Annotated in this window: 205 protein-coding genes, 4 tRNA genes, 3 rRNA genes and 3 pseudogenes (1 of these 215 cut by a window edge); 142 read left to right on the top strand and 73 right to left on the bottom strand. The window is 39.3% G+C overall.

The genetic code is table 11. The features are described from left to right. The 3 genes from F1325_RS01165 to queG all read right to left on the bottom strand — a co-directional run. A protein-coding gene (locus tag F1325_RS01165) for a type II toxin-antitoxin system RelE/ParE family toxin (protein ID WP_109372711.1) crosses the window boundary here: on the bottom strand, positions 1-310 show its 5' portion. 17 nt of this gene lie to the left of the window's left edge; 310 of the gene's 327 nt are visible here — the first part of the coding sequence; it begins with the start codon at positions 308-310; its stop codon lies off the left edge, out of view. 5 nt (positions 311-315) lie between these two features. Continuing rightward, a complete protein-coding gene (locus tag F1325_RS01170) occupies positions 316-585 on the bottom strand; it encodes a type II toxin-antitoxin system Phd/YefM family antitoxin (RefSeq protein ID WP_109372710.1) in 270 nt (89 codons plus the stop codon). A 757-nt stretch (positions 586-1,342) separates the two neighbouring features. After that, positions 1,343-2,497 (bottom strand): tRNA epoxyqueuosine(34) reductase QueG, encoded by a 1,155-nt coding sequence (gene queG, locus F1325_RS01175; RefSeq protein ID WP_160229893.1) that lies wholly within the window; start codon positions 2,495-2,497, stop codon positions 1,343-1,345. 224 nt (positions 2,498-2,721) lie between these two features. Between queG and tsaE the strand changes: the two genes are divergently transcribed. The 17 genes from tsaE to rplI all read left to right on the top strand — a co-directional run bounded on the left by tsaE (position 2,722) and on the right by rplI (position 19,224). Then, entirely contained in the window at positions 2,722-3,189 is a 468-nt protein-coding gene (gene tsaE, locus F1325_RS01180; protein ID WP_109372762.1) for a tRNA (adenosine(37)-N6)-threonylcarbamoyltransferase complex ATPase subunit type 1 TsaE, read from the top strand. Positions 3,190-3,202: 13 nt separating this feature from the next. Further along, positions 3,203-4,528, top strand: a complete 1,326-nt coding sequence (locus tag F1325_RS01185) for an N-acetylmuramoyl-L-alanine amidase (protein ID WP_109372708.1) — start codon at positions 3,203-3,205, stop codon at positions 4,526-4,528. A 23-nt stretch (positions 4,529-4,551) separates the two neighbouring features. Then, positions 4,552-6,564, top strand: a complete 2,013-nt coding sequence (gene mutL / locus F1325_RS01190) for a DNA mismatch repair endonuclease MutL (RefSeq protein ID WP_109372707.1) — start codon at positions 4,552-4,554, stop codon at positions 6,562-6,564. Beyond that, positions 6,533-7,474 carry a tRNA (adenosine(37)-N6)-dimethylallyltransferase MiaA gene (gene miaA, locus F1325_RS01195; RefSeq protein WP_109372706.1) on the top strand — a complete coding sequence of 314 codons (942 nt, stop codon included), beginning with the start codon at positions 6,533-6,535 and terminating at the stop codon, positions 7,472-7,474. The genes mutL and miaA overlap by 32 nt, the downstream gene beginning before the upstream one ends. 109 nt (positions 7,475-7,583) lie before the next feature. Then, positions 7,584-7,871, top strand: a complete 288-nt coding sequence (hfq, locus tag F1325_RS01200) for an RNA chaperone Hfq (protein WP_075672788.1) — start codon at positions 7,584-7,586, stop codon at positions 7,869-7,871. 94 nt (positions 7,872-7,965) lie between these two features. Next, on the top strand, positions 7,966-9,249 hold the full coding sequence (gene hflX / locus F1325_RS01205; RefSeq protein WP_088495974.1) for a ribosome rescue GTPase HflX: 1,284 nt from the start codon (positions 7,966-7,968) through the stop codon (positions 9,247-9,249). Between the two features lie 92 nt (positions 9,250-9,341). Then, complete coding sequence (hflK, locus tag F1325_RS01210) at positions 9,342-10,616, top strand: FtsH protease activity modulator HflK (protein WP_109372705.1); 1,275 nt, start codon at positions 9,342-9,344, stop codon at positions 10,614-10,616. A gap of 2 nt (positions 10,617-10,618) precedes the next feature. After that, the gene (gene hflC, locus F1325_RS01215) at positions 10,619-11,623 is read left to right on the top strand and encodes a protease modulator HflC (RefSeq protein WP_075672791.1); all 1,005 of its coding nucleotides are present in this window, start codon (positions 10,619-10,621) and stop codon (positions 11,621-11,623) included. 183 nt (positions 11,624-11,806) lie between these two features. Then, positions 11,807-11,977 carry a hypothetical protein gene (locus F1325_RS19100; RefSeq protein ID WP_167514937.1) on the top strand — a complete coding sequence of 57 codons (171 nt, stop codon included), beginning with the start codon at positions 11,807-11,809 and terminating at the stop codon, positions 11,975-11,977. Between the two features lie 102 nt (positions 11,978-12,079). Then, positions 12,080-13,378, top strand: a complete 1,299-nt coding sequence (locus F1325_RS01220) for an adenylosuccinate synthase (protein WP_099076371.1) — start codon at positions 12,080-12,082, stop codon at positions 13,376-13,378. A 426-nt stretch (positions 13,379-13,804) separates the two neighbouring features. Further along, positions 13,805-14,233, top strand: coding sequence for a nitric oxide-sensing transcriptional repressor NsrR (gene nsrR / locus F1325_RS01225; protein WP_109372704.1), 429 nt, complete (start codon positions 13,805-13,807; stop codon positions 14,231-14,233). Between the two features lie 39 nt (positions 14,234-14,272). Then, positions 14,273-16,765, top strand: a complete 2,493-nt coding sequence (gene rnr, locus F1325_RS01230) for a ribonuclease R (protein WP_109372703.1) — start codon at positions 14,273-14,275, stop codon at positions 16,763-16,765. Positions 16,766-16,866: 101 nt separating this feature from the next. Then, positions 16,867-17,598, top strand: coding sequence for a 23S rRNA (guanosine(2251)-2'-O)-methyltransferase RlmB (rlmB, locus tag F1325_RS01235; protein ID WP_162558372.1), 732 nt, complete (start codon positions 16,867-16,869; stop codon positions 17,596-17,598). A 176-nt stretch (positions 17,599-17,774) separates the two neighbouring features. Further along, on the top strand, positions 17,775-18,173 hold the full coding sequence (gene rpsF, locus F1325_RS01240) for a 30S ribosomal protein S6 (protein WP_023583607.1): 399 nt from the start codon (positions 17,775-17,777) through the stop codon (positions 18,171-18,173). 8 nt (positions 18,174-18,181) lie between these two features. Beyond that, positions 18,182-18,502, top strand: coding sequence for a primosomal replication protein N (gene priB / locus F1325_RS01245; protein WP_006535746.1), 321 nt, complete (start codon positions 18,182-18,184; stop codon positions 18,500-18,502). Between the two features lie 4 nt (positions 18,503-18,506). Then, on the top strand, positions 18,507-18,734 hold the full coding sequence (gene rpsR / locus F1325_RS01250) for a 30S ribosomal protein S18 (RefSeq protein ID WP_000135199.1): 228 nt from the start codon (positions 18,507-18,509) through the stop codon (positions 18,732-18,734). A 40-nt stretch (positions 18,735-18,774) separates the two neighbouring features. Next, complete coding sequence (gene rplI / locus F1325_RS01255) at positions 18,775-19,224, top strand: 50S ribosomal protein L9 (RefSeq protein WP_023583606.1); 450 nt, start codon at positions 18,775-18,777, stop codon at positions 19,222-19,224. 83 nt (positions 19,225-19,307) lie between these two features. Here rplI and F1325_RS01260 read toward each other — a convergent pair whose 3' ends face one another. Both F1325_RS01260 and F1325_RS01265 read right to left on the bottom strand, forming a co-directional pair. Continuing rightward, a complete protein-coding gene (locus F1325_RS01260) occupies positions 19,308-19,955 on the bottom strand; it encodes a LysM-like peptidoglycan-binding domain-containing protein (protein ID WP_244185033.1) in 648 nt (215 codons plus the stop codon). A 68-nt stretch (positions 19,956-20,023) separates the two neighbouring features. Beyond that, a complete protein-coding gene (locus F1325_RS01265; protein ID WP_160229894.1) occupies positions 20,024-21,715 on the bottom strand; it encodes a hypothetical protein in 1,692 nt (563 codons plus the stop codon). 235 nt (positions 21,716-21,950) lie between these two features. Here F1325_RS01265 and F1325_RS01270 point away from each other — a divergent pair, with 235 nt between their 5' ends. Genes F1325_RS01270 through zinT form a run of 3 tightly spaced genes read left to right on the top strand, consistent with a single transcriptional unit; the run spans position 21,951 to position 22,987 of the window. Further along, the gene (locus F1325_RS01270) at positions 21,951-22,199 is read left to right on the top strand and encodes a type B 50S ribosomal protein L31 (RefSeq protein WP_160229895.1); all 249 of its coding nucleotides are present in this window, start codon (positions 21,951-21,953) and stop codon (positions 22,197-22,199) included. Positions 22,200-22,209: 10 nt separating this feature from the next. After that, positions 22,210-22,335 (top strand): type B 50S ribosomal protein L36, encoded by a 126-nt coding sequence (gene ykgO, locus F1325_RS01275; RefSeq protein ID WP_006535739.1) that lies wholly within the window; start codon positions 22,210-22,212, stop codon positions 22,333-22,335. 4 nt (positions 22,336-22,339) lie between these two features. Then, a complete protein-coding gene (zinT, locus tag F1325_RS01280; RefSeq protein WP_109372699.1) occupies positions 22,340-22,987 on the top strand; it encodes a metal-binding protein ZinT in 648 nt (215 codons plus the stop codon). Between the two features lie 142 nt (positions 22,988-23,129). On the opposite strand, the gene F1325_RS01285 is transcribed toward zinT, so the two are convergent. Further along, the gene (locus F1325_RS01285; RefSeq protein WP_109372698.1) at positions 23,130-24,578 is read right to left on the bottom strand and encodes an NAD-dependent succinate-semialdehyde dehydrogenase; all 1,449 of its coding nucleotides are present in this window, start codon (positions 24,576-24,578) and stop codon (positions 23,130-23,132) included. Positions 24,579-24,836: 258 nt separating this feature from the next. Here F1325_RS01285 and F1325_RS01290 point away from each other — a divergent pair, with 258 nt between their 5' ends. Together F1325_RS01290 and cysQ are read left to right on the top strand one after the other, a co-directional pair. Next, positions 24,837-25,457 (top strand): peptidylprolyl isomerase, encoded by a 621-nt coding sequence (locus F1325_RS01290; protein ID WP_006535733.1) that lies wholly within the window; start codon positions 24,837-24,839, stop codon positions 25,455-25,457. A gap of 142 nt (positions 25,458-25,599) precedes the next feature. Further along, positions 25,600-26,340, top strand: coding sequence for a 3'(2'),5'-bisphosphate nucleotidase CysQ (cysQ, locus tag F1325_RS01295; protein WP_109372760.1), 741 nt, complete (start codon positions 25,600-25,602; stop codon positions 26,338-26,340). A 53-nt stretch (positions 26,341-26,393) separates the two neighbouring features. Here cysQ and F1325_RS01300 read toward each other — a convergent pair whose 3' ends face one another. Then, positions 26,394-26,954 (bottom strand): YtfJ family protein, encoded by a 561-nt coding sequence (locus tag F1325_RS01300; protein WP_109372697.1) that lies wholly within the window; start codon positions 26,952-26,954, stop codon positions 26,394-26,396. A 283-nt stretch (positions 26,955-27,237) separates the two neighbouring features. Here F1325_RS01300 and F1325_RS01305 point away from each other — a divergent pair, with 283 nt between their 5' ends. After that, on the top strand, positions 27,238-27,444 hold the full coding sequence (locus F1325_RS01305) for a DUF1107 domain-containing protein (protein ID WP_100159789.1): 207 nt from the start codon (positions 27,238-27,240) through the stop codon (positions 27,442-27,444). Positions 27,445-27,523: 79 nt separating this feature from the next. Here F1325_RS01305 and F1325_RS01310 read toward each other — a convergent pair whose 3' ends face one another. Next, positions 27,524-28,903: a hemolysin family protein gene (locus F1325_RS01310; RefSeq protein WP_160229896.1), complete on the bottom strand. Its 1,380-nt coding sequence runs from the start codon at positions 28,901-28,903 to the stop codon at positions 27,524-27,526. A gap of 150 nt (positions 28,904-29,053) precedes the next feature. Further along, positions 29,054-29,680 (bottom strand): peptide-methionine (S)-S-oxide reductase MsrA, encoded by a 627-nt coding sequence (msrA, locus tag F1325_RS01315; protein WP_244185032.1) that lies wholly within the window; start codon positions 29,678-29,680, stop codon positions 29,054-29,056. A 138-nt stretch (positions 29,681-29,818) separates the two neighbouring features. Here msrA and tamA point away from each other — a divergent pair, with 138 nt between their 5' ends. From tamA to F1325_RS01345, 6 genes are all read left to right on the top strand, one after another. Beyond that, complete coding sequence (gene tamA, locus F1325_RS01320) at positions 29,819-31,561, top strand: autotransporter assembly complex protein TamA (RefSeq protein WP_109372694.1); 1,743 nt, start codon at positions 29,819-29,821, stop codon at positions 31,559-31,561. Further along, complete coding sequence (gene tamB, locus F1325_RS01325) at positions 31,558-35,382, top strand: autotransporter assembly complex protein TamB (protein ID WP_160229897.1); 3,825 nt, start codon at positions 31,558-31,560, stop codon at positions 35,380-35,382. Before tamA ends, tamB begins: the two co-directional genes overlap by 4 nt. 5 nt (positions 35,383-35,387) lie before the next feature. Beyond that, entirely contained in the window at positions 35,388-35,735 is a 348-nt protein-coding gene (locus F1325_RS01330; protein ID WP_109372692.1) for a gamma-glutamylcyclotransferase family protein, read from the top strand. Positions 35,736-36,071: 336 nt separating this feature from the next. Continuing rightward, the gene (locus F1325_RS01335; RefSeq protein ID WP_160229898.1) at positions 36,072-36,341 is read left to right on the top strand and encodes an XRE family transcriptional regulator; all 270 of its coding nucleotides are present in this window, start codon (positions 36,072-36,074) and stop codon (positions 36,339-36,341) included. A gap of 49 nt (positions 36,342-36,390) precedes the next feature. Next, positions 36,391-37,683, top strand: a complete 1,293-nt coding sequence (locus F1325_RS01340) for a dTDP-4-dehydrorhamnose 3,5-epimerase family protein (RefSeq protein WP_109372690.1) — start codon at positions 36,391-36,393, stop codon at positions 37,681-37,683. 8 nt (positions 37,684-37,691) lie between these two features. Continuing rightward, on the top strand, positions 37,692-38,894 hold the full coding sequence (locus F1325_RS01345) for an MFS transporter (protein ID WP_160229899.1): 1,203 nt from the start codon (positions 37,692-37,694) through the stop codon (positions 38,892-38,894). A gap of 63 nt (positions 38,895-38,957) precedes the next feature. Here the strand turns inward: F1325_RS01345 and ppa are convergent, their stop codons facing one another. After that, entirely contained in the window at positions 38,958-39,485 is a 528-nt protein-coding gene (ppa, locus tag F1325_RS01350; protein ID WP_072069581.1) for an inorganic diphosphatase, read from the bottom strand. Positions 39,486-39,684: 199 nt separating this feature from the next. After that, a complete protein-coding gene (gene fbp / locus F1325_RS01355; RefSeq protein ID WP_023583589.1) occupies positions 39,685-40,692 on the bottom strand; it encodes a class 1 fructose-bisphosphatase in 1,008 nt (335 codons plus the stop codon). Between the two features lie 164 nt (positions 40,693-40,856). Between fbp and mpl the strand changes: the two genes are divergently transcribed. Beyond that, entirely contained in the window at positions 40,857-42,236 is a 1,380-nt protein-coding gene (mpl, locus tag F1325_RS01360) for a UDP-N-acetylmuramate:L-alanyl-gamma-D-glutamyl-meso-diaminopimelate ligase (protein ID WP_109372688.1), read from the top strand. Positions 42,237-42,294: 58 nt separating this feature from the next. Here mpl and argR read toward each other — a convergent pair whose 3' ends face one another. Continuing rightward, the gene (gene argR / locus F1325_RS01365) at positions 42,295-42,765 is read right to left on the bottom strand and encodes a transcriptional regulator ArgR (protein WP_006535714.1); all 471 of its coding nucleotides are present in this window, start codon (positions 42,763-42,765) and stop codon (positions 42,295-42,297) included. A 447-nt stretch (positions 42,766-43,212) separates the two neighbouring features. On the opposite strand from argR, the gene mdh reads away from it, so the two are divergent. Continuing rightward, a complete protein-coding gene (gene mdh / locus F1325_RS01370; RefSeq protein WP_160229900.1) occupies positions 43,213-44,151 on the top strand; it encodes a malate dehydrogenase in 939 nt (312 codons plus the stop codon). Between the two features lie 102 nt (positions 44,152-44,253). On the opposite strand, the gene F1325_RS01375 is transcribed toward mdh, so the two are convergent. Continuing rightward, positions 44,254-44,520: a helix-turn-helix domain-containing protein gene (locus tag F1325_RS01375; RefSeq protein WP_109372685.1), complete on the bottom strand. Its 267-nt coding sequence runs from the start codon at positions 44,518-44,520 to the stop codon at positions 44,254-44,256. A gap of 186 nt (positions 44,521-44,706) precedes the next feature. Between F1325_RS01375 and F1325_RS01380 the strand changes: the two genes are divergently transcribed. After that, a complete protein-coding gene (locus F1325_RS01380; RefSeq protein WP_109372684.1) occupies positions 44,707-45,057 on the top strand; it encodes a DNA-binding protein in 351 nt (116 codons plus the stop codon). An 82-nt stretch (positions 45,058-45,139) separates the two neighbouring features. Next, the gene (locus tag F1325_RS01385; protein WP_023583583.1) at positions 45,140-45,556 is read left to right on the top strand and encodes a DNA-binding protein; all 417 of its coding nucleotides are present in this window, start codon (positions 45,140-45,142) and stop codon (positions 45,554-45,556) included. Between the two features lie 49 nt (positions 45,557-45,605). Here F1325_RS01385 and ispB read toward each other — a convergent pair whose 3' ends face one another. Further along, positions 45,606-46,577 carry an octaprenyl diphosphate synthase gene (gene ispB, locus F1325_RS01390; RefSeq protein WP_088493986.1) on the bottom strand — a complete coding sequence of 324 codons (972 nt, stop codon included), beginning with the start codon at positions 46,575-46,577 and terminating at the stop codon, positions 45,606-45,608. Between the two features lie 263 nt (positions 46,578-46,840). Here ispB and rplU point away from each other — a divergent pair, with 263 nt between their 5' ends. The 3 genes from rplU to cgtA all read left to right on the top strand — a co-directional run bounded on the left by rplU (position 46,841) and on the right by cgtA (position 48,729). Further along, entirely contained in the window at positions 46,841-47,149 is a 309-nt protein-coding gene (gene rplU, locus F1325_RS01395; protein ID WP_006535707.1) for a 50S ribosomal protein L21, read from the top strand. 19 nt (positions 47,150-47,168) lie between these two features. Continuing rightward, positions 47,169-47,426: a 50S ribosomal protein L27 gene (gene rpmA, locus F1325_RS01400; protein ID WP_006535706.1), complete on the top strand. Its 258-nt coding sequence runs from the start codon at positions 47,169-47,171 to the stop codon at positions 47,424-47,426. Between the two features lie 130 nt (positions 47,427-47,556). Further along, positions 47,557-48,729 carry an Obg family GTPase CgtA gene (gene cgtA / locus F1325_RS01405; RefSeq protein ID WP_036914694.1) on the top strand — a complete coding sequence of 391 codons (1,173 nt, stop codon included), beginning with the start codon at positions 47,557-47,559 and terminating at the stop codon, positions 48,727-48,729. 85 nt (positions 48,730-48,814) lie between these two features. Here cgtA and dacB read toward each other — a convergent pair whose 3' ends face one another. Continuing rightward, positions 48,815-50,257: a serine-type D-Ala-D-Ala carboxypeptidase gene (dacB, locus tag F1325_RS01410; protein WP_109372683.1), complete on the bottom strand. Its 1,443-nt coding sequence runs from the start codon at positions 50,255-50,257 to the stop codon at positions 48,815-48,817. A 409-nt stretch (positions 50,258-50,666) separates the two neighbouring features. Here dacB and greA point away from each other — a divergent pair, with 409 nt between their 5' ends. Then, positions 50,667-51,143, top strand: a complete 477-nt coding sequence (gene greA / locus F1325_RS01415; protein ID WP_109372682.1) for a transcription elongation factor GreA — start codon at positions 50,667-50,669, stop codon at positions 51,141-51,143. Between the two features lie 120 nt (positions 51,144-51,263). Here the strand turns inward: greA and yhbY are convergent, their stop codons facing one another. Further along, positions 51,264-51,557: a ribosome assembly RNA-binding protein YhbY gene (gene yhbY / locus F1325_RS01420; protein WP_036914752.1), complete on the bottom strand. Its 294-nt coding sequence runs from the start codon at positions 51,555-51,557 to the stop codon at positions 51,264-51,266. A 145-nt stretch (positions 51,558-51,702) separates the two neighbouring features. Here yhbY and rlmE point away from each other — a divergent pair, with 145 nt between their 5' ends. From rlmE to F1325_RS01500, 16 genes are all read left to right on the top strand, one after another. Then, entirely contained in the window at positions 51,703-52,332 is a 630-nt protein-coding gene (gene rlmE / locus F1325_RS01425) for a 23S rRNA (uridine(2552)-2'-O)-methyltransferase RlmE (RefSeq protein ID WP_160229901.1), read from the top strand. A gap of 47 nt (positions 52,333-52,379) precedes the next feature. Next, the gene (gene ftsH / locus F1325_RS01430) at positions 52,380-54,326 is read left to right on the top strand and encodes an ATP-dependent zinc metalloprotease FtsH (protein ID WP_109372681.1); all 1,947 of its coding nucleotides are present in this window, start codon (positions 52,380-52,382) and stop codon (positions 54,324-54,326) included. A gap of 82 nt (positions 54,327-54,408) precedes the next feature. After that, positions 54,409-55,251, top strand: a complete 843-nt coding sequence (gene folP, locus F1325_RS01435) for a dihydropteroate synthase (protein ID WP_109372680.1) — start codon at positions 54,409-54,411, stop codon at positions 55,249-55,251. Continuing rightward, positions 55,248-56,585: a phosphoglucosamine mutase gene (gene glmM / locus F1325_RS01440; protein ID WP_088493982.1), complete on the top strand. Its 1,338-nt coding sequence runs from the start codon at positions 55,248-55,250 to the stop codon at positions 56,583-56,585. Before folP ends, glmM begins: the two co-directional genes overlap by 4 nt. A gap of 165 nt (positions 56,586-56,750) precedes the next feature. Next, complete coding sequence (gene secG / locus F1325_RS01445) at positions 56,751-57,095, top strand: preprotein translocase subunit SecG (protein ID WP_036914692.1); 345 nt, start codon at positions 56,751-56,753, stop codon at positions 57,093-57,095. A 58-nt stretch (positions 57,096-57,153) separates the two neighbouring features. Beyond that, a tRNA-Leu gene (locus F1325_RS01450) sits at positions 57,154-57,243 on the top strand. Positions 57,244-57,303: 60 nt separating this feature from the next. After that, a tRNA-Met gene (locus F1325_RS01455) sits at positions 57,304-57,380 on the top strand. Positions 57,381-57,582: 202 nt separating this feature from the next. Next, positions 57,583-58,035, top strand: a complete 453-nt coding sequence (gene rimP, locus F1325_RS01460; protein ID WP_036914691.1) for a ribosome maturation factor RimP — start codon at positions 57,583-57,585, stop codon at positions 58,033-58,035. 20 nt (positions 58,036-58,055) lie between these two features. After that, a complete protein-coding gene (gene nusA / locus F1325_RS01465) occupies positions 58,056-59,564 on the top strand; it encodes a transcription termination factor NusA (RefSeq protein ID WP_006535691.1) in 1,509 nt (502 codons plus the stop codon). 22 nt (positions 59,565-59,586) lie between these two features. Further along, entirely contained in the window at positions 59,587-62,343 is a 2,757-nt protein-coding gene (gene infB, locus F1325_RS01470) for a translation initiation factor IF-2 (RefSeq protein ID WP_109372679.1), read from the top strand. Between the two features lie 302 nt (positions 62,344-62,645). Next, positions 62,646-63,047 carry a 30S ribosome-binding factor RbfA gene (gene rbfA / locus F1325_RS01475; protein ID WP_006535687.1) on the top strand — a complete coding sequence of 134 codons (402 nt, stop codon included), beginning with the start codon at positions 62,646-62,648 and terminating at the stop codon, positions 63,045-63,047. After that, positions 63,047-64,000: a tRNA pseudouridine(55) synthase TruB gene (truB, locus tag F1325_RS01480; RefSeq protein WP_160229902.1), complete on the top strand. Its 954-nt coding sequence runs from the start codon at positions 63,047-63,049 to the stop codon at positions 63,998-64,000. Before rbfA ends, truB begins: the two co-directional genes overlap by 1 nt. A gap of 123 nt (positions 64,001-64,123) precedes the next feature. Further along, entirely contained in the window at positions 64,124-64,393 is a 270-nt protein-coding gene (gene rpsO, locus F1325_RS01485) for a 30S ribosomal protein S15 (protein WP_023583571.1), read from the top strand. A gap of 250 nt (positions 64,394-64,643) precedes the next feature. Next, on the top strand, positions 64,644-66,773 hold the full coding sequence (pnp, locus tag F1325_RS01490; RefSeq protein ID WP_098941351.1) for a polyribonucleotide nucleotidyltransferase: 2,130 nt from the start codon (positions 64,644-64,646) through the stop codon (positions 66,771-66,773). A 112-nt stretch (positions 66,774-66,885) separates the two neighbouring features. Further along, complete coding sequence (gene nlpI, locus F1325_RS01495) at positions 66,886-67,773, top strand: lipoprotein NlpI (RefSeq protein ID WP_098941350.1); 888 nt, start codon at positions 66,886-66,888, stop codon at positions 67,771-67,773. Positions 67,774-67,944: 171 nt separating this feature from the next. Continuing rightward, a complete protein-coding gene (locus F1325_RS01500; RefSeq protein WP_160229903.1) occupies positions 67,945-69,843 on the top strand; it encodes a DEAD/DEAH family ATP-dependent RNA helicase in 1,899 nt (632 codons plus the stop codon). Between the two features lie 197 nt (positions 69,844-70,040). Here F1325_RS01500 and btsR read toward each other — a convergent pair whose 3' ends face one another. Then, positions 70,041-70,757, bottom strand: a complete 717-nt coding sequence (gene btsR / locus F1325_RS01505; RefSeq protein ID WP_109372676.1) for a two-component system response regulator BtsR — start codon at positions 70,755-70,757, stop codon at positions 70,041-70,043. 2 nt (positions 70,758-70,759) lie between these two features. Next, positions 70,760-72,463 (bottom strand): sensor histidine kinase, encoded by a 1,704-nt coding sequence (locus F1325_RS01510; protein WP_109372675.1) that lies wholly within the window; start codon positions 72,461-72,463, stop codon positions 70,760-70,762. Between the two features lie 234 nt (positions 72,464-72,697). On the opposite strand from F1325_RS01510, the gene F1325_RS01515 reads away from it, so the two are divergent. From F1325_RS01515 to F1325_RS01530, 4 genes are all read left to right on the top strand, one after another. Next, a complete protein-coding gene (locus F1325_RS01515) occupies positions 72,698-73,669 on the top strand; it encodes an HlyD family secretion protein (RefSeq protein ID WP_109372674.1) in 972 nt (323 codons plus the stop codon). Between the two features lie 9 nt (positions 73,670-73,678). Then, a complete protein-coding gene (locus F1325_RS01520) occupies positions 73,679-74,824 on the top strand; it encodes an ABC transporter permease (RefSeq protein ID WP_151434034.1) in 1,146 nt (381 codons plus the stop codon). Then, the gene (locus F1325_RS01525) at positions 74,824-75,987 is read left to right on the top strand and encodes an ABC transporter permease (protein ID WP_160230851.1); all 1,164 of its coding nucleotides are present in this window, start codon (positions 74,824-74,826) and stop codon (positions 75,985-75,987) included. Before F1325_RS01520 ends, F1325_RS01525 begins: the two co-directional genes overlap by 1 nt. An 84-nt stretch (positions 75,988-76,071) precedes the next feature. Next, a protein-coding gene (locus F1325_RS01530; protein ID WP_160229872.1) for an IS3 family transposase occupies positions 76,072-77,282 on the top strand; the annotation gives its coding sequence in 2 pieces (ribosomal slippage) (positions 76,072-76,414 and positions 76,414-77,282; 1,212 coding nt in all). 223 nt (positions 77,283-77,505) lie between these two features. On the opposite strand, the gene F1325_RS01535 is transcribed toward F1325_RS01530, so the two are convergent. Both F1325_RS01535 and ubiU read right to left on the bottom strand, forming a co-directional pair. Next, positions 77,506-78,384 carry a U32 family peptidase gene (locus F1325_RS01535; RefSeq protein WP_109372671.1) on the bottom strand — a complete coding sequence of 293 codons (879 nt, stop codon included), beginning with the start codon at positions 78,382-78,384 and terminating at the stop codon, positions 77,506-77,508. Between the two features lie 13 nt (positions 78,385-78,397). Continuing rightward, positions 78,398-79,393, bottom strand: a complete 996-nt coding sequence (ubiU, locus tag F1325_RS01540) for a ubiquinone anaerobic biosynthesis protein UbiU (RefSeq protein ID WP_088493968.1) — start codon at positions 79,391-79,393, stop codon at positions 78,398-78,400. A 216-nt stretch (positions 79,394-79,609) separates the two neighbouring features. Here ubiU and ubiT point away from each other — a divergent pair, with 216 nt between their 5' ends. Next, positions 79,610-80,143: a ubiquinone anaerobic biosynthesis accessory factor UbiT gene (gene ubiT / locus F1325_RS01545; RefSeq protein ID WP_109372670.1), complete on the top strand. Its 534-nt coding sequence runs from the start codon at positions 79,610-79,612 to the stop codon at positions 80,141-80,143. Then, the gene (locus F1325_RS01550; protein WP_109372669.1) at positions 80,137-80,640 is read left to right on the top strand and encodes a GNAT family N-acetyltransferase; all 504 of its coding nucleotides are present in this window, start codon (positions 80,137-80,139) and stop codon (positions 80,638-80,640) included. The genes ubiT and F1325_RS01550 overlap by 7 nt, the downstream gene beginning before the upstream one ends. A 13-nt stretch (positions 80,641-80,653) precedes the next feature. On the opposite strand, the gene F1325_RS01555 is transcribed toward F1325_RS01550, so the two are convergent. Beyond that, positions 80,654-80,938 carry a GIY-YIG nuclease family protein gene (locus tag F1325_RS01555; protein ID WP_109372668.1) on the bottom strand — a complete coding sequence of 95 codons (285 nt, stop codon included), beginning with the start codon at positions 80,936-80,938 and terminating at the stop codon, positions 80,654-80,656. A gap of 287 nt (positions 80,939-81,225) precedes the next feature. On the opposite strand from F1325_RS01555, the gene F1325_RS01560 reads away from it, so the two are divergent. Together F1325_RS01560 and F1325_RS01565 are read left to right on the top strand one after the other, a co-directional pair. Then, positions 81,226-81,477, top strand: coding sequence for a YdgH/BhsA/McbA-like domain containing protein (locus tag F1325_RS01560; RefSeq protein WP_075673608.1), 252 nt, complete (start codon positions 81,226-81,228; stop codon positions 81,475-81,477). Positions 81,478-81,591: 114 nt separating this feature from the next. Continuing rightward, positions 81,592-82,032 (top strand): YhbP family protein, encoded by a 441-nt coding sequence (locus F1325_RS01565; protein WP_160229904.1) that lies wholly within the window; start codon positions 81,592-81,594, stop codon positions 82,030-82,032. Between the two features lie 26 nt (positions 82,033-82,058). On the opposite strand, the gene F1325_RS01570 is transcribed toward F1325_RS01565, so the two are convergent. From F1325_RS01570 to argF (F1325_RS01605), 9 genes are all read right to left on the bottom strand, one after another. Further along, positions 82,059-82,421 (bottom strand): hypothetical protein, encoded by a 363-nt coding sequence (locus tag F1325_RS01570; RefSeq protein WP_244185031.1) that lies wholly within the window; start codon positions 82,419-82,421, stop codon positions 82,059-82,061. Between the two features lie 159 nt (positions 82,422-82,580). Then, positions 82,581-82,790 (bottom strand): hypothetical protein, encoded by a 210-nt coding sequence (locus F1325_RS01575; protein WP_023583554.1) that lies wholly within the window; start codon positions 82,788-82,790, stop codon positions 82,581-82,583. 26 nt (positions 82,791-82,816) lie between these two features. Then, positions 82,817-83,281 carry an anaerobic ribonucleoside-triphosphate reductase-activating protein gene (gene nrdG, locus F1325_RS01580; protein ID WP_109372666.1) on the bottom strand — a complete coding sequence of 155 codons (465 nt, stop codon included), beginning with the start codon at positions 83,279-83,281 and terminating at the stop codon, positions 82,817-82,819. 4 nt (positions 83,282-83,285) lie between these two features. Then, complete coding sequence (nrdD, locus tag F1325_RS01585) at positions 83,286-85,424, bottom strand: anaerobic ribonucleoside-triphosphate reductase (RefSeq protein WP_109372665.1); 2,139 nt, start codon at positions 85,422-85,424, stop codon at positions 83,286-83,288. 344 nt (positions 85,425-85,768) lie between these two features. After that, a complete protein-coding gene (locus F1325_RS01590; protein ID WP_006535650.1) occupies positions 85,769-86,155 on the bottom strand; it encodes a RidA family protein in 387 nt (128 codons plus the stop codon). A 325-nt stretch (positions 86,156-86,480) separates the two neighbouring features. Next, entirely contained in the window at positions 86,481-86,939 is a 459-nt protein-coding gene (gene pyrI, locus F1325_RS01595; protein ID WP_109372664.1) for an aspartate carbamoyltransferase regulatory subunit, read from the bottom strand. Between the two features lie 13 nt (positions 86,940-86,952). Beyond that, complete coding sequence (gene pyrB / locus F1325_RS01600; protein WP_109372663.1) at positions 86,953-87,888, bottom strand: aspartate carbamoyltransferase; 936 nt, start codon at positions 87,886-87,888, stop codon at positions 86,953-86,955. Then, positions 87,885-88,058, bottom strand: a complete 174-nt coding sequence (locus F1325_RS19105; RefSeq protein WP_162558370.1) for a hypothetical protein — start codon at positions 88,056-88,058, stop codon at positions 87,885-87,887. Before F1325_RS19105 ends, pyrB begins: the two co-directional genes overlap by 4 nt. A gap of 178 nt (positions 88,059-88,236) precedes the next feature. After that, positions 88,237-89,241: an ornithine carbamoyltransferase gene (gene argF / locus F1325_RS01605; RefSeq protein WP_109372662.1), complete on the bottom strand. Its 1,005-nt coding sequence runs from the start codon at positions 89,239-89,241 to the stop codon at positions 88,237-88,239. Positions 89,242-89,425: 184 nt separating this feature from the next. On the opposite strand from argF (F1325_RS01605), the gene rraB reads away from it, so the two are divergent. Then, entirely contained in the window at positions 89,426-89,854 is a 429-nt protein-coding gene (rraB, locus tag F1325_RS01610; protein ID WP_109372661.1) for a ribonuclease E inhibitor RraB, read from the top strand. Between the two features lie 109 nt (positions 89,855-89,963). On the opposite strand, the gene F1325_RS01615 is transcribed toward rraB, so the two are convergent. After that, positions 89,964-90,833 carry a pirin family protein gene (locus F1325_RS01615; protein ID WP_160229905.1) on the bottom strand — a complete coding sequence of 290 codons (870 nt, stop codon included), beginning with the start codon at positions 90,831-90,833 and terminating at the stop codon, positions 89,964-89,966. Positions 90,834-91,144: 311 nt separating this feature from the next. Then, complete coding sequence (locus F1325_RS01620) at positions 91,145-92,068, bottom strand: tetratricopeptide repeat protein (protein ID WP_244313539.1); 924 nt, start codon at positions 92,066-92,068, stop codon at positions 91,145-91,147. Positions 92,069-92,097: 29 nt separating this feature from the next. Here F1325_RS01620 and F1325_RS01625 point away from each other — a divergent pair, with 29 nt between their 5' ends. Continuing rightward, positions 92,098-92,577 carry an Hcp family type VI secretion system effector gene (locus tag F1325_RS01625; protein WP_109372659.1) on the top strand — a complete coding sequence of 160 codons (480 nt, stop codon included), beginning with the start codon at positions 92,098-92,100 and terminating at the stop codon, positions 92,575-92,577. Here the strand turns inward: F1325_RS01625 and F1325_RS01630 are convergent. The 6 genes from F1325_RS01630 to pepA form a co-directional block, all read right to left on the bottom strand. Beyond that, the gene (locus F1325_RS01630; protein WP_109372658.1) at positions 92,574-93,587 is read right to left on the bottom strand and encodes a hypothetical protein; all 1,014 of its coding nucleotides are present in this window, start codon (positions 93,585-93,587) and stop codon (positions 92,574-92,576) included. The genes F1325_RS01625 and F1325_RS01630 overlap by 4 nt on opposite strands. 501 nt (positions 93,588-94,088) lie before the next feature. After that, complete coding sequence (locus tag F1325_RS01635; protein WP_109372657.1) at positions 94,089-94,256, bottom strand: YhfL family protein; 168 nt, start codon at positions 94,254-94,256, stop codon at positions 94,089-94,091. Between the two features lie 420 nt (positions 94,257-94,676). Continuing rightward, on the bottom strand, positions 94,677-95,186 hold the full coding sequence (locus F1325_RS01640) for a GNAT family N-acetyltransferase (RefSeq protein WP_109372757.1): 510 nt from the start codon (positions 95,184-95,186) through the stop codon (positions 94,677-94,679). Between the two features lie 376 nt (positions 95,187-95,562). Then, a complete protein-coding gene (locus F1325_RS01645; RefSeq protein WP_109372656.1) occupies positions 95,563-98,451 on the bottom strand; it encodes a valine--tRNA ligase in 2,889 nt (962 codons plus the stop codon). 13 nt (positions 98,452-98,464) lie between these two features. Then, a complete protein-coding gene (locus F1325_RS01650; RefSeq protein ID WP_023583544.1) occupies positions 98,465-98,914 on the bottom strand; it encodes a DNA polymerase III subunit chi in 450 nt (149 codons plus the stop codon). Positions 98,915-99,019: 105 nt separating this feature from the next. Further along, positions 99,020-100,528, bottom strand: a complete 1,509-nt coding sequence (gene pepA, locus F1325_RS01655; RefSeq protein ID WP_006535637.1) for a leucyl aminopeptidase — start codon at positions 100,526-100,528, stop codon at positions 99,020-99,022. Positions 100,529-100,814: 286 nt separating this feature from the next. Here pepA and lptF point away from each other — a divergent pair, with 286 nt between their 5' ends. Together lptF and lptG are read left to right on the top strand one after the other, a co-directional pair. After that, positions 100,815-101,912, top strand: a complete 1,098-nt coding sequence (lptF, locus tag F1325_RS01660; protein WP_109372655.1) for an LPS export ABC transporter permease LptF — start codon at positions 100,815-100,817, stop codon at positions 101,910-101,912. Next, a complete protein-coding gene (gene lptG, locus F1325_RS01665; protein ID WP_109372654.1) occupies positions 101,912-102,991 on the top strand; it encodes an LPS export ABC transporter permease LptG in 1,080 nt (359 codons plus the stop codon). The genes lptF and lptG overlap by 1 nt, the downstream gene beginning before the upstream one ends. A 78-nt stretch (positions 102,992-103,069) precedes the next feature. On the opposite strand, the gene ampH is transcribed toward lptG, so the two are convergent. Then, positions 103,070-104,299 (bottom strand): D-alanyl-D-alanine-carboxypeptidase/endopeptidase AmpH, encoded by a 1,230-nt coding sequence (ampH, locus tag F1325_RS01670; RefSeq protein ID WP_160229906.1) that lies wholly within the window; start codon positions 104,297-104,299, stop codon positions 103,070-103,072. A gap of 1,427 nt (positions 104,300-105,726) precedes the next feature. Here ampH and F1325_RS01675 point away from each other — a divergent pair. From F1325_RS01675 to F1325_RS19260, 3 genes and pseudogenes are all read left to right on the top strand, one after another. Continuing rightward, a tRNA-Leu gene (locus F1325_RS01675) sits at positions 105,727-105,811 on the top strand. Positions 105,812-106,008: 197 nt separating this feature from the next. Then, positions 106,009-107,292 carry a tyrosine-type recombinase/integrase gene (locus tag F1325_RS01680; protein ID WP_160229907.1) on the top strand — a complete coding sequence of 428 codons (1,284 nt, stop codon included), beginning with the start codon at positions 106,009-106,011 and terminating at the stop codon, positions 107,290-107,292. A 5-nt stretch (positions 107,293-107,297) separates the two neighbouring features. Then, a pseudogene (locus F1325_RS19260) lies at positions 107,298-107,459 on the top strand (integrase); the annotation flags it as partial. A gap of 339 nt (positions 107,460-107,798) precedes the next feature. Here F1325_RS19260 and F1325_RS01690 read toward each other — a convergent pair. Both F1325_RS01690 and F1325_RS01695 read right to left on the bottom strand, forming a co-directional pair. After that, positions 107,799-110,450: a DEAD/DEAH box helicase gene (locus F1325_RS01690; RefSeq protein ID WP_160229908.1), complete on the bottom strand. Its 2,652-nt coding sequence runs from the start codon at positions 110,448-110,450 to the stop codon at positions 107,799-107,801. Between the two features lies 1 nt (position 110,451). Further along, on the bottom strand, positions 110,452-112,272 hold the full coding sequence (locus F1325_RS01695; RefSeq protein WP_160229909.1) for a site-specific DNA-methyltransferase: 1,821 nt from the start codon (positions 112,270-112,272) through the stop codon (positions 110,452-110,454). Between the two features lie 780 nt (positions 112,273-113,052). Between F1325_RS01695 and F1325_RS01700 the strand changes: the two genes are divergently transcribed. Continuing rightward, positions 113,053-114,678, top strand: a complete 1,626-nt coding sequence (locus F1325_RS01700) for a YfjI family protein (protein WP_160229910.1) — start codon at positions 113,053-113,055, stop codon at positions 114,676-114,678. Positions 114,679-114,913: 235 nt separating this feature from the next. Here F1325_RS01700 and F1325_RS01705 read toward each other — a convergent pair whose 3' ends face one another. Both F1325_RS01705 and F1325_RS01710 read right to left on the bottom strand, forming a co-directional pair. Then, entirely contained in the window at positions 114,914-115,132 is a 219-nt protein-coding gene (locus F1325_RS01705; protein WP_160229911.1) for a helix-turn-helix transcriptional regulator, read from the bottom strand. Positions 115,133-115,232: 100 nt separating this feature from the next. Continuing rightward, positions 115,233-115,826 carry an inovirus Gp2 family protein gene (locus F1325_RS01710; RefSeq protein WP_160229912.1) on the bottom strand — a complete coding sequence of 198 codons (594 nt, stop codon included), beginning with the start codon at positions 115,824-115,826 and terminating at the stop codon, positions 115,233-115,235. Between the two features lie 532 nt (positions 115,827-116,358). On the opposite strand from F1325_RS01710, the gene F1325_RS01715 reads away from it, so the two are divergent. The 7 genes from F1325_RS01715 to F1325_RS01745 all read left to right on the top strand — a co-directional run bounded on the left by F1325_RS01715 (position 116,359) and on the right by F1325_RS01745 (position 120,563). Continuing rightward, entirely contained in the window at positions 116,359-117,084 is a 726-nt protein-coding gene (locus F1325_RS01715; RefSeq protein WP_160229913.1) for a hypothetical protein, read from the top strand. Positions 117,085-117,128: 44 nt separating this feature from the next. Further along, complete coding sequence (locus F1325_RS01720) at positions 117,129-117,818, top strand: transcriptional regulator (RefSeq protein WP_160229914.1); 690 nt, start codon at positions 117,129-117,131, stop codon at positions 117,816-117,818. A gap of 9 nt (positions 117,819-117,827) precedes the next feature. Continuing rightward, on the top strand, positions 117,828-118,313 hold the full coding sequence (locus tag F1325_RS01725; protein ID WP_160229915.1) for a hypothetical protein: 486 nt from the start codon (positions 117,828-117,830) through the stop codon (positions 118,311-118,313). A 39-nt stretch (positions 118,314-118,352) separates the two neighbouring features. Further along, positions 118,353-118,814, top strand: a complete 462-nt coding sequence (locus F1325_RS01730) for a hypothetical protein (RefSeq protein WP_125112366.1) — start codon at positions 118,353-118,355, stop codon at positions 118,812-118,814. Positions 118,815-118,882: 68 nt separating this feature from the next. Next, positions 118,883-119,101 (top strand): hypothetical protein, encoded by a 219-nt coding sequence (locus F1325_RS01735; RefSeq protein WP_160229916.1) that lies wholly within the window; start codon positions 118,883-118,885, stop codon positions 119,099-119,101. A gap of 163 nt (positions 119,102-119,264) precedes the next feature. After that, a complete protein-coding gene (locus F1325_RS01740; protein ID WP_156730787.1) occupies positions 119,265-119,666 on the top strand; it encodes an antirestriction protein in 402 nt (133 codons plus the stop codon). Positions 119,667-119,726: 60 nt separating this feature from the next. Then, positions 119,727-120,563: a DUF932 domain-containing protein gene (locus F1325_RS01745; RefSeq protein ID WP_160229917.1), complete on the top strand. Its 837-nt coding sequence runs from the start codon at positions 119,727-119,729 to the stop codon at positions 120,561-120,563. Positions 120,564-120,631: 68 nt separating this feature from the next. Here the strand turns inward: F1325_RS01745 and F1325_RS01750 are convergent, their stop codons facing one another. The 3 genes from F1325_RS01750 to F1325_RS01760 are packed head-to-tail and all read right to left on the bottom strand — an operon-like array spanning position 120,632 to position 124,974. Then, on the bottom strand, positions 120,632-122,983 hold the full coding sequence (locus F1325_RS01750) for an AAA family ATPase (RefSeq protein WP_160229918.1): 2,352 nt from the start codon (positions 122,981-122,983) through the stop codon (positions 120,632-120,634). Then, positions 122,967-123,671 carry an ABC-three component system middle component 1 gene (locus tag F1325_RS01755; protein WP_160229919.1) on the bottom strand — a complete coding sequence of 235 codons (705 nt, stop codon included), beginning with the start codon at positions 123,669-123,671 and terminating at the stop codon, positions 122,967-122,969. Before F1325_RS01755 ends, F1325_RS01750 begins: the two co-directional genes overlap by 17 nt. Continuing rightward, on the bottom strand, positions 123,655-124,974 hold the full coding sequence (locus F1325_RS01760) for an ABC-three component system protein (RefSeq protein WP_160229920.1): 1,320 nt from the start codon (positions 124,972-124,974) through the stop codon (positions 123,655-123,657). The genes F1325_RS01755 and F1325_RS01760 overlap by 17 nt, the downstream gene beginning before the upstream one ends. 272 nt (positions 124,975-125,246) lie before the next feature. On the opposite strand from F1325_RS01760, the gene F1325_RS01765 reads away from it, so the two are divergent. Further along, complete coding sequence (locus F1325_RS01765; protein ID WP_160229921.1) at positions 125,247-125,693, top strand: hypothetical protein; 447 nt, start codon at positions 125,247-125,249, stop codon at positions 125,691-125,693. Positions 125,694-125,765: 72 nt separating this feature from the next. Here the strand turns inward: F1325_RS01765 and F1325_RS01770 are convergent. Next, a pseudogene (locus tag F1325_RS01770) lies at positions 125,766-126,468 on the bottom strand (IS5 family transposase); the annotation flags it as partial. Positions 126,469-127,093: 625 nt separating this feature from the next. Between F1325_RS01770 and F1325_RS19265 the strand changes: the two are divergent. Then, a pseudogene (locus F1325_RS19265) lies at positions 127,094-127,335 on the top strand (tyrosine-type recombinase/integrase); the annotation flags it as partial. Between the two features lie 445 nt (positions 127,336-127,780). On the opposite strand, the gene F1325_RS01780 reads toward F1325_RS19265, so the two are convergent. From F1325_RS01780 to F1325_RS01800, 5 genes are all read right to left on the bottom strand, one after another. Then, positions 127,781-128,842 (bottom strand): fimbrial protein, encoded by a 1,062-nt coding sequence (locus F1325_RS01780; RefSeq protein WP_109372638.1) that lies wholly within the window; start codon positions 128,840-128,842, stop codon positions 127,781-127,783. Positions 128,843-128,851: 9 nt separating this feature from the next. Then, positions 128,852-131,365: a fimbria/pilus outer membrane usher protein gene (locus F1325_RS01785; RefSeq protein WP_160229922.1), complete on the bottom strand. Its 2,514-nt coding sequence runs from the start codon at positions 131,363-131,365 to the stop codon at positions 128,852-128,854. Positions 131,366-131,383: 18 nt separating this feature from the next. Then, positions 131,384-132,064 (bottom strand): fimbrial biogenesis chaperone, encoded by a 681-nt coding sequence (locus tag F1325_RS01790; RefSeq protein WP_160229923.1) that lies wholly within the window; start codon positions 132,062-132,064, stop codon positions 131,384-131,386. Positions 132,065-132,122: 58 nt separating this feature from the next. Continuing rightward, positions 132,123-132,695: a fimbrial protein gene (locus F1325_RS01795; protein ID WP_109372635.1), complete on the bottom strand. Its 573-nt coding sequence runs from the start codon at positions 132,693-132,695 to the stop codon at positions 132,123-132,125. Positions 132,696-133,343: 648 nt separating this feature from the next. Then, the gene (locus F1325_RS01800) at positions 133,344-135,146 is read right to left on the bottom strand and encodes a sigma-54 interaction domain-containing protein (protein ID WP_109372634.1); all 1,803 of its coding nucleotides are present in this window, start codon (positions 135,144-135,146) and stop codon (positions 133,344-133,346) included. Positions 135,147-135,510: 364 nt separating this feature from the next. On the opposite strand from F1325_RS01800, the gene dpaL reads away from it, so the two are divergent. The 4 genes from dpaL to F1325_RS01820 all read left to right on the top strand — a co-directional run bounded on the left by dpaL (position 135,511) and on the right by F1325_RS01820 (position 140,973). Next, positions 135,511-136,728 (top strand): diaminopropionate ammonia-lyase, encoded by a 1,218-nt coding sequence (dpaL, locus tag F1325_RS01805; protein ID WP_098941318.1) that lies wholly within the window; start codon positions 135,511-135,513, stop codon positions 136,726-136,728. Positions 136,729-136,759: 31 nt separating this feature from the next. Next, positions 136,760-137,944, top strand: a complete 1,185-nt coding sequence (locus F1325_RS01810; protein WP_160229924.1) for a YgeY family selenium metabolism-linked hydrolase — start codon at positions 136,760-136,762, stop codon at positions 137,942-137,944. Positions 137,945-138,016: 72 nt separating this feature from the next. After that, a complete protein-coding gene (locus F1325_RS01815) occupies positions 138,017-139,603 on the top strand; it encodes an N-acyl-D-amino-acid deacylase family protein (protein ID WP_109372632.1) in 1,587 nt (528 codons plus the stop codon). Positions 139,604-139,698: 95 nt separating this feature from the next. Beyond that, positions 139,699-140,973: an MFS transporter gene (locus tag F1325_RS01820; protein ID WP_109372631.1), complete on the top strand. Its 1,275-nt coding sequence runs from the start codon at positions 139,699-139,701 to the stop codon at positions 140,971-140,973. 221 nt (positions 140,974-141,194) lie between these two features. Here F1325_RS01820 and prfH read toward each other — a convergent pair whose 3' ends face one another. The 4 genes from prfH to deoC all read right to left on the bottom strand — a co-directional run bounded on the left by prfH (position 141,195) and on the right by deoC (position 144,758). After that, positions 141,195-141,806: a peptide chain release factor H gene (gene prfH, locus F1325_RS01825; RefSeq protein ID WP_109372630.1), complete on the bottom strand. Its 612-nt coding sequence runs from the start codon at positions 141,804-141,806 to the stop codon at positions 141,195-141,197. Beyond that, positions 141,806-142,942, bottom strand: coding sequence for an RNA ligase RtcB family protein (locus tag F1325_RS01830; RefSeq protein ID WP_160229925.1), 1,137 nt, complete (start codon positions 142,940-142,942; stop codon positions 141,806-141,808). Before F1325_RS01830 ends, prfH begins: the two co-directional genes overlap by 1 nt. A gap of 315 nt (positions 142,943-143,257) precedes the next feature. Further along, the gene (locus F1325_RS01835; RefSeq protein WP_109372628.1) at positions 143,258-144,034 is read right to left on the bottom strand and encodes a DeoR family transcriptional regulator; all 777 of its coding nucleotides are present in this window, start codon (positions 144,032-144,034) and stop codon (positions 143,258-143,260) included. A 55-nt stretch (positions 144,035-144,089) separates the two neighbouring features. Beyond that, complete coding sequence (gene deoC / locus F1325_RS01840; protein WP_109372627.1) at positions 144,090-144,758, bottom strand: deoxyribose-phosphate aldolase; 669 nt, start codon at positions 144,756-144,758, stop codon at positions 144,090-144,092. Positions 144,759-144,937: 179 nt separating this feature from the next. Between deoC and rbsK the strand changes: the two genes are divergently transcribed. From rbsK to F1325_RS01885, 9 genes are all read left to right on the top strand, one after another. Next, positions 144,938-145,858: a ribokinase gene (rbsK, locus tag F1325_RS01845; RefSeq protein ID WP_109372626.1), complete on the top strand. Its 921-nt coding sequence runs from the start codon at positions 144,938-144,940 to the stop codon at positions 145,856-145,858. Positions 145,859-146,094: 236 nt separating this feature from the next. Then, the gene (murQ, locus tag F1325_RS01850) at positions 146,095-147,006 is read left to right on the top strand and encodes an N-acetylmuramic acid 6-phosphate etherase (protein WP_109372625.1); all 912 of its coding nucleotides are present in this window, start codon (positions 146,095-146,097) and stop codon (positions 147,004-147,006) included. Between the two features lie 42 nt (positions 147,007-147,048). Beyond that, positions 147,049-148,413: a PTS transporter subunit EIIC gene (locus tag F1325_RS01855; protein WP_109372624.1), complete on the top strand. Its 1,365-nt coding sequence runs from the start codon at positions 147,049-147,051 to the stop codon at positions 148,411-148,413. Between the two features lie 24 nt (positions 148,414-148,437). Continuing rightward, positions 148,438-149,289 carry a MurR/RpiR family transcriptional regulator gene (locus F1325_RS01860; RefSeq protein WP_109372623.1) on the top strand — a complete coding sequence of 284 codons (852 nt, stop codon included), beginning with the start codon at positions 148,438-148,440 and terminating at the stop codon, positions 149,287-149,289. After that, a complete protein-coding gene (locus tag F1325_RS01865; protein ID WP_109372622.1) occupies positions 149,289-150,077 on the top strand; it encodes a sulfite exporter TauE/SafE family protein in 789 nt (262 codons plus the stop codon). Before F1325_RS01860 ends, F1325_RS01865 begins: the two co-directional genes overlap by 1 nt. 313 nt (positions 150,078-150,390) lie before the next feature. After that, the gene (gene speFL / locus F1325_RS19520) at positions 150,391-150,492 is read left to right on the top strand and encodes a leader peptide SpeFL (protein ID WP_109372621.1); all 102 of its coding nucleotides are present in this window, start codon (positions 150,391-150,393) and stop codon (positions 150,490-150,492) included. A 136-nt stretch (positions 150,493-150,628) separates the two neighbouring features. After that, positions 150,629-151,621, top strand: coding sequence for an ornithine carbamoyltransferase (gene argF, locus F1325_RS01875; RefSeq protein ID WP_109372620.1), 993 nt, complete (start codon positions 150,629-150,631; stop codon positions 151,619-151,621). Positions 151,622-151,636: 15 nt separating this feature from the next. Beyond that, complete coding sequence (gene arcC, locus F1325_RS01880) at positions 151,637-152,584, top strand: carbamate kinase (protein WP_109372619.1); 948 nt, start codon at positions 151,637-151,639, stop codon at positions 152,582-152,584. A gap of 104 nt (positions 152,585-152,688) precedes the next feature. Continuing rightward, entirely contained in the window at positions 152,689-154,200 is a 1,512-nt protein-coding gene (locus F1325_RS01885) for a YfcC family protein (protein WP_109372618.1), read from the top strand. A 190-nt stretch (positions 154,201-154,390) separates the two neighbouring features. On the opposite strand, the gene F1325_RS19525 is transcribed toward F1325_RS01885, so the two are convergent. Beyond that, complete coding sequence (locus F1325_RS19525; protein ID WP_432277941.1) at positions 154,391-154,558, bottom strand: hypothetical protein; 168 nt, start codon at positions 154,556-154,558, stop codon at positions 154,391-154,393. A gap of 90 nt (positions 154,559-154,648) precedes the next feature. On the opposite strand from F1325_RS19525, the gene ilvB reads away from it, so the two are divergent. Both ilvB and ilvN read left to right on the top strand, forming a co-directional pair. Beyond that, positions 154,649-156,343 carry an acetolactate synthase large subunit gene (gene ilvB, locus F1325_RS01895; protein WP_109372616.1) on the top strand — a complete coding sequence of 565 codons (1,695 nt, stop codon included), beginning with the start codon at positions 154,649-154,651 and terminating at the stop codon, positions 156,341-156,343. Positions 156,344-156,346: 3 nt separating this feature from the next. Continuing rightward, positions 156,347-156,631, top strand: a complete 285-nt coding sequence (gene ilvN, locus F1325_RS01900) for an acetolactate synthase small subunit (protein WP_109372615.1) — start codon at positions 156,347-156,349, stop codon at positions 156,629-156,631. A gap of 94 nt (positions 156,632-156,725) precedes the next feature. On the opposite strand, the gene F1325_RS01905 is transcribed toward ilvN, so the two are convergent. Continuing rightward, a complete protein-coding gene (locus tag F1325_RS01905) occupies positions 156,726-157,304 on the bottom strand; it encodes a helix-turn-helix domain-containing protein (protein ID WP_069368071.1) in 579 nt (192 codons plus the stop codon). Positions 157,305-157,488: 184 nt separating this feature from the next. Between F1325_RS01905 and F1325_RS01910 the strand changes: the two genes are divergently transcribed. From F1325_RS01910 to F1325_RS01935, 6 genes are all read left to right on the top strand, one after another. Continuing rightward, positions 157,489-158,235 carry a sulfite exporter TauE/SafE family protein gene (locus F1325_RS01910; RefSeq protein ID WP_160229926.1) on the top strand — a complete coding sequence of 249 codons (747 nt, stop codon included), beginning with the start codon at positions 157,489-157,491 and terminating at the stop codon, positions 158,233-158,235. 200 nt (positions 158,236-158,435) lie between these two features. Further along, the gene (locus F1325_RS01915; RefSeq protein ID WP_109372613.1) at positions 158,436-159,623 is read left to right on the top strand and encodes an MFS transporter; all 1,188 of its coding nucleotides are present in this window, start codon (positions 158,436-158,438) and stop codon (positions 159,621-159,623) included. Positions 159,624-160,376: 753 nt separating this feature from the next. After that, positions 160,377-161,723, top strand: coding sequence for an NCS2 family permease (locus F1325_RS01920; protein ID WP_099075192.1), 1,347 nt, complete (start codon positions 160,377-160,379; stop codon positions 161,721-161,723). Positions 161,724-161,850: 127 nt separating this feature from the next. Next, complete coding sequence (locus F1325_RS01925; RefSeq protein WP_109372612.1) at positions 161,851-162,354, top strand: GNAT family N-acetyltransferase; 504 nt, start codon at positions 161,851-161,853, stop codon at positions 162,352-162,354. Between the two features lie 393 nt (positions 162,355-162,747). Then, entirely contained in the window at positions 162,748-164,397 is a 1,650-nt protein-coding gene (locus F1325_RS01930) for a Na+/H+ antiporter (protein WP_109372611.1), read from the top strand. Between the two features lie 2 nt (positions 164,398-164,399). Continuing rightward, the gene (locus tag F1325_RS01935) at positions 164,400-165,272 is read left to right on the top strand and encodes a carboxylate/amino acid/amine transporter (protein ID WP_109372610.1); all 873 of its coding nucleotides are present in this window, start codon (positions 164,400-164,402) and stop codon (positions 165,270-165,272) included. Here the strand turns inward: F1325_RS01935 and metR are convergent. Next, the gene (metR, locus tag F1325_RS01940; RefSeq protein ID WP_109372609.1) at positions 165,187-166,140 is read right to left on the bottom strand and encodes an HTH-type transcriptional regulator MetR; all 954 of its coding nucleotides are present in this window, start codon (positions 166,138-166,140) and stop codon (positions 165,187-165,189) included. The genes F1325_RS01935 and metR overlap by 86 nt on opposite strands. A gap of 106 nt (positions 166,141-166,246) precedes the next feature. Between metR and metE the strand changes: the two genes are divergently transcribed. Further along, positions 166,247-168,520, top strand: a complete 2,274-nt coding sequence (gene metE / locus F1325_RS01945) for a 5-methyltetrahydropteroyltriglutamate--homocysteine S-methyltransferase (protein WP_109372608.1) — start codon at positions 166,247-166,249, stop codon at positions 168,518-168,520. A 167-nt stretch (positions 168,521-168,687) separates the two neighbouring features. Beyond that, positions 168,688-169,515, top strand: coding sequence for a hypothetical protein (locus F1325_RS01950; RefSeq protein ID WP_109372607.1), 828 nt, complete (start codon positions 168,688-168,690; stop codon positions 169,513-169,515). Between the two features lie 78 nt (positions 169,516-169,593). Here the strand turns inward: F1325_RS01950 and F1325_RS01955 are convergent, their stop codons facing one another. Continuing rightward, positions 169,594-169,986, bottom strand: coding sequence for a YidB family protein (locus F1325_RS01955; RefSeq protein ID WP_160229927.1), 393 nt, complete (start codon positions 169,984-169,986; stop codon positions 169,594-169,596). Between the two features lie 475 nt (positions 169,987-170,461). On the opposite strand from F1325_RS01955, the gene udp reads away from it, so the two are divergent. The 10 genes from udp (at position 170,462) to tatC (ending at position 179,022) form a co-directional block, all read left to right on the top strand. Then, positions 170,462-171,220 carry a uridine phosphorylase gene (udp, locus tag F1325_RS01960; RefSeq protein ID WP_023583501.1) on the top strand — a complete coding sequence of 253 codons (759 nt, stop codon included), beginning with the start codon at positions 170,462-170,464 and terminating at the stop codon, positions 171,218-171,220. Positions 171,221-171,372: 152 nt separating this feature from the next. After that, positions 171,373-172,155: a tyrosine-protein phosphatase gene (locus F1325_RS01965; protein WP_109372605.1), complete on the top strand. Its 783-nt coding sequence runs from the start codon at positions 171,373-171,375 to the stop codon at positions 172,153-172,155. 71 nt (positions 172,156-172,226) lie between these two features. Then, the gene (locus tag F1325_RS01970; RefSeq protein WP_109372604.1) at positions 172,227-172,757 is read left to right on the top strand and encodes a DedA family protein; all 531 of its coding nucleotides are present in this window, start codon (positions 172,227-172,229) and stop codon (positions 172,755-172,757) included. 102 nt (positions 172,758-172,859) lie between these two features. Beyond that, on the top strand, positions 172,860-174,200 hold the full coding sequence (gene rmuC, locus F1325_RS01975; RefSeq protein ID WP_109372603.1) for a DNA recombination protein RmuC: 1,341 nt from the start codon (positions 172,860-172,862) through the stop codon (positions 174,198-174,200). 83 nt (positions 174,201-174,283) lie between these two features. After that, on the top strand, positions 174,284-175,039 hold the full coding sequence (gene ubiE / locus F1325_RS01980; protein WP_075672293.1) for a bifunctional demethylmenaquinone methyltransferase/2-methoxy-6-polyprenyl-1,4-benzoquinol methylase UbiE: 756 nt from the start codon (positions 174,284-174,286) through the stop codon (positions 175,037-175,039). Between the two features lies 1 nt (position 175,040). Further along, positions 175,041-175,682 (top strand): ubiquinone biosynthesis accessory factor UbiJ, encoded by a 642-nt coding sequence (locus tag F1325_RS01985; protein WP_109372602.1) that lies wholly within the window; start codon positions 175,041-175,043, stop codon positions 175,680-175,682. Beyond that, a complete protein-coding gene (gene ubiB / locus F1325_RS01990; RefSeq protein WP_109372601.1) occupies positions 175,682-177,319 on the top strand; it encodes a ubiquinone biosynthesis regulatory protein kinase UbiB in 1,638 nt (545 codons plus the stop codon). Before F1325_RS01985 ends, ubiB begins: the two co-directional genes overlap by 1 nt. A gap of 125 nt (positions 177,320-177,444) precedes the next feature. Next, the gene (gene tatA / locus F1325_RS01995) at positions 177,445-177,714 is read left to right on the top strand and encodes a twin-arginine translocase TatA/TatE family subunit (RefSeq protein ID WP_109372600.1); all 270 of its coding nucleotides are present in this window, start codon (positions 177,445-177,447) and stop codon (positions 177,712-177,714) included. Between the two features lie 3 nt (positions 177,715-177,717). Then, entirely contained in the window at positions 177,718-178,233 is a 516-nt protein-coding gene (gene tatB, locus F1325_RS02000) for a Sec-independent protein translocase protein TatB (protein WP_109372599.1), read from the top strand. Between the two features lie 3 nt (positions 178,234-178,236). Then, entirely contained in the window at positions 178,237-179,022 is a 786-nt protein-coding gene (gene tatC / locus F1325_RS02005; protein ID WP_109372598.1) for a Sec-independent protein translocase subunit TatC, read from the top strand. 62 nt (positions 179,023-179,084) lie between these two features. Here the strand turns inward: tatC and rfaH are convergent, their stop codons facing one another. Next, positions 179,085-179,585 (bottom strand): transcription/translation regulatory transformer protein RfaH, encoded by a 501-nt coding sequence (gene rfaH / locus F1325_RS02010; protein ID WP_109372597.1) that lies wholly within the window; start codon positions 179,583-179,585, stop codon positions 179,085-179,087. A gap of 290 nt (positions 179,586-179,875) precedes the next feature. Between rfaH and pepE the strand changes: the two genes are divergently transcribed. The 3 genes from pepE to fre all read left to right on the top strand — a co-directional run bounded on the left by pepE (position 179,876) and on the right by fre (position 182,908). Further along, positions 179,876-180,601, top strand: a complete 726-nt coding sequence (gene pepE / locus F1325_RS02015) for a dipeptidase PepE (RefSeq protein WP_100158028.1) — start codon at positions 179,876-179,878, stop codon at positions 180,599-180,601. Positions 180,602-180,721: 120 nt separating this feature from the next. Beyond that, the gene (gene ubiD / locus F1325_RS02020; RefSeq protein ID WP_036914642.1) at positions 180,722-182,191 is read left to right on the top strand and encodes a 4-hydroxy-3-polyprenylbenzoate decarboxylase; all 1,470 of its coding nucleotides are present in this window, start codon (positions 180,722-180,724) and stop codon (positions 182,189-182,191) included. Positions 182,192-182,206: 15 nt separating this feature from the next. Next, on the top strand, positions 182,207-182,908 hold the full coding sequence (gene fre, locus F1325_RS02025; RefSeq protein WP_109372596.1) for an NAD(P)H-flavin reductase: 702 nt from the start codon (positions 182,207-182,209) through the stop codon (positions 182,906-182,908). 149 nt (positions 182,909-183,057) lie between these two features. Here the strand turns inward: fre and fadA are convergent, their stop codons facing one another. Beyond that, positions 183,058-184,221, bottom strand: a complete 1,164-nt coding sequence (fadA, locus tag F1325_RS02030; protein WP_160229928.1) for an acetyl-CoA C-acyltransferase FadA — start codon at positions 184,219-184,221, stop codon at positions 183,058-183,060. 11 nt (positions 184,222-184,232) lie between these two features. Continuing rightward, positions 184,233-186,413: a fatty acid oxidation complex subunit alpha FadB gene (gene fadB / locus F1325_RS02035; protein WP_160229929.1), complete on the bottom strand. Its 2,181-nt coding sequence runs from the start codon at positions 186,411-186,413 to the stop codon at positions 184,233-184,235. A gap of 267 nt (positions 186,414-186,680) precedes the next feature. Here fadB and pepQ point away from each other — a divergent pair, with 267 nt between their 5' ends. The 8 genes from pepQ (at position 186,681) to rrf (ending at position 196,290) form a co-directional block, all read left to right on the top strand. Further along, positions 186,681-188,015, top strand: a complete 1,335-nt coding sequence (gene pepQ, locus F1325_RS02040) for a Xaa-Pro dipeptidase (RefSeq protein WP_109372593.1) — start codon at positions 186,681-186,683, stop codon at positions 188,013-188,015. Continuing rightward, entirely contained in the window at positions 188,015-188,635 is a 621-nt protein-coding gene (locus tag F1325_RS02045; RefSeq protein WP_100158033.1) for an IMPACT family protein, read from the top strand. Before pepQ ends, F1325_RS02045 begins: the two co-directional genes overlap by 1 nt. A 25-nt stretch (positions 188,636-188,660) precedes the next feature. Then, the gene (gene trkH, locus F1325_RS02050) at positions 188,661-190,112 is read left to right on the top strand and encodes a Trk system potassium transporter TrkH (protein ID WP_036914641.1); all 1,452 of its coding nucleotides are present in this window, start codon (positions 188,661-188,663) and stop codon (positions 190,110-190,112) included. A gap of 20 nt (positions 190,113-190,132) precedes the next feature. Beyond that, positions 190,133-190,663, top strand: coding sequence for a menaquinone-dependent protoporphyrinogen IX dehydrogenase (gene hemG / locus F1325_RS02055; RefSeq protein WP_100158035.1), 531 nt, complete (start codon positions 190,133-190,135; stop codon positions 190,661-190,663). Positions 190,664-191,082: 419 nt separating this feature from the next. Next, positions 191,083-192,625, top strand: a 16S ribosomal RNA gene (locus tag F1325_RS02060). Between the two features lie 84 nt (positions 192,626-192,709). After that, positions 192,710-192,785, top strand: a tRNA-Glu gene (locus F1325_RS02065). Between the two features lie 368 nt (positions 192,786-193,153). Beyond that, positions 193,154-196,057: ribosomal RNA gene (locus F1325_RS02070) — 23S ribosomal RNA — on the top strand. 117 nt (positions 196,058-196,174) lie between these two features. Further along, a 5S ribosomal RNA gene (rrf, locus tag F1325_RS02075) occupies positions 196,175-196,290 on the top strand. Together the 16S, 23S and 5S rRNA genes with 1 tRNA gene alongside form the textbook arrangement of a ribosomal RNA operon. A 144-nt stretch (positions 196,291-196,434) precedes the next feature. On the opposite strand, the gene F1325_RS02080 is transcribed toward rrf, so the two are convergent. Beyond that, positions 196,435-197,094, bottom strand: a complete 660-nt coding sequence (locus tag F1325_RS02080) for a GntR family transcriptional regulator (RefSeq protein WP_109374285.1) — start codon at positions 197,092-197,094, stop codon at positions 196,435-196,437. Positions 197,095-197,562: 468 nt separating this feature from the next. Between F1325_RS02080 and F1325_RS02085 the strand changes: the two genes are divergently transcribed. The 7 genes from F1325_RS02085 to F1325_RS02115 all read left to right on the top strand — a co-directional run bounded on the left by F1325_RS02085 (position 197,563) and on the right by F1325_RS02115 (position 205,091). Beyond that, positions 197,563-198,813 carry an NRAMP family divalent metal transporter gene (locus F1325_RS02085; RefSeq protein WP_160229930.1) on the top strand — a complete coding sequence of 417 codons (1,251 nt, stop codon included), beginning with the start codon at positions 197,563-197,565 and terminating at the stop codon, positions 198,811-198,813. A 13-nt stretch (positions 198,814-198,826) separates the two neighbouring features. Beyond that, positions 198,827-199,612: a LamB/YcsF family protein gene (locus F1325_RS02090; protein WP_109374287.1), complete on the top strand. Its 786-nt coding sequence runs from the start codon at positions 198,827-198,829 to the stop codon at positions 199,610-199,612. Positions 199,613-199,614: 2 nt separating this feature from the next. Next, on the top strand, positions 199,615-200,421 hold the full coding sequence (locus F1325_RS02095) for a putative hydro-lyase (RefSeq protein WP_160229931.1): 807 nt from the start codon (positions 199,615-199,617) through the stop codon (positions 200,419-200,421). 14 nt (positions 200,422-200,435) lie between these two features. Then, entirely contained in the window at positions 200,436-202,013 is a 1,578-nt protein-coding gene (locus F1325_RS02100) for a 5-oxoprolinase/urea amidolyase family protein (RefSeq protein ID WP_109374289.1), read from the top strand. A 16-nt stretch (positions 202,014-202,029) separates the two neighbouring features. Continuing rightward, positions 202,030-203,775 (top strand): acetyl/propionyl/methylcrotonyl-CoA carboxylase subunit alpha, encoded by a 1,746-nt coding sequence (locus tag F1325_RS02105; RefSeq protein ID WP_160229932.1) that lies wholly within the window; start codon positions 202,030-202,032, stop codon positions 203,773-203,775. Between the two features lie 183 nt (positions 203,776-203,958). Next, positions 203,959-204,756 (top strand): sulfite exporter TauE/SafE family protein, encoded by a 798-nt coding sequence (locus tag F1325_RS02110; RefSeq protein ID WP_160229933.1) that lies wholly within the window; start codon positions 203,959-203,961, stop codon positions 204,754-204,756. 104 nt (positions 204,757-204,860) lie between these two features. Further along, the gene (locus F1325_RS02115; protein WP_100159878.1) at positions 204,861-205,091 is read left to right on the top strand and encodes a hypothetical protein; all 231 of its coding nucleotides are present in this window, start codon (positions 204,861-204,863) and stop codon (positions 205,089-205,091) included. 38 nt (positions 205,092-205,129) lie between these two features. Here F1325_RS02115 and F1325_RS02120 read toward each other — a convergent pair whose 3' ends face one another. Beyond that, positions 205,130-205,570 (bottom strand): PACE efflux transporter, encoded by a 441-nt coding sequence (locus tag F1325_RS02120; protein ID WP_109374292.1) that lies wholly within the window; start codon positions 205,568-205,570, stop codon positions 205,130-205,132. Between the two features lie 110 nt (positions 205,571-205,680). Between F1325_RS02120 and F1325_RS02125 the strand changes: the two genes are divergently transcribed. Further along, positions 205,681-206,583 (top strand): LysR family transcriptional regulator, encoded by a 903-nt coding sequence (locus F1325_RS02125; RefSeq protein ID WP_109374293.1) that lies wholly within the window; start codon positions 205,681-205,683, stop codon positions 206,581-206,583. Here F1325_RS02125 and narL read toward each other — a convergent pair. Continuing rightward, entirely contained in the window at positions 206,580-207,233 is a 654-nt protein-coding gene (gene narL, locus F1325_RS02130) for a two-component system response regulator NarL (RefSeq protein ID WP_109374313.1), read from the bottom strand. The two genes, F1325_RS02125 and narL, sit on opposite strands and share 4 nt — an antisense overlap. Before the next feature lie 25 nt (positions 207,234-207,258). Next, a complete protein-coding gene (gene narX, locus F1325_RS02135; protein WP_160229934.1) occupies positions 207,259-209,064 on the bottom strand; it encodes a nitrate/nitrite two-component system sensor histidine kinase NarX in 1,806 nt (601 codons plus the stop codon). A gap of 297 nt (positions 209,065-209,361) precedes the next feature. On the opposite strand from narX, the gene F1325_RS02140 reads away from it, so the two are divergent. The 7 genes from F1325_RS02140 (at position 209,362) to F1325_RS02170 (ending at position 219,827) form a co-directional block, all read left to right on the top strand. Continuing rightward, a complete protein-coding gene (locus tag F1325_RS02140) occupies positions 209,362-210,756 on the top strand; it encodes a NarK family nitrate/nitrite MFS transporter (RefSeq protein WP_160229935.1) in 1,395 nt (464 codons plus the stop codon). Between the two features lie 52 nt (positions 210,757-210,808). Next, positions 210,809-214,570 (top strand): nitrate reductase subunit alpha, encoded by a 3,762-nt coding sequence (locus tag F1325_RS02145; RefSeq protein ID WP_160229936.1) that lies wholly within the window; start codon positions 210,809-210,811, stop codon positions 214,568-214,570. Then, positions 214,570-216,123: a nitrate reductase subunit beta gene (gene narH / locus F1325_RS02150; protein WP_088493882.1), complete on the top strand. Its 1,554-nt coding sequence runs from the start codon at positions 214,570-214,572 to the stop codon at positions 216,121-216,123. The genes F1325_RS02145 and narH overlap by 1 nt, the downstream gene beginning before the upstream one ends. Beyond that, entirely contained in the window at positions 216,123-216,848 is a 726-nt protein-coding gene (gene narJ, locus F1325_RS02155; RefSeq protein ID WP_167392502.1) for a nitrate reductase molybdenum cofactor assembly chaperone, read from the top strand. The genes narH and narJ overlap by 1 nt, the downstream gene beginning before the upstream one ends. Further along, complete coding sequence (gene narI, locus F1325_RS02160; RefSeq protein WP_109374299.1) at positions 216,845-217,522, top strand: respiratory nitrate reductase subunit gamma; 678 nt, start codon at positions 216,845-216,847, stop codon at positions 217,520-217,522. The genes narJ and narI overlap by 4 nt, the downstream gene beginning before the upstream one ends. Before the next feature lie 363 nt (positions 217,523-217,885). Continuing rightward, positions 217,886-218,509 carry an isochorismate family cysteine hydrolase YcaC gene (gene ycaC / locus F1325_RS02165; protein ID WP_023583682.1) on the top strand — a complete coding sequence of 208 codons (624 nt, stop codon included), beginning with the start codon at positions 217,886-217,888 and terminating at the stop codon, positions 218,507-218,509. A gap of 121 nt (positions 218,510-218,630) precedes the next feature. Then, positions 218,631-219,827: a lactate oxidase gene (locus F1325_RS02170; protein ID WP_109374300.1), complete on the top strand. Its 1,197-nt coding sequence runs from the start codon at positions 218,631-218,633 to the stop codon at positions 219,825-219,827. Positions 219,828-219,937: 110 nt separating this feature from the next. Here F1325_RS02170 and eptB read toward each other — a convergent pair whose 3' ends face one another. Beyond that, positions 219,938-221,629, bottom strand: coding sequence for a kdo(2)-lipid A phosphoethanolamine 7''-transferase (gene eptB, locus F1325_RS02175; RefSeq protein WP_160229937.1), 1,692 nt, complete (start codon positions 221,627-221,629; stop codon positions 219,938-219,940). A 530-nt stretch (positions 221,630-222,159) separates the two neighbouring features. Here eptB and fdhF point away from each other — a divergent pair. After that, positions 222,160-224,304: a formate dehydrogenase subunit alpha gene (gene fdhF, locus F1325_RS02180; RefSeq protein WP_160229938.1), complete on the top strand. Its 2,145-nt coding sequence runs from the start codon at positions 222,160-222,162 to the stop codon at positions 224,302-224,304. A 100-nt stretch (positions 224,305-224,404) separates the two neighbouring features. Here the strand turns inward: fdhF and F1325_RS02185 are convergent, their stop codons facing one another. Together F1325_RS02185 and F1325_RS02190 are read right to left on the bottom strand one after the other, a co-directional pair. Continuing rightward, the gene (locus F1325_RS02185) at positions 224,405-225,292 is read right to left on the bottom strand and encodes a 2OG-Fe dioxygenase family protein (RefSeq protein WP_109374303.1); all 888 of its coding nucleotides are present in this window, start codon (positions 225,290-225,292) and stop codon (positions 224,405-224,407) included. A gap of 171 nt (positions 225,293-225,463) precedes the next feature. Next, positions 225,464-227,077 (bottom strand): sigma 54-interacting transcriptional regulator, encoded by a 1,614-nt coding sequence (locus F1325_RS02190; protein WP_109374304.1) that lies wholly within the window; start codon positions 227,075-227,077, stop codon positions 225,464-225,466. A 404-nt stretch (positions 227,078-227,481) separates the two neighbouring features. Between F1325_RS02190 and hydN the strand changes: the two genes are divergently transcribed. The 4 genes from hydN (at position 227,482) to sugE (ending at position 229,200) form a co-directional block, all read left to right on the top strand. Next, positions 227,482-228,039, top strand: a complete 558-nt coding sequence (hydN, locus tag F1325_RS02195; RefSeq protein ID WP_109374305.1) for an electron transport protein HydN — start codon at positions 227,482-227,484, stop codon at positions 228,037-228,039. 72 nt (positions 228,040-228,111) lie between these two features. Then, positions 228,112-228,453, top strand: coding sequence for a hydrogenase maturation nickel metallochaperone HypA (hypA, locus tag F1325_RS02200; RefSeq protein WP_109374306.1), 342 nt, complete (start codon positions 228,112-228,114; stop codon positions 228,451-228,453). 8 nt (positions 228,454-228,461) lie between these two features. Beyond that, positions 228,462-228,755, top strand: a complete 294-nt coding sequence (hybG, locus tag F1325_RS02205; protein WP_160229939.1) for a hydrogenase maturation factor HybG — start codon at positions 228,462-228,464, stop codon at positions 228,753-228,755. 130 nt (positions 228,756-228,885) lie between these two features. Continuing rightward, positions 228,886-229,200 carry a quaternary ammonium compound efflux SMR transporter SugE gene (gene sugE / locus F1325_RS02210; protein ID WP_160229940.1) on the top strand — a complete coding sequence of 105 codons (315 nt, stop codon included), beginning with the start codon at positions 228,886-228,888 and terminating at the stop codon, positions 229,198-229,200. Positions 229,201-229,227: 27 nt separating this feature from the next. Here sugE and F1325_RS19465 read toward each other — a convergent pair whose 3' ends face one another. The 3 genes from F1325_RS19465 to F1325_RS02220 are packed head-to-tail and all read right to left on the bottom strand — an operon-like array spanning position 229,228 to position 230,547. Then, positions 229,228-229,752 (bottom strand): nucleotidyl transferase AbiEii/AbiGii toxin family protein, encoded by a 525-nt coding sequence (locus F1325_RS19465; protein ID WP_196564497.1) that lies wholly within the window; start codon positions 229,750-229,752, stop codon positions 229,228-229,230. Beyond that, entirely contained in the window at positions 229,697-230,140 is a 444-nt protein-coding gene (locus F1325_RS19470; protein ID WP_196564491.1) for a nucleotidyl transferase AbiEii/AbiGii toxin family protein, read from the bottom strand. The genes F1325_RS19465 and F1325_RS19470 overlap by 56 nt, the downstream gene beginning before the upstream one ends. Beyond that, entirely contained in the window at positions 230,137-230,547 is a 411-nt protein-coding gene (locus F1325_RS02220; protein WP_160229941.1) for a DUF6088 family protein, read from the bottom strand. Before F1325_RS02220 ends, F1325_RS19470 begins: the two co-directional genes overlap by 4 nt. Positions 230,548-230,686: the final 139 nt, after the last annotated feature.

Below are 230,686 nucleotides of genomic sequence, written 5' to 3' on the forward strand. Positions count from 1 at the left end.
GGCTAAGTAGCGCTTTCATATCTCGTCTACCATCAGTAATGACGTAAATAATAATTTGTTGTCCTAATACTCTGTAAATCACCCGATAGGGTTTAAATAGAATTTGTCGAAATTCACGAATACCTAACGTTTGTAATTCATTAGGAACAGTTCCCTTCTTTGGAAAATTAGTTAAATTGTCTGCTACTGCTAGTAACTCATCTAATACATAATCTGCATTTTCTGGGCAGTCATGTTCAGAAATATAGTTATGAATATTTTCTAAATCTGCCTCGGCATCTTTAGTAACTACGACCTTGTATGATGCCATTCTTTCTACTTCCTTTTATTTTTTAAACGCTGAACAACACTTTTTATATCACTGACTTCGCCTGATTCAACTTGTTGTTGACCTAATGCTAATATTTTCAGTAGAGCTAACATTTCCTGAGTTTCTTCATAAGATTCAATATCTTGAATGACTGCTTTAGCTTCGCCATTTTGAGTAATAATCATAGGGGAGCCAGATTCGGTAAGTTTTACCATTACTTCAGCCATATTGGCCTTTAAATAGCTAATTGGTTTAATTTGTTCTGAATAACGCATATTCACCTCCATAAATTAAGTCTTAATTTAGACCAAAAAAAGACTATGCTCGCTAGTCTAATAATGTGTAGCCTAAAATACAACCAAAAAAAATCTTCATTTATTCTCTCGCTTTTTTAAATATCGACTACACTGTTTTAGGGTGCAGATTAGGGAATTTTACTTAATACTCGTAAAGAGAGTGTGTTGGATTATTGTTCAAAAAAGAAAATGTCATTAATACATGTAAGATCAAGCTATTTTTTTGTGATCTATCTTTGATCTTTGCTTGCATTTCTATTTTGACAGCACTAGAATGTGCGCCTTTCCTCATTTCGAGGGGAAATTAGAGGCAAGATCATTTTTTAGGTTTCAGGCCTTTATTCTGTTAAACATGCATTGAATAGTATTTTAGAAAAAGAAAAGGGTTTCTCAGGCTTTTCTTTAAAAAAACGTGATATATATTCTACTATTCTTAAAATCTTCCCAAATCGATTTATCCACAGTGAGATGCTAATAACCACTGCATCTAAGCACTATTTATTTTTTTACTGCACAGAGTTATCCACAAGCACGTATCATTAAGTGATAAGGATATTATTCTCTTCAATAAATTGATTGGATTTTATATCTAATTGATAACTAAGTTTATTTTAATTTTTTAAATTTTGAGTCTTAGTTCGCTTGAATTTTTTTTTCATGTTGATAGGCAAGGGATTTTTATTTTATTCACAGAGGAAATTAATGGTTATTCGTAATGCGTTTATCCTGTTAAAAATTAAGCGTCACGAGGTAAGCCTTTAGTTATCGCCCTTACTAAGCGTTTTTGTTGTGAAGTCTGTATTTTTACTTCTTTTTCATTTCTCTTCGCTGTCTGCTGTGCAATCGCCCAGTTTAAATGTTCATCTAAAACATCACTCAATCCAAAGCGTTCTTGCAAGGCAAGTATAATTTTATCTTGATAAGGTGCATTTCCTAACGCCACGCTAATATTTCTAAGCCAACGTAAATAACCAATACGGCGGATCGGCGAACCTTCAGTGATACGCAGAAATTTATCTTCATTCCATTGAAAGAGATCGAGTAATTCTGGGGTATGAAGTGCTCTTCTTGGTGAAAAATCTTCTTCGTCAGTCAGTGATGAAAAACGATTCCAAGGACAGATAAGCTGGCAATCATCACAACCATAAATGCGATTACCCATTAGAGGGCGAAATTCTTCAGGAATAGCACCATCGAGTTCGATAGTGAGATAAGAAATACAGCGACGAGCATCAATAGTATAAGGTTCAACAATGGCACCTGTCGGACAGGTTGTCATACAGGCGACGCATTTACCGCATTGCTCTTCAACTGGGCTATCAATAGGTAACGGCAAATCAATCAGTAGTTCACCAAGGAAAAACCAAGAGCCTGCTTGATTATTAATAACAAGTGAGTGTTTACCAACCCAGCCAAGTCCTGCCTTAACAGCTAATGGGCGTTCCATAATAGGGGCTGAATCAACGAAAGGACGAAAGTTGACTACCCCTTGATATTCAAATTGCTGACAATATTGTGAAATTTTTTCGCCGAGTTTTTTAAGACGCTGCCTTAATACTTTGTGATAATCTCGACCAAGTGCATAACGGCTGATATAGCCTTGTTCTGGGTTATTTAAGGTTCGTGCAAAAGCCGCATCCGTGGGGAGATAATTCATTCTGACACTGATAACGCGTAATGTACCCGGAACCAGCTCATGAGGTCTGGCTCGTGTCATTCCATACTTTTCCATCCATGCCATTTCACCATGATATTGCTTATCTAACCAAGCTTGCAGGCGAGGTTCTTCAAGTGATAAGTCAGTATCACATATCCCTGTTTGTTGAAAACTTAGCTCAGAACCCCATAATTTAATGTTTTGAGCGAGAAGATTAAGATCGAGTGATGACATGAATAAACCGAATCAGTAGGTAAGAGGTGAGTCCTAAGAGCGCGCAGTGTATCATAGTGAGGCGGTAGGAAAAATCCTCGCAATAAATAGATTTATGGTATGGTTATTTGATAGTAATTTCGATAACTATTTGCCTTAAGAAAACATATAAAGCTTAGTATTTGATGTTCTCCAACGATCTCTCTTTATTAAGCCGTTATAACTTAACAATAGATTATATAAATATGAAAGAATGGGTTGTTACATTAGAAGATGAAGCGGCAACAGTTGAACTAGGGCGTACTGTTGCAATAGCGACGGATCATAGCGGATTGATCATTTATTTATATGGCGATCTTGGTGCTGGAAAAACAACCTTTAGCCGAGGCTTTTTACAAGCGCTTGGTCATCAAGGGCATGTTAAAAGCCCAACATATACATTAGTTGAGCCCTATATGCTTTCGCCAAATCCCGTTTATCATTTTGATCTCTATCGTTTAGCTTCCGCTGAAGAGCTGGAATTTATGGGAATACGCGACTATTTTGAACAAGATGCGTTATGTCTTATTGAATGGCCATCTCAAGGCGAAGGCTTTTTACCTAACGCAGATTTAGAACTTCATTTAAGCTACGAAGATGAAGGTCGAAAAGCGCGTTTTGTTGCCCTTTCACCAAGAGGGAACACTGTTTTATCCCGTATTCAGTCTGCATAAAGGAATATTGATTATGTCGAGTCTCATCACTACTGTGAGTCAAAGTCAGCGCTATGTTGTTGCCTTTCTGTTGGTTGTTTTGTCTTTATTTTTTGTGCAAATAGCACAAGCCGCTACTGTGACAGAAGTAAAAGCAGAAAACGGTATTTCAGCAACAACCCTTACATTTACTTTTAGTGATGGGAAGCCTAGTTATCGATATTACTCATTAAAAAGCCCTGACCGTTTGGTGATGGACTTTAAACAGAGCACAAAAGTCACGGGATTACCAGCAACATTAGGCAATGGGCAGTTAGTCCATAAAATTCGCTCAACGCAATCAAAAGATAGCCAATACCAAAGTATGGTTGTTGAGCTTGCTCAGCCGGTTGTGGTGACTGAAAGTTTGATGAATGTAAGTGGTGGCTATAAGTTAGTGCTTACTATCAAAGCTATGAATGCTCGACAAAATAGCAATGCCCAATCGACAGTAAGTGTTGTTGCGTTATCACCAACAGCAACGACATCACATTCAAGTGTAAATACAAATCGGGAAATGGCGCCTTTAATGACTAAGCCAGTAACCGAAGTTACGCCTGTTGTTCCCATTGCAAAACCACGCACCACACCTTCAAAACCGCAAGCAGGCTCTCGCCAAATTATTATTGCGATAGATGCTGGTCATGGTGGGCAAGATCCCGGTGCGATTGGCCAGAAAGGTAATCGTGAAAAAGACGTGACGTTAAGTGTGGCAAGAAAGTTGGAAGCTCGCTTACGTAATGATCCTATGTTTAAGCCTGTTCTAACACGCAGCGGCGATTATTTTATCTCAGTTGCGGGGCGTTCTGAAGTCGCCCGTAAGCAAAGTGCAAATATGTTAGTGTCTATTCATGCAGACTCAGCACCAAATCGTAGTGCAAGAGGCGCTTCTGTATGGGTGCTTTCTAATCGTCGTGCAAACAGTGAATTAGGTAAGTGGCTTGAGCAAAGCGAGAAACAATCTGAATTACTCGGTGGTGCTGGTGATGCATTAGATGGCGCTGATCCTTATCTAAGTCAAACCGTCCTTGATTTGCAATTTGGTAATTCACAGCGAGTAGGCTATGACGTTGCCGTTGCCGTATTGTCTGAACTAAGAAAAGTGGGGTCATTACATAAGAAAACACCAGAGCATGCGAGCTTAGGTGTTTTGCGTTCACCTGATATCCCTTCAATTTTAGTTGAAACAGGCTTTATCAGTCATGCGTCAGAAGAGCAATTACTGATTTCTGATGCTTATCAAGAGAAACTTGCGGCATCTATTCACGCTGGTTTAAGAAATTATTTTCTGGCTCACCCTTTACAAAACGCGCCTAATTGATTGAGTAGAATGGAATAAAGGTAATGGCGATAAATTTATTACCTCCTCAGCTTGCAAACCAAATTGCCGCAGGGGAAGTTGTTGAAAGACCCGCCTCTGTTGTTAAAGAGTTGCTGGAAAATAGTTTAGACGCAGGCGCGACCTCAATTGATATTGATATCGATAAAGGTGGCGCCAAGCTAATTCGCATTCGTGATAATGGATGCGGTATCAATCGTGATGATTTGAAGCTAGCACTTGCTCGCCATGCAACTAGCAAAATATCAAGTCTTGACGATCTCGAAGCCATAATGAGTATGGGTTTTCGTGGAGAAGCATTAGCGAGCATTAGCTCAGTTTCTCGGTTAACGCTGACATCGCGTACTCAAGATCAAGAAGAGGCATGGCAAGCTTACGCCGAAGGCCGAGATATGGCTGTGACGGTTAAGCCTGCGGCTCATCCCGTAGGAAGTACGGTTGAAGTCCTTGATCTGTTTTATAACACACCAGCAAGGCGTAAGTTTTTACGTACTGAAAAAACAGAGTTTGCACATATTGATGAAGTGGTGCGCCGCATTGCGTTATCGCGCTTTGATGTCTCCATCAATCTTACTCATAACGGTAAACGTGTTCGGCAATACCGTGCAGTGAAAGATGAAAGTCAGCAAAATCGCCGTTTGAGTGCGATTTGTGGTAATAATTTTGTCAACCAATCAATGCAGTTATCGTGGGAACATGGTGATTTAGCAATAAAAGGTTGGGTAGAACATCCTTTATCACCTGTGCAAAGTAGTGAAATTCAGTATTGTTATGTGAATGGACGAATGATGCGTGATAGATTGATTAATCATGCTATTCGTCAAGCCTATGATGGGTATTTGCAAGGAGAGCAGCAACCCTCTTACATCTTGTATTTAAGCGTTGATCCTCACCAAGTTGATGTTAACGTCCATCCTGCTAAACATGAAGTTCGCTTCCATGAATCTCGTTTGGTTCATGATTTTATCTATCAAGGTGTACTGAGTGTTTTACGACAAGCAACGCAAGAGTCTTTATCACTCACTTCAGATGATGAAGAAGAACACGAAACAGCGTTAAACTTTCCTGAAAATCGTCAAGTTGCGGGTGAAAACGTATTTTCTCAGCCTTATCAAGCACCAGTAGCTCAAACTCCGAAAAATACATCATCATCACACCAATACAGTGAACGAGAGCGCAACAATAATTCACCTCAAAAGCAAGCCTCTCAATTTGGAGATCGTCGTCAGTTTGGTGAGAGTTATCAACGGACACAAGGCGCGCTTTATCAAAAAATGATACAAGAAAGTGTATCTACATCAAAAGATAAAGAGAAAATACCACTATTTCCTGACCGTGCCCCATTGAATTTAGGTGAAATCGTTCATACAACTAATAATATCGAAGAAGATACTATTTCGGTGATGCCTCGTTCTGTCAATGCGAAAGATGGACGAACTGATTATACTTTTGGGCGAGTATTGGCAATTTATCAGCACAAATATGCGTTAATAGAATCTTCACAAGGTCTTGGGTTGTTATCATTGGAAGAAGCAGATTTTCTGTTAAAATGTGCGCAATTACTGCCTAAAGATGAAACATTGAAGCCACAACCTTTGCTAGTGCCTTTAAAGTTGGCATTGAGTAAAGAGGAGATTAGCGTATTCAATCAGTTTCAATCGCTAATCAGTCATTTTGGGATCGTTATCGAAATTTCTCACGGTAAAGCAACAATACATGCTGTGTCGTTACCTTTGCGCCAGCAAAATTTACCTGTGTTACTGACAGCATTATTAGCCTATTTGTCAGTAGAGCAATCTTGTACTGAGCAACAACTTGGACAGTGGTTTGCAAAACAATTAGGTGCAGAGCAAGCACAGTGGTCGCAAGCTCAAGCAGTAGGACTATTGGCTGATATTGAAAGACTTTGTCCGCAATATGTCAGACGGCCAGCAAAAAACTTATTACAATTAATAGAATTACAACCGGTGGTAGCGGCATTAAATAATGAGCGAAGTAAACACGCAAATAAAACCTAAAGCAATTTTCCTAATGGGGCCTACAGCGTCAGGTAAAACGGCATTAGCAATTGCACTAAGACAAAAGCTGCCTGTAGATATTATTAGTGTGGACTCTGCGCTTATCTATCGTGGTATGGATATTGGTACTGCAAAGCCAGATGCGACAGAGCAATCGCTTGCGCCACATCGATTAATTGATATTCTAGACCCCGCATTACCCTATTCCGCAGCTGATTTTCGACGTGATGCATTAAATGCCATGGAAGAAATTACCGCAGCTGGGCGAATTCCACTATTAGTGGGCGGGACTATGCTATATTTTAAAGCGTTACTTGAAGGTCTATCGCCTTTACCCAGTGCAAATCCTGATGTTCGTGCTGAAATAGAGAAAAAAGCAGTAGAACAAGGGTGGGAGGCAATACATAAAGAGTTAGCATTAGTTGATCCTGTTGCAGCACAACGGATCCATCCTAATGATCCTCAACGACTTTCTCGTGCACTAGAAGTTTACCTGATTTCAGGTAAGACAATGACGGAATTGACAAAAATATCAGGCGAGTCTTTGCCCTATGATGTTTATCAATTTGCGATTGCTCCGAAAGATAGAAATGTTCTTCACCAACGCATTGAAGCTCGTTTTAAACAGATGTTAACGTGTGGATTTGAAGATGAAGTAAAATCATTATATGAACGGGGCGATCTGCATGAAGATTTACCTTCTGTACGTTGTGTCGGTTATCGCCAGATGTGGTCATATTTATCTGGCGAAATAGATTATGATGAGATGGTTTATCGAGGGATCTGCGCTACCCGGCAATTAGCGAAGCGACAAATCACCTGGTTAAGAGGTTGGAATGACATTCACTGGCTTGATAGTGAAGATCCAAAACAATCTCTTGACACTGTTTTGCAGGTAGTTAGTGCATAGATGGTAGGTTTGTGTAAAATTGATAGTTGCCAAAGCGCAATTTTTGAGTAGTTCATTTTTCGAACCAATTGGGTTCTAATATAAAACAACAAAATAAGGAAAACATAGAATGGCTAAGGGGCAATCTTTGCAAGATCCTTTCTTGAACGCATTACGTCGTGAAAGGGTTCCCGTTTCTATCTATTTGGTAAACGGCATTAAATTGCAGGGTCAGATCGAATCTTTTGACCAATTTGTTATTTTGCTGAAAAACACAGTAAGTCAGATGGTATACAAACATGCTATCTCTACCGTGGTACCTTCGCGTCCTGTTTCTCATCATAGCAATACAGGTACGAACCAAACTGGTACAGGCTACAATGGTGGCGCTGCTCAGCAGGATGATGTTGCAGAGTAATAATTCAATATTATTCTTGATATAAGAAAAACATAGGTAGGGAGACTTTACCTATGTTTTTTCCTGTTTTTATAAAGTCCAAGAGGTTTCGCCTTTGTTTGATCGTTATGAAGGTGGCGAATTAGCCGTTTTAGTGCACGTCTTCTTTTCTCAAGAAAAGAACGTTGATGATTTGCAAGAATTTGAATCTTTGGTGACATCTGCGGGTGTTAAACCGGTTCAGATTATTACAGGAAATCGTAAAGCACCTCATCCTAAATATTATGTGGGTGAAGGTAAGGCAGAAGAAATTGCCGAGGCTGTAAAAGCAAGTGGTGCAGATGTTGTTTTATTTAATCATGCACTGACACCTGCACAAGAGCGAAATCTGGAAAGACTTTGTGAATGCCGTGTGGTTGATCGCACGGGAGTTATCCTTGATATCTTTGCTCAAAGAGCAAGAACTCATGAAGGAAAGCTACAGGTAGAACTCGCCCAGTTACGTCACTTATCAACCCGTTTAGTCAGAGGGTGGACTCACCTTGAAAGACAAAAAGGGGGGATCGGGTTACGAGGACCAGGCGAAACTCAGCTAGAAACAGACCGCCGCTTACTCCGAGGTAAAATTAGTCAAATTCTAATGCGATTGGGTAGGGTTGAGCGTCAGCGTGAACAAGGACGGCAAGCGCGGAGTAAAGCTGATATTCCAACATTATCCCTTGTTGGTTACACGAATGCAGGGAAATCGAGTTTATTTAATCACATTACCTGTTCTGATGTGTATGCAGCAGATCAGCTCTTTGCAACATTAGATCCGACACTAAGACGTATTCAAGTTGATGATGTGGGAACCGTTGTATTAGCCGATACTGTTGGATTTATTCGACATTTACCTCACGATCTTGTTGCTGCTTTTAAAGCGACTTTGCAAGAAACACGAGAAGCGACCTTACTTCTTCATGTTATTGATGCAGCAGATAGCCGTTTTGAGGAAAATATTCATGCCGTTGAAAGTGTATTAGAAGAGATTGATGCTCAAGAAATACCAACACTGCATGTTATGAACAAAATTGATCTTCTTGAAGACTTCACTCCAAGAATTGATCGAAATGAAGAAAACTTACCCGTTAGGGTTTGGGTTTCTGCACAAACAGGCGAAGGTATTCCTCTGTTGTATCAGGCGTTGACAGAACGTCTTTCAGGTGAGATCGCACACTTTGAATTACGTTTACCGCCAGAAAATACAGGGCGCTTACGTAGCCGTTTTTATCAATTACAGTCAATAGAACGTGAATGGATTGAAAAAGACGGTAAAGTTGGGCTAATCATACGTATGCCTATGGTAGACTGGCGCCGCCTTTGCAAGCAGGAACCAAATTTATTGGATTACGTGGTCTGAAACTCGGCCATAATAATGAACATTAACTGAGAGCTGGCGACGAAATCGGCTCTTAAGCCTGATAAATCTAATCATAATAATGGAGCTAGAACATGGCGTGGAATCAGCCCGGTAACAACGGACAAGACCGCGACCCGTGGGGTAACCGAAACAGCGGCAATAATAATGGCGATGGCAACGGTAACTCTAACGGCAATCAAGGAGGTCGGAATCGCGGAGCATCAGATCTCGATGATATGTTCCGTAAACTGAGTGAAAAGCTTGGTGGTTTCGGCGGTAAAAAAGGTGGAAACTCCTCTTCTGGGCAAAATGGCGGTCCTCGTAGCAATGCTGGAAATCTTTTGATTTCTCTTGCATTAGGTGCGGTAGTCGTGGTTTGGGCTGCAAGTGGTTTTTATACCATCAAAGAGGCAGAACAAGGCGTAGTGACTCGTTTTGGTAAATTTTACCAAATCGTTGAACCTGGTCTGAACTGGAAACCGACTTTTATTGATGAAGTTCAGCCTGTTAACGTAAAAACTATCCGTGATTTAACCACGGGTGGTATGATGTTAACGTCAGATGAAAACATGGTTCAAGTTGAGATAAACGTGCAGTATGTTGTCTCCGATCCAGAAACATTCCTGTTTAACCTGACAACACCAATTAACAGCTTAGGTCAGGCAACTGACAGCGCAGTACGTGGCGTTATTGGTCGTTCAGAAATGGAAAAAATTCTGACTTCTAACCGTTCAGAAATTCGTGACCAAACACGTCAAGAATTAGAAGAGACTATCCGTCCTTATAACATGGGTATCTCGATTGTGGACGTCAACTTCCAAGTTGCTCGCCCACCAGAAGCGGTAAAAGCGGCATTCGATGACGTAATCGCTGCCCGTGAAGAAGAGCAAAAAACAATTCGTCAAGCTGAAGCGTATAAAAACGAAGTGTTACCGTTAGCAAAAGGTAACGCGCAACGTATGATTGAAGAAGCGACTGCTTATAAAACCAGTGTGGTGATGAAAGCAGAAGGTGAGGTAGCAAGCTTTGCTAAAATCTTACCTGAATATCGTGCTGCTCCTGAAATTACTCGCGAGCGTCTTTACATTGAAACGATGGAAAAAGTGCTATCAAAAACACGTAAAGTTATCGCTAATGATAAAGGTAACAGCATGTTAGTGCTGCCTTTAGAGCAAATGTTACGTCAGCAACCTCAATCTGCACCATCGAATACGTTTGAGGCGCCAGCTCGTGTAACGGCACCTGCTCCAGCTGCAAATCCAGCACCGGCACAAAAACCAGCAACAACGACTTATGGTAATGGTGGATATGGTAGTAATAATGGCGGTTATGGTCAGCCTTACGGCAATAATCAAGGAGGACAATAATCATGCGTAAAGTTATCGCTGTTGTTGCAGTTATTATTTTAGCGTTGTTGTACTCTTCTGTATTTGTCGTTCAACAGTATGAGCGTGGTATTATTTTACGCTTTGCGAAAGTTGTACGTGATGCTGAAAATAAACCTGTTGTTTATGAACCTGGTCTTCATTTTAAAATTCCATTTATTGAGAATGTGAAAAAACTGGATGCGCGTATTCAAACTATGAATATCCAGCAAGACCGTTTCTTATCAGGTGAGAATAAAGACTTATTAGTCGACTCTTATCTGAAATGGCGTATCAGTGATTTCAGCACCTACTATCTGGCAACAGGTGGTGGTAATACAACGCAAGCGGAAACATTACTGCGTCGTAAATTCAGTGACCGCTTACGTTCTGAGATTGGTCGTATGAGCGTAAACCAAATTATTACGGATTCTCGTGGTCGTTTAACCATTGATGTTCGTAATGCACTGAATGAAGGTACTCCATCTCGTGATTCAAGTGCTGCTGATGATGCGATTGCCATTGCTGCGAAGAAAGTAGCTGAAGAAACCAAAGGTCAAGCGCCTGCTATCAATATGAACAGTATGGCGGCTTTAGGTATTGAAGTGATTGACGTTCGAATCAAGCAAATCAACTTACCTATGGAAGTTTCTGAGGCGATTTATCAGCGTATGCGTGCAGAGCGTGAAGCCGTTGCTCGTCGTCACCGCTCACAAGGTCAAGAGCAAGCTGTGAAAATTCGTGCAGCTGCGGATAAGACCGTAACAGAGACACTTGCTGAATCTGAGCGTGAATCATTACGTCTTCGCGGTGAAGGTGATGCCCAGGCGACTAAACTGTTTGCTGATGCGTTCAACCAAGATCCAGACTTCTATGCCTTCATTCGTAGCTTACGTGCTTATGAAAAGAGCTTTAACCAAGATGGTAATGACGTCATGGTGTTAAGCCCAGATAGCGATTTCTTACGCTATATGAAAGCACCAACAAAAGCGCGAGCGATTGAAGAGTAATTTCCAAACGTATTAAACCGTTTGAGTAAATAATAAAATCCTCCACCTTAAAAAGTGGGGGATTTTTTTTGATATCAATAAGATAAAGCGAGTAATCTAGCTAAGAAATAAATAATTGTGCATAAAAAGATGAAAATTTACGCTTAATGGTTTCCAAAATGGTTTTAGCTGGGATAGTATAAAGTGAAAATTGCATTTCAAGATAAACCTTCGGCAATTCCGAAGCGTCTTCTTCGCCATTTTCACTTTTATGTCACTCTGCTTCCTGTTTTTGCGATCAAAACTGTTGATAAAATTCACAATACGTTTGTGATGCGGATTTTTCAGGCAAAAATATTGACAATGGCAAGATAATCTATTGCTTAAAAGCGGGGATGACATAATTAGATAAAATCTACTGTAACTCTTGAATTGAGATGGTAGAATCCTTTTTTAAGCAACCGAGTGTATTTTGAAATGAGTAATAACGTTGTCGTATTGGGCACCCAGTGGGGTGACGAAGGCAAAGGCAAGATAGTCGATTTGCTGACAGAACGCGCTAAATATGTTGTTCGCTACCAAGGTGGCCATAACGCGGGTCACACTCTAGTCATCGACGGTGAAAAAACCGTTCTTCATTTAATCCCATCAGGCATTCTCCGTGAAAATGTTGTTAGTATCATAGCAAACGGTGTCGTTTTATCGCCAGAAGCCCTGATGAAGGAAATGACTCAACTTGAAGATCGTGGCATTCCTGTTCGTTCTCGTTTACTTCTGTCTGAAGCTTGCCCATTAATCCTTCCTTATCACATCGCATTAGACAATGCGCGTGAAAAAGCGCGTGGCGAAAAAGCTATCGGTACAACAGGTCGTGGTATCGGTCCTGCTTACGAAGATAAAGTTGCTCGTCGCGGTTTACGTGTTGGCGATCTGTTTGATAAAAAAGCGTTTGCACAAAAACTCAAAGAAATCATCGAATACCATAACTTCCAACTGGTGAACTACTACAAAGTTGAACCTGTTGATTACCAAAAAACCTTAGACGATATCATGGCAATCGCTGATATTCTGACAGGTATGGTTGTTGATGTTTCTGACTTACTGTACAAAGCAACACAAAACGGTGAGTTAGTGATGTTTGAAGGTGCACAAGGTACTTTATTAGACATCGACCATGGTACTTATCCGTATGTAACCTCTTCAAACACAACCGCTGGTGGTGTGGCAACAGGTTCAGGTTTAGGCCCTCGCTATGTTGGTTACGTATTAGGGATCATCAAAGCTTACTCTACTCGTGTAGGTGCAGGTCCATTCCCAACTGAATTGTTTGATGAAGTGGGTGACTTCTTACGTGAGAAAGGCCAAGAATTTGGTGCAACTACAGGCCGTAGCCGTCGTACTGGCTGGTTAGATATCATCGCTATTCGTCGCGCTGTTCAAATCAACTCACTGTCTGGTTTCTGCATGACTAAACTGGATGTGTTAGATGGTCTGAAAGAAGTGAAATTGTGTGTTGGTTATCGTTTACCAAATGGTGAAGTGATTGATACAACACCTTTAGCAGCCGATGATTGGGAAGGTATCGAGCCTATCTACGAATCAATGCCAGGTTGGAACGAAAGTACTTTTGGTGTGAAAGATCATGCTCAACTGCCACAAGCAGCGCTGAACTACATCAAACGTGTAGAAGAACTGACAGGTGTTCCTGTTGATATCGTTTCTACTGGTCCAGACCGTTCAGAAACCATCATTCTCCGTCATCCATTTGATGCATAATTTGCATTAAATTGGTTTGATGTGAACATCGTCCCTGAAAATGACAGGGGCGATTTTTTCGTATCTGTTTGTTGGTTAAATTGGGATAAAAATACGTGTTACATATAAGATAAGACAGCTTTACACTCGGTTTTGCTTCTGTTCTATCAGTAACGCGTAAAAAACAGTAAGACAATGTTATTGTTGTAATATCAGAAATAAGAAAGCGATCTGTTGAAAATCGACAGTATCGCTTTTTCTTTGTCTGTGATATCGCTATTATTTTGTTAATAGTCAAGTGAGAGACGGAAATAACTCACTTTTGAGCATATCTTTGCTAAATGTCCAAAAATTAAACATAATATTGCTTAATAAAATGATATTCTCATTAATAATTACTGATCCCTTAACGACTTTAATAGGGAAAACCACTTTTCAGAGGTCATTGTGCAATTAACCAGTTTTACAGATTATGGATTGCGAGCATTGATATATATGGCTTCACTGCCAGAAGGCAAAATGACGAGTATCACTGAAGTGACACAAGTCTATGGTGTCTCGCGTAACCATATGGTGAAAATTATTAATCAACTTAGCCATTTAGGTTTTGTTGAGGCTATTCGCGGTAAAAATGGAGGGATCCGTTTAGGCAAGCCTGCAACAAACATCATCGTGGGTGAGGTTGTTCGTGCTTTAGAGCCACTTTCATTAGTAAACTGTAGTGCTGAGTTTTGCCACATTACCCCAGCTTGTCGACTAAAACTGGTGTTAAATCAGGCAATTGAGCAGTTTTTGAAAGAGTTAGACCGTCACACACTCGCCGAGCTAGTTGAAAATAATAGCTCCTTATATAAATTGTTATTAGAAGATGTTTGAGTCTACTATTTCATCAAATCTGATAGCTTGGAGGTCATAATGTCAAAAGATCCTTTTCAGGATAGAGAAGCAGAGAAATACGCCTCTCCAATTGCTAGTCGTGAATATATTTTAGAAGAAATGAAAAAACGCACGGCACCAATGAGTCGTGAAGATTTAGCACAGGCGTTAAAAATTTCTGGTGAAGAAGACTTAGAAGCGTTGCGTCGCCGTTTAAGAGCAATGGAACGTGATGGTCAATTAGTTTTTACCCGTCGCCAATGCTACGCATTACCTGAACGCCTTGATTTGTGGAAAGGCAAGGTAATCGGTCACCGCGATGGTTATGGTTTTTTACGTGCAGAAGGTCAAAAAGATGACCTCTATCTTTCACAAGATGAAATGAAAAAAACTATGCATGGCGATGTGATCCTTGCTCAACCTTTAGGTATGGATAGAAAAGGTCGCCGTGAAGGTCGTGTTGTTCGTGTTATTGAACCTCGAAATAACCAAATTGTAGGTCGCTATTTTATTGAGTCAGGTATGGGATTTGTTGTACCTGATGATAGCCGTTTAAGCTTTGATATTCTTATTCCTAAAGAAGATATCATGGGCGCACGAATGGGAAATGTGGTTGTTGTTGAAATCACAACAAGACCTACTCGTCGCACTCAAGCAGTAGGACGTATCGTTGAGATCCTAGGCGAAACGATGGGAACAGGTATTGCAGTAGAAATTGCTCTGCGTACTCATGAGATCCCTTATACATGGCCTGAAAAAGTCACAAAAGAAGTTGCTGATTTAAAAGAAGAAGTACCAGAGTCAGCTAAGCAAGGACGTGTTGATTTACGCAAATTACCATTAATTACCATTGATGGTGAAGATGCACGAGATTTTGACGATGCGGTTTATTGTGAACGTAAGAAAGGCGGAGGCTGGCGTTTATGGGTCGCAATTGCGGATGTGAGCTATTATGTGCGTCCACAAACGGCATTAGATACAGAAGCGCGTAGCCGAGGAAACTCTGTTTATTTTCCTTCTCAAGTAGTGCCGATGTTGCCAGAAGTTCTGTCTAATGGATTGTGTTCATTAAATCCACAAGTTGACCGCTTATGTATGGTTTGCGAGATGACGGTTTCTGAACAAGGGCGTCTTTCTTCTTATAAATTCTATGAAGCAGTAATGAGTTCTCATGCACGAATGACTTACACCAAAGTGTGGAAAATCATTCAAGGCGATGAGGAACTGCGTGAACACTATAAACCTATCGTTCAAGATATTGAGCATTTATATGAATTGTATCAAGTGCTAGATAAGGCGCGTGAGCAACGTGGTGCGATTGGTTTTGAATCAGAAGAAGCGAAGTTTATCTTTAATGCAGAGCGTCGTATTGAGCGTATTGAGCCAGTGGTTCGTAATGATGCACACAAATTGATTGAAGAGTGCATGATCCTTGCTAATATCGCAGCCGCTCGCTTTGTTGAGAAAAACGAAGAACCTGCACTTTATCGTATTCATGATAAGCCTAAAGAAGAGAGTGTCCTGAATTTGCGTTCAGTCTTTAATGAATTAGGGTTAACGTTGCCAGGAGGCTTAACGCCAGAGCCAGCAGACTACGCGCGTGTTATGAAAGAGGTTGAAGAGCGCCCTGATCGTGAAATGCTGCAAACCATGATCTTACGTTCTATGAAGCAAGCGATTTACGATCCTGAAAATCGTGGACACTTTGGTTTAGCATTGAAATCTTATGCTCACTTTACCTCGCCAATTCGTCGTTACCCTGACTTAGCCTTGCATCGCGCAATTAAATATCAAATTGCGAAACAAGCAGGTCACGGTTCACAGCGTTGGACACCAACAGGTGGCTACCATAGTGATATGGACACCATGTTGCAATTAGGCGAGCACTGCTCTTTAACTGAGCGCCGTGCTGATGAAGCAACACGAGATGTCGCTGATTGGCTGAAATGTGACTTTATGCTGGATCAAATTGGTCAACAATTTACAGGTATTATCACCAGCGTAACGGGCTTTGGTTTCTTTGTCCGCTTAAACGATCTGTTTATCGATGGTTTGGTGCATGTTTCCACATTAAATAATGATTACTATCAATATGACAATGTTGGTCAGCGCTTGATTGGTGAGTCTTCAGGGCAAGTTTATCGCCTTGGTGATGAAGTGGAAGTGAAAGTGGAAGCAGTGAGTATGGATGAACGTACTATTGACTTCTCTTTAATTTCAACAACACGTACCGCGCGTAATCCGGGTAAAACAGCCCGTGTTCGTGGCCTCAAAGGTGAAAAAGACAAGAAAAACGCAAGTTCTAGTAAGTCTCGTCGTCGTGATGCAAGCAAAGACAAAAACTTTGAGCCAGATAGTGCTTTCAAAAAAGGCAAATCATCAGGTCGAGGTAATGCGAGCAAAGACAAAGCTGTAAAAGACCAAGTTGCGAAAGATAAAGCAAGTAGCAAACGTAAGAAAGCATCATCACAAACCAAAAAGATAGAGGCAAAACTTAAAGCTAAACGCGCAGCCAAACGCGATAACGCATAAAGTTTCGTTCTTCTGGTTCTTTTTAAAAGGCGGAGACTCCGCCTTTTATCTGTTTTGTGCCTTTTATTTTTTAATGAGTAAGCACCGCTATGAGCGAAGAAATTATTTATGGTATTCACGCAGTAACCGCATTACTTGAGCGTGATCCTGCACGTTTTAAAGAAGTTTATGTATTAAAAGGGCGTGAAGATCGCCGTTTAACACCTGTTATTCATGAATTAGAAGCTCAAGGCATTCTAGTTCAAGTGGCTAATCGCCAATGGTTAGATAGCCAAACAGAAGGTGCTGTTCACCAAGGTATTATTGCTAAAGTAAAACCAGGTCGTCAGTATCAAGAACAAGATTTACCAGACTTATTAGCTAAAGTTGATACACCTTTCTTATTAGTGCTAGATGGTGTTACTGATCCCCATAATTTAGGGGCTTGTTTACGTAGCGCAGATGCAGCTGGTGTGCATGCTGTTATCGTTCCAAAAGATCGTTCTGCACAATTAAACGCAACAGCCAAAAAAGTGGCTTGTGGTGCAGCAGAAAGTGTACCTTTAATTAAAGTGACTAACCTTGCTCGTACATTACGTTTCCTGCAAGAAGAGAACGTTTGGATTGTCGGCACAGCAGGCGAAGCAGATCATACTTTATATCAAAGCAAACTCACTGGCCCAATGGCATTAGTGATGGGCGCTGAAGGTGAAGGTATGCGTCGTTTAACTCGAGAGCATTGTGATGAGCTGATTAGTATCCCAATGGCGGGTACGGTGTCTTCACTCAACGTTTCTGTGGCAACCGGCGTTTGCTTATTTGAAGCGATGCGCCAGCGTATTATCGTGAAATAATTGCGTGAAATAATCGCTGATTTTATTTTATTCTCTATACTCCCTTGAGTTTTATTGACCGCGGGGGTATAGTTACGCGTCAATTTTTTCAGTCACAACTTAAACAAGTTCCTTGCCTCCATGGGTGGTGACTGACCCTGACAGGAGGCTGATAAATCCGTAAGGAGCAATATCAAATGCGTCATTACGAAATCGTTTTTATGGTTCATCCTGACCAGAGCGAACAAGTTCCGGGCATGATCGAGCGTTATAAAACCGCTATCACTAATGCAAATGGTCAGATCCACCGTCTAGAAGACTGGGGTCGTCGTCAATTAGCTTATCCAATCAACAAACTGCACAAAGCACACTACGTTCTGATGAACGTTGAAGCTCCGCAGGAAGTGATTGATGAACTGGAAACTACTTTCCGTTTCAACGATGCCGTTCTCCGCAACATGATTATGCGTACTAAACACGCAGTAACTGAAGCTTCTCCAATGGTTAAAGCAAAAGACGAACGCCGTCGTGATATCGCTGATGACCTCGATGATGAAGATGAAGTTGATGATGTAGCAGAGGATTCTGAAGAGTAATTAGTGCTGTGACGGCTAATAATCATTTGGTGCTAACTGGCACAGTGTGCAAAGCATTAATTCGAAAAGTTAGCCCCGCTGGGATCCCGCACTGTCAATTTGTTATTGAACATCGTTCAATACAAGAAGAGGCGGGATTAAAAAGACAATCATGGTGCCGAATGCCCATTATTGCTAGCGGGAAAGCGTTACAAGCAGTTACTCACAGTATAACGGTCGGCAGCCAAATCACCGTTTCTGGATTCATTAGTAGCCATCAGGCGCGAAATGGATTGTTTAAATTGGTGCTTCATGCCGAGCAGATTGAATTGATAGATTCTGGAGACTAGCCATATGGCACGTTATTTCCGTCGTCGTAAGTTCTGCCGTTTCACAGCAGAAGGCGTACAAGAGATCGATTATAAAGATATCGCTACGCTGAAAAACTATATCACTGAAAGTGGTAAAATTGTACCAAGTCGTATCACCGGTACTCGTGCAAAATACCAGCGTCAGCTGGCTCGTGCTATCAAGCGCGCACGCTACCTGTCTTTATTACCTTATACTGATCGTCATCAGTAATAGGTATATAGTCCATTAATGACTTGTAGAGGATAAGGTAATGCAAATTATTCTGCTTGATAAAGTAGCGAATCTGGGTAGCCTGGGTGATCAGGTTAACGTAAAATCGGGCTATGCTCGTAACTATTTAATCCCACAGGGTAAAGCTGTTTCTGCGACTAAGAAAAACATCGAGTTTTTCGAAGCGCGTCGTGCTGAGTTAGAAGCTAAATTAGCTGAAACTTTAGCAGCAGCTGAAGCTCGTGCAGCGAAGATCAATGCACTGGGTTCTGTCACTATCAGCTCTAAAGCGGGTGACGAAGGTAAACTGTTTGGTTCAATCGGTACTCGTGACATCGCTGATGCAGTAACTGCAGCTGGCGTTGAAATGTGTAAGAGCGAAGTTCGCCTGCCAAATGGCGTTCTGCGTACTACTGGTGACCACGAAGTTCACTTCCAAGTTCACAGTGACGTATTCGCTGAACTGAATGTTATCATTGTTGCTGAATAATCTCTGATTAAACAGTTAATGTTGATAAAGAAAAACGCCAGCTAAGCTGGCGTTTTTTTTGGGATAAATAAATGCTTTTTTTACTATGGTGTACGGTAATAACTTCCATCACTCAAACGAGTGTAAGTGATAACAGTACCGGCGCTATTTGTCACTTCTAGCATACTGACATCACCTTGTGGATTACGCTGTAAACGAATAGCTTGCCCTGAGCGTAATTGGCTTAATGATTTCTGTTGGTCTTCTGACTTCGCCATAGAAAATGCATCATTGACAGGAAGTTGATTGTCTCTAAAAAGCTGCGCTAAGGTTTGTCCCTCTTTAATGGTATAAGTCTGCCATGTTTGCGCTGGTGTTGATTGAGTGTCTTGTTGCGGTGTTGTTTGAGCAATATTTCCCTCATGATCATTTGTCGTTGGAGCCTCAATTGATGGAGAAATTCCAGGTTCGGCATTTGAGTTATTTTGTGCTTGAGGGATCGGTGTTTGATACGCCGGATCATTGGTAGATGATGCTATTGGCACCGGAAGATCATTCGTTGATGATGACGGTTGAGGTGGCTCACTAGTGTTTTCACTTGTCGGCCAAAAAAACACGACCAATAAAGCAATAGCAATAACCAGTATTGCTCGACGATGTAAGCCAGGGAATTTGCCCATATTCACCTCATTATTGATCTGTGAATCAGTATTATGAATTGCTGTAACATCTTTTTTATTCCTTGTAGCCATACTAGCACGAACCATGATCCTAACCTGCTCCCTGAATTCTTTTCAGAATTATCTATTCGCTCTAACCGTTAATGTTCTTTATTCCCTTGATGGTTAACTAAAAACAGTTTCATACGTTGATACACATTTTTATCAGTTTCTATGGTTAAAGCCTGCGTTAATTCACCATAAAGATCATGAGGCAATAATGTGTCAGACCATGTTGAAAGAACATTCAGCGCCATATTTCTATCACGCAATGTTGGACTGCGTAATTGCCTTTTGATAAGTGACCAGCCGATACCAGGAAAACCACCAAGATCTTGCATAATATATTCAACGGCATGATGAGACTGATATTCAGAGTCGGTAGTTATTAATGGATCATCTATGCTATCTAATGCTGTTAATTCAATTTGTTGTTCTGCAAGTTTAACTACTCTTTCTATTTTGTGAGAAGCATCTGTTTGCATTAATTGGTGCCACCAATCCGCATTGGGATTGTCTTTTTGTAGTGAAAAGAGTAATTCCCAAATATCAAGGCGAAGAGATTTAGCGACAAGGCTTGCTTGGTAATTTTTTGAGCGAGAAGGATTTTGTAATGCTTCGATAATGAGTGTCGACCATTCTGGTTTTTGAATAATATTTTGCGAAGCAGAGATAATTTGTTGTTGGCATTGATCGTTCCAGCCGAGAGACTCGAGTAATAACCAATCTTCACCACTATTTTGTACAAAGTCAGCGATTTCACAGACACAATAAAGGAGCTTTAATTCTTTTGGTGGCAAAGTATCGACTTGTGAAATAAAAGCATTACACGCTTGGGTGCCCTCTACATAATCATAGATATCTTTTGCAGGGCCTCCATTAAGCAGTGCGCGTAAAAGATCACTACAACCAAGTAGTAACTCATTATCTAAAGGATGTGTGTTTAACATCTCTAATAATGCCCCTTTTGTGACACAGTCATAGGCTACATATTCTGTCATCACATTATTTTTATACCCTTCAGTCAGCAGCCAATAGCGATTATTAACAGACAGTGTTGAAGGCAGATGTTCGATAAATTGAATACGTCCCCAGCCTTTAGTTCGTTGACCTAGGGAATATAAAAAAGGCTCAAATTCTTCACAGGAGAGGCGCTGTTTCAGCGATCGAATAGCATAAAGTGTAAATTCAGGGTGAAGGGCAAACAATAAAAGTAAACGTTGAGAAGGACTATCGCTAAACGTGCCTAATAGCCCTAATACGATTTTGATCGGATTTTTATCAGGGCTTGACTTCAAGATCCACAAGATGAATTGAAAATAGACCTCATGATTAATCAATGTTTCATCTTGTTCTATTTTCTTTATCAGATGAGGAAGATAGGTAATAGGCGCGAGTTTATCTTGGTAGGCCATTGAATAAAAAGAATCGACATGCTCTTTATCAGGCAAAAAAACGACATGTTTTATTGCATGATAGAGCGACAAGGCAAATTCTTCACATGCTTTTTGAGAAGGCTGTCGTTCAATCGCTCGACCTATTCGTTGGTGCAAAATAATACCTTCACGAGCGCCAGCTGACCAACTAAAAGGTATTGAATTGTCAGGTTTTACTTTTAGATGCGCGTCTGACAATAGATTTAATTCATCAGGTAATGGTGTATCACCTATTTCATAAGGTTTTAATTGTGAAAAAATTGAAGGGGCAGAAGACGAGCAAACGTTAGGAAAGTCTACTGTGAGATCGATAGACAGAGGTGACTTACTGAAAAGCTTATCGCGCCAATTAGTCATAATAGATCCTATTTGTTTTGCCGTCTTAGTATAACTTTAGCGGAAAATAGGAAAGCTGGACAAAAAAAGCCAGAAAATCCACTTATATCACTTAAAAAATCCCTACTCGAAACATACCTCCCTTCTTGAGATAAAAAACAAATCAAAAAAAACTGGTCAATAAAATTAAAAAGCGGTACATTAGCGCAATTCTAGATTTGTTATATTATAACATTACAAATAAATGGGGTTTATTATGAAACTAGGTATCCACCCTCAATATCGAACAGTGATTTTCCATGACACTAGTGCAGATGCTTATTTTAAAGTGGGTTCAACCATCCAAACGGAAAAGACAATAGAGTATGAGGGGCAAACATACCCTTATGTGACGTTAGATGTCTCCTCTCAATCACACCCATTTTATACCGGTAAGCAGAAGGCACATTCTCAAGAAGGTAATGTGGCACGCTTTAATAAACGTTTTGGTCAATTTATTAAGTAAGGAAGAAAAAATGCAGGTATTAAGTTCATTGAAAAGCGCTAAACAACGCCATCCAGATTGTAAAGTGGTGCGTCGCCGTGGTCGCCTTTATGTAATTTGTAAGTCAAATCCACGTTTTAAAGCTGTTCAGGGGTAAGATCATGCAAAAACCAATTCTTTCTTGTGTTTTGATTATGGGATTATTGGGTAGTGCAATGTCGGTTTTAGCACATGGTCACCATCATGAAAAAGTACAAACACAAGCACAGCGAGATGCAGCGAATGGGATTTTCGAGGACAAGGATGTTCTCGATCGTAAACTCAGCGATTGGGAAGGGGTATGGCAATCTGTAGAGCCTTATCTTCGCAGTGGCGAACTCGATGTTGTTTTACAGAAAAAAGCAGAGACGAAAAAAGATAAAACTGTTGAAGAGTATCGTGCCTACTACACACAAGGCTACAAAACAGACGTGGATATGATTGGTATTGAAAATAATATCATTGAATTTCATCAAGGTGAGAAAGTAGAGAGTTGCGAATATCACTATGATGGTTATCGTATTTTACATTATGAGTCTGGTAAAAAAGGGGTTCGTTATTTATTTAGATGTGACGATCCTACAAGCCAAGCACCTAAATTTATTCAATTTAGCGACCATATTATTGCACCAGAGAAAGCAGGGCATTTCCATTTATATATGGGCAATACATCGCAAGATGAATTACTTAAAGAGTTGAGTAATTGGCCAACTTACTATCCTTATTCTATGAAGGCAGATGATATTGTTCATGAAATGCTTTATCACTGATAACTAATTGATAAAAATATTGGGCTAACACCTTATACCCTTGGTTATTACCGAGGGTATTTTTTCTTAACAATAATGATAAAAAAGGAAAAAGCAGTAGCATCCATGCTGACTTACTTTTATAGGTTGGGTTAACAATTATTTATAACCCTTGGCAGAGGTATTTCATTTCCATATAGTCTTCAATACCGTGTTCAGAGCCTTCACGACCTAAACCTGATTGTTTAATTCCTCCAAATGGCGCAACTTCATTAGAAATTAAACCCGTATTAATGCCCACCATGCCGTATTCTAAATTTTCAGCAACACGCCAAATACGCTGTGGATTTTCACTATAAAAATAAGCCGCTAAACCATAAATGGTGTTATTGGCTAAATGCACCACTTCATCTTCATTTTCAAAGATAACTAAAGGTGCCACAGGGCCAAAGATCTCTTCTTCAAGAATATGACTATCTGCGGGAACATTACCTACAACAGTAGGTTGGAAGAAATTTTCACCCGCTTTATCACTTTCGCCACCACAAAGTAGTGTCGCACCACGTTTTAGCGTATCAGCCAGTAAAGATTGTGATTTTTCAACTGCTTTGCGATTAATAAGAGGCCCAATAGTGACACCTTCTGCAAAACCGTTACCCACTTTGAGTTTTTTAACAGCAGCAACAAAGCGTTCACTAAATTGCTGATAAACGTCTTTATGAATATAGAATCGGTTAGCGCAAACACAGGTTTGTCCTGCATTACGGAATTTAGCACCCATTGCCCCTTCAACAGCTTTATCTATATCAGCGTCGTTAAAAACAATAAACGGCGCATTGCCGCCCAATTCTAAAGAGACTTTTTTTACGCTATCAGAACATTGGCGCATTAATAAACGTCCAACACCTGTCGAACCCGTAAAACTTAATTTACGAATGCGATTATCAGAGGTAAAGACTTCGCCAATTTTAATGGCATCACCTGTAACAATATTAATAACACCCGCAGGAATACCTGCTTGAGTTGCTAATTCCGCTAAAGCCAATGCGGTATAAGGTGTTTCATTGGCAGGTTTAATCACCATGGTGCAACCTGCGGCTAATGCTGGTGCGGCTTTTCGGGTGATCATAGCTGCTGGGAAGTTCCAAGGCGTAATGGCAGCACAAACACCGATACCTTGTTTAATTACCATCAAACGTTTATCAGCAGAAGGTGAGGGAATAATTTCACCGTTGGTTCTTTTGCCCTGCTCTGCAAACCACTCAATAAAAGAAGCCGCATAAGTAATTTCACCCTCTGCTTCAGCAACAGGTTTACCCTGCTCAAAGGTCATTAGTTCAGCTAATTTTCTTTTATTTTCAGTGATTAATCTAAACCAGTTTTGCAATAACGCTCCGCGCTGATGTGCTGTAAGTGCGCGCCATTTTGGTAAGGCTTTTTGTGCAGCATCAACAGCCATTATTGCTTCTTGAGTTGCCATATTGGGTACAGTACCGAGTAAAGTACCCGTGGCAGGATCAATAACATCAACGGTTTCATTATTTTTAGCATTACACCAAAGACCATCAATATAGCCTTGTTCACGGAAATAGGGATTTGTCGTTATCTTCACTTAATACCTCTCTGAACACATTATATTGATATTTATAAGGCTAGGTAGTTCTATGCCTGTTTATAATTATATGCCTGTGTTGCGATGTTGTGAAAATAAGTATGACAAATGCCAATAAAAAAACGTCAAAACACGGTGGATAAGGTCAATTGCTTACGTTTTTAAGGAATAATCCCCATTACTCAAGACTGAAGGTTTACGCTGTACCTTACCACTGTTATTCTTGGGTTTAACTTTCATAAAAAACAGGTATTTTTCATGTCAAAACCATCATTTGATTCTATTGAATCACAGGCAAGTTACGGTATTGGTCTGCAAGTCGGTCAACAACTGACTGAGTCAGGTCTTCAAGGATTAGAGCCCGCAGCACTGTTAGCTGGCTTGACCGATGCATTAGAAGGTAATGCGCCTTCTGTACCTGTTGAAACATTACACAATGCCTTACGTACTATGCACGAGCGTGCTGAAGCTGTTCGTCAAGAACGCCAAGCAGAGCTGGCTGATGCTGGTAAAGTTTTCTTAGAAGAAAATGTGAAAAATGAAGGCGTTCAGGTTACAGAATCAGGTTTACAGTACAAAGTCCTGACAGCGGGTGAAGGTGCAATCCCTGCGCGTACTGATCATGTTCGTGTTCACTACACGGGGCGTTTAATTGATGGTACTGTGTTTGATAGCTCAGTTCAACGTGGCCAACCTGCTGAATTTCCAGTAAATGGCGTTATCGCAGGCTGGATTGAAGCATTAACATTAATGCCAGTAGGCTCAAAATGGGAATTATATATTCCTTACCAATTAGCTTATGGCGAACGTGGTGCGGGTGCGGCTATTCCTCCATTCGCGACATTAGTATTTGAAGTAGAATTATTAGAAATTTTATAATTTCTTATTCTGCGGTAAATCAGAGTAAAAAATAGCTGGTTTTTGCCAGCTATTTTTGTCTCTATACTAAAATAAAGAGATAGTAGGGTAATTAATTTTTATAAGGGGCGTTATCTGCTTATAAAAATAAGAGAGGTGCATGATGTTAGAACAAGTCAGCAAATTAGCCCGCCAAGCAGGTATGGCGATAATGCAAATCTACCAGCAATCAGAGCCTATCCAAGTACAGGAAAAAAGTGATAATTCACCTGTCACAGAGGCTGATTTGGCCGCTCACCAAATTATCAAACAAGGACTTGCTTCTATTGCCCCTGATATACCTCAATTATCTGAAGAAGATCCCCCTGAATGGGACGTTCGCCGTTATTGGGATCGCTATTGGTTGATTGATCCTCTAGATGGAACTAAAGAATTTATTAGCAAAAATGGTGAGTTTACGGTGAATATCGCCTTAATTGAAAAAGGTATTCCTGTTTTAGGCGTTGTTTATGCACCGGTTCAAAATGTGTTATATGCGGCTGCCAATAAACAAGCATGGAAAGAAATGTGTGGTCGGAAATTACCTATTCATGCTAGCCGTGCTGAACCTCCAGTGATTGTGATTAGTCGTTCTCATCAAGATGATGAATTAAAAGAGTATTTATCTCAACTTGGTGAACATCAAACGGTTGCCGTTGGCTCTTCTTTAAAATTTTGCCTTGTGGCGGAAGGTAAAGCGCAACTTTATCCTCGTTTTGGACCAACACATACATGGGATACTGCCGCAGGTCATGCTATTGCGATTGCAGCTGGTGCGCATGTCACCGATTGGAAAGGGATCACGTTAGATTATTCCCCTAAAGAATCGCTGATAAACCCAGGATTTAGAGTTTCTATTTTTTAAATAGACCAGATGAAGTTGGAGCCCTTGATGTGAAAGGGCTCTGACATGGTAAACTATTCTTTAATTAAATCGTTGATAAGGTTGATTGCCGTCGTAATCTCTGCACCGCTTAATACACCTTCTTTGACGAAACGAACCTTACCTTGCTTATCTAAAACAACAATAGCTGAACTCTCTTTTTCTAATCCCCAGCCTTTTAATGCTATGCCATCAGCATCAACAATAAACTGTGACCAAGGAAATTCTTTTTTACTGTCTTCAACACTACTACGAACAAATGGACCTGTGCCAAAGACTGCATCATCAGTATTAATAATCGTTGTAGTTTGATAACTGGTATGTGGGAATTTAGCCAGTTTTACGGCTTCAATAAATGGTGCATTCATCTCCTTAGCCTTGCTACGTCCTGCTATATGCTGAACAGTACGTACTTTTCCACTGAGCAGACCACTATTCCAATTTTGGTAGCTAAACTTATCTTTGGTTGTGTCATAAAGTAGCTCACCTTTGTCATTGATTGTGACAGCAGGAAGTACTGTATTTTCAGTGATGTTATGTGCAAACGCCCATGTGGATGTGCTGAGTAAAAGAGCAGCTAAGGTTATTTTGTGCATAGCCATTGTCCTATTATTGAAATCGACGTTAGATTCTATCTAAGCATAGAAGCTAGTGAAGAATAATACCTCATCACTGATACATTTATTTAACATTGAGTGGGTAAAATAACGCACACACTATCTTTATTTATATTTTTTACTGTCAATAAATGTAAAAACAGATAAGAAAATCAAATAAGTTGAACCTAGTACTTATAATTAGGTCTTTAAATTTGATATATAAAGATAAGTCTTTATGACTTATTTAACTCAACAACGAGCATGGGAGACTAACTGAAAGATGAAAATCTTCAATCGCTATAACCCTGAAAAAATTGCTCTCTACGTTAAGACATTATTTCGTGGACGGTTTTACATCAAAGGAATGGGTGCATTTGAATTCGATTATGGCAAAATACTACTGCCTAAAATAAAAGATAAGCTACATTTTAATGTGATGAGTGAAGTGAACCAGCAGGTGGTTTTACTGAAAGCAGAACTGGGCTAACTTTTATCTGATAGATAACTGAGTCTTTCTCGTGAAAACTTTCGATAAGACTCAGTTATTAATTTCAATTTGTTACTAGTTAACTTGTCGTTTTATTTTCATCTACTTTTATATCGACTTCGGTTGTTGTCTGTACAACAGGAACGTGTTCTTGCAAAACAGGTTTAACCGGTGGAATATCATCAACTTTAGTTACGAGTAATTGATCTATTTTGTAATTATCAATATCGACAACTTCAAATTTATACCCTGAGAACTTCACATAATCAGTACGTTTTGGAATTTTACGTAAACGGTACATCATAAAGCCCGCAATGGTTTCGTAGTTACTTGAATCGGGGAAATCATCAATATCAAGAACGCGCATTACATCATCAATTGGCGTACCGCCTTCAACTAGCCATGAGTGCTCATCACGGCTAACAATTTGTTCTTCTTGCCCTGGTCCAATTAAATCCCCCATCAAGGTTGTCATTACATCGTTTAACGTAATCACACCCATCACCATCGCGTATTCATTAAGGATGATGGCAAAGTCTTCACCAGATGTTTTAAAGCTTTCCAACATATCTGAAAGCGTTAATGTATCAGGAATAATCAGCGCTTTACGGATATGAACACCTTCATTGAGGTTTAAGCTTTGTCCGTTAATAACGCGATTAAGAAGCTCTTTAGAATCAACATAACCAATAATATGGTCGATATCGCCTTCACAAACCAAGAATTTAGAGTGAGGCTGTGTGGCAATTTTTTCTTTGATATCACTTTCTGTTTCTTCACGATCAAAATAGACCACATCTTCTCGTGGTGTCATGGCCGAAGGGACAGTGCGTGACTCTAACTCAAAGACGTTTTCAATCAGTTCATGTTCTTGTTTACGTAAAACACCGGCAACAGCGCCTGCTTCAACAATGGCAAAAATATCATCAGAAGTAATATCTTCATTTCTCACCATCGGGATTTTAAATAATTTGAAGATAAGATCAGCCATACCATTGAATAACCAAACCAGAGGGCGAAAGAAGGCAAGGCAGAAACGCATTGGGTTCACAATTCTTAATGCGATAGCTTCTGGTTTTATCATACCAATGCGTTTTGGCGTTAAGTCAGCCAGTAAAATAAACATTGATGTGACAATAATAAAAGAGCAAATCGATCCTAATTGTTGTGAGAGTTCTTCATCAAAAAATTGTAGGAAAAAGCTTTTTAATGAAGGCGAAAATGCAGATTCACCAACAATACCCGCTAAGATAGCGACAGCGTTTAATCCAATTTGCACGACGGTAAAAAACATGCCCGGCATTTCTTGCATTTTTAATACACGAGCAGCGTTGATATTGCCCTCATCAACAAGTTGTTTGAGCTTAATTCGACGAGAAGCAGCAAGAGAGATTTCAGACAGCGAAAAAAAGGCGCTGATAGCACAGAGCAAAAGCACAATGAGTAAACTATTAAGCATATAAGGCTCACACCACCCCAAGTATTTAGTCCAAAGGGTAATACTAGAGTGTTAAAAATAGAAGATAAATCAATATATTGTGATGAAATTATTCACAAAGAAAGATAAGAGGGCGCAATTATATCATCGCCCTGCTATTTTCTGCTAGTTTTACTTTTCAGGAGGATAACAGATACCTATCCCACCTAATCCACAATAACCTTGTGGGTTTTTATAGAGATATTGTTGGTGATAATCTTCAGCAAAATAAAAAGGGCCCGCTGGCTGAATTTCTGTGGTGATTACTTCAGTAGCACCTTGAGTATTCATAGCTTGTTGATAGTGTTTTTTGGACTCAATAGCTTGCGCATATTGATCTGCATTAACTGTGTAAATTGCCGAGCGATATTGGCTGCCAATATCGTTACCTTGACGCATACCTTGTGATGGATTGTGATTTTCCCAAAAAAGAGCCAAAAGTTGTGAATAGCTAATCACTGAGGGATCAAAAACCACTCTCACGACTTCACTATGACCTGTTAATCCTTGGCAAACTTGTTGATAGGTTGGGTTTTCTGTTACACCACCGCTATAACCCGCACTTGTTGAGTAAACGCCCTGTTGTTGCCAAAACAGACGTTCAACCCCCCAAAAACAGCCCATCGCAAAATAAGCGATACTCATCTTTTCAGGAATGTCATTAATAGAATGCCCATTTACTGCATGATTAGCAGATATTTCTAATGGTATCGAAGTACCCCTTAAGGCATTCTCTGGTTGGTAAGCTTTATGTTGCAAGGTAGACTCCAGTTTTTATATTTGTAAACGCTTTACTATGGTAAAGGCTTAATATTGTTATAAACTAAATCTACAATAAAGCTTAAAACAGTTTGTCGTCAATTCATCACATGGATTAAATTATATTGAGGAGAAAACGTGCCGAGATACTCCGTTATCTACGTTCTCTGTCTGTCTTTTATCGCACCTGTTGCCTATGGGGCAAATTTGCGTTTAAAAGTAGAAGGTTTAGAAGGGCAACTCGAAAAAAATGTGCGAGTCCAGCTATCAAACATTACAACAGAAGAAGTTGCACCTGACGGGCGTTTTCGTGCGCGTGTTGAAAAGGCAATTCAAGAAGGACTTCGCCCATTAGGCTATTATCAGCCTACGGTGACATTCTCTTATCAAGAAAATACACCGCCAGCACGTTCGATATTAACGGCAAAAGTAGAGCCGGGTATTCCTATTTTACTCAAAGGTGTGGATATTGTTCTTGAAGGTGGCGCTAAAACCGATGAGCAATATGCTAAGGTCATTAAAGAGAATACCCCGCCACTTGATAGCGTGTTAAATCATGGTGATTATGAAAAGCTCAAAGGTTCGCTAACTGGGCTTGCTGTTCGCCGTGGCTACTTTGATGCTGAAATGGAAAAAAGCCAGCTTGGTGTTTCTTTAGATAATCACGCCTCTTATTGGGATTTTGTCTTTAATAGTGGTGAACGTTACCGTTTTGGTAAGGTGAATTATACTGGCTCTCAAATTCGTGAAGACTATCTACAAAATATTGTTCCTTTTAAAGAAGGGCAATATTACTCCTCAGAAGAGCTTGCTGAATTTAATCGACGTTTAGCGGCAACAGGTTGGTTTAACTCAGCACTTGTGACGCCTGATATCGCAAAAGCACGCAGTGAACATTCTTATTTGCTACCTATGGATGCGGTTGTCACTCCTCGCTCTCGTAACTACGTTGAATTAGGGGGCGGTTATGCAACTGATGTAGGGCCTAGGTTGAATATGCAGTGGAATAAACCTTGGATGAATTCTCGTGGTCATAGCCTGACGTCAGATCTTAGTATTTCTCAACCCGAACAATCTATTGGTGCAAAATACAAAATCCCATTAAAAATTAATCCATTAGAGCAATATTATGCGGTAGACGGTGGTTTTAAGAGAACAGACTATAATGACACGCGTTCTGATACTACAACGCTGAATCTTTCTCGAAATTGGGATATGTCTACAGGTTGGCAATATAGCGTAAATACCCGCTGGAGCCTTAGCCACTTTACTCAAGGGCAAGACACTTATACCACCATGTTGTTATATCCAGGGGTTAATGCGAGTCGGGTTCGTCAACGCGGTGGCATGATGCCTTATTGGGGAGATAGCCAACGTTACTCTATAAATTACTCAAATAAAATTTGGGGTTCTGATGTTGAGTTCTTAGCTTTTAATGCTCAACAAGTGTGGATACGCACGCCTTGGGAAGGACATCGTTTTGTTGTCAGAGGTAATTTTGGTTGGATTGAAACCAATGCTTTTGGGCAAGTGCCACCTGAACTTCGTTTCTTTGCGGGTGGTGATAGAAGTGTTCGTGGTTTTAAATACCAAAGCATTTCACCTGAAGATAGCAAAGGTAACTTAACGGGTGCCTCAAGAATGTTAGTTGGTTCAGCCGAATACCAATATAACGTGACAGGAAACTGGTGGGGTGCAGTCTTTATTGATAGCGGTGAAGCAGTCAATGATTTTACTCGAAGTGATTTTAAAACAGGTGCAGGTGCAGGTGTACGTTGGGCATCACCTGTTGGTCCAGTTAAATTTGATTTAGCATTACCTGTTAGTGATGTAGATAAACGTAGACTCCAGTTTTATATCGGGTTAGGAGCAGAGTTATGAAGAAGTGGTTGAAATGGATTGCACTTACCCTCCTTATCCTTATTTTGCTTACTTTCGGTACTGTAGCTTGGGTTTTAGGAACTCAATCTGGTTTACATTTTGCCATTAACAGCGCAGCGCGTTGGGTTCCCGGCTTAGCCATTAAAGAGGTTAACGGAGGCTGGCAAGATCTACGTTTAACCGGTGTTGAATATCAAATGCCTGGTGTTGACGTTAATGTGGGTGAATTGTCATTAGGATTACGTTTAGCGTGCCTGACTGATAAACAAGTTTGTGTCGATACATTAGGCACACGAGATGTTGTTGTTAATATTGATACTAGCGCTTTCCCTCCTTCTGAAGAAACGCCACCTTCAGAGCCTTTAACTGAGCTTAATGCACCATTACCTATCTATTTAAATTCACTTTCATTGGAAAATACGCATGTGAAGATTGACGATATGGCGATCTCACTTGGTGAATTTAAAACAGGCGCACAGTGGGAAGGTCGTCAAGTTACATTAAATCCAACACTCATTAATGATTTGCTGGTGGCATTACCAAAGACACCAGAAGAAGGAAGTGTTGAAGCAACGGCTCAAGATGTAAAAGAAGTTGCTATGGCAAAACCTCAAGCTGAACCCACAACACCAGAAGAAAAAGAACAGGCATTAGCCGACACAATTAAAGCGATTTTTGCTAAACCTCTGTTAGCTGATTTACCCGAAATTATTATTCCTGTTGATGTGAATGTTGAAGGTATTGAAGGTAAGCAGTTACAAATAACAGGGGATACACCTGTTACGATTAACCAATTATCTTTTGAAGCCAATACGAAAGGTAAGCAAGTTAATCTCACTAAATTAACTGTTGATGCACCAGAAGGTGAAGTTAGTTTAAATGGGGGAATTACCCTAGATAAACAATGGCCTGTTAATTTAGATGTGAATGCGACTATTCGTGATGTTGCAGGGCTTGAAGATTTTAAAGATCAAAAAGCGACGCTTTCTTTGCAAGGCGCATTACTTGAAGAGCTTAAATTAGCACTCTCTTTAACAGGAACGGTTACAGCAACTTTAGACGCTCAAGCTGAACTGGCAAAACCACACCTTCCATTAAAATTAACCTTAGAGAGTCAAAAAGTCCGCTGGCCGTTAACGGGGGATGTGCAGTATCAACTCAATGATACTCGGTTGCGTTTAAATGGTCAGACAGATAACTACGATCTTTCATTACGCTCAGATATTGAAGGTCAGGAGATCCCACCTGCGAAATTAATGCTGGATGCAAAAGGTAATGAAGAAAAAATTGAATTAACACGTCTGCGTTTAGCTGCATTACAAGGCCATGCGGATATCACGGGGGTTGCCGATTGGAGTAAAGCAATTAGCTGGAATGCGTTATTAACCATTTCAGGTATTAATACCGTTAAACAATATCCAGATATGCCCGCGAAATTAGATGGGCGCATTGCTACAACGGGCAGTTTGTATGGTGGTAGTTGGCAATTACGTGTTCCTGAAATCACCTTAGATGGTAATTTCAAAAATAATTTGATTAAGGCGAGAGGGAACGCGTATGGCAACGATTCTGGTCAATGGAATATCCCGCAACTAAAGCTCATTCTAGGTAAAAATAATCTCGATATTGAAGGACATTTAGGTGACAAGTGGGCATTAGATGCCAATATCAATGCTCCCGGTTTAAATGGTTTAGTACCAGGATTAGCTGGTGTGATTAAGGGCAAAGTGAATATTCGAGGTGATATTAATACACCTAAGATTATTGCTGATATCAATGCTCATGGTATTAAATGGCAAGATCAAGTTAGTGTTGAATCCATCACTATTAAAGGTGATGTTCAATCGGACAAAGAAATTGGCGGTAAGCTAGCGATTACTGCTCGTCAGTTAAAACAAGCCGATTTAGTTATTCGTAATTTAACGCTGGATGCAGCTGGTACAGAAAAACAGCATAAACTGACGTTAAAAATGGAGGGGGAGCCTGTTTCTGGTGGACTGACATTAGCAGGTTCATTTGATAAAGAAAAACAGCAATGGAAAGGAACGCTGAATAATACAGCATTTGATACTCCTGTAGGGGAGTGGCGTTTAAATAAAGCTATTGCATTGAATTTATTGGCTGAGAAGCAAGAAGTCACCATTGGCGCTCATTGTTGGATAAATCCAAATGCACAAGTTTGTGTGCCAAAAGCGATAACGGTTGGCGAAAGTGGCAGTGCCGCTATCACGCTGACGCATTTTGATTTAGCGATGATCAAACCTTTCTTACCGCCTGAAACGTCAGTTAGAGGTGTATTTACGGGTGATGCAACTGCGACGTGGAATTCAAAAGGCGGATTACCGAAAGCATCTGTAAACCTTAAAGGGCAAGGTGTTGGCGTAAAACAGAATATTGATGGAACTGTTTTACCGATTGATTTTGATACAATTACTTTAAATGCTGGCGTAAATAATGGCAAAGCTACATTGCAATGGCTGATTAGTATTGCAGGCAATGGTGACTTCAAAGGTAATGTGCATGTTGCTGATCTTGAGAAAAAACGCCAACTGTCTGGTACGGTTGATATTAATAATCTGACATTAGATTTAATCAAACCGTTCTTAGGGAAAGGTGAAATAGCTCAAGGAAGCGTGGGTGCTCAATTACGTTTAGGGGGAAATGCGCAATCACCACTGCTATTTGGTCAATTCGGTATTAATCAATTAAAAGTGGTTGGACACTGGATCCCATTTGATATCACCAAAGGAAATGTTGATATTAGCTTTAATGGTGCAACCTCTGACTTAAGTGGCAGAATCGAAACGCCAGAAGGTTATTTAAATCTTACGGGTAATGCAGATTGGCGTAAATTAGATGAATGGCGCGCTGTTGTGGCTGCAAATGGTAATAAGTTACGAGTGGCACTACCGCCAATGGTGCGTATCGATGTCAATCCTGATTTGGTGTTTGAAGCAAGCCCGCATTTACTGAAATTAGACGGTCGCATTGATATTCCTTGGGCGCGTATTGTGGTGCAAGATTTACCAGAATCTGCGGTATCAGCGTCTTCTGATGAAGTGATGCTGGATAAAAACTTGCAACCTATTGCGCCAAAAGAGACATCCATTCCAATTCAAAGCAATTTAGCGATTAATATTGGCAATGATGTGACACTGGACGCATTTGGGCTTAAAGCAAGATTGACGGGCATGCTGAAAGTCAATCAGAATAAACAAGGGCTTGGTTTAAATGGTCAAATTGATATTCCTAAAGGGGAATTCAAAGCCTATGGACAAGACTTACAAGTGCGTAAAGGACAAATCTTGTTCTCTGGGCCTGTTGATCAGCCTTACTTAAATATTGAAGCGATCCGTAATCCTGAAAATACAGCAAATAATGTTATTGCGGGTGTACGAGTGACGGGGCTTGCAGATAAGCCGAAAGTCGAAATTTTCTCTGAGCCTGCATTTACTCAGCAAGAAGCGTTATCTTACTTGTTAAGAGGGGAAGGATTAGATAAAAGTGGTGATGCAGACTCATCACAAATGACGGCAATGCTGATAGGATTAGGTGTTGGTCAAAGTGGTCAGCTTGTAGGGCGTATTGGTGAAACCTTCGGTGTTTCAGATTTAGCATTGGATACGCAAGGTGTGGGTGATAGCTCACAAGTTGTGGTCAGTGGCAAGATAACCAACGATCTACAAGTAAAATATGGAGTGGGTATATTTGATTCGCTAGCGACGTTAACTTTACGTTATCGCTTGATGCCCAGGTTGTATTTACAAGCAGTGTCTGGTATGAATCAGGCAATAGATCTGCTTTATCAATTTGAGTTTTAAATTATATGCGAATTATTGTTTATGGTAGTTTACGGCAAAACCAAGGTAATCATCACTGGATGACCTATGCGCAGCTATTAGGCGAGCATAAATTAGTGGGATATAAACTTTATGATTTAGGGTTTTATCCTGCTGTGGTTGAAGGTGATGGCGAAATAGAGTGCGAAGTTTATCGGATAACGCCCTCTATTTTGACAGAGCTTGATGAATTGAAAAAGAACGATCAAGATTACAAGCGCCAACTGATTTCAACGCCTTATGGCAGTGCTTGGATCTATCTTTATCAAAAACCTGTTGATGGTTTACGTGAAATAAAAAGCGGTGACTGGCTAAAACGTCACGAAGAAGAGTAATTGGTCAGATCCACCTTTTACTGAAAGATGTCTGAAAACGGCTCGATAGTGATATCGAGCCGTTTTTATTGATGGAATAGGCAGTGTTTTTTTAATTAAATAATATTTTTAATTATATTTATTTTATAAAAACCATTCGTGATAATTACTTTCAAAAATTGAAATTAAAATAGATACTTTGTTTTTTATCTATATGAATATGAATTTTATTAATGGTGTGGCTAATTGACAATAAAAATAATTTAATGTTAAAACGTCAATTGAGTTTGGAGCAAAATAATGAAGGGTATTTCTATGGTATACGAATAATTAATCAAAATTTAATAAGGTAATTTTATGAATGAATCAAATGAGATTTATTGCCTTTATAAAACCCCTCCCAAAGAAGTAAAGCAAAATCAAAATATAGAAAATCATCACTTTACTGATATGATTTTACAAACAAAAGTAACTGCAAAAGATGCACTTGATAAATTGGCTTATCTTGCGGGCATTAAAAATGCACCCTCTGATGATAAATATTCAAAATTGAATACATCTAATCTGTATTCACTTCTAGAAAGCGCAAATTTATTAGGTTATGACATCGAAATAGTCAATGTTTAATAAAAATAAAGCAGCCAGAAGGCTGCTTTATTAACTTAAGGAAAAAATAATGAATAAGGATATTATTGAGCTAAATAAAAATATTAACATAGTAGGATTACATTGGGTTTCTCGGTGGCGAGTTAATAATGGAAAAAAGGATTCTTATGTTATTCCTTTCGCGACAACTTATCCGATTAATATTATTTATCATGGTGAAAATGAATTTAAATATGGACAATATGGTATTCATCTAGGGCAACAAGATACATTAACTTTTTTAGGTGATAAAAATAAAAAAATACTCGCTAAGTTTATCGATTGTCGTAAAAATTCACCAACTTTCAAATCAAGATTAAGTTTTTATATTACTCCCTCATCGGCAAGAACGTTGATTATTCCTCCTGGTGTTGCTCATACTTTTCATCACTTAGAAAATATATTTACTTTAAATAATTACACTTTATTTTTACCTACGATAGATAAATTAGCCAGTAAAGCACTGATGTGGTCACCAAATAATGATGTTATTAATCTTCCTGAAGATATTGATATTGACGATATTGATGGTTATGAACCTATGACAGAGGAAGCCTCTGATCTGGTCTACCATCGAATAGCAGATATACAACATGGGATATTGAGCCAACATGCTTTTTTGCATTCAGAAACACGAAAAATTCGTTTAGATGATGGCGATGAAGTTAATTTAAGATTCAGAGAAAAAATAACAGAAAATCAGAAACGGCAATTACCTATATCAACAATTTTAGGTGTGGCGTTTCGTGACATACCTACCATGCAAACAGGCAAAGAGAGTGGCATCGTTCCGTTAACACGAAAATCGCCTATGTATCTTGTTGAACATGGTAATGAAGATTACAACTTTGACTCTTATGGCTTACACCTAGGGCAAGAAGACCATTTAACTTTTTTAGGGGATGCTTCTAGTGAGATAACATTAAAACTTGTCGACATGCGAGAAGGCTCCGCCACTCTATTTTGTGAAGATGAAATAACGTTCAAGCCTTTACCTAATATGGAATTAGTGATCCCCTGTGGGGTAGCTCATGCGTTGTTTAATATGGCTAATATTATTACAGTTAATCGGCCTGTTATATATTTAGATGAAGAAAAAGAGTATATTCCGGGGCATGATGTTATCGACTGGGAAATTGCTAATAAAAATTATCAAGCATATTGCACTAATAAAATAGAGGCTGACTTAGGTTATTATCAATTTATTGTCTCTAAACAAAAAGAGATAATTAAACAGAAACCTACCCATCATACACCAAAATCAATTATTATATATGGCAAGAATAATAAACCGATTAAAGTCTTAATTAAAGAAAAGGTTTAGTTATTATTATGCGTATTATCTTTTTTTATATGCTTTTTTTTGTTTTAACAGCTGATGGATTAATGGTATTTCTTACACCCGTTATTGTTTATCAGTTAACAACAAGTATTGAATATTCAGGATTAACATACGCATTATGGTGGCTACCTCGACTTTTTTTAATACCACTTATTGGTAAATATATTGATGGTCTAGGTATTCGGCCTATCGCTGTTGTTTCTGATGCTTGTAAAATAGTAGGGTGTTTATTTTTATTACTTACTCATTTTACATCTGATTTGATGATAGCGATAAGTTTTGGTTTGATTGGTAGTTTAATTTCTATTGGAAATTCACAAACATTGATTTCTTATGAAAAAATTATTGCGTTGATAAGTCATCATAAAGAGCATCATATTAATCTAATGTCTAGAATGGATTTCTTAGGTATGGTCATTGGACCATTATTGGGGATTGTTCTTATTGATTTTGGCTACAAGTATTTACTTGTTATACCGTGTCTATTCTATTTTATTAATGCTATTTTCTTTTTATTCTTTTATGCAAGAAAAGAGATTAACACTGAAAATATAAATAACTCGGAAGAGAAAATCTTTTTTACTAAAAAATTTATTTATATTTTTTCCTCACCCATACTGTTATTTTCTGTTTTTATTGCTATTGGTAATAATATGTTTGATGGTTTAATTGAATCCAGTGGAACGGCGTTAATTGTTCAGGTTATGAATTTACCGATTAAATACTATGGTTTTATTGATATTGTTGCGGGTATCTTCGGTGTATTAGGAACATATTTATATAGTTATTTAAATCAGTACACAAGTAGAGTTTGGTTAACTATTATTTCAATTGCTACTATTACTATAAGTTCTTCTTTGCTTGTATTTTTTCAAAGCTCAATAATTATATTTATTATTTGCTATGCGGTTTCAATTATTGGAAAAGTCTTTTCAGGTAATGTATTGAGAATATTAAGAATGGAAATTATTCCCATAAATCAGCTCGCTAGCATTTCATCACTGATTATTTTATTAAATCAGATGATATTACCCATTGTTGGGGGGCTTTTATTTTTCTCTACAGGGGAGGTCACCACTATTTATACACTGATGGTTATTGCTATAGGAATAACATTGATAAGTGGTGGATTGCTTGTAATACGCTTAAAAAAGAGACGTCGTTATCATAAAAAAAGCCCTTCAATAAAATGAAGAGCTTATTTATCAGTAAATTATTAAGTCATAATTCACTTAGTTATTCTGAGTGGGTCAGAATTATTTTTTAGCGCGTTCGAAAGAAGACAGAATTTCAGCTTTAGCTGCTTCTACGCCTTCCCAACCGTCAACTTTAACCCATTTGCCCGCTTCTAAATCTTTGTAGTGTTCAAAGAAATGTTTGATCTGTGCTTTTAAAAGCTCTGGCAGATCAGTCACATCTTTAATGTGATCGTATTCTTTGCTCAGTTTAGTGTGAGGAACTGCAACCAGTTTCGCATCTTCACCTGATTCGTCAGTCATTTTCAGTACGCCAACAGGACGGCAACGAATAACTGAACCTGGTTGTAATGGATATGGAGTTGGAACCAGAACGTCTACTGGGTCACCATCTAAAGATAACGTGTTGTTGATGTAACCGTAGTTGCATGGGTAGAACATTGCAGTTGACATAAAACGGTCAACGAACAGTGCGCCACTTTCTTTATCAACTTCGTATTTGATAGGATCAGCGTTTGCTGGGATTTCAATAACAACATAGATATCTTCTGGTAGTTCTTTACCAGCAGGAACATGATTCAGGCTCATAAAAAATTTCCTATAAAAAAATTAATTTTACGTGGGCTTTAGTATAGCGAAAAGTTTTTAACAATACCCGTTTTTTGCCGAACATGTTGCGTTCTGACGTAAAAATAAGCAGCAAATAAAAGGAAGAGCTATTTTCAAAGATGAAAAAACCGGACGAATAAGAAGTCCGGTTTATCTATGTTAGTGCTAAACGAATGGATTATTCTTCGTCTGGATATTGCGCCATAAAGCTTTCAGCTTGTTCAACCATCGATTTAGTCCCTACAAAGAAAGGCATACGTTGGTGAAGTTCTTTTGGTTCGATATCAAGAATACGCTCTTTACCGTTACTTGCTTTACCGCCAGCTTGTTCGGCTAAGAACGCCATTGGATTGCATTCATAGAGTAAACGTAATTTACCAGTAGGGTGGCTTGCAGTACTTGGGTAAATATAAATACCGCCCTTCAGTAAGTTGCGGTGGAAATCAGCAACTAAAGAGCCAATATAACGTGTGGTATAAGGGCGATTTGTTGCTGCGTCTTGTTCTTGGCAATACTTAATGTATTTTTTTACACCTAATGGGAATTTGATGTAGTTACCTTCGTTGATTGAGTACATGTTTCCTGTTGGTGGGAAATGTACGCTTTCATGAGATAAACAGAATACACCTAAAGATGGATCGTAAGTAAAGGCATGAACACCACAACCTGTTGTATAAACTAACATGGTTGATGAGCCATAAACGACATAGCCCGCGGCTACTTGGCGATGACCTGGTTGTAAGAAGTCATCTAAAGTGACAGATTGGCCAATAGGCGTAATACGGTGGTAAATAGAGAAAATTGTTCCGACGGAAACGTTTACATCAATATTCGACGAACCGTCTAAAGGATCCATTAGTACAACATACTTAGCATTTTCAGCACGATCACCTTCAAAGATAACAATATCATCTTCTTCTTCTGATCCGATACCCGCAACTTCACCACGCGCTTTTAATGCAGCTTTTAGTTTCTCATTCGCGTAAAGATCCAGTTTCATCTGGGCTTCACCTTGAACATTAGAAACACCGTTAGTACCAAGAATATCGACTAACCCTGCTTTGTTAATATCACGGTGGATAATTTTAGCCCCAAGCTTAATCGCCGAAAGTAATGCAGTAAGTTCGCCAGTTGCATGGGGAAAATCTTGTTGTTTCTCGACGATAAATTCGCCTAATGTTTTCATGACGCAGGTCCTGAATGTGAGTGGGTAAAGTAAAAAAGGAGGAAAATCTCCTTGGTGGTGGCAAGTTTAGCCAAAGAATCGCACGATTCAAAGGTTAATCCGTTTCTTATCTGCTTTTTGATCGTTAGAATAGTGACCAACTTCATGCTATTGGACAGAAATTCATGCACATTCATATTCTTGGTATTTGTGGCACCTTTATGGGAAGTCTTGCCATTTTAGCTAGAGCGAAGGGACATAAAGTCACAGGCTCAGATGCTAATGTCTATCCACCCATGAGTACTTTATTAGAAAATCAGGGAATCGAACTGATTGAGGGATATGACCCAAAACAATTAGAACCTGCCCCTGACATGGTGATTATTGGTAATGCGATGACACGAGGAAATCCTTGTGTTGAAGCTGTACTTGAAAAAGGTTTACCTTATACCTCAGGCCCTCAGTGGTTACATGATTATATTTTACCTGAACGTTGGGTGTTAGCCGTTGCTGGAACCCACGGTAAAACCACAACAGCAGGTATGCTAGCTTGGGTTTTAGAAGACTGTGGTTATAAACCTGGTTTTTTAATTGGTGGTGTACCGGGTAATTTCCAAGTATCTGCACAGTTAGGCGAAAGCCCTTTCTTTGTGATTGAAGCTGATGAATATGATAGTGCTTTCTTTGATAAACGCTCTAAATTTGTTCATTATTCTCCACGCACACTGATTTTAAATAATCTTGAATTCGATCATGCCGATATTTTTGATGATTTGGCGGCAATTCAAAAACAATTCCATCATTTAGTTCGTATCGTCCCAGGCACAGGAAAAATCATCATGCCTGATAGCGATATGAATCTAAAACAGACCATTGGTATGGGATGCTGGAGTGAACAAGAATTCACAGGTGAAACAGGAGATTGGCAAGCTAAAAAACTCAGTAATGACAGTAGTCATTTTGAGGTATTTCACAAAGGTGAGCGAGTTGGTGAAGTGTGTTGGGGACTTTCTGGTGAACATAACATGCAAAATGGCTTAATGGCGATTGTTGCAGCGCATCATGTTGGTGTTTTACCTGCTGATGCTTGTGAAGCGTTAGATAAGTTTATTAATGCGCGTCGTCGCTTAGAGCTACGTGGTGAGGTTAACCAAATAAGTGTTTATGATGACTTTGCACATCATCCCACAGCGATTCTGGCAACGCTTGAAGCGTTACGCAGTAAAGTCGGTGGAACTGCTCGTATTATTGCGGTGTTAGAGCCTCGTTCAAATACCATGAAAATGGGAATTAGCAAGGATGATATCGCACCTGCATTAGGTCGTGCTGATGAAGTCTTTTTATTCCAGCCACCTAATATTCAGTGGTTAGTGAGTGACATTGCAGAGCATTGTGTACAACCTGCTCGTTGGAGTACGGATCTTGATACATTAGTCGATATGATTGCGAAAGAAGCTCAAGCGGGCGATCATATTTTGATTATGAGTAATGGCGGTTTTGGTGGTATTCACGAAAAACTGCTCGCAAAATTAGCACAGCCTAAAGATCTTGATAGCCAGTATTAAAAATAAATAAGCCACTGAAAATTCAGTGGCTTATTTTTTGAAGCTGTAGAAAGGCTAATTATAATTCCTGATCAAAAAGATTCAGAATAGCGTCTCGTAATTCTTCTGTGGAAAATCCTGGTGCTGGTGTTGAAAAAATGGTGTCATCACCCGCAATACTGCCAAGGATCCCTTCTGCTTTGCCTAATGAATCTAATAAACGTGCAATAAGTTGTGCCGCACCCGGACTTGTTCTTATCACCACAACAGAATGGTTATGATCGATATCGAGTACCAGATTTTTTAGTGGGCTGCTTGCTGTTGGTACGCCAAGCTCAGTAGGAAGACAATAAACCATTTCCATTTTGGCGTTACGGGTTCTTACTGCACCAAATTTTGTTAGCATACGAGAGATTTTGGACTGATTAATATTATCAAATCCAGCCTCTTGTAATGCAGTCACAATCTCGCCTTGTGAACTGAATTTTTCTTCTTTCAGCAGGGCTTTAAACGCTTTAACCAAGTCTTCTTGCTTAGAAGGAACGCGCATAGTTCACCTTTAGTGAGTTATCAATAACCTGTGCATTATGCAGAGAAGTGAATTTTTATGCAACAAAAGACGAAGAAAGGCGCGTGATAGCCTCCTCAAAATTGTAAAGTAGAATGTACTGCGAAAAAATTTTATTTACGGCGCATGAATGTGATAATTTAAGGAAAGTAAAACATTTGTTAAATAAATGATAAGTTTAAATGATTATCATAAGGATGATGGTGTACTTAACACTTTGTCATGTTTATTGAAATTATTTATCAAAAGAGTGTCCACTATCTCATTAACAGATAAGCAATTTGTTTAGAATAACCAAAGTATTATTTTTCACTGTAAATGCCTTATTATGCAATATTGCTGTTAAATAATTGTTTTTTACAAGGTGAATTGCGTAATAGTGAATATCTCTAAGGCGTTCCACTATCTTGTAAACTAAGGAGTATCAGAATGAAAGTAGCAGTTCTCGGTGCAGCAGGTGGTATTGGTCAGGCACTGGCACTTCTTCTTAAAAACCAGCTTCCTGCTGGTAGTGAACTCTCTTTATATGATATCGCTCCCGTCACGCCGGGTGTCGCAGCTGACTTAAGCCATATCCCGACTCAAGTTACTATAAAAGGTTTTGCGGGTGAAGATCCTTCCCCTGCACTAAAAGGCGCTGATGTTGTTCTGATTTCTGCGGGTGTTGCCCGTAAGCCAGGCATGGATCGTTCAGATCTTTTCAATGTTAACGCGGGTATTGTGCGTAACTTAATTGAAAAGGTTGCACAAAACTGCCCTAAAGCACTTATCGGTATCATTACTAATCCAGTGAATACAACGGTTGCTATTGCCGCTGAAGTACTCAAAAAAGCAGGCGTTTATGATAAAAAACGTCTCTTCGGAATTACTACACTCGACATTATTCGCGCCAATACCTTTGTCGCTGAACTAAAAGGTAAAGATCCACAAAAAACCAATGTTCCTGTAATCGGCGGACACTCTGGTGTGACTATCCTTCCTCTATTATCCCAAGTTGATGGCGTTTCATTTACTGATGATGAAATTGCTGCACTGACTAAACGCATTCAAAATGCAGGTACTGAGGTAGTAGAAGCAAAAGCCGGTGGCGGATCAGCTACATTATCAATGGGCCAAGCAGCGGCTCGTTTTGGTCTTTCATTAATTCGCGCTCTAAATGGCGAGAAAAATGTTATTGAATGTACCTATACAGAAGGTGACGGAGAATATGCCCGTTTCTTTGCACAACCTATTCTTTTAGGTAAAAACGGTGTAGAGGAATATTTATCTATTGGTAAATTAAGTGATTTTGAAAAGCAATCTCTTAATGGCATGTTAGATGTATTGAAAAAAGATATAATTCTTGGTGAAGAATTTATTAATAAATAAAGAAATACTTTTTTTGCTATAAAAATAATGCAAATTTAAATAAAAACCGCTGATACTATATCAGCGGTTTTTTTTATTAATTATAATGTCTGTAATTATTAGTTAATTATTAGTTTTGGTACGAATCTTTCGCTCAAGTAATTCTCCTGTTTCAGGATGAAAATAACGACTAGGCCAAATTTCAGAGGGGGAGACACCAAGATAATCAGCAATGATTTTTTCTCCTTTAGGCCAAGGGCGTGATAGCGCATTAGCGAGTGTTGAAGAGCTTAACCCTGCTTGGCGAGAGATGGCAGCAAGTGTTGTTCCTCGTTTTCTAAGTGCGGCAATAATATCGGCAGGATGCCAATCAGATTTCCTTGAAATCATTTTTAATCCTTTTTCTATAAAATTAATTGCTGTGTTAGTGGTATAAATAACAGTTTATTAGAAATGTCCTAAAGCATTTAAACTGATTATTTAGAAAATAAAATAACATTATTTTTCTAAAAAGATTTCTGATTTTTTTCTTAATAATTTCTTTTTTGAAGTTGATAACAATTTTAGAGAAACATAATGAAAAAAGAGTGGTATACGGCAAAGGAATTGACGGGTATAGGTGGATTACCTAAATCACCACAAGGTATAAATTCAAAAGCAAGACGCGAATCTTGGCAAAAACAGAATGTAAAAAATAAGCAAGGTAATGGTGTTGAATATCATTATTCTTGTTTACCAGAAGAAACTTTAATTGCTCTAGAACTTTATGAGCCATTAGCACATTACAAATTAAATAAAAAAGAGGAGCCACTCGTTATCTGGGTGAAAGCATTCCAACAACTAAATGATGGTGAACAAAAAACCTTAACAGAGCTGATATTGCGGGATGGTATTAGAAGTTTTTTAGAAAAAGTCGTCAATGATTAAGCGATTTTAAAGAATCTATTATTGCGTTATCCGCAACAGATATCTATCTGACTAACCTCTTAGTTGAATGTGAGATGAGATCATGAAAAAAGAATGGTATACAGCGAAAGAATTAGTGGGGCTTGCGGGGTTACCTAACTCACCGCAGGGAGTTAACTTGATGGCGCGTCGTGAAGGATGGGAAAACCGTCGTAAACGTGGCGTGCAGGGAAAAGCTGTTGAGTATTCTGTAAAAAGTCTGCCTGATGAGGTGATCAGTGTGCTCGCTGCACATGAACCTCCGGCTGAGTATTTATCGAAACGTCAGGATGCCTTTTTGATTTGGGTTGAAGCCTATTATCAACTGACTAAATCAGAACGAGAGAAAATTGTAAAATTTGTGCTCCGTGAAGGATTAGCAAAGCTCATTAGTTATATTGATGCAGATAATCAAGATGCTATTGAACGAGAAAACGAAGAAGTTCTCAATAAATTAAAAAGCCCACCAGAGTCGACGTAGTTGCTCTAGCGGGCTTCTTTACATAACTAATAGGGATTATATATCAAAGTTATGATTGACGTTGTACAGCGACGTGAGCAAGCCCAATAAGCGCATCTTTATACGGTGAGTCAGGTATAATTGATAAAGCTTCAATCGCTTTGTCTGCTTCTTCTTCTGCTTTTTGGCGGGTATATTCCAAAGAGCCACACTGTTTCATAGTATTTAAAACAGTATCCAATAAATGGCGGCCATTACCTTGTTCAATGGCTTGGCGAATTAATTGGGATTCTTCTTCATTGCCGTTATGCATAGCATGAAGTAATGGCAACGTTGGTTTACCTTCATCAAGATCATCACCAGTGTTTTTACCCAACTGGTTGTTATCTGCATCATAATCAAGTAAATCGTCAATGAGCTGGAAAGCAGTCCCAAGATAACGACCATAATCTTGGAATGCTTTTTCTTGCTCAGGCGTCGCACCTGAAAGGATCGCTGATGCATGAGAAGCAGCTTCAAAGAGACGAGCTGTTTTGCTGTAGATAACTTGCATATAGTCATCTTCAGAAATGTCGGGATCGTTACAATTCATTAATTGTAAAACTTCACCTTCAGCGATCACATTGGTGGCGCTAGACATTAATTTTAATACACGCATCGAATCAAGATCCGTCATCATCTGAAAGGATCGTGTATAAATAAAGTCGCCAACAAGTACACTGGCAGCATTTCCAAAGACAGCATTTGCCGTTTGTTTTCCTCTGCGCATATCAGATTCATCAACAACATCATCATGTAACAACGTTGCAGTATGAATAAATTCGATAAGTGCTGCGACCGAGATATGTTTGTCACCTTGATAGTCCAATGCTCGTCCAGTGAGCACTGCGATCATTGGTCGGATCCTTTTACCACCACCACTAATGATGTAGTAACCAAGTTGGTTTATCAAAGAAACATCTGAATTAAGCTGGTAAAGGATTGCCTCATTTACCGCAGTCATATCAGCGGATGTTAGTTTTATAATAGATTCTAAATTCATGTTTTTTCGACTTTGGCTCGCCAATGAGCGCGTTATTATTAATAAAAAATGATCATGCCATAGATTTTACTCTCTTATAATTTAGATTGTACTTTAAAAATGGCTGAAATAAATATCGTGTAAAAAACTCTTTTTTTTAACGCTAGTTTGCGATCTGTACTTGTCATCGGCACTAAATTTGCGTAGAATTCGCGCCCTATGTGAATATTTTAATTGTGCACTCAAATTATACATATTGGGAGTGTGCGGAAAGCGGAGTTTATATGTACGCGGTTTTCCAAAGTGGTGGTAAACAACACCGAGTCAGCGAAGGTCAAACTATTCGTTTAGAGAAGCTGGAAGTAGCTACTGGCGAAACAATCGAGTTTGATACTGTAATGATGGTCGCTAATGGCGATGACATTCAAATTGGCGCTCCAATCCTTGCGGGCGTTAAAGTTAAAGCGGAAGTGGTTGCTCACGGTCGCGGCGATAAAGTTAAGATTGTTAAGTTCCGTCGTCGTAAACACAGCCGTAAACAACAGGGCCACCGTCAGTGGTTTACTGATGTTAAAATCACTGGTATCGCTTAAGGTTTAGGAGAGTAGTTCAATGGCACATAAAAAGGCTGGCGGCTCGACTCGTAACGGTCGTGATTCCGAAGCAAAACGTCTGGGTGTTAAACGTTTCGGTGGTGAAGCTGTATTAGCAGGTAGCATCATCGTTCGTCAACGTGGTACTAAGTTCCATGCAGGTACTAACGTTGGTTGTGGTCGTGACCACACCCTGTTTGCATTAGCTGACGGAAAAATTAAGTTCGAAGTTAAAGGTCCAAACAACCGTAAATTTATCAGCATCGAAGCTGAATAATTACTGGTCCTTTAAGCACCGAGTCAAAAGCCCTGCAAATCTGTTGCGGGGCTTTTTATATTTAAAAAAGGCCATCTCTGGGTAATTTCGGCCATCCAGCACGTTAATGGCTACTATACGGAGTAAAATCATGAAATTTGTTGATGAGGCCAAGATCCTAATCGTCGCGGGCGATGGTGGTAACGGCTGTGTAAGCTTTCGTCGCGAAAAATATATCCCTAACGGGGGACCAGACGGTGGTGATGGTGGTGATGGTGGTGATGTCTACATGATTGCAGACGAAAACCTTAACACCTTAATTGATTACCGTTTTACTAAATCTTATCGTGCAGAACGTGGTGAAAATGGCCACAGTCGTGATTGCACCGGTAAGCGTGGTCAAGATATTACTATCAGTGTTCCTGTCGGAACGCGTGTCCGTGATTTAGCAACAAATGAAGTCATTGCTGACTTGACTGCTCACGGTCAAAAGCAAATGGTTGCTAAAGGTGGTTTCCACGGTTTAGGTAATACTCGTTTTAAATCGTCGGTGAACCGTGCTCCACGTCAACGTACAATGGGAACGCCAGGTGAATCTCGCGAAGTCCTATTAGAGCTAATGTTATTAGCTGATGTGGGTATGCTTGGTATGCCAAATGCGGGCAAATCTACATTTATTCGTGCAGTATCAGCAGCAAAACCTAAAGTTGCTGATTATCCATTTACAACATTAGTACCAAGCCTAGGTGTGGTGCGTATGGATAATCACCAAAGCTTTGTGGTTGCAGATATTCCCGGATTAATCGAAGGCGCTGCTGATGGTGCAGGTCTTGGGATCCAATTTTTAAAACACTTAGAACGCTGTCGTGTGTTATTACACTTGATCGACATTGATCCTATTGATGGATCGGATCCTGTGGAAAATGCAAAAATTATTATCTCCGAATTAGAGAAATACAGCGAAAAATTAGCACAAAAACCACGTTGGTTAGTGTTCAATAAAGTTGATCTTCTTGATGCTGAAGAAGCAAAAGAGAAGGCAAAAGCAATTGTTGAAGCGCTAGGTTGGGATGAAAACTATTACATGATAGCGGCAATCAACCAAGAAGGTGTGAAAAAACTTTGCTGGAATATCATGGAATTCCTGAATGTTACTCCGCGTGAGCAAGATATTGTTGCAACAAAAGCAGAGCCAGGAAAAGTTGACTTTATGTGGGATGATTACCATAAAGAACAACTAGAAAATCCTGATTTCGAAGAAGATGACGATGATGATTGGGATGAAGAGGATGACGACGGTATCGAGTTTATCTACCAACGTTAATCATTATTTTCATCGTGATAAAATAAAAACGCCTGATTAATCAGGCGTTTTTCATATACATTAACTACATTTACTGAGTGTAAATCTAGCGGTTGTTGTACATATCTTTATACAGATTAGTTTCAAAACGCACTAAATAAGCACGTCCAGCATTGCGATTCTGTGTAGGAGGTGAATACGCCGAAACGTATTGTACAAACGCAACTTTTTGCCCATTTGCCGTGGTCATAAAGCCCGCTAGATTATAAACCCCTTTTAATGATCCCGTTTTGGCAGAAACCTTGCCATCCACACCCGCTTCATGAAAACCGCCTCGATATTGTAATGTACCGTCATGTCCTGCAAGGGGAAGCATAGTGATAAAGTTTAATTCACTTTCATGTAGTCCAATATATTGAAGGATTTGCATCATGGTTGCAGGTGAAATGAGGTTATGGCGAGAAAGACCAGAGCCATCAACTATAACGGTATTTGCTAAATCAATTCCGGCTTTTTGTTTTAAAATAGCGCGGGTTGCTTCTGCGCCAGAGCGCCAAGTACCTGCAACGCCATAATACTCTCGACCAATAGTTCTAAATACGGTATCTGCAATCATATTGTCAGACTCTTTTAGCATGGTCGTCAGTAAGCTATGTAACGGTTTTGATTGTGTCTGTGCCAGTACAGTAACAGGCGCTTTTAATTGAGATCGACGTTTGATATATCCATCAAGTTCAATATTGGCGCGTTGTAACTCTTCTTTTAAAATTGTACCCGCCCAATGAGCACCATCTTGAATAGAAAACATTAAAGGTACTGCATCGTCACGTTTAGGAATACAACCTGTGATTACATAGGTATTTAAGTCACGAACTGTGACATCTAATTCACAAAAACGGGTACGAGTTGATCCTTTCTCATAGGTTTCAACTTCACTTAAAACAGTGACAGGATAGAAAGAAGCTTTACGTATTGTGGCAATATCACCTTCTTTTTTGCCACTTTGCAGTAAGACGGAAAAGCAGTTCTTATCAACAATTGCAGCACTAGGAGGGGCACTAAAGCATTGTGTCAGATCATTCCAAACCCAACCTGGGGCTTTGTCGTGGCTTGAAAAAGCAGAAGTATCAATAAGCAAATCACCATGCACTTTTGTAACACCTGATTGCTTTAATATGGCAACCATTGCTCTTAATTGCTGACGGGTTAATGTAGGATCGCCAGTAAAACGAAAGATCAAATCACCATGAAGCTGATTGTCTTTTATCTTGCCTTCTGTTTCCATTGTTGTGGTGAATTGATAATTTCCACCTAATTGAAGTAATGCAGTAAGTGCAGTCACCACTTTCTGAGTACTTGCTGGAAGTGCTAATTGCTCGGCATGATAGTTAAGATTAGGAGAAGCAGCGCCAACGGGTTGAGTTATTAAACCTACTTGTGTTCCTTCAGGAAGAAGGGATGTGTAGTTTTCAACAGGTATTGCTTGGGTTGAAAAACTAATGATACTTAATGTGTAAAGTATCCGTCGAAATGTTGATAGTAAGTGCATAATTTCTCTATCCGTGACTATAGCGTGTAACGTTACAGTATTGATTGCCAGAGGCTAATACTAAAGGGCAATGAGGGCAAAAGTAAACGGTAACAAGCAGGATTAGCTCATTATCGGAAAAAGTCCGTTTATCTCTTTATAAAGAGAGATAAGGCGTGAAGCAATGCGTCTGTTGTGTTAGATTTAGTTTTAAGTATGGGAGGTTTAGTTTACGTCCCAATAGCATGAGTTGGGAATATAATAGCGTCCCCTCATTTACCGAATATATGTAGAGACAGGCCCAATTTAAGGCTGCCTGTGTCTTTTTTTGTCTTGAGAAGAGTAAATAGATCCTTTTCTCTGTGTTGTTAGTATAAAAAATCAGGATGATACCTATTTTTTATTAGGAATAGTATTGAGGTATTAACACATGAATCAGATCCCTATGACAGTTCTAGGTGCAGAAAAATTACGCGAAGAGCTGGAATATTTAAAAGGTGTTCGTCGTCCCGAGATTATTGCTGCTATCGCTGAAGCTCGTGAACATGGAGACTTAAAAGAAAACGCGGAATATCATGCTGCAAGAGAGCAACAAGGTTTCTGTGAAGGACGCATACAAGAAATTGAAGCAAAATTATCAAATGCTCAAGTCATTGATATTACAAAGATGAATAACAATGGTCGTATTATTTTTGGTTCAACAGTGACACTATTAAATGTTGAGACTGAAGAAGAGCAAACTTACCGCATTGTGGGTGATGATGAAGCGAACATTAAAGAAAACTTAATCTCTGTTAACTCACCGATTGCGCGTGGGTTAATTGGTAAAGAGTTAGATGATGTCGTGGTTATCACAACACCTGGTGGACAAGTCGAGTATGAAATTTTAAACGTAGAATATATTTAATTTGTAATTTACGTTTCTATAGAAAACTAGACTGTTATCCTGTGGTAATATAAAAAAGGCCTTAAAAGGCCTTTTTTGCCATAGAGTTACTTATGGCATTTTTATATAAAGATACAAGTTTTATTTCGGTAAAATGATCTTACGTGCTTCTGAAGGACGATAAAGAACAAGAATTTTTCCGATAACTTGTACATTCTGTGCACCGCTTTCGCGTACAATCGCTGCTACGATCAAGTTTTTAACATCTCGATCTTCGCCTGCGATTTTGACTTTGATAAGCTCATGGTGTGCCAGAGCGAGTTCAATTTCTGCAAGAACGCCTTCAGTCAGCCCGTTGTTACCAATCATAACGACTGGATTCAGGTGATGAGCGAGCCCTTTCAGGTGTTGAATTTGTTTTTTGTTAAGAGTCATCATTAATTTTTGCTTTGTTGGGATTGAAAACGATCTATTCTAACGCCATCTCTCACTTATCACCATAAAATGTCGTTAAGACGAGGTTAAATGAGTGAAAGAGTAAAAATTTTGATAGCTAAGTGTATGATAGTTGGAAAACGCAATGGCCAATAAGAAACGTTCGGCAAGCTCTAGCCGCTGGTTACAAGAACATTTTAGTGATAAATATGTTCAGCAAGCAAAGAAAAAAGGGTTTCGCTCTCGTGCTTGGTTTAAACTGGAAGAAATTCAGCAAAGCGACAATATCTTTAAACCAGGTATGACCGTTGTCGATTTAGGAGCAGCCCCAGGTGGGTGGTCTCAATATGTTGTACAGCAGTTAGGAAACAAAGGTCGAATTATCGCATGTGACCTTTTACCTATGGATCCTATTGTTGGAGTCGATTTCCTTCAAGGCGATTTTCGTGATGAACTTGTGTTGAAGGCGTTGCTTGATAGAGTAGGTGAAAACAAAGTCCAGGTTGTCATGTCTGACATGGCTCCAAACATGAGCGGTACACCCGCGGTCGATATCCCTCGATCCATGTATTTAGTAGAGTTAGCGCTTGATATGTGTCGTGATGTACTGGCTCCCGGGGGAAGTTTTATTGTCAAAGTGTTTCAGGGAGAAGGCTTTGATGAATACCTGGGGCAAATACGCTCCCTGTTTACGAAAGTGAAAGTTCGTAAACCAGACGCTTCGCGGTCTCGTTCTCGTGAGGTATATATTGTAGCCACAGGGCGTAAACTTTAGTACCCTAAAGCTATTTGTTAACACAGTTGTAATATGAGGTTAATCCCTTGAGTGACATGGCGAAAAACCTGATCCTCTGGCTAGTTATTGCAGTCGTTTTGATGTCATTATTCCAGAGCTTCGGACCCAGCGATTCGAATAGTCGTAAGGTGGATTACTCTACCTTTATCAATGAGTTAACTAATAACCAATTACGCGAGGTCAGCATAAGTGGTTATGATATTAATGTAACTAAAACAGATAACTCAAAGTACAGCACGTATATGCCTATGCGTGATGATAACCTGCTGACCACTTTAATGAACCGTAATGTAAAAGTAACGGGCGAACCACTTGAAGGCCAAAGCCTTCTGACTCAAATTTTTGTGTCTTGGTTCCCAATGCTATTACTGATTGGTCTTTGGATTTTCTTTATGCGCCAAATGCAAGGTGGTGGCGGTAAAGGTGCGATGTCTTTCGGTAAAAGCAAGGCGCGCATGTTGACAGAAGACCAAATCAAAACAACCTTTGCTGATGTAGCGGGTTGTGATGAAGCGAAAGAAGAAGTAAGCGAATTAGTTGAGTATTTACGTGATCCAGGTCGTTTCCAGAAGTTAGGGGGTAAAATCCCTAAAGGTATTCTGATGGTAGGACCTCCAGGTACAGGTAAAACATTATTAGCAAAAGCCATCGCGGGTGAAGCTAAAGTCCCATTCTTTACCATTTCAGGTTCTGATTTCGTTGAAATGTTCGTGGGTGTGGGTGCTTCTCGTGTTCGTGATATGTTTGAACAAGCTAAAAAAGCAGCACCTTGTATCATCTTTATCGATGAAATCGATGCGGTTGGTCGTCAACGTGGTGCTGGTTTAGGCGGTGGTCATGATGAACGTGAACAAACACTGAACCAAATGCTAGTTGAAATGGATGGTTTCGAAGGTAATGAAGGAATTATCGTTATCGCGGCAACTAACCGTCCAGATGTGTTAGACCCAGCATTACTTCGCCCAGGTCGTTTTGACCGTCAAGTGGTTGTTGGTTTACCTGATGTGCGTGGACGTGAGCAAATACTTAAAGTCCATATGCGTCGCGTACCTTTATCACCAGATGTTGATCCAGCAATTTTAGCGCGTGGTACTCCAGGTTTCTCTGGTGCTGACTTAGCTAACTTAGTTAACGAAGCGGCTTTATTTGCTGCTCGTGGTAATAAACGTGTTGTCTCAATGGTCGAGTTTGAGAAAGCGAAAGATAAGATAATGATGGGCGCAGAGCGCCGTTCAATGGTGATGACTGAAGAACAAAAAGCATCAACCGCTTATCATGAAGCTGGTCACGCAATTATTGGTCGTTTAGTACCTGAACATGATCCTGTGCATAAAGTGACGATTATTCCTCGTGGACGTGCATTAGGTGTGACTTTCTTCTTACCTGAAGGCGACCAAATTAGTGCGAGCCGTCAGAAGTTAGAGAGCCAAATTTCAACACTTTACGGTGGCCGTTTAGCTGAAGAAATTATCTATGGTGTAGAGCATGTTTCTACGGGTGCTTCTAATGACATCAAAGTTGCAACCAATATTGCACGTAACATGGTGACACAGTGGGGCTTCTCTGAAAAATTAGGGCCATTGCTGTACGCAGAAGAAGAAGGTGAAGTGTTCTTAGGTCGTTCTGTTGCTAAAGCGCAACATATGTCTGATGAAACAGCTCGTACAATTGACGAAGAAATTAAAGCTATCGTTGATCGTAACTATGTTCGTGCTCGTCAGATCTTAATGGACAACCTTGATATTCTGCACTCAATGAAAGATGCACTGATGACTTATGAAACTATCGATGCGCCTCAAATTGATGATTTAATGAATCGTCGTGATGTTCGTCCACCTGCGGGTTGGGAAGGCAATAATGGCAATAGTGGTGCAACGACTACTGCTCAGCCAGCACAAACGAATGTAGCGAGTGAGCCAAAAGACAAGCCTGAGTCAGAAAGTGATACACCTTCTGATAACAATACTCATTAATCCTTATCGGGTTACGCATATTGAGTAAGCTATAAATACAAACCCCAGGCTTCTGGGGTTTTTTTATGAAGGTATCAATGAAATGAAATTAATGGCTAGAGGAACAGAACTTAACTTATCAACACCTCAAGTTATGGGGATTTTGAATGTCACTCCAGACTCTTTCTCTGATGGAGGCACTCATAATTCACTTAATGATGCAGTTGATCATGCAGCAAAATTAATCGCCGAAGGGGCTTCTATCATCGATATTGGTGGCGAGTCTACCAGACCTGGTGCAAGTGACGTCTCTATTGATGAAGAGTTACAGCGTGTTGTTCCTGTTGTTGAGGCTATTCGTCAGCGTTTTGATGTTTGGATCTCCGTTGATACATCTAAAGCTCAAGTTATTACTGAATCAGCAAATGTAGGTGCTTCAATTATCAATGATATTCGCTCCTTACAAGAGCCGGGAGCACTTGAAGCAGCCGCTAAAACAGGTTTGCCAGTGTGTATTATGCATATGCAGGGTGACCCTAAAACCATGCAACAGTCACCACATTATGAGAATGTGATGATGGATGTTGAGCGTTTTTTACAAGAAAATATTCAACGCTGTGTTGATGCTGGGATCGAAAAAAATCAAATTATTCTTGATCCAGGATTCGGCTTTGGTAAAAATTTAGCGCATAATTACCAATTATTAGCACACCTAAGTGAACTTCATCACTTTGGTTTACCCATACTTGCCGGAATGTCACGCAAATCAATGGTTGGACAACTATTGAATGTACCACCACAAGAGCGTGTTGCTGGTAGCGTGGCATGCGCAGTTATTGCAGCGATGCAAGGCGCACAAATTATTCGTGTACACGATGTTAAAGAGACGGTTGATGCGATGAAAATCGTACAAGCGACTCTTTCTGCAAAGGAAAATAATGAATGAGCGAACGTAAATACTTTGGAACAGATGGTATCCGTGGAAAAGTAGGTGACAGTCCAATTACACCTGATTTTGTATTAAAGCTGGGTTGGGCTGCGGGCAAAGTATTAGCACGTCATGGCTCTCGTAAAATCATTATTGGTAAAGATACACGTATCTCAGGCTATATGCTGGAATCTGCATTAGAAGCTGGTTTAGCAGCGGCAGGTTTATCCGCCTCATTTACAGGGCCCATGCCAACACCTGCTGTTGCTTATTTAACGCGTACATTCCGTGCTGAAGCTGGGATTGTTATTTCAGCCTCTCATAACCCTTATTACGATAACGGGATCAAATTCTTCTCTATTGATGGTACAAAATTACCAGATGAAGTAGAAGAAGCCATTGAAGCTGAAATGGAAAAGCCAATTACCTGTGTTGAATCAGCAGAGCTTGGTCGTGCAAATCGTATCGTGGATGCGGCAGGTCGTTATATTGAATTCTGTAAAGGGACTTTCCCAAATGAAAACAATCTTAATGGTCTAAAAGTGGTTGTCGATTGTGCTCATGGTGCAACATACCATATTGCACCAAACGTATTTCGTGAATTAGGTGCTGAAGTGATCACTATTGGCTGTGATCCAACGGGTATCAATATCAACGAAGAGTGTGGCGCAACAGATGTTCGTATGTTGCAAAAACGCGTATTAGAAGAAGGCGCTGATGTTGGTTTAGCTTTTGATGGTGACGGCGACCGTATCATCATGGTTGACCATCAAGGCCTAAAAGTTGATGGTGACCAAATTCTCTACATTATTGCAAGAGAAGCGTTACGCCAAGGTCAATTACGCGGTGGTGCAGTTGGGACTCTAATGAGCAATATGGGATTAGAGATTGCACTTAAACAACTGGGTATTCCTTTTGTAAGAGCAAAAGTGGGCGACCGCTATGTGCTTGAAAAATTACAAGAGAAAGGCTGGCGTTTAGGTGCTGAAAACTCGGGCCACATTATTTTATTAGATAAAACGACTACAGGTGATGGTATTGTTGCAGGTTTACAAGTTTTAAGTGCAATGGTGCGTAACCATATGAGTCTGCATGATCTATGTAGTGGCATGAAACTATTACCACAAATTTTAGTGAATGTTCGCTTTACCGGTAGCCACGATCCGCTACAAACACCTGAAGTTCAGAAAGTCGCTAAAGCGGTTGAAGAAGAACTGGCTGGTAAAGGTCGTGTATTGCTGCGTAAATCAGGAACAGAACCTTTAATTCGTGTCATGGTTGAAGGTGAAAATGAAGAGCAAGTCACTGCGATGGCAAATCGTATTGCTGACGCTGTGAAGCACGTTGGTTAATTGATGCTTTTTTCTTCAATCAATCACTTTGTAGAAAAATAACCTTGCTTGTCAGTTCAGCTTTGGTTAGTATTCACACCCGCTTAGTAAGGTCTTGAACTAAAGCGGGTGAAGCAATCGAAGGTTATCGTTAAGACGATAAGTTCCATAGAAAAGGTAACGCAAATGTATACGGCACTCATTGTTATTCTTATCATTGTAGCAACAGGGCTAGTTGGTCTGATCCTGTTACAGCAGGGTAAAGGTGCTGATATGGGCGCTTCTTTTGGTGCAGGTGCTTCCGGTACAGTATTTGGTTCAAGCGGTTCAGCTAACTTTATGACCCGTATGACCGCTGTTTTAGCGACAGCTTTTATTGTACTTGCCCTTATTTTAGGTAATCTAAGTGCCAATAAAACTGTGCGTGAAGACAGCAAATGGATGTCTATCGAGCAGACTACAGAAGAAGCTAAAAAAGCTGAGCAATTAGCAGCGCCTGTAGCGCCAGCAAATACAGATATTCCGCAGTAAACTAAGTAAAGATTTAAATGAGATTGTTAATTTTTACGCAGTAACAGTCTCATTAAGTGCCGAGGTGGTGAAATTGGTATACACGCTACCTTGAGGTGGTAGTGCCTATAAAACGGGCGTACGGGTTCAAGTCCCGTTCTCGGCACCATTATTCCAGATAGCTTGCGTTTTGCTTGTTATCAGCGTAAAATTTGCCACGTTTTTCGAACGCGGGGTGGAGCAGCTTGGTAGCTCGTCGGGCTCATAACCCGAAGGTCGTCGGTTCAAATCCGGCCCCCGCAACCACTTCTAACAATACAGCACTTTTCTCATTAATCATCTTGTTGAACCGATTATGATCCTGAGTGGAATGTGCCGTAAGAAGAGGTTATTCTCGAATGGCAAGTTACAGGGTCCAGTTGCATAAAGCCCCGAATTTCGGGGTTTTTTGTTATCAGAGAATAGAATACTGGGCTATAGGCCCTTTTTTTATGCCTTGGGGGTGGGTTTGTCCACATTAGAGCAAAAATTAACAGCGATGGTTTCAGCACCAGTAGAAGCATTAGGCTTTGAATTTGTCGGTCTTGAGTTTATTCGTGGCCGAGAATCAACATTGCGCATCTATATTGATAGTGAAGACGGTATCACTGTTGATGATTGTGCTGATGTTAGCCACCAGGTCAGTGCTGTGCTGGATGTTGAAGATCCAATTCAAACAGTTTATAACCTTGAGATTTCTTCTCCTGGTTTAGAACGACCTTTATTCACTGCAACGCATTATGAGCAATTTATCGGCGAAGAAGCCGCTATCGTATTACGAATTGCAATGCAAAACCGCCGTAAATGGCAGGGCATTATTAAGTCTGTCGCTGGCGAAATGATCACGGTTACTGTGGATGGTAAAGACGAAGTGTTCGCACTGAGCAACATCCAGAAAGCTAACCTGGTACCCCACTTTTAAGTTTTGAAGAGGCAACTAGGATGAACAAAGAGATTCTGGCTGTTGTGGAAGCGGTCTCTAACGAAAAATCTCTTCCTCGTGAAAAGATTTTTGAAGCACTGGAAACCGCACTAGCGACAGCAACTAAGAAAAAATACGAGCAAGAAATTGACGTTCGTGTATGTATCGACCGTAAAACGGGTGACTTTGATACATTCCGTCGTTGGGTTGCCGTTGATGAAGTCACTCAACCTACTCGTGAAATTACACTTGAAGCTGCTCAATATGAAGATCCTAGTATTGAACTAGGTGGTTATATTGAAGATCAGATTGAATCTGTCACTTTCGACCGTATTACAACACAAACCGCTAAACAAGTTATCGTACAAAAAGTACGTGAAGCTGAAAGAGCAATGGTTGTTGATCAATTCCGCGAACAACTCGGCGAAATTATCACGGGTGTTGTGAAGAAAGTGAACCGTGAAAATATCACTTTAGACTTAGGCAACAACGCTGAAGCGGTTATTTTACGTGAAGATATGTTACCGCGTGAAAACTTCCGTCCAGGTGACCGTTTACGTGGTGTTTTATACGACGTACGTACAGAAACCCGTGGTGCACAACTTTTCGTGACACGCTCTCGCCCTGAAATGCTGGTTGAACTTTTCCGTATTGAAGTACCAGAAATTGGCGAAGAAATCATTGAAATTAAAGCTGCAGCGCGTGATCCAGGTTCTCGTGCCAAAATCGCAGTAAAAACTAACGACAAGCGTATTGACCCTGTGGGTGCTTGTGTTGGTATGCGTGGTGCGCGTGTACAAGCCGTTTCCAGCGAATTGGGCGGCGAGCGAATTGATATTGTTCTGTGGGATGATAATCCTGCACAATTCGTCATTAATGCAATGGCTCCGGCAGATGTTGCTTCTATTGTTGTCGATGAAGACAAATGTACAATGGATGTTGCAGTTGAAAGCAGTAACCTTGCACAGGCAATCGGCCGTAATGGTCAAAACGTTCGTCTGGCAGCACAGTTACTGAAAAAACATCGTGGTGATGACAAGTGGGAATTAAACGTCATGACTGCTGATGAACTGAATGCAAAACATCAGGCAGAAGCAAACGCAGCCATTGAAATATTTACTAAGCATCTCGACATTGATGAAGACTTCGCAACTGTTTTAGTTGAAGAAGGTTTCTCTACCCTTGAAGAGTTAGTTTATGTGCCAATCAGTGAACTGCTGGCTATTGACGGATTAGATGAAGATACCGTTGAAGCTCTACGTGAAAGAGCAAAAGCTGCACTAACAACGATTGAGTTGGCTCAAAAAGAAAGCCTAGGCGATAACCAGCCAGCCGAGGACTTATTAGCTCTCGAAGGATTGGAGCGCTCTTTAGCATTTGATCTAGCTGCCCGTGGTATCTGCACACTGGAAGATCTTGCCGAACAGGGTATCGACGACCTAACTGATATTGAAGGTTTAAATAGTGAGCGCGCAGGCGAACTCATTATGGCCGCACGTAATATCTGCTGGTTTGGGAATGATGCGTAACAACTGAGCAGGAAGGAACAGAATGACAGATGAAACAGTAAAATCACTGGCAGAAGAGATTCAGACACCGGTTGAACGTTTGGTACAGCAGTTTGCTGATGCCGGTATTAAGAAGACCGTCTCTGATTCTGTCTCCCAAAAAGAGAAAGAAACCTTACTGGCTTGGTTGAATCGTGATAAAGACGTATCAACCAACCAACCAGAAAAATTAACGTTACAACGCAAAGTGCGTAGTACGTTAAGTGTTCCTGGTACAGGTGGCAAAAGTAAATCAGTAGCCATCGAAGTCCGCAAAAAACGCACTTATGTGAACCGTGACGCCATTGAAAAAGCGCAAGCGGATGAGCAAGCTCAGCGTGAAGCGGAAGAAAAGGCGCATCGCGAAGCCGAAGAAAAAGCACAGCGCGAAGCACAAGAGAAAGCACAGCGCGAAGCTGAAGAAAAAGCAAAACGTGAAGCTGAAAAGGCAAAGAAAGACGCCGAAGAAAAAGCGAAACGTGAAGCTGAAGAAGCAAAACGTGAAGCAGCGGAATTAGCTAAGCGCGAAGCAGCGGAAAAAGATAAAGTGAAACAAAACGATAAACCAAAAGCTGATAAAGCAGCAGATCAGGAAAAAGCACGTCGCAATGCTGAACAGGCTGAACTGAAGCGTAAAACGGAAGAAACACAGCGCCGTAAAGCGGAAGAAGAAGCACGAGTTGCAGCAGAAAAAGCACGTCGTTTAGCTGAAGAAAATGCTGAAAAATGGACTGCTGAACCTAAAGCGCCAGAAACTGAAGGCTCAGACTATCATGTAACAACATCACGTTATGCTCGTGATGCAGAAGATGAAAGTGATGCTGAGGTTGAAGGTGGCCGCGGTCGTGGTCGCAACGCTAAGGCTCCTCGTCCTAAGAAAAACAACCGCCATTCTGAAAAAGCAGATCGTGAAGAAGCACGTGCTGCTGGCCGTACTAACAAGAAAGGTAAACGTAAAGGTAGCTCATTACAGCAAGGCTTCAATAAGCCAGCTGCTGTTGTAAACCGTGATGTTATCATCGGTGAGACTATTTCTGTTGCCGAACTTGCTAACAAAATGGCAGTAAAAGGATCTGAAGTTATCAAAACTATGATGAAAATGGGTGCTATGGCGACCATTAATCAGGTTTTAGACCAAGAAACTGCACAGCTTGTTGCTGAAGAAATGGGTCATAAAGTTATCTTACGTCGTGAAAACGAGTTAGAAGAACAAGTCATGAGCGATCGTGATACTGGCGAAGAAAGCGCAGTATCTCGTGCACCAGTTGTAACTATCATGGGTCACGTTGACCACGGTAAAACATCATTACTGGACTACATTCGTTCAACGAAAGTAGCATCAGGCGAAGCGGGTGGTATCACCCAGCATATCGGTGCTTACCACGTTAAGACTGACAAAGGTGAAATCACCTTCCTAGATACTCCAGGTCACGCCGCGTTTACTTCAATGCGTGCTCGTGGTGCTCAGGTAACGGATATCGTTGTTCTGGTTGTTGCGGCAGATGATGGTGTAATGCCACAAACTATCGAAGCAATCCAACACGCAAAAGCTGCAAACGTACCCGTTGTTGTTGCAGTGAACAAAATTGATAAACACGAAGCTGATCCAGATCGCGTTAAAACTGAACTGTCTCAATATGGCATCTTGCCAGAAGAGTGGGGCGGCGAAACTCAGTTTATGCACGTATCTGCAAAACAAGGTTTAGGTATTGACGAACTGCTGGATGCTATTCTTTTACAAGCTGAAGTTCTTGAACTGAAAGCAGTTAAAGAAGGTATGGCAAGCGGGGTTGTTATCGAATCTTACCTTGATAAAGGCCGTGGCCCAGTTGCAACTATTCTTGTCCGTGAAGGTACACTGAATAAGGGTGACATCGTTCTGTGTGGTTTCGAATACGGTCGTATTCGTGCGATGCGTAACGAATTAGGTCAAGACGTTCAATCTGCTGGTCCATCAATGCCAGTTGAGATCTTAGGTCTGTCTAACGTTCCTTCTGCGGGTGATGAAGCAACGGTTGTTCGTGACGAGAAGAAAGCGCGTGAAGTTGCATTATACCGTCAAGGTAAATTCCGCGATGTTAAACTGGCTCGTCAGCAGAAATCTAAACTGGAAAACATGTTCGCTAACATGGAAGAAGGTAAAACTTCTGAACTGAACATCGTTCTGAAAACAGACGTTCAAGGTACTTGTGAAGCGATTACTGATGCCTTGGTTAAACTGTCTACTAATGAAGTTAAACTGAAAATCATCGGTTCAGGCGTAGGTGGTATCACCGAAACTGACGCAACATTAGCAGCGGCTTCTAACGCAATCATTCTTGGCTTTAACGTTCGTGCTGATGCATCTGCTCGCCGTATCATTGAACAAGAAAGCGTTGATTTACGTTACTACTCCGTTATCTATAGCCTGATTGACGAAATCAAACTGGCAATGAGCGGTATGTTGGCACCTGAATATAAACAAGAAATCATGGGTCTTGCAGAAGTCCGTGATGTGTTTAAATCACCTAAATTTGGCGCGATTGCGGGCTGTATGGTGGTTGAAGGTAACATCAAACGTAATAACCCAATTCGTGTTCTACGTGATAACGTGGTTATCTATGAAGGCGAGCTGGAGTCACTGCGTCGCTTTAAAGATGACGTCAACGAAGTACGTAACGGCATGGAATGTGGTATCGGTGTGAAAAACTACAACGATGTTCGTGTTGGCGACATGATTGAAGTCTTCCAAGTTATCGAAATCAAACGTTCTATTGATTAATTTAGTCCGTCTTGTTTTAAAAGGGAGCTCAAGGGCTCCCTTCTTATTCCTTTCTTTGCTGTATTCTCCTTTTATTTCCTCTCCATTTTTCAACATAACCGAAATAGATTGCCTTTCAGTAATTTATGAAAGTGAAATAACAGGGTAAAATAGCACCAAAGAAACATTTTATTTCTAAAGAAAGAAATCAGAGAAAGCGGTTGTTAAATATCACTTCATGTATACTCTTTAGATATCATTGATTTTAGATTTGAATTAACAATGACAATCAGGGCGATACCCTATTGTCAGGGAGAGATAAAATGGCAAGAGATTTTAGCCGTAGTCAGCGTGTTTCTCAGGAAATGCAAAAAGAAATCGCCATCATTTTACAACGTGAAGTCAAAGATCCACGTATTGGAATGGCAACGGTTTCTGGCGTTGAAATTTCTCGTGATTTGGCTTATGCCAAAGTATTTGTCACCTTTTTAAACTTATCAGGTGGTGAAAAAAGCGAAGAAGAGATGGTTGCAGAGGGTTTAACTGCACTTAATGAAGCCGCTGGTTTTATTCGTTCTTTATTAGGTAAAGCGATGCGTTTACGTATTGTGCCTGAACTGACATTTGCTTATGACAACTCATTAGTTGAAGGTATGCGTATGTCTAACTTAGTTTCTAACGTCGTTAAAAGCGATGAAGAGCGTCGTCATAAAGAGGATAAATAATGGGGCGTCGTCGTAAGGGGCGTGAGATTAACGGCGTATTGCTACTCGATAAACCCCAAGATATTTCCTCTAACGATGCACTCCAAAAAGTCCGCCGTATGTTTAATGCCAGTAAGGCTGGACATACAGGGGCATTGGATCCTTTAGCAACAGGTATGCTCCCTATTTGTTTAGGTGAAGCAACAAAATTTTCACAGTTTCTATTGGATTCTGATAAGCGTTATCGTGTTATTGCACGTTTAGGGCAACGAACAGATACCTCCGATGCACATGGTGAGGTTATTCAAGAGCGCCCAGTACAATTTACACAGCAGGCTTTAGATGATGCCTTAGAGAGTTTTCGCGGCGAAACATTGCAAATCCCTTCAATGTACTCCGCTTTAAAACATCAAGGTAAACCGCTTTACGAATACGCTCGACAAGGTATTGAGGTTGAGCGTGAAGCAAGACCCATCACGGTTTATGAACTTCAGTTTATTCGCTGGGAAGGTGATGAGCTAGAGCTAGAAATTCATTGTTCTAAAGGTACTTACATTCGAACAATTATTGATGATCTTGGTGAGAAATTACAATGTGGTGCTCACGTTATTTTCTTACGTCGATTAGAAGTCGCAGATTATCCTAAAGAGCGAATGGTCACATTAGAGCAATTAAGAGCGATGATAGATAATGCACAAGCAGCTCAAGAAGATCCTTTCTTAGCACTTGATGCACTGTTATTACCTATGGATACCGCTGTTGCACATTTTCCTGTTGTGAATTTGACCACGATTATTGCGGGTTATCTCAAGCTGGGGCAGCCTGTTCGTGTTAATCATGACATTAATGAAGGCGAATGGGTAAGAGTAACTGAAGGCGATGAAAAAAAATTCATTGGCCTTGCTATCATTAAAGATGGCCTCGTTGCTCCGAAAAGAGTGGTTGTAGACTATAGCGCACAAGATAACACTTAATAGCAATCTTGCGCTAAAAGTGTTTGAAGCGTAGAATAATGCGGCTATCTGTTTAGGTGGCTGAGTTGGATAGCTGAATTAGAGATTGGCTATCTGAAAATTTTACTTAATTTGGAGTTTATTATGTCTCTAAGTACTGAAGCGAAAGCACAAATCGTTGCTGAATTTGGTCGTGATGCTAACGATACTGGCTCAAGCGAAGTTCAGATTGCACTGCTGACTGCAGAAATCAACCACCTGCAAGGTCACTTTTCAGAGCACAAAAAAGATCACCACAGCCGTCGTGGTCTGCTGCGTAAAGTTTCCAGCCGTCGTAATCTGCTGGACTACCTGAAACGTAAAGATGTTGCTCGTTACTCTGCACTGATTGAACGTTTAGGTCTGCGTCGCTAATCAAGCGAGTTTCAGTGGAAAGGGGCCTGTTGGCCCCTTTTCTACTAAAAAGTGCTATTTTTAATATTAGTCGTTATGTTTTAATGTGGTGATTGTTATTTAGTCTCTCTAGTTACGACAATTCGCGCGGCTAATGAAAGTATTTATCATTAAATGGTTAATATTTTCATTAGTCGCGAGGGGACGTAGCGGAGAAAAGATCATTCATCGTCGCTAAACATCTGGCGACAATAAGATAAAGGATATTATTTTGCTGAATCCTACAGTTCGTAAATTTCAATACGGTCAACATACTGTTTCGTTAGAAACAGGCATGATGGCTCGTCAAGCAACAGCCGCTGTTATGGTTGACATGGACGGCACTGCTGTTTTTGTCACCGTTGTTGCAAAGAAAAAAGTTAAAGCTGGACAAGATTTCTTCCCATTAACTGTTAACTACCAAGAGCGTTCATACGCTGCTGGTCGTATCCCTGGTAGCTTCTTCCGTCGTGAAGGTCGTCCTGGTGAAGGCGAAACGTTGATTGCACGTTTAATTGACCGCCCTTTACGCCCATTATTCCCAGAAGGTTTCTTAAACGAAATTCAAATCGTTGCTACCGTTGTTTCAGTTAACCCACAAGTTAACCCAGATATCGTTGCAATGATTGGTGCTTCTGCGGTATTAGCGCTGTCAGGTGTTCCGTTTAATGGTCCTATCGGTGGTGCGCGTGTTGGTTTTATCGATGGACAATATGTTCTAAACCCAACTGTTGATGAGCTGAAAGTTAGCAAATTAGACTTAGTGGTTGCAGGTACTGCGGGTGCGGTACTGATGGTAGAATCAGAAGCTGATTTATTATCAGAAGAAGAAATGTTAGGTGCAGTAGTATTTGGTCATGATCAACAACAAGTTGTGATCGAAAACATCAATGCATTAGTTGCAGAAGTGGGTAAAGAGAAATGGGATTGGGCGCCAGAAGCCATCAACCAAACTTTACATGACCGTATTGCACAATTAGCACAAGCTCGTATTGGGGATGCTTACCGTATCACTGAGAAACAAGAGCGTTATGAACAAATCGAAGCTATCCGTGATGAAGTTATTGCGACGTTAGTAGCTGAAGATGAAACTTTAGATGAAGCTGAAATCAGCGAAATCTTCTCTGGTCTTGAGAAAAACATCGTTCGTGCTCGCGTATTAGCTGGCGAACCACGTATTGATGGCCGTGAAAAAGACATGGTACGTGCATTAGACATTCGCACTGGCTTATTACCACGTACTCACGGTTCAGCACTGTTTACTCGTGGTGAAACTCAGGCTCTGGTAACTGCAACATTAGGTACTGCGCGTGATGCTCAAACTATTGATGACATCATGGGTGAGCACACTGATACATTCTTACTGCACTATAACTTCCCTCCATACTCTGTTGGTGAAACAGGCATGATGGGTTCACCAAAACGTCGCGAAATCGGTCATGGCCGTTTAGCAAAACGTGGTGTGTTAGCAGTAATGCCAACAATTGAAGAATTCCCATATACCGTTCGTGTGGTTTCTGAAATCACTGAATCAAATGGTTCATCTTCAATGGCATCTGTTTGTGGTGCTTCTTTAGCACTGATGGATGCAGGTGTACCAATTAAAGAATCTGTTGCAGGTATTGCAATGGGTCTAGTAAAAGAAGGCGACAACTTTGTTGTTCTTTCCGATATTCTGGGTGATGAAGACCATTTAGGCGATATGGACTTTAAAGTTGCGGGTAGCCGTAACGGTGTCAGCGCATTACAGATGGATATCAAAATCGAAGGTATCACTCGTGAAATCATGCAAGTTGCATTAAACCAAGCGAAAAGCGCACGTCTACACATTTTAGGCGTAATGGAAGATGCAATTAGCCAGCCTCGTGCTGATATTTCTGAATTCGCACCGCGCATTCACACTATCAAAATTAATCCAGACAAGATCAAAGACGTTATCGGTAAAGGCGGTTCTGTTATCCGTGCATTAACGGAAGAAACTGGCACAACTATCGAAATCGAAGATGATGGTACAGTGAAGATTGCTGCAACAAGTGGCGATCAAGCAAAACAAGCTATCGCTCGTATCGAAGAAATTACTGCTGAAGTTGAAGTGGGTCGTATCTACAACGGTAAAGTAACTCGTATTGTAGATTTCGGTGCATTCGTTGCTATCGGTGGCGGCAAAGAAGGTCTGGTTCATATTTCTCAAATCGCAGACAAACGCGTTGAGAAAGTGAGTGACTACTTGGAAATGGGTCAAGAAGTTCCAGTTAAAGTACTGGAAATTGACCGTCAAGGCCGTATTCGCTTAAGCATGAAAGAAGCTCAAGCTAATCAGCAGGAAGCAACAGAAACTTCTTCTGAAGATTCTGCGAATTAATGATATTCTACTACCGATATCTAGACATAAGTATCGGTAGAGACTTATTATGATTGACAAGTAGGACGTCTGGAACGCTTTTTGTTGAAAGGTCTGACTTTGGGAGTGAGAAATGAAAACATTTCTGCGCAGTTGTTCTATTGCTGTTTTCATCTTTATTTCCGGATGCAGCACTAGTCCAGAGTGGCGTCAGAATGCGATTTTTGCCACACCATTGCAGCCTTCTTTACAACAAGAAGTGATATTGGCTCGTATAGAACAAATCTTAGCGAGCCGCTCATTAACTGAAGATGAATACGCACAGCTTTTATATGAGCGTGGTGTGCTGTATGATAGTCTCGGTTTACGAGCTTTAGCGCGCAATGATTTTTCAATGGCGCTATCAATACGACCAGATATGCTAGAAATTTTTAATTTTCTAGGTATCTATTTTACGCAGGCAGCGAATTACGATGCTGCTTATGAAGCGTTTGATTCTGTTTTAGAGCTTGATCCAACTTACAATAATGCGCGTTTTAATCGTGGTATCGCTTCGTACTACGGTGGCCGATTGAAATTGGCGCAGGATGATCTGCAGGCGTTTTATCAGGTCGATCCAAATGATCCCATTCGTTCGCTTTGGTTATATCTTGTAGAAAAAGAGATAAACACTGATTTGGCTAAACAACAGCTAAAACAGCGATACCAGCAGGCGGATAAAACGGGGCAATGGGGATGGAATATAGTTGAGTTTTATTTAGGCGATATTAATGAGAAAACATTAATGTTGAAACTAAATGAGGCTTCAACCGATAACACTTCGCTCGCTGAGCATCTTAGTGAAACTAACTTCTATTTAGGTAAGTATTACCTAAGTCTGGGGGACATGGATAGCGCAGAAGCGTTATTCAAGCTGACGGTTGCCAACAACGCACATAACTTTGTTGAGCACCGCTACGCATTGTTGGAATTAGCACTGTTAGGCCAACAAGAAGACCTAGCGGAATCGGACCAGCAATAGCTGACGAACATTTCTCTGATCAGTTTGAAAGCCATCATCTACATAGGATGAGGGCTTGTTTGTTCGTTTAATAATATAATTTGAGCCAGTTCACATTTTAGATGATAAAGACCGACAAACCATGCGGTATGTTATGTCAACTGGCTGCCATAATGAATGAGGCACAGTGACATGACTACTGAAACCGATATGACTTTTGCTGATCTAGGTTTATCAGCACCTATTTTGACTGCACTGAATGACTTAGGCTACGAGAAGCCTTCTCCAATTCAGCAACAATGTATTCCTTTCCTTTTAAACGGCAATGATGTTTTAGGTATGGCACAGACAGGTAGTGGTAAAACTGCCGCATTTAGCCTGCCTTTATTACACAATCTTGATGAATCATTAAAAGCACCACAAATTTTAGTTTTAGCACCTACTCGTGAACTTGCGGTTCAGGTTGCTGAAGCAATTGAAGATTTTTCTAAACACTTACCAAAAGTAAATGTTGTTGCACTGTATGGTGGTCAGCGTTACGACGTGCAATTACGCGCGTTACGTCAAGGTCCACAAGTTGTTGTGGGTACACCAGGTCGTTTATTAGACCATTTAAACCGTGGCACATTAGATTTATCTAAACTGAAGGGCTTAGTATTAGATGAAGCTGATGAAATGTTACGTATGGGCTTTATTGAAGATGTTGAAAACATTTTAAGTAAGATCCCAGCAGAACACCAAACTGCACTGTTCTCTGCAACAATGCCAGAAGCAATTCGTCGTATTACACGTCGCTTTATGAATGATCCTAAAGAAGTGCGCATTCAAAGTAGCGTAACGACACGTCCAGACATTAGCCAAAGCTATTGGATGACATTCGGCGCACGTAAAAATGAAGCGTTAATTCGTTTCTTAGAAGCTGAAGATTTTGATGCGGCAATTATTTTCGTTCGTACTAAAAACGCAACATTAGAAGTTGCTGAAGCTTTAGAGCGTAACGGCTATAACAGCGCAGCGTTAAATGGTGATATGAACCAATCACTGCGTGAGCAAACATTAGAGCGTCTGAAAAATGGTCGTTTAGATATTTTAATTGCAACTGACGTTGCTGCTCGTGGTCTTGACGTTGACCGTATCAGCCTTGTTGTGAACTATGATATCCCAATGGATTCAGAATCTTATGTTCACCGTATTGGTCGTACTGGTCGTGCGGGTCGTGCTGGCCGTGCAATTTTATTCGTTGATAACCGTGAGCGTCGTTTACTGCGCAATATCGAACGTACAATGAAGATGACTATTCCTGAAGTAGAACTGCCAAATGCAGAGCTTATCAGCCAACGTCGTCAGGAAAAATTTGCACAGCAAATCGCACAACAATTAGAAACTAGCAACCTTGACCAATATCGCGCTCTGTTACCAAAACTTGCTCCACAAGGTGAAGAAGCGCTGGATATGGAAACACTGGCTGCGGTATTACTGAAAATGGCTCAAGGTGAGCGTGCGCTTATCCTGCCACCAGATCCAGTTCGTCGCCCTCGTCGCGAATTTAACGATCGTGACGATCGTCGTGGTGATGATCGCCGTCGCGGTGATAACGATCGCGAGCGTTCTCCTCGTCGTGAACGTCGTGATGCTGGCGAAATGGATTTATACCGTATCGAAGTGGGTCGTGATGATGGTGTTGAAGTGCGTCATATCGTTGGTGCGATTGCTAACGAAGGCGATATCAGCAGCCGTTACATTGGTAATATCAAACTGTATGGTTCTCACTCAACCATCGAATTACCAAAAGGTATGCCGACAGATTTATTAAGCCATTTCACACGTACGCGTATTATGAACAAACCACTGAATATGCAATTAGTGGGTGATGCTCAATCTCAGCCTTTCCGTGAGCGTCGTAATAACAGCCGTCGTGATGGTCAGCCACAAGGTGGTCGTCGTTTTAACAATGGTGATCAACCACAACGTCGTGGTAATAACGACCGTGGTGGTGAGCGTAGCAACGATCGTGGTGGCGAGCGCGGTAACTTCCGCAGTCGTAACAACGAAGGTACACCACGCCGCCGTAGCAGCTCTCATAACCAATAAGAATTGGTAATTAACTTAATTTTTAATTGGGTTGATGACAAAAAAATAAAACCAGTCAATGAAAGTTGGCTGGTTTTTTTTATCATTTGATTAGTAATATAAAATTTATTACGACACATTTCTGTCAATATAAATAATAGGAAAGCTTATTCAAGTAAATCGCTTAGATTTACGTGCAGATTTTAATTTATAATAAATTAGCTTAAGCCAATCGCTTCTTTTAATGGCTTTAAATATCGACGGCTGACAGGAATTTGGCTGTTATTGTGTAATATCAATTCTGCTTGCCCATTATCGCCAAAAACAATCTCATTAACATAATCCATATTCACTAAATATTGGCGATGACAACGGACCAGTTGTGTTCGTGTTTCTAATGTGCGTAGTGTTAATTCTGTAAAGCCTTCTTGACCTTGATTATTGGTTACATAAACCCCACTGAGCCTTGATGTTGCAAATACCGCTTCATCAATGGGCATTAACCAAATACGGCTATGACCTGTACAAGGTATACATTTTAAACGTTCTTCAGGGGGAGTTAAGAGATCAATATTCTGCTTATTACCTTGGCGTAAACGGTTTAATGTTTTTGTTAGGCGCTCTTGCTCTAAAGGTTTGAGTAGATAATCAAAGGCGTGCTCTTCAAAGGCTTGGATCGCATACTCTTCAAATGCGGTTAAAAAGACGATATACGGGCGATGTTCAGGATCAAGCATTGTGACCATTTCAAGCCCTGTAATGCGCGGCATTTGAATATCAAGAAAGACAACATCGGGCTTTTTACGGTGTATCTCTCCTATGGCTTCAATTGCATTACTGCATTCACCAACAATATGAATATCCTTTTCGACTTCAAGTAAACAACGTAAATTTTCACGAGCCAACGGCTCATCGTCAACGATTAATATATTCATTGTTATGCAACGTTATCCATGCTTTTTTCTAGAGGTAAGCAAATTTTCACCTTTGTATATTCATCAGCTTGGCATTCCACTAAAACACCATAAAGTTCGCCATAGCGTAATTTTAATCGCTTATCCACCAGCCTCATTCCTAAGCCTAATTCATGAGAAGGGCATTGGGGTTGATAAAGCCCCGCATTATCACAGATTTCAATAATAATTAAATGGTGCTCTTGGTGTGCTCTAATTGTAATCTTTCCTGTATCTAATAACTGTGACGTTCCATGTTTAATTGCATTTTCGACCATTGGTTGAAGCGAAAAAGCAGGCAAACGGGCATTAGCTAGGCTTTCAGGAATTTGAATATCAATCTGTAATCGTTCCTGAAAACGGGCTTTTTCGATTTGCAAATATGCATTCACATGTTCAATTTCATCACTTAATGTCACAACTGCTTCAGGCCTTTTTAAATTTTTACGAAAGAAAGCAGAGAGAAATTGCACTAATTGCTTTGCTTGTTCGCTATCACGTCGAATAACTGCTTGTAGTGTATTTAATGCATTAAAAAGAAAGTGGGGATTCACTTGCGCATGGAGAAGTTTAATCTCTGATTCTAAAAGAGATTGCTTATTTCGCTCATATTGTCCAGCCAGAATTTGTGCAGATAATAGACTTGCAATCCCTTCACCTAGGGTTCGGTTAATAGAACTAAATAGGCGATTTTTAGCTTCATAAAGTTTTATTGTGCCAATGACTTGGTTATTTTCGCCTCTCAATGGAATAACTAAGGTTGAGCCAAGTTTGCAATGGGGTGAAAGCGTGCAACGGTAAGGTGTTTCATTACCATCTGCATAAACAACTTCATTATTATTGATGGCTTGCTTGGATTGTTCTGATGAAATAGGTGTACCCGGTAAATGATGATCAGCGCCAATACCAATAAAGGCGAGGAGTTTTTCTCTATCTGTAATCGCAACGGCACTGACTCTTAGTTCTTGATAAATGACTTTTGCCACTCGAGTGCTATTATCTTGATTAAACCCTTTACGCAAAATACCTTCGGTGCAAACGGCAATTTTTAATGCTTGAGCTGAAAATGCACTGGTATATTTTTCAAATATTGCCCGTCTATCTTGTAATATTCGAATAAACATCGCAGCACCAACGGTATTTGCGACAATCATTGGGGCAGCAATATCTTTCACTAAGGCAAGCGCTTCATTAAATGGGCGAGCTAATAATAAGATAATGCTCATCTGTATTATTTCGGCAAAGAAAGTCACGGCTGCTGCGGTCCATGGATTAAATATGCGGTGCATTTGCCCGCGTTTGACGTAATAACGGTGAACTAATCCGCCAATTAATCCCTCGACAATGGTAGACACCATACAGCTAAATGCGGTCATACCGCCCAGAGAATAACGGTGTAAGCCTCCCGTAAAACCGACAAGGAAGCCGACATAAGGGCCGCCTAGTAATCCGCCTAATACCGAACCAATGGCGCGCGTATTGGCAATAGAATCATTAATATGTAGCCCAAAATAGGTGCCCATAATGCAGAAAATAGAGAAAATGACGTAGCACATCAACTTATGCGGAAGCTTTATCGTGACCTGTAGAAGTGGCGTAAATAAAGGTGTTTTGCTTAAAAACCAAGCAATGATTAAATAAACGCACATTTGCTGTAATAACAGCAAAATAAGATCAAATTCGTACATAAGTATTGAGTACCGTTCTCTTTTCTATCTGATAAATATAAAAATACCAGATAAAACAGGGCTATTAATGAGGCGATAAAGTTTGATATAAGAATAACTTAATCGCACTTTCAAAGAAAATATTCCTTTGCGTCAGTGATCTGGCGCACAAAATTCTTAAAGAAATTCTGAGTTATTGTGTAATATAACTCCGTCAGTGAGTGTTCTACTTCACTATTAAGGTCTAATCGTTATATGAAAAAAAGAGCCATCTATCTTATTTTATTAATGCTAATACTAATTGCATTAGCCATACTTTTCCGCGCGCATAATCAATATTTATTACTGCAAGGCGAAGTGGATGCACCGGAAGTGATTGTCGCCTCTAAAGCCAAAGGTCGTGTGATTGAGCGCTATATAGAGCGAGGTGATGATGTAAAAGCGGGGCAATTGATGATCACATTAGAAAGCCCTGAACTCAACGCACAAGTCGCCGCACTTGAAGCCGCTAAAGCACAAGCACAAGCTCAATTAGATTTGTCATTGCATGGCACAAGAGAAGAGAGTATTCGTAACCTAGAAGCCGTGTTATCTCAAGCAAAAGTGGAAGCTGCAAATTCAACAAGAGATTATCAGCGTATCAGTGCTGTGGCGAATAAAGGCTATGTATCAGCGACAGAACTTGATAATGCACGCCGTAGCCGTGATGTTGCTTCACAACGTGTAAGAGCCGCTCAAGCTGAGCTTGATGAAGCCCAAAATGGTGATCGTATTGAATTACGCCACAAATATACGGCAGCGGTGCAACAAGCAGAACAACAATTAATTGAGCTGAAAATTCAGCAAGATGACTTACAAGTGAAAGCTCCGGTTGATGGTGAAGTTGGTCCTATTCCTGCGGAAATTGGTGAGCTTTTTAACGCGAATAGCCCACTTGCTACACTGATCCGAATTCCTGATGCCTATTTTGTTTATAACCTCCGCGAAGATATCTTAGCGGATATTCGTAAAGGTGATCGCATTACTATCACGGTTCCCGCATTAGGCAATAAAGAAGTAGAAGCTGAAATTCGCTATATCGCCCCAATGGGCGACTACGCAACAAAAAGAGCAACAAGAGCAACAGGTGATTTCGATTTAAAAACATTTGAAATCCGACTGTATCCTGTTACGCCAATTGAAGGGCTACGTCCTGGTATGAGCGCATTATGGCGCTGGGATAAATAAGGGCGAATAATGAGAGTAAAGGCAGCTTGGCGTGGCTTTAGTAGCGCATTTTCACGAGAAACTCATATGGCAGTTCGTAGCCCCGTTTTTCACTGGCTAAGCTGGCTGTTTCCATTGATGTTGTTTACGTTAATTAGTGCTAACTTTTCTGAAGGCACATTGCTGAACTTGCCTGTTTCCGTGATCAATAATGACAATAGTCCATTATCAAGAACCCTGATTAGAGACCTAAATGCAGGCTCTCATGCGCAATTAAATACGCTAGATGGTAATCCACGCACTGCAATGGAGCGATTAGGTAGCGCAAAAGATTATGCGATATTGACCATTCCTCGACACTTTGAAAGTAAGGTATTAGCAGGAAAACAACCCACCACACGGATGTATTACAACGGGTTGTATTATGCTGCTGGGAGTTATGCAATACAGGATTTTAGTGGGCTTCTTGCAGAGCTTAATGCGCAATATCGCACTGTGTTAGCGCAAGAGATGAATAAACCTGTTCCTCCCTTGGCAAAAGTGACGCTCTCTTATGACAGTTTATTTAATGCCAGTGGCAGCTATATTTATTATCAGCAATTTGCCGCTACGATCCATATGCTCCAGCTATTTGTCGTGACCTGTACGATTTATTCGTTGTCGCGCGGTAATATGCTATTGAATATTAAGCCCTTCACATTTGCACTTATTGGAAAACTTACGCCTTACACACTGTTTTTCTTAACCTTATTAATTGTTGAATTAGCGGCATTAGTGCATTTTTCGGGGGCGAAAGTGAACGGTAATCCGCTATATATGGTATTAGTGGGGTTCTTCTATATCATTGCGGCTCAAAGTGTGGGATTGCTGCTCTTTGCGTTTACCAATAGTGCGATAACGGCATACAGTATGATAGGTATGTTGGTGAGTATTGCCTTGGCATTTTCAGGCATGGCTGTACCTGAACTTTCGATGATCTTACCTGCGCGGATTATTTCTAATTTAGAGCCATTAACGCACGCCTTAAATGCGATGTTTGATATTTTCTTAAGAGAAGTATCACTACAAGGCATTTTATATGTGTGTTCACTTTTGCTGATTTATCCTTTTGCTATCGCCTTCTTAGTTCGTAAACGTATTTTTAAACGATTGGAATTACAGGTAGGTGTTGCATGATGCAAATGTATTTCCAAACCTTTAAGCGTGTTCTATTGGGTATGTTAGAAAAACCCATGTGGATGTTACTTATTGTTTCTCTATGCATTATGAGTTTGGTTTATGCCAAGCCTGTACTGTGGGATCTTCCTGTGGCAGTGATTAATCAAGATCATAGCCCAGCAAGTTATTCACTTGTTCGGTCATTAAACTCGACACCTAAATTAAGCATTAAGAACTACGATAATTTAGATGAAGCTCGTCACGATATGATTATGCGAGAGTTATTTGCCATTATTATTGTTCCAACCGATTTTGAGAAAAAACTCCTCAATGGTAAAGATGTTACTGTGCCTGTATTTGGTGATGCGACAAACCGTCTGGCTAGCGGGCAAATTCAACAAGAGTTGATGTTGGCTTATCAGCAGTTATTAGATGCTTACAATGGACGTATTTTGAGAAATGCAGGCTTTAGTGTTGAACAATCAAAAATCCTATTAAAGCCTATTCAGGGTGAAACCATTGCGATGTATAACCCTGGGGTAAGTTTTGCTGCGATTATTTTCCCTGGCTTATTAGTGATGCTATTACAGCACTCACTTTTAATAGCTTGTGTCCGCGTCAGTATCGCGGTGAGAAGTACCCCGAAAGGAAAGCCACCTTTAGCGGTTTATCTAGGGGCATTATCTGCACTTATTCCGATTTGGTTATTTTTATCTGCGGTATTCTTTTCATTGTGGCCGTGGGTATTGGGTTACCGCCAAGAAGCGCCGCTTTACCAGATTTGGATGCTGACTTTCCCATTCTTATTGGCGGTCTTAGGGTTAGGTAAGTTAATTACAGAATGCTTACGCAGTGTTGAGATGATTTATCTGACACTAGCCTTTGTGACAACGCCGGTATTCTATATTTCTGGCACGATCTGGCCACTACAAGCAATGCCTGACTGGGTCTTTGCCATTTCATCCGCATTACCTTCTACATGGGCAGTAAACGCCATGGCGGGAATTAACCAAATGGGTCTGTCATTCCAAAGTATATTGGGTGATATCGTGATGATGCTCGTTTTAGGCGTGATTTATACGGTATTAGGTGTGCTGGTGGGTATGCTACGTAATGGTGAGTTAAGACATATTACGCATCAGTTTAAGCATTGGTTACATCATCGTGGAGAGTCAAAATAAAGAGCCCTTAAGGGCTTTTTATTTATCAATATGACCCGTCCTGAATAAGGTTGACACTTTTCCAATCTGAAATTGGAGAGTGTAATGAAACCAATCACTAAACGAACTCAACGCGATTATTCTCTCGCTTTTAAATTACAGCTTGTTGACCAAGTTGAAAAAGGCGAAATAACCTATAAACAAGCCCAAGATCGCTATGGTATACAAGGATGCTCTACTGTTTTAGTTTGGCTTCGTAAGCATGGTAGGTTAGATTGGTCAAACGGTACCCCTGATACTTTTTATAGAGGTTCAGCTATGACCCAATCTTCTGAACAACAAACGCCGGAACAACGCATTAAGATCCTTGAAAAGGAACTTGAAGAGGCTCGGCTTAAATCCGATTTCTTCGAAGCAGTGGTTAAAGTCATGGATAGAGACTTTGGAGTTCGTTTGTCAAAAAAGCGCAAAGCCGAGTTATTAAAGAAAAAACGGTTAAAAACCTCACCGTAACAATTGCTTGCCGTTTTATGCAGATCAGCCGACAGGCTTATTACAAGAGACTGGATAGAACTGAGGAACGAAAGAAAGCCGATTCGGCCATCATTGATGCTGTTAAATCTGAACGAGTCTTACAACCTCGACTGGGTGGGCGTAAATTACATTTTATTTTAAAGCAAAAACAGATGGTTATTGGTCGTGATCGGCTATTTTCTTTATTGAAGGAACATCAGTTACTGGTGCCTAATAAACGGGCTTATCATCGAACAACCTTAAGCCATCATCGTTTTTATCGGCATCCAAATTTAATTAAGTCAGGGTTTATCCCCACACAACCAGAACAGCTTTGGGTAGCAGATATTACCTATTTATCGACGCATGAAGGTGATACTTATTTAAGTTTAATTACGGATGCGTATTCACGAAAAATCGTGGGATATCATTTAGATAACAATATGAAAACAAGTTCAGTGAAGAAATCGTTGGTTCAGGCGTTAAAAAAACGGACTTCGACAACTTCGTTAATCCATCATTCAGATCGAGGGATACAGTATTGTTCTTCGGAATATCAGGAGATACATAAAGAGCATAATATTCAATGTTCTATGACTGATGGGTATGATTGTTATCAAAATGCCTTAGCAGAACGAATTAATGGAATATTAAAAATGGAGTATCTACTGATAAAACCGAGTAATCTGGAACAAGCAAGAAAATTAGTAGAAGAATCAATCCAACTCTATAATGAAAAACGGCCACACTTATCGTTAAACTATAAAACGCCCGATGAAGTACATCGAGCGTTTTATGCCTGAAAAGTTGTCAACCTATATCAGGACTAGTCAATATTGTAGATCTTATCTTTACTAATAATATTCACTATGTGGTGGCAACACTCCATTGATAATTTTCTTGGTTCCCATTTTGAAATATCTATTAATGAAAGACCGTGGTAACTCTAAGGAATAATACCGCTTACACCGCATCCATAATGATTTAATTTATCTATAAACATTTTTTTAAGTGTATCATATATCTTTACTCCACCAATTCTAATCCTGCCAACTTACGCCAATAACCATTACAGTCATGATGATGAATCGTTGTAAGAGGTTGTTGGCCTTGCTCATTTTGACGAAATTGTTGCAAGGTATCAAAAATAGCGTCAGATTCAGGTGAAAGGCGAATAATATCCACTAAACCTGCCATTGAAGCTTGATCGTTACCCAAGTTATAACAATAACCACTTTGTGTTTGAATGCCATTAAGCACAAATACTTGCTGATTTTCTTGTGATAATACTTCACGACCTTGAGGGTATTTTTGACAACAGGTTTCACAATCATCTTTAGAGCGATTTTCAGAACGCGCAGTAAAACAACGTGCTGAATAAGCGAGAGGAAGATGCCCATAAGCCAATACTTCAACTTCAAACTTATTGCGAATGCCTAATTTTTCACATTGATTTAAAAGATTATTTAACCACTCGCGAGAAAGCTCAACAGGCATACACCAACGCATCATGCCTTGTTTATGCAACAAACGTAGTGCATAAGCGTTGTAGCAGTTAAGCCCGTGGCCTGCAACAAAAGGAAGATTGCGCTCGAAAAGCATATTAATCACGCCAAAATCATGTGCTTCAACTAAAAACTCACCGTTATCAACCAGCTTAGCAATTTCTTTCAATTCAGAAGGTGCTTGTAATAACGCTAAGGTAGAAAGAACCACTTGTTTGCCACTTTTAGCGACCTCTTTGGCGAGGTTTATCCAATCTTGAGGTTTGGTTTCTCGGCGTTTACTGCAAACTGTTTCGCCTAAATAAATAATATCAGCGTCGCATTGTTTTGCTTTTTCGTAGAACGCTTCAAGTGTCTCTTTTTGCCAATAATAAAGTACAGATCCTAATGCATATTTCATTTTCGTATCCTTATTATTGCCATTTACGGTGATAAGCACCCAGTGTTGTTTGTGTTCCTTCTGAAATCTTTCCTAGCGCGTTCATCCAACGTGGATTAGTACTAAAACCTTGAGGATCTTTCTTACATTGATCAATGGCTGCACGCCAAACTCTCGCCACTTCTGTTACATAGGCAGGGCTACGTTGACGACCTTCAATTTTAACTGACGCAATATTCATCGCCATTAATTCAGGTAAGAGTGAAAGAGTATTGAGGCTCGTCGGCTCTTCTAATGCGTGATAACAGTGATCATCAACAAAATAGCGACCTTTACACAGTGTTGGGTAGCCTGCATTTTCATCAGGTGAATAGCGGTCTATCAAGACATCATTAAGGCGAGATTCCATCCCTTGTGGTGTTTGTTGCCAACGTACAAAACGTGCAGGAGAGCAAGCACCTACCGTATTTGGCGATTCACCTGTTAAATAAGAAGAGAGATAGCATCTACCTTCAGCCATAATACATAAACTGCCAAAGGCAAAAACTTCTAAAGGTACAGGGCTAGTTTGTGCTAATTGTTTGACTTGATGAATAGATAGAACACGAGGAAGAACAATACGAGCCACATCGAAGTTACGTTGATAAAACTCAATAGCTTGTGTATTGGTTGCTGAGGCTTGTACTGAAACATGACGTTCAATATGAGGATAACGCTCTGCAGCGTACTCTAACATGGCGATATCCGCCAATATAAGAGCATCAGCCCCTAAAGATGCCGCCATATCAACGGCTTTTTGCCAGCGTTCAAATCCATCAGGGTGAGCAAAGGTGTTTATTGCAATATGCAATTTTCGCTGGTGGCGATGAACATAATTAACCGCTTCTTGTAACTTCTTTTCTGTGAAATTTAAACCAGCAAAATGTCTTGCATTAGTATCATCTTTTAAGCCGATATAAACGGCATCCGCACCATTATCTATGGCCGCTTTTAAGGCAGGTAAATTACCCGCTGGGCACAGCAATTCCATCTTCACTTCCCTTTAGAAATTAAGAATGATCAGGAATTGTAATAAGCAGGATAAAAAAAGGTTTTGATTTAGGGCAGAGAACTTCGTTTTTTGCTTAAGTAAAATCAAAGAACACAAAATGTGAGCAACGGATTAACCGAATATTGATATAGGATCGCAGAATATCTGTCTATATCTGGCACAATAGCCCGTAATTTTATTTATAGGAGTCCGAACGTGTTTAACAAAATTCGTACCCATTTGGTTAAAGAGGGACCTCGTTTTTTACGTTACCCTTTACAAGTTACCCCATTTGCTCTGCAACGCGATATTTTAGAACAGTTTTTAAGCTGGCAATTTCGTGAATCGTTAGCGGAAGGCGATTTACACTTTCTAGAAAATAAATGGCTAAAAGTTGAGATAAGAGACTTACATTTACAGTGGTTTATCAGTGTTTGTGATGATAAATTAGTGGTCAGTCGCTTAGAAAAAGAAGATGTCAGCTTTAGTGGAAATGCAAATGATCTTATTTTAATTGCTGCGCGCAAAGAAGATCCTGACACCTTATTTTTCCAACGCCGTCTACAAATTGAGGGTGATACAGAACTCGGGTTATATGTTAAGAACCTGATGGACGCAATTGAATTAGACTCAATGCCATCTGTGTTGCGTTTTGGTTTATTACAACTGGCTGAGTTTGTAAAAAGTGGGCTTCAAGAAGAAACCGAAGACACTCTACACAGCCATGAACTGAGCTCAACTTCATGCTAATACGTGTTGAAATTCCCGTTGATATTCCAGCTATTGATAACCTTTTACGTCAAGCGTTTCCTACAGGTGCAGAAGCTGATTTAGTGGGACATTTACGAGAAGAGGGACTGCTGACATTAGGTATGGTCGCAGTCGATGATGAAGGCCACGTTATGGGTTACATTGGCTTTACACCAGTTGATGTTGATGGTGTCGATTGCCAATGGGTAGGGCTTGCGCCTCTTGCTGTTGCACCTGATTTCCAGCGCCAAGGTATTGGACGCCAACTGATTAATGAAGGATTAGATAGCCTAAATGAATTTGGTTATGGCGCTGTGGTGGTATTAGGTGAGCCAGAGTACTATCAAAAGTCAGGCTTTATTCCTGCAAAATCACAAGGGTTACATTGCAAATGGCCTGACACCGAAGAGGCATTTCAGTTCTATGCTCTCGATAATGGTAATGTTGAAAATATTCATGGTTTAGTGAATTTCTCGCCATTATTTGATGAGGTTTAATCGAACAGATTGTCTATCGTGTTAAATACAACGCAATGTCTGAAGGCTGGTCTTTGATCAGCTTTTCTTTTTGCGTTTTCTTCAATTGTTTTAATTGGTATTCAAGTTGAGAAGCACGTTGCCGAGAGCCTATTTGGCAATGAAACTCTAATAATAAAGGTCCTTTTCCTTTCAGTGCTTTAGCGCCGGTTCCATTCTGGTGTTGAGTAAAGCGTCGCTCAACGTTTGTCGTTATCCCTGTATAAAGATAGCCAAGACGATTTCTGACAATATAGAGTGACCACACTGTATCAGCCATCACTTTTTCCTTTTCGTGCTACTTTTTCTTTTGATAAATAATATTTCTCAATTTTTGAATTGAGTAATTTATCGCTTTATCAAAATGAAATCTATTAGATATATCAATATGTTGTGAAATATTTGTGACAGAAAGCTTTGTTATTTATAAAATAACATTCAATTTTTTTGAAAATGAACAGCAATTATTGCTAATTTTAAAGTTAAATTAAAGCGCATAGTATGATCCATATCACAGAGACACACTCCGCGATACCTAACAAAATTAGAATTTAATTGGAGTTTATTATGAAAAAATCTACATTAATCGCTGCAACATTAGCTTTAAGTGCTATTTCATTCGGTTCAATCGCATCTGATAGCGTATCAAAAAGCCCTTCTGTTAATGGTGAGTATATCACAATCACAGGTAGCGATACTTTAGATGGTTTAACCACTAAGATTGCCCAAATCGCAAAAGATGAAGGTGCAAAAGGTTTTAAAGTTGTTGGCGCAACAGGTGACGATTACCTCACTGTAAATGCTGAAATTTATCGTTAATTTTAATTATTTTCGATAAATAACCTGTAATAAGAGACACGCGGTAAGACGCTCGTTTTGATGATATAATTATCAGCTAAACAGCGTCTCTTTTTGTATCTATACAGGTGTATTATGTCTTCTTTAGACTCGATCAAAATAATTAAACAATACATCCGAAACAACCATGTGTTTACCTTATGTACAACTCGTTCATTAGGTGATGTTTGGTGTGCAAATTGTTTTTATTGGTTCGATGAAAGCCAGATGAGGCTTGTTTTTCTTTCTGAAAAGAAAACGCGTCATGCCCAAATGATGCAGGAAAATTTATTAGTTGCAGGAAGTATTAGTACGCAAGAAATTGCAGTATCCGATCTACAAGGTATTCAATTCACGGGTTCTGTTGCTTTACTGGCAGGTCAGGACGACATCAACGCAAGAAAACATTATTGTTTACGCTTTCCTGTCGCATTAGCCGCCATCCATGTGCCTTTATGGGAATTACAATTACAAGAAATTAAGATGGTCAATAATCAGTTAGGTTTTGGGACTAAGCTGTATTGGCAGCGTGATTAAGCTGGTTATTTTTTCTCAAATTCCTTTTATTCCCAAAAATAATGATTTTTCTGTTCCCACCCTTTTAAAGACATACATGAAGTATAGAAAGTTCTTCTGTCTTCTTGATTAATGTCCTCAACATAACTTTCTGTCATTGGTACGCGTTCAGTGTAGGTTTTTTTATCACCACAATGGTCTTTATCATCTTTACGACACGTCTTTTGCACATCACGATAAACAGTACGTTGTAGCACTTCTTTGCGGATAGGGTAACGAGTATTGGCATCGAGATCGCAAATTAGCTTTGCTTCTTGTAATGTGTAATCTGATGCACCTTTGGGTTCCCAAGTACTACTGCAACCTGAAAGTAAAATCATTGAAAATAAAGGGAAGAGTGCTAATTTCATATCAAATATCATCATAAAAAGAATAGTTAAGGGCGTTAATAATAAAACAAAACTAATCACTTTGACCATCTTTTTTGAAAATGATTCGTATTTGATAACAGGTGTGATTAAGTAAGAATGGTAAGAAAAAAGCCCATTATATAAATGGGCTTTTAGGGATCACTCAAATGATGAAAGATTTTTTTCTATCTCAGCATCTATTTCAGTATGCTGGAGATGTTTAGCACCGAGTTTCTTTTTCAATTCGGTGCCTAGCTTCACGAGTTGTTCTCGATTCGCTTTAGACTGCTTTTTACCCCATTTTTTTAAATGGTAGTTCAGTTCATGATCTTCAGAAAAGCTTACATATTTATTATCACTTAAAGGCATACATCCTCCAGTTAATTCAATGTGTATTACTTCAATTTATGGATCACCTGATTACTACTACCACGCCACAGTAATGCGGGATCATAAAGTTCTTGTACGAACTTCCCATCAATCAGTACGTTAATAAAGTTAACGACTTCTTGCTGCTCTGGGGTTAAGTCAGCCAGTAAGTAGCCAGTCCAAACCCAAATATCTTTCTCAGGGCATTCCGTTTTAACGCGTTTTACCAATTTTAATATAGCAGAAAGATTTTGAGGGTGTAGTGGATCGCCACCTGAAAGTGATAATCCTTGTCGTTTAATCCGACTGTCTTGGAGATCAGCAATGATCTGATCTTCCAATTCTTGTGTAAATAGCTTGCCGGACGTTAATGACCAGGTTGATTTGTTATAACAGCCGCGGCATTGGTGTATGCACCCTGCAACAAACAGGGTGCAACGAGTACCAGGACCATTTACCACATCAACAGGATAATATTGATGATAATTCACTCTGTTAGCCTAACTGACCATTTGCCAGATGTTTAACTCGACGTTTAACTTCTTCCTGTTTACCCGCATTAAATGGACGTGAATCGGGGCTACCTAAATATCCACACACACGGCGAATAACAGAGACTCTAGCAGGGTTGTGATTACCACAACGCGGGCAAGTAAAGCCTTTACTGGTGCAAGAGAATTCACCGGTATAACCACAGTCGTAACATTCGTCTATTGGAGTGTTTGTTCCATAGTAAGGAACTCGGGTATAGCTATAGTCCCACACATCCTCTAACGCTTTAAGGTTATGCTGTAAGTTTGGATATTCGCCATAGCAGATAAAACCGCCACTTGCTAATGGAGGATAAGGCGCTTCAAAATCCAGTTTATCGTATGGGTTTACTTTTTTCTCAACATCTAAGTGGAAGCTGTTGGTGTAATAACCTTTGTCGGTAACACCAGGAAGAATACCGAATTCTGCGGCATCTAAACGACAGAAACGGTCACATAAGTTTTCGCTTGGTGTGCTATAAAGGCTAAAGCCATAACCTGTTTCAGCTTTCCATTGATCTGTGGCTTCACGTAGACGATTAATAATCGCCACTGCTTTTTCTCTTAAGGTTTCGTCGTCAAAAACGTGTTTTTGAGTACCAAACAGTGCATTAATCGTTTCATGTACACCGATATAACCTAATGAAATCGAGGCTCTGCCATTTTTAAAGATTTCAGCCACATTATCATCTGCTTTCAAGCGAACACCGCAAGCACCTTCCATATAAAGGATAGGGGCAACACGCGCTTTGACGTTTTCTAAACGAGCAATACGTGTCATCAGTGCTTTTTTCGCTAATTCAAGGCGGTCATCAAGCAGTGACCAGAATGTCGCTTCATCACCTTGAGCTTCAATAGCAATACGCGGTAAGTTCAGGCTGATAACGCCTAAGTTATTACGACCCTCGTGGATCATTTCGCCATTTTCTTCGTAAACACCTAAGAAACTACGGCAACCCATTGGAGTTTTAAATGATCCCGTCACTTTCACAACTTGATCATAATTTAAGATATCGGGATACATGCGTTTACTTGCGCATTCAAGAGCAAGTTGTTTGATATCGTAATTAGGATCACCAAACTTATGGTTTAAGCCATCTTTAATGGCAAAAACGAGTTTAGGGAAAACAGCCGTTTTACGGTTTTTACCTAAACCTGCCATACGGTTTTCAAGAATAGAGCGTTGAATTAAACGCGCTTCTTTTGATGTACCAAGACCAAAGCCAAAAGTGACAAATGGGGTTTGTCCATTAGCCGTATGCAGCGTATTGACTTCATACTCTAAAGATTGGAATGCGTCATAACACTCTTTTTCAGTGCGTGCAGTGGCATAGGCTTCTTTGTCAGCAATCTGCCATTCTTCTGCCACTTTATAGTGTTTGTCATAACTTGATTTTACAAACGGCGCTAATACTTCATCGATACGGTTTATTGTTGTACCGCCATAAATATGGCTTGCCACTTGTGCGATAATTTGTGCAGTGACTGCTGTTGCTGTTGAAATAGATTTAGGGGGTTCTATTTCAGCATTTCCCATTTTAAAACCATTGTTTAACATGCCTTTAAGGTCAATTAGCATACAGTTAAACATAGGGAAAAACGGTGAATAATCGAGATCATGATAATGAATTTCACCACGCTCATGAGCGAGTACCACATCTCTTGGCAGGATATGCAATTTTGCGTAATGTTTAGCCACAATACCCGCAAGTAAATCACGCTGGGTAGGGATAACCTTACTGTCTTTATTCGCATTTTCATGAAGAATAGAGACATCACTTTGTTCGATAAGACCTCGGATTTCCTGAGTTAGTCTTCCACGTTGCTCACGAGCAACATCTCGGTCATGACGGTATTCAATGTAGGCTCTGGCGACATCTTTATGTTCGCCAGCCATCAGCTGATTTTCTACGGCGTCTTGGATCTCACGGATATCGACATTCGAACGTCCTGCGAGAGATTGTGAAACGGATTGCGCGACAGAATCGCAATAATCATCATCAGTGATCTCACAAGCTACGGCGGCTCTTTTGATAGCATCGCTGATGCGGGTTTGGTCAAAAGAGACTTTACATCCGTCTCGTTTTATCACTATGGTTTTCACAATCTTGCTCCTTAACTATTTATCCACAGGCTCAAATCCCATAAAAACAGGTGATGGCACAGCATTCAGGCTTATTGTGGATAAGATGTGTATAATTACTATATGTTGTAGGTCGGTATGTATTAAAGCACAATATATAGTTATTGGAAGGGAAATAATCTTCATTAAAACTGATCTATATCAAGGTATTTTTGCTACGTCAGGTATCAAGAGGGATTAGCCGAATTGTAAATATGTGCCAAAAACAGAAGTGATAAATTATTCATCAAAAAGTGAGAACATAAAAAAAGCAAAGTGCTCATTAAGAGACCTTTGCTTTTTTATGACTCATTATTGAGACGAAATTAACGGATAGCGATAACTTCGATTTCTACTTTTGCATCTTTTGGTAAACGTGCAACTTCAACACATGAGCGAGCTGGGAATGCGGCATTATGCTCTTTAAAGAACGCTTCATAAGCCGCATTGATTGTACCAAAATCATTTAAATCTTTTACGAAAACAGTAGTTTTGATGATGTTAGCAACGGTTAAACCCGCTTTTTCAATGATTGCTTTTACGTTTTCTAAAGATTGACGAGCTTGCTCTGCGGCATTATCAGAAACAAATTCACCGGTTGCAGGATCAACAGGTAATTGACCTGAAGTGATCACTAAGTTACCTAAATCAACACCTTGTACATAAGGGCCGATTGCTGCAGGGGCTTTATCGGTATTAATTTCGTAAGACATGTAGAACTCCTGTTTTTATAAGATTAACGCTAACATTCGATTAGTGTGGCGCTATTATAGCCAGTGCTTTAGGTTAGCAATATGACAGATGTCAGGCTTTATCATAAAGTTTGTCAGTGTAAAAAGAAAATGAATGTAGAGTTATACTGCATCTTGACGCTACTTTTAGTCCATAAAAATAGTGAGATTGTAGTAATATTTTTTATAAAAAAGAGGAAATAAACTATTTCTATTTTTAGTAAAAATAGTCTTGGGGCTTTTAAGAGATAATTATTCTTTTTTTATAAAAAAACTATCTGCCCTTTCGAGCAGATAGTTAAAAGAATTAACGAATAACCGCGTGGCGTTCGAACTCTTTTTCACAGTATTTGCAGGTTAATACAACATCTGAGGCCAGTTTTTTTACACGAAAACTACTTTGTACTGGCTCGTTATGGCTAATACAGTTGCTGTTCGGGCAAGGCACCACATCTTCAAGTAATTCAGGTAAGCTTAATGCCATCTTATTAATCACTTGATAATCATCGATAATATTTACTGTTGCTTGCGGTGCATACATTGCTAAACGGTTTGCTTGTTCTGGGGTTAAAAAGACATTCTCAATTTTAATTAAGTCTTTTTTACCTAAATTTTCTGAAGGTAAATTAAAACCTACTGTTATTCTTTCATCAGTTTCAGTTAAACGAAACAGTGAAAGAATTTTAAAGCCCACCTGCGCTGGAATATGATCAATAACAGTCCCACGTTTGATAGCTTCAACTTTTAGTTTGTGATCATGTGTCATGGTGTGCTCCTTATTAAAGAACTAAGTTTTTATTCAGAACTAAGGCAAGTAATGCCTGACGTGCGTAGATACCATTGCCCGCTTGTTGGAAATAGTAAGCGTAAGGTGTTTTATCTACATCAGTAGTGATTTCATCAATACGTGGCAGTGGGTGTAGGATCTTGAGGTTATCTTTCACATTCACAAGATCTGCACTGGTTAAGATAAATTGTGCTTTCACATTCGCATATTCAGATGGATCTAAACGCTCTTTCTGTACACGAGTCATATAGAGAATATCCAGCTCAGGCATGACTTCATCTACTGTTTCATGCTGGCTATATTCAACACCATTCTCTTCCAGTAAGTGAAGAATATGCTCTGGCATAGCGAGTACTTTAGGGGCGATAAAATAGAGATGATTACCTTTAAATTTCGCTAATGCTTGTGCTAGTGAGTGAACTGTTCTGCCATATTTTAAGTCACCGACCATCGCGATATTAAGATTATCTAAACGACCCTGTGTCTCTTGAATGGTAAACAAATCCAGTAAAGTTTGTGTTGGATGTTGGTTTGCGCCATCACCCGCATTAAGTACTGGAATATCGCCAGCAAACTCAGAAGCTAAACGCGCTGCACCTTCTTGAGGATGGCGAATAACAATGGCATCAGCATAAGTGCGAAGAACCGAAATGGTATCCGCTAAAGTTTCACCTTTTTTACCCAGCGAAGTGTTGCTTCCATCAGAAAAACCAACAACAGATGCGCCTAGGCGATGAATCGCAGTTTCAAATGATAGGCGAGTACGTGTTGATGCTTCAAAAAAGCAACTCGCAATCACTTTATCTTTTAACAATTCGTTATTAGGTTGCTGTTTTAGTTTATTAGCAACGTGAAGAACAGCTTCCAAATCTTCCCTGTCCAGATCATTGATGGAGATAATATGCTTTTGGTAGAGCGGATTAGTCATTTGAGTTCTCCTTTAGCGATGAATTGTGCGATAAGTGGTTTTTTACAGGCCAAAAAAAACCCCTCAATAAGAGGGGTTTTAAAAAATTGGGCTATTGGAAAAAAGAGAATGCGCTTGCGACCAGTTAAGGTGCTTGTTTTAGTAACAAATTGGAATAGGCGCTGTTTCATCTTTCCTCCTGACAAATTGTGGCGCATTATACGCATCTTAGATTTGCACGCAAGCGTTTGCTTTTGTTTTTTTCTAAAAATTTTTTTTTGATTTAAAAATCAATAAGCTTGGGATAAAACAAAGAAAACACCTATTTTTTGATAAATAAAAAATAGGTGTTTTGCATGATTATGTATTTTAGAAAGGATTTGCAAGGGTAGCGACCATCACTGCTTTTATTGTGTGAAGACGATTTTCTGCTTCATCAAACACAATGCTGTGTTTTGATTCAAAAACCTCATCAGTGACTTCAAAACCACCATATAGGTTAAATTCTTCAGCTAATGCTTTACCCATCGTTGTTTCTTCATCATGAAAAGCGGGTAAACAGTGAAGGAATTTAACATCTGTATTTCCAGTTAATTTTATAACATCCATATTGACCTGATAAGGCTTGAGTAAAGCAATACGCTCTTTCCAAACCTCTTTCGGTTCACCCATAGAAACCCACACGTCAGTGTAAAGAAAATCTGCGTTTTTAACGCCTTCAGCGACATTTTCAGTGAGTGTGATTTTTCCACCATTTTTCGTTGCAATTTCTTGGCATTGAGCAACTAAACCTGCTTCAGGCCAACATGCTTTAGGTGCAACTAAACGTAAATCCATACCTGTTAATGCTGCCGCTTCCAGCATGGTATTTCCCATGTTATTACGAGCGTCACCAAGGTAAGCAAACACAGTTTCTGATAACGGTTTAGTTTGATGTTCAGTGATAGTGAGTAAATCTGCTAGTAGCTGTGTTGGGTGAAATTCATTGGTTAAACCATTCCAAACAGGTACACCTGAATATTGTGCAAGTGCATCTACCGTTTTTTGTCCGTAACCCCGATACTGAATACCATCATACATACGACCTAATACTCGAGCGGTATCTTTTATCGATTCTTTATGCCCAATTTGGCTTCCTCCTCCTAAATAAGTCACTCTTGCGCCTTGATCAAATGCAGCAACTTCAAACGCACAACGGGTACGTGTTGAGTCTTTTTCAAAAATCAGTGCGATATTTTTTCCAGTAAGATATTGAGTTTCTTGACCTGATTTTTTGGCTTTTTTCAATTGCGTTGACAGTGTAAGCAGTTGCTGAATTTCCGCAGGTGAAAAATCAAGCAAACGTAAGAATGATTTTTGATAAAAAGGGTTCATAGAGTGATATCCTGTTATTGAATTTATATTCAATCTATATCAATAAATATTCATCATCAACCCCTAAGGTAAAACTTTTAATTTAAACAGTCTGCGATAAGGGCATCATATTAAGTATGGAGTGTTGATCCTGCCTGTGGGAGAATGAACGAGATACCTTTTCAGACTATTGCGGAGCATGATTATGGCGGACAGCAAAGAGTTAGCAGAACAACGTGAAGAAACACGTCTTATTATTGAAGAGTTACTGGAAGATGGCAGCGATCCTGATGCACTGTATGCCATTGAGCACCATATTTCTTGTGAAAACTTTGAAACACTAGAAAAAGCAGCAGTTGAAGTCTTTAAGTTAGGTTATGAAGTGACTGAGCCTGAGGAAATTGAAGTCGAATCAGGTGAGATCCTAGTTTGTTTTGATGCTGTGAGTGAAAGTGGTTTAAATGCTGAACTTATTGATGCCCAAGTTGAGCAATTAATGAATTTAGCTGAAAAAATGGGTGTCTATTACGATGGTTGGGGGACTTATTTTGAAGATCCTGACGCAGAGTATGATGATGAAGAAGGTGAAGACGAAGACGACGAAGAGTCTGATAAGTCATCTCGCTTACATTAATTTTTGCTAAATGTTGTCCTTTTATACCTGATTTATCAGTGCAAAATAATAGCACCAGCCACAAAATAATTACTTTGTGACTGGTGTTATTGGTTTTAAGATCGAGCGATTAGTTCATCACCCCAAATCTACCATTGTCATAATCATCAAAAGCTTGTTGTAACTCTTCTTGCGTATTCATCACAAAAGGTCCTTGTCCAGCAATCGGCTCATTAATCGGCTCACCTGTTAGAATTAAAACAAGGGTGTCACCCATTGATTCTAATGTCAGCGTATCGCCATGATTATCTAACACGACCATGTCGTGTTGGCGTGCAATTTCACTGTCATTGATATGTACCGCACCTTTTACTACAAACAGCATTGCATTATGGCCTTCGGGAATATTGTAATGTGAAACACCTGCACGATTTAAATGCAGATCCCACACATTCAGTGGTGAATAGGTCATCGCGGCACCTTGGGTATTGGCATAATCACCCGCAATGACTCTGACATAACCCTGGCCATCAGGTAATTCAACATGAGGGATATCCTCTGCTTTTAGCGCCTGATAACGAGGCTGTGTCATTTTGTACGCTGTCGGCAGATTCACCCAAAGTTGCACCATTTCTAATACACCGCCTTCTTTGGTCATTTTTTCAGAGTGATACTCTTTATGCAAAATGCCAGAGGCAGCGGTCATCCATTGCACGTCACCTGCGACGATAGTTCCAGCATGGCCTTTAGAGTCATGATGAGAAACTTCGCCTTGATAAGCGATTGTCACGGTTTCAAATCCACGATGAGGATGCGCTCCTACACCACGGGCATTAGTAACAGGCTTAAATAGTGTTGGCTCGGCATAATCCATCAGCAGAAACGGGCTATGTTTTTCACCATTTTCCTGATAGGAAAATAAGGTGCTGACTGGAAAGCCATTACCTACCCAGTGTGAATTTGGCGCCGAATAAATATGATTAATCTGTCTGATAGTCATGATTGTTCTCCGAGTTAAGGAAAGAAACCGCAATAACCAAGACACAGAAGGAGGTAATACAGATTATCGCGATTTCTTAATGACGATGATCATAAAGTGTTCGCACGATGAACAAAATAGGGGGAATTTGTTGATGGTGTTCAAAAAAAATGAATGATTTTATGACAGAAAAATACACTGAATTATTTACAGGACTTCACAATATCATGAGTTCGGTTGCAAACACTTTAAGTTTTCTCTTGTTCATAATCTGCCTATATTTTGATTGTTATTAAACACGCAAATATATAATTTATAGTACCACCTTAATTTTAATTATTTTTTATAAAATTTTTTTTTAAAAAATCGATTCGTAATTGAATGTCGGTGTAACCTAATTGATATGCTCTTGTATATAATTCTATCGCTTTCTTATAATTTTTAGGTACACCAAGCCCTTCTTCATACATCAGCCCAAGATTAACAAGCCCACCAATTCCATCTTTATTTGCCGCGTCTTGATAGAGTTTAACCGCTTTATTGATATCGCGTTTAAATCCAAAACCATGTTGATACAATAAACCTAGTGAATTCATTGCACTAGGATCACCTTTTTTGATTGCTTCCTGATAACATTTTATCGCTTCATCATATTTTTCTAATTCACCATACAGCATTCCTAATCGGGTAATGGCGAAATGGTTACCTGATTGTATTGATGCTTTATACCATTTTTCAGCTAATTCCATATTTTTTTCAACATCGTTACCATGACGATATAGATCTCCTAAACTCATCATGGCATTACTAGAATTATCATTTTTAATTGCTATTTCAAACATCTCTTTCGCTTTCGAATAGTTCTTATTATGTTTGTACAATAGACCTAAATTATAATTAGCGGAAGATGAACCTAATTCTATTGCTCTTTGGTAAAGTAAGATGGCTTCTTCTTGTTTTCCTTGTTCTTCTTTTAGTATTGCTAACTGATTAATCCCATCTGCATCATTTTTATCTGCTAAATGTTGATATATTTCCTCTGCTTTCTCTGTGTTTTTTTCAATTCCAGCACCTATTTCATAGAAATGCCCGAGGATTAATAATGCTTCATTATCTCCATGTTTTGCTAATATTTCACATGCAACAAAGTTCTTTTCTGCTGGAATACATTTAGCTTGAGATTTTGAATAAGCCAATATGGGGTTAGATAAACATAGAAATAACGTGACGATAAGAATCTTATTGTTTAACATCATGTAAAATCACCTATAAATGGACTTTATTAATGGCTAATTTAATCTATCTTACGTTAGAAGGGAAACAACAAGGCTTGATTTCTCGTGGCTGTGGAACATTGGATTCAATAGGAAATCGTTATCAAACAGGAAAAGAAGATGCAATATTTGTTACAGAACTGAATTTCTCAGTATCTAGATCCCAAAATTTAGCTCATCAGCCTATAGAGTTTACCAAGCTAATCGATAAATCTTCTCCTTTATTACTTATTGCAGTTTCAAATAATGAAATTCTTAGTTTAAATTTTGATTATTATCGTACTGCACAAAATGGTGGAATTGAGAAATATTTCACAGTGAAATTAAATGAGGCATCTATTATTGATTATTCACATCAATGCCCAAATAATATTTTACGCAATGATATAGATCCTGAAGAGCAATTAACTGTTAGATATCGTGATATTACCACCTCACAAATTATGGCTGGTACTTCTGGATATAGTATATCGGATGAGAGTGTATTCTAATTTTTATATTTATTAATTAAATGACGCACTTCAGAGATAAAAGCATCATCACTAGCTACGCTACTTGGGCTTGCTGCTAAAGTAATTAATGGTCCTATTTCTTCTTCAACAAAATAATAGGCCATAGTGATCTTGCTTTTATCCAACGCCTCAAAGACTGTTTTATTTTTGTTTTTTAATCTTTTTGCTGCTTCTGACATTTTTTCAATGGTTCCATAGCTGTATATCACAGTAGCTACGATAACTGCTCGATTAATCACTGTTTGTGTACTGACTGGTTTAAAGAAAGTTGGATATTTTAAAACAACAGAGGAAACAATTTGAGTAGTTATCGCAGTCACAATAAATTTTCGGATATTAGATTCAGTCATGACATCAACTCCAACACCGATTGCAAAATTTTTAACAGATACATTTACTTGATCGTCAATATCAAGCTTATTTTTAAAATTGATAGCATTATTTGAGCTAGAAATATTAGTTATTACTTGAATATGATCAGATAACTTCTGTTTTCTAGTTGGTGAAATTTGACTGATTATTGAACCAATAATAATATTGAGGGTTTCAGCAATATTTTCGTAAGGATCTATAATAAATCGTAATAAATAAACTGCCTCAATATTTTCTTGTATGATACGAGGATTTCTGGAGAGTCGAGATTTAAGAATAAAGTTCATGCCCATCATTTGGGGAGGAAAAACGCCCAAGTATACAGCGGTATCTTCTATTCTTTTAATACCTTTAGTTGATGTTATTCCAAAATCTTCAACTCTTTTTACCCAAGGATTATTTAGCGCGGTTTCAACTGAGGGGGTATCTCCTTCGCATCGATAATAAATCGACTCGTCTAATCCTGTAGGTGGTAAACATTCTTTTGAGCGATTATGTGCGTTTTTAAGCTCTCGACCTATTTTTCGATAAAGAGCTAATCGCTTTTCCATGGCTTCATTAGCATCCATGATTTCACCATCTTTGCAGTAAAACCATTGTAAATCACTACATTGCATATAACTTTCCTTTATATTTTAGTTAAATATAAATTATTCATAGAATAATAAATTTAATCAAATAGTTATCGATAACTTCTCATTAGTTTAAATAATAAGTTGATAGCTAAAGATCCCTATTAGATTCTGCTAAAAAGCCTTGAAATATATATAACCTGCTTTGAAATCTTATAATATTTTTGTGGTATATAAGTATATTTTCATCTGCTTTTTTCAATTTAAAAATATAATTAAAATTGAGAAATACTAAAATTTTACAAGATAATAGAGTGCAAAAAAGAAATAAAAATACAAAAACAAGACGTATAATAAGGAAATAGCTTAACCATACTATAAATAAGGCTATTTCTAGTTAGAATATTGATAAAGTCTATACTGAAAAAATTGATGCTACTTATACAAGGTTATAGAGAAAAGTGGTGAAAAAAATAAAAAAACTACATTCTTTCTTAGCAACAATAAGTCAGAATGCAGTTTATTAATACATTTATTTCTTAAATCTTATTTGTTTGTGTCGCCACAACCGCCAATGATTTTAGAAATAGAAACAGCTGGGTGCAGTAAGTAGTCGTAGTTACAGTCTTTTTCTTTATTGTATACGCTACCAGTACAACCAGTCATAACGGTAATTACAGAAGCAATAAGTGCAATTTTAACAAAGCTTTTCATAAAAAATTCCTTTTAAATTTTAGAGTTATAAAAGCCATCACATGACTTTATCTGCATAAAGATATTAAATTAGCGATAAATAGCAATATAAAAAAGAAGGAGAATTAAAATAAAATAGAAGCTAAGAGATATTTAATTTAAGAAGTTAAATAGAGTTATCTAGAGTGAAATGAATAATAAATTAAACTTGTGTATTTTAATAAAATTTAAGATAAGAATTTCATTAATAATACTTTGATAATAATTATTTAAGAAATTAATTGTGAGAATAAGTATAAAATATACTGTATTTATATCATTTTGATAAACAGAATTTGTGTTAATGGGTGCTATTATTTGACAATAAAAACCCGTATCAGAAATACGGGTAAAGTAAAACTTATTTTATTTATTGTATTACGTAGGGAACAGCAAGAACGCTTAAAGTGGCTTCACCATGCGGATCTCACAATCACTATGTCCAGTGTTGCCTAATGCTTCATCAATAAATTCGAATCCTAGTTTTTCGTATAAACCGACAGCCGCTTTTAAGATATCTGTGGTTTCTAAATAGCAACGGCTAAAGCCTTGCTCTTTACCAAATTCAAGAGATTGTAGAACGATTTTTTTCGCAATACCTTTGCCTCGTAGTTTGGATGAAAGGTACATTTTTTGTAATTCACAAGTATTGCCATCGCCTCCCGCAAGTGGCGCGACACCGCCGCCGCCAACAACTTCTCCATCCATCTCAACAATCCAGTAAGCACTGCGTGGCTGATGATAAACTTCATAAAGGGTATCTAAAATTGGATCGGCAACCGCAAAGCCTTTATCGGCAGTTAAACCGTGCTCTGCTGAGACTTCACGGATAACGCGTGCAATACCTGCGTTGTCTTTTTCTTCAATTGCTCGGATAACAATATTTGAGGTTATAGCTTGGGTTGCAGTCATAGTTGCACTCATCGTTTTCACTTATTAGTAGAATACTTTTTGATTATTTATTGAGAGAGCACCGGAAAGGGACTTCTTCATTGAAAGTAGCGCGGATGGCTACAAAAACTATCTTAATTGATTAAGCGTGTTTGTAAACCGTTAACCCTTTTTCTTTGCTTACTTATCCCATTTATTTCTAGCGTTATATTTTAGTGAGTGATTAAATTTAAGCAAAAATAAGGGGGGAGAAAGGCGGATTGACGAGAATAGAACCGAGAATAACAAGAAATGAAGTGAAAAATGGTTTTATTTTTTGAATGAAAGAAGCTAAGTAAAAACCCGCGATAAACGCGGGTTTTTACTATTAATCTCAGTGTCTTTAAAGCGACTGTGCTTATAAAGAGGCGATAGAGATTTTTTGTGCGATTAGTTTTTCTTTTGCACTTAAGCATGTTGCTAAGCGTTCACGCTCTTTAGCAACAACTGCTTCTGGCGCACGGCTAACAAAGCCATCGTTAGATAATTTGCTGTCTAAAGTTGTGATGTCTTTTTCTACTTTTTCAAGCTCTTTATCTAAACGTGCAAGCTCCGCATCTTTATCGATAAAGCCCGCCATTGGGATCAGCAATTCTGCACCGTTAACCAGTTTATTAACTGATAATGGCGCTTCTTCGCCTTCTGCTAATGGACGAATATCCGCTAAACGACCCATTGCTTTTAAGAAACCAATATTGTCACTAACGCGACGTTTAGCATTGTCGTCGGCACCACGTAAGATAACTTCAAGTGGTTTACCTGGGGCAATATTCATTTCAGCACGGATATTACGTACAGCAACGATAACTTCTTTGATCCACTCGAGATCGTTAAGTGCAGCTTCATCAACAAGTGATGCATCGAATTCAGGGAAAGCTTGTAGCATGATGGTTTCACCTTCGATGCCTTTCACTTCCTTCACACGTTGCCAGATTGTCTCTGTGATAAATGGAATAATTGGATGAGCAAGGCGCAGTAAGCCTTCTAACACTTCAATCAGTGTATGACGCGCTGCGCGTTTTTGTGCATCATTACCTTTGTGTACCGCAGGTTTTGATAGCTCAAGATACCAGTCACAGAATTGGTTCCAAGTGAACTCATATAAAATACCAGCAGCGATATCGAAACGATAGTTGTCTAACGCTTCACGATAGGCTTTAACGGTATTGTTAAATTCAGCTAAGATCCAACGGTCAGCCAGTGAGAATGTCATCTCACCACCTTGGTAGCCACAATCTTGATCTTCTGTATTCATCAGCACAAAGCGGCTTGCATTCCACAGCTTGTTACAGAAGTTACGGTAACCAGATAGACGTTTCATATCCCAGTTAATATCGCGACCCGTTGAGGCTAACGCGGCTAAGGTAAAGCGCAGGGCATCTGTACCGTGTGCTTCAATACCTTCTGGGAACTCTTTGCTAGTACGTTTAGCAATTTTTTCAGCCATTTGTGGCTGCATCATATTACCAGTACGTTTTTCTAACAGGTTTTCTAATGAAATACCGTCGATCATATCCAGAGGATCAAGTACGTTACCTTTAGATTTTGACATCTTCTGGCCTTCTTCATCACGAATAAGACCTGTCATGTAAACCGTATTAAATGGCACTTGCGGTTTACCGTCTTCGTCTTTGATAAAGTGCATGGTCATCATGATCATGCGAGCGATCCAGAAGAATATAATATCGAATCCACTGACTAAAACATTCGTTGGATGGAATGTCTTCAGTGCTTCAGTATTTTCAGGCCAGCCTAATGTTGAGAATGTCCATAGTGCAGACGAGAACCACGTATCCAGTACGTCATCATCTTGGCGTAATGCAACATCAGCTGCGATATTGTTTTCACGACGAACTTCTTCTTCGTCACGACCAACATAAACGTTGCCTTCATTATCATACCAAGCTGGGATACGGTGACCCCACCACAGTTGACGAGAAATACACCAATCTTGGATATCATTCATCCATGAGAAGTACATATTTTCATACTGTTTTGGTACAAATTGGATATCGCCGTTTTTAACAGCTTCAACGGCTGGTTTTGCTAAAGGCGCTGCGCGAACATACCATTGGTCTGTTAGTAAAGGTTCGATAACAACGCCACCACGGTCACCGTAAGGTACGGTTAAATCGTGAGGTTTGATCTCTTCTAATAAACCTAGACGTTCAAATTCAGCGACCATTGCTTTACGTGCAGCAAAGCGTTCCATACCTTGGTAGGCTACTGGAATTTCAGTGCTATAAACATCAGATTCAACACCATTGGTGTCTAAGACTTCTGCACTAACACGGATATTGCCGTCAAAGTCCATGATATTAATCATTGGTAATTGATGACGACGTCCAACTTCATAGTCATTAAAATCGTGAGCAGGGGTGATTTTTACGCAACCTGTACCTTTTTCCATATCAGCGTGTTCATCCGCTAAAATAGGGATACGACGGTTAACGATTGGTAGAATAATTTCTTTACCAATTAAATCTTTATAGCGAGGATCTTCTGGGTTAACAGCAACACCAGTATCACCTAACATGGTTTCAGGACGTGTTGTTGCAACAATGAGGTAATCTTTACCTTCAGCGGTTTTCGCCCCATCCGCTAAAGGATAACGCAGATGCCACATAGATCCTTTAACTTCACGGTTTTCGACTTCAAGATCAGAAATCGCTGTGTGTAATTTAGGATCCCAGTTTACAAGGCGTTTACCACGGTAGATTAGATCTTCTTTATGTAAGCGAACAAAAGCTTCTTTAACCGCTTTAGATAACCCTTCATCCATTGTGAAACGTTCACGTTCCCAATCAACAGAGTTACCTAAACGACGCATTTGGTTAGAAATGTTACCACCTGATTCTGCTTTCCATTCCCAAATTTTGTCGATAAATGCATCACGACCATAGTCATGACGATTTTTACCTTCTTCAGCGGCAATTTTTCGCTCAACAACCATTTGCGTTGCGATACCCGCATGGTCAGTACCTGACTGCCATAAGGTATTTTTACCTTGCATACGCTGATAACGGATCATGGTATCCATAATGGTCTGCTGGAAAGCATGACCCATATGTAGGCTACCTGTGACGTTTGGCGGTGGGATCACGATACAGAAGCTTTCTTTCGTTGTATCGCCATTGGCTTTGAAATAGCCTTTTTTTTCCCAATGCTGATACAGAGGTTGTTCAATCTCTGCTGGATTATATGTTGTGTCGAGCGATGGCTCTTTCGGTGCGGATTTATTTTCCATATTCTTTACGTATTCAATAGGTTGGCGGCGTAGCCATTGTCAAAGTAAAGCCGACGCTACGATAAATTTTATATCGTTCACGCGCCAACTGTTTCAATTGTTCATCAATAGGTACAAAGTCTATCACTTCATGGAAAGCTGTGGCAAAGTCTACGAATTGCGATTGCAAATTAATCAAGAGATCACGAGGTGCATTACCACGTTTTCCAGGCCAACATAATTCAACAGGAGAGCCATAACGAGGGCCTTCACCTGCAAGATTATGAGGAACAAACTGATGAGGTTCTCTTGCCCATAATGCCTCATCAAGCAATTCAGCTTGAGCTTGAGACTCACAAACCAACAAAATACGTTTGCCTAATCGCCAATGTTCAGCGGTAAGTTGACAGGCAAGCCACTCATGAGCCTGTAAATCATCGTGTATTGATGGGTGTTCCATTAAATAAAACGTGGCGTTTTTCATGATATCCCGATAACAGAAGGGTATTGCGTTGCAATACCCTTCTTGGAGTCTGCTCTATTTACCATAATAATAGGGTAATACCTTAACCCTGATAATTATGCGGTATTACTCGTCGCTATTCAAACCCGCGCGATTAAGTAAGAACTGAGACAATAAAGAAACAGGACGGCCTGTCGCGCCTTTTGCTTTACCAGAACGCCATGCTGTGCCTGCAATATCCAAGTGAGCCCAGTTATATTTAGTCGCAAAGCGCGCTAAGAAACAACCCGCAGTAATTGCGCCACCTAAACGGCCACCAGTATTGGCTAAATCAGCAAAATTAGATTCGATTTGTTCATAGAACTCATCGCCTAATGGTAAACGCCAAGCGCGGTCACCTGCTTGCTCTGATGCATTCATCAATTCATGTGCTAATGGATTATGATTAGACATTAATCCGCTGTAGTGATGTCCTAAAGCCACCATACAAGCACCTGTTAATGTAGCGATATCGACAACTAATTCAGGCTCAAAGCGCTCAACATAAGTTAACGTATCACACAGCACTAAACGACCTTCAGCATCGGTGTTTAATACTTCAACGGTTTGTCCTGACATGGTTGTTAAAATATCACCTGGGCGATACGCTTTTCCACCCGGCATGTTTTCGCAACCCGCAAGTACACCAATGACATTGATTGGTAACTGGAGTTCAGCAACAACACGCATCACACCGTAAACCGTTGCCGCACCACACATGTCGTATTTCATCTCATCCATGCCATCGGCAGGTTTGATAGAAATACCACCCGAGTCAAATGTCAGCCCTTTACCTACTAACACAATTGGGCGAGCTTCAGGATCTTTATTGCCTTTGTATTCGATAATCGACATTAAAGATTCATTTTGAGAGCCTTGTCCTACTGCGAGGTAAGCATTCATATTTAGCTCTTTCATTTGTTCTTCGCCAATAACACGCGTAGAAACATTTGAAGATGAGTCTGCTAATTGACGAGCTTGAGACGCCAAATAAGCGGCATTACAGATATTTGGTGGCATGTTAGCTAAATCTTTACATGCTTTAATACCTGATGCGATGGCTAAACCGTGTGCAATTGCGCGTTCACCACTTGGTAGTTCACGACGAGTAGGTACATTAAAGACCATCTTACGTAATGGGCGACGTAATTCTGTCTTATTGCTTTTCAGTTGATCAAAGGTATAGAGGCAGTCTTTTGCAGTCTCAACCGCTTGACGCACTTTCCAGTAATTATTACGACCTTTAACATGTAACTCAGTCAGAAAGCATACGGCTTCCATAGATCCAGTTTCATTGAGTGTGTTAATGGTTTTTTGAATGATCTGTTTATACTGGCGTTCATCCAATTCACGCTCTTTACCGCAACCAATTAGTAAAACGCGCTCAGAGAGAACATTTGGTACATGATGTAACAGCAATGATTGTCCGACTTTGCCTTCCAGTTCACCTCTGCGTAACAGGGCGCTGATATAGCCATCACTGATTTTATCAAGTTGCTCCGCGATCGGAGATAAACGACGAGGCTCAAACACCCCCACGATAATACAAGCGCTGCGTTGTTTCTCTGGGCTGCCGCTTTTTACATTAAACTCCATGCGTTCTCCTGAATATTAAAGACAAAAACGGAAAGTATCGTTTAGAATAGTGATCCGCATTAATCTACCCCATAGAAAGTTTACTTTTTATGTTAAGCTAAATGCATTAATTGAACACAACTAATTTAGCTAACTTATAAGCTTGTTCTTATTGGGAACCTGTTTATAGCATGTTTTGATATCATTTGGGCTGCAAGAATGTCTAACTGAGATGCACAAATGATAGATATACAACGAAGTTAGCGATTTTCCTGCAAAAAGACAAGTTTTCACAGGCATAACTAGCGTGATTATAATTCGATATTTAGCTCGGGAAACCCTTAAAAGTCAGATAGCCATCTTATTTATTCTGATGCTTATCTTCTTTAGCCAGAAACTGGTTGAAATTTTAGGGGCTGCTGTAGAAGGTAACATTCCTACAAACCTCGTGATTTCTCTGCTGTGGCTGGGAATTCCTGAGATGGCACAGCTTATTCTTCCATTAAGCCTTTTTCTTGGGCTTCTGATGACTTACAGCAAACTTTATGTTGAAAGTGAGATAACCGTCATGAGTGCGTGCGGAATAGGTAAGAAAGCATTAGTGCAAGCTGCACTGTTGCTCTCATTACTGACCAGCGCATTAGCCGCAGGAAATGTTATTTGGCTTATTCCTTGGTCTTCGGTGCATCAAGAGCAAGTTCTTGAGGATGCTAAAGCAAACCCAAGTTTAGCTGCATTGATGGAAGGGCAATTTAAAATGTCCAGCGACCGCAATATGGTGCTCTATCTTGGTAGTGTGAAAGGGAATCAATTCCAAGATGTATTCCTTGCACAGTTGCGTCCAACACAAGATCAACGCCCTTCTGTCGTGGTTGCAGATAAAGGCTATACCAAAGAATTACCTAACGGGAATCAGATAGTCGTATTAAGTGAGGGTACTCGCTATGAAGGTACGGCTGTGCTACGTGATTTTCGTATTACCGATTTTAATGATTACCAAGCTGTTATCGGGCACCGTGAATCTACCATTAGCAGTAATCGTGTAGAACAAAAAACGATGACTGAACTTTGGCATTCAAATGAAACAGAGTCTATCGCTGAATTCCATTGGCGCTTAACCTTGATTTTCTCTGTTGTCATTATGGCGGTGATGGTTGTGCCTTTAAGTGAGGTAAACCCACGTCAAGGTCGCGTATTAAGTATGTTACCTGCAATGTTGCTTTATCTGGTCTTTTTCTTATTACAAAGTTCACTGCACTCTAATGGTGAAAAAGGAAAAGTTGACCCTTTCATTGCGATGTGGAGTGTGAATGGGATTTATCTTGGCCTAGCTATCTTATTGAATATTTGGGATACCTTACCTATGCGTAAGTTCCGAGCTCGCTTTAAGAAAGGAGTTGCCTGATGTTTGGTGTATTAGATAGATATATCGGGCGTACTATTTTACAGTCGATTTTGATGACACTGTTTTTGCTAGTTTCACTATCTGGCATTATCAAATTTGTCGATCAACTCCGTAAGGTAGGGCAAGGGGATTTCACTACACTGGATGCGGGTATTTACGCCATTTTAAATATCCTTAAAGATGTGCAGATTTTCTTTCCTATGGCGGCATTACTTGGTGCGTTATTAGGATTAGGCGCATTAGCAACGCGTAGTGAGTTGGTGGTGATGCAAGCATCGGGATTTACCCGTTTGCAAATTGCAGGCTCGGTGATGAAAACCGCTATTCCCTTGGTCCTATTAACTGTACTGATTGGCGAATGGGGCGCACCACAAGGTGAACAGTACGCACGTAACTACCGTGCAGAAAAAATCATGGGTAACTCTTTAGTTTCGACTAACCGCGGTATGTGGGCTAAAGATGGCAATCAATTTATTCATATCAACCGAATAAAGAGCCAAAATGAGATGCAAGGCATCACACTCTATGATTTTAATAATGAGAGAAAACTAGAAACGGTACGTTATGCATCAAGTGCAACCTACGATGTGAATAAAAAAACGTGGATGTTGAAACAAGTTGAACAGTCAGATTTAACTGATCCACAAAAAATCACAGGTAAAAAACAGGTATCACTTGAATGGCCAACACGATTAACGCCAGAAAAATTAAGCGTTGTGGCGTTAGATCCAGATGCATTATCGATCAGCGGGCTCTATCAGTACGTTAAATATCTAAAGCAGAGTGGGCAAGAGTCAGCAAACTATGAGCTGAATTTCTGGAAAAAAATCTTTGCTCCAATCTCTGTTGCGGTAATGATGTTAATGGCATTGTCATTTATTTTTGGTCCATTACGTACTGTACCAATGGGATTAAGAGTCTTAACGGGTATCTCTTTTGGTTTCTTATTCTATATCGTCAATGAAGTTTCAGGACGATTAAGTTTGGTTTATGGCATACCCGCAGTGATTGCCGCATTAGTACCGGGAATACTCTTCCTAACGTTGAGTTTATGGTTATTGATGAAGCGTAATCGCTAAATAACATCAGACTGAAAAATAAAAAGCGCCTTTGATTTACTATCAAGGCGCTTTTTTTATGGAAATTTGATGTGTTATTTACTGATAAAAATCTTTTGCCAGTGCACGAACCAAGGCATTAGTACCCTGAGTCACTTCGCTAAATTTAGTGCCGTTAGGTTTACGAGTGATCACCACAAATACACCAATATTTAATTCGGGAATGGTTGCCATATAAGTATTAAATCCACCGCCACCGCCTGTTTTTTGGTAAATTGCCGGAATACCATTAGCAGGAGCCATATAAACCCAGCCTAGACCCACGCCATCAGCACGACCTGCCACATCCATCCCTTCTATTGACGAGAGTCGATTACGAGGAAAGTAAACAGACTGCTCTTTACTTGCTGTTGCCTTTCGCATGGCATTATGAGAAGTCAAAAAGCCTTGCATCCAACGTTGCATATCGGCAGGCGTCGAGTACACACCGCCACTTCCAGCTGCTGCAATGGTGTCAGAGCATGGGCTTGGTTTATATCCTACTAATAGTCGTTGGCATTGTGCTGGAGTCGGCGTCAATGTGGTATTCGTCATGCCTGCGGGCTGAGTGACATATTGTTGTAAAAGTTGAGGATAACTTTTACCTGATGCTTTCACCAAGGCATCCGCTAATAGATCGTAAGCGAGGTTTGAATAAGCTGCTTGTTCCCCTGCGGTAGATGTCAGTGTCGCCTTTTTCAACCAGTTCCAGCGGTCGCCATGCGTTGGCCATATAAAAACAGGTCTTCCCCATTTTCCACCGGGTTGTTCTCGTGGAAAACCACTAGTGTGACTCGCTAAATGATAAAGACGGATAGGGGATTGAGTGCTGACTAATGGAATGTCTACACCATAGTAACTGTATTTTTGTAGTGGATCGGTGACTAATAATTTTCCATCATCTTGTAACTTTAATAGCACTTCACTCGTCATCAACTTAGTAATTGAAGCGATACGAATAAGCGAGTTCATTGATGGTGCATTGCGGCTTTCAGGTGTTGTCGTCCCAAAAGAACGATTCAAGGTTTGAGAGTTATTGATCATGACAATAACCATACCTTGAGGATTACTCTTTTGATAAATCTGTGAGGCATATTTATCAAACAGCGCGCTTGCATTGCTTACATTAGGGCTTAATGCCGTAGGCCATTGCGTTAACTCAGGCACACTGTTCTGTTGATTTAACATAGAAGGTTGTGTCGCTGGTGGTAATGATGAACGTTGGCTACACGCATTCAATGTCAGTAAAGCGACTGGGATCATAAGATATTTTAGAAAATGTTTTTTCATTTTTACTTTCAACAGAAGTCAGTGAGGTGAAAGGAATGCGATCAACATAAAATTGTTTATGTTTTAATTTGGTGCCTTTCTTATCGCGTTATTTTTTCTTTATCATTTTTAATACGGCACCTAAGATAATACCAACAAATATGCCCGTTATAATCCAGCCAACAATGCCCATAACACCGCCTTCTAATCAGATTTAAACCAAATTTTGATTATATTATCAGAAATAAGAATGTCTATCAGTGCAAGAGTCAGTTATCAAAAAGTTGGCATTAAATGTGTCAAATTGTCTCTAAGAAAAGGATAGTGAAGAAAAATCGCATCATAAAAAGACATTTCCCTCATGTTTCTCCTCTAAAAGTAAGGTAAGTATTACCGTTAAGTTACAATCTTCCTCAGTTACCCTAGTTTTTAACCCTATTATTAGCTTTTCTTTATTATTAAGTTAGGATATGTATATCAAGAAAATGTTAATGAATGGCTTTTTTATTCAATAAATTGCTTTTCAATAACGTATTCATCTTTTATTTATCTTATTTTGATATAATTTCGGTATTATGTAAAGATAATATAAGAGTGTGACATATTTTGTAATAATTTATTGATTGTGAGATTGTGAAATTAAACTTATTATAGCTTCATCAAGTCGAGAGACTGAGAATATAAGAGTTACAGAGCAAAGATAACACAGCAATAATAGAGTGAAGTAATAAGAAGGCATATTATAAAATAGCCTCTTCAATAATAAATAAGTTATATATTAGTCGTAATATTTCAACACCATTATATTAGATAGCAGTACCTTCGTTAAAGCAGTAAATAAGTACCTTTGTGTTAAATAGTAATTTCCTATGTAGTAGTAAGAAGTATCTTATTAAAGTAGTAAATCCTTTATATCAATAATATGCAGTATAGATAAATAAGTACATTATATTAATAAAACATAACTACCTTCTTCCTCACACCAGGGAAGAAAAGGGCAGTGACGCTACAAAAATAATTTATAGTCATTAAAATAAAATTAAGCCCTCGTTTAGCAGTACTGTCGGATCAAAACACTAACCCAAGTTTTGATCCTTTTTTTATTTATCGATATATAAATCAAAATATATCGTTTAAATAAGTTAGTTTTAATGAATTTATATAATGACGATATAATCTTTAAAAGAGAAAAAGATAAGATAAGAAAAAAGTAGAAATAAGGTGACGAATAAACTTAGATACAAGAATAACAAGATAATTGATTTATCGATACAACATGATTAAATCATTAACGATAGATACCTAGATGTAACTTATAAGTCGTGTTTTATGATAGCAACAAACCCCAAATGCACTTTTTTTCGCCAATCAAACTGAAAACTAACAATAATTGTTGCGAGGGTTCTTCACGCAAGTATAATGGGCAAGTTTTCCAGACACACTTCAGTGCCGGAGTGGCGAAATTGGTAGACGCAGTTGATTCAAAATCAACCGCCTTCGGGTGTGCCGGTTCGAGTCCGGCCTTCGGCACCATAAGAACATCAAGAGACGTCAACCGACGTCTTTTTTTGTATCTAAAATCCCTGTTTTACAAGGCTTTCCTCGCATTTTAACTCTACCAACGTATACTCAACTCAACCGACATCAAGTTAATAATGTGGGTACATTTGCGGGTATATGCCGATTCGATAAAGTTTTGTACCCGCAATTCGGCTACGAGGATAGTTAAAATGGTACTTTCCGATACTAAGGTTCGTTCTGCAAAATCTGAAGATAAAGCGTATAAGCTGACAGATGGTAACGGACTATTTCTTCTGGTTCACCCCAATGGCTCTAAATATTGGCGCTTCCGTTATCGCTTTGGCGGTAAAGAAAAGATGCTAGCATTTGGCGTATATCCTGATGTCTCCCTCGCGAATGCCCGTGAAAAACGAGATGAGGCAAGAAAACTTGTCGCTAACGGAGTAGATCCTAGTGAAAAACGCAAAGAAGTAAAAGAAGAGCAACAAAAGGAATTTAATACATTCGAGAAGGTTGCACGTGATTGGCACGCAACGAATAAGAAGTGGTCAGAAGGCCATAGCCATCGAGTTCTCAAAAGCCTTGAGGACAATATCTTTGCTGCTATTGGTAAGCATAATATCGCTGAACTAAAAACTCGGGATCTCCTTGAACCCATTAAAGCCGTGGAGATGTCTGGACGTCTTGAGGTTGCGGCACGTTTACAACAGCGTGTGACAGCCATTATGCGCTATGCGGTACAAAGTGGTTTAATCGACTACAATCCAGCACAAGATATGGCTGGTGCAGTGGCTACAGGTAAACGAGTACATAGAGCGGCATTAGAGCTTAAACGCCTACCTGAGTTCTTACAACGCATTGATGATTATAAGGGAAGGCCTTTAACTAAACTTGCAGTTAAACTTACCTTGTTAGTCTTTATTCGTTCCAGTGAATTGCGCTTTGCTCGCTGGGATGAAATCGATTTTGAGAATGCCATGTGGACTATCCCCGCTGAACGCGAAGCGATAGAAGGGGTAAAACACTCTCATCGCGGATCAAAAATGCGCACTACCCATTTAGTTCCTTTAAGCCGACAAGCGATTGAGATATTAAAGCAGATCTATCAATTCAGTGGCAATCACGAACTGATCTTTATCGGCGATCATAATCCAAGAAAACCAATGAGTGAAAACACGGTAAACAACGCATTACGTGTGATGGGCTATGACACGAAGATGGAAGTTTGTGGGCATGGCTTTAGAACGATGGCATGTAGTTCGTTGATTGAGTCAGGTTTGTGGTCGAAGGATGCAGTAGAAAGGCAAATGAGCCACCAAGAACGCAACTCAGTAAGAGCTGCTTATATTCATAAGGCAGAACATATAGAGGAACGGCGACTGATGGTGCAGTGGTGGGCTGATTATCTGGATGCGAATAGAGAGAAAGAAATTTCACCGTTTAGTTTTGCGAAGTTGGGTGACCTTGTCCACTCCCCATTAAAGATAATTTAAATTAGGTTATTGAGTTGTTGGGGTATTATAAAGGAAGGTTAACAGGGCATGGCTTCCGCCACAGGATGAGCAAAATTTTGCATGAGAAAGGATATAACTCTGCATGGATTGAAACCCAGCTCGCGCATATCGATAAGAATGCGATCCATGGTACGTATAATCATGTTTAGTATATGGATGAAGAGAAATAGCAGTGGTATGCGGATTACATGGGAAAATTGGAGGGGAGTTAGGGAATGTGGATTTTAAGTTATAAGTAGATATCTAGACATCTACTGGTGCGATTTACATAACAAGCGATAAAGAAACGGAAGGTATCCTCTATCGACCACAACAGTACGGGAAGTTATTTACCAAATGATTACGGATGTCATCAAAAAATGGAGTATACCATCCGAAACCTGCTATTGATCATAATACGGTTTATTATCGAGTTTGGTGGCCGCCGAAGCGGTCACCTTTAATGAAGTGGCAATACACAGAATTCTTTACAAGGTTTATATGAGCTAATTTAATTCGGACACGATTTCTTGCGACCAACTGTTTTCCATTAACATTCGGAATGACATACCACCAGATGCTGCTTCCAACGTGAGTTCTCCCGCATCCACTGCCGTTTTAACATGTTCAGTCAACAGTTCAAACAAGCGACGTTTGTATTCAGTGTCATCATTCCCTTTCAAATGCTCGCCCTTGGTCTCCAACACTGAGAAACGGTAACTGCCCGAACTAGGCTCTTCGACACACACCAACAAGTCAGGATAAACTTTCTGCTTCTGCCATCCTTGAAGACTATATTCACGTTGATTTACCGCTATACGGTGCCACCAATACACTGATTCTTGCTTATCCAAATACCAAGCAGTTTCTCGTTCTAGGTTATTAAGTTCATTTTGGTACACTTTTTCAAATAAGCTTCTCTCTAGCTCAGAGCCATCTTTGCGACGAAGTACTTGATTATGTTCACTGACATTTACTTCTAACGTTTGCGCCAGTTCCCAATTCAGTTTGTCATTGTCTGATGCGAGTAATCGAAGAGATATATCTCCCTTGTCCAACTTGGATCTGAAGATTTGTTCCGACAATTGAATAACCTGTTGTTTAATATCACGCTTCATTTCTTTGAGTAGTTCAAGACGATTGGCGAACAAAGCCTCTTCACTAACACCATTATCACGCAATATGTTTAAAGTGTGAGTTAGCACACGCATTGCCTGCCAAGGATTAGGGATAATATCAGTAAGCTGGCGGACCATATAGGAAATATCCAATCCCATACTGGCATTAAACTCTATATTTTCTTGCACGGGCTCAGCTAAGTCCAATTCACCTTGGTTATTTTTTGACATTATGTAGTCGATACGGGCAATGGTACGCTGTAACTTGTCATTAATGAACTGAAAATTATCTACATTCAGGTATAACAAGGACTCCCAATCTAAGTCACCCAGAATGTCTCGCTCGTAATCGAATAATCGGTAGCCGTTCTCAAAACGGTTATCTAGATGCAAAACCCTTGGCAAAAATATTTTAGGTAAAGAGCGAAAACGCTTTCTAAGCAATAAAATTTCTTTGGTTACAGCAGTGGTAGGTTTATTAGCTTCAGAAGCTTTGACCTGATTTGCCACATCTCCCATACCTTCTTCTTCTAAACCTTCCTTAACACCGGCAACGGCATTCATTACGTCTTGATCAAAGGTGTAGACATAACATTCATCTAAGCTTGGTTTTTGCGTTAAACGCGCATGTGGTTGGCGCAGTACCCGACCAATCATTTGGGTAATCGCAGTTCTTGCTGTCATCTTAGATAATACTGCCAACACATAAGCGAAGGGGCAATCCCAGCCTTCACGCAATGCATCTTTGGTAATGATGTACTTCACAGGGCACATATCACTGAGCAAATCATCATCACCCAGTTCGTTTTTGTCTGACGTTTTCAGGCGGATTTCATTTTCATTTACACCCAATTTATTCATCAGATACTCACGTGCATCTTCAGCATGAACAAAAGCCGAATCACGTTGATCTTTACCTGTGCGCTCTACACGGATCAGCATGATGGGGCGAATATAACGACCCGTTTCGTTCTGAAACTGCTGAGCATCGAGATCAAGCTCACTCAGTTTAGAGTGTGCGAGCGACAAAGTGTGCTTCCATTCACTTTTATCTTCGTTAATTAAGTTGATTGGCAACTTAATCATTTGCTCATCTTTCAAGGCTTGTCCCGATACGTTGACCAACACATTTGAATGATGTTTGCCGTTTGCGTTAGGAGTGGCTGATAGTTCAAGAATAAATTTTGGGTTGAAGCCACAAAGTGTATCTCTAGCCGTGTTGCTGTATGCCTTATGACCTTCGTCAATGATAATCACTGGACGGACTAACCGTAATACATTGCCTAAACTCTGCTTCACCGATACAGAGCCTGGCGCTATACCCTCCTGCCAACCATAATCCGAGAGGTCGTTACAGTCTAAATTGCGAATTTCAGTCACTAATACTTCATTAGCCGTCGTATCATCCTCTATAGGGAAAAATGAGGTGAATCGACCGCTATCTCGAAACATACGTAGTGCTTCTTTGGATTGGCGTGCACTGGATTGTAGCATTAACAGCATGACACAAAGGTTTTCGTCAATATCTCGCTTTGTAAACGCATCATTCTTTTCGAGCATTTTGACTCGTCCACCAGAAGCACGTTCTAGCATTTGCCGATACGGATGCTCACGATTAGCTAATTGCTTCCATGTTTGCTTATATATGGCGTCCGACGGTACCACCCAAAGTACCATGCCCGTTTGCTGTATAAATAAGTCAGTTTGCAGTCGTTCAATCGCTGCCACACCCAATAAAGTTTTACCACCACCAGTCGGTACTTTAAGGCACACATTAGGGATAGGTTGTTCTAAACCATCGAACCTTGATACATATGGCGCAGGCACAAAATGACCACTTTTATCTTTAAGCAAATCAATTCGGCGTTCCTGTACCAGCTGCTCCCAGGCATCTTTGGTGTAGTCGTTTATGCGCGCCTCTTTACCCTTCATTTTTTGAAAGGCAACAAAATCTTCCGCTTCTTCTTTATTTTCTGCTAGAGTTTTCAGATAGTAATCAAGCTTATTTAGCACACCATTTTGATAGTCTTTTAACTCCATGTTACGCCCCCATAATGCGATGGATAGCGTATGGTAACTGACAAAACTCAATACGTTTTTCAGTTAAGTTTTTTTGACTCATAAACTTAGCAACAGCAAAAACGATAGTGCGCTTTTTCGTTGCATTGTTTTTACTAATGATCTCTATCTTGTCAGCGTTAAGTGCGGCTTCGTTAGAGCGTAGCCACTCACTATCAGGGCGATAGAACAAGTGGATACGGAAGAGATCTGTTTCACCGATAAAACCATCTGCAGAGGTCTTTGCCACGGTTTCTAAAGACTTCCCTGTCGCGGTATAAAATACATAACGTGCTAATGCATCGAATGATGGCATGCCTTTGCCAGTTAACAGGCTTTCGATTTGAATGGGCTCACCCAAAGTACAATAGGTAAAACTGCCGTTAATACCCTTTGTATACTCATCAACTATTCGCTCGCCATTAACGGTCAGCACACCATCTTTAAGTTCTTTTTGTATTCTGTCGAATTTATCATTATGTTTAGCTTCAATTTGAGCGATTTTTTCCATCAACTCAGAATGTTTTTTTTCAAACACTGACCAGGATATTTTTTCAGACAGCAACTCTTGTCTTTGTTTTCCTTTAAATGGATAGCCTCTTATGACTCTGCGTACACGTTCTGCAGTTAGTGCATCTGCATAGTCTTCGCATTCAACCAAAATAAATCTTCGACTTCCGCCATCCTCTTCATTGAGGGATAAAATTGCATGAGCGGTACTACCGCTACCAGCAAAACTGTCAAGTATTAAAGAGTCTTTTTGAGTAGCTATGCGAAGAAGACGTTTCATCAACTTTGTTGGTTTTATAGTATCAAAAGAAAATTCCTTATCTGGAATAATAGCCATCAACTCTTTTTTGGCTTGATCTGTATGTCCTGCTTCGTCACTTGGCCACCATGTCCAAGGAACAAAGCCATCCACCTCACTCGCATATCGGATTAGATTAGGTTGAGCATCACCATTTACACCAAAATAGATTCTTTTTTGAGCGTTTAAATCATTAAATGTTTTCTCCGACATCCCCCAACAACGCCCCTCAGGAGGGTAAAACTCTTTACCAGATGGAGATATAATTTTGTAAAACTGATCTTTCGTAGCATGCCCCGCTTGTGCGGTAATAGGAATAGGACGCCAAGGTCCCTTAGGATCGTTATTGGAGTTTCTATAAACCGACATTTGCTCCTCGGTTCCAGGCAGCTTGTTTCTCGTAAGTTTAAAGTGTTCTTTGTTCATAGCATAAACATGAATATAATCATGTACATCGCCTATGGCCTCGCGATTCTCTCTCGAGTATCTTTTTTGCCAAACTAATGTCGCAATATGGTTATCTCGGCCAAAAATTTCATCCATTAATTCACGTAACGAATGTCCTTCATTATCATCAATGGTGGCAAAGATAACGCCAGTGGAACTAAGGAGTTCTTTAAGTATTAGTAGCCTAGGCCACATCATGCACAACCACTTGTCATGACGCTCTAGGTCCTCTTTATCAACAGGGTTCGCTGAATTTTTCAGCCACTCTTGCATAAGCGGTGAACGCACATTGTCGTTATAGCACCAGCCTTCGTTGCCTGTGTTATAGGGTGGATCTATAAAGATGCAGTCAACCTTACCTGCATGGGTCGGTAGCAAAGCTTTAAGCGCTTCAAGGTTATCACCGTGGATGATCAAGTTGTCATTAAGTGAGGGGGCGTTGCCTTCTGGTGGTAAAGATTTGTCGGTTTCAACTTTTAATTCGCGAAACGGTACACTCAGGTGATGCGAATAAACAAACTGCTTACCTTTAAAATCCAAAGTTGGCATACTTATTCCTTAAATTATTAATTGGTTCTAATAGTTAAATTTTGCTGGTTTTGCCCCCAGATATCTAGCTGTTTTATCTCTCTCATGGTTGTAATAATTTTTGTCCTATAATCAGGAAGATAAAAACTATCTAATAATTCAAGGGGTATTTTATCTAACAACAGAATAACATATAATCCCTCCTGCCCTCCATCTGCCTATCAATGATCCACTCCACCAGCTGTTCTTCAGTTTTCATCTTCAGGGTATTTAGCCAATCATCTAACGGAAAACCTAGCGTCAAATCATACCAGCACAACCACATCAGCTTAGGACGTAGCTCAGGGTTATTGAACGGGTTAAACAAACTAATCAGCTTGTTGGCAAATGAACGTTGTCCTATCCTCAGGCATTCACTAAGCAAGATACCCTCCAGTATCGGATGGTAGCTTAGCAGGCGATCTATATCAGCTTGGACAGATAACGGCTCAGGAAGCGTTTTACCGTGTATTAAACGATACAGGCATACGGGTACGACAGCGTGTGTGCTGTCGTTATCAGGAAAGCGTATATCAGCCACTATCAGCTGGTGGCTATTCTTGATGAAGGGATGACACATTCCCTGACAAACAGCTAACTTGGTAAAGCCTTTTGGGACAATTTTGAAATGAATATTGTTAGGAAAGAGTATAGTGGCTTATTTTTAATGACAAATCCATTAAGGATATGTTGGCTTTCACCGTTATTCCTTTTATATTTCTATCAACAAGCTCATAATGCACAACAAAATAGGATATGGTGATGAACTCATCTAACCAACAGACCCCCAGTCCAGCGGAATACCTTGCTTCACTGCTAGAATCAGAAAGAAAGGCTCAAGAACTACAGAATATAAATACGTCATTTCCTCTAGATGCCTTACCCCCAATTTTAAAAAATGCTGTGATTTCACTACATCTAGACACCAAAATACCAGTTGAATTAATTTGCCAAGTCATTCTAGCCGCTGCATCTCTTGCCTGCCAATCCTCAATTAATGTCCAACCACATTACAGCCAAACACCAGAGCCATGTGCACTTTATTTTTTAACGCTTGCCGATCCTGGTGAAGGAAAAACGACTATCAATAAGCTAGTTATGAAGCCTTTTTATGATTTCTCTGTAAAAATGAAGAAGAAATATGATAATGATTTAGTCAACTATGAACAGTCATATAACATTTGGAAAATCAAAAAAAAAGTATTAGACAATAATTATAAGAAAGCCATTGAAAGAAAATACCCAGGAGAATTGGAATCCGATGAAATAAAAAAACATTTATCTATAGAGCCTCAGAAACCAAAGCGTTTTCAGTTAATTTATGATGATGTAACAAAGAATGGGCTTATTGAAGGGTTACAACAACACCCTAATGCGGGTGTCATTTCGGATGAAGCCATTACCTTTTTTACGGGGTATTTAAAAAAACACATAGGCTTATTAAATAAGGCATGGGATGGTGAAACATATTCATTTAGTCGAGCAAACAATGAATATCATGAAATAAAATCTTGTTTGACATTTTCTTTACTAAGTCAGCCAAGTATATTTACCGAGTATTTAAAAAAACAAGGTGATATTGCAAGAGGGAGTGGTTTCCTTTCACGTTTTCTTTTTTCATCCGTGATTAGCAATCAAGGAACCAGATATTATTCAATGAAAGGCCGTCCATCAGAGGAAAATATTTCAGCTATTAATGCTTTTTATGAGGAAATTAACAACCTACTAAATCTTCAAAATGAAACTCCATTTGAAAATAACCGTGATAAAATAACAATAAAAGCAAGTCAAGATGCTATTATAGCATGGGCTCAAATAAAAAATAATTTTGAACATTGGAGTAGCAAGGGAGGTGCATGGTTTCACATTAGAGATATAGTATCAAAATCAAGTGCAAATATTTACCGATTGGCTTCAATATTAAAACAATTTGAAGCCGAAAAAAACGAAATTAATTTAAATCGACATGATATTAAAAATGCGAGTCATATAATCTATTGGAATTTAGAACAAGCTAGTAAGTTGTTTTATCCATTTTCAGAAAAATACAAAATAACTCTAGATGTCCGTGAGTTGTATTCATGGTTGAAGTCAAACTTTGAAAATAATAACTTTATGGCATTTTTGAAAAATGACATATTAAAATATGGCCCTAGAAAATTCAGAAAGATTAACATACTTGATCCCATTCTAAGTATTATTGTCAGTCAAACAAATTTTCGTGTTATTCGAAGCCAGTTTAGTGGTGCATTATATATTTCAATTCAATTAGAAAATGGATGCATTGCATGCCCATTGCCAACCACAACGTATCCTATTCAATATTCGATTGTACCAATAATAAATACAAACAATGACGCTCCTAATATTGATTTCAGTGATTTATAAAATAATTAGAATTATTGATTTATTGTCATGGGTAGTAAGTTATTCCCCCTTTTTATCTATAAGGGTAAAAAACAATCAAAATTATTTATTTTTGACTGATGAGCATGGCTATTGCGGCTACTATAGCCGCAATAGCCATGTTTTAATGCTTGTTACTATGTTTTTTGTTTCATTTTTGAACGATGCATGTATTGATAAAAAATGAGTAAAATAAGATATTCAGCACATTTATTAATCATTTCTCATGGTCTCTTGAGGATGTTATTTTATCATTTAACCAATTTTCAACTTCACTTTTCAACCATCGAGAGCTACGCCCTAATTTAATCGGCTTAGGGAACTCACCTTCTTGAATGAGTTTATAAAACCATTTATCCGTTAACCCCGTAAATGTACAAATAAATTTCATATCTACAAATTGGTCATTGAGTAATGAATACGATTGTGATGTCATAATAATTAGCTCCTGTCTTGAATTAAAAGGCAGAAGCAATATCGATATTAAAATAGGGATATTACTTCTCAAAGTATATCCCGACTTTGTTAATAAAAACTTATTGGCTACAGCCAATTGAACGAAAGCCACTGTGATAGGCTTTTGTATAGTCTTTCGCTAAATAGTGGAAAGCCTGCCGTAGCTTATTTAATTCAAATTGAAGATTGGTATTATTACAATTATTACTTTGATATTGAACAAAGTGATATTTACCTGAAAAATGGACTAATCCTGATACTATTTCGAATTTAATATTTAATGCACTCTTCCATGCTTGATTAATCAATGCAGCTAAATTACCGTCATTCTTCTTGTAATCGCCAAGAGAGTAATAATTATCTTTGTTTAAAAAGAGTATCACATGATAATGTGGGTGATGACTTTCACTCCCTACCTCCCTAACCCAAATATAATCCAACTTTTCAGTTAATGCTTTCCCCCATAACTTACTCTTGTTTTTTACATCCCATTTTATTTTTTCTTTCAATGATTCAATAAATCGTGTTATTACTTTGGCATCATTATGATATTCACTATTTTCGCTAGGGAAGCGTAAATCTATTCTAAAAGCAGAGACTCGTTTCTTTTCGCTTAATACACGTGATAGTACTTGATTCATTATTTTTAGATAATCCTGATTAACTGTATACATAATCAACTCCTGTTATTTGTTGTTATATTAAAAGTGATTAATGTAATGATTTACGTTTTAACGTAATCTATTTACTTTAATGAGTGTCATTTATAGGAAATATATGCATATGAACCATACTGATTTTTCTATTGGTTCAGTTATAGTTATTTAAATATATCACTTTTATTTAACTGCTAGTTTCTATTCTGTTTCTTATTTATATATATTACTATACCAACACATATTAAAATCGGTTATTTCCCTAGGATAAAGGATGCAGTGGATATATTTTATTAAATTCGCTCCGAAGTTATTTTTATATAAATATGGAGTGACCTGTAAATAGAAACTATTCCCAAATAATTTGAGTCCTACATTACATTCATGAATACACCTAACTTAAACACTTAAAGAAAAGAAACAGCTACAAGTTTTACAATGACATTCCTTAGTACGGTTATTTAACTATTTCGATGAAAATAATTTTTGATGTGACATACCCTGTCTAGTGACTTTGTTATGCTCTATACCTTTATAAGGAGCCAACGTTATGCATAAGCACAAGATTGATCCTGATTTAGCATTTATCATCCATTTACATGATGACGATTTAGTCTTATTGGCTTCTTTTTTGTTTAAAGAAAATAAGCAAAAGCGAGTAATGGAAGAGTTTAAAATCTCCTCTATTCCTTTTTCGCTTGCGACACGTTCACTCTATTTAGATTATATTTTTTCAGCATTTCACATGGTGAGTGATGAATGTTCAGTAGTATCTACTTTTAATTTTTCTCGTAGTTCATATCGTCACCGATTACAAGATTTGTGTGCCCGATTAAATATCAAAGATAGGATTAAAAATGATATTGAAATTCTAGAACTCAATTTACTCATGAAACTGATTGAGAAAAGTATAAATGGGCTTAACCAAAACGATTTGTTAATTATTTCTCAAGATTTACAGCTTAATCTCTCAGAGCCTACGCCTACACAAATTAAGGTTGCACTCACTGCAGCAGTTAAAACATCAAATAGCGTTGCACTTGAAATAGCCACAATGATATTTAGAAGTTATCTTGAAATACATGAAAATATCTCGGTCTATCAAGCTGTTGAATTAATACACCATTCACTCATGTCATTGAAAAAGGCCATCAATACCACACTACAGTCTACTTGGCTAATGGAGACGATATTCCCTCCCAGTCAAAGTCAATTTCCACTACCCATTTATTTTATTGTGGCTTATCTACGCCAAAAATCTTTCATTCTTGCTTAGCATTTAGCAAGGCTTTATCTGTGTTGTCACTGGTAGGAATCCTTATGGCACAACCTTCAGCCCGTCATGAACGATTGGTACATCGTCTGGCGTATATTTTAACGCAATTATTCAAAGGGGAAACGTTATACCTCAATAGGCTAGCCTCGGAGTTTAATGTCTCGTACCGTACATTATTACGCGATTTTAATGAACGATTAGTCCACCTCGATTTGGAACATTTTCAAGGCGGTTATCGATTAGCGGGGGGATCTGCTGTATTACGTACAGATAGCGATATTCTCCAATTTGCCAATATCACCCATGTCGCTCAGCTTTTTCCTGTCTTGGATAGAAAGTTGCTGTCATTACTTCTTAATCGCCAATCTCATGAGTCTCCTTATAGGGTGTATCACTCGCCGCCTAAGGCTTTACCTTCACCTTTTGGTGGTTTTGCTATTGTGACTCAAGCGATTTTAGAACATCACTTTATTCATTACCGACACGAAGAAAAAATGTATCGCTGGGTATCACCCTATAAGTTGACTTATTTTGACGGTGTTTGGTACGTCTGTGGGGTCTATAAGGGATCTATTCATGCCATGCCATTACTGCTGTTGCAGGATATTGAACAAACCTCTCGTTATTTTCATCCAGATAACGCGATTACCCAACAAATAGAGGAGCCCACATTTATCCAAGCATTACCCTACTTTCAATATATCAAAGGGATATTACATCCCACACACGCTTAGGAGCATTTTATGACATTTTATTTACCAGATTTAAAACCGCAGCTATGCACGCTTATCAGTGGGATATTGATCCTTTTTTCAACCTCAGCTCACAGCACGATTGCTGATGATCAATGGGGCGATTGGTATGGCAGCACAGGAATGGCGTGGGATTTGAGTAGCAACAATGCCCAAGAGGAAACACTAATGTTCGCTTGCCATGGCGGTGTATTCCATATTCGTATGACGACGCCTGAGTATCGTAATGGCCTTACTCCTGACAACGCAATTTCGCCTGTCACTATCCGCATTAGTCAGTCTTCATATGGAACTGGTCGTTCAGATACCTCGCAAGATGATAATTATCAACAATTATTTGAACAGCTCAAAAAGACAACCCCAAACGACACGTTACAATGGGTGTCCTCACCGTTGACTTCTGCATTATTTTCAGCAAATGGGCTTGCTGAAGCTATGGCCGATACAGATTACCAAGACTGTATTGAGCATCCTTAGTGATGATTTTCTATAATATCTAAAACAGGAATATTAATTATGTCTTCACGTTTCGTATTTTCAATAATGACTTTATTAATGACATTGATATCAACCTCATCAGCACAAGCCATTACGTTGCGTGGTGAAATTCAACCGGACCGTTATACCTATTATTTAACGGATCAATATGCACAAAAATTATGGGCAATGAATCGAGATAGAAATAGAACGATCCGATTTAATCTTCCACCCGGTGAGCTTGTCGCGCAAACCGATGTCAGCTTTGCTTATCAACATCCAGCCCCCACCGCAATAACGTGCATTAGCAGCATCTATTATAATCAAGGGGCTCGGGCAAATTGGCTAAAAGTGGCTTGTATTGATAATAATGGACTGGAATATAGCACCCATCAGAAATGGCCTGACACATCGATTGCTAAGCGTGTTTGTAAAGTTGGCGAAGCCAGTTGTGATGCTTTTTTAACCATGAGTAGCGATAATTGGTCGGGTCCGCAATAAACTGGATCTGTATTTTTATTCATATTTCCTAGCCAGCTTTTGCTGGCTTTTTCTTTTAGGGTAATCCAATGTCAGTATTAAAACTTATCGCCACAACAACAAGTGTTGTGGCCTTGTCCTATGTGACCCACTACGCACAAAAGAAAGTAGCGGAAAAAATGCTCATTGAAAGGCAATTTTCAGAATCTGAAATCCAAGCAGCACGATTAGGGGCCGTATTTACGTGTACTACTCTGATTGGCGGTCCTCTTGACCAATTACTGAATACACTATTTTCAAAACATTAAACCACCATTTTTCCCATATATATTTAAATAACCTTATTACGGTAGGCCTTTGGGTCTACCGTTTTTATGCCGATTAAAAACAACATAGAGGATTTGTTCAATGCAGCAAAAGCGACATGCCGTAAACTCAATGAAGGGCAGTGAGGATTTTAATGCCAATTTGATGACGGGTAATCGAGTTTCTGACCACCAGCGTACGAAGTTCTGGCAAACCTACTTCGGCACAGTAAAAGGCTTCGCCACGTTTGAAGTGGTGATATTTACTATCATGGGCCAGTTCTGTGATGAATACACTGGCGGTTATTGGGAATACTGCACCTTACCCAACGGTGGCGCATTTATTTATCCCGATTTAGATCATGAAACGTTAACACTGTTCAATATGCACAATGGCAATGAAGCGATACTCAGCCCTGAAGCGGCAGGTGTCGCTGTCTGCTTAATGCTGTATAGCCAGTGGTCGTTTAGAACGGAAAGTGAAGTCTTAGTTGACCGTTTCTACCAGCTTCGTGACTATGCAATTCAACATCCTGAAACTTCAGCTATTTTTCACCTTATTGATTAAATTCCACTTAATTCACTCTTTCAGTTGTACCTATCTTATTTATTTTCAAGGAAATTCATTATGACTCGTTTAGCTTCCCGCTTTGGTGCGGCGAATAGCATTCGTCGTGACCGCCCGTTAACCATCGAGGAATTATTCCGTACTGTACCGAGTGTCTTCTCTGAAGAAAAACACGAATCCAGAAGTGAACGATACACTTATATTCCAACCATTACCTTACTCGATAGCCTTCAAAAAGAAGGTTTCTACCCGTTCTTTGCCTGTCAGACGCGTGTACGTGATGCTAGTCGTCGAGAACATACCAAGCACATGTTACGACTAAGACGGCACGATCAAATCACAGGTATTCAAGTACCTGAAATTATTCTCTTAAATAGTCACGATGGATCAAGCAGTTATCAGATGTTGCCGGGTCTATTTAGAGCTGTATGTTCGAACGGTTTGGTTTGCGGAGATACGTTTGGTGAAGTGCGTGTGCCACATAAAGGTGATGTTGTAGGCAAGGTGATTGAAGGGGCGTATGAGGTGCTCGATACGTTTGAGCAAGTGGCTGAAAAACGCGAAGGTATGCAGTCGTTATTGTTACCGCCACCAGCACAGCAAGCCTTGGCACAAGCAGCTTTGACTTATCGCTTTGGTGAGGAATATCAACCAATTACAGAGGAGCAAGTATTACAGCCTCGTCGCTGGGAAGATAAGAAAGATGATCTTTGGACGGTATATCAACGCTTGCAGGAGAATTTAATCAAAGGAGGATTATCGGGCCGGAACGCTAAAGGTAAACGAGCCCGCACTCGTTCAGTGAATGGTATTGATGGGGATATTAAATTGAATAAAGCACTGTGGGTGATGACGGAAAAAATGCATGAATGTTTTTCTTGCAGAGAAAGAATATAGATAATAGTAGCACATTGTTTTTGCATAAAATAATGTGCTTGCTATTTACTTTATAACGATTTTATTTATTAAGTATCAAAGGACAAACGAGACTGTTCCATAAAGTTGATCCGGCTTGCATACATGCCGAATTTTTTGTATTTATAACGGAAATAAGCTGACATACGATCTTCATGTGTTGACATGATGATCTGGCGATCTTGGAATTCAGTACGCAGTAACTCTATAAATCCTGCTACATTGATTTCATCTAGCGTTTGGACAGGATCGTCTACAAGTAATAGAGTGTGTTTTGCGTATCGCTTGTTCAGCGCGAGCGTAAATGATAACACTAGTGCTGAAAGCTGGCCCGAACTCATGGAAAAGACAGCATCATGCCCATGCCCTGGCACTTCATTGAAAGCAATTGAATTTCCGTCATTTTCTATAAAAATACCTAACCCCTGCTGATAACTTTGCATAAGTCTGCCAGAATAGATATGAAAAAGGATCTCAATCTCTTTAACTATGGATTCAAGATACAATCTTTTTTCATTTTCATAGATTCTTTTTAGTTTGTGTAGATGCTCTTTAAAACTAGTGGCTTTTTTGAACAGAAGATCTGATTTTTTATATTCTAGCTCACACTCTAAGATAAATTTAGAAGATGCAATGGCATGTTGTTGTCCCAGATAGACTTTCTTAAATTCAAGCTGTTGGGGGGTAACTCGTTCAACAGCTTGTGGATCATTTTTAAAGATTTCACGATAAATCCTCTCGTAATCATCAAAAATGCGGCTATCGTCTACGGGTTTAAATCTTTTACGGATCTGATGTTCTAGTTCATCTATTGTTTGTTGTGTTACAAGCTTGAAATCATCAGACAGAAGATTATGAATATCAATTCCTGCATCGTGAAGTTGTTGATAATAATTTTCCAGCCATTGGATTTGCTCCTCTGACAGGTTTGCGAGCTGGCGCTTACGTTCAATGATCTCTCTCTTTTGCCCCAGGCATGGCTGCAGAGCAAGTTCGATAGGTTCTTGCCAATTGAGTCTGAAGCTTAATAGTGATTGTGAGAATTGATTATTTTGTTGATCAGCTAAAGTTTCAAGTGATTTGCTCTGACTTTCTATTCCTTCGAGAAGCGTTTTTACCGTCGGCCAAGGATGCCCACATGTCGGACAAATATTTGTTGAATCGCAATGTGATTGATGTTCCCTGAATGCATTTACTAGTTGCTCACGCGTTTGTATTAGTTTTGCGTAGCATTCCTGAACTTTGTTTGCGGTGGTTAACTGTTTTTTTAGTTCCGCAACCTGTAACAGAAATTCTTCTGGTGTAAGATGAGGCGGAAGGAGTGGCACCAATGGAGCCGTGATTGATAGAAGATCCTCGCTAATGGCCTTTATTATATCTTTGAAGGTATCACTTATCTCTAGCGCAGCATCGAAGCAAGCAACCTCTGCCACCCATTTTTCTTTGTGTTCAAGGGGGCGATAAAACATTAACAGACGTTGTTGTAGTTCTTTTCTAGGGAGGAGCTTATGCACCAATTTATTATTATGTAATTGGTTTTTATAATTCTCGAAATTATCTGTAAAGCGCCTTAGGCGAAATAATTCTCCATCTGCTGATAGCCACTGTTCAAATTGCTGTACATCAAACTCTACTACATCGCGATCCCATGGTTGATCTGTAACAGTAATCATTCTTTCGTATGTGACAGAACTGCCCGTCGGTAACAACTGCTGCTTAGCAGTTTCCCATTTATCCTTAAGTTGTTTCCGTTCCTTCTTTTTCTGCGGATTACACAAATTTCCTATTTTAGCCGACGCTTGTGTAATGTTATTAATTTTATCTTGAATTTCGCCAATATCGAAAAGATGTGCAATCTGACCCTGCCTGTCTTTTTCTTTTTGTTTTAATAACCGCGTATTTTCTTCTTGCTCGACATAATGGAATAATTCAAAATCGCGCTGATACTGCTCACCGAGTAAGGTAGAAAGATAAGTTTCTTCCTGTGAAATGGCTTCAACCCGTTCGGCATTGAAGCTTGCTAGTTCATAAAGGTGTAAGCTCAGATCAGCTATACCTTTATGTTCATCTAGTGCAGCTTTACTGGCTGCTCTCTCAAGAAAATGACTCTGGCCATCTACTACAATCTCTGCACGAATTGAAAGCCAGTCATTGTCCTTGGCTTGTTTAAATAACCAAGGGCAGCCTGTTTTCAGACTACGTCGATCCACGGTCAGTTCTTCAAGCTCGATATAGCGACGAATTTTTCCTGTCAGCAGGAGCTCCATAGCATCAAAAAAGGATGACTTACCGAAACCGTTAGGGCCATCAAGAACGATGAGGTGATCACTCTCAAGTGTTAACTCAATCCTTTCAAAAACTTTAAAATTACGCACTTCGAGGCGTTTAATGATCACTTTCATAGCCAACCTCTGATAATTTCTCATCCATTAAGGTTAATAAATTTTCCGGCAGCATATTCGGCGATGATATCTGATTTGCTAGGGAATCAATAGCCGAATCTGTTGCAACCAGTATATTAGGATTAGTTGTACGCTGGATCCTTTCCCTAATATTTCGCTCGAGGCTGGTTAGATCTGAACTACCCGAACTATTAACGGAGATAAAGGGAAGCTTTATTGCAATTCTGTATAATAGACTTTGCCAGCCTCCTTCTAGGTAGTGTGATTTATACTCAGTAAAGGTATTAGGGGCAGTAATTGATTCTTGGAAAACGGTTGCAAAGCCCTTAATATCAATCTGTTGACGTAGTGCTTCGAATTCTTCGGTAGTGTAAGGAAGTACATGCTTTTTAAAGAAGTAGCTATCTTCTTCTATATGGTGAGCTTGCTTACTGGCGAGCACTTTGCTGCTGTCAGTATTCCATACAATCAATAAGTTAATATTTTTTTCAAGAGCAGGATCGACTGTAGAATTTTTACATTTACGTAGCCATTCAGCTTGGATTTCAGGAGTGATTATTGGTTCGCCATGGATTACCAACCAATAATTTGTTTTTCTAGTACTATTATATTCGTATAATGCTAAGTCTGCGGAGAGATTACGTGTCAGGCCTTCTGACTCCAGTAACTGTTCAATCAAGTTCTGCATCTTTCAAACTCTCAGGTATATTGTTTAAAGAAACCATAGCTACCTTCTTATAATTTCCTATGCGGTTTTCCCTTAGTAATTCGTGTTCAGTGGTATCCATATCCTCAGCCGAGTCAATACCTACGATCACATCTGAGATTGAATCTCTATCTATGGCGCTAGTAATAAGTGCACCAGATTCAAATAAGCACTCTACATCTTCGTTAATAGCCTGTTGCATGATGTCGTGACATATACTTGCCTGATGTTCTGCAGCATGGTAGATACCTGTGGGATAGTAGAAAATTCCTTCATTTAACCACGAAAATGTAACCGCAGAATCTTCATTACGTGCAGCCTGAACTAGTTTCCAAAAAATCTTAAACATACCAAGTCGCATTGCATCACTATCAATTGATTGGTCCTTAAATTCACTAAGCGTTTTAAAACGTCCCTTTTTATGTGGCATAGTTGCCCTTAGAAAGGCCTTCATTTCTTCAATATTTAGCATAGTAATAGTAGCCAAATAATCATCTAACTTTTGGCATGCTGCTTGGGATAGGCCGTCTTGGCGTTCACAAAACTCTTGGAAGTATGTACCAATATCAATTTGCAGACGGCTAAGGAAGAATGCCTCATTCTCAAATTGAACATAATCTTCTGCTTCAATTACATTATACAACTCAGAAAACTCAATAAACTCATTGGCTGCTATCGTAGCCTGATGACTATTGGTAGCCTCATGTATTAGACTATGAGTTATTATGACTTTTGAATTAACTATGCTTTCAAGTGTATTTTGAATTTTATCAACAAGATTAGCTTTCCAATTAGGTAGTGATACAACGTCAGAAATTAGGTTGGTAAGTGTATCCTTAATCAAATTATCCACTTCATTTAGTGGGCAAAACGATTGTTCGATACGTCCGTTTGTATCAGGAGGGATTGGGTAAGTATAAAATCTCACAGGTTCATAGTCAGCTTCAAACCTTTCTGGGATATTCCTTATCGGGCGTGCAACATGAAAATAAGCGAGTGCTATTCTCCGTTGCTTCGCATTATCCCGTTGAGTCGAAATGCCATGGCTGTAGGCAGAAAAGAGCGTATCCTTATACGCTTTGACTTGATGCATTGATAGGCATTGATGTTGACGAAAAATAGCGAAATCATCCTGACTTTCTAACTGCAATTTCAAATCCCGGTTCGTTTCATAGTCTGCGGACATCATCTTCAGACAATGATATAGCGCCAGTTTGCCCTGATAAACAAACCCGCTCCAGGTTGAAATCGCGGTATGCGGAAGAACTTGAGGAGCTACTGCCATGAGATCCCTTATAAACATAATTAAACATTAACTAAGATTCTATCTACATAGAGATTTATTTGGATTAAGTATATAACCTATTTATAAATATGGCACTACAAAGTGTCGGGTTTAGGTTAGAACGCAAAGACTAGAAGATTAGATATAAAATTTATTTATGTTTTAATCATTGTCAATTTAGTCACATAAATGCTTAAAGAAGTAAGATAGCATTCGAAAAAGTAGTACATGTAACATGTGCTATCGAAGGTTTTAGCTAACTATGGGGATTTATGATTAAAAGAGAAAGAAGCCATCGACAGAATTCAGCATTATCCGCTCGAAGAAATTTAGGATTAGAGAGTGTAGTTAAAGCAGACCCTGGTTTTTCATGCCAAGGAAAGGTTGGTGAATTTATTGACTTTTATCTTCGTTGTGAGGTTTTTGCTGCAAAATTGCAATCTTTTTATCAAAAAGATAAAAATTTAAATAATAAAAGTACATTAAATATAGGTACTTTAAGAAATACTTTGGAACATTTTAATTTATATTTTAAATATGAGTCTTTAGATTTAATTTATAGGGGGGGGACAGGAAAGAGAGGGAGCAAGAGTGCCAGACAACTTAGGAATGGTTATCTACATCAGTTGTCAGAAGCTGATAAAAATGAGATCGAGCAGCGATATTCGGAATATGTAGAATTAATGAAGCTTTTTTTGCAACTTAGATTAACGTTCTAGCAGATAATAAAAAGTATATTCAATCCTTATTCTTTATTCAAAAAATCTAGGGGCGTTAATGGAATGACTACTATTCATCCAACTGTGCGTTCTTTCGACGACCCAGCGATGGGCTTTGAAGCCCATCCATGTTTTTACTGGCGTCAGACTCTTCTTTACGGGACTGGATATGCGGCTCGTAGCAGCGGTTCTGTCGATAGGTTTTCAGCCAGCCTGCATCGTAACCTTTGTCCAGGCAGAGCCTCAGTTTTTGTCCCGGAGGTCCCTTCTGAAGGGCATCGAGTGTATCTGTAACCAGTTTGATGTCGTGCGTGTTTGCTGCTGCAATAACCAGTGACAGGGGAAGTCCGTTGGCGTCCGTAAGCAGGTTGCGTTTTACGCCTTGCTTCCCTCTGTCCGTAGGATTTAGGCCTGTTTTTTGTTCCCGACAGCGATGATTTAGTCATGCAACCGTCCATTGACAACCATGACCAGTCAATATCGTCCAGATGTTCACAGGTAAGCAGACCGTTCTGCCAAAAGCGTTCAAAGACACCGGCATCACGCCATTCCTGGAAGCGCCGGTGTGCTGTGAGCTCGATGAACATATCCCGGTGGCGTTTAGGGTGTTCCACTGGCAACCAGTTCTGAGCACAAAGAATATGACATCCATGGCAGCACGGTTATCAACTCACTTACGGTGAGTGCCGAGCGGATGATTGGTTTTGTGCTCAGGGATAAGCAGTGCTATTTTTTCCCAGAGTTCATCGCTGATCTGCCATTTGCCGCCTGTCACATTTTCACCTTCAGAAATTACCCGTTACGATGTTCTGACAATACCTTCTGGGATAGGTTCTTAGTGTTAAAACTATTATTTAGCAAATATATTCCTTGGTATCACCTATTTTATACTATTGATGAGTACTAGTTTGAATATTGAAAGTAATTAAATAATTTTAGGGTATAATCTGGTATGCTAAAAGCATCGAGGAAAGCTTACAGCGCATAATCGGAAAGCAATCTATTACAAGTTTTGTATTTTATTTATCACAGTTATTAAGTAGTTCTCGAAATTTTAATGCTTCTTTTCTGATCTCATTTATTATTTTCATGGTTTTGGCTTATTGGCATGTATTAGGCTGACAAAGTATAGACCAAGTGTTGCCCTAATTTTTATATCTATCAATGCAATGTTTTTAATGTGGGTACATTTACGGGTACAAAAAAAATCACTAAAAATATATTACTTAAATTTCATGTTGTTAGTCTTTATGTGCGAGTCCGGCCTTCGCACCAAAAATCAGACGCTAAAAGCGTCTTTTTTTATACTTAAAGTTTATGATTTATAGGGCGTTACCTACCTTTCGGTTTTTCAAAGCATCCTTCTGCTGAATGTGAGGAGATAAATACTTCATCACGATTCAAAAATGCATACTCCTCACTTAGTGTCTTTAAGCAGACAAGCCATTGAGATCTTAAAGTAGATCTACCAATTCAGCGGCAACCACGAACTGATCTTTATCGGCGATCATAATCCAAGAAAACCTATGAGTGAAAACACGGTAAATAACGCATTACGTGTGATGGGCTATGAAAATAAAACGAAGTTTGCGGACATGGTTTTAGAACAATGGCGTGTAGCTCGTTGATTGAGTCTGGATTACCCAATCAAGTCCTGAAATAACTGAGCCAAAAGTATTATAGAAATAGCCATTAGGATTACGACAGCCTTTGTTAAGTGCTATTTCTAGCTCGCCAATTTTTTTCCATATTGCCACAGTACTTTTGCTGCTTATTCATATATATAAAGTCTATTTCTGAGTAGATAATAAAAAAATACAGCAGAGCCACATAAACTCGTTCCTCCTTGATTGGGATAATCGAAATGGTCTAAACGCATTTTTAATTCCATCTCAAATAGGCTTTTTTAAAAGGGAACTTTAATGCTTCCCACTAGATACTCTTTTGCAATAAATTGCCTCTCAGGTACAGTGAATTGTAATTTTATGGTGTTATCATCTTCATTAACTGGTTTTGTTTGTCCACTTGATTCGAAATAACAGAAAAATTCCCTTTTTTGATTAATAGCATACAATGCGCAGTAATAACTAATTAAACTCCAATACAAAATTTGCAGTGGCATTAAGTTTGCCGGGTTTAATATCATCACCATAACGATAATATTCTGCTTTTAGTGGTACGCTATTGCTGCCACTGGTTAAATCAGCCAGTGGAACAAACTGGTTATTAATTAACACCGTATCACCACTTGAAGGGGATGAAACAACAAATCCTACACCTTTGGCATTATTACTGTCGCCTTCATTATCAGGTTTGATAATGGTTTTTTGCCCGTCGTAACTTGTGGTGTTATGCGCCATTAGCTTAATTTTAGCGGAAGCATTACCTGTGCAATTTATTCTCAGATTATCTTCAGCATATTGATTATCACGAGGAAACCCAATGCTAGAAAATGCAGTAATAGGCATTTTAGGCAAATTCATTTCAAGGTTCGTATTTTCTGCACTACAAGATGTTGGCGCGCTAATAATATTTACAGATAGACGATAACTAAAACCAACAGCCGTTGTACCGCCACCTGAATTAAAGCGATTAATTAATATAGAGCCAATATATTGAGTCGTAAAACGCTGGGATTTAGGGTTATCTTTGGTGGAGTAAACAATAACGGTAGCATCCCTTGTATTAAGTTTAGGGCTATTAACAGGAACTTCTTGTCCTGGCTGACTTCTAAATGACAAACCTGACTCATTTTCAATTAAAACATAAGCATAATCATCTAAGCCTGTAATATGACCGTTACGTACAACATAATAAGCAGGTCTACCATCGATATCCATATAATAGGTTGGCATTACGCCACTGGCTTCGCTATATGTTGCATAAGCATAGAACTCAGCGCCATCTGGGCAATCTGCGACTGCGACATCTGAACCATCACGTTTAAATGTAAAACGAGCCACTTCCTGATTCTTTTTAATCATTCCTTTTAGTTCAATGGTACCGCCTCTGGCATCCATCGTGCCATGTTTAATACCGCCATTATTGACACAATCAGGCGCGGCATGACTGTAAAAAGAGAGGGTAGATAAACTAAGAATAAAAATTAGAAATAATAATTTATTCATTTTATTTTTTAAGTTAGTCATTTTATTTCCTTATTTACACTCAGTATCTAAAATATATAAACCATTAACTGGCGCTTTATTATTAATGTCATAAGTTGCATTGCAGGTTTTTTGCTCACCATTAATTGTCCACGAAACTTGAATATTGCCTTGTGGTTTATTGGCAACAAAATAGAGTTGATGGAAGCTTGCGACTAATTGCGTATCATCGTTATCAATCTCAGCTTTAGCACCCATAGGGATGGTACTTTTATCTGGCGTTTGTAATGTCAGTAGGAATTTAAAGCCTTTTTTAGCATCGAAATCAGCCAGTACTAAAGCACCTTTTGTTGGAACAATATTACTAATAATATTATTCGAAATTTCAGTATCACTCGGAATAGAATTGGTATTAACACTAATGCTATTTTTTTGGTAAGGCGACATTCCAGAAACAACTGCTAATCCACTATTATTCGTTTTAATAGACTGACCATTAATGACTTCTACACCAGAGGTATTTTTAGTCAGTATTAATGCATTTGTTTGTTGCAATGAAGGGGCGAATACTGCGCCATATTGTGTTGCAACTAATGCACCACTAACACCGTAGTTAATATTTTGCTTATCTTGAGTATACGAATAACCCGCATTAACAACGGCGCTTTGTGTTTTATAAGAGCCATTTAAACCACCGCTATAATTAACACCTTTATTACCATAGCCTTGATAAACATCCCAGTTTGCTTGGTTTTTATCACCATAGGTTCCACTTAAACGTGCGGTCTGTAATACTTGGTTATCATTGTTCGTTGATATACCGTAATTAGCCCAAATGTAGTTTTCATTCCATGAAAAAGGAATACTGACATTCATACTCAAATCATGACTATTTTTTTTATTACTCTCGCTATAACGACTACCATCGTAATAAGTGTAATAAACGCTATAGTTAACTTTATTAATAGCGCTATTAAAACCCATATTATAAGAATGAACGGTTTTACCACTAACGTACTTATAAATAACTGAATTTAAATTAATCGAAGCGTTATTAGAAAATAAAGGTTGATTAATCGAGAGCGTATATTCATTTTTTAACCCATTGCTTGGATGGTATTTGCTGTCTTTGTATTCCATCGCTTGAGTAAAATTGAGAAAATTGGCATCGAAGTGACGATAACCGACTAACGAAAGAGTCGTATCTGTGACTGATATATTTTTAGAATAATTAACTCTAAAAGCATTGCCATGTAATGAATCATTGCCATTGTTAGTGGAAGATTTCGCATACAATAAATCAGTGGTGATCGCGCCGTAGCTACCTAAATTTACCCCAGTACCCACACCAACAGATTGATATTTTTCACCAATAAGTACGCCGCCATAAAGGGTGACATAGTCAGTTAAACCATAGAAAGCTTCGGTCTGAACAACATAAGCGCCATCCCCGCTATTATTACCGTCGTATTTACCCGTTGAGAAGCTATATTTTAATTCACCTTTTCTTTCTAGATTGGCAATAGAGGAGAAAGGCACAATAAAATTCTTTTCAGAGCCATCCGCTTCAGTAACGCTGACATGTAAATCTCCGCCGCTGTTCATCGGATAATAATCAGTAATATTAAAAGGTCCAGCGGGCACACTGCGTTTATAAATAACTTGGCCATTTTGGGTGATAGTGACGATAGATTCTGTATTAGCAATACCCGAAACGCTAGGTGCATAGGTTCTATTTTGTGTCGGTGTCATTAGTCTATCGGTGACTAATTTAATTCCTCTAAATTTTACTGAATCAAAGAGTTGTGAAGAGGTATAGAGATCACCCATCATTAATTCACTATTAATACTGGTGATCGCTCTGGAAAGAACATTACTCAATGTATTCCATTTTTTCTCGCCATTTTCATTCTTTGTCCAGGTTGAATAGTTATTAAAACGCCAAGGACCTAAATTAACTTGGGTTTGAATGTTGCCATAATAGCTATCTGTCGTATTACCCTGACTACGACTATTAAATGAAGATAATGCGTAATTAACTAATAATGCAGGAATACCTGAATCCCAGTTTTTTATTTCATTTTCTTTTAATCTATCTTCATTAACATATAATTGTGGTAATGTTAGAACATATTGTTTTCTATTTAAATCTAAATAGCCGTTCGCATTATTGATCTCGTTGAGATTAATAAAATCATTATTTTTGTTTTTATTAATCACATCATAAGGAAGATCAACACCAACTTTATACCACTCTTCTGCTGAAAGACGTGGAGCTAATATTGAGTTACCCTCTTTATTTTTCATCAAAATAAAATCAAAGTCGCGTGTTAATACGCGATTATCATTGATAAAAAGAGTCACTTTATAGTGACCTGGGGCGATATTATTCTCTCTAAAGACATTTAGATCTTCATTTGTCACTTGTTGAGTGCTTCCTTCAATATTTAATAGATTAGCAGGATAATAGTCATTTGCTGATGTATTAAAAGAAGCGAATAAAGCGCCAGCAATAAATAAATAGAGTGGCGATTTATTAAAATAATTATCCTTTATCTTTTTCATATTGAATAATATCTCTTATTATAATTCGAATTCCATTGGAAGGTTTTTTCCAAAATCGTCGATATAAAATAATTTTATTTTTTCTTTACCCGATAATGTTTTGTTAACGCTAATAGTGGTTTCTGATTTTGGCGGAAGAAAACTAGGTAATTGTTCAATCTCTCTTCCATCAATAAAGAGTTTGCTAATATTAATAAAATAAGGTGAGCTATTTGATACTACAAGATTGTTATTCTTTGGTGACCATTTTAACTCTTTGATTTCTTTTTCAATATTGTCATTTTTTAGAGATTGTGGTCTGTAAATCAACTTAATTCTATTTGTCATTGAATAACGCAAAACATTTTCTAAATTTTCATTGCTTGGTGCGACAAATTTAACATTGATCCAATACATGGATTCAATATCATTAGGCAGTGTTGTATTTTTAGTAACTTGTAGTGTATTTTTTTGTTGCGACATTAATTTAATTAATGGTGGAGTGATCACAAAATCTTGAGTGAGTTTGCCATTGAGATCTTCAACCCAGGATTGTAATAAATAATTAGTATTTTTATCACTGTTAAATGCAACAAAACCTTCATTTTTATTTGTTTCATTATAAACAACGCGAGTTGTTTCTAAACCAAATCCAGCAAAGCTTGATGTTATTGAGCTGAATATTAACCCCAGTCCTAAAAGTGTTTTTTTAAATTTCATCGGTAAATACCTTTTTAATAAAAGCAGGTTAACAGAATTATTAACCTGCGATTTTTTATTATTGATAAGTCAATGTATAATTCAATGTTGCATCAGCACGGCCAGCTTCTACGTTATTGCTTGTACTAACGTATTTAGCAACAAAATAAAGTGTTTTAGATTTAAGATCACCCGTATCTTTAATTTTATATTCTCTCGTTATATTGAGATCGAAAGGTGTGCTTAAATCATCTCTATCATAAATATGGATACCAACATTTTTTGCTGTATTCGAACCATTAGGATCATCTAAGGCTAAGATTTGATCTGAGCTACTATCTGTTTTACCTTCTAGCTTTAATTTTACAGTACCTTGTGGTGGGCAATTAATTAAAGAGATATCTAATTTACCATTACCATTAGCTCCGCCAACTTCACTACCGGTACGATCAAATTCACTTGTTGCATAACGTCCCATATTAACGTTACCGTCAGAGCCAGAGCCATTAATATCAATAGTGCAAGTAGATGAATAAATTAAACCTGAAAAAGAAATTTGTCCTGTTTGCTCATCAGCGGAAACTGTTGCACTTGCCGTTATTGCTGAAATAAGAAAAGCCATTGGAAGCAGTTTTTTTGTTAAAATAGGCATTTTTAACCCCTAGTGATTGATATAAAAAGTATTTAATAAATCATATTAATCGCTATTTTTTACAATTAGTCTGTTATTACTATTTCTTAATCAATTAAAGGTACAGTGCAATATAAGCACGTTGAACAGATTAACTTAATAGTAAATATAATCTTAATAAAATAGGTTTTTAGTATTAATCATGAAATTTGCAAAGCATTTTCATTATTTTGCTTTTTATCATTAATATTAAAATTTAATATGAAAATTCACTTCAGTTTTTGTGTAAACGGATTATATGTAGTTTATTTTTTGGTGTCTCATGCACAGTGTTACAAAATTTGCTAATGTAATATGAAAAAATCATTAATAAGATAATAGATTTAATTTTTTTTATTATTTATTTTCAATTGGTTATGCTTTTGCGGGGAGTTGTGGATAAAACGTGATAGTTTAAATTTACTTTATGGAAAATATATTTAGTTACAAATTCTATTAAGTTTAAAATATGATGATGACAATACTTTATAAAAGCTAGTCATTAAAAGAATGGTTTCTAATAATATATATAGAGAGTAATTAATGAAAATAATTCTTATTAAGTACCCTATATTAAATTAAATCTATTGATTAAATTATTAATATTCAAAACTTCATCTTAAATACCTTTTATCGTATTTTTATTTTCCTATATAGAGTAGCAATGCTTATCCCTAAAATTTCTGCCGCTTTCTTCTTTCCTTCTAATGTTGTCCCTGTTTTTTCTAATATGTTCATAATGGTTTGATACTCTGATGTCTGGTTTTGAGTTTTGAGAAATTCTTGTGCGTTTAACGGTTGATTTTTATCTTTATTATCTGTTTTAGCTGCTGTATAGATACCACTGGTTTTTTCTTTTTCTAAAGGATCAGAATGAGGTGTTTCTAACAAATAAGGTGGAAGGTGGCTGAGGTTCAAATCCACTGTATCGCCTTGCATAACATACATATATTCAATCACATTACGTAGCTCTCTGATATTGCCCGGCCAATCATAGGAATATAAGTAGTTAATAACAACGTTGGGGATCTTTGCAACAGGCCGTTGATAGGTTGAAGCCAGATCATCAGCAAAGAATTGTGCAAGTTCTGCAATATCTTCTCGGTGATCACGTAATGCAGGTGTATGGATCGGAACAACATTGAGGCGATAAAACAGATCTTCACGAAATTGTCCTTTATTTACCATTTCACGTAGATCTTTGTTGGTGGCAGCAATGATCCTTACATCAATATTGATCATATTATTAGAGCCAACACGAGTGATGCTTTTTTCTTGAAGAACACGTAAAAGCTTGGCTTGTAGATGTAAAGGCATATCTCCAATTTCATCTAGGAATAGGCTTCCACCATGTGCTAATTCAAATTTACCAATACGTCCTTTAGGATCAGCACCACTAAATGCACCGCGGACATAACCAAAAAGCTCACTTTCTAGCAGTTGTTCTGGGATAGCTGCGCAGTTAATGGTAATAAAAGGCTGTTTTGTGCGTAGGCTTTGTTGGTGAATAGTGTAAGCAACCACTTCTTTACCTGAACCGCTTTCTCCGGTGATAAGTACGCTGGCGTGACTAACCGCAACTTTACTTAACATGCTTTTTAATTGGAGCATATTTTGTGAGTTGCCAATTAAAGGAGAGTGAGGATTTTCATCAACCGATAAGGTATTCACCTGTGTCATATAATCGCGGGCATCATGGAAGATAACCATTGTGAGTTGGTCATTATCAACAGATGAAAAGGTGATTTTTTTACACAGAACATGATAGCGTTGTTGATTTAATATTAGCCATGCTTCTTCATCACCATAAAGAATATCGCCAGTCATATCGATATCAAGAGATTGCCCAATTAATTCACAATCAAAAAAACGTAGAGCAGAAAGATTGGCATGCCAAATTTTATTTTGGCTATCGATTGCAATTACACCTCTATCCATCACATCAATCAAGTTTCTAAAAGTCCCAAATCGCTCTTTCTCTCTAAGCCTTTCAAGACATTCAAAAATACGACTTGAAATCATCTCCGAAAACTGTTCGATAAAGGTGATAAAGGCTTGTTTTTGTTTCATCAAAAACATTTTTTGTTCTCGATTAGAACAAATAATCCCTATTACGCCAATAACTTGATTATTCAGGAAAATAGGGGCATTGAGATCAAGTTCTTCAGTGCAAGTTAATCGGTTTTGACACAGTTGGCACAGGCTATTTTCTTTGGGATCTTCAATCAAAATGGTTTTTTGTACTTGCAGTACATGGCGATAAATATGCCCATTACTAGAGACATCTTGATTGAGCATATAGCGATAACGCCCTGTACCTGCAATACGAACCAAGTTGTTATCAATAATTTCAACATCGGTACCAGTGATACCTGCAATGGCATCGGTGTACTTGCTGATTTCATCTTGTAGAGTACTTAGTAATGAGTGCATCACATTCTCACCTTAAAATTATCAATATTGATAATAAATTATCACTTCGCATTTAGAGTATTAAATTTAATTATTATTTATTAGCTAGTTATGTGTTTTTTGTATAAAGTTCACACAGTTTCTTATTATTGATAATTTATCACCTAAATAAAACCGCCTAGATCACAGCTTTTCTGCATCATTAATTTCATCTCTTAATCGTTAAAACAATAAATATATTTTAAATCAAATGGTTGTGTCTTTATTAAATGCTTTTTGAATGAGTTGGCATACATATTGCGATATAGGAGATAACCCTATGTATTCCGATTAATTGCGATATTGGGTTATCGCGAATTTTAAAGTGTGATTAAGAGGTAATTCCATGCAGGAGCAATTGCAGTACCTGATTAACCAAAGTTCATTTACGCGAAAACCAACCGCTGAGCTTGCCCCTTTTCGTTATGAAGAGTTAGTCAAAGCGTTAGATTTTCATAGAACTATTCCAGGATACGCACCTACACCGTTATTTCATTTACCCCAGTTAGCCAAAACCTTAGGGGTTGGTGAGTTATATCTTAAAGATGAGTCTTTCCGTTTTGGTTTAAAAGCATTTAAAGCGTTGGGTGGTGCTTATGCGATGGCTCGCCATATTGCTGATTTCCTCGAAATGGACATAAGTGAATTACCTTATGAGGTAATGATCAGTGATGAAATCAGGAAAAAGTTAAATGGCGTCACTTTTGCGACAACCACTGACGGGAATCATGGACGTGGTGTTGCTTGGATGGCAAGACAGTTAAAGCAAAAAGCGGTGGTCTATATGCCAAAAGGATCATCACAAGAACGTTTAGATGCCATTTTGCGTGAAGGTGCAGTCGCTGAAATCGTTGATATGAACTATGACGATGCAGTGAGAATGACGGCTGAAATGGCTGAAAAATATGGCTGGATAGTGGTTCAAGACACTGCATGGGATGGCTATGAAGAGATCCCCCTTTGGATCATGCAAGGCTATGGCACTTTAATGCTGGAATCTCTTGCACAATTACATGAAGTTCCCCCGACGCATATTTTTGTGCAAGCCGGTGTGGGCTCTTTTGCGGGTATGGTGCAAGGCATGGTAACAGCTGCTTATGGCAAACAAGCACCGAAAGTGATTGTGGCTGAAGCACGTATTGCCGATTGTTTATATCAATCTGCGGTATCAGGGAAAGCGGATGCTATTCCTGTTGGCGGGGATTTGCAAACAGTCATGGCAGGGCTTGCTTGTGGTGAAGCGAATAGTATTGGTTGGAATTTATTACGCGATTATTCAGCGGCATTTTTCTCTTGCCCTGATGCTGTTGCGACGAGGGGAATGCGGATTTTAGGAAACCCTTTACCTGGTGATCCGCACATCATTTCTGGTGAATCTGGTGCTGTGACAACAGGCTTGCTCTCTATTTTGATGCAATCACCTGTCTATCAGAGTGCGAAAGAAGCGCTGGGATTAGATGAAAATGCAAGAGTGCTTGTGATAAGCACTGAAGGTGACACCGATCCTGAGCGTTATCGCGATATCGTGTGGGATGGCGAGTTGCCTAGCTTCAAACAATTTTAAAAAAACAAATAAGTCTTTTGGAGTGAACAGTATGTTATCAGCAAACCGATTTGATGAAGTTATTAAGAATTGCCAATTATTAATCCAACAAAAAAGCTATTCAGGTGAAGAAGGTAACGTTGTTAAAGTCATAGAAGGGATGATGAAAAACTATGATTTTGACGACATTCATATTGATAAATACGGCAATATCATTGGCGGAATTATAGGTCAACACCCAGGGAAAACCCTTGTTTTTGATGGTCATATCGATACTGTACCGGTGAGTGAGCGTGACTGGAAAGAAAAACCTTATGGTGCAGAAATTAAAGACGGCAAGATTTATGGTCGCGGCACCAGTGATATGAAAGGTGCCGTCGCTGCCATGATTTCAGCGATTGGGTTTTATGGTCAAGATAATCAGCGCAATTTTGCTGGTCGTATTTATGTTTCTTGCATTGTGCATGAAGAGTGTTTTGAAGGCGTTGCTGCAAGACTCGTTTCTGAACGTTATAAACCAGACTATGTGGTAATTGGTGAAGCCTCCGAATTAAACCTCAAAATTGGGCAACGTGGTCGTGCTGAAATTGTTGTTGAAACCTTTGGCAAACCTGCTCACTCCGCCAATCCAGATGCAGGGATCAACTCTGTTTATAAAATGGCAAAACTGATCGAGAAGATCAGAACGTTAACCCCTTCCGTTCATCCTGTATTAGGAAAAGGGATCTTAGAACTCACGGATATTAAATCATCACCTTATCCGGGCGCTTCTGTCGTACCTGAATATTGTCGTGCCACTTACGATCGCCGTTTATTAGTGGGTGAAACTAAAGAAGAAGTGCTTGCACCATTACAAAAAGCCATTGATGAACTTGCTTCTCAAGATGCTGATTTTAAAGCTAAAGTCTCTTATGCCTATGGTACGGAAAAATGCTATACCGGCGCCATAATTGAAGGTGAGCGTTTCTTCCCTGGTTGGGTATTAGAAGAGAACGATCCTTATGTACAAAGCGTTTTAAAAGGGCTGCATGAGTCTGGCTTTAAACCTACCGTCACACAATACTCTTTCTGTACTAATGGTAGCCATTATGCGGGTGAAGCAGGTATTAAAACCATTGGTTTTGGCCCATCTCGAGAAAACTTAGCGCACACCATTGATGAATATATTGAAATTGAACAGTTAAAAGGTGCTGCGAGCGGTTATTACAGCATTATGAACAGCCTTTATCACCTTTAATTCTTACGAAATAAATCCTTACTGGAAGAGTATCTGGCGAAACAGTCAGATGCTCTTTGGAGAAATAACAGAATGAAAACAATATTTAAAAACGCCACTGTTATTGATGGAACAGGGGCAAGTGCATTTCAAGCTGATGTTGTGGTTAATGAAGGAAAAATAATAAAAATCGGTCAGTTTGATGCAAAAACGAATGATCAGATCATTGATGCAACAGGGAAGATAGTCTGTCCCGGTTTTATTGATACTCATACTCACTCTGATCTTTCTGCTCTGCTTAACCCCGCTTTATCCGCCAAAATCCGCCAAGGGATCACTACTGAATTGTTAGGGCAAGATGGTGTCGCGTTAGCACCATTACCAGAACAATATATTTCAGCATGGCGCAAGAATATTGCGGGTTTAGATGGTGATTCTGACAGCATTGATTGGCATTTTAAAAATACCGAAGGTTACTTAGGTATGTTAGAAGCGAGAGGCTCTGCAACGAATCTTGCTTACCTTGTTCCTCATGGCAACATTCGAATGGAAGCCATGGGATTAGAAGGTAATCCTTCTACTCGTGAAGATGTCGCCAAGATGTGTGAAATCTTAGAGCGAGAATTAAAAGCAGGGGCGTTTGGTTTATCAACAGGACTGATTTATATGCCTTGCGCCTTTGGTGATACTGCTGAAATGATCGAACTTTGTAAGGTTACAGCAAAGCATAATGGTATTTTTGTTGTTCACCAGCGTAGTGAAGCTGACGATATTATTCAGTCGACTCAAGAGCTTATTGATATCGCCAAAGCATCGGGTGTTTGGTTGCATATTTCCCATATGAAGGTTTGCGGTAAGAAAAACTGGGGATTAATCGACGAAATGCTTGGCATGTTAGATCAAGCACAAAAAGAGGGTATTCGTATCTCTTTTGACCAATATCCGTATGTGGCAGGCAGTACCATGCTTGGGGTAATTTTACCGCCTTGGGTTCACGCAGGAGGTACAGAGAAATTATTAGAACGCTTAGCTTCTCCAGAACTGCGTAAAAAGATGATTGAAGATATCGAAAAAGGCATCCCAGGTTGGGATAACTTTATTGATTTCGCAGGGTTAGAAAATATTTATGTGACTAGCTCTAAAACAGAAAAAAACCAAGATGCCGTTGGACTTAGCCTTGTGGAACTAGGCAAGTTGAGAGGTAAAGATCCATATAATGCAACCTTCGATCTGCTATATGAAGAAGAAAATGCGGTAGGAATGGTGGATTTTTACGGTACAGAAGAACACGTTATCAAATTCTTATGTCGTCCTGAACAAAACGTCTGTACTGATGGGTTAATGGGAGCAGGTAAGCCTCATCCTCGTGTATTTGGGGCATTCCCTCGTGTTTTAGGGAAATACGTCAGAGAAGAAAAATGCCTCACTTGGGAACAAGCTATCCGCAAAATGACAGGTAAACCAGCTGAAGTCCTTCGATTAACCGACAGAGGCTTAATTAAAGAAGGGTATGCCGCAGATATTGTGATGTTCGACCCTGAAACCATTATTGATAAAGGCACGTTTGTTGAACCAAACCAATACCCAGAAGGGCTCGATTTGGTGATGGTCAATGGTCGTATCGCATTAATTAATGGGGTCGAAAGTTACGCCTGTAGTGGCCATGTTTTAAGAGCATAACCGCACAATAGCGCTCTTAAACGTTAAACCTTATCTCTGTTTATCACGGTTGTTCTTCAACCGTGATGGTTTCCCCTTACCTGAGGAACAGGAAAATGAGTTCAAATATTATTCCAAACCTTCAACAGAAGAAAACATGGAAAGCTCGTTACACCGTTTTATCCTTAATTTGGTTAGCATGGTTACTTTCGTTCTTAGATAGAATGGTAATGAGTGTTTCATTACCCTTTATTGGACGTGATCTGAATCTTGATACCACACAACAAGGCTTAATAATCAGTGCGTTCTTTGTCGGTTATGCGGCATTCCAAATACCGGGTGGTTTCTTAGCTGACCGCTTTGGCGCACGTAAAATTATGGCAATCGGCATTGCATGGTGGTCAGTTTTCACCAGTTTAACGGGGATGGTGTTTACATTGCCGTTAATGTTAGCGGTGCGATTCTTATTTGGTATTGGTGAAGGTTGTTTTCCATCGGCTTCTTGGAAAATGATCTCAACTTATTTCCCATCTAAAGAGCGTGGTCGTGCAACGGCAATTCAATCAACAGTAAATACCTTGGGGCCAGCATTAGCTGTAATTGTTGCGGCGAGTATTATCGGTGCTTTTGGCTGGCATATGGTGTTTATTGTTTTAGGTATTCCTGGCCTATTAATTGCAGCTGGTATTTATTTTTTCACTCGTGATAATCCAAAAGATCACCCAAGTATTACCCAGCAAGATCTCGATGAGCTAGCAGCAGATGGCACATTAACGGATAAACCTGTTGAAGCTGTACCCTTTAAAGATGTTTTAAAGATGCCAGTACTGTGGCAAATGGCAGCAATTTGGTTTTTGTTTGATATTACCTTTTGGGGATTCTCAACATGGTTACCAAGTTATTTAATTACTGTTCGTGAATTCTCTTTGGCTAAAACAGGGGTAATGGCGGCTATTCCATTCTTATTTGGTGCTGGTGGTACATTATTAGGTGGTTATGTTTCTGATAAATGTAAATCACAGCGTAAATGGTTATATATGGTTACCGCAGTGATTGCAGCTGGCTTCTTATATATGACATATACTGTTGAAAGTGCTGATATGGCGGTTGTATATCAGTGTATTTCAGCATTATTTATGTTCTTCGCCATGGCAATGTTCTGGGGTATTTTAATGGATACTATCCCAAATAAAATCATGGGTCGTGCTTCAGGGATTGTTAACTTCGGTGGTCAAATGGCGGGTGTTGTTTCCGCACCTGTTATGGGCTTCTTAATTAAAGCGAGTGGTGGTAGTTACGACAGCGCATTTATGTTTATGATAATTGCATTAGTTGCCTCTGCTGTTGTGACGTTCACTGTTAAAATGCGAAATACACCAGCAGCAATTTAATTAATTAGTATTAATAATATTTATATCTAAATAAGTGTGATGTTATTAAAAGAAATAAGATTAATTAAATAAAATAAATGTATTAACTGTAAGATTTATTTATTAAAACTCACTATACGCTTTATTGATTTTTTAATTTAAAAAATCTTATTGCAGGGTACTTTTGTCTTAAAAAAGCCACGATTAAAAATCGTGGCTTTGCTTTTGTTAGATTAATAACATTATTTGCTTATAAGCACAAAGTCGTTGCCACTAAAACAGAGTGTGGCATCGCCACGAATAACGCGGTGATGGGCAATATGGCGTTGACTATTTAATGAAGCGTGCTGTTTCATCATATAAGCCTCTAAATGCCATGCAATAAGTTGCTTAGCGAGCTTTTTATTCGCGTGCTGGCTACGTTCTGATTGCACTTTGACACTAATACCTGTGGCAATATGTGTTGCTCTGACCGCAGATTCTGTTTTATTAACATGCTGACCACCAGGGCCATTTGAACGCATGGTTTCAAAGACAATTTCTTTGTCATTAATTTCATCAGGTTGTTCAAAACAAGCAACACCAATAAACCAGTTTTTACGTTTATGCCGCGGTCGTAACGTACTTGCACATTGCCATTGCACAGAGCCTGCCCACTGTTGCGCGATAGCCTGTGCATCAGCACCTTCAAGAGACACTAATGCCGATTTTAAGCCATGACGTGAAGGCTCTTTTTCAAGAACTGTGACGTTCACTTGTTGTTTTGTGGTTGATTTCAAAAAGTAATTTAAGGCTTTTTCAACCGCTAAACAGCACTCTTCAGGGCCTTGTGCGGAGGTGAATTGTAATAACATTACGCCATCTCCCCACTTGTTTTATAGGTGATCACGGGTTTTAGACGTGCGATGACTTCGATTAGTCCGATACTCACCATACTTTCAATCACAGTCTCAATCGATTTATAAGATTGCGGTGCTTCTTCATAAATCAGTTTTTTATTGGCACAAATAATACGGCTACCTAATTCAGTTCGTGAAAGTTGTAAAGGTGTAAAACGGTGTGATAATCGGCCTTTGCACTCTGTACGCATCCATTTTCTACCTGCACCATGGGGTAAGGAATGAAGGCTTAATTCAGACACAATTGGCTTAACAATATAGCTGTAATCACCGCGTGAACCCGGAATAACCACCATATCGTGATGTGCGGGTGTTGCACCTTTACGATGTAACCAACCTTGTTGACCATGTAATTCACAAGGCTCTACAAGGTTATGATTTACATCAGAAATAACTGTACCTTGAGTGCGAATTTGGCGCATCATTCTTTCACCAATAAGGCGACGATTAATCTTTGCGTAATCAAGTGCATTATTGTGGGCTTGCAAATATTCATTTGCCTCTTCGGTGTTAGCAACAAGTCCTTTATGACCAAACTGTTCTGTATGAGCACGTAAGATAGATTGTCCTAAACCTCTTGATCCGCTGTGAACTAATAGCAATAACTGTTTTTTATTGATACCACTTGCAGCGAAAAGCGTTTCATTAATCACTTGGTCAATTTGTTGGAATTCAGCAAAGTGATTACCACCACCAATAGAGCCTAAAGAGCCAGCAAAAGGATGATTTTGCATTTCAGTCGGTAGATGAGCTTCTAGCCATTCTGAAGGCGCGATATCACTCATTTCACTCAACTGTTTCTCTGCTTTATCTAAGTTGAGTTTGCTGTTTTTAAATTCTGTTTGAAAGAGCGTCATGCCACAGCCAATATCATTTCCGACTAAAGCAGGGTAAAAGCGATTAACAGAAAAAAAAGCAGCGCCAATGGGATAACCACGCCCCGGATGTAAATCAGGCATACCTGCGACATAAGCCATATCAGGAAGTTGAGCGGTTGTTTCTAATTGTTGGATTGCTTTGCTTTCAATCCAAGTATTATCCGATGCGATATAACAGACGCTATCAGATAAATAATGAACACACTTGTCCATATACCAATCCATATAATGTAAAGGATAAAAAAATAAATTGATTGGCGGACAGCAAAAAGAAGGAAAAAAGGATTACTTCTGAGATTGTCCGCAAAGAGTATTCATATTTGTCGTTGTCATGGGATACCTCCTTGCAGTTAATTGAAATGGATGTGAAATAATAAATCGCGGGCATAGTAACCACTTTTTTTTGCATTGGCAATCAAAAAGTGGTGTGGTTTTTCTTTATTTTTTAAAAAAAAGAATTAATAGATTTTATTTAATTTAAGGCTAATTTCCTTTTATTTGCTATTTCAGTTAGTTCTCTATTTTTAATTAATAAATTACTTTTACTGAGCTTTTTCGGCAATAATCTTCGTAATCATCCGTTAATTTTCTATCTGTGATAACAACATCAAACTGAGCTAAATCGCCCATATTGGCTGTCGCTGTTTCATCAAAATAGTGATATTTGGTGAGTAAGATCTTACGAATAGATTTATCCATCGCTTTTTTCTTCATGTACAGATCGTCGATGTTATAACAGGTAACGCCAAAATCGAGATGAACACCTTCGGCTGAAATAAAGGCTTTTTTGGGATTAATGCTATCAAGATAAGAAGGTTGGGTAGGATTGTAGAAAGAGTCACTTTTAGGACGATATTCACCTCCGCAGAGTAATACGGTGGCATTTTTTTTCTGGCTTAATGCCAAAAATACTCGATGAGAATAACAGATCCCCGTGAAATGCAGATTATCAGGAATAAGCTCAATCAGTGTGGGAATAAACTGCCCGTTATCGAAAAAAAGAACATCGCCGTCAGATACCATGCCAGCGGCAAGATTAGGAATATGAAGTTCTTCAGTTTGATCTGGCGTAATAATATTAGAGGATGTTGAGATTAACCCTGAATGGGGCTGGGCTAATGCAACAACGTAGCCACCTAATAATGACATCGGAAAAGGGTTTTCGGCGTCAGAACTAAGGTCGCGCCTAATTGTCATTTCAGAAACTTCAAGGATCCTTGCGGCGTCTTTAAGATGTATGCGACCTGAGCGTTTTATACATTCACTGAGGCGGCGCAAACGTTCGTGCTGTTTGGTCTCTATCACCGAAGGATCCTTGTGTTATCGAATAGCGTACTCCAAGAAAATATACGCTAAATAATTAGTAGTTTGATTCAGGTGCATCTGAATCTGTTGCGATAGCGACACTTGCGCTAGCGCCGATACGTGTTGCACCTGCTTTGATCATGTTTAATGCTGTTTGGCGATCGCGAACACCACCTGATGCTTTCACACCAACTTCATCACCCACTGTTTTGCGCATTAAAGCAACATGATGTTCTGTTGCGCCCATTGTACTGTATCCTGTTGATGTTTTCACAAAATCAACGCGGATCTCACGACACATTTCACAAACTAAACGTACTTCGTCGTCAGTTAATAAGCAAGTTTCTAAAATAACTTTCAGAGTTGTATTACCACAAGCGGCTTTTACTGCTTCAATATCTTGTTTTACAAAGTCTAAACGACCGCTTTTTAACATTCCGATATTGATAACCATATCTACTTCTTGTGCGCCTTGACGAATAGCTTCAGCGGCTTCAAAGGCTTTTGTTGCTGTTAAACCAGCCCCAAATGGGAAGTCGATAACACAACATACTTTTACATCACTTCCATCAAGGCAAGTTCTTGCTAAAGGGATGTAAGAAGTGTTAATACAAACAGAGAAGAAACCGTGTTCAACTGCTTCAGCACACAATTTTTTGATTTGTGCTTCAGTTGTATCTGCAGCAAGAAGGGTATGATCGATATAATTAGCTAATGGACGCATAGTATATTCCTTAATAAGAAGATTGTTATTCATCACCCATGTGATTTTGGCAACATATTAGTGCCGTTTTAACGGGATAACAATCACAAATGATATTTAAATAACATGATACTGTTATACAGCTATCAAAATGTCACTATTTTCACATTTAAAAATTTCATATAAGAGTAAGAGGCGCTATGGATATCGCAGTGATTGGTTCAAATATGGTGGATTTGATCACCTATATAGACAGGATGCCAAAAGAGGGAGAAACCCTTGAGGCGCCAGCATTTAAGATTGGCTGTGGTGGTAAAGGGGCAAATCAAGCTGTTGCTGCTGCTAAATTAAATTCAAAAGTGATGATGTTAACAAAGGTTGGCGATGATATTTTCGCGGATAACACCATCATGAATTTAGAGTCTTATGGTATTAACACGCGCTATGTTGAAAAAGTGCCTGGTACAACAAGTGGTGTTGCGCCCATTTTTGTGACTTCTCAATCATCAAATAGCATTTTAATTGTTAAAGGTGCTAATCAGCATTTATCGCCAGAGGATATTGATAGAGCCACAGATAGCCTGAAAAAATGCAAAATAATCGTATTGCAATTAGAAATCCCGCTTGAAACGGTGTATCACGCCATTGAGTTCGGTAACAAACATCATATTCCTGTGTTATTTAACCCAGCGCCTGCTTCAAAAGCATTAGATCTTGATATTGCAGCTCGTTGTGACTTTTTTGTTCCGAATGAAACAGAACTTGAAATTTTGACTGGTATGCCAATCACTACAATGGATGAAATCCGTGAAGCCGCTTGTTCTTTACTACAAAAAGGCTTTAAGAATGTTATCGTTACATTAGGTGAAAAAGGCGCATTATGGATGAATGGTGAAATTGAAAAATATATTCCGGCCATTAAAGTTGATGCAATTGATACTAGTGGGGCGGGGGATGCCTTTATTGGTTGTTTCTCCCATTATTATGTTCACACCAATAATATTGAAGAAGCGTTAAATAAAGCCGTGATGTTTTCTGGTTTAAGTGTTGCAGGAAAAGGCACACAATCTTCTTATCCAAGCCTTGAAGAGTTTGGGCAGTTTCTAGCGCAAGCCAAGTAGTACACTTCTGCACTATCACATCTTTGTATTCCACTTGCTATCTCATTTAAAAAGCAAGTGGAATTTCTTTAAAATCAATAGATTATTATGTTTTTATAGTCACTGTTGGATTTCTTAAAAAGAAAAAAGGTTTAACTTAATGTGACTGATTTCACAGAGTGGTGACAATTATCATTGAAATATAATTTCATAAGATGTAATTTTAATTGAAATTTGGTTTCATTAAGGTTGTTATGATGAAAGAAGATGCATTAAGCGAATGTCTTAAAAATGAAAGCAATCAAGAAACAACACAGTTTTCTGAATTAAGCGCTTTAGAGTTGGTTACGCTTATCAATAGTGCAGATATGACTGTTGCCAATGCAGTTAAAAAAGAATTACCCGCTATTGCTAAAGCAGTAGAAAGAATTACTGAACGTCTGCAAAAAGGTGGACGTATTTTTTATGTTGGTGCAGGAACAAGTGGCCGATTAGCGGTACTAGACAGTGCGGAATGTCCACCTACTTTTGGTGTATCTCCTGCATTAGTACAGGCGATTATTGCTGGCGGTCATGATGCAATGCTAAAAGCGGTTGAAAATATTGAAGATAGCCAAGAGGCGGCAATTGAAGAGCTTCAACGTCGTCATGTCAGTGATAAAGATGTCGTTATTGGCATTGCCGCAAGTGGTCGCACTCCCTTCACTGTCGCAGCTTTGCAATATGGCAAGAAGCTAAAAGCATTGACAGTATCTATTACTACGCGTGGCAAAAGTATGATGAGTGAAATTGCTGATTTATCTATTGCACCAGATGTGGGCGCAGAGGTGTTAACAGGCTCTACAAGAATGAAAAGTGGCACAGCTCAAAAAATGATTTTGGGTATGTTAAGTACTAGCGTGATGACTAAACTTGGAAAAGTGCATAAAAACCTGATGGTGGATGTGGTTGCGAGTAATGAGAAATTGCAACGTCGTGCTGAAGGTATTGTCAGCGAGGTGTGTGGAATTTCACATGAAACAGCCAGAACCCTGTTACAAATGGTTAATTATCATCCTAGGAAAGCCATTTTAATGTATGAACTTCATCTGAGTGTGGAGAAAGTGGATCAAATTACGCAGCAATATCCTTATCGTTCGTTACAACAGCAACTCGCCCTATTTAACTAATAACAATATGAGTAAACACTCTGAACTTTAGCAGGCACGTATATGGCTAATAAAATAGAACATCTCGACACGTTAGCAATAGAAATAGAAAAACATGCTGGTGGGTTTCAAAATGTGGCAACCCTAACACATTGTATGACTCGTATTCGACTGATTTTAAAAGATAGCTCGCTATTTGATGCAGACGCTTTAAAACAAGTCGAAGGCGTTAAAGGTGTTGTATTTAATGGCGAACAGCACCAAGTGATTGTAGGAATGGGAACCGCGGCAAAAGTTTATTCCATCATGAATAAGCGTATGCAAAACAGTTCAGCAAGTAGTGAAGATGAGCCTGCGTCAACACCAGTGAAAAAAGGCTTCTCCATTCGTCGTATGCTAAATACATTAGCGGCTATTTTTGTCCCGACAATTCCTGCTTTAATTGGCTGCGGTTTGATTATGGGGTTAATTAATATTATCCGTTTAGTCGCACCAGGCTTAGTTGAGCAATTCCCTGAGCTATTTAAATTATTCAAATTAATTGGTAGTACAGTATTTGCATATCTCTCTATTATGATTGGGATAAATACAGCTAAAGAATTGGGCGCGTCAACGTCGATTGGTGCCGTAATGGCTGGGTTATTAGCCATGCCTGGGCTTGCTGATATCACCTTATTTGGTGAGAAATTACAGCCAAACAGTGGTGGGATCTTTGCAGTATTAATGGTGGTCGTGTTCTCTTCAAAATTAGAATTATGGTTTCGTAGTATCGTTAAAGAGAGTCTTGATCTTATCTTAACGCCATTTGTGACTATTTTAGTTTCTTCTCTTGTGGCGATTATGATCTTCCAACCTATTGGCCATTATCTTAATCAGTTATTAGCACAAGGCGTATCATTATCACTTTTAAATCAAGGTGGTGGTGCAGTTGTAACCGGTGCTGCGCTAGGGGGAAGCTTCTTATTTTTACTCTTAACGGGATTACATCAAGGGTTAATTCCTATTCATACCGAAATTTTAAATACTTTTGGTTTAAATTATCTGTTCCCTATTTTAGCCATGGGCGGAATGGGGCAAGTAGGCTCTTGTTTTTGGGTCTATCTACGGACTAAAAATCAACGTTTAAAGAAAACATTAATGGGTGCATTACCTGTTGGTATTTTTGGTGTCGGTGAGCCTTTATTATTTGGTGTTTCCCTTCCATTAGGAAAACCATTTGTTGCTGGATGTATTGGCGGTGCGGCTGGTGGTGCATTAATGGCATATTTCCAAGTTGGGATCATTATTCCATTTGGTACAGCTGGGTTATCATTAATTCCGTTAGTGGGCGATGGGCAAATTATTAAGTTCCTGATCGCAGTATTAGGTGCATGGATTGTCGGTTTTATCGCCAGTATGCTAATGGGATTTACCGATCCAGAGAAATAAGTCAGAAATAAAAAGGATAACAGAATGTCGACACTGACCAAAAAGCTTGAAAGTTTGCTAATGCAAGGCAAAGGCACAGAACAACGTATTGCTCATTATTTATTAGAGAATAGTGAGAATATTGCCAGTATGAATGCGGCTGATCTGGCACTTAAAGCAGGTGTAAGTAGTGCTTCTGTTATCCGTTTCTCTCGTCAAATGGGGTATCGTGGTTATCCTGAATTTAAAATTGATTACCTTTCAGAAGAAAAGCAACAAAAAAGCAGTGGCGATATTCTCTATGGCAATCTTGCGAAAACAGACCCGACAGAATTAATTATTTCCAAAACAGGGCATCTGTTTACTAGCGCTATTTTAGATTCATTAGCGTTGTTAGATCCTAATACTATAGATGTATTAGCTGAAAAAATGGTATCAGCAAAACGCATTGTATTGTTTGGTATTGGCGCATCTGCCGTTGTGGCGAGCGATATTTTTCATAAATTAATACGTGTAAATAAAAACACATTATTTAGTCCTGATCTTCATGCTCAATTGGCTTATTCCGCTAATTTATCTGCTGATGATATTGCCATTGCTGTTACCGCTAGAGGAAATACGACAGATATTAATCGGATGCTGAAATCAGCAAAAAATGAAGGTTGTTTAACTGTGGCATTAACGCGTTTCGGGCAAGATGAAGCAACTCGATTATCTGATTATACATTGCCTTATTTTTATGATGAACAACACTCTCAATTAGGCGTGATTACGCCACAAGTTTTACAAATGGTAGCTTTTGATGTGCTGTTTTTTAAATATATGACATTAGCGAGTGAGTCAGCAGAAAAAGCATTATTAAAAGGGCGAGAAGCTGTTATGCAAGGAAATCAATAATGTTACTTATCACCACATTAGCGGTGGGTGCGGCTATTGGTTTAATTATAAGTACGACGGGTGTGGGCGGCGGTGTTATTGTTTTACCTGTATTGACCTATTTCTTTGGTATGAATGCGTTAATGGCAGTTGCAACAGCGAATTTATTATCCATGTTGATGAAAGTGACTTCGTCTTATATGCATTTTCGCCTTGGAAATATTCCTTTTAAAAGAGCGATGATTGTCTTAGGAATAATGCTACCAAGTACCTTTTTAGCCAGTGTTTTGGTTAATTATTTAGGTTCGTTAGCGCAGTATCAGCAACAAGTTGAATGGGGAATTAATGCGCTTGTTGTTAGTGCTATTGTTTTTTCTCTATTTCTCTTTGTACAGAGAATGTTTTTCTCATTACCTCCCGTTGTGGTTGAAAATACAGCGTTAGCTCCTTTAAATATAAAAGCACTATTACTTCCTGCGATCGCAGCAGGTGTTGTTTTAGGGGCAACGGGGGTGGGCGGTGGTGTGGTTGTATTACCGTTATTGCTACGTTACGCGAACCTTTCTATTAAGCAAGCTATTGGCACTTCTATATTTACCACAACATTGTTATCGGGATCTTCAGCACTAGCCTATATGCAAGATGGGCATACGGATATTCATTTGGCACTTTTGTTATTTTTAGGCTCGCTAATCTCTATTCCGCTGTCTAAGTGGCTGTTGATCAGAATGCCTGACAGGATATTTCAGTATGCAACGCTGATTTTAATTATTTGTAGTGCGGTGATGATGCTAGCTAAATTATTTTAGTATTCAAATGTATCATTAATGTTAATTATAAAAATGATATTAAAAAAATAGCTAAATAATAGCTAAATAAAAATAAATTTTTATTGGTTATTTTTTGATTATCTTATTAATTTAATTGAGGTCATTCTTAATATAGAAGCGATTATCCATTTTTTATTTGTGTGTTAATGGAATGTATTCTTGATGATTTATTTTTACTGATATATGGTTTTTATCATAAATAGATAATTGAGATGATAATCACATTAAAGTTAATTCCTATATGTTTCACTGTAACCCTCATTTAATACCTATAAGTGAAGGTACTAGTATTATGGAAAATAATAATAGGAAAACACCTCATATTAGACGTATTGCCCACATTATGATGTATAAACAACGTCAGTGTTTCCATTTCTCCGTTTTTAACGGGTAAGCCCTCTTTTTACATGCTGAAAATATAAAGCATATTTCCTAATAATGTGTGTTATTGGGGAAGCATCTATTTTTCATAAATAATGAATCATTTTTTAACTCTATTATTATCAAAATAATTAGGAGATAGGATTATTATGTCTATTAATATTAAAGGTAGAAGTTTTTTAAAATTACTCGATTTTTCATCAGCTGAAATTCAATATTTATTAAATCTTTCTAAACATTTTAAATCATTAAAAATGGCAGGCATTCCTCACCGCTCTTTGGAAGGTAAAAATATCGTTTTATTATTTGAAAAAACCTCAACACGTACACGTTGTGCTTTTGAAGTGGCTGGTTACGATTTAGGAATGGGAGTGACTTATCTTGATCCAGGCTCATCACAAATGGGTAAAAAAGAGTCTATTGAAGATACTGCGCGTGTATTAGGGCGTTTCTATGATGGTATTGAATATCGTGGTTTTGATCAGTCATTAGTTGAAGAACTTGCGGCAAAATCAGGTGTGCCAGTATGGAATGGTCTTACCGATAAATTCCATCCAACTCAGATGTTGGCGGATATGCTAACAGTTGAAGAAAATTTTGGTCATTTAAAAGGGCTTAAGCTGACTTTCTTTGGTGATGCGCGTAATAACGTTGCTAACTCTTTAATGGTGGTCTGTGCCAAATTAGGCTTACATTTTACAGCATGTGGCCCAGCATCTTTAATGCCAGAAGAACAACTTGTGAAGGAGTGTCGTGCAATCGCGGCTGAAAACGAAGGCTCTATCACATTAACAGAAGATATTGAGAAAGGGGCAAAAGAGGCTGATGTTCTCTATACCGATATTTGGGTTTCAATGGGAGAGCCAGATAGTGTTTGGGATGAGCGCATTCGCTTACTGAAAGCTTATCAAGTCAATGAATCTATGATGAAAATGGCAAATCCTCATGCGATTTTCTTACACTGTTTACCTTCATTCCATGATCGTTTAACGCTCATTGGTGAAGATATTTATCAGAAGTTTGGTCTGAGTGAAATGGAAGTGGCAGACGAAGTTTTTGAGTCTCGCCAATCAAAAGTTTTCGATCAGGCTGAAAACCGTATGCATACCATTAAAGCCGTTATGTTCGCGACTTTAAGCTAAAGCAAGGAGTTAACAATGCCTAAGAAGGTATTTATTGCTTTAGGGGGAAATGCGTTGGGCAGTACGCCACTAGAGCAAAAGCAGATAGTCCGAAAAACCGCAAAGCCCATTGTGGATCTGGTTGAGAAGGGTTACCAAGTCATTATTGGTCATGGTAATGGCCCACAAGTTGGGATGATTAACTTAGCTATGGATTATGCATCGCAACAGAACATCGGCACGCCTTATATGCCATTTGCTGAATGTGGTGCCATGAGCCAAGGTTATATTGGTTATCATCTACAACAGGCTATTAATGACGAATTATGTGCGAGAAATCTGAATAAAAATCATGGTTGTGCCACCATTGTGACTCAAGTGGTTGTTGATAAGAACGATCCTGCTTTTTTATCACCGACAAAACCGATTGGCGCTTTTTATACTCAACAGCAAGCTGAGGTTATTCAAAAAGAGCACGGTTTTCACTTTATGGAAGATGCTGGACGTGGATATCGTCGAGTGATCCCATCACCTAAGCCGTTAGAAATTGTAGAATCACCGATTATTAAACAGTTGGTTGAACGTAATATTGTGGTGATTACTGTTGGTGGCGGTGGTATTCCTGTTATTCGAAAAGGGAATTTATTAGAAGGTATTGATGCTGTTATTGACAAAGATAACTCCAGCTCAAAATTAGCCGTAGAATTAAAAGCAGACATTTTATTAATATTAACGGCTGTTGATAAAGTCGCTATTAATTTTAATAAACCAGATCAAATTAATTTAGATAAATTAACGCTTTCTCAAGCGCAGAAATATATTTCTCAAGGGCAATTTGCTAAAGGAAGTATGCTACCTAAAGTTGAGGCTTGCCTCAACTTTCTAAAAGAGAGTGATAAAGGTGTACAAGCTATTATTACTTCTTTAGAGAATGCATTATCTGCTTTAGAAGGAAAAACAGGTACAAGAATTATTTCTGATTAATATCATACTTATCATTATTCTAAATTTAATTCTAATAATAGACTCTGCCAGATAGATATTATTTCTACTGGCAGAGTAGTCTCTTATTTAAGTCGAGGACGCTTATGAAACTTAAAAAGTTTGCGTTTCCGACCGCATTTACTATTTTATTTGCCATTACAGTAATTGTGGTTGGATTAACGTGGATAATTCCAGCTGGCGAATATCAGCGATTAAGTTATAACTCAGCGGAGCCATCATTAGTGGTTGCGAAAATAGATGGTTCTCATGAAGTGTTACCTGCAACTCAGGCAACATTAAATGATTTAAATGTCTCTATTGAGATTAATAAATTTACAGATGGGACAATTAAAAAACCGATAGCGATACCTGGAACCTATGAACGCGTAGCACAGCAACCCAAAGGAATTATGGATATTACCGAAAGTATGGTGAAAGGGACGATAGAGGGAGCTGATGTTATTGTTTTCATTCTTGTCTTGGGGGGGCTTATTGGGGTTGTTAATAAAACCGGTGCATTCAATGCAGGTTTAACAGCATTAGCGAATCGAACCAAAGGCAAAGAGTTTTTAGTCGTGTTTGGAGTCACGATTATATTATCCATCGGCGGGACAAGCTGTGGGATTGAAGAAGAAGCCGTTGCCTTCTATCCCATATTAGTACCCATATTCTTAATCTTGGGTTATGACGCTATTGTGTGTGTTGGTGCTATTTTCCTTGCCTCTTCAATGGGGGCTGGGTTCTCAACTGTAAATCCTTTCTCAGTTGTTATCGCATCAAATGCTTCGGGGATCAGTTTTATTGAAGGGATCGGCTTTCGTACTATTGGCTTGGTGATTGGTACGATGGGGGTTTTGATTTATTTATATTGGTACTGCAAGAAGATCAAAAAAGATCCGACTTTCTCTTACAACTATGAAAATGCCGAAAGTTTTAAACAGCGCTTTTTAAGTAATTACGATCCTAATGAGATATTAGAATTTTCGTGGCGTCGTAAAGTGATCCTCTGCTTATTTGTTGCTGCTTTTCCTATTATGGTTTGGGGTGTTATGGACATGGGCTGGTGGTTCCCACAAATGGCAGCTCTTTTCCTTGCTATCGCAATCATCATAATTTTTCTCTCTGGATTAAAAGAGAAAACAGCCATTGATGGATTTATTCACGGAGCATCGGAATTAGTCGGTGTTTCATTAATTATTGGTTTAGCGCGTGGTGTTAACCTTGTGATGGAACAAGGTAAAATTGCGGATACCATTCTTGAATTTATGTCTCATATGGTTGCAGGAATGCCACCAAGTTTATTCTTATTGGCACAGCTCGTTGTCTTTATCTGTTTAGGTTTTATTGTTCCGTCTTCTTCAGGGCTTGCGGTTTTAGCGATGCCAATCATGGCGCCATTAGCGGATGCAGTTGGTGTTCCTCGTTATATGGTGGTATCGGCATATAACTGGGGACAATATATTATGCTGTTCTTAGCACCTACTGGGTTGGTGTTAGCGACATTGCAAATGTTAGATATCTCCTATAATAAATGGCTTAAATTTATTATGCCGATGGTGATATTTATGTTTGTACTCTCGGCAACACTATTATTAGTTCAAGTTGCTTTTTTATAAAATTGAGTCGATGTGTTTACGTTGTGAAACGAATTTTTGGTTATTCTGTAATGTGAAATTAATCTAGATTTTTATGCTGCACTCAGGGTTATTTTTTGATTTTCACTAGAAGTGATCTAGCTCTCGTTTTTGGCGGTGATAAAAAATAAACCGAAAAAAAAGGTTGTTAATTTGTAGAAGTTATGTTTTTTTAAATACAGATAACACGTAAACACATCATTAAATTAATTGATAGGTAACCCATGATCATCACTACTCTACTACAAAGCCTACGACTAACAGCGCGCATTGCGGCTGTGGTTGTCGTGCGTGTGGTGGTGGTCGTCGGCAAAGCGCCGTAACGGGTCCGAATCAACACAGTTTCGCAACCCCGCCGGCGCACTAACCGGGCGGGGTTTTTCTTTTCTACCGCCCATAAAGTCCGGCTTAGAACAAAGGACAGAGAAAAATGGGTGCTCAACAAGATAACGCCACAAGTAGAACCTTTACTGGCGCACAATTAATCGTTTATTTACTGGAACGGCAAGGCATTACGACAATTGCAGGGATCCCCGGTGGTGCGGCGTTGCCTTTGTATGACGCATTAAGCCAAAGCAAATCTATTCGCCATATCTTAACTCGCCATGAACAGGGCGCAGGTTTTATCGCTCAAGGTATTGCAAGAGCAAATGGTAAACCTGCTGTTTGTATTGCCTCAAGTGGGCCGGGTGCGACGAATTTAGTCACTGCAATTGCAGATGCTAAATTGGATTCTATTCCTTTGGTATGTATTACAGGTCAGGTATCTTCCGCCATGATTGGGACAGATGCCTTCCAAGAAGTTGATACTTATGGCATGTCTATTCCCATTACTAAACATAATTATTTAGTGCGCGATATTGCTGATTTACCCGAAATTATTTGTGATGCGTTTCGTTTAGCTATGTCAGGGAGACCGGGCCCAGTTTGGGTTGATGTACCAAAAGATATTCAGCAAGCCACAATTACATTAGAAGCGTTACCACCTATTCCACAAAAAGATCCCGTTCCCGCATTTAATACTGATTTAGTGATACAAGCGGCGCAAATGATCAACCAAGCTAAAAATCCGGTTTTATATTTAGGCGGTGGAATAATTAGCTCAGAAGCATGCAAAGAAGCGATTGAATTAGCAGAGAAAAATAATCTGCCAACAACGATGACCTTAATGGGATTAGGATTAATGCCACCTTCACACCCTCTGTATTTGGGGATGTTGGGTATGCATGCGACGCGTAGTACTAATTTTATTTTAGAAGAAGCGGATCTGTTGATTGTATTAGGTGCGCGCTTTGACGATCGTGCTATTGGTAAAGCAGAGAAGTTTTGCCCTAATGCCAAAATTATTCATGTTGATATCGATCGTGCTGAAATTAGTAAAATCAAGCGCCCAGATATTGCGATCCACGCTGATGCGAAATCAGTGTTATCACTGTTATTACCATTGATTAATACAAATAAGCGTGATGAATGGATAGAGCGTGTTACGACACTGAAACAAGAATATCCATTGGAGATGAAAAACTCTGAAAATATTCTGAGTGGTTATGGCATTGTATTAGCGGCCGCAAATTGTGTTGATGATGATGCCATTATTACAACAGACGTTGGGCAACATCAGATGTGGGTTGCACAAGCGTATCCGTTAAATCGACCTCGACAATGGTTAACATCTGGCGGTTTAGGCACGATGGGATTTGGTTTACCAGCAGCGATTGGTGCCGCATTAGCGGAGCCAAGTAAGAAAATCCTCTGCTTCTCGGGGGATGGTAGCATTATGATGAATATTCAAGAGTTTGCTACGGCGGCTGAACACCAATTAGATATCAAAATTATTTTGATAAATAATCAGGCATTGGGGTTGGTTCACCAACAACAAACGCTGTTTTTTGAAGAGCGTATTTATGCGGCGGCTTACCCTTATCAAACAGATTTTATTCGTATTGCACAAGGCTTTGGTTTAGATACCTGTGACTTAAATCAAGAAGCGGATCCTGCGAGTGCATTAAAAGCAGCAATTGAAAAACCAGGTCCGTGTTTAATTCATGTCATGATTGATATTCATGAAAAAGTATTTCCAATGGTACCGCCAGGAGCGGCAAATATTGAGATGATAGGAGCTTAATTTATGTCACAACAATCACAACCTATCGCACTGGAATTGATTGTTCGCAACCATCCCGGTGTTATGACCCATATTTGTGGGCTATTTGCTCGCCGTGCATTTAACGTCGATGGTATTTTGTGTTTACCGATGAAAAATAGCGATAAAAGCCGTATTTGGCTATTAGTGCAAAAAGATGATCGCCTAATGCAGATGGTGAGTCAGGTAGAAAAGCTTGAAGACGTAAAAGAAGTGAGATTCAGTGACGATTTACGTGTTTTTGAACAAATGGAAAGCTATCTAAGTTAATTCGTCATTTTTATTTTATCAGTGGCTTTATTCTTAATTACTTTATTTTTTAATTAATAGGAATAAAGCCATATTTTTATCGCAAATAAAAAAGCTAAGGGCGATGATGATAATGCTGTTGATTTGGGCTAGACATAATGACGGATGCACGCAAATGTCCTTCAACACAAATATAAGAGTGAGGAGCATTACCATGAAAGGCATAAAAATCACCTGTTTCGAGTAAGACCGTTTCATCATTATCAAAACGCATCATTAATTTACCAGAATAGACCATGATGTGTTCTTGAGTGCCATCTGCGTGAGCTGGGCTATTGATGATCGCGCCATGCTTCATTTCGATATGCCAAATTTCAGTAATATTACCGATGCCAATACGAAATTTAAACTCTTGGGCATAATCACCCACGATAGGCTTATGTCGTTCTAAACGAGGATATTCTTCTCGTGTGAAACTAAATAAATCCCCTAACGGAAAGCCAAGCGCTATTGCGATAGCCTCTAAGGTATCGATTCTAGGATTAGAATCACCCGATTCTAATTTTGACAATGCAGCCTTGGATATTCCCGATTTTCTTGATAACTCATTAAGTGACAAGTTTCGAGACTGTCTTAATTGTTTGACTTTATTACCAAGGTATTCATTCGTTTTTTTAGGAGGTTGTGGGTTCATTGCCAATTCAAAATATCGTTAGTTTAAAAGTGTTATTCCGATTAGATAATAACACTAATTAACCGTATTCGGAAAAATCAGATCCTGTTTCTGCTGTATTTTGTGAATAGTCTTACGATCACTGTTCGATTTTTAATAATTACGCTAATATCCTTCATTAAATGATAATTGTTCAAGGTTTACTATGATGGACTTGCTCAGTTGGTCTGATCTTTTTATTTGCCTACTTACCTTATTCTTTGCATATGTTATTTTCGGTATGGCTGGGTTTGGCTCTGCGTTAATTGCGGGTCCTGTATTAGCACTTTATTTACCTCTTTCAATGATAGTGCCTTTATTGGCATTAATCGATTTAAGTGCCGCCATAGTGAATGTTTTAAGAGATGGCAAACAGGCTGATTTTAAAGAAATACGCTATCTTATTCCGCTGATTATTATTGGTAGTCTGGTCGGTGCGACGATTTTATTAACCACACGACCTGATTTGCTTTCTCTTCTTTTAGGTATCTTTGCCGCTTGTTATGCCATTTATGCCTTGTTTTGGAAAAAACAAGAAAGCCAATTTTCTCAACGCTTGGTTTATCCTTTTGGGTTAATTGGTGGTGTATTTAGCGCATTGTTTGGCAGTGGTGGCTTTTTATATGCAATCTATTTATCAGGCAGAATTGCAGATAAAAACAAGTTTCGCATTACACAAACGACATTGATTGGCTTTAGCACACTAACGCGAGTGGTGATTTTCTTATTTGCAGGTATTTATTGGCAATTGGATATTCTTAAGTTAGCCGTTATTTTCTTGCCTGCTATGTTTGCGGGAGTTTGGTTAGGACGAAATTTAACATTACGTATGTCGAAAGCACGATTTATGAGTGTGATTTATACCATTGTATTGGCATCAGGTACTGTGCTTATTTATCGTTATTTTTCTTAAGCGTTGTAGGATAAATGACGGTGAAGTGAGAATATTGTGAAAGGCAAAGATCTTTGTGAGTCAAACGGAGATCTTTCTCTGATTAACATTATTTTTTAAGCATGTTTATCTATTTCTTATCCCCTATAATAAAACAATATTTTATTTAATAACCTTCCTTTTATTACAGAGGTTTCTGTTATTCGCAGAAACAAAATAACATGTCACATCAAAATTATCGCCAATCTGAAGTTTTTGCGATAACAACTATCACGGTAAGTATTGGCGTTATCGGGATTGTTATCGGATTAACTATTCCTATGGTTGCACTGCGCCTTAATTTAGCGGGAATTAGTGAATCTATCATTGGACTTATTTCCGCTGCACCCGCTATTGGGATGTTAATTATTTCGCCTTTTGCTCGGCGTATTGTGCAATGGATAGGCAAACGCTTTGCCATGCTATTAGCAACCATTGTTTCTGCGATAAGCTTATTACCTTTAATGGGGAGCTTGCCTTTAGAGGTTTTATTTCCTCTACGATTAATCACTGGGATTGCCAGTGGTGTGATGATTTGTTTAGGTGAAACGTGGATTAATGAGCTTTCACCAGATAATAAACGTGGGCGGATTTTAGCGGTATATACTACGGTATTTACTATTAGCCAGTTATTAGGGCCTTCAATTATTGCGCTTTATGGCGTCGCAGATAAGACACCTATTTTAATTAGTGTCTTTATTCATATTATCTCTATTGTCCTGTTTTTAATGATGGATCAGAAAACAGGCGATAAATTACCGAAAGATACGCAAGAGCCTAATTTTTCTATTATCCGCTTTGTTAAAGTAGCACCCGCAATCTGTGGTGGTATTGTTTTCTTTGCTTTTTTTGATGGCACCGTACTTTCTATGTTTCCTATTTATGGCCTAAGTATGGGACACACTGAAGCTATTGCCGCAATGATGATAAGCGCTATTTTAGCGGGTGATGCCATTATGCAAATGCCATTTGGCTGGCTTGCTGATCATATGAACAGAACACAGTTATATCGAATTTGTGGTGTAGTGACTTTACTTGCAAGCTTATTATTACCTATCACTATGTCTCACACGTTGCTGATTTGGCCTTTATTACTGGTACTGGGTGCAACAGCTGGTGCGATATACACCATTGCGTTGGTACAAATAGGGCAATATTTCTCAGGCAATGATCTGATGGTTGCTAATGCGTCGGCTGCGATGTTATGGGGAATAGGTAATTTATCAGGACCTTTGCTGGCTGGCGCGATGTCAGAAATTTCTTCATCTTCACTACCATTCTTATTGGTTGCTATGACAGGTTTATTCTTAGTTTCAACGATGGAACGTTGGAACCTTGGTGTTGAAGCACTCAATAGTAGCTCATCTTAATATTATTTCTTCTCTATCGTATTCCGTTTAGGGTCAAAGGAATGCGATAGAGGAAGCCTTTCTTTTCTCGATTTCTAAATATTAAATATTAAAAATTTATCTTATCGTTTTTTATAAATTATTATGATTATCTTTCGTAATTGTAACCATTTTAAAATTTATTAAGAATAATCTAGAAATACTTATACAAAACAGAAAATTGTTTGCTAAAACTGCGCCTACTCATCTAACGTTAGAAGTAGAAGGTGACACTATCTTCAGACAAAAATAATGAATACTGCAAATCGTTAATCGCCACACATTGGGAACGGGAGGTATTATTTATTTAAGTAACTTATTAAAGTTACTAATAATAGATAAATATACCTAGTTATCATGTCGTTTAATATAAATTCAATAAAAACAATCCATTAAGTTATTTTTTCTACTGTGAGATAAACATGATATTGGATGATTGTACAAAAGTAGAATGATGAGGAAAGTCGGTAGCTGCTTTCCTCTTTTTCTTTTTTCTAACTTTAAATTATCTTTTTATGACATTTTTATTAAAAATGTATTTTTTCGCTTGATTCTTACCCTAAAAGCACCAGATAATCGTTTGCGTCAAATTCTCTCACTCAATCCACACGAAAAACCAAACGTTTGCTTTTGACTCCCTCTTAAGATTTTTCATCGACAAGAGGTTATTCTAATTGATACGTAATCGTTTTCGTTTTTTTGGAGAGTGAACCGTTTTTATGTCAGAGGAAAGTAATGTCTGCTAATCAATCAGCAAGCACAGGTAAACTGGATAGCTATTTTAAACTTACAGCACGCGGCACAACTGTTCGCAAAGAAATGATCGCTGGTTTGACGACATTTCTGGCTATGGTGTATTCCGTTATTGTTGTTCCTAGTATGTTAGGACAAGCCGGTTTTCCACATACAGCGGTTTTTATTGCAACCTGTTTAGTCGCGGGATTAGGCTCCCTTCTAATGGGATTGTGGGCAAATCTTCCTATGGCAATTGGTTGTGCTATTTCATTAACAGCATTTACCGCTTTTAGCTTGGTCTTGGGACAAAACATCTCTGTGCCCGTTGCATTAGGTGCCGTGTTTTTAATGGGGTGTTTATTCACCGTTTTCTCATTAACTGGCATTCGCACTTGGATCTTAAAAAATATTCCAATTGGTATCGCACATGGTGCAGGAATAGGGATTGGGCTTTTTCTGCTTTTAATCGCAGCAAACAGTGTTGGATTAGTGGTTAAAAACCCATTTGATGGTTTGCCTGTCGCAATGGGTAAATTTACATCATTTTCTGTTCTGATGTCACTTGCTGGATTGGCCGCTATTTTCGGATTAGAAAAACGTAAAGTACCGGGTGGCGTGCTATTAGTGATTGTGGCTATTTCGATTATCGGCCTTATTTTTGATCCTAATGTAAAATATCAAGGCATCTTTAAAATGCCTCAATTAGGTGAAGATGGACTTTCTTTATTGTTTGCAATGGATATTAAAGGTGCCTTACAGCCATTGGTATTACCAAGTGTTCTTGCGTTAGTGATGACTGCCATTTTTGATGCTACTGGGACTATTCGCGCTGTTGCAGGTCAAGCAAACTTATTAGATAAACGCGGGCAGATTATTAATGGCGGAAAAGCGCTGACTTCTGACTCTGTCAGTAGTATTTTTGCGGGTGTTATTGGTGCTGCACCAGCTGCGGTTTATGTTGAATCAGCCGCAGGAACAGCGGCTGGTGGTAAAACAGGATTAACCGCAACAGTAGTCGGTATTTTATTTTTACTGATCCTTTTCTTATCGCCTCTTTCTTATTTAGTTCCTGCTTATGCAACGGCACCTGCGTTAATGTATGTGGGTTTATTGATGCTAGGTAATGTCACTAAGTTAGATTTCAGTGATTTTGTTGATGCAATGTCAGGCATGGTGTGTGCTGTATTTATTGTTTTAACTTGTAATATCGTCACAGGTATTATGTTAGGTTTCGGATGTTTGGTGATTGGTCGTATATTTGCAGGTGAATGGCGTAAACTCAATATTGGCACAGTATTAATTACTATTGCTCTAGTGGCATTTTATGCGGGTGAGTGGGCAATTTAATTTAAATAATCGGTTTTAAAGACAAAAGGCGGAATATATTTTTATTCCGCCTTTTTGCTATTTATTTCTCTACTTTTATTCGCTATTGTCGAAATTAAATCTAGTAATTAAATAGTTGGTAGAAGATATGCAAGAAATAAAAATACGCCATAGTGAACCTGACGACGCATCAGCAATTCAACAACTATATACACATCCTGATTTATATATTTGCACTTGCCAATTTCCTTATCCTTCAGTCACGATGTGGAAAAAAAGATTACTTGAATTTTCAGAACAAAATATCCCTAATTTTGTTGCAACTATTGATGGCCAAGTCGCGGGACATTTAGCACTGATAATCGATAATCATCCTCGTCGTCGCCACATTGTGAGTTTTGGTCTTGGCGTTGGTGCTGAATATTCCGGAAAAGGCGTTGGTAAATTACTTATCAATACAGCAATTGATTATGCTTTCAATTGGTTAGCAGCCACACGATTAGAATTAGAAGTGTATTCAGACAACGAAAGAGGCTTACATCTGTATAAGAAATTGGGTTTTGAAGTTGAAGGTATACGCCGTAAAGCTGCTTTTAGAGAAGGTAAATATTGTGATGTTGTCATGATGTCGATGTTAAGAACAATTGAATAATCATTAGCATTACGAGTTAGCTCTCAAATTTAATCGCTATTGTCATTTATCTATTATTTTTTATCTAATTACTTAACGTTTTTATACGGTCTATTACATTGTTTAGACTGAAAAAGAGGAATAAAAACGTATGCTTTCTATAATTAATGCCGTTAATAAATAGAGAGCAATAAATAGCGTACAATGTGCGGTGTTAGATACGATTAGTCTTAATTTTTAAATATTCTCACAGAGTCTGAGTGGGATCTGTTTAAAATAAGCAGAGATGCATAGATAAAGAAATGTATGATGCGCGAATTTTACATAATATGTTTCTTTATCGTTCGGTAGGTTTTCCTTTTATAAGGGAAAGAGGTCAGGTTTTCAGGATAAAAATAGGCATGTAAGGGTAACATGGAAATTTTCTTTACTATTTTGATTTTAATACTGGTGGTTTCAGTTTCGGGAGTTATCACAAAATTAATTCCCTTTCGTGTTCCGTTACCATTAATACAGATTGTGATAGGGGCTTTATTGGCATGGCCTCAGTTTGGTTTACATGTCACTTTTGATCCTGAATTATTCCTCGTTCTATTGATACCGCCTTTACTTTTTGTTGATGGTTGGAAAACACCGACACGAGAATTTATCCAAAATGGGCGTGAGATTTTTATTCTTGTGCTTGTTTTAGTCATGGTGACCGTTGTTGGTATCGGTTATCTGATTTATTGGATGATGCCAAGTATTCCCCTGATTTCGGCATTTGCATTGGCGGCAGTACTTTCGCCAACGGATGCGGTCGCACTCTCTTCCATTGTTGGTAAAGGGCGAATACCAAAACGAATTATGGGCATCTTAGAGGGTGAAGCATTAATGAATGATGCTTCAGGTCTGGTTGCCTTGAAATTTGCGGTTGCTGTGGCAATGGGAACGATGGTGTTTACTGTTGGTGGTGCAACCCTTGAATTCTTTAAAGTCGCCGTTGGCGGATTACTGGCAGGTATCGGTGTCACCTTAGTTTACAGTAAATCTCTGCGATTAATGAGTCGTTGGAGCGGAGACGATCCTGCTACACAAATCGTCTTTATGTTGCTGCTGCCTTTTGCCTCTTATCTTATTGCGGAACATATTGGTTTTTCAGGTATTTTAGCGGCTGTTGCTGCCGGTATGACTATCAGTAAATCAGGCGTTATCAGAAATGCACCTCTTGCGATGCGTTTACGTGCTGATAGCGTGTGGTCAATGCTTGAATTTGTCTTTAACGGCCTTGTCTTTATCATGCTCGGCTTACAGCTTCCCATTATCTGGACAAGCTCTGTTATTCAAGCCGATCTTGACCCAGAAGTTGAAGTCTGGATGTTGTTTGCAGCAGTTTTTGTTATCTACTTTGCACTGCTGATCCTGCGATTTACGTGGTTATGGCTAATGAAGAAAATTAGTCGGATCTTTATGAAAAAGCATCCACTTGATTTCGCTAATTACACAACGCGTGAGTTGTGGTTATCGTCATTTGCAGGTGTTCGTGGTGCAATTACATTGGCGGGTGCGCTTTCTATTCCACTCTTTTTAACCGATGGCAGCACTTTCCCTGGACGTTATCAAATTATCTTTATTGCTGCTGGTGTTATTTTACTGTCGATTTTAGTGGGCATTATTTCACTTCCTTTCCTATTAAAAGGCGTGAAGGCAACTGACAAAGAAGCAGATAAAAACGAAGTTCGCTACGCACGTAAAGTGATGGCAGAAGTGGCAATTGTTAGTCTTAATAAAATGGAAGAGCGCTTAGCTGCAAGTACTGAAGAGCAGTTGGATGCAGAAGAAATTAATGAAGTTGCTTCTCGTGTAACGGGTTATTTAAGACGCCGTACTGCGGAACAAGATGAAATGGTTCATAACGCGTTAGAAGAAGATCTCGAAAGGCGTTTTCGTTTAACGGCATTACGTGCTGAACGTGGTGAGCTTTATCATCTAAGAGCAACGCGAAAAATCAGTAATGAAACACTCCAATTATTGCTACATGAATTGGATTTAATGGAAGCACTGTTAGTAGAGAAAGACAGTTAATTATGTGGTTATTGGTTATTACAACACTATTATGGGCTGCTTCTTTTAGTCTGATCGGTGAGTATCTCGCCGGTCAGGTTGATAGCTGGCTCTCTGTTCTGATCCGCGTTTCTTTAGCGGCTTTAGTCTTCTTACCTTTCTTACGTTGGAAGGGGATCCGCTTTAAGGTGATCCTGCTTTATATGCTGGTGGGGGCTTGCCAACTCGGTATTATGTATCTGTTCGTCTTCCATGCTTATAACTATTTGACTGTTGCAGAATTCTTACTATTTACGGTATTAACACCCCTTTATGTCACGTTAATTTATGATTTATTAGAACGTCAGAAATTACGTTGGGGTTATGCATTTAGCTCATTATTAGCGGTATTAGGTGCGGCGATTATTCGCTATGACCATTTAAGTGATGATTTTTGGTATGGTCTGTTATTAGTACAACTGGCTAATATTTTCTTTGCAATTGGTCAGGTGGGTTATAAACGATTAATGGAAGTGCATCCTATTCCACAACATCATGCATTTTCTTGGTTTTACCTTGGTGCGGTTGTCGTTTCACTGATTGGCGCTCTGTGTTTTGCCGATTGGCAGAAAATGCCAACAACATCACTACAGTGGGGTGTTTTACTCTGGTTAGGAATTGGCGCTTCTGGGATCGGGTATTTTATGTGGAACTACGGTGCCACACAAGTTGATGCTGGAACCTTAGCGATTATGAATAACATGATGGTTCCAGCAGGGTTATTAGTGAATTTTTCTATTTGGCAACAACATCCGAATTGGCCAAGTTTCATCATAGGCGCGAGCCTGATTGTTGCATCACTTTGGATCCATCAACGCTGGATATGCCGACCTGTTTTACAAAAGGAAGATTGTTAACAGCGTGCTGGCCTGATAAGCGAATAAACTCACGGATCGCCGGTTGATGTTGCTCTCCACTACGGTTGGCAGCATATAACCGGCTCCATAATCCTTCACCTAATGTTTTTGTCACCACTAATCCCTGTTTTTCGAAATTCTCAACCGCCCAGTGTGGTAATGCCGCAATTCCCATGCCAGCCGCAACCATTTGAATTAGCAGTAATGTATTATCGACATGTTTGAAATGTGGCGTAATACCCGCGGGTTGTAAAAAATGACGCCATACATCAAAACGCTCCCGTTGAACGGGATAAATAAATAAGGTTTCTGCAATCAAGTCTTGTGGCTGAATATGCAAGCGATTAGCAAGAGGATGATCTGGCGATAAAACTAATTTGATTTCATAGTCAAACAATGGCGTGTAGTGTAAACGAGAGTCATCTAAGATATCTGATGTCAGTACTACATCTAATTCACGTTGTAATAACGCAGGTTGTGGATCAAAAGTCACACCCGAATGAAAATCAACAGTCACTTCAGGCCATGTTTGGCGATATTGCTGTAATGCAGGGGTTAACCATTGAATACAACTATGGCATTCAATCGCTATATTTAAATTCACACTACCCGGCTCATTACACGCTTCAATAGCTCTACGAACGATAGGCAATACTTCTTCTGCTAATTTAACGAGTACTTCTCCTTGTGAAGTAAAGCGCAGTGGCTGGCTTTTACGCACAAAAATTCGATAACCAAGGCGATGTTCTAATTCACTAAATTGATGTGAAAGAGCCGATTGCGTTTGATGCAATTGATTTGCTGCGTTAGCAAGAGAGCCTGTGTGCTTCAAGGCTAATATCGTTTTTAAATGTTTTATTTCTATCATGAGAAACCTTCAAGTTATTGATGAAAAATTTGCGCTTGTGATTTATACACTACCTGTAGATTATGGATGTGTAAACATCTAGACGGCTAAAAATAGGATTTTAATTATGACAATTCGCAATCACACACTCGGCTTCCCTCGTATTGGCTTAGATAGAGAGCTAAAAAAGGCGCAAGAAAATTATTGGGCAGGTAAGATTTCACAGGAAGAATTAGTTACTGTGGGTAAAGAGCTTCGTGCTCGCCATTGGCAACAACAAGCGGATGCGGGTGTTGAATTATTACCTGTTGGTGATTTTGCTTGGTATGACCAAGTGTTAGGGACAAGCCTACTGTTAGGTAATGTACCGCCTCGTCACCGTAATGAAGATGGCTCACTCGATCTTGATACTCTATTCAGAGTCGCTCGTGGTAGAGCGCCAACAGGTAAACCTGCGGCTGCATCTGAAATGACGAAATGGTTTAATACTAACTACCACTATATCGTTCCTGAATTTCAGCAAGGTCAATCATTTACCTTTGCATGGAAAGAGCTATTAGATGAAGTTGATGAAGCATTGGCGTCAGATCATAAAATAAAACCTGTTTTACTTGGTCCTGTGACTTACTTGTGGCTAGGTAAAGTAAAAGGCCCTGAATTTGATAGATTAACGCTTCTAAACGATATTTTACCTATCTATCAACAAGTGATTTCTGCATTAAAAGAGAAAGGTATTGAGTGGGTGCAAATTGATGAGCCTGCATTGGTACTGGATTTACCTATTGAATGGCAAAATGCCTATCAAACAGCTTATCAAGCATTAACGGGACAAGTTAAATTACTGCTGACAACCTATTTTGATGGTATTTCTCATCATCTTGATATTATTAAAAACTTACCTGTTAATGGGCTTCATGTTGATATTTCAGCAGGGCAAGATGATTTGCAGCACTTACACCAAGCATTACCCAAAGATTGGGTACTGTCATTAGGTGTGATTAATGGTCGAAATGTGTGGAAAGCAGATTTAAGTGCACGTTATCAGCAAGTGATTGCGCTAAAAGGGAAACGCCCTTTGTGGATTGGAACTTCATGTTCATTACTGCATAGTCCAATTGATTTAAATGCAGAGACGAAACTTGATGATGAAGTAAAAAGCTGGTTTGCTTTTGCTGTTCAGAAATGTGAAGAAGTCGCTTTGTTAGCTAAGGCATTGAATGCACCAGAAGGTGAATATGATGAACAATTGACACAGTACAGTGCGCCAATTCGTCAACGTCAACACTCGACCCGTGTACATAATGCAACAGTTGAAGCTCGTTTACAGGCAATTGAAGCGCAAGATAGCGAAAGAAATTCACCTTATACCCAACGCGCAGAAGTACAACGTACTCGGTTTAATTTGCCATTATGGCCAACCACCACGATTGGCTCATTCCCACAAACAACAGAAATTCGTACTGTCCGTTTAGATTTTAAGAAAGGGCGTATCGATACGGCAGCTTATCGTACAAATATCAGCGAACATATTAAGCAAGCGATATCCGAACAAGAAAATCTTGGCCTTGATGTGTTAGTTCATGGTGAGGCTGAACGTAACGATATGGTGGAGTATTTTGGTGAACATTTTGATGGTTATGTGTTTACGCAAAATGGCTGGGTACAAAGCTATGGCTCCCGTTGTGTAAAACCACCTGTGATTATCGGTGATATTAGTCGCCCAGCCCCTATTACCGTGGATTGGGCAACTTACGCACAGTCGTTAACTGAAAAGCCAGTCAAAGGCATGTTAACAGGCCCTGTGACAATTTTATGTTGGTCTTTCCCTCGTGAAGATGTGACGCGTGAAACGATTGCAAAACAGATAGCGTTAGCACTGCGTGATGAAGTGGATGATTTACAAAAAGCAGGTATTGGTATTATTCAAATCGATGAGCCTGCATTACGTGAAGGATTACCACTGCGCCGTAATGAGTGGCAGGCTTACCTTGATTGGGCAGTCGATGCCTTTAAATTAAGTGCCGCCATTGCTAATGATGAGACACAAATCCATACCCATATGTGTTATTGCGAATTTAATGACATCATGGATTCAATCGCCGCGCTGGATGCGGATGTGATTACAATCGAAACATCACGTTCAGATATGGAATTACTAGAAGCCTTTGAGCACTTTGATTATCCAAATGAAATTGGACCAGGTGTTTATGACATTCACTCACCTAATGTGCCAAATGTGGAATGGATCGTTGGATTATTAAGAAAAGCACAATCACGAATTCCAGCAGAGCGTTTATGGGTGAATCCAGATTGTGGATTAAAAACACGAGGCTGGCCTGAAACACGCGCAGCATTAGCGAATATGGTTGAAGCGGCTAAATATTTGCGTCAGAACGCGTAATAAAATAATGAATACCTGATTAGCCTGTATTTTTGATAATAAATATCAAAAATACAGGCTAATTTTTTATTTAAAAAAGACAATGATTAATTGTAAATTAAAACTCAGAGCAAATCTTATTATTGATATTCTTGATCGTTGCTATACTGCGAAAACTCTTTAATTTTATGGATATAATTATTGTGCAAACTAGCATTAAACTTTCGGATAAGGTATTAGATGCTTTTCCAACTCGACCTTTGAAATTAGTTCCACTAAGAGGAGATGGTGGATTATTTCGCACCTTATTCTTAGTTATTTTCATGTTAGCAATGACTGTATTTAGTGCTTATCAAATTCCCAATATTCTTTATGATTATAAAATCAGTGAGAATGCAGTACCTGTTGATGCTACGGTGAATGGCTCTTGTCGCTCTCAACTCTTTGTTCTGACTAACTGTAGTGTTGATTTACGTTATAAAGGCAATGAAGTTTCGCGTAATTTTACTTTTTTAGATTTAGGCCCTAAAGATGTGTTAGTTGAACCCGTCGCTGATGCAAATGATCTCAGTAAAATGACCGTTGATGTGGCGATAGATAATATTTGGCTTCGCTTAATTAGTACGATTATTTTTATCGGCTTGTTTGGTTTTAGTGTGATCTTTTTTATTTATCGTCAAATACTGATCAGTAAAGTAAAAAAAGCATTATTATCAGTAGGCACTCAACCTTTAAAGTTAATAGCCATTCCCGCAAAAATGGTTGTGAGTAATAAGCAATTTATTGCAACTTATCATCTTAATTTAGAGGGTAAAGATATTCGTATTGCTTATTCAGGGAATAAGAAAACACCGCCTATTGTGATTGAGCAAAATGGAAATACCTACGTATTAGCCGTTTATTCACCACAACAAAATATCCCTTATGCTTTGGATGTACCTTTAGAACGTATTCAGGCAACACCTGAAGAGAAACAACGTTTTCATGAAGCGTTGATTGAAGAAGGTTTGTTGTAATCAAATTTGATTATTAAGAACGTGATGCGTTTTCTCTTATGGGATGTAAGGGAAAACGCATTAAAACAGTTTGTTTATTTATCCACCGAAAATCTTCGCTTTTAAAATATCCATTCCCGCACTGACTAAATCTAAGTCTTTAGGTACAACGCCATCAGGTGTGACTTTATCAATTAATTTAGGTAAATATTGCGCGGCCATTTCAGAAGCTTCTGTCGCACTTAAATTAATTTTCGACGCAAGATCATTAATCACTGGAGATGAAAAAACAGCGACGATTTGCTTTGCACTGATTGGTAAATTGGCATTGGTACTTATCCATGATTGAATAAGCTCACTTAAACCCGCGGTATCAAATTGCTTTACTAAGCCTTCAATGCCACCTTGAGATCCAACCCACTCAAGGACGGTTTTGTATTGATTGATTTTTTCGCCGCCTAGTAGGCTCGAAATTTGGTTAAATAAGCTCATGTTCACTCCAGTGACGATGTGTTTGTCACATTAGATGTTTATTTTAAGGGCGGGTAGTGTACGCGCTATGCTCGTTGTACTTCAAGCTACTCGTCATACTTCAAGTTGTAGCGTTGTTGACTTCGTTTATTCGCGCTAGTCACATACTGATGTATGCTTCTAGCGACTCATTCACTCGTCGCCTAGCTACATCTTGAATTATTTAGAGTGTATATATTGGGGTATTTATATTCGATAATGTATTTATCGCATCTATACTGATGAGAGGAATATTTATTTTAGTTAATTATTGATGCAGGCGAATATTGATAATGTATTTCAAATGCCATTTTTAGTGATGATAATCACAATTTTATGAAATTGTTACTTTGTTTGGTGCCTTGTAAGTGATATTGGTCACTAAAAAGGTCTGGAAAACTGATACAGTAACTTTTAATTTAATGATCATTGGTTTTGTCCCATTGAGGAGTCCGATATGTCTGATGTATTTCACTTAGGTTTAACCAAAAATGACCTACAGGGTGCCACTTTAGCAATTGTTCCAGGTGATCCTAAGCGTGTTGAAAAAATTGCAAAATTAATGGATAACCCAGTTCATCTGGCTTCTTTACGTGAATACACGTCATGGCGTGGCGAAATTGATGGCAAAGCTGTCATTGTTTGTTCAACAGGTATCGGTGGCCCATCTACTTCTATCGCTGTTGAAGAATTAGCACAGCTAGGTATCCGTACTTTCTTGCGTATCGGTACAACAGGTGCAATTCAAGAACATATCAATGTAGGTGATATTCTTGTAACTACGGCTGCGGTTCGTTTAGATGGCGCAAGCTTACATTTCGCACCAATGGAATTCCCAGCTGTTTCTGATTTTGAATGTATGAATGCACTGTACAAAGCCGCTAAAGACAATGGCTCAACTGTACACGTAGGTGTTACTGCATCTTCAGATACATTCTATCCAGGACAAGAACGTTATGACACCTATACAGGTCGTGTTGTCCGCCGTTTCAAAGGCTCTATGAAAGAGTGGCAAGAAATGGGCGTAATGAACTATGAAATGGAATCTGCAACATTATTGACAATGTGTGCAAGCCAAGGTTTACGTGCAGGTATGGTTGCGGGTGTTATCGTAAACCGTACTCAACAAGAAATTCCAGATGCGGAATTACTGAAGAAAACTGAAAATAATGCACTCGGTATCGTGATTGAAGCGGCTCGTATTTTAATGAAATAATATTTCGAATCGCTGATAGAAGCCCTTAATACGTAAGTGTTAAGGGCTTTTTTTATGCAATAATTCATTAGCTTAATATACTATGTCAATAGAACTACATTTTTGATAATGTAATTGAGAATTATTTACAATAAAACAATGAGAAAATAAATATGACTGATATTTTGCAGACACACCCTTCAGTGTTGCCTTTAACCGGTGGAATTAACTTCCGTGATCTAGGAGGTAAAAAATTAAGCAACGGTGGTATTATCAAACCAGGTATGTTATTTCGCTCTGGATCACTGGATAGGCTGACGGATACGGATCAATCCCTTCTTATTGATAAAAATCTTTTTCAAATTATTGATTATCGTGATAGTGGCGAAATCGTTGATAAACCAGACCGTGTCTGGGAAGGTGCGCAATATTACCATGCACCTGCGAACCCATTATCGAAAGAAGTTTCTGCTAATTTGGAAAAGCTAACGCCTGAGATCCTCGAACAGTTTGATGCAAAGGCATTTATGTTCCAGTTGTATGAATTACTTCCTATTAATAACCCTGCATATAAACAACTGGCAACATTATTAAAGCAACCAGAGAAAGGGGGAGTTGTGCAACATTGTGCTGTGGGTAAAGACAGAACAGGTGTTGGCTCCGCTTTAGTGTTATTTGCGCTTGGCGCATCTTTAGATTTGGTGATGGAAGATTATTTGCTGACCAATGAAACATTAGCGCCTTATCGTGCTTATCTTTTAGAAGAACATGCCAAAACAATGAGTGATCACATTGTTGATAAATTTGCCTATGTTTATTCAGTACAAGAAGAGTTTCTGCAAACAGCATTGGCGAGTATTAATCAGCATTACGGTAATGTGGATACTTGGCTAGAGAAAGATATCGGTCTAGATGCGTCTAGCCGAGATTCCTTACAAAATTATTTTCTCGAATAATAAAGTGATTTATATTCGGTTAATCAAAATTTTTTATTTTACTTAGGTTAACCGAATTTAAGGTTTCTATTTTGACAGTACAAGACATTATTCATACCATCACTCTTTTTGTAAAAGAGCACGAAATTTGGGCTATTCCGATCGTGTTTCTTCTTGCTTTTGGCGAGTCACTTGCATTTATCTCTTTGCTTATTCCTGCCACGGTTATTTTATTAGGATTAGGTGCCTTAATTGGTGAGAGTGGTCTGTTTTTCTGGCCGATTTGGCTTGCTGCTGCATTAGGTGCTTTCTTTGGTGATTGGGTATCGTACTGGGTAGGATTTCACTATAAAGAGGGTGTGAGAAACTTGTGGCCCATTTCACGCTCACCACAAACATTAGTTAGAGGTCATCAATTCTTTAATCGTTGGGGAATTTGGGGGGTGTTTATTGGACGATTTTTTGGACCTTTTCGTGCAATTGTCCCATTAGTTGCGGGTATTTGCGCAATGCCACAACGTTATTTTCAAATTGCTAATTTAATATCAGCGATGATTTGGGCATTTGGTATTTTGGCGCCTGGTGCTTTTGGTTTGCAATGGCTTGCGAAATGGATGGGATAACTGCGTCCTTTATCGCAAATCAAGTCATGATGTAAATTGTTGCTAGACAATATTACCTATGCGTTTTAACGTAGCCCGCTGGAAAGTAAAAAGGTCACTTTAGTGGATATTCAGTTGTTATACGGGATCATTGGTTTATTAGGTGGAGTGCTTGTTGGCGGCGCGCTGGTTTGGTGGTCTATCCAACAACGTTTATCCGATAAAGAAGCCATGCTACGTGAAAATCATACACAGCTTGCTATCGCTCAAGAAAAAGCGGTGATTATCCCCTCTTTACAACAAAATATAGAACAGCTAGAGCAAGAATTACGTGCTCAGAGAGAAATTATTACTTCTCAAGAAGCTGAATTAAGAGAAGTGACAACTCGTTGGGAAGAAAGCCGAATATCCGCAGAAGAAAAACAGCGATTATTAATTAATAGCGAGCAACGACTTGCAACACAGTTTGAGAACTTAGCTAATCGTATTTTTGAACAGAGTGGGCGTAAAGCCGAAGAGTTAAATCGCCAAGGATTAACCCATTTACTGTCACCATTTCGTGAGCAGCTCGAAAGCTTTCGACGACAAGTTCAAGATGGTTTTGGGCAAGAAGCCAGAGAGCGACATACTTTGGTTCATGAAATTCGCCAGCTCCAACAATTAAATGTAAAAATGGCGCAAGAAGCCGTTAACCTAACCAATGCCCTCAAAGGGGATAATAAAGTTCAAGGTAACTGGGGTGAAACGGTATTAGCACGTATATTAGAATCGTCAGGGTTACGCGAAGGTCATGAGTTTGAAACACAGGTGAGTATTCGTCATGAAAATGGTGGGCGTTATCAACCTGATGTCATTGTACATTTACCTCATGGCCGAGATGTTATTATCGACGCTAAAATGTCGCTGGTGGCGTATGAAAAGTATTTTAATAGTGAAGATGATAATCAACGTAAACAGGCACTTTGTGCGCATGTAAACTCAATTAGAGCGCATATTAAAGGATTGAGTGTAAAAGATTATCATAAACTACCGGGTATAACGTCTTTAGACTATGTTTTAATGTTTATACCTATTGAGCCCGCTTATCTTGTTGCAATTGGTCATTCTCCAGACTTGCTAGAAGAAGCATTGAAAAACAATATTATGTTAGTTGGGCCATCTACTTTACTTGTTGCTTTGCGTACAATAGCCGCATTGTGGCGTTATGAATATCAAAGCCAAAATGCGCAAGAAATTGCAGACAGAGCGGCTAAAATGTATGACAAATTAAGACTTTTCGTTGATGATATGCAGGGGCTAGGAAATAGTATTCAAAAAGCGCAATCTGGCTATCTATTAGCGATGAAAAAACTCTCTGAAGGTCGTGGAAATCTTATCAGTCAAGCGGAAGGCTTTAAATCCTTAGGGGTTGAGATAAAAAAAACGATTGATAATGATCTCATTGAAAAATCAGCATCTGATTGATTTAATAAAATAAAGAGATAAAGATTTCTGAAAACGGCCAGTACTGAATTTACTAAATTTTGATTAATTAGCGGGCAAATAATATGACTCAACAAACTAAGGAAACAACAGATTTTGGTTTCCAAACCGTTGACAAAGATGATAAACAAACCATGGTTGCAAGGGTTTTTCACTCTGTCGCGTCTAAGTATGATTTAATGAATGACTTGATGTCTTTTGGTGTTCACCGTATCTGGAAACGCTATACCATTGAAGCGAGTGGTGTAAGACGTAACCAACGTGTTCTTGACCTTGCGGGTGGTACTGGTGATTTAACAGCTAAATTTTCTCGTCTCGTGGGCGAAAATGGGGAAGTTGTTTTAGCTGATATCAATGACTCAATGTTGAAAATGGGTCGTGAAAAGCTACGCGATCACGGTATTGTCGGCAATGTTAACTATGTGCAAGCAAATGCTGAAGAGTTACCTTTCCCTGATAACCATTTTGATTGCATTACAATCTCCTTTGGCTTACGTAATGTGACCGATAAAGCAAAAGCTTTACGCTCAATGTTCCGTGTATTAAAGCCAGGTGGACGTCTGCTGGTGTTGGAATTCTCTAAACCTGTTCTTGATCCTTTAAGTAAGATTTATGACGCTTACTCTTTCCATATTCTACCTAAAATTGGTCAAGTGATTGTGAATGATGCTGAAAGTTACCGTTATTTAACGGAGTCCATTCGCATGCATCCAGACCAAGAAACACTAAAAGGTATGATGGAAGAAGCAGGATTTGATCAAGTTACCTATACCAATATGACCGGAGGTATAGTTGCATTACACAAAGGATTTAAATTCTGAGATGGAAAAAGTCACTTTTTCTCATGATATTGCTTCTCAAGTACTGTATCCGCTGCTAACCGCATCCATGGAGACAGCGCTTAATCACGTTTTATATCAGGAAAATGTGCTTAAACCTGCCCGCAATCGCCTTGCGGGCAAAGTGTTGGCGCTTTCTATCAATGAGTTTCCTCGTTCCATCTACTTAGTCTTTAGTGAACAACAAGTTGATGTATTAAGTCAGTGGGATGATGAAACCGATTGTTTGATAAAAACAAAACTATTAACACTGATTAAGCTTCGTGATCGCCAGAAAATGTCAGAACTGATCAACCGTGGTGATATTACTATTGATGGTGATATGCAGGTTGTTCAAAATTGGTCTGCATTATTAGATATGGCGCAGTGGGATCCCGCGCAATATTTAGCACCTTATATTGGTGATATTGCTGCTCAAGGTCTGACTGTCGTTGCAGGAAAGGGCGTTCAGTTATTTTCTTCACTCTTAAGTCACCAAAAAGATTATTTACGTGACGCGTTAATTGAAGAGTGGAAAACCGCACCTAGTGCATTAGAAACAGTCCATTTTTATGATGAAATAGAAGAACTTGCACAGCAAACCGCCGAACTGGAAAAACGGTTAGGCACATTGGAGAAAAAATAATGCTCCTTAGTGAGTTAAAGCGCCTCTATCATATTATTCAGGTATTTTTATCTTATGGGCTTGATGAGTTAATTCCTAAACACCGAATTACTTTACCTGTAAGATTAGGATGCCGAGCACTATTTTGGATCAAAAATAAACATCCAGAAAAACCATTAGGTGAACGCTTACGACTCGCATTGCAAACATTAGGCCCTGTTTGGATTAAATTAGGCCAAATGTTATCAACTCGACGTGATCTTTTCCCTCCTCAAATCGCTGACCAGCTTGCTTTATTGCAAGACAAAGTTGCTCCTTTTGATGGTAAGAAAGCACGACAATATATTGAAAACTCATTTGGTGGCCCTATCGACCAATGGTTTGATGATTTTGATGAAACTCCACTCGCTTCCGCTTCTATTGCGCAGGTTCACACTGCAAAATTAAAAGAAAACGGCAAAGAAGTGGTACTAAAGGTTATTCGTCCCGATATTCAACCAGTGATCAAAGCGGATATCCGTTTGATGTATCGCTTGGCAAATCTATTACCGTTTTTACCTGATGGTCGTCGTTTACGGCCAAAAGAGGTGATCCGCGAATACGAGAAAACATTACTTGATGAGCTAAATTTACTGCGTGAAGCTGCAAATGCTATTCAGTTACGTCGTAATTTTGAAAATAGCTCTATGTTATATATTCCTGAAGTGTATTCAGATTATTGCCATGAAAACGTGATGGTAATGGAGCGTATTTATGGTATTCCCGTTTCTGATATTGAAGCGTTGAATGCACAAAAGACAAATATGAAGCTTCTTGCAGAGCGTGGTGTAAAAGTCTTTTTCACTCAGGTGTTTAGAGACAGTTTTTTCCATGCTGATATGCATCCTGGTAATGTGTTCATTAGCTATGATCACCCAGAGAACCCATATTATATCGGTATTGATTGCGGTATCGTTGGCTCATTAAATAAAGAAGATAAACGCTATTTAGCTGAAAACTTCTTAGCTTTCTTTAACCGTGATTATCGAAAAGTTGCAGAATTACATGTTGATTCAGGCTGGGTGCCGGCAGATACCAATGTGGAAGATTTTGAATTTGCGATCCGCACTGTGTGTGAACCGATTTTTGAAAAACCACTTTCTGAGATCTCATTTGGACATGTGTTACTTAATCTTTTCAATACAGCACGTCGTTTCAATATGGAAGTACAACCGCAGTTAGTTTTACTTCAAAAAACATTGCTTTATGTTGAAGGGCTTGGACGCCAGTTATATCCACAATTGGATTTATGGAAAACGGCAAAACCTTTTTTAGAAGATTGGTTGCACAGTCAAATTGGTATCACGGCATTAATGAACGGTATCAAGAGTAAGGCACCTTATTGGATTGAAAAAATGCCAGAGATACCTGAACTGGTTTATGATAGTCTGAAGCAACATAAAAATATGAAGTTAACGCTAGACAAATTGACGGAACAAATAAGTTCGCAAAGAGTCAAACAGAGACAGTCTCTATTTTTATTGGGTATAGGTACAACACTGTTTTTATGCGGTAGCCTGTTTTTTGTTTCTGGTTTTCAAACATTATTCAGTGTTTTTATCAGTTTAGGTTTGCTTGCATGGATTTTGGGTTGGTTTAGATCTGGTAATGCACAATAAAAACACATCAAAGTTTGTCTTTGAGCAAGTTAAAAGATGAATTCGAGATTCCCGAAAATTGAATTCGTTGTATATAATGGGCACTGTTATTAAGTATAACCCCGAAAATAGTTGAGGAACATAAAATGGGCGGTATTAGCATTTGGCAATTACTCATCATCGCTGTCATCGTTGTCTTATTATTTGGTACAAATAAACTGCGCACATTAGGCTCAGATTTAGGTGCATCAGTAAAAGGTTTTAAAAAAGCGATTGGCGACGAAACTGCAGATAAAGACACCAACAACGCTGAAAAAACAAATAACGACGCAGATTTTGATACTAAGAATTTAGCGCAGAAGACTTCAACAGAAGAGAAGTCTACAACTGAGAGCAAAAACAAAGAGCAGGTGTAAACCGTGTTTGACATTGGTTTTAGTCAGCTGCTATTGGTCATGGTGATTGGTCTTGTTTTTCTGGGGCCAGAACGTTTGCCCGTAGCAGTAAAAACAATTGCTGGCTGGGTAAGGGCGCTACGCTCTTTGGCTGCGAATGTGCAAAATGAACTGACTCAAGAACTAAAACTTCAAGAACTCCAAGAGAGCTTGAAAAAAGTTGAAGAGAAAGCGAATTTGCAAACGTTATCGCCAGAGCTGAAAGCGTCTATGGATGAGTTAAAAGAGGCTGCACAGTCTTTAAAACAAACTTATCATGCACCTACAACGCCAGACTCCACGAAAGAGCAGTCTGTAAAAACCGACTCTACGGAACCTTCACCTTCTGATTTAGCTGCACTTGCTGAAGCTGATGAAGTTAATGATGATGCTAATCGCCATAAACCTGTGGCAGAAAGTGTTACAAAGACAGAAGTTCCTGTTACTCAACCAGTAACAATAGAGAAAAAAACAACTGATCAGGTCAATGGTGAGCATTAAAACATGGCAGTAAATGATACCCAACCGCTGATCAGCCATTTAATAGAACTTCGTAAGCGTTTGATGTATAGCTTAGTCTCAGTTCTAGTGGTTTTTTTAGCGCTGGTTTATTTTTCTAATGATATCTATCAATTAGTCTCGGCTCCATTACTCGATAAGTTGCCAAAAGGGTCAAATATGAGTGCGACGGATGTTGCCTCTACCTTTTTGACCCCGATTAAATTGACAATCATGGTATCCGTTTTTGCTTCTGTGCCGGTTATTCTTTATCAGGTATGGGCTTTTATCGCACCAGCATTGTATAAACACGAACGCCGCTTGATGCTGCCGCTACTTGTTTCAAGTACAGTATTATTTTATCTCGGCATGGCGTTTGCTTATTTTGTTGTGTTCCCTCTCGCGTTTGGCTTCTTTGTTAATACAACCCCTGAAGGGGTTAACTTTATTCCAGATATCAGTAAATATTTAAGTTTCGTAATGACATTATTTATGGCATTTGGTGCAGCTTTTGAAGTGCCTATTGCGATTATTTTACTGTGCTGGAGTGGTGTAACAACACCTGAAGCATTAAAGAAAAAACGTCCTTATATTCTTGTGGGTGCCTTTGTCGTTGGTATGATCTTGACACCACCAGATGTTTTCTCTCAAACCTTACTCGCAATACCTATGTACTTACTGTTTGAAATCGGTGTCATGGTATCGCGCTTTTATGTAGGTAAGGGAAGAAGAACAGATGAAGAAGAAGCTGAGGAAGCAGAGGCAGAAGCTGAAGCAGAACAGCAAAAATAATTTTAGAAACGATTTTCTAAAATCATATGATATTAGCCCAGCAATTGCTGGGTTAACTTTTTCTAGAGTAACTCTTTTTTAAACTCTTTATTTCCCACTGATTTTTTCACTTCGCTATTTAATATATTTAAAAGCAAAATTGAACGGGTTTCACCATCAGGCTCTTGATATATGGCTTTGATCCCTTGAAAAATTCCCTCTGTTATCAATACGCTATCGCCACTGTGAGGTACATTTTCTTCACTATAAGTGAGAGAAGAAAGCTGAGGGATTTGCAGTGTATCAATCACATCTTGAGGAACAGTGACAGGATATTGCCCAAAGCGAACAAACGAGTTTACTCCACGTGTTGAGTTAATGGTCGTGGTATGGATCACTTCAGGATCGAACTCTATAAAAAGATAATTAGGGAAAAGCGGTTCTGTTACGGTAGTACGCTTTCCTCTTAGTACTTTTTCTATGGTTACCATAGGTGTAAAACAGCCCACTTGCTGACGTTCTAAGTGTTCGATAGCGCGAGGAATTTGTCCTCGTTTGCAATACAGCAAATGCCAGTTTTTCATAATAGAGACAAGAGGTTAGTTAAATTTAATTTAAGTGATAATAGCAAATTTATCATTAAGGTAACAGTCATCTATCGGGGGATTAAATAAAAAATAGATTAACGTGGTTTTATACTGAAAAAAGAACAGAAAAGCTGTGTTTATTCGCAATAAAAAGGCTTGTTTTTGTTACTTTCACTTGGATCTCGGATAGAGGTAACAAGTTAATAAAAAAGTGATGGTAAAAATAAGAAAAAGCTCTCAAGATAATTATCTTAGAATTTTGTTCATAATTATAAAGAGGTTCTGTAATGGAAGTTTTTTTATTAAGTAACGGAAAAATTGCCGGGGATCCACGTTGGTTAAGTTATGCAAAAGATAATATCGATAGCATGATTAAAAAACGCGGTATTCGTTCTGCTGTATTAATTGCTTATGCCGTTATTCGTTCCGATCATGATCAACGTGCTCGTGATTTATCAGAAGTGTTAGGTATTGAAGTTACTTGTATTGAACATTTTGATTCAGAAGTTGATGCAATCAACAATGCAGAATGTATTTTAGTCAGTGGTGGCAATACTTGGTTATTAAACCAAATGCTGCATGAGAAAGGATTGGTTGTTCCAATCCAACGCGCCGTACGTGAGCGTAATATTCCATATATTGGCTGGAGCGCAGGTTGTAATGTCGCGACACCAACAATTCGTACCACTAATGATATGCCTGTACGTTCCTCTGTTATTATGCCTTCATTAGGTCTATTCCCTGTTCAAATTAACCCACATTACATTGATGCTTCTATCAGTGGTCATATGGGTGAAACTCGTGATGAGCGTATTGCAGAGTTTTGTGCAATTAACCCTGAAGAAATTGTTGTGGCTATCCGTGAAGGGAGTTACTTATATATTCAGGGTGAAGAATTACGTTATTACAGCGCTAAAAATGAAGGCTTTAAAATCTTCCAACATGGAAAAACATTCCCTGAACAGTTTGATACTAAATTACTTTCAGAGTGGGTTCCATTCCGCTGTTTATAAGTATAGTGGACGCTATTAAATAAAAAGCATTGCATTTTAGTGAGTTATGCGTTTAGCTTATAGCGTCTCAAAGAGGGCATTAGCCCTCTTTTCTTTCACTCACTGGCTCGTAAGATTATGATGAAATACCGCGATTTAAGAGATTTCCTTTCATTATTAGAAGAAAAAGGTGAATTAAAACGTATCACCTATGAAATAGATCCCTACCTTGAAATGACCGAAATAGCGGACAGAACTTTACGTGCCGGTGGGCCAGCACTGTTGTTTGAAAATCCTAAAGGGTATGATATGCCCGTGCTTTGTAACTTATTTGGTACACCAGAGCGTGTGGCAATGGGAATGGGGCAAGATGATGTTAAAGCCTTACACGAAGTTGGAAAGCTATTGGCTTTTCTAAAAGAGCCTGATCCTCCGAAAGGTTTTCGTGATCTCTTTGATAAGTTACCTAAGTTTAAACAAGTTTTAAATATGCCAACAAAACGCTTGAGTAAAGCGCCTTGTCAGGAAGTGGTTTTAACAGGTGATGATGTCGATCTCACAAAAATTCCTGTTATGCATTGTTGGCCTGAAGATGCGGCACCTTTGATTACTTGGGGATTAACGGTGACTCGTGGCCCATTGAAAGAGCGCCAAAATCTCGGTATTTATCGCCAGCAGGTGCTGGGTAAAAATAAAGTGATTATGCGCTGGTTATCGCATCGTGGTGGTGCGTTAGATTTTCAAGAGTGGTGTCAAAAACATCCCGGTGAGCGATTCCCTGTTTCCGTAGCATTAGGGGCAGATCCTGCGACTATTTTAGGTGCAGTAACACCTGTACCAGATACCTTATCTGAATATGCATTCGCGGGTTTATTACGGGGCAATAAATCAGAAGTTGTAAAATGTCTTTCAAATGATCTTGAAGTACCTGCAAGTGCTGAAATTATCCTTGAAGGTTACATTGAACCGGGCGAATTAGCCCCAGAAGGGCCATATGGTGATCACACAGGATATTATAATGAGATTGACTCTTTCCCTGTGTTTACCATTACGCATTTAACGCGCCGTAAAGATGCAATTTATCATTCAACATATACAGGTCGTCCACCTGATGAACCCGCAGTATTAGGTGTTGCGTTGAATGAAGTGCTTGTTCCGATATTACAAAAACAGTTTCCTGAAATTGTCGATTTTTATCTACCTCCTGAAGGATGTTCTTACCGTTTAGCCGTTGTGACAATGAAGAAACAGTATGCGGGTCATGCTAAACGCGTAATGATGGGAGTTTGGTCTTACTTACGGCAATTTATGTACACCAAATTTGTGATTGTTTGCGATGATGATGTCAATGCAAGAGATTGGAAAGATGTGATTTGGGCAATTACGACCAGAATGGATCCTGCAAGAGATACCATTATGATGGAAAATACGCCTATTGATTATCTCGACTTCGCTTCACCTGTTTCAGGATTGGGATCAAAAATGGGTCTTGATGCGACGAACAAATGGCCGGGTGAGACAGATAGAGAATGGGGTAGACCTATTGTGATGTCTGATGAAGTTAAGCAACGAGTCGATACTATTTGGGAACAGCTCGATATTCTTAAATAAGAACAGAGGAACAACATGGCAATATTGAATTGTAAAGTCTCACTTGTTGAGCCAATGACAGATACGGTTTATCGGGTAAGACTATTACCTGATGGCGAATTTGATTTTCAGGCTGGACAATATCTTTTAGCTGTTATGGATGAGCGTGATAAACGTCCTTTTTCTATTGCATCTATACCTGAAAATAAAGACTTTATTGAACTTCATATTGGTGCGTCTGAACTCAATCTTTATGCGATGGCAGTGCTTGATGTGATATTAGAAAAACAGCAACTTACCATTGATATTCCTCATGGGAATGCGTGGTTTCAAAAAGAGAGTCAACGTCCATTACTATTGATTGCTGGCGGTACAGGATTCTCTTATACCCATTCAATTTTATTGGCCGCGTTAGCTGAAAATCCTCAACGACCTATTACAATTTATTGGGGGGGAAGAGAAAGCGTTCATCTCTATGATCTCAATGAATTACAAGAATTATCAGAATTGCATTCATCGTTATCCGTTATTCCGGTTGTTGAGCAGCCTGATGAGACTTGGCGTGGCCGCAAAGGTACAGTATTAACGGCAATAAGCGAAGATTTTGGTGATTTATCAGAATATGATATTTACATCGCAGGGCGTTTTGAAATGGCGAAAATAGCCAGAGATCGCTTTTGTAATGAGCGTAATGCAGATAAAACCCGCTTATTTAGCGATGCCTTTGAATTTATCTGATAAAACAATAGCACCCCGTTATTTGTTATTATTTCTGTTTTTAAAACCATAAAAAAACCCGCCCCTGACGGCGGGAAAATGGTTTCTAACCATGCAATCGAAAAGAATACGTTCCTAACGATCAGAACGTGGATATACAGAATATCGTATTAAACACGTTCTATAATCGTTGCAATACCTTGCCCTAATCCAATACACATTGTGGCTAAGCCAAATTGTGCATCTTTACGCTCCATAATATTTAATAATGAAGTGGTTATTCGAGAGCCTGAACATCCTAAAGGATGCCCTAAGGCAATTGCTCCGCCATTTAAATTAATCTTGTCATCTATGCTATCGAGCAGATTCATTTTCTTCATACATGCTAATGACTGTGCGGCAAATGCTTCATTTAGCTCAAAAATATCAATATCATCTAATGTTAATCCTGCTTTTTTCAACGCGATTTCTGTTGCAGGAACAGGGCCATAACCCATAATTGCAGGATCACATCCTGTCACTGCCATAGAACGAATAATGGCACGAGGCTTTAAATTATGCTCTTTAGCATAACGTTCACTGGTGATAAACATGGCGGATGCACCATCAGAAACTGCGGATGAATTGCCTGCTGTAACAGAGCCCGTGGCAGGATCAAATACAGGTTTAAGCTGGGCTAATTCATCAAGGCTTGGGTTATAACGAATAACTTCATCATTTTTTACATTGATAAAATTACCCGTTGCATCATGACCATTAATTGCAATTATCTCATTATCAAAATAGCCTTGTTGCGTTGCAAGAGCCGCTAAATGATGAGAACGGTAAGCGAATTTATCTTGTTCTTCGCGTGAAATTTGGAATGATTTAGCCAGCATCTCTGCTGTTAATCCCATTGAAAATGAGGCTTTAGCGACAGAAAGATTAAGTGATGGATTAAAATCTGCATTATAAGTCATCGGTACGTGACCCATATGTTCAACACCGCCAATTAATGCTACTTGACTATCACCCAGCATAATTTGGCGTGCGCCATCATGTAATGCTTGCATTGATGAACCACATAACCGATTAACTGTAACTGCCGGAACCTTGTGTGGAAGTTCAGCCAATAACGCCGCATTACGAGCAATATTAAAACCTTGTTCTAAAGTTTGTTGTACACAGCCCCAAATCACATCACCAATATCATTAGGATTAATATTCGGATTGCGTGTTAGTAGTGCTTGCATCAATTGTGCGGAGAGATTTTCCGCTCTGACATGGCGAAATGCGCCACCTTTTGAGCGTCCCATTGGAGTACGAATACCATCAATTATGACAACCTTTTCCATTTCATATCTCCTTAAGCGAGTTCTCTGATGTTAACATCTACTTTTGCGGGCTTTGGATAATAGGTTTCGTTGCGTTGCGCTTTCTGTTTTAAGCTTTCAGGAATTTGATAAAGAGATCCTAATGATGCGTATTGCTGTGCATCTGCAACAAATTGCGCTAATCCGATGGTATCAAGATAACGGAAGACGCCTCCTCGGAAAGGTGGGAAGCCTAAGCCATAAACTAATGCAATATCAGCTTCTGCTGGTGAAGCAATAATACCTTCATCTAAACAACGGATAACTTCATTGATCATCGGGATCATCATACGAGCGATAATTACATCTTGGCTAAACTCTTGTGTTTTGCCAGCATTTTGCTGAATAAGCGTTTGAATTTGACCATCAACAGATTTCTGCTTTTTACCCCGTTTATCAACTGTGTAATTATAGAAACCATGATTATTTTTCTGACCATATCGCTGTTGCTCATATAAAAGAGCAATAGCATCTCGTTCAATCGTACCCATTCTGTCAGGGAAACCCTGAGCCATTACGGCTTGAGCATGATTTGCCGTGTCAATGCCTACAACATCAAGTAGGTACGCTGGTCCCATAGGCCAGCCAAATACTTTTTCCATCACTTTATCTACAGCAAGAAAATCAGCACCATCTCTTAGTAATAGAGAGAACCCTGCAAAATAAGGGAAGAGGACACGGTTTACAAAGAAACCAGGGCAATCATTAACGATAATCGGTGTTTTACCCATTTTACTGGCGTAACTGACAATACGGTTAATCGTCTCTTCACTGGTTTTTTCACCTTTTATGATTTCAACTAGTGGCATTCGATGAACTGGGTTAAAGAAGTGCATCCCACAGAAATTCTCAGGGCGCTTTAAGGATTTTGCGAGCAGGGAAATTGGGATCGTAGAGGTATTTGACGCAAGTACCGCGTGATCAGTTAATAGTGCTTCTGTTTCTGCGAGTACAGTTGCTTTTACTTTGGGATTTTCAACAACGGCTTCAACCACAACATCCGCATCACTGACAGAGGCATAATTCAATGTAGGTTGAATAGAGGCGAGCGTTTTTGCCATATCTACGGCACTCATTCGACCTTTTTCTTGGCGTTTTTGTAATAGGCTTAACGCTTCATTCATACCAAGCTCAAGGGATTTTTGGTTAATATCTTTCATTACAACGGGAATACCTTTTAAGGCAGATTGATAGGATATTCCACCGCCCATTATCCCAGCGCCTAAGACCGCCGCTTGTTTAGGTAATTCAGCATGACGTTTTTTCGTGATATTTTTGACATACTGATCATTAAGGAAAATACCGACTAAGGCTTTTGCAACATCGGTACGTGTGAGCTTGACAAAATTTTCAGTTTCGATAGCCAGTGCTTCATCTCTATTTAGAAATGCCGCTTTTTCAATAGTTTTTACTGCGGTGATCGGTGCTGGATAGTGAGGACCTGCTACTTTCATCACCATACCTTTAGCCACACTGAAAGACATTTTATGTTCAAGCTCTGTCAGTCTTAATGGTGTTGTTTTTGGATGACGTGCAGCTTTCCAATCAATTTTGCCTTCAATTGCTTGCTCAATTAGCGAAATAGCACTTTCTTTTAAATTTTCTAGAGGGACAATTGCTTGGGTTAATCCATTTTTAAGTGCAGTTTGGGCATCAACATCTTTACCAGCAGTAATAATTTCTAATGCGTTATCGACACCAATCAAACGAGGAAGGCGTACTGAACCGCCAAAGCCCGGCATGATCCCAAGCTTTGTTTCTGGTAAACCGATACGTAAATCAGGAGAAGAAATACGAAAATCAGTAGCAAGTACGCACTCGCAACCGCCGCCAAGGGCATAGCCATTGATAGCAGAAACGGTAGGAACAGGTAGGTCTTCAAGTCGACTAAAAATCTGATTAGAGAAGTGTAGCCACTGAGTTAATTCTTCTTCAGGGGCATCAAAAAGGGATAAAAACTCGGTAATATCAGCACCGACAATAAAAGCCGGTTTTTCGGAACGCAAGATAACACCTTTCAGGCCTGGTGTTGCTTCTAATACGGTTAAAGCTTCACTTAGCATTGCAACCGTTTTGGTATCTAATTTGTTAATAGAACCTTTGGCGTTAAAAATGAGTTCAACAATACCTTGTTTCACCCAATCGGCTTGAATATTTTCGCTTTGATAGAGCATTTGTATTCTCCCTAAATGTATAGACTGGTATGACCAGATAATAAGAGTGTGAATACTATGTTAAATAAATGCAAATATTTGATTAAAAAACTGCAAGGGTGATCACAGTGAAATTATTCAACTTATTGAATTCTATGTTGTTGCTCAGTTTGATAAAAAGAGGGGAGATAAATCGATAATAATCTATTTTTGTTATGGGGTTAGCCACTCAAAGAGTTGGCGTGTTAAGCTGAATCATTAACAATGAATAAGATAAGGTAATTAATAATGGAAAAATTGCTCTCTCTGTACCAAGAACATATCAAAACTCTACAAAATCGTACTCGTGATGCTTTATCCAGACACCATCTTGATTCGGTATTAATTCATTCTGGTGAACCTATCCGTGTTTTCCTTGATGACAGTGATTACCCTTTTAAAGTGAATGCTCATTTTAAAGCATGGGTGCCTGTAACAGATGTACCACATTGTTGGTTATTAGCGGATGGTGTTAATAAACCTAAATTATGGTTCTATTCCCCAGTTGACTATTGGCACAGTGTTGAAGCTTTACCAAGTAGCTATTGGACTCATGAAGTTGAGTTAATTCATCTTAAAAATGTTGATGATATTCAGAAAGAGCTAGCACCTTATATTAATAAAAATACCGCTTATATTGGTCCAAATATACAGCGAGCAGAATCATTAGGTGTGAGTATTGATAATATCAACAATCAATCTCTTCTTAATTATTATCATTATTACCGCGCCTATAAAACAGGTTATGAATTAGCTTGTATGCGTGAAGCACAAAAAATGGCCGTCAACGGACATATTGCCGCCCATGAAGCTTTCCAAGCTGGATTAAGTGAGTTTGATATTAATATGGCGTATTTAATGGCTACGGGTCATCGTGATACCGATGTTCCTTACGGCAATATTGTCGCATTAAATGAACACGCCGCTGTTTTGCACTACACCAAATTAGATCATGAATCACCAGATGAATATCGTAGTTTCCTTATTGATGCAGGTGCAGAGTATAATGGCTACGCAGCAGATATCACTCGTACTTATAGCGCAAAAGAAAATCATGAATTTACTTCATTAGTTAAAGATATGAATGATGCGCAACAAGCGCTGATTGCAACGATGAAAGCGGGGGTGCGTTATACTGAATACCATGTTCAAATGCATCGACGTATTGCTGGGCTACTTAATAAATACGGTATTGTTAAAGGTGTGAGTGAAGAAGAGATGGTGAGTGCTGGATTAACTACACCATTTTTACCTCATGGCTTAGGGCATGCTTTAGGTCTGCAAGTTCATGATGCAGCTGGATTTATGCAAGATGATAAAGGAACCCACTTAGCGGCTCCTGCAATGTATCCATTCTTACGTTGCACACGTATTGTTGAACCAGGCATGGTATTAACAATTGAACCTGGATTTTACTTTATCGACTCTCTGCTAGAGCCTTGGAAAGAAGGAAAATACAGTACTCATTTCAATTGGAAGCTTATTGAGCATTTCAAACCATTTGGTGGTATTCGTATTGAAGATAATATTATTATCCACGATAACAAAATTGAAAATATGACCAGAGATTTACACTTAGCCTGATGAAAGCGTATTTGATCCCCGCTGAAACCGTAGAATTCAGTGAAGAAATAAAGAAGAGTCGTTTTATTACATTTATTGCTCACACTGAAGGTATTGATGCAGCAAAAGCGTATATCCAGTCTATCAAAGAACAATTTCCTGATGCCCGGCACCACTGTTGGGCTTTTGTTGCAGGAAGACCCGATGACTCACAACAATTAGGTTTTTCTGATGATGGTGAGCCAACAGGTACTGCGGGAAAACCTATTCTTGCACCTCTTTTAGGGAGTGGAATGGGAGAAGTTACCGCAGTGGTTGTTCGGTATTTCGGTGGGATCAAATTAGGAACTGGTGGATTAGTTAGAGCTTATGGCAGTGGTGTTCAACAAGCATTAAAGCTTTTGCCAACAAAAACGAAAGTGCCACAGTTGCGTTTTAGTGTAGCGTGTGAATATTCACTGGTTTCATTACTTGAACAAGTTGTTGAACAATATCAGGGGCAAGTACTTTCAAGTGAATATACTGATAAAGTCACTTTTATACTTTCATTGCCTGCCGTGCATAGCGGTGAAGTTGAAGTTAAACTACGCGATATAAGTCGTGGCAGTATGCAATTAATCCCGTTAGATAAAAATGAATAATCTTTGCTACCAAGGAAATCGCTAAATGCATTTTCGTTCAATAACCCGTATTGTCGGACTGCTTGTTATCTTATTTTCTGTCACGATGATCATTCCCGGTATTGTCGCATTAATATATCGAGATGGTGCAGGGCGTGCATTTAGCCAAACATTTATTGTAGCCTTGATCATTGGGTTAATGCTGTGGATCCCCAATCGACATAAAAAAAGTGAGCTTAAGCCTAAAGAAGGCTTTCTTATTGTTGTCTTATTTTGGACGGTACTGGGTAGTGTAGGGGCATTGCCGTTTATCTTTTCTGAACAACCTCATCTTTCTATTACTGATGCCTTTTTTGAATCTTTCTCTGGACTGACTACAACAGGAGCCACAACGCTTGTAGGGCTAGATTCATTACCTAAAGCTATTTTGTTTTATCGCCAAATGCTCCAATGGTTAGGAGGAATGGGGATCATTGTATTAGCTGTCGCTATTCTCCCTCTTTTAGGTGTTGGGGGAATGCAGTTATATCGCGCAGAAATGCCGGGTCCATTGAAAGATAACAAAATGCGGCCTCGAATTGCAGAAACAGCGAAAGCACTTTGGCTTATCTATGTCTTATTAACGATCATTTGTGCCTTAGCATTATGGATTGCAGGCATGGATGTGTTTGATGCTATTTCTCATAGCTTTTCAACTATTGCAATTGGTGGGTTTTCTACTCACGATGCCAGTATTGGTTATTTTAATAGCCCAACCATTAACATCATTATTGGTGTATTTCTTCTGATCTCTGGTTGTAACTTTGGTTTGCACTTTGCCGTACTAACGGGAAGAAGTTTAAATATTTATTGGCGTGATCCTGAATTTCGTATGTTTATCTCAATTCAATTGGGATTAGTCATTATCTGTAGCGGTATTCTATGGCTTTATTCTGTATACGACACAGGATGGATAACCATAAACCAGGCTTTTTTCCAAGTTGTCTCTATGGCGACAACCGCGGGATTTGCCACGGATAGCTTTGCACAATGGCCTGCATTTTTGCCTCTTCTATTATTATGCTCGGCGTTTATTGGTGGCTGTGCAGGATCAACGGGGGGAGGATTGAAAGTCATTCGTATCTTGCTTTTATTCCTACAAGGGAATCGTGAATTAAAACGTCTTGTTCACCCAAATGCGGTTTATACCATCAAACTTGGTCACCGAGCATTACCCGAACGTATTATTGAAGCTGTGTGGGGATTTTTCTCCGCTTATGCGCTGGTCTTTATTATTAGCTTAATGTTGTTGATAGCGACAGGCGTTGATGAATTTTCTGCATTTTCTGCTATTGCCACTACATTAAATAATCTTGGTCCTGGATTAGGGATTGTCGCCGATAACTTCACGACAATGAATCCAGCTGCAAAATGGATATTGGTCGTGACAATGTTATTTGGGCGACTAGAAGTTTTCACATTATTGGTTTTATTTACCCCAACGTTTTGGCGTGATTAACCTAATACAAGGAGTAATGTATGAGCGCGCTATTGTTGTATTGTAGTACTGATGGTCAAACTAAAAAAATAATGACACAAATTGCGAATGAATTAAGACAACACGGCCATGAATGTGATGTGAGAGATTTAACCTCTGTTCAGCAGAGTTTAAATTTATCTGCTTATAATAAAGTCTTAGTGGGCGCTTCGATTCGTTATGGTTACTTTAATAAAGCGCTCGATAAATTTATCACTCGTCATCTTGCACAATTGAATAGTATGCCGTCCGCATTCTTTGGCGTTAATCTTACGGCAAGAAAAGCAGAAAAGAATACACCCGAGACGAATGCTTATATGCGTAAGTTTTTAGATAAGACCCCATGGAAACCAACGTTAACGGGTGTCTTTGCTGGCGCACTTTTTTATCCTCGTTATAAATGGATTGATAGAGTCATGATCCAGCTAATTATGAAGATGACTAAAGGTGAAACGGATCCTACAAAAGAAATTGAATATACGGATTGGAATAAAGTAAGCGAATTTGCGACGCATTTTGCTAAAATTGAGTGATATTTAATCTTTACTGTGGGGTTTTTATACGTCTTGTTGGAGTTTTGAACGAACAGTAAATTATTTTAAAAAAACACTTGCGCTAATCCGAGATCTCCCTATAATGCGCATCCACTGACCGGCGATGAGCAAACAACAAGCCACGCAGGACGGTGAAGAGAAGAGAAAAAAGTTTGAAAAAACTCTTGACTCTTCAGAGGAATAACGTAGTATACGCCTCCTCGCAACAACGCAGAAGACCGGAAACGGCAGCGAATGTTGCACTGCTCTTTAACAAATTATCAGACAATCTGTGTGGGCACTCGCAGAGACGATATCTTCTAAAATATTAGATGTATCAAGTCTTGAAGAGTGAACAACAAAAGTAAATTCATTTATGAATAGCTAAGTTTTCGATTTCTTTGAGCATCAAACACTTTTAATTGAAGAGTTTGATCATGGCTCAGATTGAACGCTGGCGGCAGGCCTAACACATGCAAGTCGAGCGGTAACAGGAGAAAGCTTGCTTTCTTGCTGACGAGCGGCGGACGGGTGAGTAATGTATGGGGATCTGCCCGATAGAGGGGGATAACTACTGGAAACGGTAGCTAATACCGCATGACGTCTACGGACCAAAGCAGGGGCTCTTCGGACCTTGCGCTATCGGATGAACCCATATGGGATTAGCTAGTAGGTGAGGTAATGGCTCACCTAGGCGACGATCTCTAGCTGGTCTGAGAGGATGATCAGCCACACTGGGACTGAGACACGGCCCAGACTCCTACGGGAGGCAGCAGTGGGGAATATTGCACAATGGGCGCAAGCCTGATGCAGCCATGCCGCGTGTATGAAGAAGGCCTTAGGGTTGTAAAGTACTTTCAGTTGGGAGGAAGGCGTTGATGCTAATATCATCAGCGATTGACGTTACCAACAGAAGAAGCACCGGCTAACTCCGTGCCAGCAGCCGCGGTAATACGGAGGGTGCAAGCGTTAATCGGAATTACTGGGCGTAAAGCGCACGCAGGCGGTTGATTAAGTTAGATGTGAAATCCCCGGGCTTAACCTGGGAATGGCATCTAAGACTGGTCAGCTAGAGTCTTGTAGAGGGGGGTAGAATTCCATGTGTAGCGGTGAAATGCGTAGAGATGTGGAGGAATACCGGTGGCGAAGGCGGCCCCCTGGACAAAGACTGACGCTCAGGTGCGAAAGCGTGGGGAGCAAACAGGATTAGATACCCTGGTAGTCCACGCTGTAAACGATGTCGATTTGGAGGTTGTTCCCTTGAGGAGTGGCTTCCGGAGCTAACGCGTTAAATCGACCGCCTGGGGAGTACGGCCGCAAGGTTAAAACTCAAATGAATTGACGGGGGCCCGCACAAGCGGTGGAGCATGTGGTTTAATTCGATGCAACGCGAAGAACCTTACCTACTCTTGACATCCAGCGAATCCTTTAGAGATAGAGGAGTGCCTTCGGGAACGCTGAGACAGGTGCTGCATGGCTGTCGTCAGCTCGTGTTGTGAAATGTTGGGTTAAGTCCCGCAACGAGCGCAACCCTTATCCTTTGTTGCCAGCGCGTGATGGCGGGAACTCAAAGGAGACTGCCGGTGATAAACCGGAGGAAGGTGGGGATGACGTCAAGTCATCATGGCCCTTACGAGTAGGGCTACACACGTGCTACAATGGCAGATACAAAGAGAAGCGACCTCGCGAGAGCAAGCGGAACTCATAAAGTCTGTCGTAGTCCGGATTGGAGTCTGCAACTCGACTCCATGAAGTCGGAATCGCTAGTAATCGTAGATCAGAATGCTACGGTGAATACGTTCCCGGGCCTTGTACACACCGCCCGTCACACCATGGGAGTGGGTTGCAAAAGAAGTAGGTAGCTTAACCTTCGGGAGGGCGCTTACCACTTTGTGATTCATGACTGGGGTGAAGTCGTAACAAGGTAACCGTAGGGGAACCTGCGGTTGGATCACCTCCTTACCTAAGAGATACGTGTTATGTGCAGTGCTCACACAGATTGTCTGATGAAGAACGAGCAAAAGCGCGTCTGCGAAGCTGACTGAAGTCCCCTTCGTCTAGAGGCCTAGGACACCGCCCTTTCACGGCGGTAACAGGGGTTCGAATCCCCTAGGGGACGCCAATTGCGCGGTATGAGTGAAAGGCGTACCACACTATAGTCTGATGAGAATCAGAGAATAGTTAAGATAATTCGCATGAGTTATTTTACCTATTATGCTCTTTAACAATCTGGAACAAGCTGAAAAATTGAAAACAAATCAATATATCACCGAGGTATATTGATGAGTCTCTCAAAATCTCAGACCTTGAATGTGTGATACTCCAAGGCGAGTGTCATGAGCGAGCAACAGCAATTCTAGGCGGACAGCGCGCAGTAAGCGCAGCATACATAAGTATGTGAGCATTACGAGCACTGCCCAACAACGAATTGATGCTTGTGTAGCCATGACCTTTAAAGTCGTCTTCGAGAGAAACACCTTCGGGTTGTGAGGTTAAGCGAATAAGCGTACACGGTGGATGCCTAGGCAATCAGAGGCGATGAAGGACGTGCTAATCTGCGATAAGCGTCGGTAAGGTGATATGAACCGTTATACCCGACGATTTCCGAATGGGGAAACCCAATATCCAATGGATATTATCATTAACTGAATACATAGGTTAATGAAGCGAACCGGGAGAACTGAAACATCTCAGTACCCCGAGGAAAAGAAATCAACCGAGATTCCCCTAGTAGCGGCGAGCGAACGGGGAACAGCCCAGAGTCTTAATCAATAGCAGCATCAGGAGAACGGTCTGGAAAGTCCGGCAGTAAAGGGTGATAGCCCCGTATCTGAAGATGCTGTTATTGTGAACTCGACGAGTAGGGCGGGACACGTGTTATCCTGTCTGAATATGGGGGGACCATCCTCCAAGGCTAAATACTCCTGATTGACCGATAGTGAACCAGTACCGTGAGGGAAAGGCGAAAAGAACCCCGGCGAGGGGAGTGAAAAAGAACCTGAAACCGTGTACGTACAAGCAGTAGGAGCCTCTTCGTGAGGTGACTGCGTACCTTTTGTATAATGGGTCAGCGACTTATATTCTGTAGCAAGGTTAACCGAATAGGGGAGCCGTAGGGAAACCGAGTCTTAACTGGGCGAATGAGTTGCAGGGTATAGACCCGAAACCCGGTGATCTATCCATGGGCAGGTTGAAGGTTGGGTAACACTAACTGGAGGACCGAACCGACTAATGTTGAAAAATTAGCGGATGACTTGTGGATGGGGGTGAAAGGCCAATCAAACCGGGAGATAGCTGGTTCTCCCCGAAAGCTATTTAGGTAGCGCCTCGTGAACTCATCTTCGGGGGTAGAGCACTGTTTCGACTAGGGGGTCATCCCGACTTACCAACTCGATGCAAACTACGAATACCGAAGAATGTTATCACGGGAGACACACGGCGGGTGCTAACGTTCGTCGTGAAGAGGGAAACAACCCAGACCGCCAGCTAAGGTCCCAAAGTCATAGTTAAGTGGGAAACGAAGTGGGAAGGCTCAGACAGCCAGGATGTTGGCTTAGAAGCAGCCATCATTTAAAGAAAGCGTAATAGCTCACTGGTCGAGTCGGCCTGCGCGGAAGATGTAACGGGGCTAAACTATGCACCGAAGCTGCGGCAGCGATATGTAAATATTGTTGGGTAGGGGAGCGTTCTGTAAGCCTGTGAAGGTGTGCTGTGAGGCATGCTGGAGGTATCAGAAGTGCGAATGCTGACATAAGTAACGATAATGCGGGTGAAAAACCCGCACGCCGGAAGACCAAGGGTTCCTGTCCAACGTTAATCGGGGCAGGGTGAGTCGACCCCTAAGGCGAGGCTGAAAAGCGTAGTCGATGGGAAACGGGTTAATATTCCCGTACTGGTGGTAACTGCGATGGGGGAACGGAGAAGGCTAGGTTGTCCGGGCGACGGTCGTCCCGGTTCAAGCATGTAGGCAGAGTGATTAGGCAAATCCGGTCACTTAATGCTGAGGTGTGATGACGAGCCACTAAGGTGGTGAAGCAATTGATGCCCTGCTTCCAGGAAAAGCCTCTAAGCTTCAGGTTACCAACAATCGTACCCCAAACCGACACAGGTGGTCAGGTAGAGAATACTCAGGCGCTTGAGAGAACTCGGGTGAAGGAACTAGGCAAAATGGTGCCGTAACTTCGGGAGAAGGCACGCTGGCGGTAAGTGAAGTCCCTTGCGGACGGAGCCGAAGCCAGTCGAAGATACCAGCTGGCTGCAACTGTTTATTAAAAACACAGCACTGTGCAAACACGAAAGTGGACGTATACGGTGTGACGCCTGCCCGGTGCTGGAAGGTTAATTGATGGGGTTATCCGTAAGGAGAAGCTCTTGATCGAAGCCCCAGTAAACGGCGGCCGTAACTATAACGGTCCTAAGGTAGCGAAATTCCTTGTCGGGTAAGTTCCGACCTGCACGAATGGCGTAATGATGGCCAGGCTGTCTCCACCCGAGACTCAGTGAAATTGAACTCGCTGTGAAGATGCAGTGTACCCGCGGCAAGACGGAAAGACCCCGTGAACCTTTACTATAGCTTGACACTGAACATTGAGCCTTGATGTGTAGGATAGGTGGGAGACTTAGAAGTGTGGACGCCAGTCTGCATGGAGTCAACCTTGAAATACCACCCTTTAACGTTTGATGTTCTAACCTAGGCCCATAATCTGGGTCGGGGACCGTGTCTGGTGGGTAGTTTGACTGGGGCGGTCTCCTCCTAAAGAGTAACGGAGGAGCACGAAGGTTGGCTAAGCATGGTCGGACATCATGCGGTTAGTGCAAAGGCATAAGCCAGCTTGACTGTGAGAGTGACGGCTCGAGCAGGTACGAAAGTAGGTCTTAGTGATCCGGTGGTTCTGAATGGAAGGGCCATCGCTCAACGGATAAAAGGTACTCCGGGGATAACAGGCTGATACCGCCCAAGAGTTCATATCGACGGCGGTGTTTGGCACCTCGATGTCGGCTCATCACATCCTGGGGCTGAAGTAGGTCCCAAGGGTATGGCTGTTCGCCATTTAAAGTGGTACGCGAGCTGGGTTTAGAACGTCGTGAGACAGTTCGGTCCCTATCTGCCGTGGGCGTTGGAAGATTGAGAGGGGTTGCTCCTAGTACGAGAGGACCGGAGTGAACGCACCACTGGTGTTCGGGTTGTCATGCCAATGGCATTGCCCGGTAGCTAAGTGCGGAAGAGATAACCGCTGAAAGCATCTAAGCGGGAAACTTGCCTCGAGATGAGTCTTCCCTGTCACCTAGAGTGACCTAAAGGAACGTTTAAGACTAAGACGTTGATAGGCTGGGTGTGTAAGCGTAGCGATACGTTGAGCTAACCAGTACTAATGAACCGTGAGGCTTAACCTGACAACACCGAAGGTGTTTTGTCTGAGAGACGAACATCGATGAAGTAAGCTTGTTTAAGATTGAGATTGCTGGTTACTGAGAAAGAAACAACAGTAACGGGTAATGATACCGAATTTGCTTGGCGGCCATAGCGCAGCGGACCCACCTGAATCCATGCCGAACTCAGAAGTGAAACGTTGTAGCGCCGATGGTAGTGTGGGGTCTCCCCATGTGAGAGTAGGGAACTGCCAGGCATTAAATAAGACGAGAAAGCCAACCCAATGGGTTGGCTTTTTTGCGTTTGGGGCTTTTAAAAGATCAAAAATGAGTGAATTTTAAATATTATTCTAAATTCTGAATATAAAAATGCCCTAAATTAGGGCATTTTTTATGATCTTTTAACAAAAGTTATGACGAGAAAATGCAGCGAGTACTGTTCTTTCTGAAATTTCTAAATAGTCTTCCATTGCTGTTGCGGCTTCTTGTGCTTTTCCATCCATCAACAGCATTAAAATCTGTTCATTTTTTTCAATATAAGGTGCGTGTAGTAATTGGGGATCATTGAGTAAGCCAAATGCTAAACGCAATTCAGCTAGAATAAGTTGGTATTGTTTAAACAATCTAGGGCTATCTGAAAGCTCAACAATCGCGGTATGAAAGTGCATATTGCAGGTTCCTACACCACTCCAATCTTGTTGTTCTTGAAAAATTTTTGCTTGATTAACATTATCTTGCATTCTAACAATAGCGGGATGCATGGGATAAGAATGTCGTAGAGCATCACATTCAATTAATCGTCTTACACGATAAATATCCATGATGCTTGCCATATCTGGTACAGAAACAAAAACACCACGATTAGGTTTATAAGTCAAAAGCCCTTCTTGGGTAAGAACGCGGAAAACCTCTCTTAAAGTATTACGTGATATTTCTAGCGTTTCACTTAATGCAGTTTCTGACAATCTTTCGCCAGGAGGTAATTCTCCAATAGTGATTTTTTGTCGAATAATATTTGCGACTTTTTGAGAAAGAATTTGTGGAGATGTTTTTTTCTGCATTATCTTCTGCTATTAGCTTAATAGAAGCGTCTATTCTATCAGTGTGTTTTGTAATATATAACCTCTATTATGCCACTCTGTCGTACTTCTCACTGTATCGAATATAACTTTCTATTTATTTCCATCAAAAAAATTAATTTTTCCTTACGATATTTTAGTGATTAAACATATTTTTCCTTCTATATTAGCGCACTATTTTTGTGCATTTGATCTTTTTATGCCTCATTTAAGTGCATATTCATGACTAATTAACGAGTCATGATTGTCAATAAAATGTTAAAAATGCGATCTTGTTTGCACTTTTATCATCCCATATTTAAATCTATTTGCTTATTTATTCATCTATTATTATTAATTGTTCAACAATCTAATATCAGGTGATTAACAATTACGTATTCATGCTCAACAATGGCACGCTAATTGCCTTAGTAATAATAATTAAAATAATGATGATAAAGGGGGTAGCTCATGGCTACACAAGACACTGCAAATACAACATCAAATACGTTTATAAAAAATAGACGTTCTTCTCTGATAGCTGCCATTTTTTTAATGGCAACGTCAGCAATTGGGCCAGGTTTTATTACTCAAACTGCAACCTTTACTGCCACTATGGGAGCCGCATTTGCGTTTGGTATTTTGGCATCAATCATCATCGACTATGTTGTTCAGCAAAGTATCTGGCGAGTGATCACGGTTACCAATATGCGAGCTTCAGATATTGCTAACAAAGCAATACCTGGCAGTGGCTACTTACTTGCTGTATTAGTTATTTTTGGCGGCTTAGTATTTAACGTGGGTAACATTGCAGGTGCTGGCTTAGGGCTTAATGCAATGGTTGGTCTTGATCCTAAATGGGGCGGGATCTTAAGTGCTTTACTTGCGATCTATATTTTCTCATCACGCAAAGCCAGTAACTTTATTGATCGTATGATCATTGTTCTTGGTATCGTTATGATCTTACTGACGGTTTTTGTCATGATTGCGTCTAATCCTCCAGTAGGTGAAGCATTAAGACAAACTGTTTTACCTGATGCAATTAACTTCGCTACGATCACTACAATTGTTGGTGGAACCGTAGGCGGTTATATCTGTTATGCGGGTGCTCACCGTCTCCTTGATAAAGGAACAACGGGGATTGAGAACATTGATGCGGTATCAAGCGCTGCAACCAAGGGAATTTTAGTCGTTGGATTAATGCGCTATATCCTGTTCCTTGCCATTTTAGGTGTGGTTGCCAGTGGTGTAACATTAGATATTTCTAGCCATGCAGCAAATCCAGCTTCTCAAGCATTTCAACATGCAGCGGGTTTAACTGGATTACGCATCTTTGGTCTTATTTTATGGGCAGCTGCATTAACGAGTGTGATTGGTGCTGCTTATACCTCAATGTCATTTATTACTGTATTTAAAGAAGGTGTTACTGAGCGTCAACGTAATATCGCAACCATTATTTTCATCGCTATTTCACTCGCCATTTATATGGTAATGGGAACTGCACCGGCTGCATTATTAGTCTTTGCCGGTGGTTTTAATGGACTAATTTTACCTATTGGTATGACACTTTTCATTTTTGTTGCATGGCGCCGCCAAGATCTCATGAATGGTTATAAATATCCTGCATGGTTACTGTGGTCAGGTATTTTTGTCTGTGCGCTGACTTGGTATATGGGCATTATGTCCGTGGGTGCTATTTTCAACTACCTCAACATTGCTTAAGAGAATAATAACGATGATAAAAGCAGTCGATTTAAACAGTGATTTAGGTGAAAGCTTCGGTCAATGGACAATGGGCAATGATGATGCAGTGCTTGAAATTGTCAGTAGTGCAAATATTGCTTGTGGCTTTCATGCAGGTTCACCAGATGGAATTTTAAAAACATTAAAAGCAGCGAAACAACACAATGTCGCGATAGGGGCACACGTCGCTTATCCTGATTTAGTGGGTTTTGGTCGCCGTAATATGGATATCGCCAGTGATGAATTAACCGCAGATGTGATTTATCAAATAGGTGCATTACAAGGATTAGCTAAAGCGGTTGGAATGTGTGTGACTTATGTTAAGCCTCATGGCGCGCTTTATAACACTATTGCTCATGATAAACGTCAAGCACTTGCTGTTATTGATGCGATCCTCTCCATCGATCCACAACTTATATTAGTTGCTTTAGCCGGATCACCCCTTATTGAACTTGCAAAGGAAAAAGGGCTTCGAGTGATTGCTGAAGCCTTTGCAGATAGAGCTTATCATTCTGATGGCACATTAGTTTCTCGCAAAAAAGAGGGTGCCGTTTTACATGATCCCAAACTTGTTGCACAACGCATGTTACGCCTTGTGCAAGAAGGTGGAATTGAATCTATAGAAGGTATTTTTACCACGATACAGGCTGATTCTATTTGTGTTCATGGTGATAGCCCAGATGCTGTAGCTCTTGCCAAAAGTGTAAAAGAAATTTTAATTAATCATGGTGTTAGCATTAAGCCTTTTGCCCCTTCTTCACTGAACAATGAGGTGTAAAAATGACTTATTTAATGAAGGCAACACCTGAGGCAATCACAAAAGCACAAGAAGCTCGACTTGCTATTCGCAATGGTTTGGATATTCCAACAGCGGGTATGGCTAAAGGAATGACACAAGCTAATATGATTAGTTTGCCGCGTGATTGGGCATTTGATTTTCTGCTTTATGCTCAACGTAATCCGAAAAGTTGCCCTATTTTAGATGTGTGTGAATCAGGAAGTTATCGCACTGTTTTAGCAAAAGGCGCTGATCTACGCACTGATATTCCCCGTTACTGTGTTTGGGAAAATGGCAAATTAGTTGATGAAATTACGGATGCCACTGAGCTTTGGGCGCAACATCCCGATCTCGTTACGTTTCTTATTGGCTGTAGTTTCACATTTGAAACGCCAATGTTAGAAGCGGGCATTGAAATCCGCCATATCACAGATAACTGCAATGTCCCGATGTATAAAACAAATCGCTTATGTCGCCCTGCGGGGCGATTAGAAGGCGAGTTAGTGGTTTCAATGCGTCCTATTCCAGCGGATAGAGTCTCTGATGCTGTGATGATCAGTGGTCGTTTCCCTTCTGTACATGGCGCTCCCGTACATATTGGCTCGCCTGATGCGCTGGGTATTAAAGATATTATGTCGCCAGATTTTGGCTCCTCAGTGAGAATTGAAGAAGGCGAGATCCCCGTATTTTGGGCTTGTGGTGTAACTCCACAAGCGGCAGTGATGCGTTCAGGTGTTCCTTTTGCAATCAGCCATGCTCCGGGGCATATGTTTATTACCGATGTGCCTGATGCTGCTTATCACGTATAAGGGAGGAAGATACTTTGCGCTTTTTACCCGTTAACTTATCTCATGTACTTGTCGAGCTATCCTCTTTAAAAGAGACGCTTGCATTGTATGAATCCATTAAACAAGCGAATATTGCTGCTATTCAAGATATTGTTCCCGCAGCGAAAACACTCTTAATTCACTATACGCCGTGGCTAATCACGGCTGAAGAACTTGTGTGTCAGATCCGACAATTAGAAGTTAAAGCGATATCAGCTCGTCAAACACAATCATTAACGATCCCTGTCCATTATCAAGGTGAAGATCTTAATGAGGTCGCTGAATTATTAGGGATCGCTACCAATGAGGTGATCCGCAGGCACACAGAACAAACCTATCAAGTAGCATTCACTGGTTTTGCCCCAGGTTTTGCTTATTTGATTGCCGATGAAACGCAGCTCTATGTGCCTCGCCGTAAAACACCTCGCACACGAATTCCTGCTGGATCTGTCGGATTAGCTGGTGAGTTTAGTGGTGTTTATCCACAACAAAGCCCAGGTGGTTGGCAATTAATTGGCACCACAGAAATAAAAATGTGGGATCTTTCTCGTGAACAACCTGCCTTTTTATTACCAGGTAATGAAGTGCATTTTGTTGATGTCCAAAAATCCCCAATAACAGTTTCATTACCTGAGAAAAAATCAGCAGTAGCTTCCCAGCTCTCGTTAAATGATAAAGGGTTATATGTCATTTCAGCAGGGCTACAAACTTTATTTCAAGATGAAGGGCGTATTGGCGCGGCATCAATGGGGGTTTCAGCGTCTGGCGCGCTCGATAAGCCAGCTTTACATGCAGCTAATCGTCTAGTGGGTAATCCTATCTCATTTGTGGCGCTTGAAATAACGCAAGGTGGATTAACGCTTAAAGCACGACAAGACTGTGTGATTGCATTAACCGGTGCAGATTGTTCTATTTTATTAAAACATGAATCGGGTGAGGGCGAATATTTATCAGGTTATCAGCCTATAGATGTTCGCTGTGGCGATGAAATTATTTTAGGTATGCCAAAAGCGGGTGTACGTAGTTATCTAGCTGTTAGAGGTGGTTTTGAATTACCAGCGGTTTTAGGCAGCCATGCGTTTGATACTTTAGCGCAAATTGGTCCTAATGCTTTACAAGAAGGTGACGTACTTCATCTTAATCACGAAAGTACGCTAAATGGGATTATTGCTGAGGAACAACCTACATCAACACTGCCAAAACAAGGCGATATCGTTACGCTGGATGTTGTTCTAGGCCCTCGTACAGACTGGTTTACAACGGATGCGATAAAGACGTTAACGTCTCAATTATGGCAAGTGACACCACAGTCTAATCGTATTGGGTTACGTCTGTTGGGCGAAATACCTCTGGCACGAGAGCAACAACAAGAGCTATCGAGCGAAGGCACTTGCATTGGTGCAATTCAAGTTCCGATTAATGGGCAACCTGTTTTGTTCCTTAACGATCACCCTTTAACAGGAGGATACCCTGTTATCGGTGCTGTTGCTGAATACCACTTACCACTCGCAGGGCAGATCCCTGTTAACGCTAAAATTCGTTTTAATCCAATTACCGAATTTCAAGAATATTGATAGGAGAATGCCACTCATGACAACAATTAACCAAAAACAACGAGTGAAGCATAGAGTACTGATTGCCAACAGAGGCGAAATCGCTGTTCGTATTATTCGAGCTTGTCAGGACTATGGCGCGACATCCATCGCTATTTATGCCAATGATGATATTGATGCATTGCATGTTCGCCTTGCTGATGAAGCTTATGGGCTCAATGGTAATTTGCCGAAAGAGAGCTATCTAGATATTAATAAAATTATTGAGATTGCCCATAAAGCTAATGCCACGATGATCCATCCCGGTTACGGTTTTCTTTCTGAACGAGCTGATTTTGCAAAAGCGGTACAAGACGCGGGATTTATTTGGATCGGCCCTAACCCAGAAACGATAGAAGTGCTTGGCGACAAAGTGAAAGCTCGCAAAATTGCACAATCTGTTGGTGCTCCTCTTGTAAATGGTACGGCTGATCCCGTTAATGATGCCAAAGAGGTTCTAGATTTTGCTAAACAATATGGTCTACCTGTTGCCATTAAAGCCGCTTTTGGTGGTGGTGGACGGGGTTTAAAGATCGCCCATAAAATGGACGAAATTGAAGAGCTGTATCATTCAGCAGTACGAGAAGCTGTAACAGCTTTTGGACGTGGTGAATGTTATGTCGAACAATTCTTAGATAAACCTCGCCATATCGAAGCGCAAATTATTGCCGATAAACTGGGTAACGTTGTGGTTGTAGGAACGCGAGACTGTTCATTACAACGTCGTAATCAGAAGTTAATTGAAGAAGCACCAGCACCTTATTTAACAGATGAACAACGTGAACGTATTCATCAGTCAGCTAAAGATATTTGTGCTAAAGCGGGCTATGTAGGTGCGGGTACGGTCGAGTTTTTATTAAGTGCCAACGGTACTATCTCCTTTCTTGAAGTGAATACACGTTTACAAGTAGAGCACCCAGTTACCGAAGAAACGGCGGGTATTGATTTAGTGATAGAGCAGTTACGTATTGCGGAAGGTTTACCACTCAGTATTGATAAAACCCCTGTTCCGCGCGGTCACTCTTTTGAATTTAGGATCAACGCAGAAGATCCCGCCAAAGGCTTTTTGCCAACACCGGGTTTAATTACGCATTTCTCTCAGCCTTCAGGTCCAGGTGTGCGTGTAGATAGTGGTGTTGCTGAAAATAATCATGTTTCACGTCAATTTGATTCCATGATGGCGAAATTAATCGTCACTGGAGCAACGCGTGAACAAGCTATTTCTCGTGCTCGTCGAGCGTTATCTGAGTTTAAAATTGAAGGTGTGGCAAGTGTATTGCCTTTCCATTGTGAAATGATGGAACATACCGATTTTACTGAAGATTTCAGCGTACATACCCGTTGGATTGAAACTGATTTTCAAGCAAAAAATACCCATTTCCCTCGTAGTACATCGGCAAAAAATGAAGAACTTGTGCGTACTTTTATTGAAATTGATGGTCGTCGTCACGAATTAGCCTTACCTGCTCAATTACTTTCTCTCTCTGCGGTAATACCGACAGCAATCGGTGCGAGCTATGAGAAAGAAGAGAATGAAAAAGCCGTCACTGCACCTATTTCGGGCGTATTGCATAGCTGGATTTTATCTGATGGTGACAAAGTTAAAGAAGGCGATGTCATTGCTATTATGGAAGCGATGAAAATGGAAGTTCAAGTTGTGGCTTCTCGTAATGGTGTGTTACTGCAAAAGGCGAAAACAGGTGATTATTTTTCAGCAGAAACCATTTTGGCTGAAATTAACTAACTGATTAATCAATAAAATATCTTTTTTCAAAGTTGGCTCTTTAATATGAATAAAGCTCATATTAAGGAGCTTTTTTATAACAATGAAATTTATATTCCTATTTGTTATATCTAATTCCTTTTGGTTATAAGTTATTTTGCCTATAATCGAAGCTTGTGAAATTTTGAGCAAAAAGGAAATAAGATGTTGCTTGTAACACAACTGCTTATTGGCGCTACGATAGGGTTAGTTATTACAACAACGGGTGTTGGCGGTGGTGTTATTTTATTGCCAGTTCTTATTTATCTTTTTGGTATGAATGCACTAGCGGCAGTTGCGACAGCAAATTTACTTTCTATGCTAATGAAACTCTCATCTTCTTATATCCATTTTCGTTTAGGCAATATTCCATTAAAACCTGCACTATTGATTTTGGGGATCATGTTTCCTGCGACATTTTTAGCGAGTTATGGCGTGACATGGTTGGGATCACAACCTCAATATTATGCTCGTGTTGAATCTGCAATTAATATCTTAATGATTGTGGCTATTGTATTTTCGCTGATCTTATTTTTACAGCGAATGATAAGAAAATCATCACTTTCAGCTCCTTTGAGCCCTTTATCGGCACCTTCTTCTGTTACTTTTTCTTCCTTATTTGTGCCGGGAGTAAGTGCTGGGTTTGTACTTGGTGCAACTGGCGTAGGAGGGGGATTAGTGGTGTTGCCTGTGTTAATGCGTTTTGCACAAATGGGGATTAAAGAGGCAATCGGCACTTCTATTTTTATTACCACGATCCTTTCTGGTGGATCAGCTATCGCTTATAGTGCTGGTGGTTATACCGATGTTCACACGGCACTTATTCTTTGCTTAGGCTCATTACTCTCTATTCCATTAGCACGCTATTTACTGGTGTATTTATCAGAGCGTTTTTTCCAATATTTAACACTGTCTTTTATTCTGATCAGCATCATTATGATGAGTTGGAAATTAATAAATTAACTTAATGTAATATCGAGTGAGTCAATCTTTCTCTTATTACCTTTAGTTAGACTAAACTTATTCTATCATCATTAGATTAACTATTAAGAGTAAGTAAAAACGAGATGAACATTAAAACAGGTGATGAGTTTTTAGTTTATATGGCGCTGGGTGAAGAGAGTTATATGAAAGAGTATTACCGTGTGATTGAAATTGATCCAACGCTTTCCCAAGTAACAGGTAAATTACTAAGAAGAACGACAGCGGATGATAAAAATATTGGTTTAGGTCGTTGCGAGTTAGAAGGCGGTATTGAGCAATTTGCGTTAGAAGATATCTATCCTGTTAAAGAGTGATCCGTTATTGAGATCACTCTCTTTACTTAATTTGTCGCTTAGGCAGCGGGCGCATTTTCAGGTAATGCAGATTTTGGTAAGCCAAACACTTTGTCAAATACCCAGTTATAAACGAAGGTATAACAAGGGATGATGATGATCAGTGCAAAGTCCATCACTAACGCTTGCCATAACGAAACATTAAGCCACCATGCTATTAACGGAATTAAATAGAGCACCAGTGTTAGCTGAAATCCAATCGCATGTACTAGGCGACGTCTAAATGTTCGAATTCTTGAAACCTGCCGACTCTCCCAAAATTCAAATAGACAGTTATAAATAAAATTCCAACTCACCGCGATTGTTGTGATCACAAGCGCTAATGGGCCAGTTACTGCTGTTGAGCTATCAGCCAAAAGTGCAAGCCCGACTGATGAAATAACCCAGCCAAAAATTTCATAAGCTGTCACGTAGACAATTTTTCGTTTGATACCTTGCATTGTGCTCTCTTTTTCTGTGGATCTGTGTCGTTAAGCATCGTAAGATAAATCAGTAAGAATGATAGAAAAAGTTAGCTAGTATCAATTTGACTGAAATATCAGGAGTGAACATGCAGTTCTCAAGTGAACATATTGCGATATTTTTAGCCGTGATGGATAAGGGATCTTTCTCTGCGGCTGCACGTTCATTAAAACGCGTTCCATCAGCAGTCAGTATGGCAATTGCGAATATGGAGGCAGAATTAGGTTATGCACTTTTTGAGCGTTCATCACGAGAGCCACAGCCCACAGAAAAAGCCAAAGCACTTGAACCCCATGCCCGAATGATTGCAGAGCAATTAAAATTATTACAAGTGCATGCACAAGAGCTTTCGATGGATCTCGAAAGTGTCTTAAATATTGGTGTTGCGGCTGATATTAATCCTGATTATTTATTATCTGCGTTATCTGAATTAACGCAACGTTATCCGTTACTTAATGTGAATGTGATAACAGCTGCACAAGATGACATTATTGAAATGCTACATGCGCGTAAAATACAGCTCTGCTTAGTTTATGGTGGAATGTATGTTAATGGTGATGAGCAATTTCAATATTTAGGTTCTGAATCACTTGTTGCAACAATATCAGCCAGTCATATAGCTCTTGCTCACCCCGCAGGTGTATTTATTGAAGATTTAGTAAATGTTCGCCAAATCATTATTGCTAGTCATACTCAGGAATTACGTGATGTACGCTCTTTAGTGGCAACGAATTATTGGCAAACTGATAGTTTTCAAATGGCTCTGGGTATGGTCGAAGCGGGAATGGGCTGGGGTAATTTACCGTATTCACTGATTTATACTCAATTACAAAAAGGCAAGCTCAAGCAGCTTCAGTTTAAAAATACCAAAAATGAATTGCGATTACCTATTCATGCTATGTGGCTAAAGGGGGAGTCGTTACAAAAAGGGGCAAAAGAGTTAGTTGAGCTGATGAATACTCACCAGCCCATCGTACCTAATTTTGATTAATCTACACGTTGTTGATGAACCCAAACGGCAACTTCAACACGAGATTTTAGCTTCATTTTTTTCAGTAGATGTTTGACGTGTACTTTGACCGTACTTTCAGTGATATCAAGCTTACGTGCGATCATTTTATTTGATAGCCCTTGCGCGATCAGCTTTAAAATATCGCGTTCACGCGGGGTGAGTTGTTCAATATCACGCTCACCTTCAGAACGATCTTCACGTAATGACTCGGCCAAAATAGGGGTTAACGTAGGGCTGACGACCATTTTCCCTGCGGCAGCTTGTTTAAGAGCCGCAAGCAATTCTTCTGGCTCCATATCTTTTAAAAGATAACCATCAGCACCACGTTTTAACGCGGTGACCAAGTCATCACTGTAGTTTGATACACTAAACACGACGATCCGACCTGATAACGACTTTAATCGCAGTTGATCAAGTGTTTCAAAACCATTCATTCCTGGCATATTCAGATCGAGTAAGATTAAGTCAGGATCTAACTCTTCAGCTAGTTTCACACCTTGAATACCATCTCCCGCTTCCCCAACGACAGTCAGTGTTGTATCAAGACTTAAAAGTTGTTTTACACCATTGCGTAGCATCGGGTGATCATCAATGAGTAAAATTGTCGCTTTTTCTGTGGAGGATCCCATATTATTCATTACGACTTGCTCCAATTTAGACAGGGTCTTTATGAGTAGTTATTAATGGAAATTTAACAAACACTTGAGTACCGCCCTGTTCGCGTACTTTTATAGTATAAGAACCATTTAGGCTATTTGCGCGTTCACGCATAATAATAAGACCATAATGATTTAATTTTTCAGGGTTAGGGCTAATTCCTTCACCATTATCATTAATTTTTAGCTCAACCATGCCATTATCAAGTGATAACGAGACTTCCGCCCAGTTGGCATTGGCATGTTGTAAAATATTATTTAACGCTTCACGCACAATTTGAACCACATGAATGCCTTGGTGCGAATTTACGCATTTTGCAGGTAATTGATAGTCAAAATTAATAGCAAAACCAAGGCGTTGATTAAATTCAGTTAATGTACTTTCTAACGCAGCAAGTAATCCTGGTTCAGTCAGTTTTAAGCGAAACGTGGTTAACAGTTCTCTTAATTGGCGATAAGCCACATTAAGCTCTTCACGCATCTCTTTGAGTAGTTTTTGGCAATTATCAGGTAAGGTTTCTGACTGCATTTGCAAATAGCTGACTTGCATTTTTAAACAGGAAAGTGATTGGGCAATAGAGTCATGTAATTCGCGAGCAATTGCCGAACGCTCATCCATTAATAGAAGCTGTTGCTGTTGCTCGTTTTGTTGTTCCATTGCCAGCATGGCTGAAATTTGTTTTGTCAGTAATAGCATTAAATTATTTTGTTCATCCGTTAAAATCGTATTTTCAGGTAACTGCATAACAAACAAGCCATAACGATGGATTTGATCGGCTAATTCCCAATGTAATAACTCACTATTTAGCAAAGTTGCTATTGGCGTATTATCTTCACAACGTTCACATTGCTGATCAGGGCAATGATGTGGGCGTGATTGAGGCGCTAAACTAATTTCATTAAACAATGTGTGATGATTATCTTCATATAAGCGTATCTGCAAATACGCATTAGGAATAATTTGTTGAAGCTCAAATAATATCTGTCTTAATCGAGCACACAGCGGTGCGGGGGAGTGTAACTGCTGGCTTGAATGATAGAGGTAAGAGAGCACTTTATTTTTCTGTTGTAAGTCGTGCGTTTTTTCGACCACTCTTTTTTCTAATTCACTATATAGCGTAGAAAGCTCTTCTGACATGGTATTGAGTGCGATACCCAATGTGGCAATTTCATCATGGTGCGCGCGTTGATGAAAACGTGCTGAAAAATCACCATGACCAATCGAATTAGCCATCGCCATTAATTGTTGCCAAGGATGTAATAAACGACGGCGAAAATGCCAAACAGAGCCAAACAGTAATAACAGAGTGAGCGCAGTAAAAATAAGCTGGGTATAAGCCACCATCCTTATTTTTTGCTCTGTTAGCTGGTCTATACTTAACACTAATTTATCGAGTTGAGAAACAAAAAAGACAACTTCTTCTTTTGCATCATCACGTTGTTTTGCATAGAGCAATGTTGGTTTTAAGGTATCTTTCCAGTAAGTATTTAATTGAGCATATTGTGATTGTAGCGATTCATTGCTTAAGACTTGAAGTAATTCACCACTGTCTAAGTCGGTTTCTAATTCGTGAAGATAATAACGATGTTGTTCATCTAGGGGTAAAGCAGATAACAAGCGATAGCTCTGCATACGCAAAGAGCCTGATTTATTAATCGCATGGGCATTACCTTGCACACTTAAAATAATGTGGTTAGAAACCGCCATACCCACAACACCCAATAGGGTGAAAAGTAACATTAATATTGCGATTTGATTAATAATTGAAAAACGGTAATGCCATTGGATTTTATGAGTACTCATCGTTATTTTTCCAAATTTATTCAGGCACTATCTTGCCTTAAAAAGGCATCAAATGTCATATACTACTAAAGTATTACCCCTAAATATCTTATGGAGGTAATTTCACTTGTAGATTATAGCGGTTTTAATTTAACTTATTAATTTAAAATGAAAAATCAAGGATAACCCTATTAATACTTAGGTGTAAAGAACGATTTTAGCTTAAAAATCAAACAAATCTTTGCTTGATGCAGATCATGACTAATTAACAATTCTAATCGTAAAAAGGTGCCAATCTAACCGTTAATCGAGGTTGTTATGGCACTCACTCAACACCCAGAAAAAATGAGAAAAGGGGTGATCGAAGATTGGCATCCTGAAGATAAAGCTTTTTGGGAAAAAACTGGTCAAAAGATCGCTTCACGCAATTTATGGATTTCTGTTCCTTGTTTACTCTTATCATTCTGCGTATGGATGCTTTTTAGTGCAGTTGCAGTAAATTTGAACAAAGTCGGTTTTAACTTTACCACAGATCAGTTATTTATGCTGACTGCGCTGCCTTCTGTTTCTGGCGCTATTTTGCGTGTTCCTTATTCATTTGTTATTCCTATCTTTGGTGGTCGTCGTTGGACGGCAATCAGTACCGTATTTCTAATCATTCCTTGTATTTGGCTTGGTTTTGCAGTGCAAGACACTACAACGTCTTACTCAACCTTTATTGTGATTTCACTATTATGTGGTTTCGCAGGTGCAAACTTTGCATCAAGTATGGCAAACATCAGCTTTTTCTTCCCTAAAGCACGTCAAGGCGGTGCATTAGGATTAAATGGTGGATTAGGTAATCTTGGCGTAAGCGTTATGCAATTAATTGCCCCATTAGTGATTGGTGTGGGTGTTTTTGCAATGTTTAGTGGCCCCGGTGTTGTTCAACCTGATGGTTCGCACTTATGGCTAGAAAATGCGGCGTGGGTTTGGGTGCCTTTCTTATTATTTTTTACCTTTGCTGCTTGGTTTGGTATGAATGATCTTGCCGCTAATAAAGCCTCTTTAAGTCAGCAATTACCCGTTTTAAAACAGGGTCACCTCTGGTTATTAAGTATTTTATACCTGTGCTCTTTTGGTTCATTTATTGGTTTCTCTGCGGGTTTTGCCATGTTATCAAAAACCCAATTCCCAGATATTGTCATTCTACATTATGCCTTTTTTGGACCTTTATTAGGGGCTTTAGCACGTCCTGTCGGTGGTGCGCTTTCTGATAAATTTGGTGGCATTCGAGTTACGCTGATTAACTTTATCATCATGGCAATATTCTCGGCATTACTCTTTTTAACGTTACCTGAAAACGGTGCTGGTGGTTCGTTTATCGCGTTCTACGGTGTCTTTATGGTGCTGTTTTTAACCGCTGGTTTAGGCAGTGGTTCTACATTCCAAATGATTGCAGTGGTGTTTAGAAAAATCACTGTTGATCGCATGAAAGCCCAAGGCGCCACAGATGAAGCAGCTCAAAAAGAGGCGGTAACAGAAAGTGCCGCAGCGCTTGGTTTTATCTCTGCCATTGGTGCAATTGGTGGATTCTTTATTCCTAAAGCCTTTGGTACATCATTGGCTATGACTGGCTCTCCTGCCGGTGCCATGAAAATCTTTGTTCTATTTTATATCGCCTGCGTCTTGATCACTTGGTTGGTCTATGGACGTAAACACAATAAACAATAATGACGAATTATACGCAATGTGAGAGCGCTCGCGCGCATTGGGAGAGTATCTGATGAGTAAGTTTCTCGATAGATTCCGCTATTTCAAACAACTTGGCGATACCTTTTCAAAGGATCATGGCCAAGAGCTAAATGTTAATCGTGACTGGGAAGATGGTTATCGCAGTCGTTGGCAACATGACAAAATTGTACGTTCTACTCATGGTGTAAACTGTACAGGTTCATGTAGTTGGAAAATTTACGTCAAAAATGGGTTAGTCACATGGGAAACCCAACAAACTGACTATCCGCGTACACGTCCTGATTTGCCTGATCATGAGCCTCGTGGCTGTCCTCGTGGTGCAAGCTATTCATGGTATTTATATAGCGCGAACCGCGTTAAATACCCAATGGTACGTAAACGCCTCATTAAATTATGGCGTGAAGCCAAAGCACAACATAGCGATCCCGTTGATGCATGGGCTTCTATTGTCAACTCGCCAGAAAAAACCAAAAGCTATAAGCAAGCGCGTGGTCGTGGTGGTTTTGTTCGCTCTTCATGGTCAGAAGTGAATGAAATCATTGCAGCTTCTAACGTGTTTACAGCAAAAGAGTTTGGTCCTGATCGTATTATCGGTTTCTCGCCAATTCCTGCGATGTCGATGGTGTCATATGCGGCGGGTGCGCGTTATTTATCGCTTATTGGTGGCGCGTGCTTAAGTTTCTATGATTGGTATTGTGACTTACCACCTGCTTCGCCAATGACTTGGGGTGAGCAAACAGACGTACCAGAATCAGCAGACTGGTATAACTCTTCTTATCTGATTGCGTGGGGTTCTAACGTACCTCAAACCCGTACTCCTGATGCGCACTTCTTTACCGAAGTTCGTTATAAAGGCACTAAAACAGTTGCCGTAACACCTGATTATGCTGAAATCGCTAAACTGTGTGACCAATGGTTAAACCCAAAACAAGGTACAGACAGCGCAATGGCAATGGCGATGGGACACGTTATTCTTAGCGAATTCCACGTTAAGCGCCAAACAGAATATTTCCGCAACTATGTGCGCACTTACACTGATATGCCAATGTTGGTGATGCTAGATAAACACGACTCAGGCAAATTAGTTGCAGGTCGTATGTTGCGTGCCTCTGATTTAGTGAACAATCTGGATCAAGAGAAAAATCCAGAGTGGAAAACCATTGCCATTGATGAGCAAACCCAACAATTGGTTGCTCCTCAAGGTTCTATGGGCTTTCGTTGGGAAGGGACAGCTAAATGGAATCTTGAGCCTAAAGACGGTAAAAGTGGCGAAAATGTCACATTACAATTAGGTCTTTTAGATAATCATGATGATATTGTTGATGTTGCATTCCCTTATTTTGGTGGCATTAAAAGCGAATATTTTGAAGGTGTTGCGCTTGATGATGTGCTTGTTCACAAGCTACCTGCTAAACGCATTACACTTGCTAATGGTGAAGAGAAATATATTACAACAGTCTATGACTTATTATTAGCCAACTACGGTGTTGATCGCGGTTTAAATGATGAAAACTGTGCATCAAACTACGATGAAATCAAAGCATATTCACCCGCATGGGCTGAAAAAGTAACAGGTGTAAGCCGTCAAGATATCGCTCGTATTGCGCGTGAATTTGCGGATAACGCAGAAAAAACACATGGTCGTTCAATGGTGATTGTCGGTGCGGGTATTAACCACTGGTATCACATGGATATGACTTATCGTGGCATTATCAACATGCTGATTTTCTGTGGTTGTGTCGGTCAAAGTGGTGGTGGTTGGGCACACTATGTTGGACAAGAAAAACTGCGTCCGCAAACTGGTTGGTTGCCATTAGCCTTTGGTCTTGACTGGCAACGTCCACCTCGTCATATGAACAGCACCTCGTTTTTCTATAACCACTCAAGTCAGTGGCGTTATGAAACAGTATCACCAACAGAGTTATTATCACCATTAGCGGATAAATCACGCTTTACTGGTAGTTTGGTAGATATGAACGTGCGTTCAGAGCGTATGGGGTGGTTACCTTCCGCACCTCAATTAAACTTAAACCCACTGTCTATTGCGAAAAAAGCACAAGAAGCGGGTGTGAGTGCGGCTGACTATACCGTTAATGCATTGAAGTCAGGTGAGATCCGCTTTGCATCAGAACAGCCTGATAACCCACAAAATTTCCCACGTAATTTATTTATCTGGCGCTCTAACTTGTTAGGTTCGGCGGGTAAAGGACATGAATATTTACTGAAATACTTGCTGGGTACTGAAAACGGCCTGCAAGGTAAAGATTTAGGTGAACAAGGCCAAGTCAAACCACAAGAAGTGGAGTGGCAAGATAAAGGCGGTGAAGGCAAAGTCGATTTAGTCGTGACGTTAGACTTCCGTATGTCGAGCACTTGCCTATTCTCAGATATCGTTTTACCAACTGCAACGTGGTATGAAAAAGATGATATGAATACGTCGGATATGCATCCGTTTATTCATCCATTAACAGCCGCAGTTGATCCTGCTTGGGAATCCAAAACAGACTGGGAAATCTATAAAGGTATCGCTAAAACCTTCTCTAAATTATGTGTGGGTCATTTAGGTGTTGAAACTGATTTAGTGACATTACCTATTCAGCATGACTCCGCCGCTGAAATGGCACAGCCTTTCGATGTGAAGGATTGGAAAAAAGGCGAATGTGACCTTATTCCGGGTAAAACCGCACCACATCTTATTCCTGTAGAGCGTGATTATCCTAATACCTATGCTCGTTTTACGTCATTAGGCCCTCTAATGGATAAATTGGGTAATGGTGGTAAAGGGATCAGTTGGAATACACAGGCAGAAGTCGATTTCCTGAAAAAACTCAACCGTATCCGTCATGATGGCGCAGCAAAAGGGCGTCCAGCGATTGAAACCGCGATTGATGCAGCCGAAGTTATCCTCTCTTTAGCCCCTGAAACTAACGGTCAGGTGGCGGTAAAAGCGTGGGATGCACTGAGTAAAGTGACAGGACGCGATCACACTCATTTAGCTAAAGTAAAAGAAGACGAAAAAATTCGTTTCCGCGATATCGTTGCTCAACCTCGTAAGATTATTTCAAGCCCTACATGGTCTGGTCTTGAAGATGAGCACGTCTCTTATAACGCCTGTTATACCAACGTTCACGAGATGATCCCTTGGCGTACTTTAAGTGGTCGTCAGCAATTGTATCAAGATCATGAGTGGATGCGTGCTTATGGTGAAAGTTTAGTGGTTTATCGTCCACCAATTGATACCAAAGCTATTGATGCAGTTAAAGGCAAAAAACCAAATGGTTTCCCTGAAAAAGCGCTGAACTTCCTGACGCCTCACCAGAAATGGGGTATTCACTCAACATATAGCGATAACTTACTGATGTTAACGCTTGGTCGTGGTGGCCCTGTGGTTTGGTTGAGTGAAGATGATGCTAAAGAGATGGGAATTAGTGATAACGATTGGGTTGAAGCATACAACAGTAATGGCGCGCTAACGGCGAGAGCGATTGTTAGCCAACGTATTCCTGATGGCATGATTTATATGTATCACGCACAAGAACGTCAAATAAATCTGCCAGGATCTGAAATAACAGGAATGCGTGGTGGTATTCACAACTCTGTGACACGTGTTTGCCCTAAACCAACCCATATGATTGGTGGATATGCTCAGTTGGCTTATAGCTTTAACTATTACGGCACTGTGGGTTCTAACCGTGATGAGTTTGTTGTGGTGCGTAAAATGAAACAGATTGATTGGCTTGATGGTGAAGGTGATGCTTATCAACAGACCCTGAATGGACAGGAGAAGGCATAATGAAAATTCGTTCACAAGTCGGTATGGTACTGAACCTCGACAAATGTATCGGTTGCCATACCTGTTCAGTAACCTGTAAAAATGTTTGGACGAGCCGTGAAGGTGTCGAATACGCATGGTTCAATAACGTTGAAACAAAACCGGGTACAGGGTATCCACAAAATTGGGAAGACCAAGAGAAGTGGAAAGGCGGTTGGATCAAAAATATCAAAGGTAAATTAGTACCAAGAATGGGCAACCGTGTTGGTCTATTATCGAAAATTTTTGCCAACCCAGATGTCCCCGCATTAGATGATTACTATGAGCCATTTGATTATGACTATGAGCATTTAAAAAATGCACCAGAAGGCTCTTTACCGACAGCACGACCTCGTTCGCTGATCACAGGTCAGCGCATGACCAAAATCGAAAAAGGCCCAAACTGGGAAGACGATTTAGGTGGCGAGTTTAGTAAACGTGCTGCGGATAAAAACTTCGCCAATATGCAAAAAGAGATGTATGGGCAGTTTGAAAATACATTCATGATGTATTTACCACGTTTATGTGAACACTGCTTAAATCCTGCTTGTGTTGCAACATGCCCAAGTGGTGCGATTTATAAACGTGCTGAAGATGGCATTGTGCTTATCGACCAAGATAAATGCCGTGGATGGCGCATGTGTTTAACCGGATGCCCATACAAAAAAATCTACTTCAACTGGAAAAGTGGTAAGTCAGAAAAATGTATTTTCTGTTATCCACGTATTGAAGCCGGTCAGCCAACACTATGCTCAGAAACTTGTGTAGGACGTATTCGTTATCTGGGTGTGATGCTGTATGACGCAGATAAAATTTCACAAGCCGCCAGTGCGGATAATGAAAAAGATTTATACCAAAGCCAACTAGATATCTTCTTGGATCCATTTGATCCTGAAGTGATCAAAGCCGCTGAAGAGCAAGGTATTCCATTAAGTGTGATTGATGCAGCGCAGCGTTCACCTGTTTACAAAATGGCGGTGGATTGGAAGCTAGCATTACCACTGCACCCTGAATATCGCACCTTACCAATGGTTTGGTATGTGCCACCTTTGTCACCAATTCAGTCTGCTGCTGATGCGGGCGTGTTACCACATACAGGCGTTCTGCCTGATGTAGAAAGCTTACGTATTCCAGTTCAGTATTTAGCAAATTTACTGACAGCTGGGGATACTGCACCTGTGTTATTAGCATTAAAACGCATGTTAGCGATGCGTCATTATAAACGTGCTGAAACCGTAGAAGGCAAAACAGACTTAAGTGCATTAGAGCAAGTAGGTTTGACTGAAGCGCAAGCACAAGAGATGTATCGTTATCTGGCTATTGCAAATTATGAAGATCGCTTTGTTATTCCATCAAGCCATCGTGAACTTGCAAGAGAAGCTTTCCCAGAACGTAATGGTTGTGGCTTTAGCTTTGGTGACGGTTGTCATGGCAGTGATAGCAAATTTAATTTGTTTAATAGTCATCGTATTGATGCAATTGATATCACATCAAGAACACCTCAAGACGAACGTCGGTCAGAGGAGAAAATATAATGATCTCTCTGAAAGTCATTTCCCATCTCTTAGATTATCCCACACAGGAGTTGTGGGATAACCGAGGCGAGCTTATCGATGCATTACAGGAAGCTGATGAGCTTCCTGTGACTCAAGTTGCGAAATTAATGGCGTTTATTCATACCTTAACGCAGCAAGAGTTGTTAGATGCGCAAGCCAATTACAGTGAGCTTTTTGATAGAGGGCGGGCGCGATCGCTGTTGTTATTTGAACACGTTCATGGCGAGTCCCGCGATCGTGGTCAGGCAATGGTTGATCTGCTCAATCAATATCAACAAGCAGGGATCACATTAAGTAGTCGTGAACTCCCTGACTATTTGCCGACTTACCTTGAGTACTTAACGCTCCTGCCCACGACAGACTGTATTGAAGGGCTAAATAACATTGCGCCTATTTTGGCGCTGTTAGGTGAGCGTTTGAAACAACGAGGCAGTGATTATCACGCGCTCTTTGATGTGTTGCTTTGCCTCTCACAAAGTGGATTGGAAGCATCACAACTGACTGCTCAAGTAGAAAAAGAGCCTTTAGATGATACGCCTGCCGCATTAGATGCTGTGTGGGAAGAAGAACAAGTGACGTTTCTTGGCGAAGGTACGCAATGTGGTAGTGGCAAAATCAGCCAACATCAGCGCCGTTTTGCACAAGAGACTACAGTTCAATATCTCAACGTGGGGAATTCGTTGGATACGGGAGCACAAAAATGAATTACATCAATATGTTATTTTTTGATATCTATCCCTATATTGCGGGTGCCGTTTTTATTATCGGTAGCTGGCTACGTTACGACTATGGTCAATATACGTGGCGTGCTGGCTCTAGCCAGATGTTAGACAAGAAAAACATGCGATTGGCTTCTAACTTATTTCATGTTGGGATCCTCGGTATTTTTGCTGGTCATTTTCTGGGAATGCTAACACCACATTGGATGTATGAATCTTTCCTGCCTATTGAATATAAACAAATTATGGCAATGGTCGGTGGCGGTACTTGTGGTGTATTAATGCTGGTGGGGGGCGTGATGTTATTAAAACGCCGTTTAACCAATCCACGGGTTAGAGCTACATCTTCATTTGGTGACATCATGATCTTAACGCTTTTGGTTATTCAAGTAGCGCTAGGTTTACTGACTATTCCATTCTCAGCACAACATATGGATGGTAGCGAAATGATGAAGCTGGTGGCTTGGGCACAATCTATAGTGACTTTCCATGGCGGTGCTTCGGCTCATCTTGAAGGTGTCGCATTCGTGTTTAAATTGCACATTTTCTTAGGTATGACGATTTTCTTATTGTTCCCATTCTGTCGATTAGTTCATATTTGGAGCGTGCCAGTTGAGTACTTAACTCGTCGCTATCAAATTGTGCGTAATCGTCATTAATGAATACCCATCTCTTGATAGTAAATTAGAGACCTTTTAATTGCGCTTATCTCACCCCCGCCCGCGGGGGTTTTTTTTATCTTTTTTCTCCCTTAAAAATTGAACAAAAAATTTGAATGGTTAAAGCAATAATCTTTAGATTCATTTAAGAATAGTTGCACTTATAATTCTTTTTAACGAAATGAATTTATATAAGGCAATAAATAGTTAATTAAGTATCGTGATATTTAATTAAATTTAAATATTTATAATTGGTTGTTTATTATAAATAAACTCAAATTTAAATTAATCTGAATATTGTCATGTAAATTTGGTGCTATGATTTAATTGAGTCTTACCTCTATTATGCTATCGGAGATTATTATGAGCTTTAAATATCATCGTATTGATAAAAATAATGCCGCTGTTCTGTTGGTAGACCATCAAGCTGGATTACTCTCTTTAGTCAGAGATATCGAGCCTGATAAATTCAATAATAATGTATTAGCATTAGCCAATGCTGCTAAATACTTTAATTTACCTACCATTTTAACGACTTCTTTTGAAGATGGTCCTAATGGTCCTCTAATGCCTCAGCTCGTTGAAATGTTCCCAGATGCTCCTTATATCGCTCGCCCAGGTCAAATCAATGCATGGGATAATGAAGACTTCGTCAAAGCCGTTAAAGCAACGGGTAAAAAACAACTGATTATTGCGGGTGTTGTGACTGAAGTTTGTGTTGCATTCCCTGCATTATCAGCACTTGAGGAAGGTTTTGAAGTCTTTGTTGTCACTGATGCTTCAGGCACTTTCAATGCCATTTCTCGTGACTCTGCGTGGGATAGAATGTCAAAAGCAGGGGCGCAATTAATTAACTGGTTTGGTTTAGCTTGTGAATTACACCGTGACTGGCGTAATGATGTCGAAGGATTAGGCACACTGTTTGCTAATCATATTCCAGACTATCGTAATCTTATGACAAGCTATAATACTTTAACAAAAAAGTAAGCGGTTAATTTAAGTTTTACCTAAAAATAGGGCTTATATTATTTTTTGAAAAATATAATTTAATTGAGTTTTAAATTTATTAAATTATAGATATAAGCCCTTAATTAAAAATGGAATAGAAATGAAACGTCAAATATTAAAAGCTACCGCTATTGCTATGGCATTAAGTGTAGGTGTTGCACAGGCTGCTGAATATAAAGCAAGTACTGCTGAAGGCCCAATTAAAATAGTAAACCTAAAAGCAATGGAAGCTCAAGTTCAAGCAAATATGGAAAAAGGCGCCTTCGGTTATATTCGCGGTGGTGCTGAAGATGAAAATAACTTACGCTCTAATACAAGTGCATTTGATAAAAAATATATTATGCCTCGTTCATTACAAGGCATCGAATTTTCTGACTTAGATTTAAAAACAGAATTTTTGGGTATTAAATTAGATACGCCTATTATTCAGGCACCGATGGCAGCTCAAGGGCTTGCACATCAACAAGGCGAAGTTGCCACAGCAAAAGGTATGGCGAAAGCCGGCTCTATTTTTTCATTAAGCACTTATGGTAATAAAACCATTAAAGAAGTGGCGGATGCTCAACCCGGTTACCCATTCTTCTTTCAGTTATACATGAGTAAAAATGATGCCTTTAATGAGTATATTTTATCTCAAGCAAAACAGTATGGCGCTAAAGGTATCATTATGACTATCGACTCTTCAGTGGGTGGTTATCGTGAAGATGATGTGAAAAATAATTTCCAATTTCCATTAGGTTTTGCCAACTTAGAAGCGTTTGCAAAAATCAGTGATGATAAATCTAAAACAGGTAAAGGTGCGGGTATTAGTGAAATTTATGCTCAAGCTAAACAAGCATTTACACCCGCAGATATTCAGTATGTGAAAAAGATGTCTGGTTTACCTGTGATTGTAAAAGGTATCGAATCACCTGAAGATGCAGATACTGCAATTAAAGCGGGTGCAGATGCGATTTGGGTTTCTAATCACGGCGGTCGTCAATTAGATAGCGCACCAGCAACGATTGATGTGTTACCTGCAATTGCTAAAGTGGTAAATAAACGTGTCCCTATCGTGTTTGACAGTGGTGTGCGTCGTGGTTCACATGTCTTTAAAGCATTAGCCAGTGGTGCAGATGTTGTCGCTGTTGGTCGCCCAATTCTTTATGGATTAAATTTAGGTGGTGCTGAAGGTGTTAATTCAGTTATCCAACATTTAAATAAAGAATTAAAAATTAATATGATGTTAGGTGGCGCAAAAACAGTAAAAGATATTCAAGCCACTCCACTTTATACCGACGCAAGTTTTAATCAATAATTAGTTTATAAAGTTAAAAGTAATAAAACCCACGCTCAATATTGAACGTGGGTTTTTTCTATCAATTTATTTTTTCTATCAACTTAAAAGAATATTGTTAGTTTAAAAATTTATTCTTGGTTTGATGGTATATCACTAAAACAGAGGTTATTTTGATTATTAATACCACCATCTGACGATGAATAACCTAGACAACCTAACATTGAATCAAAAATATTGTGATGATAGAACGTGCGCTCTGCATCTTGATTGCGCTTTAAGTTATCAAATAGCTTTTTATTTTCAGACTCTGCTAAATAGCTATCTGACATCCAAACTAAGAATGGCACTTTAAATTGTTCTGGTGGGGCAATTTCTTTTGGTGTGCCGTGTAAGCCACCTTTTTCTGAAATAGATTCACCGTGATCGGAGGTATAAAACACAATGGCTTTTTTATCGCGCAATGTGTCGAGTATGCCATCAATAAAATAGTCGGTATAAAGAATAGAGTTATCATAAGCATTCACTAACTGCTCTTTAGTACACTCATCATCCACATTTAAACATTCAGGTTGGTATTTTTTGAATGATTCAGGGTAACGTTGTGAATACATAAAGTGAGAGCCTTTAGTGTGTAAAATCACTAAATGATTTCCCTTTGGATGTTGGGCAACCGTATTTGCCGTTTCAGTAATTAATAAGGTGTCATCAAGTTCTTTACCAAAATTGCTATTTTTGGCAGTCATCATCTCTTTCATTGCGTAGTTATTTAAATCAAGTTTATTGTAAAACCACAATTCACTTTGCATGGAGAACAACTCTGATGACATACCTAATTGGCTTAATACTGAAAAAATATTGTTCTCTTTTAATGTCCGCTGATCGTTACTTTCTGTTCCGTTTTCTCGTACGAACATACATTTTAAAGAGAGCTTGGTTGCGGTATCACAAGAAATACCTTTAAAGGCAACAAGATTTTTCTCTTGGCTTAATAGAGGGTTTGTTTGACGTTCATATCCTAACAATCCCATATGATCCCATCTTGCTGTTTCACCAATAATAAAAACAACATACACATCTTCATTTGCCTTTGAAGGCTCATAAGTGAAGTGATCGGCAGGATTAAAAATATTTTGGTTATTAAACGTATCGTCATACTGCGTTATTGCATATTGAAATAATGGGATAATCCAATTTGTAGGTAAATACGCATAACTTAAGCCACCACTATAGCTTGGCAGATCCAAGTTATTTTTTATTTCATAGGCTTTTTGTTTTGAATCAAGTGTTTTCAAATAGGCAAAAACAGCCAGTGCAATCACAAGCATTTTGACGGTATTTTTTATCCAGATTTTTTTCTTTTGTTGTGTAGTTAGATTTTTCTCTGGTTTTTTACCTAGCCAAATAAGAGCCAATGGCAAAATAGATAAGCCAATAATCCAAATAATCACATTTGGGCTAACCAGCTCTTTAGATAAATCCGTATCCGTGGTTAGTGTTGAAATGATAATGCCGTATCCAATGACGACATCATAAAAAGAAATATAGTAACTCGCACAAACACTCACGACGAGAATAAAAGAGGCGACTATTTTAAAGAATAGAGAGCCGAAAAAAGAGAGTAGTCGTAATAGAAAGAAGGTAAAGGCAATGTTAACGGCAATTTCACCTAGAATATATAATGCCTCAATGAGGGGGTTGTTTGTATTCTGTGTGCCGTATCGGCCAATGTAAACGGAAAGATTAAGAAAGAAACCAAGGTAGACAGCTAAAAAAAGGGCAATGTTCTCTTTAGAAAACCGTAAAAACTTTAATTTTTGCATGTTCAGTGATTATCAATTTATATGGTGTAGAGGTCTTTAAGACCGCGGAGTTGTTTTCAGGTTCAGTATTATGTTCTTTTTTTTATTGAAGTTTAAAAATTTTTTATTTGAATTGTATTAATATCAAAATTATTAATTTAAATAGTTCTAGTAGATAGGAATATTGATAGAGATATTAGAAGGTTGTCATCATTATATACGGCAAGATCCCGATAAAGGCAGATAAGAAAGCGTATTTATTATTTTGATTTCGCAGATGAAATAAATAAGTATTATTACGTTATAATCGTTAATGTATAACGAATTTTGATAGAAATACAAATCGACATAAATATCGTCATTAGTGTCGAGCTCTTCCTACTACTTTAGTTGTCATTGTTTTCTTACTCATTCAACGAATTTTATTTCTCTTTATTTTTCATTGTGTTGTAGAAAAGTGAAAAAGCGTGCTTATTTGGCACACTCTCTGCATAGATAGAGGAGAAGATCAGGTAATAACCTGAAAGTTGATGAACACAGGAGCAATGTTGATGAAAAAAGTCATCACGGTCTGTCCGTATTGTGCCTCAGGATGCAAAATCTACCTGAAGGTGGAAAACGGTAAAATTATTGGCGCTGAAGGAGCCAATGGTTTAACAAACCAAGGTGAGCTGTGTCTGAAAGGGTATTATGGATGGGATTTTATCCATGATACTAAGATACTGACTCCACGTCTTAAAACACCAATGATCCGCCGTGAAAGAGGCGGAAAATTAGAATCGGTTTCTTGGGATGAAGCGATTGAGTTTGCAAGTAGCAAGCTTCTTGCTATCAAAGAGAAATACGGTGCTAAATCTATTATGACAACTGGCTCTTCACGAGGTCCGGGTAACGAAGCTAACTTCGTTATGCAGAAATTCGCTCGTGCGGTTATCGGAAATAATAATATAGACTGCTGTGCTCGTGTCTGACACGGCCCTTCGGTTGCAGGTCTGCAGCGTTCGGTCGGTAATGGTGCTATGAGCAACTCAATCGTTGAGATTGAGGATACCAAATGTCTATTTGTCTTCGGCTATAACGCCGCAGACTCGCATCCTATTGTTGCTCGCCGTATTGTTAAGGCGAAAGAAAAGGGTGCCAAAATTATTGTATGTGACCCTCGTTACATCGAAACAGCACGTTTAGCCGATTTACACTTAGGCTTAAAAAATGGCTCTAACATTGCGCTATTAAATGCGATTGCGCATGTGATTATTGAAGAAGGATTGCATGATAAATCCTTTATCGAAAATCACACTGAGCAATTTGAAGAGTATTGTAAATTAGTTGAAAGCTATACACCTGAATCTGTTGAAGAAACAACAGGTTTAAGTGCTCAAATTATTCGTGAAGCTGCACGTATGTACGCGAAAGCAGAAACAGCAACAATTCTTTGGGGTATGGGTGTAACTCAATTCTACCAAGGTGTTGAAACGGTACGTTCACTGACTAGTTTAGCTTTATTAACGGGTAATTTAGGTAAAAAATACGTCGGGGTTGGCCCAGTTCGTGGTCAAAATAACGTACAAGGTGCGTGTGATATGGGAGCCTTGCCTAACACACTACCAGGTTATCAATACGTTACTGACGAAAAAGCGCGTGAGAAATTTGCTAAATTCTGGGGCATTGAGTCAATGCCTGAAGAAGTGGGCTATGCGTTAAGTGAAGTTCCTCATAATATCGATCACGGCTTATTAAAAGCTCACTATGTAATGGGTGAAGATCCACTGCAAACTGAGCCTGATTTAGCAACAATCCGTAGAACGTTTGAAAAACTGGATCTACTGATAGTGCAAGATATCTTTATGACCAAAACGGCGTCTATTGCTGACGTTATTTTCCCTGCAACATCATGGGGTGAGCATGAAGGTGTTTATACTGCGGCAGACCGTGGTTTCCAACGCTTCTATAAAGCTGTTGAACCTGTTGGCGATGTGAAAACAGACTGGCAAATTATCAGTCTGATGGCAACAGCAATGGGTTATCCAATGCATTACAACAATACCAAAGAAATTTGGGATGAGTTGCGTGAGCTATGCCCAATTTATTATGGTGCGACTTACGAAAAAATGGCGGACTTGGCTTATATCCAATGGCCTTGCCCAACAGAAGATAGCCCAGGTACACAATATCTGTACGATGGTGGTAAATTTGATACTCCTAACGGTAAAGGTCAATTCTTTACTTGTGAGTGGGCTCCACCAATTGACAAACTCTCTGATGAGTTTCCAATGGTATTGGCAACCGTCCGTGAAGTTGGACACTACTCTTGCCGTTCAATGACAGGTAACTGTAAAGCATTGGCGGCGTTGGCTGATGAACCGGGTTATGTTCAATTAAACACAGAAGATGCCAAACAGTTGGGTATCAAAGATCAAGAGTTAGTTTGGATACGCTCTCGTCAAGGTAAAGTCATTACGCGTGCTGCGGTCAGTGATAGACCGAATAAAGGTGCTGTATATATGACTTATCAATGGTGGATTGGTGCTTGTAACGAACTGGTTGCAGAGAATTTAAGCCCAATTACCAAAACACCTGAGTATAAATATTGTGCAGTATGTGTTGAGCCAATCAAGGAACAGGCTCAGGCAGAACACTATGTGAAAACGGAATATAGCAATATTAAACGTCGTTTAAGAGAAGCCGCCGAGGGTTGATCTTCGTCTGATTAATATTGTCTTTCTGCCTTAGAACCGAGTTTATTGACCTTAGCGTCAGTAAGCTCGGTTTTTTATTAGATTATTATTTTGTGCACAACTAAGCGACTGACTGATTTAAATAAAGTGTTAAAGGTAAGTCAGGATGCGGATCCATCGAATCAAATTTATGTGATGGGTGAGAATCAACCGTTGGATAGCGAGATAGTAAAACAATAAAGTCTTGGTAAGCCTGTTTTTTATTATCATGCGTAAAAATAGGTGTACCGCTATGATTTAATTCATTATCTGCAATGAGTAAAATATCAAGATATTGAGCATTATTGTGTTCATAAAGTACATTTTTAGGATCAATTTTTTGCCAAGCTGTTCCTATCGCCTCTTTTGGTGAATGAACACGTAAAGCGCCAGTATTATCCTTAACGTTATTCTTATTCATCATCACAATCATGGTGTGATCAACGCCATCTTTATGAACCCCTTCAATGGAAAGTTCACTTAAAGAATCTGGTTGGGCAATTAATCTTAAATGAAAAACAGTTGATATTGATTTAGGCGAATTTTGATCGGTTAAGTGACGAGATGTAAATTTATTACCTTGAATTAGTAGCATTTTTAATTTTAATAACGCTTGATAAGCCGTATTGCTCTGCCAGCGATCATCAAGTGCTCTAAAATGCCTTTGTGTGCCACTGTCTTCACGAATAAATCCATCTTCCTCAGTGAGAACAAAAGGTTGATATTCTAGTCTGGAGATCGTTTCTATATCATTATCAAAAAGGTAGCGTCCTGTTCGAGAATGACGAAATGAAAGGGTCGGATCTTGTGCTAAATAGTCACCATATTCCATGAGTGCATTAATATCTTTTTCTTCAGCACCTAATTGTTTTATTAAATCAATGACAATACTTTGGGGAATAAAGACATATTTATTATTCTTGTATTCTTTTTTTATTTCACTAATTCTATTTATAAGCAGGCTATTCATATATAATATGCTCCATTGATGGTTTATATTATTAATAGTTAATAAAGTGAGTAATTAATAAAATATAATCATTTAGATTATAGATAGAGATTAATAAGTTTCAAATGTACAAAAAAAAGAGTGTAATAAAATAATTACACTCTTTTAGATAAGTAAGAAACTATTTTAGGGTTAAAGTATTTCTGGAATTGAAATACCGAGACGTTGCATCCGCGATAATAACGTTGTTCTTTTTAATCCTAGTTTTAAAGCAGCGCCTCTAGCGCCAGCAACTACACCATTGGTTTCTCTTAATGCTTGAATTATCCTTTCTCGCTCTTCATCATCGCTTTCTGGCGCATTCGTCTGCATGCGCTTTTCAATGGATGAAGGTTGAGTCAGTACCTGCTTTAAACGAGAGGGCTTGTTAATATGAAGCTCTTTTAACTGAAGGTTTAATGTTGATCCTCGCGTTAAAATAACGGCACGCTCAATAATATTTTCAAGTTCACGAACATTACCCGGCCATGGATAAAGTGTTAACTGCTCCAATGCGTTGGCAGGAATACAATCTATTTTTCTATCCATTCTACGCGCAATTTTTTGCGTAAAATGTTTAGCTAAAAGCGGAATATCTTCAGGTCGCTCTCTTAGTGGTGGAATAATAATAGGAAAAACATTAAGACGATAATAAAGATCTTCTCTAAATTCACCTTCATCTGTTAATTCATGCAGATCTTTATTGGTCGCTGCAATTAGCCTAACATCAACTGGGATCACTTTATTACCACCCAACCTTTCTATTTCTCGCTCTTGAAGAACGCGAAGCAATTTGGGTTGTAAGTCAATTGGCATATCACCAATTTCATCAAGAAATAGCGTGCTTTTATCTGCCATCTCAAATCGGCCAATATGTGTATTGGTTGCGCCTGTAAATGCGCCTTTATCATGACCAAAGAGATCACTTTCTAAAAGGCCAGAAGGTACTGCGGCACAGTTCATTTTTATCATCGACTTATTTTTTCGCAGACTTAGACGATGAATAGCGCGCGCAATTAATTCTTTACCCGTACCTGTTTCACCTAATATAAGTACAGTACTATCACTTTGTGCCACTAATTCAATTTGTTCTAGCACATTATGCATAGCGTCACTTTGATAAATAATCTCACTGAAGCATGCATTGTTATCTATTTGCTCATTAAGCCAAATATTCTCATTCTTTAAACTGTCTTTTAAATGTGTTATTTCTTCATAAGCCGCTGCATTTTCAATGGCGATACCAATACGAGCTGCAATTTGTTGTAGCAATTGGCAAGTATCGTTAGTAAAAACACTTCCTACTTCGTGCGCTAAAATTAATAAGCCTAGCGGTTTATGATTAAAAGCCAGTGGCAATAACAAAGCCGTCTGCATATTTTGCTTAACTAGACGCTTAATCAAAACATCTTCTTGATCTTCTTTATTAATATCAATTAAGACAGGTTTATTCTGATTAATAATTTCTTCTGCTTTGTTATTCGCGCTACTAAACTTACGTTGTTGGCGAATGACTGATTTCCCAGCCTGATAACGACTAGAATAAAGAATACCTTCACCACTATTTTGTGATGAGGTACGGCATAACATAAGACTAATATGATTCAGTCCAAAAAAACGATGTATTTCTTTAGAGACTTCAGAAATAAGACCATCCATGTCTAGATGAGCTAATACAGAATTTGTGATATCAACCAATATTCGATATTGGTTGCGCTCATTACGAAGGCTCTCCATAGTTTCAGCATTGTTACTGCTTAATTTCATGACACCACCGATTGCCCTAAAAAATTAGCTATATTGTAGTAGGTTTATAATAAATTTATATCAATGACTGAATCATTTTTGATCCAACCCGCTATTTTTGTATATGTAATGAAACTTAAGAATATAAATTTATCAAATCACTATATAATCAAATATATATCGATTTGTTTTATCGTCAAAATTGTCGAATAATTTGACGAAGTGACTTATTTATTAATTAATAATCATTTTTATTTGAAAATTATTTAATTGAAAAATAAGGAATAGTTATATCAAAAATATATTGGCATGAACCGTGCTAGATTCATTCTATTGATACTCTAATTATTACTCTTAATTAGAATAACTCGTTGCATTTATCGCCATATATAACGGCTATATATAACAAAGATCAGGAGAATATGATGAACCGTTTCATCATTGCAGACCCTAAAAAATGTATTGGTTGCCATACTTGTGAAGTGGCTTGTGTCGTGTCACATCAGCAAGAAGACCAAGATAATTTAGCCATTGAGCAAATTAGTGAGCAGAATTTCCAACCCCGAATTCATGTGGTCAAAGGATTTTCAATCAGTACGGCAGTTGTTTGTCATCAATGTGAAGATGCCCCTTGTGCTAATGTGTGTCCGAATGGCGCTATCATTCATAACAAAGATTATTATTATGTTGATCAGGAAAAATGTATAGGTTGTAAAACCTGTGTACTGGCTTGCCCTTATGGCACGATGGAAGTGGTTTCTCGTCCAGTTATGCGCAAATCAACCGCGCTCAATGCGATTGAGGCATTTAAAGCGGAAGCCAACAAATGCGACTTATGCCACCATCGTGAAGCGGGTCCCGCATGTATTGAAGTCTGCCCAACTCATGCTTTAGTGTGTATTGATAGAGATGCACTTGAAGAGATGGTTAAAGAGCGTCGTCGTAGAGCAGCTTTTGAAACCGGTGCTGAATTGTTGTTCTAAGATCAATAATAAAGCAACTATGTACTGATACTATAGTTGCTATTATTTATCCTGCTGCAATAAGGTATCGACATGCATGAAATTACGCTTTGCCAGAGCGCATTTGAGATAATAGATTCTCAAGCTAAATTAAATAATGCAAAAAAAGTAAAAAGTGTATGGATGGAATTGGGCGCATTATCTTGTGTTGAAGTCACTGCACTTGAGTTTTGCTTTGATATTGTTTGCAGAGACACCCTTGCCCAAGGTTGTGAATTACATATTGAGGTTATCCCCGCGAAAGCATGGTGTTGGGATTGTCATCAAGTTGTCACTGTTTCAACCTTTAATGCAGGTTGTCCGTCTTGTGGTAGCCAAAATTTGCGCGTTGAAAATGATGATGCAATGCGAATAAAGCAAATAGAGATCGAATAGGGGTTGTTATGTGTCTTGGTATTCCAGGTCAGGTTGTTGAAGTCGGAAAAACAATCACTGAAAATGCAATGGTCGATGTTTGTGGCGTTAAACGAGAAGTGAATATTGCGTTAGTCTGTGAGGGTGAGCCTCATACGATGATTGGCAAATGGGTACTGGTGCATGTTGGTTTCGCTATGAGTATCGTCAATGAAGAAGAAGCAAAAGAGACGCTAGATGCTCTGATGGCAATGGGAGAAGTTGAAGATGATGTCTCTGCTTTTCTTTATGGTGAAGAGGGTGCACCTAAAAAATTGAGTTAGCTTTGTACTATTGCACGATTAATTTCTTTTTCTTATACTAGAGCATATTGATCTTTCGAAAGCTGGGACGACCCAGCTTTTTGTTTTTGTATTCAGGGGACGACCCCAGCTTATCGAGTCGGGGAAGTTTATGTCTTGGATCATTCTTTTTATCGCGGGTTTATTAGAAATCGTTTGGGCTGTCGGTCTTAAATACACACACGGTTTTACGCGCTTAACACCTAGTATAATTACCATTAGCGCCATGGTTGTGAGCATGGGCATGTTATCTTATGCCATGAAAGGCTTACCTGCGGGTACGGCCTATGCGATTTGGACAGGTATAGGGGCTGTTGGTACTGCGATTTTTGGTATTTTAGTTTTTGGTGAGTCTGCCAATATTTATCGTTTATTGAGTTTAGCGATGATAATTTTGGGTATTATTGGTCTGAAATTGGCGAGTTAAATCTGATCATCTAGTGGGTATTCTCTTTTAGTTATTTATCATTAATGACTGAGCAATACTCTTAAATGAGGCAAAACAGGTATCGAAATTAGGGGTTTCAGTAGTAAATACCATTGGAGTAACGAAATCTATAAACCTTTGATAATATAATGGATTAGATTCTAACTCTGTCAAACCTAGTTGTAATTCTTGAATTGGAACAATAACAAAGTCTAAATGTTGCTTACCAAAACGTTTCACATCTTCTTGTAATACAATACGAAAAAGAGGTATCAGAGCTTTATAATCAAGCTGTTGGTCTATATTAATACAGTATATATCGTAGATATGGCGTACTAATGTAGGATCATCTTTACGCTTAGGATCTCGCTTAACTAGCATGGTGCGTCGTAGCATAGAAATGACTTTTTCAACTAATATAGATTGTACTGTGACACAGGCAAATTTACCGACTTCTTGAGATTGGCGATACAACTGTGCAACTAGCGATTGAATACTACGATGTTCTACTTGGAGTAGAGGAATGGTTTCGATTAACTCTAGTTTGATGATTGGACGTAAACAGGGGCTTGACTAAATTGCTGAGGGTATAGCGGTATTCATCACGAACTATTTTTTCTTCAATAGAAAAATGGCTTGATTGAAGGGTAAGAATATCTTCGATTTCTTTTAATAAGGCTTTACGTTTATCTCGAGAAAATGAGTTAAATACATCTGTTGGAATGAGTTTGATGTCAACATCTTCTGACATTCTGAATATTCTTACATGGGACTTAGCCAGTGCAGTTCCGCCAGAAAAGACCATTTGGTGTGTATCAAAATTAAGTGTCGCTAATTGAGCAAGTAAAGCAACTACCCAGTAATCTTTTTCAGGGATAGCAGGGTTTCCGAGCGCTAAAGCATCGGAAACCTCTAAAAATTGATTTTTTAATTTTATCATTTGCTATTTGGTGCGCTAAGGACTCGATTACCAATAACCAGCTTACGATTAAACTGTTTTGGATCCCACGAATACCTTACAGTTGAAGGGATTTGTGTGCTATTACCAGAAAGACTTTGCAAAGATAGCGCATCTATTTCAAAGTCTACGCCTTTCATCTTAAGAACTTCACGTAAAATAGCATCTGTACCACCTGGATTAGTTGGCATTAAGCGACCCGTGAGGCTGTTTTCCCGCGCTTTGGTGTAAAGACCATACCCAATTTTCATTAGGTTACCCTGCTTGATCAATTGATTAAGTGCGCGACCAATTTGGTCATAACTGGCAATATCTGCAAAATCTTTGCGTTCAAAGACATAACGCCTTGAACGCTTTAATTTTTGGTTAATTTGATTTGCGGCTGTCATAGAACCTCCTTTTATGTACAGAAAGCATACACGAGAGAACGTTACATAGGAAGAAATACGGCATTTTTTAAATAAAAAATACGGCATAAAAATAAAATAAATTATTATAATTTATTGATAATAAACAATTATTTATTTG

This window comes from Proteus columbae (assembly GCF_009914335.1).
GTDB lineage: Bacteria > Pseudomonadota > Gammaproteobacteria > Enterobacterales > Enterobacteriaceae > Proteus.

What these genes read in the sequence shown, in the direction of transcription:
- lptG (WP_109372654.1), top strand. Translation starts at nt 101,912, where the DNA reads ATGTTTGGTGTATTAGATAGATATATCGGGCGTACTATTTTACAGTCG.
- F1325_RS01375 (WP_109372685.1), bottom strand. Translation starts at nt 44,520, where the DNA reads ATGATTTCAAGGAAATCTGATTGGCATCCTGCCGATATTATTGCCGCA.
- cgtA (WP_036914694.1), top strand. Translation starts at nt 47,557, where the DNA reads ATGAAATTTGTTGATGAGGCCAAGATCCTAATCGTCGCGGGCGATGGT.
- F1325_RS01260 (WP_244185033.1), bottom strand. Translation starts at nt 19,955, where the DNA reads ATGGCTACAAGGAATAAAAAAGATGTTACAGCAATTCATAATACTGAT.
- rpsO (WP_023583571.1), top strand. Translation starts at nt 64,124, where the DNA reads ATGTCTCTAAGTACTGAAGCGAAAGCACAAATCGTTGCTGAATTTGGT.
- F1325_RS01885 (WP_109372618.1), top strand. Translation starts at nt 152,689, where the DNA reads ATGAAACTTAAAAAGTTTGCGTTTCCGACCGCATTTACTATTTTATTT.
- F1325_RS01640 (WP_109372757.1), bottom strand. Translation starts at nt 95,186, where the DNA reads ATGACTGCAACCCAAGCTATAACCTCAAATATTGTTATCCGAGCAATT.
- F1325_RS01985 (WP_109372602.1), top strand. Translation starts at nt 175,041, where the DNA reads ATGGAAAAAGTCACTTTTTCTCATGATATTGCTTCTCAAGTACTGTAT.
- F1325_RS01800 (WP_109372634.1), bottom strand. Translation starts at nt 135,146, where the DNA reads ATGCACTCATTACTAAGTACTCTACAAGATGAAATCAGCAAGTACACC.
- F1325_RS01265 (WP_160229894.1), bottom strand. Translation starts at nt 21,715, where the DNA reads ATGACTAATTGGCGCGATAAGCTTTTCAGTAAGTCACCTCTGTCTATC.
- murQ (WP_109372625.1), top strand. Translation starts at nt 146,095, where the DNA reads ATGAAAGAAGATGCATTAAGCGAATGTCTTAAAAATGAAAGCAATCAA.
- narX (WP_160229934.1), bottom strand. Translation starts at nt 209,064, where the DNA reads ATGAGTACTCATAAAATCCAATGGCATTACCGTTTTTCAATTATTAAT.
- F1325_RS01300 (WP_109372697.1), bottom strand. Translation starts at nt 26,954, where the DNA reads ATGCACAAAATAACCTTAGCTGCTCTTTTACTCAGCACATCCACATGG.
- argF (WP_109372620.1), top strand. Translation starts at nt 150,629, where the DNA reads ATGTCTATTAATATTAAAGGTAGAAGTTTTTTAAAATTACTCGATTTT.
- fre (WP_109372596.1), top strand. Translation starts at nt 182,207, where the DNA reads ATGGCAATATTGAATTGTAAAGTCTCACTTGTTGAGCCAATGACAGAT.
- rpmA (WP_006535706.1), top strand. Translation starts at nt 47,169, where the DNA reads ATGGCACATAAAAAGGCTGGCGGCTCGACTCGTAACGGTCGTGATTCC.
- fadA (WP_160229928.1), bottom strand. Translation starts at nt 184,221, where the DNA reads ATGGAAAAGGTTGTCATAATTGATGGTATTCGTACTCCAATGGGACGC.
- F1325_RS01520 (WP_151434034.1), top strand. Translation starts at nt 73,679, where the DNA reads ATGAGAGTAAAGGCAGCTTGGCGTGGCTTTAGTAGCGCATTTTCACGA.
- rbsK (WP_109372626.1), top strand. Translation starts at nt 144,938, where the DNA reads ATGGATATCGCAGTGATTGGTTCAAATATGGTGGATTTGATCACCTAT.
- nlpI (WP_098941350.1), top strand. Translation starts at nt 66,886, where the DNA reads ATGAAAACATTTCTGCGCAGTTGTTCTATTGCTGTTTTCATCTTTATT.
- F1325_RS01525 (WP_160230851.1), top strand. Translation starts at nt 74,824, where the DNA reads ATGCAAATGTATTTCCAAACCTTTAAGCGTGTTCTATTGGGTATGTTA.
- F1325_RS01590 (WP_006535650.1), bottom strand. Translation starts at nt 86,155, where the DNA reads ATGTCTTACGAAATTAATACCGATAAAGCCCCTGCAGCAATCGGCCCT.
- infB (WP_109372679.1), top strand. Translation starts at nt 59,587, where the DNA reads ATGACAGATGAAACAGTAAAATCACTGGCAGAAGAGATTCAGACACCG.
- ilvN (WP_109372615.1), top strand. Translation starts at nt 156,347, where the DNA reads ATGTCACAACAATCACAACCTATCGCACTGGAATTGATTGTTCGCAAC.
- F1325_RS01930 (WP_109372611.1), top strand. Translation starts at nt 162,748, where the DNA reads ATGGAAATTTTCTTTACTATTTTGATTTTAATACTGGTGGTTTCAGTT.
- tatC (WP_109372598.1), top strand. Translation starts at nt 178,237, where the DNA reads ATGGCAGTAAATGATACCCAACCGCTGATCAGCCATTTAATAGAACTT.
- pepE (WP_100158028.1), top strand. Translation starts at nt 179,876, where the DNA reads ATGGAAGTTTTTTTATTAAGTAACGGAAAAATTGCCGGGGATCCACGT.
- truB (WP_160229902.1), top strand. Translation starts at nt 63,047, where the DNA reads ATGGGGCGTCGTCGTAAGGGGCGTGAGATTAACGGCGTATTGCTACTC.
- rpsR (WP_000135199.1), top strand. Translation starts at nt 18,507, where the DNA reads ATGGCACGTTATTTCCGTCGTCGTAAGTTCTGCCGTTTCACAGCAGAA.
- F1325_RS01700 (WP_160229910.1), top strand. Translation starts at nt 113,053, where the DNA reads ATGAACTCATCTAACCAACAGACCCCCAGTCCAGCGGAATACCTTGCT.
- F1325_RS01920 (WP_099075192.1), top strand. Translation starts at nt 160,377, where the DNA reads ATGTCTGCTAATCAATCAGCAAGCACAGGTAAACTGGATAGCTATTTT.
- F1325_RS01515 (WP_109372674.1), top strand. Translation starts at nt 72,698, where the DNA reads ATGAAAAAAAGAGCCATCTATCTTATTTTATTAATGCTAATACTAATT.
- F1325_RS01820 (WP_109372631.1), top strand. Translation starts at nt 139,699, where the DNA reads ATGAGTTCAAATATTATTCCAAACCTTCAACAGAAGAAAACATGGAAA.
- F1325_RS01865 (WP_109372622.1), top strand. Translation starts at nt 149,289, where the DNA reads ATGTTACTTATCACCACATTAGCGGTGGGTGCGGCTATTGGTTTAATT.
- F1325_RS01740 (WP_156730787.1), top strand. Translation starts at nt 119,265, where the DNA reads ATGACGGGTAATCGAGTTTCTGACCACCAGCGTACGAAGTTCTGGCAA.
- hydN (WP_109374305.1), top strand. Translation starts at nt 227,482, where the DNA reads ATGAACCGTTTCATCATTGCAGACCCTAAAAAATGTATTGGTTGCCAT.
- F1325_RS02190 (WP_109374304.1), bottom strand. Translation starts at nt 227,077, where the DNA reads ATGAAATTAAGCAGTAACAATGCTGAAACTATGGAGAGCCTTCGTAAT.
- F1325_RS01575 (WP_023583554.1), bottom strand. Translation starts at nt 82,790, where the DNA reads ATGCCTTTAAGTGATAATAAATATGTAAGCTTTTCTGAAGATCATGAA.
- F1325_RS01905 (WP_069368071.1), bottom strand. Translation starts at nt 157,304, where the DNA reads ATGAACCCACAACCTCCTAAAAAAACGAATGAATACCTTGGTAATAAA.
- F1325_RS02185 (WP_109374303.1), bottom strand. Translation starts at nt 225,292, where the DNA reads ATGAATAGCCTGCTTATAAATAGAATTAGTGAAATAAAAAAAGAATAC.
- dpaL (WP_098941318.1), top strand. Translation starts at nt 135,511, where the DNA reads ATGCAGGAGCAATTGCAGTACCTGATTAACCAAAGTTCATTTACGCGA.
- F1325_RS01510 (WP_109372675.1), bottom strand. Translation starts at nt 72,463, where the DNA reads ATGTACGAATTTGATCTTATTTTGCTGTTATTACAGCAAATGTGCGTT.
- secG (WP_036914692.1), top strand. Translation starts at nt 56,751, where the DNA reads ATGTATACGGCACTCATTGTTATTCTTATCATTGTAGCAACAGGGCTA.
- F1325_RS01330 (WP_109372692.1), top strand. Translation starts at nt 35,388, where the DNA reads ATGCGAATTATTGTTTATGGTAGTTTACGGCAAAACCAAGGTAATCAT.
- argR (WP_006535714.1), bottom strand. Translation starts at nt 42,765, where the DNA reads ATGCGCGTTCCTTCTAAGCAAGAAGACTTGGTTAAAGCGTTTAAAGCC.
- F1325_RS01735 (WP_160229916.1), top strand. Translation starts at nt 118,883, where the DNA reads ATGTCAGTATTAAAACTTATCGCCACAACAACAAGTGTTGTGGCCTTG.
- F1325_RS01830 (WP_160229925.1), bottom strand. Translation starts at nt 142,942, where the DNA reads ATGGACAAGTGTGTTCATTATTTATCTGATAGCGTCTGTTATATCGCA.
- fadB (WP_160229929.1), bottom strand. Translation starts at nt 186,413, where the DNA reads ATGCTCTATCAAAGCGAAAATATTCAAGCCGATTGGGTGAAACAAGGT.
- F1325_RS01305 (WP_100159789.1), top strand. Translation starts at nt 27,238, where the DNA reads ATGAAAATCTTCAATCGCTATAACCCTGAAAAAATTGCTCTCTACGTT.
- F1325_RS02090 (WP_109374287.1), top strand. Translation starts at nt 198,827, where the DNA reads ATGATAAAAGCAGTCGATTTAAACAGTGATTTAGGTGAAAGCTTCGGT.
- F1325_RS02105 (WP_160229932.1), top strand. Translation starts at nt 202,030, where the DNA reads ATGACAACAATTAACCAAAAACAACGAGTGAAGCATAGAGTACTGATT.
- tatA (WP_109372600.1), top strand. Translation starts at nt 177,445, where the DNA reads ATGGGCGGTATTAGCATTTGGCAATTACTCATCATCGCTGTCATCGTT.
- F1325_RS01620 (WP_244313539.1), bottom strand. Translation starts at nt 92,068, where the DNA reads ATGATGTTAAACAATAAGATTCTTATCGTCACGTTATTTCTATGTTTA.
- ubiB (WP_109372601.1), top strand. Translation starts at nt 175,682, where the DNA reads ATGCTCCTTAGTGAGTTAAAGCGCCTCTATCATATTATTCAGGTATTT.
- F1325_RS01910 (WP_160229926.1), top strand. Translation starts at nt 157,489, where the DNA reads ATGATGGACTTGCTCAGTTGGTCTGATCTTTTTATTTGCCTACTTACC.
- ycaC (WP_023583682.1), top strand. Translation starts at nt 217,886, where the DNA reads ATGAGCTTTAAATATCATCGTATTGATAAAAATAATGCCGCTGTTCTG.
- mdh (WP_160229900.1), top strand. Translation starts at nt 43,213, where the DNA reads ATGAAAGTAGCAGTTCTCGGTGCAGCAGGTGGTATTGGTCAGGCACTG.
- F1325_RS01500 (WP_160229903.1), top strand. Translation starts at nt 67,945, where the DNA reads ATGACTACTGAAACCGATATGACTTTTGCTGATCTAGGTTTATCAGCA.
- pepA (WP_006535637.1), bottom strand. Translation starts at nt 100,528, where the DNA reads ATGGAGTTTAATGTAAAAAGCGGCAGCCCAGAGAAACAACGCAGCGCT.
- F1325_RS01925 (WP_109372612.1), top strand. Translation starts at nt 161,851, where the DNA reads ATGCAAGAAATAAAAATACGCCATAGTGAACCTGACGACGCATCAGCA.
- F1325_RS01570 (WP_244185031.1), bottom strand. Translation starts at nt 82,421, where the DNA reads ATGAAATTAGCACTCTTCCCTTTATTTTCAATGATTTTACTTTCAGGT.
- F1325_RS01535 (WP_109372671.1), bottom strand. Translation starts at nt 78,384, where the DNA reads ATGAAATATGCATTAGGATCTGTACTTTATTATTGGCAAAAAGAGACA.
- F1325_RS01615 (WP_160229905.1), bottom strand. Translation starts at nt 90,833, where the DNA reads ATGACTATCAGACAGATTAATCATATTTATTCGGCGCCAAATTCACAC.
- F1325_RS01765 (WP_160229921.1), top strand. Translation starts at nt 125,247, where the DNA reads ATGATTAAAAGAGAAAGAAGCCATCGACAGAATTCAGCATTATCCGCT.
- glmM (WP_088493982.1), top strand. Translation starts at nt 55,248, where the DNA reads ATGAGCGAACGTAAATACTTTGGAACAGATGGTATCCGTGGAAAAGTA.
- F1325_RS02145 (WP_160229936.1), top strand. Translation starts at nt 210,809, where the DNA reads ATGAGTAAGTTTCTCGATAGATTCCGCTATTTCAAACAACTTGGCGAT.
- udp (WP_023583501.1), top strand. Translation starts at nt 170,462, where the DNA reads ATGTCTGATGTATTTCACTTAGGTTTAACCAAAAATGACCTACAGGGT.
- F1325_RS01385 (WP_023583583.1), top strand. Translation starts at nt 45,140, where the DNA reads ATGAAAAAAGAATGGTATACAGCGAAAGAATTAGTGGGGCTTGCGGGG.
- F1325_RS01855 (WP_109372624.1), top strand. Translation starts at nt 147,049, where the DNA reads ATGGCTAATAAAATAGAACATCTCGACACGTTAGCAATAGAAATAGAA.
- metE (WP_109372608.1), top strand. Translation starts at nt 166,247, where the DNA reads ATGACAATTCGCAATCACACACTCGGCTTCCCTCGTATTGGCTTAGAT.
- F1325_RS02080 (WP_109374285.1), bottom strand. Translation starts at nt 197,094, where the DNA reads ATGCAGAAAAAAACATCTCCACAAATTCTTTCTCAAAAAGTCGCAAAT.
- F1325_RS02045 (WP_100158033.1), top strand. Translation starts at nt 188,015, where the DNA reads ATGAAAGCGTATTTGATCCCCGCTGAAACCGTAGAATTCAGTGAAGAA.
- pyrI (WP_109372664.1), bottom strand. Translation starts at nt 86,939, where the DNA reads ATGACACATGATCACAAACTAAAAGTTGAAGCTATCAAACGTGGGACT.
- hybG (WP_160229939.1), top strand. Translation starts at nt 228,462, where the DNA reads ATGTGTCTTGGTATTCCAGGTCAGGTTGTTGAAGTCGGAAAAACAATC.
- queG (WP_160229893.1), bottom strand. Translation starts at nt 2,497, where the DNA reads ATGTCATCACTCGATCTTAATCTTCTCGCTCAAAACATTAAATTATGG.
- F1325_RS01785 (WP_160229922.1), bottom strand. Translation starts at nt 131,365, where the DNA reads ATGAAAAAGATAAAGGATAATTATTTTAATAAATCGCCACTCTATTTA.
- F1325_RS01915 (WP_109372613.1), top strand. Translation starts at nt 158,436, where the DNA reads ATGTCACATCAAAATTATCGCCAATCTGAAGTTTTTGCGATAACAACT.
- F1325_RS01965 (WP_109372605.1), top strand. Translation starts at nt 171,373, where the DNA reads ATGACTGATATTTTGCAGACACACCCTTCAGTGTTGCCTTTAACCGGT.
- F1325_RS01635 (WP_109372657.1), bottom strand. Translation starts at nt 94,256, where the DNA reads ATGAAAAGCTTTGTTAAAATTGCACTTATTGCTTCTGTAATTACCGTT.
- rbfA (WP_006535687.1), top strand. Translation starts at nt 62,646, where the DNA reads ATGGCAAGAGATTTTAGCCGTAGTCAGCGTGTTTCTCAGGAAATGCAA.
- F1325_RS01650 (WP_023583544.1), bottom strand. Translation starts at nt 98,914, where the DNA reads ATGAAAAACGCCACGTTTTATTTAATGGAACACCCATCAATACACGAT.
- F1325_RS02170 (WP_109374300.1), top strand. Translation starts at nt 218,631, where the DNA reads ATGAAACGTCAAATATTAAAAGCTACCGCTATTGCTATGGCATTAAGT.
- F1325_RS01725 (WP_160229915.1), top strand. Translation starts at nt 117,828, where the DNA reads ATGACATTTTATTTACCAGATTTAAAACCGCAGCTATGCACGCTTATC.
- F1325_RS01340 (WP_109372690.1), top strand. Translation starts at nt 36,391, where the DNA reads ATGAATAAGGATATTATTGAGCTAAATAAAAATATTAACATAGTAGGA.
- F1325_RS01810 (WP_160229924.1), top strand. Translation starts at nt 136,760, where the DNA reads ATGTTATCAGCAAACCGATTTGATGAAGTTATTAAGAATTGCCAATTA.
- tsaE (WP_109372762.1), top strand. Translation starts at nt 2,722, where the DNA reads ATGAAAGAATGGGTTGTTACATTAGAAGATGAAGCGGCAACAGTTGAA.
- F1325_RS01550 (WP_109372669.1), top strand. Translation starts at nt 80,137, where the DNA reads ATGCTAATACGTGTTGAAATTCCCGTTGATATTCCAGCTATTGATAAC.
- F1325_RS01185 (WP_109372708.1), top strand. Translation starts at nt 3,203, where the DNA reads ATGTCGAGTCTCATCACTACTGTGAGTCAAAGTCAGCGCTATGTTGTT.
- ispB (WP_088493986.1), bottom strand. Translation starts at nt 46,577, where the DNA reads ATGAATTTAGAATCTATTATAAAACTAACATCCGCTGATATGACTGCG.
- F1325_RS01815 (WP_109372632.1), top strand. Translation starts at nt 138,017, where the DNA reads ATGAAAACAATATTTAAAAACGCCACTGTTATTGATGGAACAGGGGCA.
- F1325_RS01745 (WP_160229917.1), top strand. Translation starts at nt 119,727, where the DNA reads ATGACTCGTTTAGCTTCCCGCTTTGGTGCGGCGAATAGCATTCGTCGT.
- pyrB (WP_109372663.1), bottom strand. Translation starts at nt 87,888, where the DNA reads ATGACTAATCCGCTCTACCAAAAGCATATTATCTCCATCAATGATCTG.
- F1325_RS01795 (WP_109372635.1), bottom strand. Translation starts at nt 132,695, where the DNA reads ATGCCTATTTTAACAAAAAAACTGCTTCCAATGGCTTTTCTTATTTCA.
- rplI (WP_023583606.1), top strand. Translation starts at nt 18,775, where the DNA reads ATGCAAATTATTCTGCTTGATAAAGTAGCGAATCTGGGTAGCCTGGGT.
- sugE (WP_160229940.1), top strand. Translation starts at nt 228,886, where the DNA reads ATGTCTTGGATCATTCTTTTTATCGCGGGTTTATTAGAAATCGTTTGG.
- F1325_RS01750 (WP_160229918.1), bottom strand. Translation starts at nt 122,983, where the DNA reads ATGAAAGTGATCATTAAACGCCTCGAAGTGCGTAATTTTAAAGTTTTT.
- F1325_RS01715 (WP_160229913.1), top strand. Translation starts at nt 116,359, where the DNA reads ATGCATAAGCACAAGATTGATCCTGATTTAGCATTTATCATCCATTTA.
- F1325_RS01630 (WP_109372658.1), bottom strand. Translation starts at nt 93,587, where the DNA reads ATGCAATGTAGTGATTTACAATGGTTTTACTGCAAAGATGGTGAAATC.
- pepQ (WP_109372593.1), top strand. Translation starts at nt 186,681, where the DNA reads ATGGAAAAATTGCTCTCTCTGTACCAAGAACATATCAAAACTCTACAA.
- cysQ (WP_109372760.1), top strand. Translation starts at nt 25,600, where the DNA reads ATGTTAGAACAAGTCAGCAAATTAGCCCGCCAAGCAGGTATGGCGATA.
- F1325_RS01290 (WP_006535733.1), top strand. Translation starts at nt 24,837, where the DNA reads ATGTCAAAACCATCATTTGATTCTATTGAATCACAGGCAAGTTACGGT.
- F1325_RS02140 (WP_160229935.1), top strand. Translation starts at nt 209,362, where the DNA reads ATGGCACTCACTCAACACCCAGAAAAAATGAGAAAAGGGGTGATCGAA.
- F1325_RS01645 (WP_109372656.1), bottom strand. Translation starts at nt 98,451, where the DNA reads ATGGAAAATAAATCCGCACCGAAAGAGCCATCGCTCGACACAACATAT.
- F1325_RS01690 (WP_160229908.1), bottom strand. Translation starts at nt 110,450, where the DNA reads ATGGAGTTAAAAGACTATCAAAATGGTGTGCTAAATAAGCTTGATTAC.
- speFL (WP_109372621.1), top strand. Translation starts at nt 150,391, where the DNA reads ATGGAAAATAATAATAGGAAAACACCTCATATTAGACGTATTGCCCAC.
- F1325_RS01560 (WP_075673608.1), top strand. Translation starts at nt 81,226, where the DNA reads ATGAAAAAATCTACATTAATCGCTGCAACATTAGCTTTAAGTGCTATT.
- F1325_RS01555 (WP_109372668.1), bottom strand. Translation starts at nt 80,938, where the DNA reads ATGGCTGATACAGTGTGGTCACTCTATATTGTCAGAAATCGTCTTGGC.
- ubiU (WP_088493968.1), bottom strand. Translation starts at nt 79,393, where the DNA reads ATGGAATTGCTGTGCCCAGCGGGTAATTTACCTGCCTTAAAAGCGGCC.
- F1325_RS01380 (WP_109372684.1), top strand. Translation starts at nt 44,707, where the DNA reads ATGAAAAAAGAGTGGTATACGGCAAAGGAATTGACGGGTATAGGTGGA.
- F1325_RS19470 (WP_196564491.1), bottom strand. Translation starts at nt 230,140, where the DNA reads ATGATAAAATTAAAAAATCAATTTTTAGAGGTTTCCGATGCTTTAGCG.
- F1325_RS02110 (WP_160229933.1), top strand. Translation starts at nt 203,959, where the DNA reads ATGTTGCTTGTAACACAACTGCTTATTGGCGCTACGATAGGGTTAGTT.
- hflC (WP_075672791.1), top strand. Translation starts at nt 10,619, where the DNA reads ATGCGTAAAGTTATCGCTGTTGTTGCAGTTATTATTTTAGCGTTGTTG.
- F1325_RS01680 (WP_160229907.1), top strand. Translation starts at nt 106,009, where the DNA reads ATGGTACTTTCCGATACTAAGGTTCGTTCTGCAAAATCTGAAGATAAA.
- ampH (WP_160229906.1), bottom strand. Translation starts at nt 104,299, where the DNA reads ATGAAAAAACATTTTCTAAAATATCTTATGATCCCAGTCGCTTTACTG.
- F1325_RS01950 (WP_109372607.1), top strand. Translation starts at nt 168,688, where the DNA reads ATGGATATAATTATTGTGCAAACTAGCATTAAACTTTCGGATAAGGTA.
- mpl (WP_109372688.1), top strand. Translation starts at nt 40,857, where the DNA reads ATGCACATTCATATTCTTGGTATTTGTGGCACCTTTATGGGAAGTCTT.
- F1325_RS01730 (WP_125112366.1), top strand. Translation starts at nt 118,353, where the DNA reads ATGTCTTCACGTTTCGTATTTTCAATAATGACTTTATTAATGACATTG.
- ubiE (WP_075672293.1), top strand. Translation starts at nt 174,284, where the DNA reads ATGACTCAACAAACTAAGGAAACAACAGATTTTGGTTTCCAAACCGTT.
- F1325_RS01780 (WP_109372638.1), bottom strand. Translation starts at nt 128,842, where the DNA reads ATGACTAACTTAAAAAATAAAATGAATAAATTATTATTTCTAATTTTT.
- rnr (WP_109372703.1), top strand. Translation starts at nt 14,273, where the DNA reads ATGTCAAAAGATCCTTTTCAGGATAGAGAAGCAGAGAAATACGCCTCT.
- narJ (WP_167392502.1), top strand. Translation starts at nt 216,123, where the DNA reads ATGATCTCTCTGAAAGTCATTTCCCATCTCTTAGATTATCCCACACAG.
- miaA (WP_109372706.1), top strand. Translation starts at nt 6,533, where the DNA reads ATGAGCGAAGTAAACACGCAAATAAAACCTAAAGCAATTTTCCTAATG.
- narL (WP_109374313.1), bottom strand. Translation starts at nt 207,233, where the DNA reads ATGGGATCCTCCACAGAAAAAGCGACAATTTTACTCATTGATGATCAC.
- rpsF (WP_023583607.1), top strand. Translation starts at nt 17,775, where the DNA reads ATGCGTCATTACGAAATCGTTTTTATGGTTCATCCTGACCAGAGCGAA.
- mutL (WP_109372707.1), top strand. Translation starts at nt 4,552, where the DNA reads ATGGCGATAAATTTATTACCTCCTCAGCTTGCAAACCAAATTGCCGCA.
- hypA (WP_109374306.1), top strand. Translation starts at nt 228,112, where the DNA reads ATGCATGAAATTACGCTTTGCCAGAGCGCATTTGAGATAATAGATTCT.
- F1325_RS01860 (WP_109372623.1), top strand. Translation starts at nt 148,438, where the DNA reads ATGTCGACACTGACCAAAAAGCTTGAAAGTTTGCTAATGCAAGGCAAA.
- F1325_RS01695 (WP_160229909.1), bottom strand. Translation starts at nt 112,272, where the DNA reads ATGCCAACTTTGGATTTTAAAGGTAAGCAGTTTGTTTATTCGCATCAC.
- F1325_RS02085 (WP_160229930.1), top strand. Translation starts at nt 197,563, where the DNA reads ATGGCTACACAAGACACTGCAAATACAACATCAAATACGTTTATAAAA.
- F1325_RS01720 (WP_160229914.1), top strand. Translation starts at nt 117,129, where the DNA reads ATGGCACAACCTTCAGCCCGTCATGAACGATTGGTACATCGTCTGGCG.
- prfH (WP_109372630.1), bottom strand. Translation starts at nt 141,806, where the DNA reads ATGTTATTACAATTCACCTCCGCACAAGGCCCTGAAGAGTGCTGTTTA.
- ilvB (WP_109372616.1), top strand. Translation starts at nt 154,649, where the DNA reads ATGGGTGCTCAACAAGATAACGCCACAAGTAGAACCTTTACTGGCGCA.
- hfq (WP_075672788.1), top strand. Translation starts at nt 7,584, where the DNA reads ATGGCTAAGGGGCAATCTTTGCAAGATCCTTTCTTGAACGCATTACGT.
- rfaH (WP_109372597.1), bottom strand. Translation starts at nt 179,585, where the DNA reads ATGAAAAACTGGCATTTGCTGTATTGCAAACGAGGACAAATTCCTCGC.
- F1325_RS01335 (WP_160229898.1), top strand. Translation starts at nt 36,072, where the DNA reads ATGAATGAATCAAATGAGATTTATTGCCTTTATAAAACCCCTCCCAAA.
- F1325_RS02220 (WP_160229941.1), bottom strand. Translation starts at nt 230,547, where the DNA reads ATGACAGCCGCAAATCAAATTAACCAAAAATTAAAGCGTTCAAGGCGT.
- eptB (WP_160229937.1), bottom strand. Translation starts at nt 221,629, where the DNA reads ATGCAAAAATTAAAGTTTTTACGGTTTTCTAAAGAGAACATTGCCCTT.
- yhbY (WP_036914752.1), bottom strand. Translation starts at nt 51,557, where the DNA reads ATGACTCTTAACAAAAAACAAATTCAACACCTGAAAGGGCTCGCTCAT.
- zinT (WP_109372699.1), top strand. Translation starts at nt 22,340, where the DNA reads ATGCAAAAACCAATTCTTTCTTGTGTTTTGATTATGGGATTATTGGGT.
- F1325_RS01170 (WP_109372710.1), bottom strand. Translation starts at nt 585, where the DNA reads ATGCGTTATTCAGAACAAATTAAACCAATTAGCTATTTAAAGGCCAAT.
- trkH (WP_036914641.1), top strand. Translation starts at nt 188,661, where the DNA reads ATGCATTTTCGTTCAATAACCCGTATTGTCGGACTGCTTGTTATCTTA.
- F1325_RS01625 (WP_109372659.1), top strand. Translation starts at nt 92,098, where the DNA reads ATGGCTAATTTAATCTATCTTACGTTAGAAGGGAAACAACAAGGCTTG.
- narI (WP_109374299.1), top strand. Translation starts at nt 216,845, where the DNA reads ATGAATTACATCAATATGTTATTTTTTGATATCTATCCCTATATTGCG.
- F1325_RS01565 (WP_160229904.1), top strand. Translation starts at nt 81,592, where the DNA reads ATGTCTTCTTTAGACTCGATCAAAATAATTAAACAATACATCCGAAAC.
- tamB (WP_160229897.1), top strand. Translation starts at nt 31,558, where the DNA reads ATGAAGAAGTGGTTGAAATGGATTGCACTTACCCTCCTTATCCTTATT.
- hflK (WP_109372705.1), top strand. Translation starts at nt 9,342, where the DNA reads ATGGCGTGGAATCAGCCCGGTAACAACGGACAAGACCGCGACCCGTGG.
- F1325_RS02095 (WP_160229931.1), top strand. Translation starts at nt 199,615, where the DNA reads ATGACTTATTTAATGAAGGCAACACCTGAGGCAATCACAAAAGCACAA.
- ppa (WP_072069581.1), bottom strand. Translation starts at nt 39,485, where the DNA reads ATGAGCCTGAATCATGTTCCTGCTGGTAAAGAACTACCAGAAGATATC.
- F1325_RS02120 (WP_109374292.1), bottom strand. Translation starts at nt 205,570, where the DNA reads ATGCAAGGTATCAAACGAAAAATTGTCTACGTGACAGCTTATGAAATT.
- deoC (WP_109372627.1), bottom strand. Translation starts at nt 144,758, where the DNA reads ATGCGTCCATTAGCTAATTATATCGATCATACCCTTCTTGCTGCAGAT.
- hemG (WP_100158035.1), top strand. Translation starts at nt 190,133, where the DNA reads ATGAGCGCGCTATTGTTGTATTGTAGTACTGATGGTCAAACTAAAAAA.
- F1325_RS01955 (WP_160229927.1), bottom strand. Translation starts at nt 169,986, where the DNA reads ATGAGCTTATTTAACCAAATTTCGAGCCTACTAGGCGGCGAAAAAATC.
- F1325_RS01760 (WP_160229920.1), bottom strand. Translation starts at nt 124,974, where the DNA reads ATGGCAGTAGCTCCTCAAGTTCTTCCGCATACCGCGATTTCAACCTGG.
- rlmE (WP_160229901.1), top strand. Translation starts at nt 51,703, where the DNA reads ATGGCCAATAAGAAACGTTCGGCAAGCTCTAGCCGCTGGTTACAAGAA.
- F1325_RS02125 (WP_109374293.1), top strand. Translation starts at nt 205,681, where the DNA reads ATGCAGTTCTCAAGTGAACATATTGCGATATTTTTAGCCGTGATGGAT.
- F1325_RS01935 (WP_109372610.1), top strand. Translation starts at nt 164,400, where the DNA reads ATGTGGTTATTGGTTATTACAACACTATTATGGGCTGCTTCTTTTAGT.
- F1325_RS01270 (WP_160229895.1), top strand. Translation starts at nt 21,951, where the DNA reads ATGAAACTAGGTATCCACCCTCAATATCGAACAGTGATTTTCCATGAC.
- ubiD (WP_036914642.1), top strand. Translation starts at nt 180,722, where the DNA reads ATGAAATACCGCGATTTAAGAGATTTCCTTTCATTATTAGAAGAAAAA.
- narH (WP_088493882.1), top strand. Translation starts at nt 214,570, where the DNA reads ATGAAAATTCGTTCACAAGTCGGTATGGTACTGAACCTCGACAAATGT.
- F1325_RS01705 (WP_160229911.1), bottom strand. Translation starts at nt 115,132, where the DNA reads ATGACATCACAATCGTATTCATTACTCAATGACCAATTTGTAGATATG.
- F1325_RS01755 (WP_160229919.1), bottom strand. Translation starts at nt 123,671, where the DNA reads ATGCAGAACTTGATTGAACAGTTACTGGAGTCAGAAGGCCTGACACGT.
- F1325_RS01310 (WP_160229896.1), bottom strand. Translation starts at nt 28,903, where the DNA reads ATGCTTAATAGTTTACTCATTGTGCTTTTGCTCTGTGCTATCAGCGCC.
- metR (WP_109372609.1), bottom strand. Translation starts at nt 166,140, where the DNA reads ATGATAGAAATAAAACATTTAAAAACGATATTAGCCTTGAAGCACACA.
- ykgO (WP_006535739.1), top strand. Translation starts at nt 22,210, where the DNA reads ATGCAGGTATTAAGTTCATTGAAAAGCGCTAAACAACGCCATCCAGAT.
- nusA (WP_006535691.1), top strand. Translation starts at nt 58,056, where the DNA reads ATGAACAAAGAGATTCTGGCTGTTGTGGAAGCGGTCTCTAACGAAAAA.
- F1325_RS01710 (WP_160229912.1), bottom strand. Translation starts at nt 115,826, where the DNA reads ATGTATACAGTTAATCAGGATTATCTAAAAATAATGAATCAAGTACTA.
- btsR (WP_109372676.1), bottom strand. Translation starts at nt 70,757, where the DNA reads ATGAATATATTAATCGTTGACGATGAGCCGTTGGCTCGTGAAAATTTA.
- greA (WP_109372682.1), top strand. Translation starts at nt 50,667, where the DNA reads ATGAATCAGATCCCTATGACAGTTCTAGGTGCAGAAAAATTACGCGAA.
- rplU (WP_006535707.1), top strand. Translation starts at nt 46,841, where the DNA reads ATGTACGCGGTTTTCCAAAGTGGTGGTAAACAACACCGAGTCAGCGAA.
- F1325_RS01790 (WP_160229923.1), bottom strand. Translation starts at nt 132,064, where the DNA reads ATGAAATTTAAAAAAACACTTTTAGGACTGGGGTTAATATTCAGCTCA.
- arcC (WP_109372619.1), top strand. Translation starts at nt 151,637, where the DNA reads ATGCCTAAGAAGGTATTTATTGCTTTAGGGGGAAATGCGTTGGGCAGT.
- folP (WP_109372680.1), top strand. Translation starts at nt 54,409, where the DNA reads ATGAAATTAATGGCTAGAGGAACAGAACTTAACTTATCAACACCTCAA.
- dacB (WP_109372683.1), bottom strand. Translation starts at nt 50,257, where the DNA reads ATGCACTTACTATCAACATTTCGACGGATACTTTACACATTAAGTATC.
- F1325_RS01345 (WP_160229899.1), top strand. Translation starts at nt 37,692, where the DNA reads ATGCGTATTATCTTTTTTTATATGCTTTTTTTTGTTTTAACAGCTGAT.
- rraB (WP_109372661.1), top strand. Translation starts at nt 89,426, where the DNA reads ATGGCGGACAGCAAAGAGTTAGCAGAACAACGTGAAGAAACACGTCTT.
- argF (WP_109372662.1), bottom strand. Translation starts at nt 89,241, where the DNA reads ATGAACCCTTTTTATCAAAAATCATTCTTACGTTTGCTTGATTTTTCA.
- fbp (WP_023583589.1), bottom strand. Translation starts at nt 40,692, where the DNA reads ATGAAAACATTAGGCGAATTTATCGTCGAGAAACAACAAGATTTTCCC.
- F1325_RS19105 (WP_162558370.1), bottom strand. Translation starts at nt 88,058, where the DNA reads ATGAAACAGCGCCTATTCCAATTTGTTACTAAAACAAGCACCTTAACT.
- F1325_RS01220 (WP_099076371.1), top strand. Translation starts at nt 12,080, where the DNA reads ATGAGTAATAACGTTGTCGTATTGGGCACCCAGTGGGGTGACGAAGGC.
- F1325_RS02115 (WP_100159878.1), top strand. Translation starts at nt 204,861, where the DNA reads ATGAACATTAAAACAGGTGATGAGTTTTTAGTTTATATGGCGCTGGGT.